Annotated in this window: 219 protein-coding genes, 2 tRNA genes, 3 pseudogenes and 1 riboswitch (1 of these 225 running past the window's edge); of the genes and pseudogenes, 129 read left to right on the top strand and 95 right to left on the bottom strand. The window is 61.4% G+C overall.

The features are described 5' to 3' along the window. Both GFM02_RS06985 and thpR read left to right on the top strand, forming a co-directional pair. Positions 1-411, top strand: the 3' portion of a protein-coding gene (locus GFM02_RS06985) for an arylesterase (RefSeq protein WP_168268518.1). The gene continues 234 nt to the left of window position 1, outside the view; only the last 411 of its 645 coding nucleotides appear in the window; its start codon lies off the left edge, out of view; its stop codon occupies positions 409-411. A gap of 68 nt (positions 412-479) precedes the next feature. Beyond that, positions 480-1,073, top strand: coding sequence for an RNA 2',3'-cyclic phosphodiesterase (gene thpR / locus GFM02_RS06980; protein WP_028758047.1), 594 nt, complete (start codon positions 480-482; stop codon positions 1,071-1,073). On the opposite strand, the gene GFM02_RS06975 is transcribed toward thpR, so the two are convergent. Then, positions 980-1,480 carry a low molecular weight protein-tyrosine-phosphatase gene (locus GFM02_RS06975; RefSeq protein WP_168321240.1) on the bottom strand — a complete coding sequence of 167 codons (501 nt, stop codon included), beginning with the start codon at positions 1,478-1,480 and terminating at the stop codon, positions 980-982. The genes thpR and GFM02_RS06975 overlap by 94 nt on opposite strands. 33 nt (positions 1,481-1,513) lie before the next feature. On the opposite strand from GFM02_RS06975, the gene GFM02_RS06970 reads away from it, so the two are divergent. Both GFM02_RS06970 and GFM02_RS06965 read left to right on the top strand, forming a co-directional pair. Then, the gene (locus GFM02_RS06970; RefSeq protein ID WP_168268514.1) at positions 1,514-1,819 is read left to right on the top strand and encodes a 4a-hydroxytetrahydrobiopterin dehydratase; all 306 of its coding nucleotides are present in this window, start codon (positions 1,514-1,516) and stop codon (positions 1,817-1,819) included. Positions 1,820-1,899: 80 nt separating this feature from the next. Continuing rightward, complete coding sequence (locus GFM02_RS06965) at positions 1,900-2,292, top strand: YkvA family protein (RefSeq protein ID WP_020052025.1); 393 nt, start codon at positions 1,900-1,902, stop codon at positions 2,290-2,292. Positions 2,293-2,378: 86 nt separating this feature from the next. Here the strand turns inward: GFM02_RS06965 and GFM02_RS06960 are convergent, their stop codons facing one another. Continuing rightward, on the bottom strand, positions 2,379-2,939 hold the full coding sequence (locus GFM02_RS06960) for a sigma-70 family RNA polymerase sigma factor (RefSeq protein ID WP_168268509.1): 561 nt from the start codon (positions 2,937-2,939) through the stop codon (positions 2,379-2,381). Positions 2,940-3,275: 336 nt separating this feature from the next. Here GFM02_RS06960 and GFM02_RS06955 point away from each other — a divergent pair, with 336 nt between their 5' ends. The 5 genes from GFM02_RS06955 (at position 3,276) to GFM02_RS06935 (ending at position 8,205) form a co-directional block, all read left to right on the top strand. Further along, positions 3,276-3,785 (top strand): invasion associated locus B family protein, encoded by a 510-nt coding sequence (locus tag GFM02_RS06955; RefSeq protein WP_168321239.1) that lies wholly within the window; start codon positions 3,276-3,278, stop codon positions 3,783-3,785. 350 nt (positions 3,786-4,135) lie between these two features. Beyond that, positions 4,136-5,365 (top strand): 23S rRNA (adenine(2503)-C(2))-methyltransferase RlmN, encoded by a 1,230-nt coding sequence (rlmN, locus tag GFM02_RS06950; RefSeq protein ID WP_168321238.1) that lies wholly within the window; start codon positions 4,136-4,138, stop codon positions 5,363-5,365. 93 nt (positions 5,366-5,458) lie between these two features. Continuing rightward, complete coding sequence (locus GFM02_RS06945; protein WP_168321237.1) at positions 5,459-6,412, top strand: ABC transporter substrate-binding protein; 954 nt, start codon at positions 5,459-5,461, stop codon at positions 6,410-6,412. Between the two features lie 123 nt (positions 6,413-6,535). Then, positions 6,536-7,414 (top strand): ABC transporter permease, encoded by an 879-nt coding sequence (locus GFM02_RS06940; RefSeq protein ID WP_017989717.1) that lies wholly within the window; start codon positions 6,536-6,538, stop codon positions 7,412-7,414. Beyond that, positions 7,411-8,205 (top strand): ATP-binding cassette domain-containing protein, encoded by a 795-nt coding sequence (locus GFM02_RS06935; protein ID WP_168321236.1) that lies wholly within the window; start codon positions 7,411-7,413, stop codon positions 8,203-8,205. The genes GFM02_RS06940 and GFM02_RS06935 overlap by 4 nt, the downstream gene beginning before the upstream one ends. Positions 8,206-8,236: 31 nt before the next feature. Here GFM02_RS06935 and GFM02_RS06930 read toward each other — a convergent pair whose 3' ends face one another. Both GFM02_RS06930 and GFM02_RS06925 read right to left on the bottom strand, forming a co-directional pair. Next, positions 8,237-8,878 carry a LysE family translocator gene (locus tag GFM02_RS06930; protein WP_168321235.1) on the bottom strand — a complete coding sequence of 214 codons (642 nt, stop codon included), beginning with the start codon at positions 8,876-8,878 and terminating at the stop codon, positions 8,237-8,239. 84 nt (positions 8,879-8,962) lie between these two features. Beyond that, the gene (locus GFM02_RS06925) at positions 8,963-9,814 is read right to left on the bottom strand and encodes an SDR family NAD(P)-dependent oxidoreductase (RefSeq protein ID WP_168321234.1); all 852 of its coding nucleotides are present in this window, start codon (positions 9,812-9,814) and stop codon (positions 8,963-8,965) included. 86 nt (positions 9,815-9,900) lie between these two features. Here GFM02_RS06925 and GFM02_RS06920 point away from each other — a divergent pair, with 86 nt between their 5' ends. The 3 genes from GFM02_RS06920 to GFM02_RS06910 all read left to right on the top strand — a co-directional run bounded on the left by GFM02_RS06920 (position 9,901) and on the right by GFM02_RS06910 (position 11,763). Then, on the top strand, positions 9,901-10,146 hold the full coding sequence (locus tag GFM02_RS06920) for a type II toxin-antitoxin system ParD family antitoxin (protein WP_168321233.1): 246 nt from the start codon (positions 9,901-9,903) through the stop codon (positions 10,144-10,146). Next, positions 10,143-10,433, top strand: a complete 291-nt coding sequence (locus GFM02_RS06915) for a type II toxin-antitoxin system RelE/ParE family toxin (RefSeq protein ID WP_064245437.1) — start codon at positions 10,143-10,145, stop codon at positions 10,431-10,433. Before GFM02_RS06920 ends, GFM02_RS06915 begins: the two co-directional genes overlap by 4 nt. A 106-nt stretch (positions 10,434-10,539) precedes the next feature. Further along, entirely contained in the window at positions 10,540-11,763 is a 1,224-nt protein-coding gene (locus GFM02_RS06910; RefSeq protein WP_168321232.1) for an argininosuccinate synthase, read from the top strand. Between the two features lie 238 nt (positions 11,764-12,001). Here GFM02_RS06910 and GFM02_RS06905 read toward each other — a convergent pair whose 3' ends face one another. Next, on the bottom strand, positions 12,002-12,619 hold the full coding sequence (locus GFM02_RS06905) for an FMN-dependent NADH-azoreductase (protein ID WP_168321231.1): 618 nt from the start codon (positions 12,617-12,619) through the stop codon (positions 12,002-12,004). 87 nt (positions 12,620-12,706) lie between these two features. On the opposite strand from GFM02_RS06905, the gene GFM02_RS06900 reads away from it, so the two are divergent. Continuing rightward, complete coding sequence (locus GFM02_RS06900) at positions 12,707-13,081, top strand: winged helix-turn-helix transcriptional regulator (protein ID WP_131663179.1); 375 nt, start codon at positions 12,707-12,709, stop codon at positions 13,079-13,081. A gap of 474 nt (positions 13,082-13,555) precedes the next feature. Beyond that, positions 13,556-14,197, top strand: a complete 642-nt coding sequence (locus GFM02_RS06895) for a LysE family translocator (protein ID WP_168321230.1) — start codon at positions 13,556-13,558, stop codon at positions 14,195-14,197. Between the two features lie 67 nt (positions 14,198-14,264). On the opposite strand, the gene GFM02_RS06890 is transcribed toward GFM02_RS06895, so the two are convergent. After that, positions 14,265-14,696: a hypothetical protein gene (locus tag GFM02_RS06890; protein ID WP_168268488.1), complete on the bottom strand. Its 432-nt coding sequence runs from the start codon at positions 14,694-14,696 to the stop codon at positions 14,265-14,267. A gap of 229 nt (positions 14,697-14,925) precedes the next feature. On the opposite strand from GFM02_RS06890, the gene GFM02_RS06885 reads away from it, so the two are divergent. From GFM02_RS06885 to ppa, 4 genes are all read left to right on the top strand, one after another. After that, entirely contained in the window at positions 14,926-17,013 is a 2,088-nt protein-coding gene (locus tag GFM02_RS06885) for a M3 family metallopeptidase (RefSeq protein WP_168321229.1), read from the top strand. 157 nt (positions 17,014-17,170) lie between these two features. Further along, positions 17,171-18,991, top strand: coding sequence for a translational GTPase TypA (gene typA / locus GFM02_RS06880; protein ID WP_168321228.1), 1,821 nt, complete (start codon positions 17,171-17,173; stop codon positions 18,989-18,991). A 246-nt stretch (positions 18,992-19,237) separates the two neighbouring features. After that, complete coding sequence (locus GFM02_RS06875) at positions 19,238-19,744, top strand: GNAT family N-acetyltransferase (protein WP_168268483.1); 507 nt, start codon at positions 19,238-19,240, stop codon at positions 19,742-19,744. A gap of 200 nt (positions 19,745-19,944) precedes the next feature. Continuing rightward, positions 19,945-20,478: an inorganic diphosphatase gene (gene ppa / locus GFM02_RS06870; RefSeq protein ID WP_026265494.1), complete on the top strand. Its 534-nt coding sequence runs from the start codon at positions 19,945-19,947 to the stop codon at positions 20,476-20,478. A gap of 4 nt (positions 20,479-20,482) precedes the next feature. Here ppa and GFM02_RS06865 read toward each other — a convergent pair whose 3' ends face one another. Then, positions 20,483-20,794: a DUF167 domain-containing protein gene (locus tag GFM02_RS06865; RefSeq protein ID WP_168321227.1), complete on the bottom strand. Its 312-nt coding sequence runs from the start codon at positions 20,792-20,794 to the stop codon at positions 20,483-20,485. Next, on the bottom strand, positions 20,791-21,081 hold the full coding sequence (locus tag GFM02_RS06860; protein WP_025396317.1) for a YggT family protein: 291 nt from the start codon (positions 21,079-21,081) through the stop codon (positions 20,791-20,793). The genes GFM02_RS06865 and GFM02_RS06860 overlap by 4 nt, the downstream gene beginning before the upstream one ends. Before the next feature lie 139 nt (positions 21,082-21,220). Here GFM02_RS06860 and GFM02_RS06855 point away from each other — a divergent pair, with 139 nt between their 5' ends. Further along, complete coding sequence (locus tag GFM02_RS06855) at positions 21,221-22,471, top strand: MFS transporter (RefSeq protein WP_168321226.1); 1,251 nt, start codon at positions 21,221-21,223, stop codon at positions 22,469-22,471. Between the two features lie 7 nt (positions 22,472-22,478). Here the strand turns inward: GFM02_RS06855 and GFM02_RS06850 are convergent, their stop codons facing one another. The 6 genes from GFM02_RS06850 to hemC form a co-directional block, all read right to left on the bottom strand. Further along, positions 22,479-23,231 carry a glutamine amidotransferase gene (locus GFM02_RS06850; protein ID WP_168268477.1) on the bottom strand — a complete coding sequence of 251 codons (753 nt, stop codon included), beginning with the start codon at positions 23,229-23,231 and terminating at the stop codon, positions 22,479-22,481. Beyond that, a complete protein-coding gene (locus tag GFM02_RS06845; RefSeq protein ID WP_020052003.1) occupies positions 23,221-23,706 on the bottom strand; it encodes a TerB family tellurite resistance protein in 486 nt (161 codons plus the stop codon). Before GFM02_RS06845 ends, GFM02_RS06850 begins: the two co-directional genes overlap by 11 nt. A gap of 17 nt (positions 23,707-23,723) precedes the next feature. Beyond that, complete coding sequence (locus GFM02_RS06840) at positions 23,724-25,346, bottom strand: heme biosynthesis protein HemY (RefSeq protein WP_168321225.1); 1,623 nt, start codon at positions 25,344-25,346, stop codon at positions 23,724-23,726. A gap of 4 nt (positions 25,347-25,350) precedes the next feature. After that, positions 25,351-26,619: a COG4223 family protein gene (locus GFM02_RS06835; protein ID WP_205930205.1), complete on the bottom strand. Its 1,269-nt coding sequence runs from the start codon at positions 26,617-26,619 to the stop codon at positions 25,351-25,353. A 338-nt stretch (positions 26,620-26,957) separates the two neighbouring features. Continuing rightward, entirely contained in the window at positions 26,958-27,665 is a 708-nt protein-coding gene (locus GFM02_RS06820) for a uroporphyrinogen-III synthase (RefSeq protein ID WP_168321223.1), read from the bottom strand. Between the two features lie 7 nt (positions 27,666-27,672). Beyond that, the gene (gene hemC / locus GFM02_RS06815) at positions 27,673-28,602 is read right to left on the bottom strand and encodes a hydroxymethylbilane synthase (RefSeq protein ID WP_168321222.1); all 930 of its coding nucleotides are present in this window, start codon (positions 28,600-28,602) and stop codon (positions 27,673-27,675) included. Positions 28,603-28,674: 72 nt separating this feature from the next. Here hemC and tsaD point away from each other — a divergent pair, with 72 nt between their 5' ends. The 5 genes from tsaD to GFM02_RS06790 are packed head-to-tail and all read left to right on the top strand — an operon-like array spanning position 28,675 to position 32,145. Continuing rightward, positions 28,675-29,784: a tRNA (adenosine(37)-N6)-threonylcarbamoyltransferase complex transferase subunit TsaD gene (gene tsaD / locus GFM02_RS06810; protein WP_168321221.1), complete on the top strand. Its 1,110-nt coding sequence runs from the start codon at positions 28,675-28,677 to the stop codon at positions 29,782-29,784. Beyond that, positions 29,781-30,764: an NAD(P)H-dependent glycerol-3-phosphate dehydrogenase gene (locus tag GFM02_RS06805; RefSeq protein WP_168321220.1), complete on the top strand. Its 984-nt coding sequence runs from the start codon at positions 29,781-29,783 to the stop codon at positions 30,762-30,764. Before tsaD ends, GFM02_RS06805 begins: the two co-directional genes overlap by 4 nt. A gap of 9 nt (positions 30,765-30,773) precedes the next feature. Next, positions 30,774-31,067, top strand: a complete 294-nt coding sequence (locus tag GFM02_RS06800; RefSeq protein WP_003543605.1) for a YciI-like protein — start codon at positions 30,774-30,776, stop codon at positions 31,065-31,067. Positions 31,068-31,069: 2 nt separating this feature from the next. Further along, on the top strand, positions 31,070-31,501 hold the full coding sequence (locus GFM02_RS06795) for an EVE domain-containing protein (RefSeq protein WP_003543603.1): 432 nt from the start codon (positions 31,070-31,072) through the stop codon (positions 31,499-31,501). Continuing rightward, positions 31,498-32,145, top strand: coding sequence for a class I SAM-dependent methyltransferase (locus tag GFM02_RS06790; protein ID WP_168321219.1), 648 nt, complete (start codon positions 31,498-31,500; stop codon positions 32,143-32,145). Before GFM02_RS06795 ends, GFM02_RS06790 begins: the two co-directional genes overlap by 4 nt. Positions 32,146-32,865: 720 nt before the next feature. On the opposite strand, the gene GFM02_RS06780 is transcribed toward GFM02_RS06790, so the two are convergent. The 7 genes from GFM02_RS06780 to GFM02_RS06750 form a co-directional block, all read right to left on the bottom strand. Continuing rightward, positions 32,866-33,279, bottom strand: a complete 414-nt coding sequence (locus tag GFM02_RS06780) for a DUF3830 family protein (RefSeq protein ID WP_018072093.1) — start codon at positions 33,277-33,279, stop codon at positions 32,866-32,868. 204 nt (positions 33,280-33,483) lie between these two features. Beyond that, complete coding sequence (locus GFM02_RS06775; RefSeq protein WP_168321218.1) at positions 33,484-34,212, bottom strand: amino acid ABC transporter ATP-binding protein; 729 nt, start codon at positions 34,210-34,212, stop codon at positions 33,484-33,486. Next, positions 34,209-37,157 (bottom strand): FAD-dependent oxidoreductase, encoded by a 2,949-nt coding sequence (locus tag GFM02_RS06770; protein WP_168321383.1) that lies wholly within the window; start codon positions 37,155-37,157, stop codon positions 34,209-34,211. Before GFM02_RS06770 ends, GFM02_RS06775 begins: the two co-directional genes overlap by 4 nt. Next, positions 37,154-38,044: a 4-hydroxy-tetrahydrodipicolinate synthase gene (gene dapA, locus GFM02_RS06765; protein ID WP_168321217.1), complete on the bottom strand. Its 891-nt coding sequence runs from the start codon at positions 38,042-38,044 to the stop codon at positions 37,154-37,156. The genes GFM02_RS06770 and dapA overlap by 4 nt, the downstream gene beginning before the upstream one ends. Before the next feature lie 15 nt (positions 38,045-38,059). Next, the gene (locus tag GFM02_RS06760) at positions 38,060-38,752 is read right to left on the bottom strand and encodes an amino acid ABC transporter permease (protein WP_026265491.1); all 693 of its coding nucleotides are present in this window, start codon (positions 38,750-38,752) and stop codon (positions 38,060-38,062) included. Positions 38,753-38,829: 77 nt separating this feature from the next. Then, positions 38,830-39,666 (bottom strand): ABC transporter substrate-binding protein, encoded by an 837-nt coding sequence (locus tag GFM02_RS06755; protein WP_168321216.1) that lies wholly within the window; start codon positions 39,664-39,666, stop codon positions 38,830-38,832. Between the two features lie 115 nt (positions 39,667-39,781). Next, the gene (locus tag GFM02_RS06750; protein ID WP_348643953.1) at positions 39,782-40,435 is read right to left on the bottom strand and encodes a GntR family transcriptional regulator; all 654 of its coding nucleotides are present in this window, start codon (positions 40,433-40,435) and stop codon (positions 39,782-39,784) included. Between the two features lie 112 nt (positions 40,436-40,547). Here GFM02_RS06750 and GFM02_RS06745 point away from each other — a divergent pair, with 112 nt between their 5' ends. Both GFM02_RS06745 and GFM02_RS06740 read left to right on the top strand, forming a co-directional pair. Further along, positions 40,548-41,231: a GntR family transcriptional regulator gene (locus GFM02_RS06745; protein ID WP_027666893.1), complete on the top strand. Its 684-nt coding sequence runs from the start codon at positions 40,548-40,550 to the stop codon at positions 41,229-41,231. Between the two features lie 226 nt (positions 41,232-41,457). Then, the gene (locus GFM02_RS06740) at positions 41,458-41,715 is read left to right on the top strand and encodes a CrpP-related protein (protein ID WP_020051988.1); all 258 of its coding nucleotides are present in this window, start codon (positions 41,458-41,460) and stop codon (positions 41,713-41,715) included. Positions 41,716-41,909: 194 nt separating this feature from the next. Here the strand turns inward: GFM02_RS06740 and GFM02_RS06735 are convergent, their stop codons facing one another. Then, positions 41,910-43,712: an adenine deaminase gene (locus GFM02_RS06735; RefSeq protein WP_168321214.1), complete on the bottom strand. Its 1,803-nt coding sequence runs from the start codon at positions 43,710-43,712 to the stop codon at positions 41,910-41,912. Between the two features lie 195 nt (positions 43,713-43,907). Between GFM02_RS06735 and GFM02_RS06730 the strand changes: the two genes are divergently transcribed. Then, positions 43,908-44,291, top strand: a complete 384-nt coding sequence (locus GFM02_RS06730) for a Rid family hydrolase (protein WP_168321382.1) — start codon at positions 43,908-43,910, stop codon at positions 44,289-44,291. Positions 44,292-44,388: 97 nt separating this feature from the next. On the opposite strand, the gene GFM02_RS06725 is transcribed toward GFM02_RS06730, so the two are convergent. After that, positions 44,389-44,880, bottom strand: a complete 492-nt coding sequence (locus GFM02_RS06725; protein WP_168321213.1) for a hypothetical protein — start codon at positions 44,878-44,880, stop codon at positions 44,389-44,391. A 315-nt stretch (positions 44,881-45,195) separates the two neighbouring features. Here GFM02_RS06725 and sdhC point away from each other — a divergent pair, with 315 nt between their 5' ends. From sdhC to lpdA, 17 genes are all read left to right on the top strand, one after another. After that, positions 45,196-45,591, top strand: a complete 396-nt coding sequence (gene sdhC, locus GFM02_RS06720) for a succinate dehydrogenase, cytochrome b556 subunit (protein WP_007632530.1) — start codon at positions 45,196-45,198, stop codon at positions 45,589-45,591. Positions 45,592-45,601: 10 nt separating this feature from the next. Beyond that, complete coding sequence (gene sdhD, locus GFM02_RS06715) at positions 45,602-45,982, top strand: succinate dehydrogenase, hydrophobic membrane anchor protein (protein WP_168321212.1); 381 nt, start codon at positions 45,602-45,604, stop codon at positions 45,980-45,982. 6 nt (positions 45,983-45,988) lie between these two features. Further along, positions 45,989-47,830: a succinate dehydrogenase flavoprotein subunit gene (sdhA, locus tag GFM02_RS06710; protein WP_168321211.1), complete on the top strand. Its 1,842-nt coding sequence runs from the start codon at positions 45,989-45,991 to the stop codon at positions 47,828-47,830. An 18-nt stretch (positions 47,831-47,848) separates the two neighbouring features. Next, positions 47,849-48,628, top strand: a complete 780-nt coding sequence (locus GFM02_RS06705; protein WP_003567268.1) for a succinate dehydrogenase iron-sulfur subunit — start codon at positions 47,849-47,851, stop codon at positions 48,626-48,628. Positions 48,629-48,633: 5 nt separating this feature from the next. Then, a complete protein-coding gene (locus tag GFM02_RS06700) occupies positions 48,634-48,876 on the top strand; it encodes a hypothetical protein (protein WP_246792093.1) in 243 nt (80 codons plus the stop codon). 136 nt (positions 48,877-49,012) lie between these two features. Continuing rightward, entirely contained in the window at positions 49,013-49,528 is a 516-nt protein-coding gene (locus tag GFM02_RS06695) for a protease inhibitor Inh/omp19 family protein (RefSeq protein WP_168321210.1), read from the top strand. Between the two features lie 47 nt (positions 49,529-49,575). Next, positions 49,576-50,739, top strand: coding sequence for a cell division protein ZapE (gene zapE, locus GFM02_RS06690; protein ID WP_168321209.1), 1,164 nt, complete (start codon positions 49,576-49,578; stop codon positions 50,737-50,739). Positions 50,740-50,916: 177 nt separating this feature from the next. Continuing rightward, entirely contained in the window at positions 50,917-51,879 is a 963-nt protein-coding gene (gene mdh, locus GFM02_RS06685) for a malate dehydrogenase (RefSeq protein ID WP_003543522.1), read from the top strand. A gap of 36 nt (positions 51,880-51,915) precedes the next feature. Continuing rightward, positions 51,916-53,109 (top strand): ADP-forming succinate--CoA ligase subunit beta, encoded by a 1,194-nt coding sequence (sucC, locus tag GFM02_RS06680; RefSeq protein WP_168321208.1) that lies wholly within the window; start codon positions 51,916-51,918, stop codon positions 53,107-53,109. Positions 53,110-53,128: 19 nt separating this feature from the next. Then, positions 53,129-54,031, top strand: a complete 903-nt coding sequence (sucD, locus tag GFM02_RS06675) for a succinate--CoA ligase subunit alpha (protein ID WP_065281498.1) — start codon at positions 53,129-53,131, stop codon at positions 54,029-54,031. A gap of 171 nt (positions 54,032-54,202) precedes the next feature. Beyond that, positions 54,203-57,187 carry a 2-oxoglutarate dehydrogenase E1 component gene (locus GFM02_RS06670; RefSeq protein WP_168321207.1) on the top strand — a complete coding sequence of 995 codons (2,985 nt, stop codon included), beginning with the start codon at positions 54,203-54,205 and terminating at the stop codon, positions 57,185-57,187. Between the two features lie 16 nt (positions 57,188-57,203). Next, a complete protein-coding gene (locus tag GFM02_RS06665; RefSeq protein WP_168321206.1) occupies positions 57,204-57,515 on the top strand; it encodes a YciI family protein in 312 nt (103 codons plus the stop codon). Positions 57,516-57,545: 30 nt separating this feature from the next. Then, positions 57,546-58,823 (top strand): 2-oxoglutarate dehydrogenase complex dihydrolipoyllysine-residue succinyltransferase, encoded by a 1,278-nt coding sequence (gene odhB, locus GFM02_RS06660; RefSeq protein ID WP_168321205.1) that lies wholly within the window; start codon positions 57,546-57,548, stop codon positions 58,821-58,823. A gap of 13 nt (positions 58,824-58,836) precedes the next feature. Beyond that, positions 58,837-59,586, top strand: coding sequence for a DUF4241 domain-containing protein (locus tag GFM02_RS06655; protein WP_168321204.1), 750 nt, complete (start codon positions 58,837-58,839; stop codon positions 59,584-59,586). Next, the gene (locus GFM02_RS06650) at positions 59,583-60,113 is read left to right on the top strand and encodes a hypothetical protein (RefSeq protein WP_168321203.1); all 531 of its coding nucleotides are present in this window, start codon (positions 59,583-59,585) and stop codon (positions 60,111-60,113) included. Before GFM02_RS06655 ends, GFM02_RS06650 begins: the two co-directional genes overlap by 4 nt. Next, a complete protein-coding gene (locus GFM02_RS06645; RefSeq protein WP_168321202.1) occupies positions 60,110-60,862 on the top strand; it encodes an SDR family oxidoreductase in 753 nt (250 codons plus the stop codon). Before GFM02_RS06650 ends, GFM02_RS06645 begins: the two co-directional genes overlap by 4 nt. A 96-nt stretch (positions 60,863-60,958) precedes the next feature. After that, positions 60,959-62,365 carry a dihydrolipoyl dehydrogenase gene (gene lpdA, locus GFM02_RS06640; RefSeq protein WP_168321201.1) on the top strand — a complete coding sequence of 469 codons (1,407 nt, stop codon included), beginning with the start codon at positions 60,959-60,961 and terminating at the stop codon, positions 62,363-62,365. A 118-nt stretch (positions 62,366-62,483) separates the two neighbouring features. Here the strand turns inward: lpdA and GFM02_RS06635 are convergent, their stop codons facing one another. Beyond that, positions 62,484-63,560 carry a TraB/GumN family protein gene (locus tag GFM02_RS06635; RefSeq protein ID WP_168321200.1) on the bottom strand — a complete coding sequence of 359 codons (1,077 nt, stop codon included), beginning with the start codon at positions 63,558-63,560 and terminating at the stop codon, positions 62,484-62,486. A gap of 181 nt (positions 63,561-63,741) precedes the next feature. Continuing rightward, on the bottom strand, positions 63,742-64,677 hold the full coding sequence (locus GFM02_RS06630; RefSeq protein WP_168321199.1) for a tyrosine-type recombinase/integrase: 936 nt from the start codon (positions 64,675-64,677) through the stop codon (positions 63,742-63,744). A gap of 139 nt (positions 64,678-64,816) precedes the next feature. On the opposite strand from GFM02_RS06630, the gene GFM02_RS06625 reads away from it, so the two are divergent. Continuing rightward, complete coding sequence (locus GFM02_RS06625; protein ID WP_168321198.1) at positions 64,817-65,767, top strand: GNAT family N-acetyltransferase; 951 nt, start codon at positions 64,817-64,819, stop codon at positions 65,765-65,767. A gap of 14 nt (positions 65,768-65,781) precedes the next feature. Next, positions 65,782-66,278 (top strand): annotated as a pseudogene (locus GFM02_RS35530) (GNAT family N-acetyltransferase). On the opposite strand, the gene GFM02_RS06615 reads toward GFM02_RS35530, so the two are convergent. The 3 genes from GFM02_RS06615 to GFM02_RS06605 are packed head-to-tail and all read right to left on the bottom strand — an operon-like array spanning position 66,259 to position 69,787. Next, positions 66,259-67,191, bottom strand: coding sequence for a dihydrodipicolinate synthase family protein (locus GFM02_RS06615; protein WP_168321197.1), 933 nt, complete (start codon positions 67,189-67,191; stop codon positions 66,259-66,261). The pseudogene GFM02_RS35530 and the gene GFM02_RS06615 sit on opposite strands and share 20 nt — an antisense overlap. Before the next feature lie 14 nt (positions 67,192-67,205). Further along, complete coding sequence (locus tag GFM02_RS06610) at positions 67,206-68,078, bottom strand: amidohydrolase family protein (protein ID WP_168321196.1); 873 nt, start codon at positions 68,076-68,078, stop codon at positions 67,206-67,208. Continuing rightward, complete coding sequence (locus tag GFM02_RS06605; protein WP_168321195.1) at positions 68,075-69,787, bottom strand: IlvD/Edd family dehydratase; 1,713 nt, start codon at positions 69,785-69,787, stop codon at positions 68,075-68,077. Before GFM02_RS06605 ends, GFM02_RS06610 begins: the two co-directional genes overlap by 4 nt. 239 nt (positions 69,788-70,026) lie before the next feature. Between GFM02_RS06605 and GFM02_RS06600 the strand changes: the two genes are divergently transcribed. Both GFM02_RS06600 and GFM02_RS06595 read left to right on the top strand, forming a co-directional pair. Then, the gene (locus GFM02_RS06600) at positions 70,027-71,052 is read left to right on the top strand and encodes a Gfo/Idh/MocA family oxidoreductase (RefSeq protein ID WP_168321194.1); all 1,026 of its coding nucleotides are present in this window, start codon (positions 70,027-70,029) and stop codon (positions 71,050-71,052) included. 131 nt (positions 71,053-71,183) lie between these two features. Next, positions 71,184-71,855 (top strand): GntR family transcriptional regulator, encoded by a 672-nt coding sequence (locus tag GFM02_RS06595; RefSeq protein WP_003543485.1) that lies wholly within the window; start codon positions 71,184-71,186, stop codon positions 71,853-71,855. 56 nt (positions 71,856-71,911) lie between these two features. Here GFM02_RS06595 and GFM02_RS06590 read toward each other — a convergent pair whose 3' ends face one another. Next, positions 71,912-73,540: a GH39 family glycosyl hydrolase gene (locus GFM02_RS06590; protein ID WP_168321193.1), complete on the bottom strand. Its 1,629-nt coding sequence runs from the start codon at positions 73,538-73,540 to the stop codon at positions 71,912-71,914. 349 nt (positions 73,541-73,889) lie between these two features. Between GFM02_RS06590 and GFM02_RS06585 the strand changes: the two genes are divergently transcribed. From GFM02_RS06585 to GFM02_RS06525, 13 genes are all read left to right on the top strand, one after another. After that, the gene (locus GFM02_RS06585) at positions 73,890-75,791 is read left to right on the top strand and encodes an ABC transporter substrate-binding protein (RefSeq protein ID WP_168321192.1); all 1,902 of its coding nucleotides are present in this window, start codon (positions 73,890-73,892) and stop codon (positions 75,789-75,791) included. 67 nt (positions 75,792-75,858) lie between these two features. Beyond that, a complete protein-coding gene (locus GFM02_RS06580; protein ID WP_168303421.1) occupies positions 75,859-76,863 on the top strand; it encodes an ABC transporter permease in 1,005 nt (334 codons plus the stop codon). Positions 76,864-76,869: 6 nt separating this feature from the next. Next, positions 76,870-77,727 carry an ABC transporter permease gene (locus tag GFM02_RS06575; protein ID WP_168321381.1) on the top strand — a complete coding sequence of 286 codons (858 nt, stop codon included), beginning with the start codon at positions 76,870-76,872 and terminating at the stop codon, positions 77,725-77,727. 4 nt (positions 77,728-77,731) lie between these two features. Then, a complete protein-coding gene (locus GFM02_RS06570; RefSeq protein ID WP_205930203.1) occupies positions 77,732-78,766 on the top strand; it encodes an ABC transporter ATP-binding protein in 1,035 nt (344 codons plus the stop codon). Continuing rightward, positions 78,763-79,653: an ABC transporter ATP-binding protein gene (locus GFM02_RS06565; RefSeq protein WP_168321191.1), complete on the top strand. Its 891-nt coding sequence runs from the start codon at positions 78,763-78,765 to the stop codon at positions 79,651-79,653. Before GFM02_RS06570 ends, GFM02_RS06565 begins: the two co-directional genes overlap by 4 nt. Before the next feature lie 106 nt (positions 79,654-79,759). Beyond that, positions 79,760-81,976 (top strand): primosomal protein N', encoded by a 2,217-nt coding sequence (locus GFM02_RS06560; RefSeq protein WP_168321190.1) that lies wholly within the window; start codon positions 79,760-79,762, stop codon positions 81,974-81,976. A gap of 79 nt (positions 81,977-82,055) precedes the next feature. Next, complete coding sequence (locus GFM02_RS06555) at positions 82,056-82,445, top strand: DUF4345 family protein (protein WP_003543471.1); 390 nt, start codon at positions 82,056-82,058, stop codon at positions 82,443-82,445. A 255-nt stretch (positions 82,446-82,700) separates the two neighbouring features. Beyond that, positions 82,701-83,267 (top strand): F0F1 ATP synthase subunit delta, encoded by a 567-nt coding sequence (locus tag GFM02_RS06550; protein WP_017966273.1) that lies wholly within the window; start codon positions 82,701-82,703, stop codon positions 83,265-83,267. Beyond that, positions 83,267-84,796, top strand: coding sequence for a F0F1 ATP synthase subunit alpha (atpA, locus tag GFM02_RS06545; protein ID WP_003589851.1), 1,530 nt, complete (start codon positions 83,267-83,269; stop codon positions 84,794-84,796). The genes GFM02_RS06550 and atpA overlap by 1 nt, the downstream gene beginning before the upstream one ends. Before the next feature lie 28 nt (positions 84,797-84,824). Then, complete coding sequence (locus GFM02_RS06540) at positions 84,825-85,709, top strand: F0F1 ATP synthase subunit gamma (protein ID WP_168303426.1); 885 nt, start codon at positions 84,825-84,827, stop codon at positions 85,707-85,709. A gap of 23 nt (positions 85,710-85,732) precedes the next feature. After that, the gene (gene atpD / locus GFM02_RS06535; protein ID WP_025396265.1) at positions 85,733-87,169 is read left to right on the top strand and encodes a F0F1 ATP synthase subunit beta; all 1,437 of its coding nucleotides are present in this window, start codon (positions 85,733-85,735) and stop codon (positions 87,167-87,169) included. Then, entirely contained in the window at positions 87,169-87,408 is a 240-nt protein-coding gene (locus GFM02_RS06530; protein ID WP_003543462.1) for a hypothetical protein, read from the top strand. Before atpD ends, GFM02_RS06530 begins: the two co-directional genes overlap by 1 nt. Beyond that, positions 87,408-87,815, top strand: a complete 408-nt coding sequence (locus GFM02_RS06525; protein ID WP_132611258.1) for a F0F1 ATP synthase subunit epsilon — start codon at positions 87,408-87,410, stop codon at positions 87,813-87,815. The genes GFM02_RS06530 and GFM02_RS06525 overlap by 1 nt, the downstream gene beginning before the upstream one ends. A 179-nt stretch (positions 87,816-87,994) precedes the next feature. Here GFM02_RS06525 and GFM02_RS06520 read toward each other — a convergent pair whose 3' ends face one another. The 7 genes from GFM02_RS06520 to GFM02_RS06490 form a co-directional block, all read right to left on the bottom strand. Beyond that, positions 87,995-88,732: a sugar transferase gene (locus GFM02_RS06520; protein WP_168321189.1), complete on the bottom strand. Its 738-nt coding sequence runs from the start codon at positions 88,730-88,732 to the stop codon at positions 87,995-87,997. A 167-nt stretch (positions 88,733-88,899) separates the two neighbouring features. Then, the gene (locus tag GFM02_RS06515) at positions 88,900-90,120 is read right to left on the bottom strand and encodes an acyltransferase family protein (RefSeq protein WP_168321188.1); all 1,221 of its coding nucleotides are present in this window, start codon (positions 90,118-90,120) and stop codon (positions 88,900-88,902) included. Between the two features lie 121 nt (positions 90,121-90,241). Continuing rightward, entirely contained in the window at positions 90,242-91,252 is a 1,011-nt protein-coding gene (locus GFM02_RS06510) for an ABC transporter substrate-binding protein (protein WP_168321187.1), read from the bottom strand. Positions 91,253-91,320: 68 nt separating this feature from the next. Beyond that, positions 91,321-92,133, bottom strand: a complete 813-nt coding sequence (locus GFM02_RS06505; protein WP_168321186.1) for an ABC transporter ATP-binding protein — start codon at positions 92,131-92,133, stop codon at positions 91,321-91,323. Continuing rightward, positions 92,130-92,936 carry an ABC transporter permease gene (locus GFM02_RS06500; RefSeq protein WP_168321185.1) on the bottom strand — a complete coding sequence of 269 codons (807 nt, stop codon included), beginning with the start codon at positions 92,934-92,936 and terminating at the stop codon, positions 92,130-92,132. Before GFM02_RS06500 ends, GFM02_RS06505 begins: the two co-directional genes overlap by 4 nt. 42 nt (positions 92,937-92,978) lie before the next feature. After that, complete coding sequence (locus GFM02_RS06495; protein WP_168321184.1) at positions 92,979-93,611, bottom strand: YkoF family thiamine/hydroxymethylpyrimidine-binding protein; 633 nt, start codon at positions 93,609-93,611, stop codon at positions 92,979-92,981. After that, a riboswitch (TPP riboswitch) is annotated at positions 93,602-93,715 on the bottom strand. It overlaps the preceding gene by 10 nt. A 193-nt stretch (positions 93,716-93,908) precedes the next feature. Beyond that, entirely contained in the window at positions 93,909-94,505 is a 597-nt protein-coding gene (locus tag GFM02_RS06490) for an NADPH-dependent FMN reductase (protein WP_168321183.1), read from the bottom strand. 82 nt (positions 94,506-94,587) lie between these two features. On the opposite strand from GFM02_RS06490, the gene soxR reads away from it, so the two are divergent. From soxR to GFM02_RS06440, 10 genes are all read left to right on the top strand, one after another. Then, entirely contained in the window at positions 94,588-95,052 is a 465-nt protein-coding gene (soxR, locus tag GFM02_RS06485; RefSeq protein WP_168321182.1) for a redox-sensitive transcriptional activator SoxR, read from the top strand. Between the two features lie 112 nt (positions 95,053-95,164). Continuing rightward, positions 95,165-95,935: an SDR family NAD(P)-dependent oxidoreductase gene (locus GFM02_RS06480; RefSeq protein ID WP_026265485.1), complete on the top strand. Its 771-nt coding sequence runs from the start codon at positions 95,165-95,167 to the stop codon at positions 95,933-95,935. A 103-nt stretch (positions 95,936-96,038) separates the two neighbouring features. Further along, the gene (locus GFM02_RS06475) at positions 96,039-96,380 is read left to right on the top strand and encodes an ArsR/SmtB family transcription factor (protein WP_168321379.1); all 342 of its coding nucleotides are present in this window, start codon (positions 96,039-96,041) and stop codon (positions 96,378-96,380) included. Between the two features lie 191 nt (positions 96,381-96,571). Then, a complete protein-coding gene (locus GFM02_RS06470) occupies positions 96,572-97,465 on the top strand; it encodes a LysR family transcriptional regulator (protein WP_020051954.1) in 894 nt (297 codons plus the stop codon). Between the two features lie 135 nt (positions 97,466-97,600). Further along, positions 97,601-98,080 (top strand): formate dehydrogenase subunit gamma, encoded by a 480-nt coding sequence (locus GFM02_RS06465; protein WP_018069026.1) that lies wholly within the window; start codon positions 97,601-97,603, stop codon positions 98,078-98,080. Continuing rightward, the gene (locus GFM02_RS06460) at positions 98,077-99,633 is read left to right on the top strand and encodes a formate dehydrogenase beta subunit (protein ID WP_168321181.1); all 1,557 of its coding nucleotides are present in this window, start codon (positions 98,077-98,079) and stop codon (positions 99,631-99,633) included. Before GFM02_RS06465 ends, GFM02_RS06460 begins: the two co-directional genes overlap by 4 nt. 57 nt (positions 99,634-99,690) lie before the next feature. Further along, a complete protein-coding gene (fdhF, locus tag GFM02_RS06455; RefSeq protein ID WP_168321180.1) occupies positions 99,691-102,570 on the top strand; it encodes a formate dehydrogenase subunit alpha in 2,880 nt (959 codons plus the stop codon). Between the two features lie 37 nt (positions 102,571-102,607). After that, entirely contained in the window at positions 102,608-103,432 is an 825-nt protein-coding gene (gene fdhD, locus GFM02_RS06450; protein ID WP_168321179.1) for a formate dehydrogenase accessory sulfurtransferase FdhD, read from the top strand. Further along, positions 103,422-103,667: a formate dehydrogenase subunit delta gene (locus GFM02_RS06445; protein WP_012759231.1), complete on the top strand. Its 246-nt coding sequence runs from the start codon at positions 103,422-103,424 to the stop codon at positions 103,665-103,667. The genes fdhD and GFM02_RS06445 overlap by 11 nt, the downstream gene beginning before the upstream one ends. A gap of 105 nt (positions 103,668-103,772) precedes the next feature. Further along, the gene (locus GFM02_RS06440; RefSeq protein WP_168321178.1) at positions 103,773-105,431 is read left to right on the top strand and encodes an OFA family MFS transporter; all 1,659 of its coding nucleotides are present in this window, start codon (positions 103,773-103,775) and stop codon (positions 105,429-105,431) included. Between the two features lie 150 nt (positions 105,432-105,581). Here GFM02_RS06440 and GFM02_RS06435 read toward each other — a convergent pair whose 3' ends face one another. The 3 genes from GFM02_RS06435 to rocF form a co-directional block, all read right to left on the bottom strand. After that, positions 105,582-106,058, bottom strand: a complete 477-nt coding sequence (locus GFM02_RS06435) for a chemotaxis protein CheW (RefSeq protein ID WP_003543427.1) — start codon at positions 106,056-106,058, stop codon at positions 105,582-105,584. Between the two features lie 296 nt (positions 106,059-106,354). Further along, entirely contained in the window at positions 106,355-107,554 is a 1,200-nt protein-coding gene (rocD, locus tag GFM02_RS06430) for an ornithine--oxo-acid transaminase (RefSeq protein ID WP_168321177.1), read from the bottom strand. Positions 107,555-107,679: 125 nt separating this feature from the next. Beyond that, positions 107,680-108,615 (bottom strand): arginase, encoded by a 936-nt coding sequence (rocF, locus tag GFM02_RS06425; RefSeq protein ID WP_168321176.1) that lies wholly within the window; start codon positions 108,613-108,615, stop codon positions 107,680-107,682. 124 nt (positions 108,616-108,739) lie between these two features. On the opposite strand from rocF, the gene GFM02_RS06420 reads away from it, so the two are divergent. Next, a complete protein-coding gene (locus GFM02_RS06420; protein ID WP_011653765.1) occupies positions 108,740-109,177 on the top strand; it encodes an Lrp/AsnC family transcriptional regulator in 438 nt (145 codons plus the stop codon). A gap of 60 nt (positions 109,178-109,237) precedes the next feature. Here the strand turns inward: GFM02_RS06420 and GFM02_RS06415 are convergent, their stop codons facing one another. The 3 genes from GFM02_RS06415 to GFM02_RS06405 all read right to left on the bottom strand — a co-directional run bounded on the left by GFM02_RS06415 (position 109,238) and on the right by GFM02_RS06405 (position 117,761). Beyond that, positions 109,238-115,339: a translocation/assembly module TamB domain-containing protein gene (locus tag GFM02_RS06415; protein ID WP_168321175.1), complete on the bottom strand. Its 6,102-nt coding sequence runs from the start codon at positions 115,337-115,339 to the stop codon at positions 109,238-109,240. A gap of 66 nt (positions 115,340-115,405) precedes the next feature. After that, positions 115,406-117,334: an autotransporter assembly complex protein TamA gene (locus GFM02_RS06410; protein ID WP_205930202.1), complete on the bottom strand. Its 1,929-nt coding sequence runs from the start codon at positions 117,332-117,334 to the stop codon at positions 115,406-115,408. Positions 117,335-117,503: 169 nt separating this feature from the next. After that, positions 117,504-117,761 (bottom strand): YMGG-like glycine zipper-containing protein, encoded by a 258-nt coding sequence (locus GFM02_RS06405; RefSeq protein ID WP_011653762.1) that lies wholly within the window; start codon positions 117,759-117,761, stop codon positions 117,504-117,506. 325 nt (positions 117,762-118,086) lie between these two features. Here GFM02_RS06405 and hemA point away from each other — a divergent pair, with 325 nt between their 5' ends. From hemA to GFM02_RS06370, 7 genes are all read left to right on the top strand, one after another. Beyond that, positions 118,087-119,301, top strand: a complete 1,215-nt coding sequence (hemA, locus tag GFM02_RS06400; protein WP_168321173.1) for a 5-aminolevulinate synthase — start codon at positions 118,087-118,089, stop codon at positions 119,299-119,301. A 360-nt stretch (positions 119,302-119,661) separates the two neighbouring features. Beyond that, positions 119,662-120,639 carry a LacI family DNA-binding transcriptional regulator gene (locus GFM02_RS06395; protein WP_020665301.1) on the top strand — a complete coding sequence of 326 codons (978 nt, stop codon included), beginning with the start codon at positions 119,662-119,664 and terminating at the stop codon, positions 120,637-120,639. 54 nt (positions 120,640-120,693) lie between these two features. Continuing rightward, the gene (locus GFM02_RS06390; protein WP_130686853.1) at positions 120,694-121,932 is read left to right on the top strand and encodes an ABC transporter substrate-binding protein; all 1,239 of its coding nucleotides are present in this window, start codon (positions 120,694-120,696) and stop codon (positions 121,930-121,932) included. Between the two features lie 75 nt (positions 121,933-122,007). Then, positions 122,008-122,925 (top strand): carbohydrate ABC transporter permease, encoded by a 918-nt coding sequence (locus GFM02_RS06385; protein WP_168321172.1) that lies wholly within the window; start codon positions 122,008-122,010, stop codon positions 122,923-122,925. Next, the gene (locus GFM02_RS06380) at positions 122,922-123,785 is read left to right on the top strand and encodes a carbohydrate ABC transporter permease (protein ID WP_072640387.1); all 864 of its coding nucleotides are present in this window, start codon (positions 122,922-122,924) and stop codon (positions 123,783-123,785) included. Before GFM02_RS06385 ends, GFM02_RS06380 begins: the two co-directional genes overlap by 4 nt. A 20-nt stretch (positions 123,786-123,805) precedes the next feature. Next, positions 123,806-125,728, top strand: a complete 1,923-nt coding sequence (locus GFM02_RS06375; RefSeq protein ID WP_168321171.1) for a glycoside hydrolase family 127 protein — start codon at positions 123,806-123,808, stop codon at positions 125,726-125,728. A gap of 19 nt (positions 125,729-125,747) precedes the next feature. Continuing rightward, positions 125,748-126,821 carry an ABC transporter ATP-binding protein gene (locus GFM02_RS06370; protein ID WP_205930201.1) on the top strand — a complete coding sequence of 358 codons (1,074 nt, stop codon included), beginning with the start codon at positions 125,748-125,750 and terminating at the stop codon, positions 126,819-126,821. 54 nt (positions 126,822-126,875) lie between these two features. Here the strand turns inward: GFM02_RS06370 and dxr are convergent, their stop codons facing one another. Continuing rightward, complete coding sequence (dxr, locus tag GFM02_RS06365) at positions 126,876-128,066, bottom strand: 1-deoxy-D-xylulose-5-phosphate reductoisomerase (RefSeq protein WP_168321170.1); 1,191 nt, start codon at positions 128,064-128,066, stop codon at positions 126,876-126,878. A 320-nt stretch (positions 128,067-128,386) separates the two neighbouring features. Between dxr and GFM02_RS06360 the strand changes: the two are divergent. Together GFM02_RS06360 and GFM02_RS06355 are read left to right on the top strand one after the other, a co-directional pair. Then, positions 128,387-129,098 (top strand): annotated as a pseudogene (locus GFM02_RS06360) (hypothetical protein). Between the two features lie 62 nt (positions 129,099-129,160). Beyond that, a complete protein-coding gene (locus tag GFM02_RS06355; RefSeq protein WP_026265482.1) occupies positions 129,161-129,451 on the top strand; it encodes a BON domain-containing protein in 291 nt (96 codons plus the stop codon). 85 nt (positions 129,452-129,536) lie between these two features. Here GFM02_RS06355 and GFM02_RS06350 read toward each other — a convergent pair whose 3' ends face one another. Then, the gene (locus GFM02_RS06350) at positions 129,537-129,689 is read right to left on the bottom strand and encodes a hypothetical protein (RefSeq protein ID WP_020051933.1); all 153 of its coding nucleotides are present in this window, start codon (positions 129,687-129,689) and stop codon (positions 129,537-129,539) included. A 286-nt stretch (positions 129,690-129,975) separates the two neighbouring features. Between GFM02_RS06350 and GFM02_RS06345 the strand changes: the two genes are divergently transcribed. After that, the gene (locus GFM02_RS06345; protein ID WP_168321168.1) at positions 129,976-130,494 is read left to right on the top strand and encodes a DUF2937 family protein; all 519 of its coding nucleotides are present in this window, start codon (positions 129,976-129,978) and stop codon (positions 130,492-130,494) included. Positions 130,495-130,649: 155 nt separating this feature from the next. On the opposite strand, the gene eat is transcribed toward GFM02_RS06345, so the two are convergent. From eat to GFM02_RS06310, 7 genes are all read right to left on the bottom strand, one after another. Next, positions 130,650-132,014 carry an ethanolamine permease gene (gene eat, locus GFM02_RS06340; RefSeq protein ID WP_168321167.1) on the bottom strand — a complete coding sequence of 455 codons (1,365 nt, stop codon included), beginning with the start codon at positions 132,012-132,014 and terminating at the stop codon, positions 130,650-130,652. A 31-nt stretch (positions 132,015-132,045) separates the two neighbouring features. Then, positions 132,046-132,792 (bottom strand): ethanolamine ammonia-lyase subunit EutC, encoded by a 747-nt coding sequence (eutC, locus tag GFM02_RS06335; protein ID WP_168321166.1) that lies wholly within the window; start codon positions 132,790-132,792, stop codon positions 132,046-132,048. Beyond that, on the bottom strand, positions 132,789-134,237 hold the full coding sequence (locus tag GFM02_RS06330) for an ethanolamine ammonia-lyase subunit EutB (protein ID WP_168321165.1): 1,449 nt from the start codon (positions 134,235-134,237) through the stop codon (positions 132,789-132,791). Before GFM02_RS06330 ends, eutC begins: the two co-directional genes overlap by 4 nt. A 493-nt stretch (positions 134,238-134,730) precedes the next feature. Then, positions 134,731-135,048, bottom strand: coding sequence for a BrnA antitoxin family protein (locus tag GFM02_RS06325; protein WP_168321164.1), 318 nt, complete (start codon positions 135,046-135,048; stop codon positions 134,731-134,733). Then, positions 135,048-135,293, bottom strand: a complete 246-nt coding sequence (locus GFM02_RS06320; RefSeq protein WP_168321163.1) for a BrnT family toxin — start codon at positions 135,291-135,293, stop codon at positions 135,048-135,050. The genes GFM02_RS06325 and GFM02_RS06320 overlap by 1 nt, the downstream gene beginning before the upstream one ends. 179 nt (positions 135,294-135,472) lie before the next feature. Then, a tRNA-Arg gene (locus GFM02_RS06315) sits at positions 135,473-135,549 on the bottom strand. A gap of 54 nt (positions 135,550-135,603) precedes the next feature. After that, complete coding sequence (locus tag GFM02_RS06310; protein WP_168268345.1) at positions 135,604-136,767, bottom strand: M20 aminoacylase family protein; 1,164 nt, start codon at positions 136,765-136,767, stop codon at positions 135,604-135,606. A gap of 157 nt (positions 136,768-136,924) precedes the next feature. On the opposite strand from GFM02_RS06310, the gene GFM02_RS06305 reads away from it, so the two are divergent. Beyond that, complete coding sequence (locus GFM02_RS06305; RefSeq protein WP_168321162.1) at positions 136,925-138,058, top strand: serine hydrolase; 1,134 nt, start codon at positions 136,925-136,927, stop codon at positions 138,056-138,058. Between the two features lie 19 nt (positions 138,059-138,077). Beyond that, positions 138,078-139,265 (top strand): CobW family GTP-binding protein, encoded by a 1,188-nt coding sequence (locus GFM02_RS06300; RefSeq protein ID WP_168321161.1) that lies wholly within the window; start codon positions 138,078-138,080, stop codon positions 139,263-139,265. Between the two features lie 31 nt (positions 139,266-139,296). On the opposite strand, the gene GFM02_RS06295 is transcribed toward GFM02_RS06300, so the two are convergent. From GFM02_RS06295 to GFM02_RS06255, 9 genes are all read right to left on the bottom strand, one after another. Next, on the bottom strand, positions 139,297-140,070 hold the full coding sequence (locus GFM02_RS06295; protein ID WP_131663259.1) for a FadR/GntR family transcriptional regulator: 774 nt from the start codon (positions 140,068-140,070) through the stop codon (positions 139,297-139,299). 9 nt (positions 140,071-140,079) lie between these two features. Continuing rightward, positions 140,080-141,360: a TRAP transporter large permease gene (locus tag GFM02_RS06290; protein ID WP_131663260.1), complete on the bottom strand. Its 1,281-nt coding sequence runs from the start codon at positions 141,358-141,360 to the stop codon at positions 140,080-140,082. 4 nt (positions 141,361-141,364) lie between these two features. After that, positions 141,365-141,943: a TRAP transporter small permease gene (locus GFM02_RS06285; RefSeq protein ID WP_011653741.1), complete on the bottom strand. Its 579-nt coding sequence runs from the start codon at positions 141,941-141,943 to the stop codon at positions 141,365-141,367. 148 nt (positions 141,944-142,091) lie between these two features. Next, positions 142,092-143,069, bottom strand: coding sequence for a TRAP transporter substrate-binding protein (locus GFM02_RS06280; RefSeq protein ID WP_168321160.1), 978 nt, complete (start codon positions 143,067-143,069; stop codon positions 142,092-142,094). Positions 143,070-143,649: 580 nt separating this feature from the next. After that, positions 143,650-143,874 carry a sulfurtransferase TusA family protein gene (locus tag GFM02_RS06275; protein WP_017989572.1) on the bottom strand — a complete coding sequence of 75 codons (225 nt, stop codon included), beginning with the start codon at positions 143,872-143,874 and terminating at the stop codon, positions 143,650-143,652. A 5-nt stretch (positions 143,875-143,879) separates the two neighbouring features. Beyond that, positions 143,880-145,106: a L,D-transpeptidase family protein gene (locus GFM02_RS06270; protein ID WP_168321159.1), complete on the bottom strand. Its 1,227-nt coding sequence runs from the start codon at positions 145,104-145,106 to the stop codon at positions 143,880-143,882. A gap of 196 nt (positions 145,107-145,302) precedes the next feature. Beyond that, positions 145,303-146,256, bottom strand: a complete 954-nt coding sequence (locus tag GFM02_RS06265) for an acetyl-CoA carboxylase carboxyltransferase subunit alpha (protein WP_168321158.1) — start codon at positions 146,254-146,256, stop codon at positions 145,303-145,305. Between the two features lie 62 nt (positions 146,257-146,318). Further along, the gene (gene xerD, locus GFM02_RS06260; RefSeq protein WP_168321157.1) at positions 146,319-147,272 is read right to left on the bottom strand and encodes a site-specific tyrosine recombinase XerD; all 954 of its coding nucleotides are present in this window, start codon (positions 147,270-147,272) and stop codon (positions 146,319-146,321) included. A gap of 5 nt (positions 147,273-147,277) precedes the next feature. After that, the gene (locus GFM02_RS06255; protein ID WP_020051854.1) at positions 147,278-147,454 is read right to left on the bottom strand and encodes a hypothetical protein; all 177 of its coding nucleotides are present in this window, start codon (positions 147,452-147,454) and stop codon (positions 147,278-147,280) included. A gap of 148 nt (positions 147,455-147,602) precedes the next feature. Here GFM02_RS06255 and GFM02_RS06250 point away from each other — a divergent pair, with 148 nt between their 5' ends. From GFM02_RS06250 to GFM02_RS06240, 3 genes are read left to right on the top strand one after another with little or no spacing between them, the layout of a single operon-like run. Next, positions 147,603-148,193, top strand: a complete 591-nt coding sequence (locus GFM02_RS06250; RefSeq protein WP_020051853.1) for a shikimate kinase — start codon at positions 147,603-147,605, stop codon at positions 148,191-148,193. After that, complete coding sequence (gene aroB, locus GFM02_RS06245; RefSeq protein ID WP_168321156.1) at positions 148,190-149,320, top strand: 3-dehydroquinate synthase; 1,131 nt, start codon at positions 148,190-148,192, stop codon at positions 149,318-149,320. The genes GFM02_RS06250 and aroB overlap by 4 nt, the downstream gene beginning before the upstream one ends. Next, positions 149,320-150,630 carry an HlyC/CorC family transporter gene (locus GFM02_RS06240; protein WP_168321155.1) on the top strand — a complete coding sequence of 437 codons (1,311 nt, stop codon included), beginning with the start codon at positions 149,320-149,322 and terminating at the stop codon, positions 150,628-150,630. Before aroB ends, GFM02_RS06240 begins: the two co-directional genes overlap by 1 nt. 48 nt (positions 150,631-150,678) lie before the next feature. Here GFM02_RS06240 and GFM02_RS06235 read toward each other — a convergent pair whose 3' ends face one another. Further along, a complete protein-coding gene (locus GFM02_RS06235) occupies positions 150,679-150,963 on the bottom strand; it encodes a BolA family protein (RefSeq protein WP_027666811.1) in 285 nt (94 codons plus the stop codon). Between the two features lie 102 nt (positions 150,964-151,065). On the opposite strand from GFM02_RS06235, the gene GFM02_RS06230 reads away from it, so the two are divergent. The 5 genes from GFM02_RS06230 (at position 151,066) to GFM02_RS06210 (ending at position 156,688) form a co-directional block, all read left to right on the top strand. After that, positions 151,066-151,683, top strand: coding sequence for a J domain-containing protein (locus tag GFM02_RS06230; RefSeq protein ID WP_011653732.1), 618 nt, complete (start codon positions 151,066-151,068; stop codon positions 151,681-151,683). A gap of 310 nt (positions 151,684-151,993) precedes the next feature. After that, positions 151,994-152,986: a cobaltochelatase subunit CobS gene (gene cobS, locus GFM02_RS06225; protein ID WP_003543345.1), complete on the top strand. Its 993-nt coding sequence runs from the start codon at positions 151,994-151,996 to the stop codon at positions 152,984-152,986. A 12-nt stretch (positions 152,987-152,998) separates the two neighbouring features. Then, complete coding sequence (gene cobT / locus GFM02_RS06220) at positions 152,999-154,900, top strand: cobaltochelatase subunit CobT (protein ID WP_168321154.1); 1,902 nt, start codon at positions 152,999-153,001, stop codon at positions 154,898-154,900. Positions 154,901-154,913: 13 nt separating this feature from the next. Next, on the top strand, positions 154,914-155,951 hold the full coding sequence (locus tag GFM02_RS06215) for an esterase-like activity of phytase family protein (RefSeq protein ID WP_168321153.1): 1,038 nt from the start codon (positions 154,914-154,916) through the stop codon (positions 155,949-155,951). A gap of 170 nt (positions 155,952-156,121) precedes the next feature. Further along, positions 156,122-156,688 (top strand): ATP-binding protein, encoded by a 567-nt coding sequence (locus GFM02_RS06210; protein WP_026265476.1) that lies wholly within the window; start codon positions 156,122-156,124, stop codon positions 156,686-156,688. A gap of 108 nt (positions 156,689-156,796) precedes the next feature. On the opposite strand, the gene GFM02_RS06205 is transcribed toward GFM02_RS06210, so the two are convergent. Beyond that, on the bottom strand, positions 156,797-157,432 hold the full coding sequence (locus tag GFM02_RS06205) for a VUT family protein (RefSeq protein WP_168321152.1): 636 nt from the start codon (positions 157,430-157,432) through the stop codon (positions 156,797-156,799). Positions 157,433-157,544: 112 nt separating this feature from the next. Next, positions 157,545-157,841, bottom strand: a complete 297-nt coding sequence (rpmB, locus tag GFM02_RS06200) for a 50S ribosomal protein L28 (RefSeq protein WP_018243798.1) — start codon at positions 157,839-157,841, stop codon at positions 157,545-157,547. Positions 157,842-158,083: 242 nt separating this feature from the next. Between rpmB and GFM02_RS06195 the strand changes: the two genes are divergently transcribed. After that, positions 158,084-158,866: a DUF3108 domain-containing protein gene (locus tag GFM02_RS06195; RefSeq protein WP_168321151.1), complete on the top strand. Its 783-nt coding sequence runs from the start codon at positions 158,084-158,086 to the stop codon at positions 158,864-158,866. Positions 158,867-158,896: 30 nt separating this feature from the next. Then, complete coding sequence (gene yddG / locus GFM02_RS06190; protein WP_168321150.1) at positions 158,897-159,787, top strand: aromatic amino acid exporter YddG; 891 nt, start codon at positions 158,897-158,899, stop codon at positions 159,785-159,787. 3 nt (positions 159,788-159,790) lie between these two features. Here yddG and GFM02_RS06185 read toward each other — a convergent pair whose 3' ends face one another. Together GFM02_RS06185 and gloB are read right to left on the bottom strand one after the other, a co-directional pair. Next, on the bottom strand, positions 159,791-160,213 hold the full coding sequence (locus GFM02_RS06185) for a cupin domain-containing protein (protein ID WP_168272772.1): 423 nt from the start codon (positions 160,211-160,213) through the stop codon (positions 159,791-159,793). Next, on the bottom strand, positions 160,213-160,983 hold the full coding sequence (gloB, locus tag GFM02_RS06180) for a hydroxyacylglutathione hydrolase (RefSeq protein WP_020051841.1): 771 nt from the start codon (positions 160,981-160,983) through the stop codon (positions 160,213-160,215). Before gloB ends, GFM02_RS06185 begins: the two co-directional genes overlap by 1 nt. Before the next feature lie 53 nt (positions 160,984-161,036). Here gloB and GFM02_RS06175 point away from each other — a divergent pair, with 53 nt between their 5' ends. The 4 genes from GFM02_RS06175 to GFM02_RS06160 all read left to right on the top strand — a co-directional run bounded on the left by GFM02_RS06175 (position 161,037) and on the right by GFM02_RS06160 (position 164,499). Next, positions 161,037-161,828, top strand: coding sequence for a class I SAM-dependent methyltransferase (locus tag GFM02_RS06175; RefSeq protein ID WP_168321149.1), 792 nt, complete (start codon positions 161,037-161,039; stop codon positions 161,826-161,828). A gap of 225 nt (positions 161,829-162,053) precedes the next feature. Beyond that, on the top strand, positions 162,054-163,151 hold the full coding sequence (hisC, locus tag GFM02_RS06170; protein ID WP_020051839.1) for a histidinol-phosphate transaminase: 1,098 nt from the start codon (positions 162,054-162,056) through the stop codon (positions 163,149-163,151). Next, positions 163,148-164,071: a prephenate/arogenate dehydrogenase family protein gene (locus tag GFM02_RS06165; RefSeq protein ID WP_168321147.1), complete on the top strand. Its 924-nt coding sequence runs from the start codon at positions 163,148-163,150 to the stop codon at positions 164,069-164,071. Before hisC ends, GFM02_RS06165 begins: the two co-directional genes overlap by 4 nt. Before the next feature lie 8 nt (positions 164,072-164,079). Beyond that, positions 164,080-164,499 carry a GNAT family N-acetyltransferase gene (locus GFM02_RS06160; protein ID WP_168321146.1) on the top strand — a complete coding sequence of 140 codons (420 nt, stop codon included), beginning with the start codon at positions 164,080-164,082 and terminating at the stop codon, positions 164,497-164,499. 96 nt (positions 164,500-164,595) lie between these two features. Here the strand turns inward: GFM02_RS06160 and GFM02_RS06155 are convergent, their stop codons facing one another. After that, the gene (locus GFM02_RS06155) at positions 164,596-165,612 is read right to left on the bottom strand and encodes a DUF2125 domain-containing protein (protein WP_168321145.1); all 1,017 of its coding nucleotides are present in this window, start codon (positions 165,610-165,612) and stop codon (positions 164,596-164,598) included. A 50-nt stretch (positions 165,613-165,662) separates the two neighbouring features. On the opposite strand from GFM02_RS06155, the gene GFM02_RS06150 reads away from it, so the two are divergent. Next, a complete protein-coding gene (locus tag GFM02_RS06150) occupies positions 165,663-166,193 on the top strand; it encodes a gamma-glutamylcyclotransferase (RefSeq protein WP_168272778.1) in 531 nt (176 codons plus the stop codon). A gap of 2 nt (positions 166,194-166,195) precedes the next feature. Here the strand turns inward: GFM02_RS06150 and GFM02_RS06145 are convergent, their stop codons facing one another. From GFM02_RS06145 to ftsE, 4 genes are all read right to left on the bottom strand, one after another. Beyond that, positions 166,196-166,993 (bottom strand): lysophospholipid acyltransferase family protein, encoded by a 798-nt coding sequence (locus GFM02_RS06145; protein ID WP_168321144.1) that lies wholly within the window; start codon positions 166,991-166,993, stop codon positions 166,196-166,198. A gap of 289 nt (positions 166,994-167,282) precedes the next feature. Then, on the bottom strand, positions 167,283-167,993 hold the full coding sequence (locus GFM02_RS06140) for a YdcF family protein (RefSeq protein ID WP_168321143.1): 711 nt from the start codon (positions 167,991-167,993) through the stop codon (positions 167,283-167,285). 73 nt (positions 167,994-168,066) lie between these two features. Next, positions 168,067-169,080 carry a cell division protein FtsX gene (locus GFM02_RS06135; protein ID WP_131663282.1) on the bottom strand — a complete coding sequence of 338 codons (1,014 nt, stop codon included), beginning with the start codon at positions 169,078-169,080 and terminating at the stop codon, positions 168,067-168,069. Further along, positions 169,073-169,732, bottom strand: coding sequence for a cell division ATP-binding protein FtsE (ftsE, locus tag GFM02_RS06130; protein ID WP_020051831.1), 660 nt, complete (start codon positions 169,730-169,732; stop codon positions 169,073-169,075). The genes GFM02_RS06135 and ftsE overlap by 8 nt, the downstream gene beginning before the upstream one ends. 206 nt (positions 169,733-169,938) lie before the next feature. On the opposite strand from ftsE, the gene GFM02_RS06125 reads away from it, so the two are divergent. From GFM02_RS06125 to GFM02_RS06115, 3 genes are all read left to right on the top strand, one after another. Next, entirely contained in the window at positions 169,939-170,598 is a 660-nt protein-coding gene (locus tag GFM02_RS06125; RefSeq protein WP_168321142.1) for a hypothetical protein, read from the top strand. Between the two features lie 127 nt (positions 170,599-170,725). After that, entirely contained in the window at positions 170,726-171,268 is a 543-nt protein-coding gene (gene hpt / locus GFM02_RS06120; RefSeq protein ID WP_003543314.1) for a hypoxanthine phosphoribosyltransferase, read from the top strand. A 218-nt stretch (positions 171,269-171,486) separates the two neighbouring features. Beyond that, positions 171,487-171,846 (top strand): response regulator, encoded by a 360-nt coding sequence (locus GFM02_RS06115; RefSeq protein ID WP_020665298.1) that lies wholly within the window; start codon positions 171,487-171,489, stop codon positions 171,844-171,846. 138 nt (positions 171,847-171,984) lie between these two features. On the opposite strand, the gene GFM02_RS06110 is transcribed toward GFM02_RS06115, so the two are convergent. The 4 genes from GFM02_RS06110 to argH form a co-directional block, all read right to left on the bottom strand. Then, complete coding sequence (locus tag GFM02_RS06110) at positions 171,985-174,639, bottom strand: TIGR02302 family protein (RefSeq protein ID WP_168321141.1); 2,655 nt, start codon at positions 174,637-174,639, stop codon at positions 171,985-171,987. A gap of 165 nt (positions 174,640-174,804) precedes the next feature. Continuing rightward, positions 174,805-176,073 carry a diaminopimelate decarboxylase gene (gene lysA / locus GFM02_RS06105; protein ID WP_168272783.1) on the bottom strand — a complete coding sequence of 423 codons (1,269 nt, stop codon included), beginning with the start codon at positions 176,071-176,073 and terminating at the stop codon, positions 174,805-174,807. Between the two features lie 11 nt (positions 176,074-176,084). Then, a complete protein-coding gene (gene lptM, locus GFM02_RS06100) occupies positions 176,085-176,279 on the bottom strand; it encodes an LPS translocon maturation chaperone LptM (RefSeq protein WP_026265471.1) in 195 nt (64 codons plus the stop codon). 154 nt (positions 176,280-176,433) lie between these two features. After that, on the bottom strand, positions 176,434-177,837 hold the full coding sequence (argH, locus tag GFM02_RS06095; RefSeq protein ID WP_020051825.1) for an argininosuccinate lyase: 1,404 nt from the start codon (positions 177,835-177,837) through the stop codon (positions 176,434-176,436). A 40-nt stretch (positions 177,838-177,877) separates the two neighbouring features. On the opposite strand from argH, the gene tlpA reads away from it, so the two are divergent. Continuing rightward, on the top strand, positions 177,878-178,540 hold the full coding sequence (tlpA, locus tag GFM02_RS06090) for a thiol:disulfide interchange protein TlpA (RefSeq protein ID WP_026265470.1): 663 nt from the start codon (positions 177,878-177,880) through the stop codon (positions 178,538-178,540). A 178-nt stretch (positions 178,541-178,718) separates the two neighbouring features. On the opposite strand, the gene GFM02_RS06085 is transcribed toward tlpA, so the two are convergent. From GFM02_RS06085 to GFM02_RS06055, 7 genes are all read right to left on the bottom strand, one after another. Continuing rightward, the gene (locus GFM02_RS06085; protein ID WP_017966357.1) at positions 178,719-179,600 is read right to left on the bottom strand and encodes a 3-hydroxybutyryl-CoA dehydrogenase; all 882 of its coding nucleotides are present in this window, start codon (positions 179,598-179,600) and stop codon (positions 178,719-178,721) included. 148 nt (positions 179,601-179,748) lie between these two features. Then, the gene (locus GFM02_RS06080; RefSeq protein WP_168321140.1) at positions 179,749-180,678 is read right to left on the bottom strand and encodes an electron transfer flavoprotein subunit alpha/FixB family protein; all 930 of its coding nucleotides are present in this window, start codon (positions 180,676-180,678) and stop codon (positions 179,749-179,751) included. A 24-nt stretch (positions 180,679-180,702) separates the two neighbouring features. Further along, positions 180,703-181,452 (bottom strand): electron transfer flavoprotein subunit beta/FixA family protein, encoded by a 750-nt coding sequence (locus GFM02_RS06075; RefSeq protein ID WP_168272785.1) that lies wholly within the window; start codon positions 181,450-181,452, stop codon positions 180,703-180,705. A gap of 186 nt (positions 181,453-181,638) precedes the next feature. Next, on the bottom strand, positions 181,639-182,424 hold the full coding sequence (locus GFM02_RS06070) for a rhomboid family intramembrane serine protease (RefSeq protein WP_168272786.1): 786 nt from the start codon (positions 182,422-182,424) through the stop codon (positions 181,639-181,641). Between the two features lie 33 nt (positions 182,425-182,457). Beyond that, positions 182,458-183,036, bottom strand: a complete 579-nt coding sequence (locus tag GFM02_RS06065; protein WP_168272787.1) for a cob(I)yrinic acid a,c-diamide adenosyltransferase — start codon at positions 183,034-183,036, stop codon at positions 182,458-182,460. A 239-nt stretch (positions 183,037-183,275) separates the two neighbouring features. Further along, positions 183,276-183,479: a twin transmembrane helix small protein gene (locus tag GFM02_RS06060; protein ID WP_020051818.1), complete on the bottom strand. Its 204-nt coding sequence runs from the start codon at positions 183,477-183,479 to the stop codon at positions 183,276-183,278. A gap of 18 nt (positions 183,480-183,497) precedes the next feature. Next, complete coding sequence (locus tag GFM02_RS06055) at positions 183,498-184,331, bottom strand: SDR family oxidoreductase (RefSeq protein WP_168321139.1); 834 nt, start codon at positions 184,329-184,331, stop codon at positions 183,498-183,500. Positions 184,332-184,407: 76 nt separating this feature from the next. On the opposite strand from GFM02_RS06055, the gene GFM02_RS06050 reads away from it, so the two are divergent. Beyond that, complete coding sequence (locus tag GFM02_RS06050; protein WP_020051816.1) at positions 184,408-185,331, top strand: YihY/virulence factor BrkB family protein; 924 nt, start codon at positions 184,408-184,410, stop codon at positions 185,329-185,331. On the opposite strand, the gene gluQRS is transcribed toward GFM02_RS06050, so the two are convergent. Next, complete coding sequence (gluQRS, locus tag GFM02_RS06045) at positions 185,296-186,177, bottom strand: tRNA glutamyl-Q(34) synthetase GluQRS (RefSeq protein ID WP_168321138.1); 882 nt, start codon at positions 186,175-186,177, stop codon at positions 185,296-185,298. The two genes, GFM02_RS06050 and gluQRS, sit on opposite strands and share 36 nt — an antisense overlap. Here gluQRS and GFM02_RS06040 point away from each other — a divergent pair. After that, positions 186,176-186,868 carry a DNA-3-methyladenine glycosylase family protein gene (locus GFM02_RS06040; RefSeq protein ID WP_168321378.1) on the top strand — a complete coding sequence of 231 codons (693 nt, stop codon included), beginning with the start codon at positions 186,176-186,178 and terminating at the stop codon, positions 186,866-186,868. The two genes, gluQRS and GFM02_RS06040, sit on opposite strands and share 2 nt — an antisense overlap. Before the next feature lie 111 nt (positions 186,869-186,979). Further along, complete coding sequence (locus GFM02_RS06035) at positions 186,980-187,537, top strand: HNH endonuclease (protein WP_020051813.1); 558 nt, start codon at positions 186,980-186,982, stop codon at positions 187,535-187,537. 75 nt (positions 187,538-187,612) lie between these two features. On the opposite strand, the gene GFM02_RS06030 is transcribed toward GFM02_RS06035, so the two are convergent. Together GFM02_RS06030 and GFM02_RS06025 are read right to left on the bottom strand one after the other, a co-directional pair. After that, a complete protein-coding gene (locus GFM02_RS06030; protein ID WP_168321137.1) occupies positions 187,613-188,128 on the bottom strand; it encodes a disulfide bond formation protein B in 516 nt (171 codons plus the stop codon). Between the two features lie 76 nt (positions 188,129-188,204). Further along, a complete protein-coding gene (locus tag GFM02_RS06025; RefSeq protein WP_017995313.1) occupies positions 188,205-188,795 on the bottom strand; it encodes a YqaA family protein in 591 nt (196 codons plus the stop codon). A 196-nt stretch (positions 188,796-188,991) separates the two neighbouring features. Between GFM02_RS06025 and GFM02_RS06020 the strand changes: the two genes are divergently transcribed. Together GFM02_RS06020 and GFM02_RS06015 are read left to right on the top strand one after the other, a co-directional pair. Continuing rightward, positions 188,992-189,282 (top strand): hypothetical protein, encoded by a 291-nt coding sequence (locus GFM02_RS06020; RefSeq protein ID WP_168321136.1) that lies wholly within the window; start codon positions 188,992-188,994, stop codon positions 189,280-189,282. 117 nt (positions 189,283-189,399) lie between these two features. Beyond that, positions 189,400-189,729 (top strand): hypothetical protein, encoded by a 330-nt coding sequence (locus GFM02_RS06015; protein WP_168303474.1) that lies wholly within the window; start codon positions 189,400-189,402, stop codon positions 189,727-189,729. Between the two features lie 52 nt (positions 189,730-189,781). On the opposite strand, the gene GFM02_RS06010 is transcribed toward GFM02_RS06015, so the two are convergent. After that, positions 189,782-191,530, bottom strand: a complete 1,749-nt coding sequence (locus GFM02_RS06010; RefSeq protein ID WP_020051808.1) for a cation:proton antiporter — start codon at positions 191,528-191,530, stop codon at positions 189,782-189,784. A 189-nt stretch (positions 191,531-191,719) separates the two neighbouring features. Between GFM02_RS06010 and GFM02_RS06005 the strand changes: the two are divergent. Together GFM02_RS06005 and GFM02_RS06000 are read left to right on the top strand one after the other, a co-directional pair. Next, positions 191,720-192,003 (top strand): annotated as a pseudogene (locus tag GFM02_RS06005) (hypothetical protein). A 169-nt stretch (positions 192,004-192,172) separates the two neighbouring features. Further along, a complete protein-coding gene (locus tag GFM02_RS06000) occupies positions 192,173-192,460 on the top strand; it encodes a hypothetical protein (protein ID WP_003543268.1) in 288 nt (95 codons plus the stop codon). Positions 192,461-192,710: 250 nt separating this feature from the next. Here the strand turns inward: GFM02_RS06000 and GFM02_RS05995 are convergent, their stop codons facing one another. Then, positions 192,711-193,568 carry a LysR family transcriptional regulator gene (locus GFM02_RS05995; RefSeq protein WP_168321135.1) on the bottom strand — a complete coding sequence of 286 codons (858 nt, stop codon included), beginning with the start codon at positions 193,566-193,568 and terminating at the stop codon, positions 192,711-192,713. Positions 193,569-193,676: 108 nt separating this feature from the next. Between GFM02_RS05995 and GFM02_RS05990 the strand changes: the two genes are divergently transcribed. Next, the gene (locus GFM02_RS05990; RefSeq protein WP_168272796.1) at positions 193,677-194,135 is read left to right on the top strand and encodes a DUF3237 family protein; all 459 of its coding nucleotides are present in this window, start codon (positions 193,677-193,679) and stop codon (positions 194,133-194,135) included. Between the two features lie 71 nt (positions 194,136-194,206). Here GFM02_RS05990 and GFM02_RS05985 read toward each other — a convergent pair. Continuing rightward, positions 194,207-194,291 (bottom strand) — tRNA-Leu (locus GFM02_RS05985). 125 nt (positions 194,292-194,416) lie between these two features. After that, on the bottom strand, positions 194,417-195,712 hold the full coding sequence (locus tag GFM02_RS05980) for an MFS transporter (protein ID WP_168272797.1): 1,296 nt from the start codon (positions 195,710-195,712) through the stop codon (positions 194,417-194,419). 129 nt (positions 195,713-195,841) lie between these two features. Between GFM02_RS05980 and GFM02_RS05975 the strand changes: the two genes are divergently transcribed. Further along, on the top strand, positions 195,842-196,420 hold the full coding sequence (locus GFM02_RS05975; RefSeq protein WP_011653696.1) for a TetR/AcrR family transcriptional regulator: 579 nt from the start codon (positions 195,842-195,844) through the stop codon (positions 196,418-196,420). A 90-nt stretch (positions 196,421-196,510) separates the two neighbouring features. Here the strand turns inward: GFM02_RS05975 and GFM02_RS05970 are convergent, their stop codons facing one another. Next, the gene (locus tag GFM02_RS05970) at positions 196,511-197,491 is read right to left on the bottom strand and encodes an aldo/keto reductase (RefSeq protein WP_168321134.1); all 981 of its coding nucleotides are present in this window, start codon (positions 197,489-197,491) and stop codon (positions 196,511-196,513) included. Positions 197,492-197,707: 216 nt separating this feature from the next. Here GFM02_RS05970 and GFM02_RS05965 point away from each other — a divergent pair, with 216 nt between their 5' ends. Beyond that, complete coding sequence (locus GFM02_RS05965; protein WP_168321133.1) at positions 197,708-199,339, top strand: AMP-binding protein; 1,632 nt, start codon at positions 197,708-197,710, stop codon at positions 199,337-199,339. A gap of 26 nt (positions 199,340-199,365) precedes the next feature. Here the strand turns inward: GFM02_RS05965 and GFM02_RS05960 are convergent, their stop codons facing one another. From GFM02_RS05960 to secA, 3 genes are all read right to left on the bottom strand, one after another. Further along, entirely contained in the window at positions 199,366-200,643 is a 1,278-nt protein-coding gene (locus GFM02_RS05960) for a GNAT family N-acetyltransferase (protein WP_020051802.1), read from the bottom strand. Further along, on the bottom strand, positions 200,644-202,059 hold the full coding sequence (locus GFM02_RS05955) for a lipopolysaccharide biosynthesis protein (protein ID WP_032999248.1): 1,416 nt from the start codon (positions 202,057-202,059) through the stop codon (positions 200,644-200,646). A 180-nt stretch (positions 202,060-202,239) separates the two neighbouring features. After that, positions 202,240-204,957: a preprotein translocase subunit SecA gene (gene secA / locus GFM02_RS05950; RefSeq protein WP_168321132.1), complete on the bottom strand. Its 2,718-nt coding sequence runs from the start codon at positions 204,955-204,957 to the stop codon at positions 202,240-202,242. 246 nt (positions 204,958-205,203) lie between these two features. On the opposite strand from secA, the gene GFM02_RS05945 reads away from it, so the two are divergent. The 6 genes from GFM02_RS05945 (at position 205,204) to GFM02_RS05920 (ending at position 209,322) form a co-directional block, all read left to right on the top strand. Then, a complete protein-coding gene (locus GFM02_RS05945) occupies positions 205,204-206,085 on the top strand; it encodes a peptidylprolyl isomerase (protein ID WP_168272803.1) in 882 nt (293 codons plus the stop codon). Between the two features lie 112 nt (positions 206,086-206,197). Next, on the top strand, positions 206,198-207,439 hold the full coding sequence (gene argJ, locus GFM02_RS05940) for a bifunctional glutamate N-acetyltransferase/amino-acid acetyltransferase ArgJ (RefSeq protein ID WP_168321131.1): 1,242 nt from the start codon (positions 206,198-206,200) through the stop codon (positions 207,437-207,439). Continuing rightward, positions 207,420-208,226 carry a GNAT family N-acetyltransferase gene (locus GFM02_RS05935; RefSeq protein ID WP_168321130.1) on the top strand — a complete coding sequence of 269 codons (807 nt, stop codon included), beginning with the start codon at positions 207,420-207,422 and terminating at the stop codon, positions 208,224-208,226. Before argJ ends, GFM02_RS05935 begins: the two co-directional genes overlap by 20 nt. Continuing rightward, the gene (gene mutT, locus GFM02_RS05930) at positions 208,223-208,636 is read left to right on the top strand and encodes an 8-oxo-dGTP diphosphatase MutT (RefSeq protein WP_168272806.1); all 414 of its coding nucleotides are present in this window, start codon (positions 208,223-208,225) and stop codon (positions 208,634-208,636) included. The genes GFM02_RS05935 and mutT overlap by 4 nt, the downstream gene beginning before the upstream one ends. Positions 208,637-208,762: 126 nt before the next feature. Further along, positions 208,763-209,080, top strand: coding sequence for a hypothetical protein (locus tag GFM02_RS05925; protein ID WP_077977742.1), 318 nt, complete (start codon positions 208,763-208,765; stop codon positions 209,078-209,080). Positions 209,081-209,154: 74 nt separating this feature from the next. Then, positions 209,155-209,322 carry a Flp family type IVb pilin gene (locus tag GFM02_RS05920; protein WP_168303484.1) on the top strand — a complete coding sequence of 56 codons (168 nt, stop codon included), beginning with the start codon at positions 209,155-209,157 and terminating at the stop codon, positions 209,320-209,322. A gap of 15 nt (positions 209,323-209,337) precedes the next feature. On the opposite strand, the gene GFM02_RS05915 is transcribed toward GFM02_RS05920, so the two are convergent. After that, a complete protein-coding gene (locus GFM02_RS05915) occupies positions 209,338-210,222 on the bottom strand; it encodes a methyltransferase domain-containing protein (protein WP_168321129.1) in 885 nt (294 codons plus the stop codon). Positions 210,223-210,299: 77 nt separating this feature from the next. On the opposite strand from GFM02_RS05915, the gene GFM02_RS05910 reads away from it, so the two are divergent. From GFM02_RS05910 to GFM02_RS05895, 4 genes are read left to right on the top strand one after another with little or no spacing between them, the layout of a single operon-like run. After that, positions 210,300-211,076, top strand: a complete 777-nt coding sequence (locus tag GFM02_RS05910; RefSeq protein WP_168321128.1) for a ComF family protein — start codon at positions 210,300-210,302, stop codon at positions 211,074-211,076. Positions 211,077-211,107: 31 nt separating this feature from the next. Beyond that, the gene (gene grxC, locus GFM02_RS05905; RefSeq protein WP_168321127.1) at positions 211,108-211,365 is read left to right on the top strand and encodes a glutaredoxin 3; all 258 of its coding nucleotides are present in this window, start codon (positions 211,108-211,110) and stop codon (positions 211,363-211,365) included. Between the two features lie 10 nt (positions 211,366-211,375). Further along, complete coding sequence (locus GFM02_RS05900) at positions 211,376-212,233, top strand: carbon-nitrogen hydrolase family protein (protein WP_168321126.1); 858 nt, start codon at positions 211,376-211,378, stop codon at positions 212,231-212,233. Then, positions 212,230-212,658, top strand: a complete 429-nt coding sequence (locus tag GFM02_RS05895; RefSeq protein ID WP_168321125.1) for a DUF1178 family protein — start codon at positions 212,230-212,232, stop codon at positions 212,656-212,658. The genes GFM02_RS05900 and GFM02_RS05895 overlap by 4 nt, the downstream gene beginning before the upstream one ends. A 105-nt stretch (positions 212,659-212,763) precedes the next feature. Here the strand turns inward: GFM02_RS05895 and ubiG are convergent, their stop codons facing one another. Then, positions 212,764-213,510, bottom strand: coding sequence for a bifunctional 2-polyprenyl-6-hydroxyphenol methylase/3-demethylubiquinol 3-O-methyltransferase UbiG (ubiG, locus tag GFM02_RS05890; protein ID WP_168321124.1), 747 nt, complete (start codon positions 213,508-213,510; stop codon positions 212,764-212,766). A gap of 298 nt (positions 213,511-213,808) precedes the next feature. On the opposite strand from ubiG, the gene GFM02_RS05885 reads away from it, so the two are divergent. From GFM02_RS05885 to clpB, 6 genes are all read left to right on the top strand, one after another. Beyond that, a complete protein-coding gene (locus tag GFM02_RS05885) occupies positions 213,809-215,083 on the top strand; it encodes an aspartate kinase (protein WP_011653679.1) in 1,275 nt (424 codons plus the stop codon). Between the two features lie 89 nt (positions 215,084-215,172). Then, entirely contained in the window at positions 215,173-217,440 is a 2,268-nt protein-coding gene (gene ptsP, locus GFM02_RS05880) for a phosphoenolpyruvate--protein phosphotransferase (protein ID WP_168321123.1), read from the top strand. 29 nt (positions 217,441-217,469) lie between these two features. Then, positions 217,470-218,549, top strand: coding sequence for a peptide chain release factor 1 (prfA, locus tag GFM02_RS05875; protein WP_168321122.1), 1,080 nt, complete (start codon positions 217,470-217,472; stop codon positions 218,547-218,549). Continuing rightward, on the top strand, positions 218,546-219,406 hold the full coding sequence (gene prmC / locus GFM02_RS05870) for a peptide chain release factor N(5)-glutamine methyltransferase (RefSeq protein ID WP_168321121.1): 861 nt from the start codon (positions 218,546-218,548) through the stop codon (positions 219,404-219,406). Before prfA ends, prmC begins: the two co-directional genes overlap by 4 nt. 342 nt (positions 219,407-219,748) lie before the next feature. Continuing rightward, the gene (locus tag GFM02_RS05865) at positions 219,749-220,507 is read left to right on the top strand and encodes a DUF4167 domain-containing protein (protein ID WP_168321120.1); all 759 of its coding nucleotides are present in this window, start codon (positions 219,749-219,751) and stop codon (positions 220,505-220,507) included. 251 nt (positions 220,508-220,758) lie between these two features. After that, complete coding sequence (gene clpB, locus GFM02_RS05860) at positions 220,759-223,359, top strand: ATP-dependent chaperone ClpB (RefSeq protein WP_168321119.1); 2,601 nt, start codon at positions 220,759-220,761, stop codon at positions 223,357-223,359. Between the two features lie 102 nt (positions 223,360-223,461). On the opposite strand, the gene GFM02_RS05855 is transcribed toward clpB, so the two are convergent. Next, on the bottom strand, positions 223,462-225,402 hold the full coding sequence (locus GFM02_RS05855) for a M23 family metallopeptidase (RefSeq protein ID WP_168321118.1): 1,941 nt from the start codon (positions 225,400-225,402) through the stop codon (positions 223,462-223,464). Positions 225,403-225,896: the final 494 nt, after the last annotated feature.

Below are 225,896 nucleotides of genomic sequence, written 5' to 3'. Positions count from 1 at the left end.
GGTCTTGCGCGCATCGACTGGTCGGTACCCGACGGCACAGATGGGGTCATTCTGGAGCTTGGAGCCAATGATGCGTTGCGCGGTATCCCGCCGGAAGAGAGCGAGAAGAATCTCGACCAGATGATTACCCGACTGAAGGAGCGCGGCATTGCCGTGCTGCTCGCCGGCATGATGGCGCCGCCGAACATGGGGGCGGATTATGCCGCACGATTCAACCCGATCTACCAGAAACTCTCGGAAAAACATGGGCTTCCACTCTATGCCTTCTTCCTCGACGGCGTTGCGCTGGAGGCTGGGTTGAAGCTCGACGACGGCATGCATCCGAATGCGAGAGGGGTCGACGTCATGGTCGAAAAGATGGAGCCTGCTGTCACAAATTTCGTCGAAGCGATTTCTTCTGTGAAGAATTAGGGGCTTGCGCGGTTGTTGATTGCATGATTCCGTGTGAGCACCTGCAAAAGATTCGGGGAGTGCTCGTGATGCCGAGACTGTTTACCGCCCTCGAAATTCCGCGCAATGCGGCGATGAGTCTTTCATTGCTGCGCGGTGGCCTCCCCGGAGCACGATGGATCGATGTGGAGAATTACCACATCACCCTGCGCTTCATCGGTGATGTCGACGGCCGGACGGCCGATGAAATCGTTGAACGTCTCGACCGGATCGATCGGCCGGAATTCCAGTTCCGGCTCGAGGGCATCGGTTCGTTCGGCTCGAAGAAACCGCATTCGGTCTGGGCGGGCGTCTCGCAATCGCCTGAGATGTATGCCCTGCAGGGCGAGATCGAGCGCATCTGCCAGCGCATCGGCCTGCCGCCGGATCCCCGCAAATTCATGCCGCATGTGACGCTGGCGCGGCTCAAATCCTCGCGGCTCGACGATGTCGTGCAATATCTGGCGGGACGCGGCAACTTCCACACCGCAACCTTCACCGCGCCGCGCTTCGTGCTGCTTTCGTCGCGCGAATCGGTCGGCGGCGGGCCTTACCTCACCGAAGAAGTATTCCCGCTGCACGAGGCGCGCTCGACGCCCAGCGTTTCGAGCAGGCTGCTGCAGCCGGTCAAGAGCTTGGTGTAGACCAGTTCGAAGCCGCCTGCGCCGCCATAATAGGGATCGGGGATATCCTCTCCGGTTCCCAGCGCGATATCGCCAAAGAGCCGGATGTTCGTCCCAGGCGGTGCGCTCTTGCTAAGCGCCGCCAGGTTGTCACGGTCCATGGCGAGGATCAGATCGAAATCCCCGAAGTTTCCTGACTTGATGCGCCGGGCGCGCTGTCCCGATATGTCGATGCCGTGGCTTTTCGCGATGGCGATCGAACGCCGGTCGGGCGGCTCACCTTCATGCCAGCCGCCAGTGCCGGCGGAATCGATCGTAAAATCGTCGCTCAACCCCGCCTCGGCGACGAGATGGCCAAAAATTCCCTCCGCGAGCGGAGAACGGCATATATTGCCCATGCAAACGAAGAGGATGCTGATGCGTTTCATCGGTAACCTGTCGACAGAGAAGAGGAGCATGGCATGAAAATGGAAAGACTGGAACGGACGGCGGTTGAGGCTGAGCTGACCGAGCTTTCGGGCTGGGCGCTCAATGATGCGGGCTCTTCGATATCGAAGACGTTCAAGTTCGCAAATTTCGTCGAGGCTTTCGGCTTCATGACGCAGGCAGCGCTCGCGGCCGAGAAGCTCAACCATCATCCCGAATGGTTCAACGTCTATTCCAGGGTGGATGTGACGCTGAACACGCATGATGCCGGCGGGCTGACGGAGTTGGATTTCAAGCTCGCCAAAGCCATGGAGAAGGCTGCGGCGCGCCGTGTTGATTGAAAGCGGGGCCGATTGAAAGGGGCCGATTGAAAGACTGGGCGCAGTCACCATATGTTCGCATGGACAAAAGGGATGCAGGGATGGACGAGGTCAAATTCGGGGAAATCCTGTTGCCGGGCGACGACGACACCCGGAGCCGGCGCGAGAAAACAGTCAGGCAGAAATTCTGGCCGACTTTCCGGCGGGCGGTTCGGCAGATCCCGTTCTCGCGCGATGTCGTCGCCGGTTTCTATTGCGCGCTCGATCCGCAGACGCCGACGAAGGTACGGGGCGTGCTGCTTGCAGCACTCGCCTATTTCGTCATGCCGGTCGACATGATCCCGGATATTTTTGCCGTCATCGGCTTTTCCGACGACATCGCCGTGCTTTCGGCGGCCTTCGCCATGGTGCGCGGCCACATCCGGCCGGGCCACTACGAAGCAGCCGACCGCGTTCTCGCCGATCGGCCGGAAGAAGCGATGAAGACGATTTAACGCGTGTCGCGTCCAACCTTGATGCGACAGCTTGTTTCATGCGTGTCGTCATCCCCAAAGCGCTGCGTCCTTTGGGCAACATTGCATCAGGCGATTTCACGTTCCAGCACTTTGCGAAGCTTGCCGAAGGCAAGCCGGATACGCGATTTTATCGTGCCGAGCGGGAGACCGGTCGCTTCGGCGATCTCCGAATGCGATTGACCGAGGAAAAAGGCGGCTTGCAGCATGTCGCGCTGTTCCTCCGGCAATTGGCCGACGGCGGCGCGTATCTTGGCGTCGCGATCGTCATTGGCGATGATTTCTTCCGCGCCGATATCGGCCGGCGGCTGCAGGGCCGGATCAGTCTCGTCGAAGATGCGGGTGTTGGCGCGGCGCTGCATGTCGATGCGGCGGTTGCGGGCAATGCGGAAAAGCCAGGTCGAGAGGGAAGATCGCGTGGCATCGTAGAGGTCTGCCTTGTGCCAAAGCACGATCATGATCTCCTGGACCAGTTCCTCGGCCTCGCCTGATGTCATCCTCTGGCGCATCAGCCAGGCCTTCAGGCGGGGTGCGAAATAGTCGAACAGGATGGAAAAGGCCTGCTGGTCGCGATCGTCTGCGACGGCCTTCGCGAGGGCAGCGAAACGCTGTCTTTCCTCGGCATCCATATCCCCTCACCAGCCCCCTGCGGCAATAATTTCGTCCCGGATTTCCAAGTCTTACTGAGGTACAACGGATTTGGGAAAGGTCAAACTCTTGCCTGAATCTTTGTGTCTTAAATTCAGCCGAACGGAGGGCCAGTGCCATTGGGGCACGGTGTCGCGGCCGATACCGTTAAAGGGACGAAAATTGACACCCGAGCTGAAATGACACAGGCAGATACAAATCGCAGCCATTGTTGACCATTTGGTAACCTGAATTAAGTCAAAATAAAGCAGATCGTGATTATGCGGCGCCCGCTATGATCGCTTCGGGCCTTGAATCGCAAGAACCGGCAGGAATCCATGTTTGTAAAAAGTATCGTATCCGCTCTCGCACTCACCCTTGTTATGGCCGGAGTTGCGACAGCGCAGCAGGCCGCGCCGAACCGCATCCAGCAGTTCCAGGCATGGGGCGCCTACTCCTACAAATCGGGCAACAGCACCGTCTGCTACGTGCTGTCGGTTCCGACGGCAAAGCAGCCGGCAAGCGTCGACCACGGCGACAATTTCTTCATCGTCTCCCAGCGTCCGGGCCAGAACATCTCCTACGAGCCGCAGGCGATGATGGGCTACACGGTCAAGGAAAGTTCGAAGATCAACGTCGTCATCGACAACAAGACCTTCGTGATGTTCACCAAGGACAAGGCCGGCTGGGTCGAGAACGCGGCGCAGGAGCCGGCCCTCGTCGCCGCGATGAAGACCGGTCATTCGATGACGGTGAATGCTACCTCGCGCAAGGGCACCGGCACTTCCTACAGCTATTCGCTCTCGGGTATCTCGGCTGCGCTGAAGCAGATCGAAACCTGCAAATAAGCGGTCCTTTTGGCCGAAGAGTTTCATGGGCCGGCCTTGCGCCGGCCCATGCCGTTTCCATCTAAAGCGCGGCGATCTTTCAGATCTGCCTGCCGCGCTTTAGGTCTTTGGTTTTAGCATATAGTAGTCGCAAAACCGCTGCACACTTTCGCGCGACATGCTTGATGGTGACGCGCGGGCAAAATGATGCTAAAGCCGGCGCCAACAGCGGACAGATCGCGATTTCAGTCGCCGTTCCGCCATTCAATTTCTGCCAATGTGCCGTCATGCACCCGCCAGTCTTCCGGCTTAGCCCTGAAGTTCGCAGGGCTTGCGGGGCGGTTACGTGTTCGAATTCGGGATGAAAGACTATGTCCGTCATGGATGCGATTGATGTCATCACGCCTCAGGCGCCCCGCTCTGCTTCCGGCGTCGAGAAGCCTTCCCTGATCGGCTTGTCGCGCGAGGAGATGGGGGCGGCACTTCGGGAAAAGGGTGTAGCCGAGAAGCAGATCAAGATGCGCGTCTCGCAGCTCTGGAACTGGATCTATGTGCGCGGCGTCTCCGACTTCGACCATATGACGAATGTCGCCAAGGACATGCGGGAGATGCTGAAGCAGCATTTCACCATCGCACGTCCCGAGATCGTCGAGGAGCAGGTTTCCAACGACGGCACGCGCAAATGGCTGCTGCGCTTTCCCGCCCGCGGCGCCGGGCGTCCCGTCGAGATCGAGGCCGTCTACATTCCGGAAGAGGGCCGCGGCACGCTCTGTATTTCCAGCCAGGTCGGCTGCACGCTCACTTGTTCCTTCTGTCATACCGGGACACAGCGTCTGGTGCGCAACCTGACGGCGGAGGAAATTCTTTCGCAGCTGCTGCTTGCCCGCGACCGGCTTGGGGACTTCCCGGACCGTGAAGCGCCGCAGGGTACAATCATGCCTGCCGAGGGCCGTAAGGTCAGCAACATCGTCATGATGGGCATGGGCGAGCCGCTTTATAATTTCGATGCCGTCAAGCAGGCATTGCTGATCGCAACAGATGGTGACGGCCTGTCGCTCTCCAGGCGCCGCGTGACGCTTTCCACCTCCGGCGTCGTGCCGGAGATCTTCCGCACCGGCGAGGAAATCGGCGTCATGCTGGCGATTTCGCTGCATGCCGTGCGCGACGATCTGCGCGACATTCTGGTGCCGATCAACAAGAAGTATCCGCTGAAGGAGCTGATCGAAGCCTGTCGGACCTATCCGGGCCTTTCCAACGCGCGGCGCATCACCTTCGAATATGTGATGCTGAAGGACGTCAACGACAGCCTGGAAGATGCCAAGGGGCTGATCAAGCTCTTGAAGGGCGTGCCGGCGAAGATCAACCTCATTCCGTTCAATCCCTGGCCCGGCACCAATTATCAGTGTTCCGACTGGGAGCAGATCGAGAAGTTCGCCGATTTCATCAATTCGGCAGGTTATGCCTCGCCGATCCGCACGCCGCGTGGCCGCGACATTCTTGCCGCCTGCGGCCAGCTGAAATCGGAATCCGAACGCATGCGCAAGACCGAACGCTTGGCCTTCGAGGCGATGATGATCGCCAATCACGGCGCCGACGACTGATCAGCAAGTTTGATCCTCGCTACAATTCTCCGCGATTGATTTCAGGGGGCGCTTTTCCTAAAAGTGCCCCCAAAATCATTCAGGAGGATCCCCATGCGCCCGATTTTACTCGCTCTTGCCGCCAGTTTGGCCCTTTCCCTGCCCGCGAAGGCTGATGACGTCACCGTCGCCGTGACGGCGATCGTCGAACATCCGGCGCTGGATGCAGCACGCAAGGGCGTTCTCGATGCGCTGACGGCTGCGGGCTACAAGGAAGGCGAGAACCTGAAATTCGTGTTCGAATCGGCGCAGGGCAATCCGGCGACGGCGGCCCAGATCGCCCGCCAGTTCGCCGGTGACGAGCCCAATGTCATCGTGCCGATCTCGACGCCTTCGGCCCAGGCCGTCGTTTCCTCGACGCGTGACATTCCTGTCGTCTTCACGGCCGTGTCCGATCCGCTCGGCGCCCAGCTCGTCAAGAACATGGACAAGCCCGGCGGTAACGTCACCGGCCTCTCCGATATGTCGCCGGTCGCCGAGCACCTTGCGCTGATCAAGGAAATCCTGCCCGATGTGAAAACCATCGGCTATCTCTACAATTCCGGCGAAGCGAATTCCGTTTCGCTGCTCGCCGTGTTGAAGGCTGAAGCCGAAAAGGCTGGCCTGAAGGTGGTCGAATCGGCCGCCACCAAGTCGGCCGAGGTCCAGGGTGCGGCGCGTGCGCTCGTCGGCCGCGCCGATGCGATCTACATTCCGACCGACAACACGATCATCTCCGCGCTCGAAGGCGCTGTCGCGGTTGCCGAGGAGAGCAAGCTGCCGCTCTTTACCGCCGATACGGATTCGGTTTCGCGCGGCTCGATCGCCGCCCTCGGCTTCAACTATTATGATGTCGGCAAGCAGACCGGCGACATCGTCGTGCGCGTGCTGAAGGGCGAGAACCCGGGCGACATCGCGGTCAAGACTGCCGCCGGCAGCGACCTCGTCGTCAACAAGGCGGCGGCCGAGAAGATGGGGGTCACGCTGCCGCAGAGCGTGCTTTCCCGCGCTAACAAAGTCATCGAATAGTCGGCCGGTACTTCTAGCTCCTTCATCGTATTCAGCCGCTCTCGTTTGCACGGGAGCGGTTGTTTGTATTAAAAGGCTCCGTTTCGCGACGGGCGGAACGGACACAAAAAGGGGCTGAAAGCCTTGAGCCAAATCGCATTCTGGGGGGCCGTCGAGCTCGGCCTGGTTTATTCTTTCGTCGCTCTCGGCGTCTATCTCGCCTTTCGAGTTCTCGACTTTCCCGACCTGACGGTCGATGGCTCCTTTCCGCTTGGCGCGGCGGTGACGGCCGTGCTGATCATTGCCGGCGTCAATGCCTGGCTTGCGGCTCTGATCGCCATGGCGGCCGGTGCCGCTGCGGGCATGGTGACGGCGCTGCTCAACGTGCGCTTCAAGATCCTCAACCTGCTCGCCTCGATCCTGACGATGATCGCATTGTTTTCCGTCAATCTGCGCGTGATGGGCAAACCCAATGTCGCCCTCATCAATGCCGACACGATGATCAGCCCGTTCTTCGGCCATGGCCTTCGCGATTTCTACGTGCGGCCGCTCTTCGTCGGTGTTCTGGTTGTCATCGCGCTCATCCTGGTCTGGCGTTTCCTGGAAAGCGATGCCGGGCTGGCAATGCGGGCGACCGGCGCCAATGCAAGGATGGCGCGGGCCCAGGGCGTCGATACCAGCCGGCAGATCTATCTCGGTATGGCGATCTCCAATGCGCTGGTGGCGCTCGGCGGCGCGCTATTTGCCCAGACGAACGGCTTTGCCGATGTCACCTCGGGCGTCGGCACGATCGTCGTTGGTCTCGCTGCCGTCATCATCGGCGAGACGCTGCTCGGGCGGCGCGGTCTGTTGATCGCGCTTGTTGGATGCGTGCTCGGCTCGATCCTCTATCGCATCGCGATCCAGCTGGCGCTTTCGAGCGACGTCATCGGCCTGCAGGCGTCCGACCTCAATTTCGTGACGGCCGTGCTGGTGACCGTGGCGCTCATCCTTCCCCGTTTGCGCGGAGGTGCCGCGTCGTGATCAACCTCAAAAACATCAAGGTCGTCTTTGGGCGCGGCACGCCGCTGCAAAAGCAGGCGCTCTCGGGCGTCAGCCTGACGATCGAGGAAGGCTCCTTCGTGACCGTCATCGGCTCGAACGGTGCCGGCAAATCGACGCTGCTTGGCGTGCTCGCCGGCGATGTGCTGGCCAGCGAGGGGCAGGTGCTGATCGGCAATACAGACGTCACGCGCAAGACGACGGCGGCGCGCGCCGGGCTGGTCGCCCGTGTCTTTCAGGACCCGCTAACCGGAAGCTGCGGTGCGCTGTCGATCGAGGAAAACCTGGCGCTTGCCGCGCGCCGCGGCGAGCGGCGCGGGCTTGTTTCGGCGCTTGGCGCAAAACGGCGTGACCATTTTCGCGAAAGGATCGCCGAGCTCAATCTCGGGCTGGAGAACCGCATGAAGGACCGCATGGACCTGCTTTCGGGTGGCCAGCGCCAAGCGGTCTCGCTCGTCATGGCGACGCTGGCAGGCTCGGAAGTGCTGCTGCTCGATGAACATACGGCGGCCCTTGACCCCGGCATGGCGGAATTCATCATGGGCCTGACCCAGAAAATCGTTTCCGAACGCAAGCTGACGACGCTGATGGTGACGCATTCGATGCGCCAGGCGCTCGATTATGGCCACCGGACGGTGATGCTGCATGGCGGCGACATCGTGCTCGATGTCGCCGGCGACAGCCGCAAGACGTTGCAGGTCGAGGATCTGATCGCAATGTTCCGCAAGATGCGCGGCCAGACGCTGGACGATGACGCCCTGCTGATCGGCTAAGCGACCGTGGGATAGGTAAACCGACCGCGGACTATTTCGCCTGGGTGAGCAGGATCTTCGCGGCGAAGATCGAGAAGACGCCGGCGAAGGTGTAATCCATGCCGCGCAGCACTTTCTTGTTGTTCTGCAGCCATGAGGCCAGCCAGTCGGCGGCAAAGACGATGCTGGCGTTGACCGGCATGCCGATCAGGATGAAGCAGAAGCCGAGGAAAAGCAGCTTTTGGGTGACAGTGGGATCGCCGGCGCTGACGAATTGCGGCAGGAAGGTCATGAAGAAGATGATGACCTTGGGGTTCAGAAGATTGACCCAGAAGCCTGACGAGATGTTCGAAAGGGCGGTGCCTTTCTGCTCCTCGACCTTGGCGACGGTGAGCTTCGAGCCGAAACGGATCGCCTGCACCGCCAGCCAGAGCAGATAGGCGGCGCCGCCAGTCTTCAGGATCAGGAAGGCGGTCGGCGAGGCGGTGATCAGCGCCGAAATGCCGAAAGCGACCAGCATGGTGTGGACGACGATGCCGAGGCTGGTGCCGACGACAACGAAGAGCGCCGCCTTCTTGCCCTGGGCGAGCGCGCGGCTGATCGACAGCGTCATATCGGGGCCTGGGGTTGCCGCAAGCAGCAGCGTCGCGGCGGCAAAGGCGAGAAGGGTCGGCAGGCTGGGCAGGAAATCCATGACACGCTCCGAAAGCCGGAAAGATCCGACGATCTCCTACTCGGCTTTCAGAAAATTACCAATCAAACCTTCTGATGGTACCGATTACTTCTGTTCGAGGAAGGCCTTGAACTTGTCGGCATAGTCCTTGTGCCAGCGTGACAGCGGCGGACGGTTCTCAATGATATCGCCGGCCGCCCAGGCCATGCGCCGCTCGTCGACCGGACGCGCGACGTCATTGTCGGGGCAGAGGATATAGAAATCGCCGCGTTCGAGGCTTTCGACCATGAAATCGACGGTCTGTTCCGGCGTCCAGGCGGCGGCCGGTTTTTCCGCGCGGTCGCCCTTGGTGAGGCCGGTGAACACGAAGCCGGGGATCAGAAGATGGGCGGAGATCTTTCCACCTTCGGTGTTGCGAAGCTCATGCTGCAATGCTTCGGTGAAGACTTTCACACCAGCCTTGGAGATGTTGTATGCGGGGTTGCCGGGCGGCGTGGTGATGCCCTGCTTGGAGCCGGTGTTGATGATCAGGCCGGGCTCGCCGTGCGACAGCATCTTCGGGCCGAAGGTGCGCGTGCCGTTGATCACGCCCATCAGGTTGACGGCCAAGATATTGTCCCAGTTCGCCTGCGGGCTGAAGATCGAGGTTTCCGGGCCGATGCCGGCATTGTTCATCAGCACGTGCACACGGCCGAAACGCTGGATGACGGCGCGTTCGAGTGCTTCCAGCGAGTCTCTGCTGGCGACGTCGGTCTCGACCGCCATCACATTTTCCTCGCCGGCAATGGCCTTGAGTTCGTTGGCGGCGTCGGCCAGCCGATCACCACCGAGATCGGCAATGGCGACGCTCATGCCGCGTCCGGCGAAAAATTTCGCCGCGGCAAGACCGATGCCGGAGGCGCCGCCGGTGATGACGGCAACATTGGATTTCTTGAAAATGTCTGGAATATTCGTCACGGGGCAGCCTCTCTTCGGAGCATTGTTCGGACGATGCCGAATATGGTAGTTTCGCAGTGCAAGTCAAACCTGCGAGGTACCCGCGCGTGGCCAAGGTCGTGTCCATCAGAATCGATGACCACATGGAGGAATTTATCGGCAATCAGCTCGATCAGGGAGCCTATGGCTCCGCAGACGAGGTGATCGACGCCGGCTTGAGGCTTCTGCAGCGCGAGGCAGAGCTTGCGGCAATCGAGGCAGCCATTATCGAAGGTGAGAAATCTGGCAAACCGCGGCCTTTTGATTTCGATGCTTTTATCGAGGGAAAGCGAGCGCGACGCAGCCGCCAATGAAAGCGCTTGTTCTCTCGCCAGCCGCTGTCGACGATCTCGACAGGATTTATGACTATACCGAAGAAAAATGGGGCCAAGGTCAAGCGGAGGACTACATCGTTGCGCTCCGGGATGACTGCGAGGCGCTTGCAGCACAGACAAAGCGTGGCCGCAAAATCATTGGATTGAGGAGCGGCTACACCGCCCTGGCGTTTCGCTCGCATTTCGTCATTTACGCTGAGACCGAAAAAGTGTTGACGGTTATTCGCATCCTGCATCGGCGCATGAATATCGCGGCTCATCTCTAAACTGGGCTTGTGCTGTCCGGCTTGCCCTTGCGTCACGCGCCAATCTCGCTAAAAGTGCCGCGATACCGGGTTTTCGCCGGCCTTTTATGCAACGGACCTCATCATCATGGCATCGTACAAAGACGTGAAGAAAGTCGTTCTCGCCTATTCCGGCGGGCTCGACACCTCGATCATCCTGAAGTGGCTGCAGACGGAGCTCGGCGCCGAAGTCGTCACCTTCACCGCCGATCTCGGCCAGGGCGAAGAGCTGGAGCCGGCGCGCAAGAAGGCCGAGATGCTCGGCATCAAGGAGATCTATATCGAGGATGTGCGCGAGGAATTCGTGCGCGATTTCGTCTTCCCGATGTTCCGTGCCAATGCCGTCTACGAAGGCGTCTACCTGCTCGGCACGTCGATCGCCCGTCCTCTGATTTCCAAGCATCTGATCGATATCGCCCGCAAGACGGGTGCGGATGCGATCGCCCACGGCGCGACCGGCAAGGGTAACGACCAGGTCCGTTTCGAACTGTCCGCCTATGCCCTGAACCCCGACATCAAGATCATCGCGCCTTGGCGCGACTGGGCGTTCAAGAGCCGCACCGATCTGCTGGCCTTTGCCGAACAGCATCAGATCCCTGTTGCCAAGGACAAAATGGGCGAGGCGCCGTTCTCCGTCGACGCCAACCTTCTGCATTCCTCGTCCGAAGGCAAGGTTCTCGAGGACCCCTCCCAGGAGGCGCCTGAATATGTGCATATGCGCACCATTTCGCCTGAGGCAGCCCCCGACAAGGCAACGACCATCAAGGTCGGCTTCGAAAGGGGTGACGCGGTTTCGATCAATGGCGTGCGCATGAGCCCGGCGACGCTCTTGGCTGCGCTCAACAATTACGGACGTGACAACGGCATCGGCCGTCTCGACCTCGTCGAGAACCGCTTCGTCGGCATGAAGTCGCGCGGCGTCTACGAGACACCAGGCGGCACGATCCTGCTTACGGCGCACCGCGCCATCGAATCGATCACGCTCGACCGCGGCGCCGCCCATCTTAAGGACGACATCATGCCGCGTTACGCCGAGCTGATCTATTACGGCTTCTGGTTCTCGCCGGAGCGCGAGATGCTGCAGGCGCTGATCGACAAGAGCCAGGAGCATGTAGAAGGCGAAGTGACGCTGAAGCTCTACAAGGGCAATGTCATGGTCATCGGCCGCGAAAGCGAAAAGTCGCTCTATTCCGACAAGCTCGTCACCTTCGAGGACGATCAGGGCGCCTACGACCAGAAGGATGCGGCCGGCTTCATCAAGCTCAATGCGCTGCGCCTGCGCACGCTCGCCAAGCGCAACCTCGCGAAGTAATCACGGTTCGCCTCGAACCGGATATGAGCCCGCCGTCAGTTCACATCCGACGGCGGGTTTTTTCGTGGAGTGAGGTGGCAAACGCCACCAAATTCTTAGAGCACTTTGGATGGCCGGATTGCGGCAACACTCTGCGTGCGTTGTCGCGAGCTGACTCGGTGCGGACCTACCATCGCCATGCCCGCTCGCATCAGGCCATTCGCCGATTTCTCGGGTAGCGGACTGATGGGTTTGTGGGTCAGGCGGCACGCTCCAGTGCAGCCCGGATCTGTGCTTCGGTGGAGGCGATCGCAGCCTTGGCCGCGTCCGGGCTTACGAGTGTCCCTTCCACGCGGACCACTTCGATATCCGTCAGTCCGATAAAACCGAGAAGATGCGCGAGATAGGTGGCCTGGAAGTCGAACGGGGCGTTCCTGCCTTCCGAAAAGACGCCGCCAGTTGCCATCACGAGATAGACTTTCTTGGCGGGCAACAATCCCATCACACCGGTTGCGTCGTAGCGAAAAGTGACGCCAGGCCAGGTGATGTAGTCAAACCAAGCCTTGAGCTGCGTCGGCGGGCCGAAGTTGATCATGCCCGAGCCAATGACAATCACCTCGGCAGCCTGAACCTCATCAACGAGGCTTTGAGCCAGATTGACGGCTTCGATCTGTTCGGGTGTACGTGTCTCGGGCGGCACAACGCGGCCGTCGATATAGGCTGCTGTAATATGCGGCAGAGGTGCCGCCCCAAGATCACGTTCGACAATTGTGCCGGCAGAACGGGCTTTGAGGCTTTCAGCGATGTCACGCGCAAATCGGGTGGAAAGGCTCTGAGGACCGCGTGGGCTAGAGGTAACGAGGAGGATGTTGGTCATTGGTGGCTCCTGGGAGAATAGAGTAGTATCAAATTGTGACCAACGCTATTAAGATAACTATTTGACTGTTCGCAAGAAGGCACATTCATGACACTCAGTGACATAGAGTTTCCTACCCCAAGCGAAGACGCCGACTGCCGTCCCGTTCGGGAAATCCTCGATCGCATTGCCGATAAATGGAGTCTTTACATCTTCGTGGCCCTGAAGGATGGGCCGGTCCGCTTCAATGCATTGCGACGGCAGATCGACGGGATCTCGCAGCGGATGCTCACGATTACGCTTCGTCAATTGGAACGGGACGGTTTGATCAGTCGAACTCTCTTTCCAACGATCCCTCCGCGCGTGGATTACGAGCTGACCGCAATCGGCAGGTCGCTTCTAGCCCCAGTCATGGCCTTGATGACCTGGGCAGATTCAAATCGGGATGTGATCGAGGAGGCGCGCCGGCAATATGACCACTAGCTGGACGTGAGCCGAGCTGGCGCTTGTCGCTCATAACTAGCTCAAGCAGGGTAAAATCCGCGAAGAAGACCGCACCGGCCGCGTTAGCACCAATCGTCGAAACGCATGGGCACCGGCAAAGAGCAAGGCCCTCCACCCAATCGTAGCAGGAGCGGAGAATAAGACGTCGACTTTCATCAGAGGACTGACCCGGCAGCGATGGACCGCCGTCGGACGCCAGCGGTAGCCCGCACCAGTTACTGTTCAAGATGGTCTCCGGCAACGTCTGCTATCAAGCGACGGCAAAGATCACCTTAACAGCCGACCTGGAGCGCAAAGCAGCCGCATCCTTCAACAACGAACAGATGTCGCTTCGGGCCGAAAGCCGCCCCCGGTAGCGTTCGCTACCCGATCCCACTTTTCATGGCGGTGCACCACCCTTGACGAACGTCCGTGATCGCTTAGTCTGCCCTCATCATCCTCCGGAGCATTTCCATGACGCAGTCTTTGCTCTTCGGCGCCTTTCTGGCGGCGCTGTTCTACGTGCTCATTCCGGGACCCGCCTTCCTGCAGCTGCTCGGCATCGGCGCCGGGCAGGGCCGTAAGGCCGGCGCCTTCTTCATGATGGGGCATCTGGTCGGGGATCTCATCTGGTCGTCGCTGGCGCTGATCGCGATCGTCGGCGCAAAGACGATCGGAACCTTGGTCTTCGACCTGCTCGGTCTTGCCTGCGGTTTCTACCTTGCCTGGATCGGCTGGAGCGCCGTCAATGCCAAGCCGAAGGCGGGGGGGCAGGCGCTTGTTGTGGTCGAGCGGCCGTTTCGCCGTGGCCTGATTTTCGGCGTCACCAATCCGAAGGGCTATCCGGTGGCGCTCGCCACCTTCACCGCACTCGTTGCAGGCTCGGCCGGCGCGCTCGATTTCGAGGCGCTGCCGGTGCTGCTCGGCGTGTCGTTCGTCGGTTTCGTGACGGCCGACATCATCCTGATCGGCATCATCGGCGCCGGTACGGTGCGGCGCTTCTATCGCGCCCATGAGCGGCTGATCGTGCGCTGCTCGGGCGTGCTTTTCATGGGATTTGCTGCCCAGGCGCTCTGGCACGCAACGCCCGGCCTGCTCGGCTGGCGCAAGGCCTGATTAAAGCGCGTCGCGCCAAACTTGAAACATGCGACGCGCTGCGCACTTTTGGGCGACATGCATGAGATCAGGCGTTCAGGAAGCTGACTATCGAATTCAGCGTCTGGACCTCATCAGAATCGCCGATCGACATGGCGATCTGGAGCTGGTTCTTGTAATAATCGAGGAAATTGAAGCTGGTGCCGTCGGTGACGCTGGAGAGATCGATGATGTTGCCGAGCGGATCGATCGCATGCATCGGCAGCGGTTCGGAGATCGCGGCGTAGGTGTTTTGATCGATCAGGCCACTGTCGAAACCCTGGCGTGCGTAATTGCGCAGTTCTCCAGGGCTGACCGCGGTGAAATCCGGGCCTTCGCCAACTTCGTCTTCGATCTGGAACGAGGCCGGGGCGGGAGCTCTGGTCTCGATTTGAATATCAGAGGTCTTCGAACTTTTTGCGTTATTAGGATTGTTTTTAAAAAGCAAACTCTGAGAAGACCGCACAGAAAAAATTTCCATGGCGCATGTCCCCTTACAAGAAGATCACCTGGAAACTAGCGCTTGCGCGTGATTCGCGTCAATCGTTAACGGTTGGTTAATTTTCACGTATCAATTGTTGTCTACCAGATTTGACAGGCGCCCGCCGGATTTGGCAGGCGAGGCAAAAGGTCTCTCCCGACAACATACCAATTCTATGGGCGCTCTCCTATATTGCCGATTCACTTGCATGCCAAAAAGGAATTCTCCGATGTCTTCTCCACATGATTTCAATCCGGCACTGGTGACCTGGGACGGTCTTCACGGTCTGCCGCGTTTCGATGCCTTGAACGACGGCGATTTCGCTGCTGCCTTCGACGCCGCACTTGCTGCGCATGAAAGGGAGATCGATGAGATCGCCGGAAACGGCGATGCGCCGACATTCGACAATACGGTCGTGGCGCTGGAGATTGCCGGCGACGCGCTGTCACGTGTCTCGGCGCTGTTCTGGAACAAGGCAGGCGCCCATACCAATGATGTGATCCAGGCGTTGGAGCGGGAGATCTCGCCGAAGATCTCGCGCCACTATTCGAAGATCGGCATGAATGCAGCGCTTTTTGCCCGCATCGACACGCTGTGGGAGAGCCGCGAGACGCTTGGGCTGACGCTCGAACAGACGCGCGTGCTGGAACGCCACTGGAAAGGCTTCGTCAAATCGGGCGCCAAGCTTGAGAAGGCCGAGCAGGAAAAACTCGCCGCGATCAATGAAAAGCTTGCCGGCCTCGGGACGCAATTCGGCCAGAACGTGCTGGCCGACGAAAAGGCATGGGCGCTGGTGCTTTCGGACAGCGCCGAGCTCGAGGGCCTGCCGGAATTCCTTCGCGACGCGATGGCGGCAGCAGCGCGCGAACGCGGCGATGAGGGAAAATATGCGGTGACGCTGTCACGCTCGATCATCGAGCCCTTCCTCACATTCTCGGAGCGTCGCGATCTGCGCGAGCAGGCTTTCAAGGCGTGGGTGGCGCGCGGCGAAAATGAAGGGGAGACGGACAATCGCGCCGTCATCAGGGAAACGCTGGCGCTGCGCCATCAGGTGGCGACTCTGCTTGGCTACGGCAATTTCGCCGAGCTGAAACTCGACAATACGATGGCGAAGACGGCGGATGCGGTGAACGGCCTGCTGAAGGCCGTCTGGGCGCGGGCGGTGAAACGCGCTGGCGAGGAGGAGATCGATATCGCGGCGTTGATCGCCGAAGAGGGCCGGAACCACGAAGTGATGCCCTGGGACTGGCGCCACTATGCCGAAAAGATCCGGGCACGGAAGTTCGATTTCTCCGAGGCCGAGCTCAAGTCTTATCTGCAGCTCGAGAAGATCATCGAAGCCTGCTTCGACGTGGCCGGTCGGCTGTTCGGCATCCGGGCCGTCGAGAAGAAGGGTGTGGCCGCCTATCACCCTGACGTCAGGGTGTTCGAAATCAGGGACCGCGAGGACAAGCTCGTCGCCCTCTTCCTCGGCGATTATTTCGCCCGCAGCTCGAAACGATCAGGCGCCTGGATGAGCTCGCTGCAATCGCAGCACAGGCTGGAGCTGAAGAACGGCCGCCACGGCGAATTGCCGATCATCTATAATGTCTGCAACTTCGCCAAGCCGGCGGAAGGCAAGCCGGCGCTGCTGTCGCTCGACGATGCCCGCACGCTGTTCCACGAATTCGGCCATGCGCTGCACGGCATGCTTTCGAACGTCACCTATCCCTCGGTTGCGGGCACCGGCGTCTCGCGCGATTTCGTCGAGCTGCCGTCGCAGCTTTATGAGCACTGGCTGACGGTGCCCGATATTCTGAAGCGCTATGCCGTGCATGTCGAAACCGGCGAGCCGATGCCGCAGGCCCTGCTCGACAAGGTGCTTGCCGCCCGAACCTTCAATGCCGGCTTCAATACCGTCGAGTTCACCTCGTCGGCGCTGGTCGACATGGCGTTTCACACGAGAACGGCCGTCGAGGACCCGATGGCGGTGCAGGGCGAGGTGCTGGCCGAGATCGGCATGCCGAAGTCGATCGTCATGCGCCATGCGACGCCTCACTTCCAGCACATCTTCTCCGGCGGCTATTCGGCCGGCTATTACTCCTACATGTGGTCGGAGGTGCTCGACGCCGACGCCTTTGCCGCCTTCGAGGAGACGGGAGACGCCTTCAACGGCGAGATGGCTCGCAAGCTCAAGGACAATATCTATTCCGTCGGCGGTTCTGTCGATCCGGAGGACGCCTACAAGGCCTTCCGCGGCAAGCTGCCGAGCCCGGATGCGATGCTCGTCAAAAAGGGACTTTCGACCTTCGAGGAATTGACAGGCAGCGACGCCTAAGACAATTTGATGACACGCTATCATGCGGCGGGGCGACAGCCTTGCCGCAGCTTTTGCGCGTTTCCCCCTTTCGCAAACGCAAAAAAAACTGTATGGACGCCCCAAACTAATAGGCGCGCCCTCTAGAGCGTGCGCCCCAGCCTCAGAGATTTCACATATGGCACTTCGCAATATCGCGATCATCGCGCACGTTGACCATGGCAAAACGACCCTGGTGGATGAGCTTCTCAAGCAGTCCGGCTCGTTCCGCGAAAATCAGCGTGTCGCTGAACGCGTGATGGACTCGAACGATCTCGAAAAGGAACGCGGCATCACCATTCTCGCCAAGGCGACCTCGGTGGAATGGAAGGGTGTCCGCATCAACATCGTCGACACCCCCGGCCACGCCGACTTCGGCGGTGAGGTCGAGCGCATTCTCTCGATGGTGGATGGCGCGATCGTTCTCGTCGATGCGTCCGAAGGCCCGATGCCGCAGACCAAGTTCGTGGTTGGCAAGGCGTTGAAGGTCGGTCTTCGTCCGATTGTGGCGATCAACAAGATCGACCGTCCGGATGGACGCCACGAAGAAGTCATCAACGAAGTCTTCGATCTTTTCGCCAATCTCGACGCGACCGACGAGCAGCTCGACTTCCCGATCCTCTACGGTTCCGGCCGCGACGGCTGGATGAACGTCAATCCGGAAGGTCCGAAGGACCAGGGTCTTGCGCCGCTTCTCGACCTGGTGCTCAAGCATGTTCCGGAGCCGACCGTCCACGAAGGTCCGTTCACGATGATCGGCACGATCCTCGAAGCCAACCCCTTCCTCGGCCGCATCATCACCGGTCGTATCAATTCCGGTTCCATCAAGCCGAACCAGGCTGTGAAGGTTCTCCACGCCGACGGCAAGACGATCGAAACCGGCCGTATTTCGAAAATCCTCGCTTTCCGCGGCATCGAGCGCACGGCAATCGACGAAGCGCATCAGGGCGATATTATCGCGATCGCCGGCCTTTCCAAGGGCACGGTCGCCGACACCTTCTGCGATCCCTCGGTCACCGAGCCGCTGCAGGCGCAGCCGATCGATCCGCCGACCGTCACCATGTCCTTCATCGTCAACGATAGTCCGCTGGCCGGCACCGAAGGCGACAAGGTGACTTCACGCGTCATCCGCGACCGCCTCTTCAAGGAAGCGGAAGGCAACGTCGCCCTGAAGATCGAAGAAGCCGAAGGCAAGGATTCGTTCTACGTGTCCGGCCGTGGCGAACTTCAGCTCGCCGTTCTCATCGAAACCATGCGCCGCGAAGGCTTCGAGCTTGCCGTGTCGCGTCCGCGCGTCGTGATGCACAAGGATGAAAACGGCCAGCTTCTGGAGCCGATCGAGGAGGTCGTCGTCGACGTCGACGAAGAGCATTCCGGTGTCGTGGTGCAGAAGATGTCCGAGCGCAAGGCCGAAATGGTCGAGCTGCGTCCGTCGGGCGGCAACCGTCTTCGCCTGCGTTTCTACGCGCCGACCCGTGGCCTGATCGGCTACCAGTCGGAGCTGCTGACGGATACGCGCGGCACGGCGATCATGAACCGCCTGTTCCACGACTACCAGCCCTACAAGGGTGTGATCGGTGGCCGCGTCAACGGCGTGCTGCTCGCCAACGCTCCCGGCGAGGCCGTCGCCTATGCGATGTTCAATTTGGAAGATCGCGGCCCGATGATTATCGAGCCGGGCGAAAAGGTCTATGCCGGCATGATCATCGGCATCCATTCGCGCGACAACGACCTTGAAGTCAACGTGCTGAAGGGCAAGCAGCTCACCAACATCCGCGCCGCCGGCAAGGACGAAGCCGTGAAGCTGACGCCGCCGATCCGCATGACGCTTGATCGCGCGCTCTCCTGGATCCAGGATGACGAGCTGATGGAAGTGACACCGAAGAATATTCGTCTGCGCAAGATGTATCTCGACGCAAACGATCGCAAGCGTTTCGAAAAGACGAAGGCGGCGCTCTGAGCGCCATTCAAAGTGCTGCAGCGTTTTGGGCCTCCGAAAAGAGGCGCGGCGCTGGAGAGAAATCCTTCAAAACCCCGGCCTTCGCGCCGGGGTTTTTTATTGTGCGCCGCGTCGATTCCGTCTTGTGACAATCGTTAAAAAAGCGTTAACTTTTGATCGTCGTCCACATGTTAAGTCTGTGGGCAATCAACCGGGATGCGACATCGCATATGGTTAATTGCCTCTAGCGGGACCAGAGTAAACGTTATGAAGACGTTGTCGATCGATGTCCGGCGGGCCGAGCCGCAAGATGCCCGAGCCATATCGGAAACACACAGGCTTGCCTGGCAACACACCTATGCCGGCATTATTCCGCATCGCGCACTGACGCAGATGATCGAGCGGCGCGGCGAAAACTGGTGGCGCAAGGCAACGCGCGGACCGGCGACGCTGCTGGTTCTCGATGTCGCCGGGACAGTCGCCGGCTATGCGACACTCGGCCTCAACCGCGCCCGCGCTCTGCCGCAGGAAGGCGAGATTTACGAGCTTTATCTTCGGCCCGAGTATCAAGGCATCGGCCTTGGCAGGATGCTGTTCGGCGAAGCGCGCCGGCTCTTGAAGTCGCTCGGCTGCAACGGGCTGGTCGTCTGGTGCCTCGAGGATAACGAGACCGCCAGCCACTTCTACCGCAATCATGGCGGCGTCGATTTCTGCGAAGGCATGGAAAGTTTCGACCACAGGCAGTTGAAGAAGATCGGCTTCATCTGGAGCTGAACGGCCATTCAAAGTGCCACAGTGCCCCCGGCGTCTGAAAAGACGCGCGGCGCTGGAGTCGGCGTCCGCCTATCTCCTATTAGAAACTTTTGATGTGAATGTGCGCCGTTGCAGGCAAGCATTGGCGCTGTGCCATGTTGCGTTGCGGGATGAAACTGATTATCTGGCTGCCAGCACATTCAACCTCGCGGGAGTTTCTTATGCGCATCGACGCCATTGCAATCGGTATCAATCCACCTGAGGACGTCAACGTTATCGTCGAGGTTCCGGTCGGCGGTCATCCCATCAAGTATGAGATGGACAAGGAAGCCGGCACGCTGGTGGTCGATCGTTTCCTCTATACGCCGATGACCTATCCGGGCAATTATGGTTTCGTGCCGCACACGCTGTCGGAAGACGGCGACCCGATCGACGTCCTGATCGCCAGCACCCGCCCGTTGGTTCCCGGCTGCGTCATCAATGTGCGCCCGATCGGCGTCCTGAAGATGGAAGACAATTCCGGCAAAGACGAGAAGATCATCGCCGTGCCGTCGCCGAAGCTGACGCTGCGCTATGAGAAGGTGAAGGACTACACCGATCTTCCCGAGATCACGCTGAAGCAGATCGAGCACTTCTTCGAGCACTACAAGGATCTGGAACCCGGCAAGTGGGTGAAGATCTTCGGCTGGGGCGACTCCAAGGAAGCCGGCGAACTCATCCTCGAAGCCGTCGAGCGCGCCAAGAAGAAAGGCTGATCGCTCAGCCTAAAAATATCTCGAGCTTTTTTACCAAATCCTTCGGATCGCCGTCGATCCGGAGGATTTTTTTGCGCCCGGTCTCGCCCGAGACGACGCTGACGCTGGATTTGGGAATGCGCAGGGATTTTGCGATCAAAAGGATAAGCGCCTTGTTGGCCTTGCCTTTCTCGGGCACGGCAGTGACGCGTGCCTTCAGGAAAGCTTCACCCTTGCCGTCGGCCTCAATGCCGTCGAGAGCATCACGCCCGCCATTCGGCGTCAGCCGGACGGCGAGGCGCAGGTGGTCATCGAAAAGGCTCCAGGGACGGCTCAAGCGACCAGCGGGTACAGCGTGGTCCAAAGCAGGGTGCGCAGGAAGAAGATAATCAGTAGCAGGATGATCGGCGAAATGTCGATGCCGCCAAGATTCGGCAGCCGGCGGCGGATCGGCTTCAGCACCGGTTCGGTGACATTGTAGAGGAATGTGCCGACCGAATTGACGAACTGATTGCTGGAATTGATAACATTGAAAGCATAGAGCCAGGAAAAAATGGCACTGGCAATCAGGATCCAGGTGTAAATATTCAAAGCCAAATCAATGGTTTGAAACAGCGCAAACATCATCGTCTCCAATTCGTTGTTGACAGACATGTAGACATTGGCGACTAAACGGGCAAGTGCCGTGTGGAAACGTACGGTGAATCATGTTTAACGGGCGGCTTTGCAGCTCTTCCGGCGCCCGTCTCCTCGGAAAACATCCATGTCGTTTTCGCCCACCGGAGACCGTTTTGCCGCGTTCCGGCATTCGTCCTACACGCGGTTCTTCTTCGCGCGCTTCCTGCTTTCCTTCTCGCAGCAGATCGTCAGCGTCGCGGTCGGCTGGCAGATGTACGACCAGACGGGCAGCGCGATCTATCTCGGCTTGATCGGTCTCGTGCAGTTCCTGCCGTCGCTGCTGCTCATCCTCGTCACCGGTTCGGTGGCCGACCGCTACAATCGCCGGGCGATCGCCGCACTCTGCTCGCTGGTGAGCGCGCTCTGCACGTTGGCACTGCTTGTCATGACTTTGATGGGAAGCTTTACGCCGCTGCCTGTCTTCGCGGTGCTTTTGATCTTCGGCATCGAGCGCGCCTTCATGTCGCCGGCAGTGCAGTCGCTGGCGCCCAATCTCGTGCCGGAGGAGGCACTCTCCAATGCGATCGCCTGGAATTCGTCGTCCTGGCAGCTCGCGGCAATCACCGGGCCGGTGCTCGGCGGTCTGCTTTATGGCGTCAGTGCGCCGACTGCCTATACGGTGGCGGTGATTTTTTCCGTGCTCGGTGCGGTCCTTCTCTACATGATCCCGAAACCGGTGCAGAAGACGACGGGCGAGACCAAGAGCTGGGCGATGATCCTCGGCGGCTTCAGTTTCATCCGCGCCGAAAAGGTGGTGCTGGGGGCGATTTCGCTCGACCTCTTCGCCGTGCTGCTCGGCGGGGCCACGGCGCTGATGCCGATTTTTGCGCGCGATATCCTCACCCTCGGTCCCTGGGGCCTCGGACTGCTGCGCGCCGCACCCGGACTTGGCGCCATCGTCATGGCGATCTTCCTTGCCGCCTATCCGCTCAAGCATCGCGCCGGCATCTACATGTTCATCGGCGTCGCCCTGTTCGGCGTCGGAACGATCATCTTCGGCGTCTCGACCAGCACCGAGGTCTCGATAGCGGCGCTGGCGCTGATGGGAGCGGCCGACATGGTGTCGGTCTATGTGCGCGAGAGCTTGATTGCGCTCTGGACGCCGGATCAGCTGCGCGGCCGCGTCAATGCGGTCAACATGGTCTTCGTCGGCGCTTCGAACGAGCTCGGGGAATTCAGGGCGGGCACGATGGCGGCGATCTTCGGCGCGGTGCCGGCGGTCGTCATCGGCGGGATCGGAACGCTTGTCGTGGCGGCGATCTGGGCGTCGAGTTTTCCCAAACTGCGTGGGATCGATACGCTCGACGCGCCCACTGTATCGTCGGAATCGATTTAGAAACCGGTTATGCGCGGATAGCGATGGAGGACGTCGCCTTCGCCGTCTTTCCCTCGAAGACGATGTCGAGAAATTCGGTCAGCCAGGCTTTCAGCGGCGCGTCGAACAGCATGCGGCCTTCGAGATGTTCGCGGCCCTGCTGGGCGTTCGGCAGGATGAAGCGATGGGCGCCATGCACGACCCAGCGGTGCATCATCACCCGGGTCAGTTCGGCATGGAACTGCAGGCCCCAGGCGTTGCCGTCGTAGCGGAAGGCCTGGTTCGGATAGGCATCGCCTTCGGCGAGCAGGTCGGCGCCGCGCGGCAGCTCGAAGCCTTCGCGGTGGAAATGATAGACCATCCTCGGCCAGTGCATCAGCAGGCGGCCCTTCTCGGTCGGGTGCAGCGCATACCAGCCGATCTCCGTCGAGCCGTCGGCATTCGACTGCACCTTGCCGCCGAGATGATGCACCAGCATCTGCGCGCCGAGGCAGATACCGAGATAGGGTCGCTTTTCCCGGAGCGGAATGTCGATCCAATCGATCTCCTTCTTGACGAAGTCATCGGGATCATTGGCGCTCATCGGCCCGCCGAAGACGACGGCGCCGGCATGGTCTTCAAGTGTTGTCGGAAGCCGCTGACCAAGAACCGGGCGACGGATATCGAGACGGTAGCCCTTTTCGACGAGCAATTGGCCGACACGGCCGGGGCTCGACCGCTCCTGATGCAGGACGATGAGGATCGGGCGCCTGTCGCGGTTCTTGATTTGCTCAGTCGGCATCGTCTTGTGCAACCTGGACATCGGTCACCCTGGCGGCCGCCTCCTGCCGCTTCTGGATGCGCTCGCGCGAGGAGACGCCGAGCAGATCGGCGATACGCCAGATCACATGGTCTTCCATCTCGCTGCGCTCGCCATCGGCATAGACGATGTCCCAGAGGATGCCGATCAGCTCCAGCCGTTGCTCGGTGTTGAGATGGCGCTTCAGGTCGGCGGTGAAGCGATAATAGTCGACGGCGGAGCTTTCGGCCTCGAGCCCGGCGGCCATCAGAGCATCGAGCTGCTTGCTGTCGAGCGCATACTGCTCCTTCAGGAGCTTGCGCAGCCGCTTCTTCTCGCTGGCTTTGATCTGACCGTCGGCCTCCATGACCTGCATGCAGAGCGCTGCCACTGTGATGCGCGGATCATCAGGGGCGAAACCTTTCTTCGGGTTGTCGGCGGTGAGCTTCTGGAAGAATGCCTGAAAGCGTTCGAACATGCGGTTTTCGTTCCATTTCAAAAAAGGCGGAGCCGAGTCTTGGGTTCCGGTTCCACCCTGGGATCACGAACGCCGGGATCATCCGGCAGTCCGCCAAAGAAAGGTTTCGCCTCGCTTGGCGCCGGCGCTTTATCGCTCACGGCCGGTTCGACGGGTTTCGGTTTTGCCGATGCCGGTGCTGGTGCAGGCGTGGGGCGCACGGCCTCGGCAATCGTCGCGGCGCGTTCCAGCTCGATGATGCGATGGTCGTTGACCGGGCTTTCCGGCCTGACGTCACGCAGCGGCGGCAACGTCTTCAAGGCCGTTTCGATCGAGGCCGGCGCCGAACCGTCTTCGAGCGGACCCTCGATCTGGCCGAAGGGCGCCTTCCATTCGAAGGCGTCGAGGCGGCCGGTCACGGGCGATACCGGCAGCCATTTGTCCGATACGAAGCCGTCTGCCACCCAGGCCGGATCGCGTGGCGCCTTGAGCGCCTGGGCCAGCCAGTGGCGCACGCGGCCCTGGTCTCCGGTCTCGGCTTCTTCGATGTCGGCCAACAGCAGATAGGCGGCTTCACGCGGCTGCATGCGCGCCGCTGCCTCCGCCTTGGCGCGGGCCTTGGCGAATTCCTGCGCGTCAAGGGCTGCCTGGGCGACGACGAGAAGGGATTCGACGTTGTTCGGGCGCTGCCCTTCCAGCCGCTCGGCGCGCTTCAGCCGGTCGAGCGTCGAATCGCCGCTGCGGGCCCTGACATAGGCTTGGCCGATCTCGGGATGAGGTGCCGATTTCCATGCCTGTTCGAGGATCGAGGCGGCCTTGCGCACGCCGCCTTCGCGAAACAGCGCCTTTGCGGCGATGAGGGCTGCCGGAATGAAATCGGCGGCAAGCTTCAGCGCCTGCAGAGCGTCGTCGCGGGCACCTGTCGGGTTGCTTTCCAGCTTCTCGCCGGCGCGCGCTGTCAGGAGGACGGCGTGCAGACGGTTGGCTTCGGCCTTTTCGACGACGCGGGCGGCCTTTTGCTGTTCGAGCAGGCGGATCGCATCGTCCCAGCGGCCGGCCTGGCTGCGATATTCGAGCGTCGCCTGTGCGGCCCAGGGCAGATATGGCGCGTTGTCGGCGGCCTTTTCGGCATATTGGCGGGCGGCCTCGTTGGCTCCGAGACGGCGGGCCTCCAGATAGAGGCCGCGCAGACCGAGCTCGCGCGTCTCGGGATCGTTGGCCATGGCCTCGAACTTGGCGCGCGCCTCATCATGGCGACCTTCGATCAGGGCGGCCTGGGCCTCGAGCAGGTTGATCAGCGGTTCCTGATCGGCGCGGATCAGACCGCGCGAGCGGGCGGCCATCTTGCGGGCAAGCAGAGCATTGCCGGCGCCGGCGGCGATCAGGCCGGTCGACAGTGCCTGATAACCGCGGTCCCGCTTGCGGGCGCGAAAATAACGCGTCACCGAATGTGGCGAGGTCCAGACCAGGCGGACGAACCACCAGGCGATCATCACGGCGGCGACCAGCGCGATGATCGCGCTGGCGGCGACGATCAGCTTCGTCTGGTAGATCTGGCCCTCCCAGATCAGCGAGAGGTCACCGGGACGATCGGCGAGCCAGGAGAAGCCATAGGCAAGAAGCAGCACGAAGAGGGCGAAGACGACAAGGCGGATCAGCATGGTCTCATCCCTCCTTGCCGGTGCCGGAGACCGCTTTCGACAGCGCCCCGCCGACCAGTTCCTCGACGCGGATGCGCGCTTCGAGCGATTGCTTGAAGGCGGCGGACGCCTGTTTGCCGAGGGCGGGCAGGCTGTTCCATTCGGCGGAAGCGCCGGGCAGGTCGCCGTTCTTCACCTTCTCCTCCATGCGGGCGGCGATGGCTTCGACGCTTTCACCCTCGATATTGCCGACGGGACGAACGGTCACCAGCGATTTGGCGCTCGACATCAGCCGGTCCGACCAGCTCTGGTTCGGATCCGGCTGGTTGACGGCTTCAACGATCGCGGTGGCGACATCGGGAACCTCGCGCACCAGCTCGGTGCGTGAGGGAATGCCCGTCTCGGCAAAGGCTCTAAGGTCGGCGACGGCTGGATCATCGGGTGCGACGCCGGCGAATGTGTCGAGTTCGGCCAGGAACGGGCCACCGCGATCGATCGCCGCCTTCAGGGCGGCAGCCGCGATCGCCCGGGCAACGGCGACGTCCTCGCGCGGCTCGTTCAGCTTCTTTTCGGCCTCTTCGAGGCGCTTGGCGATATCGGCGCCGTTCGTCGTCTGCTGCTCGGAAGACTGGGCAAGCGTCGAGCGCAGCTGGTCGACCTGACCGGTCAGTTCCGCAATCTTCTGGTTGAGTGCATCGACATTGACAGAATCGGCCGGCGCGCCGGCCGCGGGGGCCTTGGCAGCCGCTTCCAGCGCAGCGACACGTTTCGCAAGCTCGCCGTCATCTGTGCTCACCGGATTGGCGGCAAGGTTGGCAACGGTCTGTTTCAGGCCGTCGATCTCGCCGGCAAGATCGGCCGTCTCCGGCGATGTCGTCTGTGGCGCGGAGGAGCCTGGGAGGTAACCCGCATACTGAATGGCGCCGGCGCCAAGCAGCGCCACGAGGCCGCCGAAGATGCCGGCGGCAATGAGGCCGGAGGTGCCGGCGCTCTTCGGCGCGGGCTGTTCAGGAGGAGGGGTGAAGGAAGGTTCTGGAGCTGCCGGTTCCTCCTCCGGCGCATCCATCACAGGCTTCTCTTCATGTTCGGCATGCGACGCAGCCTCGGTTTCGGGCGCTAGGCCGACATCGGCGGTAGTGCTGTCGGCATCGCCGATTTCATTGTCTACCGGTTTTTCGGTATCGGCTGCAGCGGCGAATTCCTGTGCATCGAGGTCGATCGTGACCGGTTCGTCGGCGCTCTTCGAATGGCGTGGCGGGTTTCCCGATACCATGAGGTCCTCTTTATCCTGCATTGCAACGAAACTAGACAGTGATGCCAGTTAAGGGAAGAGGTTAGATCAAATTTGGGCGGTTAGAGCCTTTCCTGGTCAGATTGCAGCATTCTGCCGGAGCAGATTTTCGTCAGGGCAGAGGCGATTGGCGACGGGCATACCTCTCGGTACGTTCGAGCCGATCGCCTCTGCCCTGGCGGAAAGATGCCCGGCCCTTCGGGTTGGCTGAAACGGGCCGGCTGATCGACCGGCCGGCTTGGCCGTAGAGCCGGGCTACGACGCGCGCCGGCCGGTCGACCATCCGACTCCGTTTGAGCCAACAGAATGCTGCAATCTGACCAGGAAAGGCTCTAAAGCCTTCAAAGCAGCGACAAGAGGCTCTTTTCATCCGCCATCGGTGAAATCTCGACGCTTTCTTTCAGAGCCGTCGGGATGGCTTGCGCCACTGCCTCGCTAAGGCAGAGAAGGCGGATTCCGCTGTGTTCCGGCACGGCTGATCGCAGTTCCGGCACGCGAAAGAAATCCTCGGCCGTCTGCCGGGAATAGAAGAGAATGGCCTCAGGGCGAGACCTAGAGAAAATCGCATCGATCTCGGCCGGGCCGGGAACGACCGGCTGCATGCGATAGCATTCGGCGATAGAAAAGCGGATGCCGAGTTCGCGCAATCCCGCTTCGAAAGTTTCGGCGCGGGGCCAGCCGGCAAGATAAAGCAACCCGTCCGCTCCCTGCGTCGCGACGAGATCGGCGAGATCGCGGCCATTGCCCTGGGATGAGGCGACCGATCGAAAGCCGAGGCTGCGCGCCTCTTCTGCGGTCGTTTCCCCCACCGCGAAAAGTGGGCGGGCAAGATGCGGACGAAGTTTTCCCCCGAGCGCGGAGAGGACCCTGATGGCTTCGGCGCTGGTCACCGCGATTGCGCCGCTGGTGGCTGCAAGGGCGCCTGCGGCAGCGGCGCTGTCGTGCAGCGGCTGACGCAGCGGCAGCAGCAAGGGCTCGTGGCCCAAATCGCGTAATCGTTGTGCGGTTCTCGTCGCCGACTGCGCGGGGCGGGTGACGAGCACACGCATGGCCGCTTCAGTGCCAGTCGTCGAAAAAGGCGCTACCGGCCCTGGCGCGCACGTCCTGGCCGGCGCGGGTGCCGAGCGCTGCCGCGTCGCGGCGGTGGCCGTCGGTAGTCACCGCATGCTGGCTGCGGCCGTCGGGAGTGATGATGAGGCCCGAGAACCGGATCAGGTCGCCTTCGCAGACGGCATAACCGCCGATCGGCGTGCGGCAGGAGCCGTCGAGTGCGGCGAGGAAGGCGCGTTCGCAGGAGACGGTGTCGAAGGTCGTGATATCGTTAACCGGCGCCAGCAGATCGTCGACCCTGGCATCGCCGATACGGCTTTCGATGCAGATCGCTCCCTGCGCCGGGGCCGGCGGGAAGGTGTCGGGGTCGAGGATGTCGGTCAGCACGTCGACCTTGCCGAGGCGTTTCAGGCCGGCAAGCGCCAGCAGGGTCGCATCCACCTCGCCCTCTTCGAGCTTGCGCAGGCGCGTTTCCACCAGGCCGCGGAAGGTGACGACATTGATATCCGGCCGCATGCGGCGGATCAGCGCCTGGCGGCGGAGCGAGGATGAACCGACGGTGGCGCCATGCGGCAGGTCGATCAGTTTGCGCGCAGTGCGGCCGATGACGGCGTCGCGGATATCTTCACGTGGCAGGTAGGCGGAGAGATAAAGCCCCTCGGGGAGCCTCGTCGCCATATCCTTGGCAGAATGCACGGCGAAATCGAGCTCACCGGCGGCAAGCTTCTGTTCGAGCTCCTCGGTGAACAGGCCCTTGCCGCCGATCTCGGAAAGCGACCGGTCGGTGATGCGGTCGCCCTTGGTGGTCAGCACGACGATCTCGAACATATCCTCGGGCAGATGATGCGCCGCCATCAGCCTGTCGCGGGCCTCATGCGCCTGGGCAAGCGCCAGCGGGCTGCCGCGCGTGCCGATCCGGAAAGGTTTTGTTTGCATCCGCTCTATTCCGTTGTTACCGGAGTTCTCGTAAACGGGTTTCCATCCCATCGCAATCAACGAACAGGCCTTATGGTTCCCTTTCTGCGCATCCTTGGCATCGAAACGAGCTGCGACGAGACCGCCGCGGCGGTCGTCGAGCGCGATGCAGAGGGGCATTCCAACGTGCTGTCGGATGTCGTGCTTTCCCAGCTCGACGAGCATAGCGCCTATGGCGGCGTGGTGCCAGAGATCGCCGCACGCGCCCATGTCGAAGCGCTGGACGAGCTGATCGAGGAAGCGCTGAAGCGCGCCAATGTGTCGCTCAACGATGTCGATGCCATCGCCGCTACGTCGGGGCCGGGGCTGATCGGCGGGCTGCTGGTGGGCTTGATGACCGGCAAGGCGATCGCCAGAGCCGCCGGCAAGCCGCTCTATGCGATTAACCATCTCGAAGGCCATGCGCTGACGGCGCGGCTGACGGACGGGCTTTCCTTTCCCTATCTGATGCTGCTTGTCTCCGGCGGCCATACCCAGCTCATTCTGGTGCGTGGTGTCGGGCAGTACGAACGCTGGGGCACGACGATCGACGATGCGCTGGGCGAAGCCTTCGACAAGACGGCAAAGCTGCTCGGTCTGCCCTATCCCGGCGGCCCGGCGGTGGAGCGGATGGCGCGGGACGGCAATCCCGATCGCTTCGACTTTCCGCGGCCGCTGGTCGGCGAGGCAAGACTCGACTTCTCTTTCTCCGGCCTGAAGACGGCGGTGCGGCAGGCGGCGCAGGATATCGCGCCGCTCAGCGATCAGGACGTCGCGGATATCTGCGCCTCGTTCCAGAAGGCGGTCTCGCGGACGCTGAAGGACCGTATCGGCCGCGGCCTGCAGCGGTTCAAGACGGAATTTCCGACGATATTTCCCGCGACCGGCGAAAAGCCGGCGCTCGTCGTTGCCGGCGGTGTCGCCGCCAATCTCGAACTGCGCGGCACGCTGCAGGCGTTGTGCGACAAGAACGGCTTCCGCTTCGTCGCGCCGCCGCTCAGGCTCTGCACCGATAATGCCGTGATGATCGCCTGGGCGGGACTGGAGCGGATGGCGACCGGCGCCGCGCCGGATGCGCTCGATGTGCAGCCGCGCTCGCGCTGGCCGCTCGATTCCAATGCGGAAACGCTGATCGGTTTCGGAAAACGAGGGGCCAAGGCATGAGCGAAAACATCGCCGTCGTCGGATCGGGGGCTTTCGGCACGGCGCTTGCCGCCGTCATCGCGCTTGCCGGCCGCAGCGCCGTGACCCTCGTCGGGCGCGATCCGTCCCTGATTGCCGATCTGAAGGCCGAACGGCTGCATGATGCGGTGCTGCCCGGCATTCTCCTGCCCGATACGCTGGAATTTTCCGCCGAGGCGGATGCGATTACCGGCGCCTCCATCGTGCTGTTTGCAATGCCGTCGCAGGCACAGGCCGATGCGGCGCGGCAATACGGACCTTATCTTTCCAAGGATGCTGTCGTCGTTACCTGTGCCAAGGGTATCGAACGGGCGACCGGCAATCTTCTGACCGACATGCTGGAACGGGAACTTCCGGACCATCCCATCGCCGTGCTCTCCGGCCCGGGTTTTGCCGCCGATATCGCCAAGGGCCTGCCGACGGCGATGGCGATTGCTGCAGCCGACATGGAAATCGCCGAGCGGCTCGCTCTGGCGATTTCCGGGCGGACCTTCCGACTCTACGCTTCCAATGACCGGATCGGCGTGCAGCTCGGCGGCGCGTTGAAGAATGTGCTGGCGATCGCCTGCGGCATCGTCGAAGGCCGCGGCATCGGCGATTCCGCGCGTGCGGCGCTGATTGCGCGCGGGCTTGCCGAAATGTCGCGTTTCGTCGTCGCCAAGGGTGGGCAGGCGGATACGGTGCGCGGACTTTCCGGCCTCGGCGATCTGGTGCTGACGGCAACGAGCCATCAATCGCGAAACCTGCGCTTCGGCATCGCGCTCGGGCGCGGCGAAAAGACCGATCCCCTGAAGGGTGCGCTGGTGGAAGGCGCGTTTGCCGCTTCCGTCGCCTCGCGGCTTGCGGCGGAGTTGAAGGTCAGCATGCCGATCACCGATGCCATTTCCGCCATCATCGACGGCAAGCTCGATATATCAGAGGCGATAGAGCAGCTGATGACGCGTCCGATCACCACCGAATAGGAGACAGACATGCTTTTCGCCCTTCTCTGCAAGGACAAACCGGGACATCTGAACGTGCGCATGGATACGCGTCCGACGCATATCGAGCATCTGAACAAGCTGAATGCCGAGGGCACGCTGAAGATCGCCGGGCCGTTTCTCGATGACGACGGCAAGCCCTGCGGCAGCCTGATCATCGTCGAAGCGGAATCGAAAGAGGCGGCGCGTGCGCTTGCCGATGCCGATCCCTATGCCAAGGCCGGACTATTCGAAAGCGTCGACGTCAAGGCCTACAACTGGGTCTTCAACAAACCGGAGGCGTGAGCATGGCGCACTGGCTCTATAAATCCGAACCTGCCTCCTGGTCCTGGGAGCAGCAGAAGGCTGCCGGCGAAAAGGGCACGGAATGGACCGGCGTCCGCAACTATCTGGCGCGCAACAATATGCGGGCGATGCAGATCGGCGACAAAGGCTTCTTCTATCATTCCAATGATGGGCTGGAGATCGTCGGCATCGTCGAAGTCTGCGCCCTGTCGCATCCCGATTCTTCCGCCAAGGGCGATCCGAAGTGGGATTGCGTCGATATCCGCGCCGTCATGGACGTGCCGAAGCCGGTGACGCTGAAGGATGTCAAGGCGAGCGAGAAGCTCGCCAAGATGGCGCTCGTCACCTCGATGCGGCTTTCGGTGCAGCCGGTGACCGAGGAAGAATATCTCGAAGTCTGCCGGATGGGCGGATTGGACAATCCGCCGCGTTGAAGACCGATCCGCAAGCCTTCATCCGCGCCAATACCAGCCTGATGCCGCCGCCGCATGTGCCGGAGATTTCGCTCCATCTGGCGAGCGAGGCGCATGAGCTCTGGCTGAAGACGGAGGAGGAACTGGAGGCGATCGGCCTGCCGCCGCCCTTCTGGGCTTTTGCCTGGGCAGGCGGGCAGGGACTGGCGCGCTACGTTCTCGATCATCCGGAAACGGTGCGCGGCAAGCGCGTGCTCGATTTCGCCAGCGGTTCCGGCCTTGTCGGCATTGCGGCTGTGATGGCCGGTGCCCGGGAAGTCACGGCCGCCGATATCGATCCCTGGACGGAAGCCGCAGTCCGGCTGAATGCCGAGGCCAACCGCGTTTCGCTCGGATTTACCGGCGCCGATCTGATCGGGCAGGGCGTCGATGCGGACATAGTGCTTGCCGGCGACGTCTTCTACGACCGCGCTTTCGCCAATGCGCTCGTTCCCTGGTTCGCAAAGCTCGCAGCCGACGGCAAGCGGGTGCTGGTCGGCGATCCCGGACGTAGCTATCTGCCGCGGGATCGGCTGGAATTCTGCGCGGTTTATGAGGTGCCGGTAACGCGGGCGCTGGAGGACAGCGAAGTCAAGAAGACGACAGTGTGGCGGTTCGATCCCTAAAGCGCGTCGCGGCGGCAAGATCAGCCAACGCCGTTCCGACTGCCTTGTAGCGAGTGATCTCATCGTTGGACGTCCGCGCTGGACTATCTGGCGACACAGTTCGCACGCACCGCATCTGTAGACATGACGCCGCCTCGACGGGAATAGAACCGTCGTAACAGCACCGCCTTACCTGTTCGACAGGGCTATCACAGCGTCATTGCGCATCACCATCTCTATATGTGCGCAGAATGCTGCGAGACGGACGAGGAGGAATTGGCGGAGAAGCCACGAGCCTCTGTAGAAGAGACATGTTACGCGTTTTGGGCTGCTTCTGCGACGGAGGCAGTTCTTGCGCCGCTCTTTTCGCAAGTTCGAAGTCAAAATCAAAAGACATTTCGGGCCTCGTCCACCATTTGGAAATCTCGAAGAGAATCTCCAAGACTAGAATGCAGGAAACGTGCCAACCGCTGCGTTAGGCGGTGCTGGCACGGCGGCGTCAACCCTGTCGCCTCGCGCTATTGTGCCTAGAACAGGATGATTTTGGGCCGGTTCGGCCTAAAATCTGAATCCTGTTGTAAATTATATAGTTAGAGCATGATGTCATCCGAAAACCGCCCACACTTCGGCATCATGCTCTACAGCGCCGCGCGTCTTTTCAGACGCGCAAAGGACGCTGTAGCACTTTGAATTTACGCATAATCCTTTTCGAAAACCGATTCCGATTTTCGGGGTTATGCGCTAGGATACGGCCTCAAATCGAATGGATTGCGCGCCTTCCCACAGCGTGAGGCGCCCTATTTCGGCGAGTTGGTCGAGATTGGATGTGATTGTGATGAAATGATTGCCAGCCAGTTGGCCCATTTTCGATGAAAAATCGACGCCTCCGTAGGCAAGCAGGATTTCCGTTTCGCTAATGCCTCCCGGGTAAAGGATGATGTGACCGGGGGCCGGATGGCTTGTATGGTTCTCGTAACCGACGCCGAAATCATGGTCGCCAAGCGGGATCCAAACGCCCTCGCCAGACCAGCGAACGTGCACGATTTTACCATCGAACGGCATCTGCTTGATGAATGCTTCACAGGTTTTGGGCGCTCTGGCAGTTTCCAGGACAGCGTCGAAGATGAATGGCCCTGCTGTAATTTTCAGTTTCATGATGTCGCTCTTGTTAGATTTGACTGCTTGTTGATTTGTCTCGCCGCGGCTTTCCGATATTGGCCGTGGCCCTTAGTACCCACCAGGACGCCGTTTTCGACGACAGGCTTTCCGGCGACAATTGTCGTTATCGGCCGTCTTTAATGCCAGTCGCCACCGTGCCGTTCTGAATGATGAGATCGCAGTTGCTCACAAGCCTGACCTTCAGTGTTGCAGGATTTTGCCAAGGAAAGCTTCGGTTCGTGGGTTGTGTTTGCCCGCGAAAAACTCCTCGCTCGGACGATCCTCGACGATCTCGCCCTGATCGATGAAAATCACGCGCGTCGCCACTCGGCGGGCAAATCCCATCTCATGGGTGACGACCATCATCGTCATGCCGTCCTTTGCCAATCCGGTCATGACGTCGAGCACTTCGGAAATCATTTCCGGATCAAGCGCGGATGTCGGCTCGTCGAAGAGCATGGCGAGCGGATCCATCGCCAGCGCCCGCGCGATCGCCACGCGCTGCTGCTGCCCGCCGGAGAGTTGGCTTGGATATTTTTTCGCGTGGTCCGTCAGCCCGACGCGATCAAGAAGCGCCATGGCCTTCGCGTGGGCTGCCGTTTCGCTGCGGCCAATGACAATCTTCTGCGCCAGCATGATATTGTCGATGATCGTCAGATGCGGAAACAATTCGAAGTTCTGGAAGACCATCCCTACCCGTGTGCGAAGGTTCGGCAGATCGGTCTTCGGGTCGCCGACTTCGATACCATGCACCCGGATCGAACCTTTCTGAAACGGCTCGAGCCCGTTGACGCATTTGATCAACGTCGATTTGCCCGACCCCGAGGGACCGCAGACAACCACGACCTCACCGCGCTCGACGTTTACCGAGCAGTTCTTAAGGACAGCGAACTGACCGTAATATTTGGTAACGCCAGTGATCTCAATCATGCCCGGCCTTTCTGGAAACGCGAGATGGAAAAGGGTTGCAAGGCTCTATCGGTCTCGCGACCGAGAACGAGCCGAGATGTTAACTGGCCGACGATCGGGCCGAGCGTATAGCCGTTTGAAGTGACGGCGTTGAAGAACCCGGGCATTGACGGGTATTCGCCGAGGATCGGCGCACCGTCGATGTTGATGTTCATCGCTGCCCAGCTTCGGATGACGTGAAGTTTGCGCAGAGCGGGAACGACGTGCTGGGCAACCCAAAGGTTCCCCTCAAGGCTCGACAGGAGCGGGCGCGGATGTTGATGGACCGGATCGAGGCCTGCGGTCCAGCCGCCGCCGATGATGAAGTTGCCGTTTGCCGCCTGCTTCAGGGTCAAATGGCGGTCGGCATGGGCGACGAGACACGAAATCAAAGGTGCGGCGGCCTCGGTAACCACCATCTGCAGCGGAGCACCGAATACGGGCACGTCGATACCGAGCATCGCGCCGATCTTTGAAGCGAAGGCTCCGGCTGCATTGACGATCCGTTTTGCCCGCAATATGCCCCTCGATGTCTTGACCTCGAACCCGTCGTCCGAGGTCCTTATTCCGGTGACCTCGCAATTTTCGAAGACTTGAGCGCCGTCTCGCCGTGCCGCCTCCATTATATATTGCGTAGCGACGAGAGGATTGATCTTGCCCTCCTGGGAGCAGTAGGCAGCACCGACGAAGTGAGAAGACAGAGCAGGCTCCAGGGAGCGCAATTCCTCTTGCCCGATCAAGCGGCAATCGATCCCGGCCGCGCGCTCCACCCCGACCTTTTCCGCCAGAAAACGCATGTGGTCATCGGTTTCGGCCACCATGAGGCCGCCCGTGACCTTCATCTCGAAATCCTGTCCGAGCTCGCTTTGCAGCGCGGCCCAAAGAGCGATTGAATCACGCTGGAGGGGAAGTGTTTGAGCGGCAGCTCCGCCGCCACCTTCGGCACGGGCACCATGGTCGAAGGAAAGCAACTGGGCATGAAGACTTCCTGCATTCCCCCCTGATGCCAGCGAGTTCGCAAAAGCACGCTCCACTACCACAACGTCCTCGCCTTCCCGGGCAAGGAAGAGCGCCGTCGAAAGGCCTGCAATGCCGGCGCCGATTACCAACGTGGACGTTTCTTTCACCGGCAAAGCTTGAGGGCTCGCCAATGGGCGTTTTTCCGGCAAAAGCGCGCGCTTGTGGCCACCCCATTCCGGCTTTTCGACCGCAAGCGCCGCCAGCGGAATAGGGCGAAGTGGCATTTGCGGAGCCAGAAAACCGCTTGTTTCGCCCGTGAGGTGCCGTTCTTTCACGACATCAGCGATCGCTTTGCCGCAGTAGCGGCTCTGACATCGCCCCATGCCGGCACGCGACAGGCGCTTTAATGTCGATACGTCCTGCGCACTATCTGCGCTGAGCGTCCTCAAGACACCGTAAGTCACCCCTTCGCAACGGCAGATCAATGCATCATCTGGCTGAATTGCCGTCTTTGTCTTTGCATCGTCCTTCGGCGCAAAGACCTGCCAAAGCGCCTCTTGAAACCGTCTATGGCGGGCAAGCCTCTTCACTGCGCTTTCGTCGGTTTGGACAAGGAGGCCCAGTTTTCGCGCAATCGCGGCGGCGGCGATCTGCCCTTCTGCCATTGCAACATGCGCGCCGCCGAAACGCGCCGCTTCACCGACAATATGCACGTTTGCACACGTTGTCTGACCGTCGAGATCTCGCACTGCCCGCAGATCGCCGTCGACGACCTCATGGCCGCACCCGAGTAGTCGGGACAGTTCATTGGAGGATGTGAAATTGCCGCCGATAAGGACAGTGTCAGCATCGAGATTGGTCTCGCCGCTTGGTCCGGCGAACGTGACGCTCTCCACACGCTGCGAACCGTTGATCGAGGTGAGCACGCTATTCCAGCCTATCTTGACGCCCGCGGACCTAAGCGATGATATCTGCCGCAATCCGTGGCGGGCGAGGGCGGGATCCGTTGTCAGAAGGCCGAGAGCTGCTGCGGGGCGAGACCAGGGTGGCGGTGCTGCTTCCAGCAGGGCGACTATGGGGGCTCCTGCCTTTCGAAGTTCGTTTGCGACCTGCATATTCAAAGGACCGTTTCCGGCGACAATGATCCTTCGGCCGGGCACGGTTCCGTAGCTCCTCAGCAACGTCTGGGCGGCCCCTGTTGTCATCACACCAGGAAGTGTCCAACCCCGCACCGGTGTAGGGCGTTCGTAGGCCCCCGTCGCGATGATCAGTATTTTCGGCTTGCAGTAGAACGCATGGCCGGATCCATAGCAGGCGATAATGAGCGAACCGTCGTCGTCACGTGCGGCACCCCACACCAGTGTAGCGGTTAGAAATGTCACGCCATGGTCGCGCACTTCCCCTATAAGCGCTGCGCCGGATAAAGCCTGCTCGTCGCCACTCAATTGCTCGGCGGCGCTCCGTGTCGAGGGTTGTTTGAAATACTGCCCGCCGGCAGACGGCCGTTCATCAATGACAGTCACCTTGGCGCCGGCCGCAGCAAGGACCTGCGCTGCGGCAAGCCCCGCGGGCCCCGCTCCGACGATGAGAACGTCCATCGTCCTTGTCGTCAAGGACTGCGGCAAACCGCAGAGATCGGCAATCTGACCAGTGGCAAGATCTGGCCGCGCAGCAGGGCGCAGGACCCGCATGTCATTGTCGACAGTGGTCATGCAGGCCCGCTGGCTGACTTTTCCGTCGATCGTCACGAGACAGTCGTGACAGACACCCATTCCGCAGAAGAGGCCACGGCCGTCGCCTTTGATGCCTCGGGAAAATTCATGCCGCCCCGTCGCCTCGATGGCGGCCGCAACAGACATGCCCTTTTCGGCAAATATCTGCAGACCGTCGACCGAGAGCCTGACCCGCGCATCGTCGGGCCTCAAACTCTGGTTTATGGAAGCGACGGGCATCATGGAGTTCCTCAGGCGCCGAACGTCAGACCGAAATCGGCCACCAGCCTCTTCATCGCGGCGTCTTGCGCGGGTGGCAACGGCAGGCGCGGCGGACGCGGCAGGCCTGCGCCAAATCCCATATGGGTCAGCAGTGACTTCGTTCCTGCGACATAGGCCTGGCCCCCGACCGCTTGAATGACAGGCAGCCATTTGAGGTAAAGCTCTCTTGCCGCATCGAACTTTTTCTCATTTGCGACAAGTTCGAAGATCCGCGCCATCGGTCCTGGGGCAACATTTGAAGCCACAGCCACCCAGCCCTGCGCACCCATAACGAAAGACTCGAACCCGAGTATGCCCCCGAACACCGTCATATCGTCGCCGGCCAGCCGGATGATATCGCGCACGCGCGTCACTTCGAGGGTGGACTCCTTGATATAGTCGCAGCCGTCGATTTCGGCGATGCGCTTGACCAACTCCGGCGTCAGGTCGACGTTTGCGGTCGCGGGATTGTTGTAGACCATAATCGGGATGCCCACGGCAGACGCAATGCTCTTGTAGTGGTGAACGAGTTCGTCATCCGTTGGGGTGGAATAGAACGGCGGAATAATCATGACACCGTCAGCTCCCATTGCCTCGGCCTTGACGCTAAGGCGAACGGACTCCCGCGTATCTTCCGCTCCCGTGCCGATCAGAACAGGCACCCGTCCCGCGACGGTTTCGATGACGGTCCTCGCCACACCATCGCGCTCTTCCTCGCTGAGCGACAGAAACTCACCGGTCGATCCAAGAGGGATCAGGCCATGGATACCTTCCTTGACCTGCCAGTCGGTAAAGGCAGCCAGCCCCTTCAGATCAACCGCGCCGCTGGGATCCAAGGGAGTAATCATCACGGTGTAGACACCGCGGAACGTCTTCTGCATTTGAAAATCCTGGTTCTAGCGCTTCTCGTTAATGGAAAGCCGAGATCCGGCTTGACCGAGACGCTTTTCGATATGGCTCTGGAAGAAGTCCCAGAGTGTTGTGAGGAGGAGGTAATAAATCGCCGCGACCGCAAACAGTTCGAGCACCATGAACCGCTCCTGGATGAGAACCTGGGTCCGGCGAAGGAGTTCTTCGACCGAGATGACAGAGGTGACGGAGGTCGTTTTCAAGAGACCGTTCACCGAATTGCCGAGAGGCGGAACGATAACTTTGAAGGCTTGCGGCATGACGATATAGCGCATGATCTGACGTTCCGTCATCCCGAGCGCGCGAGCGGCCCTGGTCTGGCCTTCCGGCACGGCTTCGATACCGGCACGAATGATCTCAGCGAGATAAGCCGCCTCGTTGAGAGCCAATCCGAGCAACGCCGCCTCTATGACGGTGAACTTGATGCCGAACAGCGGAAGCGCCGTGTAGATCGCAATCAACTGTACAAGAAGCGGCGTGCCACGAAAAAGCCAGATATACGCCTTGGCAATGTAGTATGGCACTCGTCGGGACGATCGCCGCATCAATGCAAGGGCAAAGCCGAGAATAAGCCCCGCCACCAACGAGACGACGGTGAGCCAGACAGTTGTGAACACCCCGCCAAGTATAAAGGGGTTGAACAGGTAACCGAAGAAGCCAGACCAGTTCCAAAGCGACATGAAGACGACTTTCTGCAAGAGGTTTGGCGCGACGTGGTCGCGCCCCGCCTCATCTCTAAACGATCTTCGAAATCAGTTCAGCGGCCGGGGCCTTTGACCGAATAGTCACCCGCGACCATCGGCAGACCGTATTTGTCAAAGAGCGCCTTTAAAGATCCATCCGTCTTCATGTCTTTCAACGTCGCAGACACGGCATCAGCCAAAGCCGGGCTTTTGAATGCGACAGAAACCGGAGCGGGGTAGAGGCCGCTGATTGCCCGTTTGAAGTCCCCGCGAGAATCGTACTCCTTGGCAACCGCGTCGATCGACACGACACCCTGCACCTGGCCTGCCCGCAGAGCCTGGAAGGCCAAGGCGAAATTATCGAACGTCTGGATGGTCAGGCCTTCTTTGCCCGCGTCACGCAGTTCCTTATCGAGATGGCGGGTCTTTGTTTCCTCGAAACCACCAATTTCGACACCGATCGTCATGCCGGCCAGATCATCTTTTGCGGCGACGTTTTTCTTCGAATCCGGCGCCACGGAGATGCTGATGGCCTGATCTTCATAGGGGATCATCTGCATGATCTTGGCACGTTCCTCGGTGAAGAAAATGCCCGTATTGATCATGTCCCAGCGGCCAGCTTGCAGACCCGGAACCATCGCGGAGAATTCGATGCGGACATATTCGGGCTCGAGGCAAAGGCGCTTGGCGATCTCTTTGCCGAGGTCGATGCGCATGCCCTTCAGATCGCCCGTGGAGTCGATGAACTGGAGCGGAGGAAGCGTTGGATTGGTCGACATGACGAGCGTGCCGGGCGTGATCAACTCGCCTGCCGCCACTTTGGGTTCGCAGGATTGAGCGAAGGCAAAAGACGCTGTGACCGACAGGAAGGACGCGGCAAGAACGCTGCGAGAGAAGTGTGAACGGAGCATGGAGAGCCTCTGGAGTTCGGTTCTTTATCGTTGGATCCCGACCGTGCATTCAAGTGGGATCCCACTTTTATACAAAAGTCCACCGTAGATGCAAGTGCATTCTCAACTCATCGATTCAGTAGTTCGCAAGCACGCCCTGACGGACGACTTCGAGATGACCGGCCATGGCTCGGCGAGCCGCCTCGGCATCGTTGGAGGCTAAGGCAAGCAGGATCGCTCGATGTTCCCGCACGCCCGGCTTCGCGCGCACGACAGGCAGCTGCCGCTCGAAGATCGTTGTGTAGCGTCGCATCTCCCCGATAGTGGTTGCCATAAAGGGGTTGCGGCTCTCGCTTGCGATATAGTTGTGAAGCGCATCGTCAAACGCCCAGACCACCTCTGGGTCAGGTTCGGGGTCGGCCTCGATCTCGTCCAGCATCCCTGTCAAAGGGTCCAGTTCAAGTCGCGAAACATGGGGGCTGGCGAGCGCAGCCGCAGTTGGTTCGAGCAGCATCCTCATGGTGAGACTGTCAAGGTAATCCTTGAGACTGATGACCCTGACCGAGAGAACGCCTTTTTCGTTTCTGACAAGTAGTCCCTCTCCTTCGAGACGTCCCAGCGCGTGACGCATGGGAGAACGCGAAACAGCATGTTTCGTCGCCAGGCGGCGTTGCTGGACGACCGATCCCCCCGCGAGCCTGGCTGATAGAATATCGGCCAGCAGGGAACGGTAGGTTTCGTCAGCAAGGCTGGAGTCGCCAACTTCATTCAGACCATCGTCCATCTGCACTCGTTCCAGTCCTTTTCCAAATCGGCTATCATATGTAACAAGTGATCGCGTAAGGAAAGCACGATGCCGCGTCGAGCGGCCAAGGCATTAAAGAGCAAGGAAGTAGCAAACGGTGACAGACGCCTTGGCGGCCCCGGGTCGGAAAATTGCGGAGAAAGGGCAGCATAATCTTGCATCGCTGACCTACAAGGCCGTGTCCGACATGATCCGGCATCGCCGGCTGAAAGGCGGGCATGTCATCGTTGAGGCAAGGCTTGCCGAGACACTCGGGATTTCGAGGACACCGCTGCGCGAAGCGCTGCAGAGGTTAGAGGGCGAAGGCTTGGTTCGCAAGGGCGATGGCCGAAACTACGTCGTGCGACAGGTGGATGTCGGCGAGTATCTTCAAAGCTTGAAACTGAGGTTGCTGATCGAACCTGAAGCGGCGGTATTGTCGATCAACGCCATTCCGCGGCGGCTTTTGATCAGTGTCCGGCAGGAAATCCACGACCTTTTGGATGCGACGGCGTATCACACAGACGCGCACTGGTTCTCGGACGACAATCTCCATAATATGATCATTGATCATTGCGGCAACGCGGTCATGGCAAAGGTACTGCGGGAGCTTCGGGCGACCACGCGTCTCTTCGAAATCGACCGCCTGAAAGATCGCCTGAAGCCGGACTCCACGGAGCACCTCGTTATCATCGAGGCGATCGACCGGGGCGATGTTGAGGAAACGCGCCGAGCTGTCGCCCAACACATCGAAAGCCTCATCGCATTTACGCGAATGCATCTACAAGTCGCTGACCTCTAGTATTGCAGTTGCATTTTTGTGTGTCACGGCAAGACGAGTTGGATGCGGGTGGAGGCGGCGGGCGACACCGGCCCGTGGTGGCAGCAGGCTATTCTGGGGCATGGTCATTGGGACGCGGCTGCTGCGCCGCTTGTCACGCAACTGTCCCAAATTAACCCATTAATTAGCATTCACTTGCATGCGCGGACTGCGATGCTACCGTCGCCCACATCGTGGGGGATCGCGTATGACGATTGAAGAGCTGATCGATCTGCAGGAAGCAGGCTCAAGGGCGCGGGTGCTCGGCCTGAAGGCTCACGAAAACCCATACCTCGCCGCCCATAGGATGCCTACTGGTGATACCAGCGCCCTCGGCGATTGGCTTGCGCGTCACGACGCGTGGAAGTTCGGTTGGGAAGCGGAGGACGCTAGCCGCGAAGATAGAATTGCTGCGCACTTCAAGGAGCTGATCTCGACTGCCAAACAACGTGCGCTCGATGCCTAACGTTATTGATCGTGGTTTGTTAGAGCGGTTCAGCTTTTAACGGAAGCGCAGAACCGCTCTATCCTTTTGCTTTTACGCATTCCGGACGGAAAACCGCTTCGCACTTTTCCTGGAATTGCTCTAGCGACAAATTCGGTTTTCTTGCCCGTCACGGCGAAGGATCGGCACCTCTTTCACCATCGGATTGCCAGCTTTCAGGCCTTTTCGAAGAGCGGCGAGATCACCATTTCCGGCACCAGCACCAGGCCCTTGTCGGTTATCCGGATTTCCGGGATGACTGATAGCGGGATAAGGTTGAAGCCCATATAGGCGATGGTGCAGCCTGCCTTTTCCCATTCGAGCTTCAATGCCTTTACCTCGTCCGCGACCTGGTGCACGCGTTTGTCGGACAAAAGCCCGGCGACCGGCAGTGGCACCATGGCCGTCACCTTGCCGTCCATGACGACACAGACGCCACCCTGCCTTTCCTCGATCGCGTCGAGCGCCACCTGCATGTCCGCGGCATTCGTGCCGGCGACGATGATGTTGTGGCTGTCGTGGCCGACCGAGGATGCGACCGCGCCTTGTCTGAGCCCGAAGCCGTTGAGCAGTCCGTGGGCGACATTGCCGGCAGACTTGCCGTGACGTTCCACCACCGTCACGAAGCAGAGGTCGTGCTTGTCGAAATGGGCTTGCCAGTCATTGGCCGGTTCCAGCGCGACGATGACATGGCCGAGGGTAATGCCAGGCAGCTCCGTCTTGATCGCATGCGCGACGACCGTCTCCGTCGGCAGGTCCGGTGTCAGCTTGAGATTTTTCGGCAGCCTGACCGTGTGGTAGGCGGCATCCGGATAGCGGTACGGTTTCGACAGGGCTTCGTCGAGGATCGGCGTGATCTTCTTGCCGTCGACGACGAGCTCGCCGCCATACCAGGTGCTGATCGGCGTAAGGTCGTCGCTGAGAAGCACCAGGTCGGCGCGGCGCCCGCCGCCCAGACCGCCGATTTCGCCCTCCATGCCGAACCGCGTCGCGCCGTGCAGCGAACCCATCGCCCAGGCCTCTTCCGGCCTCATGCCGTATTTCACGGCTTCGCGCGTTACCCAGTCCAGGCCGAAGGCGAGCAGATCTTCCGCGTCACGGTCGTCGGTGCAGACGGCGACGCGCTTGTGGGAAGCGCCGAGCTCGGTGATCGTCTTGATCGCCTGCGGCAGCGAATGCCAGGGTGTCGTCGGCGGGCCGCCGCGCAGGAAGATCCACACGCCGGCTTCCAGCAGGTCGTCGGCAATGTCGCGGTCGATGGCTTCATGCGTGTCGGTAACGCCGGATGCGGCATAGGCGGCAACGAACTCTCGTCCGTAGACATGGCCCGACACCGGCCTACCACGCCCGAGTGCTGCAGCCAGGATCGCATGGCTGCGCTCGTCGCCCATCGCAACGGGGACAAAATCCATTTTCTCACCGAGAGCCACGGCTTCCGGCCATTTGTCGAACAGGGCGGCGATCTTGTCCGGCGTCAGGTCGCCGCCGGCTGTTTCCAGATCCGGCGTCGTCGCCGGCACGGTGCTCGGCACGGTCAGGAAGATCGACAGCGGCGCCTGCCGTGCATCCTCGAGCATGGCCTCGACGCCGGCGACGTCCATGACATTGCCGATCTCGTGGCTGTCGCAGAAGATCGTCGTCGTGCCGTTGAGGAGCGCCGCTTCCGCATAGGCGCAGGCCGTCACCATCGAGGATTCGATATGGATATGCGGATCGACCAGGCCCGGGGCGATGATGCCGCCCCTTGCGTCGTAGAGCTTGGCGCTCCCGCCTCTGTAGCTGCCGGCCGGCTTCACGGCTGCAATGCGGCCCCCCGAAACCCAGACTTCGCGTCCGTCGAGAAGGCGCTCCGAATAGGTGGACAAGACGCGTGCGCCCTGGATAACCAGGTCGGGTTCGCGACGAGCGGAGGCGACATCCGCAAGATGGCGGGTCATGGTCGAGAGCGGCTGAACGGAGAAGCGGGTAAGCGTGCTCATGTAAACCTCATTTCCAGGGCTCGGGGAGGACAGGCCGAGATTGTAGGGAACGCCGTCAGGGGAGGGAAGCACGAATGGTTCTCGTTTCTAGCGCAGGTCCAGGACTAGTGGAGCAGGGCAACAGGCGCGTTCCGATCATTCGCGATCGCCCGGGTCAGAAGGCGTCAGCCGGCGATCGAGGCGGCTTCATACACCATCGTCGCGGCGGCAAGATCGGCCAACGCCGTTCCGACTGCGGCTGCCACCTATCTGCCCGGCCAGGTCGCAAACCTCACGAGGGGAGCGAGCGTGACGGCGCAAACCAACGAAATACTGGAGCGCATCGACGACATGCTGCTGCGCGAAGGTGCCGACAAGTCAGAGATCATTCTCGCCAACATCTGGCTCAGGGACCTTGCCTCATTCGAGGAAATGAACAGAGCCTGGGATGCTTGGATGCCGGATAGTGGAACGCCACGGCGGGCGACGTTTGAGGACAAGAATCTCCCGCCGATGTGCGCCATCCGTATTGACATAGCAGCGTCGCGAAAGAGTGGGGCCGGCACATTTGAGCCGCCTGCGTTCGTCATCATGCTCTAAAGCGTCGCGATCTTTCAGATTCGCTCCTCGCGCTTTAGGCCTTTGTTTTACGCATGTCGTTGTCGCGAAACCGCGGCACACTTTTGCGCGACATGCTCTAAGGCCGGATGACGCAGACATTGGCCTCATAGGCACAGGGATCGTCCTGCACTGCAATATCGATGACTTTCGCTTTCGGGGCCAGCGGCTCATGCCGTGCGCGGGGATAGAAGCCATAGCCGTCGCCGCCGACATAGGTTCCGCCATCGGCCTGATAGACGTAGGACGTACCGGCATAGGTGTCGCCGACGTCGCGCTGCGCCTGGGGTACGACGACAACGATATTGTTGCGGGTGACGCGGTTGGTCGCCGGCGAGGAAAAATGTTTCAGGAACGGCATCCGTTCTTTGCGGTTCCGAGATCGATAGGCGTTGTCGAAACGGATGCCGCGATTGCGCCAGTTCACACGTTCGCCGAGAAGCAGTCCGCCATGAAAAGCGTGGCGGTGGTCGGAAAAGCCGCGATCATGACGGCGGTCGCCGGCTTCGGCCGGAATTGCAGCGAGTGCGGACAGGGTAAGCAGGGCGACTGCGGACAGACTGCGAAACATGGGTGGCCGGCCTCCGGAATTCCGATCCCTAACAAATCGTTAACGCCAGATTGCGCCAAAAGCCGGAGCTTGTCCATTCAGGTCGGACAACCGGCACAAAATTTGAGCGGAAGAGACCAGTTTCTTTAGCCTGCAAACTTCCCGGTAACGCGAATCGATTAAATTAAAAGCAGACAGCGATTGTGCTTGTCGTCGGCGTTCCCGGTGATTAAACGTCGCAATTGATGCAACGCACACAGAGAATTTTGTCATTCGTGTGGTTGACTGAGCATGCTCCGAAATCCGGGAGCGCAGAGAAGCCGCCGCGAGGTTCTGATGGCGAACGTGACAAATAACCGGCCCCTATCGCCGCATCTGCAGATTTACAAACCTATTCCCACCATGGTCATGTCCATCGTTCACCGCATTACCGGTAGCGCGCTCTACGTCGGCACGCTGCTCGTCGCCTGGTGGCTGATCGCGGCGGCAAGCGGCCAGGGCTCCTACGACTGGGCCAACTGGGTGCTCGGCAGCCTTCTCGGCAAGCTCGTGCTTCTCGGCTATACCTGGGCGCTGCTGCACCACATGCTCGGCGGCTTCCGCCACTTCATGTGGGATCTCGGCTATGGCTTCGGGAAAGAATTCTCGACCAAGCTCGCCATCGCCAACATCATCGGGTCGCTCTGTCTGACCGTGCTGGTCTGGGTGATCGGCTTCCTCATTCGCTTCTGAAGGTCCTCTCATGGATATGCGCACCCCCCTCGGCAAGGTTCGCGGGCTCGGCTCCGCCAAGGACGGCACGGATCATTTCTGGCGCCAGCGGCTGACAGCCGTCGCCAATGTTCCGCTCATCCTGTTCTTCGTCATCTTCATGCTCGCCTATGCCGGCGCGCCCTATGCGGACGTGGTTCGCGCGCTGTCGAACCCCTTCATCGCGGTCGTCATGGGGCTGATGGTGATCTCCAGCGTCATCCACATGAAGCTCGGCATGCAGGTCATCATCGAGGATTACGTGCATGGCGAGTTCGGCAAGGTCGCTCTGCTGATGCTGAACACGTTCTTTGCGATCCTGATTGCCGGCCTCTGTCTCTTCGCCATTCTGAAAATCGCATTCGTAGGATAAGCTGACATGGCACCGACTTCACCCGCCCAGAATGGCAAGGCCTACAAGTATGTCGATCACTCCTACGACGTAATCGTCGTCGGCGCCGGTGGCGCCGGGCTGCGCGCCACGCTCGGCATGGCCGAGCAGGGGTTCCGCACGGCCTGCATCACCAAGGTATTCCCGACCCGTTCGCATACGGTCGCTGCCCAGGGCGGCATCGCCGCCTCGCTGCGCAACATGACGCCGGACAGCTGGCAATGGCACCTCTACGATACCGTCAAGGGTTCCGACTGGCTCGGCGACGTCGACGCCATGCAGTATCTCACCATGGAAGCGCCGAAGGCGGTCTATGAGCTCGAGCATTACGGCGTGCCGTTCTCTCGCAACGAGGAAGGCAAGATCTATCAGCGCCCGTTCGGCGGCCACATGCAGAATTACGGCGAAGGCCCGCCGGTACAGCGCACCTGCGCCGTTGCCGACCGTACCGGCCACGCCATCCTGCATACGCTCTACGGCCAGTCGCTGCGCAACAATGCCGAATTCTTCATCGAGTATTTCGCGCTCGATCTGATCATGTCGGAAGACGGCAGCCGCTGCATCGGCGTCGTTGCCTGGTGCCTCGATGACGGCACGATCCATCGCTTCGCCGCCAAGATGGTGGTGCTGGCGACCGGCGGTTACGGCCGCGCCTATTTCTCGGCAACATCAGCCCATACCTGCACCGGCGACGGCGGCGGCATGGTGGCGCGTGCCGGCCTGCCGCTGCAGGACATGGAATTCGTCCAGTTCCATCCGACCGGCATCTACGGTTCGGGCTGTCTGATCACCGAAGGCGCGCGCGGCGAAGGCGGTTACCTCGTCAACTCCGAGGGCGAGCGCTTCATGGAGCGTTATGCCCCTTCGGCCAAGGACCTTGCCTCGCGCGACGTCGTTTCGCGCTGCATGACGCTGGAAATCCGCGAAGGCCGCGGTGTCGGCAAGGCGAAGGATCACATTTTCCTGCATCTCGATCATCTCGATCCGGCCGTTCTTCATGAACGCCTGCCGGGGATTTCCGAGAGCGCCAAGATTTTCGCAGGCGTCGACGTCACGCGCGAACCGATCCCGGTTCTGCCGACCGTTCACTACAATATGGGCGGCATTCCCACGAATTATTGGGGCGAAGTGCTGAACGCCGACGGCGCCAATCCTGAACGGATCATCCCCGGCCTGATGGCTGTGGGCGAAGCCGGCTGTGCCTCGGTGCACGGCGCCAACCGCCTCGGCTCCAACTCGCTGATCGACCTCGTGGTCTTCGGCCGGGCCGCTGCGATCCGCGCCGGCGAGGTCATCGACCGCGCAGCGCCGATCCCGCATCTCGACGTCGCAGCTTGCGACAAGATCATGGACCGTGTCGACGGTCTGCGTCACGCCAGCGGCGGCACGCCGACGGCGGAACTGCGCGAGAAGATGCAGCGCGCCATGCAGGAAGACGCCGCGGTGTTCCGTACGCAGGAATCGCTGGAATCCGGTTGCCGGCGTATCTCGGCAATCTGGGGCGAGATGAAGGACATCAAGGTCACCGACCGCTCGATGATCTGGAACTCCGACCTCGTGGAGACGCTTGAGCTGCAGAACCTGATGGCCAACGCCATCACGACGATCTACGGCGCCGAAGCCCGCAAGGAGAGCCGCGGTTCGCATGCACGCGAAGACTATACCGAGGGTGCATTCGCCGGCCGCGACGACGTCAATTGGCGCAAACACACGCTCGCCTGGGTCAACGCGGCCGGCGACGTCAAGCTCGACTACCGGCCGGTTCACACCGAGCTCATTGCCGAAGGCATCGATCCGCACAAGATCGAGCCGAAGGCTCGCGTGTACTGATCTCAAGAGGAACCGGACATGGTTGAACTCGCTCTCCCCAAGAATTCTCAGATGCGCGAAGGCAAGGTCTGGCCGAAGCCGGCGGGTGCCAAGAACACCCGCGAATTCCGCGTCTACCGCTGGAGCCCGGACGACGGTCAGAACCCGTCGATCGATACCTTCTATATCGATGTCGACGATTGCGGGCCGATGGTGCTCGACGGTCTTCTCTATATCAAGAACAAGATCGACCCGACGCTGACGCTGCGCCGCTCCTGTCGCGAGGGCATCTGCGGCTCCTGCGCGATGAATATCGACGGCACGAACACACTCGCCTGCACCAAGGGCCTCGACGACATCAAGGGTGCGGTGAAGATCTATCCGCTGCCGCATCTGCCCGTCGTCAAGGATCTGGTGCCCGACCTCACCAACTTCTATGCCCAGCACCGTTCGATCGAGCCATGGCTGAAGACGGTGTCGCCGGCGCCGGCCAAGGAGTGGAAGCAGAGCCACGAGGACCGGCAGAAGCTCGACGGCCTCTATGAATGCATCCTCTGCGCCTGCTGCTCGACCTCCTGTCCGAGCTACTGGTGGAACGGCGACCGTTATCTCGGTCCGGCCGTTCTGCTGCAGGCCTATCGCTGGCTGATCGATTCCAGGGATGAGGCGACCGGCGAGCGCCTCGATAATCTCGAGGATCCGTTCCGTCTCTATCGCTGCCACACGATCATGAACTGCGCGCAGACCTGCCCGAAGGGCCTCAATCCGGCCAAGGCGATCGCCGAAATCAAGAAGATGATGGTCGAGCGCCGGGTTTGATCGGCATGCATGCCGCTGGCGGAATCGACGGCTTCGATCCCGAAGCCGTCACCGCGATCAGGTCGAGGCTTACCTCGGTGCGCGAACAGGGCCTCCGCATCGGTGCTGGTGCAATCCTTCTGCGGGGTTCGCCGAAGTGCTATTCCGAGACATTGCGGGAGTTCGACAGGGAACCTGACAGAGATGAACGCGGGCAACACCTTGCTGACAAATTCTATGTGCAGGAAGTTTTGCAGCGGGACAGTTGAACTGTATCGTTTTTCGGTTAGTTGTTGTCACGGGCAATTTATGCTGCCCGACTTGATTAACCAAAGCGAATTACGATAATCGGACTTGTCTCACGCCCGTTTCTCTACGGCGATGGCCGAATTCAGGAGTATGATGATGCAGTTGCGATATGCGATGACAGGTCTGGTGGTGGCTCTCGCGCTAGCCGGTTGTCAGCGTACGGCATATGATTACAGCTCCAACGCCAGTGCCGGCCCGGCGCCGTTGACGGCGCAGCCGGTTCCCTCGGTGCAGGGCGGGCAGCTTCCGCCGCCGACCGGCAGCTCGCAGTTTCCGGCCGCGCCGACGACGACGGCGCCGATGCCGGGCGCTCAGCCCGGCGCAATGGCCGCGAATGCGCTCGATATCACCAAGGAATCGATGGTCGGAAGCTGGCGTGTCAACGGCAGCTGCGACATGTTCCTGACGCTGACCAATCTCGGCAGCGGTTCGCGCGGCGGAACGCGTGGCTGCGTCGGCGAGCTGACGGCGATGGGCTCCTGGGAGGTCGCCGGCAAGCAGGTGCTGCTCAAGGACCGCTCGGGCAACCAGCTCGGCAGCGTCTACAAGACGGCCGACAACCGCTTTGAGGGACAGACGAGCACAGGCCAGTCGATCAGTCTCAGCCGGTAAATGTTCCGGCGGGTCTCCGCCGTTGACTGACAGGCGGATATGCCCTCATGCAACCAATGCCGGATTATGCGCTCAGCGTCTGCGAACAGCTTAAAGCGCTGACCGCATCGGGCGCCCTCCAGGTCGATTCCGCCCAGATGGATGTGGCAAAGAACCTCGACCGGGTGCTCGCCGGTCTGAAGCAGCGGCGGCCGGCGGCAAAATCGAGCGCGCTCGGCTGGCTGTTTGCCGCCAAGAAGAAATCCGCCGACGGCATCAAGGGGCTTTACATCCACGGCAGCGTCGGGCGCGGCAAGACCATGCTGATGGACATGTTTTTCGCCATGGCGCCATGCCGGAAGAAACGCCGGGCGCATTTCCACGAATTCATGGCGGATGTGCATAACCGCATCGCGGCGCACCGGCTGAAGCTCAAGAATGGCGAGACGAAGCAGGCCGATCCGATGCCGCCGGTCGCCGCGGCGCTCTACGACGAGGCAGAACTGCTCTGCTTCGACGAGTTCACGGTCACTGACATTGCCGATGCGATGATCCTGTCGCGGCTGTTCTCCGAGCTTTTCGCGCGCGGATGCGTGCTGGTCGCGACCTCGAACGTCGAGCCCGACAATCTCTACCGAGATGGTCTCAATCGCGGCCTCTTCCTGCCCTTCGTCGCCTTGCTCAAGCAGCATGTCGATGTCGTCACCCTGGATTCGCCGACCGACTACCGGATGGAGAGGCTCAGCAGCCAGCCGGTCTATCTGGTGCCGATCAACGACCATAACGACATGGCGATGGATGCGTCCTGGACGCAGGCGCTGCATGGGCGCAAGGCGCAGCCGTTGGATATTCCGATGAAGGGGCGCCACATCCATGTGCCGCTCGCCGTCGACCGCATGGCGCGGTTCTCTTTCGCCGATCTTTGCGAAAAGCCGCTCGGGGCGGTCGACTTCCTGGCCATCGCCGAGCGTTTCGATATGGTCTTTATCGATCACATTCCCTTGCTCGGGCCGGAAAAACGGAACCAGATCAAACGTTTCATCATTCTGGTCGATACGTTCTACGATCATGCCGTGCGGCTTTACATTTCTGCGGCGGCCATGCCGGAGGAACTGTTGCTGCACCGCCGGGGCACCGAGGGCTTCGAATTCGACCGCACGGCATCGCGCCTGTTCGAGATGCGCAGTGCGGAATATCTTGCGCTGCACCATGAAAAGCGCGCCGCAGAGTAACAATTTGGTGACAGAATACCTTACGTTTACGTAAGAATTTTTGTATCTAAACGATTGAAAACGCTGCATCAAAATTAATGGATTGCCATTTTTTGGCTTTGGGTCTATGCGATTGCGTCATTGGGCGGTGCCTTGCGCGTCCGTTCGACGAATTTGATCGCAAAGGAAACAGCGAAAATGGCGCGTAACAAGATCGCACTCATTGGTTCTGGCATGATTGGTGGCACGCTGGCGCACCTCGCCGGCCTGAAGGAACTGGGCGACATCGTTCTCTTCGACATCGCGGACGGCATTCCCCAGGGCAAGGGTCTCGATATTTCCCAATCGTCGCCGGTCGAAGGCTTCGACGTCAATCTGACGGGCGCCAGCGACTATTCCGCGATCGAAGGCGCTGACGTCTGCATCGTCACGGCGGGCGTCGCCCGCAAGCCCGGCATGAGCCGCGATGACCTTCTCGGCATCAACCTCAAGGTCATGGAGCAGGTCGGCGCCGGCATCAAGAAGTATGCGCCGAACGCTTTCGTGATCTGCATCACCAATCCGCTCGACGCCATGGTCTGGGCGCTGCAGAAGTTTTCCGGCCTCCCCGCCAACAAGGTCGTCGGCATGGCCGGCGTTCTCGACTCCTCGCGCTTCCGTCTTTTCCTCGCCAAGGAATTCAACGTGTCCGTCCAGGACGTCACGGCCTTCGTTCTCGGCGGCCACGGCGACACGATGGTGCCGCTCGCCCGCTATTCGACGGTTGGCGGCATTCCGCTCACCGACCTCGTCACCATGGGCTGGGTCACCAAGGAGCGCCTCGAAGAAATCATCCAGCGCACCCGTGACGGCGGCGCCGAAATTGTCGGCCTGCTGAAGACCGGCTCTGCCTATTACGCTCCGGCCGCCTCGGCGATCGAGATGGCCGAATCCTACCTCAAGGACAAGAAGCGCGTTCTGCCCTGTGCGGCCCACCTCTCCGGTCAGTACGGCGTCAAGGACATGTATGTCGGCGTTCCCACCGTCATCGGCGCCGGCGGCGTCGAGCGCATCATCGAGATCGATCTCAACAAGACCGAGAAGGAAGCCTTCGACAAGTCCGTCGGCGCCGTCGCCGGTCTCTGCGAAGCCTGCATCAACATCGCGCCTGCCCTCAAGTAGTCGATGGGCTGAAGTAATCGAAACAGGGATACACCCATGAACATTCATGAATATCAGGCCAAGGCTCTGCTGAAGGGATATGGCGCGCCGGTTGCCGAAGGTGTGGCTATTCTCAAGGTTGAAGAAGCCGAGGCTGCCGCCAAGTCGCTTCCCGGTCCGCTTTACGTGGTCAAGAGCCAGATCCATGCCGGCGGCCGCGGCAAGGGCAAGTTCAAGGAACTGTCGCCGGAAGCCAAGGGCGGCGTGCGTCTCGCCAAGTCGATCGACGAAGTCGTCGCCCATGCCAAGGAAATGCTGGGTAACACGCTGGTGACGGCGCAGACCGGCGAAGCCGGCAAGCAGGTCAACCGCCTTTACATCGAAGACGGCGCCGACATCGCTCGCGAGCTCTATTGCTCGCTGCTGGTCGACCGCTCGGTCGGTCGCGTGGCTTTCGTGGTCTCCACCGAAGGCGGCATGGACATCGAAGCTGTCGCCCACGACACGCCTGAGAAGATCCAGACGATCGCCATCGATCCGCAAGCCGGCGTGACGGCTGCCGACGTTGCTGCGATCTCCAAGGCTTTTCAGCTCGAGGGTGCTGCCGCCGAAGACGCCAAGACGCTTTTCCCGATGCTCTACAAGGCCTTCGGCGAGAAGGACATGGCTCTGCTGGAGATCAATCCGCTGATCGTCATGAAGGACGGCCACCTGCGCGTCCTCGATGCCAAGATGTCATTCGATGGCAATGCGCTCTTCCGTCACGACGACGTCAAGGTGCTGCGCGACGAGACCGAAGAAGACGCCAAGGAAATCGAGGCCTCGAAGTGGGACCTCGCCTATGTCGCGCTCGACGGCAACATCGGCTGCATGGTCAACGGTGCGGGCCTTGCCATGGCGACGATGGACATCATCAAGCTTTACGGCAAGGAGCCGGCTAACTTCTGCGACGTCGGCGGCGGCGCCGGCAAGGAGAAGGTTGCTGCAGCTTTCAAGATCATCACTGCAGACCCCAAGGTCGAAGGCATTCTCGTCAACATCTTCGGCGGCATCATGAAGTGCGACGTCATTGCCGAGGGCGTCATTGCCGCGGTCAAGGAAGTCGGACTCACGGTTCCGCTCGTCGTGCGCCTTGAAGGCACCAATGTCGAGCTCGGCAAGAAGATCCTGAACGAGTCGGGTCTGGCGATCACGGCGGCTGACGACTTGGACGATGCGGCCAAGAAGATCGTCGCGGCGATCAACGGCTAATTTTGAAGGATCTGAAAGAATGTCTATTCTCGTCAATAAAGACACCAAGGTCCTCGTTCAGGGTCTGACCGGCAAGACCGGCACGTTCCACACCGAACAGGCGCTTGCTTACTACGGCACGCAGATGGTCGGCGGTATCCATCCGAAGAAGGGTGGCGAAACCTGGACCGGCGCAAAGGGCGAAAGCCTGCCGATCTTTGCAACCGTTGCCGAGGGCAAGGAAAAGACCGGCGCCAACGCGACCGTCATCTATGTTCCGCCGGCAGGAGCCGCCGATGCGATCATCGAGGCGATCGACGCCGAGATCCCGTTCATCACCTGCATCACCGAAGGCATTCCCGTCATGGACATGGTGCGGGTCAAGGCTCGCCTCGACCGCTCCAAGTCGCGCCTGCTCGGCCCGAATTGCCCAGGTATCATGACGCCGGAAGAATGCAAGATCGGCATCATGCCGGGCTCGATCTTCCGCAAGGGTTCGGTCGGTATCGTTTCCCGCTCGGGTACGTTGACCTATGAAGCCGTGTTCCAGACCTCCAACGAGGGTCTCGGCCAGACAACGGCCGTCGGCATCGGCGGCGACCCGGTCAAGGGCACCGAGTTCATCGACGTCCTGGAAATGTTCCTGGCCGACGAAGCCACCCAGTCGATCATCATGATCGGCGAAATCGGTGGTGCGGCTGAAGAAGATGCAGCCCAGTTCCTCAAGGACGAAGCCAAGAAGGGCCGCAAGAAGCCGATGGCTGGCTTCATTGCCGGCCGTACGGCGCCGAAGGGCCGCACCATGGGCCATGCCGGCGCTGTGGTTTCCGGCGGCAAGGGCGATGCGGAATCGAAGATCGCGGCGATGGAATCGGCGGGCATCAAGGTATCGCCCTCTCCGGCCCGCCTCGGCAAGACGCTGGTTGAAGTCCTCAAGGGCTAAGCCACCCATATAGACCGGGCGGAGGAACGGCATCTGCGCTCCCGCCCGGCCTCGACGACACGAGACCAGCAGATGCGCCGCGGACAGGCGGCAATCGGAATGCGGCAGCCGGCCATCAAGCCGGCAAATTCATCAAAGTCAGGAGGCGGACGGAAGCGTCCGCATATCACCATGGCACGGCAAGAAGCCAACGAGCAGTTTCAGATCACCTCGTTTCTGGATGGCGCCAACGCTGCCTACATCGAGCAGCTCTACGCGCGGTACGAAGAAGATCCGGCATCGGTCGACGATCAGTGGCGGTCCTTCTTCAAGGCGCTGGAGGAGGATCCCAGCGATGTGAAAAGGGCAGCCAAGGGCGCTTCCTGGCGCAAGAAGAACTGGCCGCTTCAGGCAAGCGGCGATCTGGTATCGGCTCTCGATGGCGACTGGGGCATCGTCGAGAAGGTGATCGAAACCAAGGTCAAGGCCAAGGCCGAAGCTCAGGGCAAGCCTGCCGATAGCACCGAAGTGCTGCAGGCGACGCGCGATTCCGTGCGCGCCATCATGATGATCCGCGCCTACCGCATGCGTGGCCACCTGCATGCCAAGCTCGACCCGCTCGGCATCGCCGCTCCCGTCGACGACTATCACGAACTTTCGGCGGAGAATTACGGTTTCACGGCCGCCGATTACGATCGCAAGATCTTCATCGACAACGTGCTCGGCTTGGAATACGCGACCATCCGCGAGATGATCGGGATCCTCGAGCGCACCTATTGCTCGACGCTCGGCGTCGAATTCATGCATATCTCCAATCCGGAAGAAAAGGCCTGGATCCAGGAGCGCATCGAAGGACCGGACAAGGGTGTGGCCTTCACGCCGGAAGGCAAAAAGGCGATCCTTGCCAAGCTGGTCGAAGCCGAAGGCTATGAGCAGTTCCTCGACGTCAAGTTCAAGGGCACGAAGCGTTTCGGTCTCGACGGCGGCGAATCGCTGATCCCGGCGCTGGAGCAGATCCTCAAGCGTGGCGGCCATCTCGGCCTCAAGGAAGCCGTGTTCGGCATGGCCCATCGCGGCCGCCTGAACGTGCTCTCCCAGGTCATGGGCAAGCCGCACCGGGCGATCTTCCACGAGTTCAAGGGCGGTTCGGCCGCTCCCGACGAGGTCGAGGGCTCGGGTGACGTCAAGTACCATCTCGGCGCCTCCTCCGACCGCGAATTCGACGGCAACAAGATCCACGTTTCGCTGACGGCGAACCCCTCGCATCTCGAAATCGTCGATCCGGTCGTCATGGGCAAGGCCCGCGCCAAGCAGGATATGAATGCTACCGTCTGGGACGGCGACATCATCCCGCTTTCCGAACGCGCCAAGGTGCTGCCGCTGCTGATCCACGGCGACGCGGCCTTTGCCGGCCAGGGTGTCATTGCCGAAATCCTCGGCCTTTCCGGTCTGCGTGGTCACCGCGTCGCCGGCACCATGCATGTGATCATCAACAACCAGATCGGCTTCACGACCAACCCGGCCTTCTCGCGCTCGTCGCCTTATCCGTCCGACGTCGCCAAGATGATCGAGGCGCCGATCCTGCACGTCAACGGCGACGATCCGGAAGCGGTGGTCTATGGGGCCAAGATCGCCACCGAATTCCGCATGAAGTTCCACAAGCCGGTCGTTCTCGACCTGTTCTGCTACCGCCGCTACGGCCACAATGAAGGCGACGAACCGTCCTTCACGCAGCCGAAGATGTACAAGGTGATCCGCGCCCACAAGACCGTGCTGCAGCTCTACGCGGCCCGCCTCGTCGCCGAGGGCCTGCTCACCGACGGTGAAGTCGAGAAGATGAAGGCCGACTGGCGCCTCCATCTCGAACAGGAATTCGAGGCCGGCCAGCAGTACAAGCCGAACAAGGCCGACTGGCTTGATGGTGAGTGGTCGGGCCTGCGCACGGCCGACAATGCCGACGAGCAGCGCCGCGGCAAGACCGCCGTGCCGATGAAGACGCTGAAGGAGATCGGCCGCAAGCTCTCTGAGATCCCGGTGGGCTTCAACGCGCACCGCACGATCCAGCGCTTCATGGAAAACCGCGCCAACATGATCGCCACCGGCGAGGGTATCGACTGGGCGATGGCCGAAGCGCTCTCCTTCGGCGCGCTTTGCGTCGAAGGCAGCAAGATCCGCCTGTCCGGCCAGGATTGCGAACGCGGCACCTTCTCGCAGCGCCACTCGGTTCTCTACGATCAGGAAACCGAAGAGCGCTACATCCCGCTCGCCAATCTCTCGCCGACGCAGGGGCGCTACGAAGTCATCAATTCGATGCTTTCGGAAGAGGCCGTGCTCGGTTTCGAATATGGCTATTCGCTCGCCCGCCCGAATGCGCTGACGCTGTGGGAAGCCCAGTTCGGCGATTTCGCCAACGGCGCGCAGGTGGTCTTCGACCAGTTCATCTCGTCGGGCGAGCGCAAGTGGCTGCGCATGTCGGGCCTCGTCTGCCTGCTGCCGCACGGCTATGAAGGTCAGGGTCCCGAACACTCCTCGGCCCGCCTCGAGCGTTTCCTGCAGCTTTGCGCGGAAGACAACATGCAGGTCGCCAATGTCACGACGCCGGCGAACTACTTCCACATCCTGCGCCGGCAGCTGAAGCGCGACTTCCGCAAGCCGCTGATCCTGATGACGCCGAAGTCGTTGCTGCGCCACAAGCGGGCGGTCTCGACGCTTGCCGAAATGGCCGGCGAATCCGCCTTCCACCGCCTGCTCTGGGACGATGCCGAGGTGATCAAGGACGGCCCGATCAAGCTGCAGAAGGACAACAAGATTCGCCGCGTCGTCATGTGCTCCGGCAAGGTCTATTACGATCTTCTCGAAGAGCGTGAAAAGCGCGGCATCGACGACGTCTATCTCTTACGCGTCGAACAGCTCTATCCGTTCCCGGCAAAGGCGCTGATCAACGAGCTGTCGCGCTTCCGCAATGCGGAGATGGTCTGGTGCCAGGAAGAGCCGAAGAACATGGGCGCATGGTCGTTCATCGACCCCTTCCTCGAATGGGTGCTCGCCCATATCGATGCGAAATACCAGCGCGTCCGCTATACCGGCCGTCCGGCCGCCGCCTCGCCGGCGACGGGCCTGATGTCCAAGCATCTGTCCCAGCTCGCTGCATTCCTCGAGGATGCATTGGGCGGTTAAAACAAGGGGGGGCGCAATGGCTTATTTCTTTCTGAGACTGCAGCCGCCGCGCCCCACTTTCCCGCATGACGGGACTAGGGAGGAAATGGCGGCGATGAAACGCCATGCCGAATACTGGCATCGGAACGCTCTCGCGGGATCGGCGATTATCGTCGGCCCCGTCTTCGAGGGTGAAGGCGCCTTGGCGATCGTCGAGGTCGAGGATCAGGCGGCGGCGCAGGTTCTTGCCGACGGCGATCCGATCATCGCTTCCGGTTTCGATTTCCGCTTCGATATCCTGCCGATGCCCTCGATCATCTCGCGGCCGCCCGCCGTCCGAAACGCATAAACGAAAACACACGAAATCAGGATCTGAACAATGGCCACAGAAATCCGCGTTCCAACTCTCGGTGAATCCGTCAGCGAGGCAACCGTCGGCACCTGGTTCAAGAAGGTCGGCGACGCCATCAAGGCCGACGAGCCGATTCTCGAGCTTGAAACCGACAAGGTGACCATCGAAGTTCCGGCACCCGCCTCCGGCACGCTTTCGGAAATCGTTGTTGCTGCCGGCGAGACCGTCGGCCTCGGCGCATTGCTCGGCCAGATCGCCGAAGGTGCAGCCGCTGCTGCCGCGCCTGCTGCCGCTGCACCGGCCGCCGCGCCTGCTGCTCCGGCTCCCGCCCAACCGGCCGCTGCTGCTCCGGCCCAGCCGGCGGTTGCCGCCGCTGCTGCGTCGTCCTCGAGCGCCTCCGTCTCCACCATGCCGCCGGCACCGGGAGCTTCGAAGTTGCTTGCCGAAAACAACCTTTCCGCCGATCAGATCGACGGTAGCGGCAAGCGCGGCCAGGTGCTGAAGGGCGACGTCATCGCCGCTGTCGCCAGGGGCATTTCCGCTCCGGCGGCCGCACCGGCGACGACGCCTGCCGCCGCGCGCGGCCCGTCGACGGTCGAGGATGCCTCGCGCGAAGAGCGCGTGAAGATGACGCGCCTGCGCCAGACGATCGCCAAGCGTCTCAAGGATGCGCAGAACACCGCCGCCATGCTGACCACCTACAACGAGGTGGACATGAAGGCGGTCATGGACCTGCGCAACAAGTACAAGGACATTTTCGAGAAGAAGCACGGCGTCAAGCTCGGCTTCATGGGCTTCTTCACCAAGGCGGTGACGCATGCGCTGAAGGAATTGCCGGCCGTCAACGCCGAAATCGACGGCACCGACGTCATCTACAAGAACTACTGCCATGTCGGCATGGCCGTTGGCACGGACAAAGGCCTCGTCGTTCCCGTCATCCGCGACGCCGACCAGATGTCGATCGCCGAAATCGAGAAGGAACTCGGCCGTCTTGCCAAGGCAGCCCGCGATGGCTCGCTCTCCATGGCCGACATGCAGGGCGGCACCTTCACCATCACCAATGGCGGCGTTTACGGTTCGCTGATGTCTTCGCCGATCCTCAACGCACCGCAGTCCGGCATTCTCGGCATGCACAAGATCCAGGAGCGGCCGGTTGCGATCGGCGGCCAGGTGGTCATCCGTCCGATGATGTATCTGGCGCTGTCCTACGATCACCGCATCGTCGACGGCAAGGAAGCGGTCACCTTCCTCGTGCGCGTCAAGGAAAGCCTGGAAGATCCGGAACGTCTGGTGCTCGATCTCTAAGGGAGCGCTCTCGATGCGGAACCGGATCATGCGAGCGGCGCGTCTTCTTCTTTGCGCTGCCGCCGCGCATGTCCCGGTCGCCGCATCGGCTGCCGGCTGGGATATCGGCAAGGCAAGCAGCAATTTCGAGCTGGTGGCGCTTGGTGATGCCGAGCTTTCCGGTCGGTCAATCGGCGTCATCCATATGGACAATGTCGAGCTGACATCGGGGCGCATAGTTGCCGCCGATCCGCTCGCCCAGCCCGACCGCCCGGCACTCGCAAGAGCGGTTGCGCCGGGCGACTATCCGGTGACGCTCTACCAGGCCTTCGGGCGCATCGCCGCTGCCAGCATGCGGTTTGCCGAGGGCAAGCCGGATCATTGGGAGCTTGCGGTCCTGCCAGGGCAGGACCCGGCGACGCTGAAGGACGGCGAGATCTTCGGCTATCCCGTCGATGCCGGCCTCGGCTGCTACATGGATGCCGATACGCTTGATCTGATCGGAGAGCGCGAGGCCCAGGTGCAGGCGCAGAAAGCGGGTTCCGACGTCAACTATTACGACGACGTGCTGGCGTCGGACCTCAACGCGAACAAGGGCATTTATGCGCTGCACCGGCCGGTCACCGGCAGACGAGGCAATGTCGCCGTGTTCTGGAGCGGCTGGGGCGACGGTTTCTATCCGGTTTTCTGGGGGCTCGACAGGGACGGCCGCGCGCTGGTGCTGCTGACGGATTTCAACGTTGTCGAGAATGCCGACGGGCGCAAGGAGCCGAAGCTGCAATGAGCGGAAGGACCGGGATCACGACGAGACGGACAGGCGTGGCTGCAATGGCAGCCGCCGCGTTATTCGTCGTTCCGGCATCCACCTTCGGTGCCGCATGCAAGCAGGAGCAGGCCGTCTACGTCGATCGCGACGGTGCCTATGAATTGCGCTTTGCACCGCTGAATTCTCCATCGGCCGCCGCCAGCAACCAGTTCAAGGTCAGCGCACTGAAAACACCTGTCGTGATGGAAGGTTATGTCATGCCATCGGAAGATCCGGTGCGCGCCATCGGCATCCTGATGTTCAACTGCCCCGAGGGTGATGCGACCGGCGCCGATCTCAATGCCTGCACCGTTTGGCAGGGTGCCGTCTACGGCATGAATGCCGAGGGCGAGGTGGACAATCTACAGCCCGAAGGTGCTGCGGCGGCCGAAAAGCTCGTGCTTCCCGGCCTTGGTCCCGCCATCCGCGAATCCAGCGCCTGGGGCGAGGGCAAGGCCGTGGTGGCACCCTGGGACGTGCTGACATTTAAGGAGTGTGCGACATGAGCGATACACCTGTGGTTCTCATTACCGGCGGAAGCCGAGGTATCGGCGCTGCGGCTTCACGGCTCGCCGCGCGCCAGGGCTGGCGTGTTGCGGTGAACTACGCCGCCAACCGTCAAGCCGCGGATGCCGTCGTGGCTGCGATTGTCGAGGATGGCGGCGAGGCCGTGGCGATCCAGGGCGATGTCGGCAAGGCTGCGGATATTGTCTCGATGTTTACGGCGGTCGACCGGCATTTTGGCCGGCTCGACGGGCTCGTCAACAATGCCGGCATTGTCGATTATCCGCAGCGCGTCGACGAGATGTCGGTAGAGCGGATCGAGCGCATGCTGCGCGTCAATGTGACCGGGTCGATACTCTGCGCGGCAGAGGCCATACGCCGCATGTCGAGCCGGCATGGCGGGAAAGGCGGGGCGATCGTCAATATGTCGTCGATGGCGGCGATCCTCGGTTCGGCGACGCAGTATGTCGACTATGCCGCCTCGAAGGCGGCGATCGACACGTTCACCGTCGGGCTGGCGCGTGAGGTCGCAGCCGAGGGTATCCGCGTGAATGCGATAAGGCCCGGCGTCATCGAAACCGACCTTCATGCCTCCGGCGGCCTGCCGGATCGGCCGAGGGAGCTGGCGCCCTCGATCCCGATGCAGCGCGCGGGCACGCCCGAGGAGGTGGCCGATGCGATCCTCTATCTTCTGTCACCTTCGGCCTCCTATATCACCGGCGCGATCCTCAATGTGAGCGGCGGCCGCTAGAACGACTGGGAAAAACAGCCTGCAATATATTCTCGAATTCCTCGGCCTGATTTCGCGCGCGGCCGATTAAACGAAAAATCCAAAGGGAAAGAAGCAATGTCCTACGATGTGATCATTATCGGAACCGGCCCGGGCGGCTATGTCTGCGCCGTCAAGGCGGCCCAGCTTGGCCTTAAGGTCGCCGTCGTCGAAAGGCGGGCGACCTATGGCGGCACCTGCCTGAACGTCGGCTGCATTCCGTCGAAGGCGCTGCTGCATGCCTCCGAAATGTTCCATCAGGCCGGCCACGGGATGAGCGCCCTCGGCATCGACGTCCCGGCCCCGACGCTCAATCTCGGCAATATGATGGCCCACAAGGATGCGACGGTGAAGTCGAATGTCGACGGCGTCGCCTTCCTCTTCAAGAAGAACAAGATCGATGCCATCCAGGGTACCGGCAAGATCGTTTCGGCCGGCAAGGTCTCCGTCACCGCCGATGACGGCAAGGTGCAGGAGATCGAGGGCAAGAACATCGTCATCGCCACCGGTTCCGACGTCGCCGGCATTCCCGGTGTGCAGGTCGAGATCGACGAAAAGACCATCATCTCGTCCACCGGCGGTATCGCGCTGGAGAAGGTGCCGGAAACGCTGATCGTCGTCGGCGGCGGCGTCATCGGCCTCGAACTCGGTTCCGTCTGGTCGCGCCTCGGCGCCAAAGTCACCGTCGTCGAATATCTCGACACCATCCTTGGCGGCATGGACGGCGAAGTCTCCAAGCAATTCCAGCGCATGCTCGCCAAGCAGGGCATCGATTTCAATCTCAGCGCCAAGGTTACCGGCGTCGAAAAGGCCGACACGGGCGCCAAGGTCACTTTCGAGCCGGTCAAGGGCGGCGACAAGGTGACGCTCGATGCCGAGGTCGTGCTGATTGCCACCGGCCGCAAGCCCTATACGGCGGGTCTCGGCCTCGAAGAGGCCGGTGTTACGCTCGACAATCGCGGCCGTGTCGAGATCGACGGTCACTTCAAGACCAATGTCGACGGCATCTATGCGATCGGCGATGTGGTCAAGGGTCCGATGCTGGCGCACAAGGCGGAAGACGAGGGCGTGGCGCTTGCCGAAATCCTCGCCGGGCAGCATGGCCATGTGAACTACGAGGTCATTCCGAGCGTCGTCTACACCCAGCCGGAAATCGCTTCCGTCGGCAAGACCGAGGAAGAGCTGAAGGCGGCAGGCGTCGCCTACAAGGTCGGCAAGTTCCCCTTCACTGCGAACGGCCGCGCTCGCGCGATGCTCGCGACCGACGGCTTCGTCAAGATCCTTGCCGACAAGGAAACCGACCGGGTGCTCGGCGGCCATATCGTCGGCTTCGGCGCCGGCGAGATGATCCACGAGATCACCGTGCTGATGGAATTCGGCGGTTCGTCGGAAGATCTCGGCCGTACCTGCCACGCGCATCCCACAATGTCGGAAGCGGTTAAAGAGGCTGCGCTCGCAACTTTCTTCAAGCCGATCCATATGTGATCTTACATTTTCGCAACAATGCATGCAGCCGCTTGCCGTGAGGCAGGCGGCTGTTTTATTGGGTGCGTATCGGCGCTGTTGGAAAGCAGCGTGCCTGGTCGAATGACCGCCGGCGGCCTCAGTTCACCGCAGTCACGGTGAAGCCCTGCTGGCGCAGCAGTTCGATGACACCGTCCTTGCCGGGCAGATGCAGGGCGCCGACGGCCATGAAGACGTTGCCGCTGTCGAGGATGGGCGCTGCACGCTCGGCCATCACCTTGTTTCGGTCAAGGATGACGCGCTGCTCGAAGGCGGCATAGTCGCTGTTTTCGCCTTCCTCCTCCGGTGTCACGGTTTTCAGCATCGGCATGGTCATGCCGATGTCGCCGGAGAGATAGAGGTCGGTCATCGTCTCGACGACGTCGCTCATCTTGCCACCGAGTTCCAGCGTCTCGATCAGCGATTTCAGATGGAATTCGATCGGCAGATCGGCCATGGCCTGGATCTGCTCGGCAAGGGTTTCCAGCCCCTTGACCTGCTTGCCCTGAGCAATGGCATCGGTGGCGATCTTCTGGTCGAGGAACTGCGCGCCTTTTGCCTTGCGGGCGATTTCGCAGGCCGGCAGGGCGACGGCGCTGGAAATCATCCAGGGCCGCATCCGCGAAACCGCGCTGATCGGGATACCGCGCTGCTTGAGGCCGGTTTCGAGACGCTTGTAGTCCTCGGGAGAAAGCAGCTTGTCGATCGTCGTGCCGTCGGTGAACATCGTCAGTTCCGGCTTTGCGAGCAGGGCGGCGGTCGCCTTCCGCTCATCGAGGATCTCGTCGGATTCGATGATGATCGTGTCGGCGGCGTCATGGGCTGCCTGGGCGCGCGGCGGCAGGGCAAGCACGCGCGGATCGGTGACGTGCATGCTGCCGAGCAGCCACGAGGGTGCAAGTCCCGGCTTCTCGATCTTCCAGAAGATGCCTTTGCCGTTCGGCGTGGCGTCGGCTTCCTTCAGCGCCTCTGCGTAGCGGGCAGGGTCGGTCTGTTGCAGTTCGACCATCAGATTGCGGCCGGTGCAGGCCACGTCTTCGGCTGCTGCCGGCCTTGCGGTCAGGAAGGCGGAAAACAGGGCGGCAAGAAGCAGCATGTGAAAGGCTGCGATCAGCCAGAGCAACAGATTGGCCGGCACTGCGAGGTAAGACGTCCGGCGGCCGATTGATGTCGTCATGATGGGTGTTCCGATCACATGCTATAGGCTTCATGCTCTACGCCCGGCTTGCGCATATTCCTTTAAGAGAATGCGTTAACGAAACTTAAAGCGCATCACATCAAATCGGATTCATGGCGATGCACTTTAAATCAACGCATCGTGCTTTCCAAAAATCGATTCCGATTTCCGGGCCGATGCGCTAGGCGCGCGGATGGGCCCGATCATACACCTCGAGCAGCCGCGATGCATCGACGCCGGTATAGACCTGCGTTGTGGAAAGGCTGGCATGGCCGAGCAATTCCTGGATGGTCCGCAGATCGCCGCCGCCGGCAAGCAGATGGGTGGCGAAGGAGTGGCGCAATGCATGGGGTGTCGCCGTCTCCGGCAGACCGAAGGCGCTGCGCATCTTCTGCATGGTGCGCTGGATGATCGCCGCCTGCAGCTTGCCGCCGCGGGCGCCGCGAAACAGTGGTTCGCCGCTTTCGAGATGATATGGGCAGAGCGCGCGGTATTTCTCGACGGCGTCGAAGACCACAGACAGCAGCGGCACCAGCCGCGTCTTGTTGCCCTTGCCGGTGATGCGGAGCGTCGTCGCGCCCTTCTGCAAGTCGGTGGGAGTCAGATCCAGCGCTTCGGAGATGCGCAGGCCGCAGCCGTAGAGCAGCGTCATGACCGCCGCGTCGCGCGCAGCAATCCAGGGCTCGTCATGGAGCTGGGCGTCGTCGCTGACGACGGTGATCGCCTGGGTGTCCGACAGCGGCTTGGGCAGTGATTTCGGCTGTTTCGGCGAGCGCACCGCGGCAGCGCCGGCGGCGTTGACTAGGCCCTTCTTTTCGAGATGGCGCAGCAGTGAGCGAAGACCGGCGAGATTGCGGCCGAGCGAGCGGGCGCCGGAGCCCTGCTTGCGCCGGGCCGCCAGGAAGGCGCGGAAATCAGCGGAGCGCAACTCCCTGATATCGCCAAGCGTCACCGGGCCGGCGAGATGGCCGGTCAGGAAGGTCAGAAACTGGCGGGTATCGCGCTCGTAGGCGTCGAGCGTATGCTCGGAAAGACGGCGCTCACTGGCGAGGTTTTCGAGCCACGCGGCCCGTTCCGCCATTAGGCGCTGATCGGCGATAACAAGCAGTTCGTTCACGTTGCGGGCCTTGATTTTGCCTTCAAGTCCGCCAATTTGGAGCAGGAACAGTTATGGAATTGCTAATGCCGGCCAAGCCATTGTCATCCTTCGATCATATTCTACTGCGATAGCTTATACCCCATAGACAGGATCTTTCATGGCACGGCGCGATTCCATGACGGCTTTCGGACAGCTCGCGGAAGCGATCGCTCTCATTTCACAGGGAAAGCCCGGTCATATCGTCGATACGCTGATTGCCGAACGCGGCCAGAGGATCGTGAAAAATCCGCTCTGGCCGGTCATGCGGCCATTCCTCTATACGCTGCTGCGCTACAACAAGGCTCTCGAGTTCGCCAATGCGGTCGCCAAAATGCCGGGCTTCCAGTCGTTCGAATATCTGAGCGACGTGTTGAAACTCGACATCGGCCTCATCAATGGCGAACGCATTCCCGATACCGGCGGCTTCATCCTCGTCAGCAACCATCCGACCGGCATCGCCGACGGCGTTGCCGTGTTCGATCTTTTGAAGGCGCGACGGCCGGACATGATGTTTTTTGCCAATCGCGATGCCATCCGCGTCAATCCGCGCTTTGCCGAGATGATCATTCCCGTCGAGTGGCGGGAGGAGCACAAGAGCAAGCTGAAAGCGCGCGAGACGCTGCAACTGACGAACCACGCGGTGAAGGAAGGCAAGGCGACAGTGCTCTTTCCTTCAGGCCGCATCGCCTATTGGGCGAACGGCCGGCTGAACGAACGTCCGTGGAAAACCTCGGCCGTCGGGCTGGCGCGCAAATACAATCTGCCGATCCTTCCCGTCCATATGACGGCACGCAATTCCGGCCTGTTCTACTGGCTGGCGAAATGGTCGACGGAGCTTCGCGACATGACCGTGTTCCACGAACTGCTGAACAAACGCGGCGACCGCTTCGATTTCGTCATCGGCAATCTCATTCCGGCCGAACATCTGGACGGCGACCTCAACGAGGTGACGAAGGCGCTGGAGAAACATACGGTGCACGACATGGCCGCCGATGGCGACGCGAGTTTCGTGCCGGTCGGCCTGCCGGTTGCGGCGACGCGCCGCGAGATTCCGGTTCCTGCAGTCTAACCACCGGCATTGCCATGACGATCGATATCCGCCAGATCCGCGATCGGTTGCCGCAGGAGATCGCGGATCTTGAAAGCGAGGCCCGGCGGGAGGGCCATTGCCATGTCGCCCGCCTTATCGACGAATGGTCGCCCGGCGATATCAAGTTCGAACATCACGGCGAAAGGCTGCTTGGCGCCTATGTCGATGACGCGCTCGTCGGCATCGGCGGCATCACCGTCGACCCCGCCATGTCAGGGGCGTTGCGGATGCGGCGTTTCTACATTCGTCCCGCAATGCGCGGGCGCGGCATCGGCCGGATGCTTGCCCTGGCTCTGCTCGAACATGCGCAGTCCTGCTGCACCGTCGTCACCGTTCATGCCGGAAACGATGGTGCGGCGAGGTTCTGGGAGTCGCCCGGTTTCAGCCGCACGGACGAGACGGACATACGCATCTGCTCGCGCTGCAGCACCATAGCGACGATCCAGCGGCTTCGGATTTGCACCGGTTCGTTACGCCCCGATCTCCTTGAGGCGGATGGCCTGGCGCGCCAGCAAGCGCTCGACATCGGCAATATCGAGCGTCGAGAGCTTGGCGCCTGGCTTGCGCAAGGTGGCGGATCTGATCACGCCGCGCTTGGCAAGCACGTATTTCCGCGAGGCAAGACCGATGCCCTGCTGCTGTTCGTAGCGGGCGAGCGGCAGATAGGCGTCGAAGATCGCATGGGCGCGATCGGGATTTCCGGCGGCATAGGCCTCGACGACACCAACCATCATCTCGGGATAACAAAAGCCGGTCATGGCGCCATCGGCGCCGCGGCCCATCTCTTCGGGCAGGAAAAGCCCGCCATTGCCGCAAAGGATCGAAATGCGCCGCATGGCGCCCTTGTCGCTGGCGGCGCGAAGTGCCGAGATCTTCGACAGACCCGGCCAATCCTCGTGTTTGAGCATGACGCAGTTCGGCACCTCGTTGACGATGCGCTCGATGACCTTGGGCGCGATCGTCACATTGGTGGTGAGCGGATAATCCTGCAGCACGAAGGGTGTGTCGCCCAGGGCCTCGCCGACCGACTGGTAGAAGGCGAAAGCCTGATCGTCGGTCTTGACGGTCCAGGGCGGCGCGACCATGACGCCGGCGGCACCCCCGCCCATGACGGCGTCGGCGAGTTCGCTCATCGGCGCAAGCCCTGGCGCCGAAACGCCGACGACGACGGGAAGGCGCCCGTCGAGGCGCTTCAGCACCCGTTCGACGACTATCCGCGATTCCTCGGCGGTCAGCTTCGGCGCCTCGCCAAGCTGGCCAAGCACCGTCAGGCCGGTGACGCCGGCGCCCTCGTAGAAATCGACCATGCTGTCGATGCTGGCGAGATCGAGCGCGCCGTCATCGGTGAAGGGGGTTACGGCGATCACATAGACGCCCTTGGCATCTTCGGTCAGTCTGGCCATTGGTGCTCTCCAATTCAACGGCCGAAGAACAGCGCTTCGGCATTTCGAACAAAAACCCTTTCGGCAATCGCGGGGTCGTCGATGGCGGCCTGCATGGTCTCTACCAGCTCGGCGTCATCGGGCATGCCGTCCCACAATTCGGTGTGCGGCCAATCGCTGCCCCAGAGCAGCCTTTCCGCATGGCTGGCGACAAGAGCGCAGGCGATCTCGGCAAAACCGTCGTAGTTCACGTCCTTCGTCAGGCGATAGGGCGCGGTTACTTTGACGTAGGCCTCGGCTCTGTCCATCAGTCTTTTCAGCGCATCGACATGCAATGATCTCGTCTCGCTGGCAAGCGGAATGAAGCCGAGATGGTCGATGACGATGGGCAGGCGGATGCCGGACAGCGTTGCCGCAATATCGGGAAGTTGTTCGGGATTGATCTGCAATTGCAGCGACCAGCCGAGAGGGGCAATACTTTCCGCCAGTGTCCTGGCGGCGGCGAGCGGGACGCCGCCCTTGTTGCGCGTATTGATCCGCACGCCGCGCACGCCGAGCCGGTCGAGCCGCTCTATCTCGGTCGCTGCGGTTTCGGGATCGATGACGACGATGCCGCGCAGCCGATCTGGATAGGCGGCAAGCGCCTCCAGCAGCACCCTGTTGTCGAGGCCATAGACGCTTGGCTGTACCAATACGCCCCTGCCGATGCCAAGGCTGCCGGAGAATTCGATCCAGTCTGAAATCGCCGCGATGTCAGGCGTGTAGCTGCGTGGGGTGTTGAGAGCAGCGCCGGCGCGAAAGACGTGGAAATGCGTATCGACCGTGCCTTGCGGCAGTGCCGCCCGCGGCAGCCGCGTCAGCGGCCGGCGGGGCAGGCAAAGCGGTGCCTCCATATCAGCGGCGCTCATCGCGCGTCGAGCTCCTCGCTTTGCAGGAAGTCGAAGTCGGCGCCTTCGTCGGCCTGGAGCACGCGTTCCTGATAGAGCTTCGCATAGCCGCGCGACGGCGCAGGGGAAGGCCGGTTGAGGACATCAAGCATGCGGCGATCGAATTCCGCCTGGTCGATATCGAGGTCGATGCGCCGGCCCTCGACGTCGAGGCGAATACGATCGCCGGTGCGGACGATCGCCAGAGGACCGCCATCGGCAGCCTCAGGCGCGATATGGAGGATGATCGTGCCGAAGGCCGTGCCGCTCATGCGGGCATCGGAAATCCGCACCATGTCCTTCACACCCTGCCGCGCGAGCTTGCGGGGGATGGGTAGATAGCCGGCTTCCGGCATGCCGGGCGCACCCTTTGGTCCGGCATTGCGCAGAACCAGGATGTCATCGGCATGGACGTCGAGATCGTCGCTGTCGATGCGCAGCGTCATATCCTCGACGGAATCGAAGACCACGGCGCGCCCGATATGCTGCAGCAATTCCTTGGAGGCAGCCGATTGTTTGATGACGGCGCCGCGCGGCGCGAGATTGCCGTACAGGACGGCGATCGTTCCGATCGGCTTCAACGGTTTCTCGACGGTGCGGATGATGGTCTGGCCCGGTTCGTCGATGACATCGTCGATGATCTCGCCGATCGTCCTGCCGTAGACCGTCGGGGCGCTGCCGTCGATTTCATGGCGCACCGCCTTCAACAGAGCCGGGACGCCGCCCGCCTCGTGGAACTGCTCCATATAATGCTGGCCGGAGGGCTGCAGGTCGACGAGCAGGGGAATGCTTCGGCCCAGCCGGTCGAGTTCGGCCATGTCGAGGCGCAGGCCGAGGCGGCCGGTGATTGCGGCAAGATGGACGACGGCATTGGTCGAGCCGCCCATCGCCTGCAGCGCGACGAGACCGTTGCGGATTGCTTGCGGCGTCAGGATATCGCGCACCGTCGGGGCAGCCTCATCCATGGCGAGACGCGCGGCGACACGGCCCGTCTCCTCGGCAACGCGGACCCGTTCGGATTCGACGGCCGGTGCGGAGCCGGCGCGGGGAAGGCAGAGCCCCATGACCTCGGTCAGGTTCGCCATGGTGCTCGCCGTGCCCATCACCGTGCAGGTGCCGATCGAGCTGGCCAGCTTATTGTTGACCTCGGCGATCTCGGCCTCGTCGATCTCTCCGGCGCGGAAGCGTCCCCAGAAACGGCGGCAATCCGTACAGGCGCCAAGCCGTTCGCCCTTATGGTGGCCGACGGCCATCGGTCCGGTCGGCAGGAAGATCGCCGGTATCTCGCTGCTGGCGGCCGCCATGATCTGGGCTGGCAGGGTCTTGTCGCAGCCGCCGATCAGGACGACGGCATCCATCGGCTGAGCGCGGATCATCTCTTCCGTTTCCATCGCCATCAGATTGCGCAGATACATCGAGGTCGGCGAGGCAAAGCTCTCGTGGATCGAGATCGTCGGAAACACCATGGGCATCGCGCCCGTCAGCATCACGCCGCGTTTGGTTGCCTCGATGAGTTGCGGCACATTGCCGTGACAGGGATTGAAATCACTGTAGGTATTGGCGATGCCGACGATCGGACGGTCGAGCGCATCGTCCGAATAACCCATGGCCTTGATGAACGCTTTACGCAGGAAAAGGGAGAATCCCTGATCGCCATAACTCGTCAGCTTGCGGCGAAGACCGTTCGACAAACCTGTTCCTCCCTCGCCAAATTGATCCATGGCCGTGGCGTCAGGGTAGAGGGATACGGAGGATTGTCAATAAATAAGATGGCGCCACTGTATCGTATTTTTGGATTTCTTCGGCGATCGCCATAAAATATAATGGAAATCTTCGAAATTCGTGCTTTCGCTCGGCAGTCAGGTGATTGGCTTTTGCGGTGAAGCAGGATAGATTATTGATAAATTGGATTGAACACAGAGGAAGCGCCGTGATGGGAATGGAACGACGGCGTGTCGGCATTATCGGCGCCGGCTGGGTCAGTGCCTACCATCTGCCTGCATGGATGCGGCAATCGGAAAGAGCTAAGGTCGTGGCGATTGCCGATCCGTCGCCGAGCGCCATCGAAGCCCGGCTTGCCGCCTTCGATATCGCGCGCAACTATGCGAGCGCGCAGGCGATGCTGGATGTCGAGCAGCTCGATGCCGTTGATATCTGCGCGCCGCGGGAGTTCCATGTCGAGCTGGTCCGGCTGGCGGCAGCAAAGGGCCTCGACATCATCTGCCAGAAACCGCTGGCACCCTCCTACGGCGAGGCGGTCGATCTGCTGGCAAGCCTTTCTGGCAGGGGCAGGCTGATGATCCACGAGAACTGGCGGTTTCGCGCCTATTATCGGCGGCTGAAGGCGTGGCTCGACGAGGGGCTTGCCGGCGAGATCCGCCAGGTGCAGTTCGAATTCCTGTCCAGCGGCATGATCGCGGATGCGGAGGGAAAGAGACCGGCGCTGGTGCGCCAGCCGTTCTTCCGGACGCAGCAGCGATTGCTGGTCATGGAGGTCATGATCCATCATCTCGATACGCTGAGATATCTTCTGGGCGAGATGGAGGTGGTCAGTGCCCGGCTTGAGAGGAGCAATCGCGATATTGTCGCGGAGGATGTCGCAAGCGTCGTCCTGCGCCGGACGAGCGATGGCGTTCTCGTCACCATCAATGCCAATCTCGCCGTGCATGGCGCGCCGCCGGCGCCGCGCGATCACCTACGCATCTTCGGGGCGCGCGGCACGCTCGAACTTAACGGCAATCTGCTCTCGGCCGAGGGTGCGCAGCAGCGCCGGGAGAGCTTCGATCCTGACGAGACCTACCAAGGCGCCTATGACGCGACCATTGCGCATTTCCTCGACAGCCTCGATGGAAGGGTGGCGATGGAGACATCGCCGGACGATAACATTAAGACGCTTGCTCTTGTCGAGGATATCTATCGCCTGAGCCGGTTCGACCCGGAACGCAATCCGCTGTAACATGGCCCACCGTTAGAGCGCCGCGCGTCCGACAGGACGCGCTAAGGACGCTCTATCACATTAAATTGGCGCATAATCCTTTTCCGAAAATCGACTTCGATTTTCGGGGTTATGCTTCAGAGGAGATGACGTTGCAGACGCTCAACGAAAGCCGCGAAGACGGCATAGAGCATGATGATCTAAGCATTGCCCGCGCGCTGGAGGAGGACATCATTTTCGGGCGGCTGGCACCGGGAACCCGCCTGACCGAAGACGCGCTTCTTGCCCGCTTTCACGTCACGCGCCATTTCGCCCGGCAGGCGATCGTGCAGCTCGAGACGATGGGCATCGTCGTTCGGGAGCGCAACAAGGGGGCGACCGTCCGTTCGCTGACGGCTCGCCAGGTCCAGGAAATCTACGACGTTCGGGAATTGCTGCAACGGCAGGCAGCGCTGTGGATAAGACTGCCTGCACCCGAGGCATTGATCGAGGAACTGCTGGCGCTGCACGAGGAGCATGGCCGCCACATCGAATCCGGCTATCTCAGGGGTGTGCACGAGGCCAACGACAAATTCCACCTGACGCTCTTCGGCGCCTGCGGCAATGCGCATCTGGTGCAATCGATCGAGCTCTATATGCGGCTCAGCCTGCCGGTGCGCGCCAATTCGATGTCGAGCAAGGAGTCGCTGCGCATCTCGCATGAGCACCACCGGCTGATGATCGAGATGCTGCGCGGTGGCGATAACTGGGTTCTCGCCCAGCTCTGCGTCGACCATCTGCAGCCGAGCAAGAAACGCTATCTCGCCTATGTCAGCGAGAATTGACCGGGTCGTGTGAAAGGGAGCGCAAAATTTCGATTGTGCTCCCTTCGCCTACCGGCTCACCAATCGAGGCGCAGGAGAGACACGCCCTGACGCGGTAGGGAGACCTTGAGGGCGATCTTGCCGTCATCGACCTTGACCGACGCCTCACCGTCGATTTCGGCGAGCTTTCCCGAGGCTTCCAGCCTGGCATAGTCTTCGCCGGCCGGATCCTGCGGCTTGCCCATCGCTTTCCAGACGCCGAAGGCGTTGGAATGCTCCTCGTCCATCCTGAAATGCCTGAGCGAGGCGGACTTGTTGTCCCAGCCGTCGAGATTGACCGTGATATTTGCGGACGGTCCGGCTTCATCATCGTCGTGATAATGCCAGACGAGAATGGAAACGCCCTTGTCGTCGCGGGTCGCCACGACATTGACATCGGGCTTGCCGCGAACGCCATGGCTCATGATATCTTCGATATCGCGGCGATAATCGCTTTCCGATTCCAGCCATTCGCCGCCGAGTTTGCCGAGCATGCGAAAGCCGTTGAGAACAGCCTTGTCGACGCCGTTGGTGGCAAGATCGCGGAAGCCGTCGAAATAGGGCTGGTCGTCGAACAGGAAGGCCCAGGTGACAGCGCCTTCGATGTGGATGTTGGCGCGTCTTGCAAGCTCATAGGTGCGGATCATGCTTTCGACGACATAGACGCCGTAGAGCGGGCCGTTGCGATAGCCGTTCTGCGGATGGACGCGTGCAGAGCAGGCGGCACAGCCTTCCGGATCGGATTCGCCGATCACCACGGGCAGGTGCCGGAGTTCCGGAAACTCATTGATGATGGCAAGGTTCGTCTCGATGTCGCGGAGCTGCTTGTGCAGGCCCATCCGCACGTGACCCTCGTAGATCACGGGATTGCCCTTGGCGTGGAAGGCGAGGAAATCGATCGGCGACTTGTTGTCGACCACGTGCTTGAGGAAGGCACGCAGGAAGGTCTGGGCTTTTTCGTTGGCAAAGGCGCCGCATGTGTGCGGCCCGCCGACGCGGGCGTTCGGAAGCGCGCGCTTCAAGGCCTTGGCGCTGACGTCATACATTTCGCAAAATTGCGGGATGGTGCCGGTCCAGTAGTGGCCGTCCGGCTCGTTCCACACTTCCCATGGCCAGCTTGAAACGACGTCCTCACCATATCTTTCGGCCAGATGGCGCGCCCATGCTTCGATCAGGTCGCCCCATTTCTTCAGGTCCGTCGGCGGGGCCGTCCAGCCGGTGGTGATCGTTGCGTATTTGTCGGCCGGCTCCCATTGGTGGCGATAAGGGCCGTCGAAGTCGGAGAGCGCTTCTGGCGTGAAGCCGATCTGAATCAGCGGAATATTGCCGGCCTCGACATAGGTGTCGAAGATCTTGTCGATGATTGTCCAGTCGTAGACCGGATTGCCGTTCGCATCCTCGGTATAGGCATTGGTCGAACCCCATTTGAGGGCAGGCAGGCCATCGCCGCTGGTCAGAAGATTGTGCGCGCGGATGCGCGGTGGCTCGGGGCTGAGCTCGGTGAGTTCCTTGAGCAGCTTCCTGCCGTGCGGGGAGTAGGTGTAGTTCGGCTCGTCGTATCCGAACCAGTTCCACAAGGGTTCGTATTTGCCGGTCGGCCGGTTGGCGTGAACGGAGATTGTCACGTCATGGGGGCTGCTCATCTTGGTGTCCTCTTGAACGGTCATGCCAAAGCCTCCTCCCGAAAGCAGCCGACCTATCTGGTGATGAAGTGCGGCCTCTTGGGAGGGCGCCGCGCTCGTCGCAAAAGCTAAGCGAAATGCTCGCTTTGTCAATAATATAAAAAAGTAGATCATCGCCATGCGTCAAAAACGCCTGAAAATGCGCAATTATTTATAGCTTGCAAAATTATCAGTTGCCGTTTCTCAAAAAATTGTCGATAACTGTGGCGTGAGTTCGCTCGCCGCCGAGGAGTGCATGTGTCCCCGGGCACGTGCAGGTGGGGTTCGCTGGACGCTATCGTCAATTGATTACGGGAAGCGCTCGCCGTGGCGAGTTGAGGAGGAGGGACATCCGATGAAGGTCCGTAAATATGCAGCCATTGCCTTATTGTCGCTCGTGGCCCTTCCGGCATTTGCGCAGGATTTCATTGCTGGCATACCGCGCAACGAAACGCTGATCATCCAGGGCACGCCGCAGCAGAATGCCGACTGGTTCAACGTCTGGGCTCCGGGCGGCGGGGCGGCGGCAAACCTCAACGGCCTGCAACAGCTGACCACCGATACGCTGTGGTTCATCAATCCAGAGGGCGGCAAGGATGCCTGGCAGAATGCGCTGGCCAGCGAACCGCCGAGCTACAACGCCGATTTCACCGAGATGACGGTGAAATTGCGCAAGGGCATCTTCTGGAGCGACGGCGTCGAATTCACCAGCGACGACGTCGTCTATACCGTGCAGACACAGATCGATCATCCCGGCATGGCCTGGAGCGCGCCCTTCACCGTCAATGTCGCGAGCATCGAAAATCCGGATCCGCAGACGGTCGTCTTTCATCTGAAGAAGCCGAACTCGCGTTTCCACACGCTTTTCACCGTGCGCTGGAATGCCGCCTGGATCATGCCGAAGCACGTCTTCGAGAAGGCCGCAGATCCGCTGTCCTTCAACAATAACCCACCGGTTTCGCTTGGCCCCTACCAGCTGCAGAGCTATGACAAGGGCGGCAACTGGACGATCTGGAAGCTGCGTGACGACTGGCAGCGCACTTCGATCGGCCTGGCTGCGGCACAACCGCCCGAGGTCAAATACGTCGTCTATCGTGCGGCCGGCAATCCGGAGGCCCGCGTCATCGAACAACGCAACCACAATCTCGACGTCATCAACGACATGGCGCCCGAAGGCATGTTCTCGATCATGCGTGACAGCAAGAGCACGGCCTCCTGGCTGAAGGGCTTCCCGTTTGCGCATCCGGACCCGACGCTGCCTTCCGTTCTCTTCAATACGAAGAAGGCGCCCTTCGACAACAAGGACGTGCGCTGGGCGCTCGCTCTGCTGATCGATATCCGTGAAGTGGCGCTCGGCTCCTACCGCGGCGCGGCCAATATCGCTGCCCTTGCCACGCCGCCGACGGGTTCTGCCCCAGACGATTATTATGCACCGATGCAGGACTGGCTGACGAATTTCGAGCTCGACACCGGATCCCGCAAGATCAAGCCCTACGATCCGAACATCTCGGCGCAGATCGCCAACATGGTGCGCAGCCAATGGGCCGATCAGATCCCGACCGATCCGGCCAAGCTGCAGCGCACATTCGGCTTCGGCTGGTGGAAGAAGGACGCTGAGGCTGCAACCGAGCTGCTGCAGAAGGCAGGCTTCAAGAAAAGCGGCCGCCAGTGGGTGAAGCCAGACGGCACGCCCTTTACGATCCGCCTGCAGGTGGAAGGCGATGCCATCCCGACGCTTGCCCGCGCCGGCACGGTGATTGCCCAGCAATGGACGCAAGCCGGCATCGCCACCAAGGTCGATGTCGCCGGCCCGACCAATGGCCAGCGTCTCAGCACCGGCGATTTCGAGGCGGCGATCTACTGGAGCATCGAGACCTGGGGCGGTCATCCCGACCTCTCCTTCTTCCTCGACAGCTATCATTCGGAGTTCATCAAGCCGGTCGGGCAGATCCAGCCGCCGCGCAATCTGCAGCGCTGGCAGGATCCGCGTCTCGACCAGATCATCGAGCGCAATCGGTCGATCGCCTTCGATTCGCCCGATGTCGCCAAGCTCGGCCAGGACTTCCTGAAGCTTGCCGTCGAGGAAATGCCGATGATCCCGCTTATGGCCTACAACAAGTTCGCACCCCTCGATACGACCTACTGGACCAACTATCCGAGCGCCGACAATCCCTATTCGGCCTCGGGTCCGAACTGGTCGAACATTCGCTACATGGTGGTCGGACTGAAGGCCAATCCGGATGCGCCGAAGCCTTGATCGAGGCACAACAAAGGAAACAGCCGGCCGCCGGCTGTTTCCGTTCTGCTATTGAAAGGTCGATGTCATGAACGGCTTTCTGATCTATGCGGCAAAACGCTTTCTGCAATTTCTCTTTGTGGTCTTCACCGGCATCACGCTGGCCTTCCTGATCGCGCATTTTTCGCCGGTCGATCCGATCGAGCAGACCGTATCGCTGTTGACGAGCTTCGGCTCCACCGATCCGCAGGCCGTCGAAATCCTCCGCGAATCGCTGCGCGAGCTCTATGGCACCGGCGGCCCGCTGCTGGAGCAGTATTTCACCTTCTGGGGCCGCGTGCTGACCGGCGATTTCGGCCCGTCGCTTTCCTCCTTTCCGACCCCCGTGATGACTGTTATCGGCCGGGCGCTGCCCTGGACCGTTGGGCTTCTGACGCTCGCAACGATCGTTTCCTGGATCATCGGCAATTTTCTCGGCGCGCTTGCCGGCTATTTCCGCAGCAGCAAGCTGCTGAAGGTTGCCGGCATTGTCATCATGGCGCTGCAGCCGATCCCAACCTACATCATCGGTCTCAGCCTGGTGATCCTCTTCGGTTTCATCTGGCCGATCCTGCCGATCAGCGACGGCGCGCAGGTCAATCTCGCGCCGGCCTTCAACTGGGCCTTCATCAGCTCGGTGATCGAACACGGCATCCTGCCGGCCCTGACCCTCGTGCTCGTCGGCATCGGCGGCTGGTTCATCTCGATGCGCTCGCTGGTTTCCAACATCGTCACCGACGATCACGTCGTCTATGCCGAGCTTGGCGGCGTGCGCTCGCGCAGCATCTTTTCGCAATATGTGGCGCGCAACGCCATGCTGCCGCAGGTCACCGGCCTGGCACTCAGTCTCGGCAACGTCTTCGGCGGCGCCGTCATCGTCGAGTTCGTCTTCAATTATCCAGGGATCGGCAAGCTTCTGATCTCCGGCATCTATTCCGGCGATTACAGCCTCGTGCTCGGTGTCACCACAATCGCCATCATCGCGGTTGCCGCCGCGGTCTTCGTGATCGACATCATCTATCCGCTGATCGATCCACGCGTGAAACTGGGGTAATCCGTGATGTTCAAAGTCCTCAGAGACCTGCTGCGCTACAACAAGGAGTTCCTGCTCGGAACCATCCTGATCTCTATCATCCTGGCGCTGATCGTGGCGTCGTTCTTCTCGCCCTATGACGAGAATGCTATCTATGTCGTCGCGCCCGACATGCCGCCTTCGGCCGAATTCTGGCTCGGCACCACCTCGCGCGGCCAGGAGGTTTTCTGGCAGATCGCCGCCTCGATGCGCAATACGCTGTTCTTCGGTATCATCGTCGCCTTCGTCAGCCGCATCATCGCCATCGCCGTCGGGCTGATCTCCGGCTATATCGGCGGCCGAACCGACCAGATCATCATGGCGGTCAACGATACGCTCGGCGCCCTGCCGAATATTCCGATCCTGCTGCTTCTGGTCTTCGTGCTCCGCGACCAAATGACGTGGTTCATGCTGGCGATCACCGCAGCGCTGCTCGGATGGACGCACGACAGCCGCCTGATCCGTTCCGTCGCCCTGTCTCTCCGTCAGCGGGAATTCACCCGGCACGCGGTCTTCTCGGGCATGCGCACACCGCAGATCCTCGTCCGCGAACACCTGCCCTATGTCATGCCGATCGTCTTCTTCACGACGATGAACAACATGATCTGGGCGATCGGTCTCGAGGTGACGCTCTCGGTGCTCGGATTTTCCGACATCAACCGGCCGACGATCGGCGGCATGATCTACTGGGCCAATGCGCATTCCGCGATGGTATCGGGCATATGGTGGTGGGTCGCCTTTCCGATGCTCTTCGTCGTCATTCTGTTCCTTGGCCTGTTCATGCTCGCCATGTCGGTGAACGAATATATCGACCCGCGCTCGCGGCTCGCCCGCATGGGAGCTTGAGGAGATGCAGAACCTGATGAGGACGCAGCCTTTGACCCTTGCCGAAAACGCCATGGACGCGCTGACGATCGACGGGCTGAAATGCTATTACGTCAATGATTATTTCGGCGTGCGGCGGGAGATCCGTGCAGTCGACGATATCAGCCTGACCATCCGCAGAAACGAGATCTACGGCATTGCCGGCGAATCATCGAGCGGCAAGACATCGCTGATCAAGACGCTTGCCGGCGCCATCCGTCCGCCGATGCGCGTCGTCGGCGGAACGGTGAAATTCAACTTTACCGACGGGCCGATCGATGTCTATGGCGAACCGAATAAGATGAAGGCGGCACGCTGGCGTCACCTTTCCTACATCATGCAGGGTTCGATGAACGTGCTGAACCCGGTCAGAAGGGTCAAACACGCCTTCACCGATTTCGCTTCCAGCCATATGAACCTCGATCCCGCCGCCTTCCGCGCGCGCGTCGAGGCGCATCTTGCCAGGCTGCATCTCGATCCACATGTGCTCGAGGCTTTTCCGCACCAGCTTTCCGGCGGCATGCGCCAGCGTCTGACGATCGCCCTTGCCACTGTCTGCGAGCCGGAATTCATCATCGCCGACGAGCCGACGACGGCGCTCGACGTGCTCGTGCAGCAGGACGTTCTGGCGCTGATCAAGGAAGTGCAAGCCCGCATGCAGTCCTCAGTCATCTTCGTGACTCACGACATGTCGGTGCATGCCGCCATCACCGACCGGCTGGCCATCATGTATGCGGGACGGCTGGCGGAGGAGGGGCCGACGCAGGCTATCTTCGACAATCCCCAGCATCCCTACACCGTCCACCTGATCGGCAGCCTGCCGCGCATTGGTGATGTCTCGACGCGGAAGAGCCTCAGGGGCAAGCCGCCGGCACTTTCGGATCCGCCTTCGGGATGCCGCTTCCATCCACGCTGTCCGATCGCGATCGACAAATGCGCACGTGAAGTGCCGGCCATGCTGCCGAGCGCCACCGGAGGGCGGGTCGCGTGCTTCCGTGCCGGGGAGTATCGGATCCAATGAGCAGCCATTTCCTTCTCGAACTCGACCATGTGACCAAGCTTTTTCCGATCGGCGGTTTCTTCTCGCGCGAAAAGATGAAGGCGGTCGACGATGTCAGCTTTGCCCTTGCCGCCGACAAGTCCGAGATATTCACGATCGTCGGCGAATCCGGTTCCGGCAAATCGACGCTGGCGAAGATGATCCTCGGCAGCGAAAAGGCCGATCGGGGCAGCATTCGCTTCGACGGTACGGATGTGAAGGCCGTGCGGTCCCGTAGGGATCGCGAGGCTTTCATGGCCAAGGTCCAGCCAGTCTTCCAAAATCCGTTCGAAGCTTTCAATCCGCTGACGCGGATCGACGAGTATCTGCTCGCCACCGCCCATCGCTTCAAGGGCGCGAAGAGCCGCGCCGAAAAGGAGGCGCTTGCCGATGTCGCCCTTCAACGCGTCGGCCTGTCGATGGCGGAGATAAAAGGCCGTTTCTCGCACGAGCTTTCAGGCGGCCAATTGCAGCGCATCGCGGTTGCCCGTGCGCTGATACCTGAGCCGAAGCTGATCGTGGCGGACGAGCCGGTCTCGATGGTCGACGCATCGCTGCGCATGTCGATCGTCAATCTCTTCCGCGATCTGCGTGACGCTCTCAACGTCTCGATCGTCTACATCACCCATGATCTTGCGACCGCCTATTACATTTCCGACCGCGTGGTGATCATGCGCAAGGGCGTGGTGGTGGAGAGCGGCGATGCCAGGGACGTGCTCGAACATCCGAAACACGCCTATTCGATCGCGTTGAAGAACGCTGTCCTGCCGCCCAATCCTCGCGAGGCGTCGGCCATCCTGCGCCTGCGGCAACGCAGTGCCGAGACAAGTGAAGCCACTTCCGGCAGTGGTGACCGACTTGCCAGGTGATGCGCAATTTCTGAGCTTCACTGTTTAAATCGTCGCGACGACCCGGAACGCGTCACTCCGTCTTTGCGGTTCCAATTCCATCGATTTGCGGGCATGGTCTCGCGCGATGAGCACAGATTCGTCCGATCTATTTGGCGCGCTTTTCGAGGCACCGCCCGCGAACCGAACGGTTCCCGTGCTGGTGCCGATGCCGGCGCCGAAACCCTATTCCTATTCGGTGCCGGATGGCATGGCGGTCGAGCCCGGCTCGGTCGTGCAGGTGCCGCTCGGGCCGCGGCAGGTGATCGGCCTCGTCTGGGACGGCGGCGAGGACGGCGTCGATCCGAAGAAGCTTCGACCGATCAGCCATGTCTTCGACTGCCCGCCGCTTTCCAGGGAGATGCGGGACTTCATCGATTGGGTGGCGACCTATACGCTCTCGCCGCCCGGCCTCGTCGCACGCATGGCGCTGCGGGCGCCGAACGCCTTCGAGCCGGAACCGATGGTGGAGGGGTTGAAGTTCGTCGGCGGCGAACCGGAGCGGATGACGCCGGCGCGCGCCCGGGTGCTCGATACCGCCTCCGACGGCTTTTCCTGGACACGCAGCGGCCTCGCGCATGCGGCGGGTGTCTCGACGAGTGTCGTCGACGGGCTGATCACGCTCGGCATCTTCGAGACTGTATTCCTGCCGCCGCCACCGGTGGTGGCGATGCCGGATCCGGATTTTGCCGCCGCACGTCTTGAAGGGCCGCAGAAGCAGGCGGCTGAAGAGATCGTTTCCGATGTCCGCAAGGGCGAATTTTCGGTGTCGCTCATTGACGGGGTGACCGGCTCCGGCAAGACCGAGGTTTATTTCGAGGCGATTGCCGAGACGCTGAAACGCGGCAAGCAGGTGCTGATCCTGCTGCCGGAGATCGCGCTGACGGCCAGTTTTATGGAGCGCTTCCAGGACCGCTTCGGGGCAAAGCCGGCCGAATGGCATTCCGATCTTGCGCCGCGCATGCGCGAAAAGGTCTGGCGACAGGCGGTGACCGGCGAAGTGCGCGTCGTGGCGGGCGCGCGCTCGGCGCTCTTCCTGCCCTTCGAGGATCTTGGCCTGATCATCGTCGACGAGGAACATGATCCCGCTTACAAGCAGGAGGATCGCGTCTTTTACAATGCTCGCGACATGGCAGTCGTGCGCGGCCGCATCGGCGATTTTCCCGTCATTCTGGTGTCGGCGACGCCGTCGGTCGAAAGCCAGGTCAACGGGCAGAGCGGGCGCTACAGCACCGTCCACCTGCCGACGCGTTTCGGCGATGCGGCGATGCCGGATCTGCATCTGGTCGATATGCGCAGGCACGCGCCGGAGCGGGGCGGCTTCCTGTCGCCGGTGCTGATCCGGGCGATCGGCAAGACGGTGGAAAAGCGTGAACAGGCATTGCTCTTTCTCAATCGGCGCGGTTATGCGCCGCTGACGCTCTGCCGGGTTTGCGGCCACCGGTTCCAATGCCCGCAATGTTCGAGCTGGCTGGTGGAGCATCGCTTCCGCAAGCAGCTGCAATGCCATCAATGCGGCCATGCCGAGCGCACGCCGGAGGCGTGCCCGGAATGCGGCACGCTCGACCATCTCGTCGCCTGCGGGCCAGGCGTCGAGCGCATCGCCGAGGAGGTGGAACGGCATTTTCCGGAGGCGCGGACGATCGTTCTGTCCTCGGATATCATGGGCGGGGTGAAGCGGCTGCGGCTGGAGCTGGAAGCGATCGCCAAGGGCGAGGCCGATATCGTCATCGGCACCCAGCTCGTCGCCAAGGGCCACAATTTTCCGCTGATGACGCTGGTCGGCATCGTCGATGCTGATCTCGGCCTTGCCAATGGCGACCCGCGCGCGGCCGAGCGCACCTTCCAGCTTTTGTCGCAGGTGACCGGCCGGGCCGGGCGCACGGGCCTCAAGAGCCATGGGTTGCTGCAGACCTATCAACCGCAGCATCCTGTCATGCAGGCAATTGTCTCCGGCGATTCCGACGCTTTCTACGAGCGCGAGATCACCGAACGCGAACGCGCCCTATTGCCGCCCTTCGGCAGGCTCGCCTCGATCATCGTTTCTGCCGAAACCCGCCACGACGCCGAAAACCATGCGCGCGCCATGCGCAACGCCGCGCCGCAGGTGTCGGGGATCTCGGTGCTCGGCCCGGCCGAAGCGCCGCTCGCGCTGGTGCGCGGCCGCCACCGCTTCCGTCTTCTGGTGCACGGCCGGCGGAATTCGGACATGCAAGGGTTCCTGCGGGCGATGCTGTCGCAATCGCCGAAGGAGCGTGGATCGGTGCATGTGCAGCTCGATATCGATCCGCAGAGTTTTCTCTAAATGAATGACGCCGCCATTCCCTCCTTTTTCGGCCCATGTCATAAAACACTGATTCATCCGGGTGATTTGGGGCTGACGCATGGAGTTTTACTTTCCGACCGAGTTTGGCGAGCAGCTTGCCTTTTGCTCCGCCGCTTTCACGGCGCTCGCCGGCTTCATCATGATGTTCGCGCCGGGCCAGACTTTCCGTCTTCTCGGTCTGCAGGCGCAGGAGGGGCGGCCGGAAGGCTTCGGCGAGGGGCGCTCGATGGGCGGTTTCTATCTCGGCTTCGGGCTGTCGGCGATCATGCTCGCCCAGGATTGGATCTACATGGCGCTCGGCGCCTCCTTCGCGATGGCAGCCTTTGCCCGCGTCATCTCGATCCTGTCCGATAAGGGGAGTAATCTCGTCAACTATTTACTCCTGGTTGTGCAGATCGCTTTGGCCGCGCTACCGCTGCTCTACGTTTTCGGCTTCACCCAGACGTGACTCTCGCTGCCGGCAGACGGCGTCTTCAGCCTGCTTTCAGGCCATTGCGCGATTTTGCAGACAGAAATTCATGTGAAAGGCGTATTCGGGCATTACGCGTGTTGCGAGTCCGAACATCCTATGTTAGACGGACCCCGAATTTCGGAAGAAGCAAGAGGCTTCTCTTGTGATTTCTGGGGGAAATCAAAACGAATTCAAGATCATAGGTTCGGCGTCCGCCGAGAGCCGGATTTTGGGTTGAAATCAGGGAAATTTGTGCCAGTGGCAGACACGTCCCAGCTTACTTCTGGTGTTGCAGAACGCTATGCCTCGTCGCTTTTCGAACTGGCGCTCGAGCAGGGCGCCGTCGATAGCGTCACCGCCGATCTTGACCGTTTCCAGGCGATGCTGGATGAGAGCGCCGATCTGAAGCGCTTCGTCGCAAGCCCGGTTTTTTCCGCTGAAGACCAGCTGAAGGCGATCGTCGCCATCAGCGAGAAGGCCGGCATCAGCGGTTTCTTCGCCAATTTCCTGAAGGTCGTGGCGCGCAACCGCCGCCTGTTCGCCCTGCCGGGCATGATCAAGGCCTTCCGCATCATCGCCGCGAACCATCGCGGTGAAATCTCCGCCGAGGTCACCTCGGCGCATGCGCTTTCGCAAGCGCAGGAAACCGAATTGAAGGTGGCACTCAAGAGCGTTACCGGCAAAGACGTGACGATTGCCGTCACGGTTGATCCGTCAATTCTTGGTGGTCTGATCGTGAAGGTCGGGTCCCGTCAGATTGATACGTCTCTTCGTACCAAACTCTCTACCCTTAAGCTCGCATTGAAAGAGGTTGGCTGATGGATATCCGCGCCGCGGAAATTTCCGCAATTCTCAAAGACCAGATTAAAAATTTCGGCAAAGAGGCAGAAGTCTCGGAAGTCGGCCAGGTTCTCTCCGTCGGTGACGGTATCGCTCGTGTCTATGGTCTGGACAATGTCCAGGCCGGCGAAATGGTCGAGTTCCCGGGCGGCATCCGCGGCATGGCGCTGAACCTCGAATCCGACAATGTCGGTGTCGTCATCTTCGGCTCCGACCGCGACATCAAGGAAGGCGACACCGTCAAGCGGACCGGCGCCATCGTTGACGTTCCGGTTGGTCCGGAACTGCTCGGCCGCGTCGTCGACGCGCTCGGCAATCCGATCGACGGCAAGGGCCCGATCAACGCGACGCGCCGTTCGCGCGTCGACGTCAAGGCTCCCGGCATCATTCCGCGCAAGTCGGTTCATGAGCCGATGTCGACCGGCCTCAAGGCCATCGACGCGCTGATCCCGGTCGGCCGCGGCCAGCGCGAGCTGGTCATCGGCGACCGCCAGACCGGCAAGACCGCGATCCTTCTCGATGCCTTCCTCAACCAGAAGGCCATTCACGACAACGGTCCGGAAGGCGAAAAGCTTTATTGCGTCTACGTCGCCGTCGGACAGAAGCGTTCGACCGTTGCCCAGTTCGTCAAGGTGCTCGAAGAGCGCGGCGCGCTGAAGTATTCGATCATCGTTGCCGCCACCGCTTCCGATCCGGCGCCGATGCAGTTCCTGGCTCCGTTTGCCGGCTGCGCCATGGGCGAATATTTCCGTGACAACGGCATGCATGCGCTGATCGGTTATGACGACCTGTCCAAGCAGGCCGTGTCCTACCGCCAGATGTCGCTGCTGCTGCGCCGCCCGCCGGGCCGCGAAGCTTATCCGGGCGACGTTTTCTACCTGCACTCGCGCCTGCTCGAGCGCGCTGCGAAGATGAACGACGACAAGGGCGCCGGTTCGCTGACCGCTCTGCCGGTCATCGAAACGCAGGGCAACGACGTGTCGGCCTTCATTCCGACCAACGTGATCTCGATCACCGACGGCCAGATCTTCCTTGAAACCGATCTGTTCTACCAGGGTATCCGCCCGGCCGTGAACGTCGGTCTGTCGGTTTCCCGCGTCGGCTCGTCGGCACAGATCAAGGCGATGAAGCAGGTTGCCGGCTCGATCAAGGGCGAACTTGCCCAGTATCGCGAAATGGCCGCCTTCGCCCAGTTCGGTTCGGACCTCGACGCTGCGACGCAGCGCCTGCTGAACCGCGGCGCACGCCTGACCGAACTCCTGAAGCAGCCGCAGTTCTCGCCGCTGAAGACGGAAGAGCAGGTCGCCGTGATCTTTGCTGGCGTCAACGGCTATCTCGACAAGCTGCCGGTCGCTTCGGTCGGCAAGTTCGAGCAGGGCTTCCTCTCATATCTGCGTTCGGAAGGCTCCGCCATCCTCGACGCGATCCGCACGGAAAAGGCAATCAGCGACGATACCAAGGGCAAGCTCACCGCTGCTCTCGATAGCTTCGCAAAGTCTTTCTCGTAATCAGGCCCTAAGTTAGGACGGATCACGGATGCCTTCACTTAAGGATCTGAAAAACCGGATCGCCTCCGTCAAGGCGACGCAGAAGATCACCAAGGCGATGAAAATGGTCGCCGCGGCGAAGCTTCGGCGTGCGCAGGAGGCGGCCGAGGCCGCCCGGCCTTATTCGCAGCGCATGGGTGCGGTTCTGGCGAACATCGCCAAGGCCGTCACCGATGCCGACGGTGCACCGACGCTGATGACCGGCACTGGCCAGGACAAGGTCCATCTGCTAGTGGTCTGCACGGCCGAACGTGGTCTTTGCGGCGGTTTCAACTCGCAGATCGCACGCTTTGCACGCGAACATGTCCGCAAGCTGCTTGCCGAAGGCAAGACGGTGAAGATCTTCACCGTCGGCAAGAAGGGTCACGACATCCTTCGCCGCGAATTCGCCTCGCTGATCATCGAGCGTAAGGAATTGCGCGACGTCAAGCGCGTCGGCTTCGAGAATGCGGACCAGATCGGCAAGCGCGTCATCGAGATGTATGCTGCCGGCGAGTTCGACGTCTGCACGCTGTTCTATTCCGAGTTCAAATCGGTGATCAGCCAGATTCCGACGGCGCAGCAGCTCATCCCGGCTTCAACGGGAGCTGTGCAGACCGAAGATGCCGCACATTCAGGCGCCGTCTACGAATACGAGCCGGATCCGGCATCGATCCTCGAAGATCTGATCCCGCGCAACATCTCCGTCCAGGTCTTCCGCGCGCTCCTTGAGAACGTCGCGGGCGAGATGGGCGCCAAGATGAGCGCTATGGACAATGCGACGCGTAATGCCGGTGAGATGATCAACAAGCTGACGCTGAGCTACAACCGCCAGCGTCAGGCGCAGATCACCAAGGAACTCATTGAAATCATTTCGGGCGCGGAAGCGCTCTGAGACTAGGAAAAGAGGGTCAGAAAATGGCTGAGGCAGCTACCCCCAAGATCGGCTCTGTCGGCAGAGTCACCCAGGTTATCGGCGCCGTCGTCGACGTTGCTTTCGAAGGCGAACTGCCGAAGATCCTGAACGCGCTGGAAACCAGCAACAACGGCAACCGCCTGGTTCTCGAAGTTGCGCAGCACCTTGGCGAAAACGTCGTCCGTACGATCGCGATGGACTCGAGCGAAGGTCTCGTCCGCGGCCAGGAAGTCGCCGATACCGGCGCTCCGATCATGGTTCCGGTCGGCAACGAGACGCTCGGCCGTATCATGAACGTCATCGGCGAGCCGGTCGACGAAGCTGGTCCGCTGGTCACCGCTCACAAGCGCGCCATCCACCAGGATGCACCGTCCTATGTCGAGCAGTCGACGGAATCGCAGATTCTCGTCACCGGCATCAAGGTCGTCGATCTTCTGGCTCCCTACGCACGCGGCGGCAAGATCGGCCTCTTCGGCGGCGCCGGCGTCGGCAAGACCGTTCTGATCATGGAACTGATCAACAACGTCGCCAAGGCGCATGGTGGTTACTCGGTTTTCGCAGGCGTCGGTGAACGCACCCGCGAAGGCAACGACCTCTATCACGAAATGATCGAATCGAACGTCAACAAGCATGGCGGCGGCGAAGGTTCGAAGGCGGCACTTGTTTACGGTCAGATGAACGAACCGCCGGGTGCCCGCGCCCGCGTCGCCCTGACCGGCCTGACGGTTGCCGAACACTTCCGCGACCAAGGCCAGGACGTTCTGTTCTTCGTCGACAACATCTTCCGCTTCACGCAGGCAGGTTCCGAAGTGTCGGCTCTGCTCGGCCGCATCCCGTCTGCCGTCGGTTATCAGCCGACGCTTGCAACCGACATGGGCCAGATGCAGGAGCGCATCACGACGACGACGACCGGCTCGATCACCTCGGTTCAGGCCATTTACGTTCCGGCCGACGACTTGACCGACCCGGCGCCGGCGACCTCGTTTGCTCACCTTGACGCAACGACGGTTCTGTCGCGCTCGATCGCTGAAAAGGGTATCTACCCGGCGGTCGATCCGCTCGACTCCACGTCGCGCATGCTCGATCCGATGGTCGTCGGGGAAGAACATTACGACGTCGCCCGTAAGGTCCAGTCGACGCTGCAGCGCTATAAGGCCCTGCAGGACATCATCGCGATCCTTGGCATGGACGAACTGTCCGAAGAGGACAAGATTGCCGTCGCCCGCGCCCGCAAGATCGAGCGCTTCCTGTCGCAGCCGTTCTTCGTCGCCGAAGTCTTCACCGGCTCGCCGGGCAAGCTGGTTGCTCTCGAAGACACGATCAAGGGCTTCAAGGGCCTCGTCAACGGCGAATACGATCATCTGCCGGAAGCTGCCTTCTACATGGTCGGCTCGATGGAAGAAGCGGTCGAAAAGGCCAAGAAGCTCGCAGCTGCTTAATGAGCGATGCGCTAGACGAGATATTCTGCTGCGACTCCTTGAAAGGGGTCGTGGCGGATCTTCCGGAACCAGCGGCGCCGACCGTCTACCGCGCCGATAATGGTGTGCTGATGATGGTGGTAGGCCTGGTCCAGAGCGAGGAAGGCCTCGGTTATCTCGATCAAGCGATAATGCACTGCCCGTTCTGCGGGACTAAATTGCAAGATGCGAAAGCCATAGCCGAGAAGGTAAGTCACTGATGGCTGACAATTTCAACTTTGAGCTCGTTTCGCCGGAGCGTCTGCTGCTGTCGGAGATGGTGACCGAGGTCGTCATCCCCGCGACTGAAGGCGAGATGACGGTCATGGCAAACCATGCGCCGACGATGACGACGATCAAGCCGGGTGTCGTGAGCGTGCGTTCGGCCTCCGGCAAGAAGCAGGACTACGTGGTGTTCGGCGGTTTTGCCGATATCCTGCCGACCGGCTGCACATTGCTTGCCGAATCCGCGGTTCCGGTCGAGGAACTCCATAAGGACGAGCTGACCCGCCGCATCGAGGCTGCCCGCCAGGAACTCGAACATGCCGAGCTGCACGAGCACAAGTCGAAGCTCGAGCATTTCATCATGGAACTGACGCACCTGCGCGGCGTCGTTCAACAAGACTGATCGCAGCCGACTGCGACGGGATGAAAGGCGGCTGCGACAGCCGCCTTTTTTCATGGTGCGCCCAGCATGGGCGCACTCTTGTGGGTGGAAGTCCCATCGTAAGCTGGTCATAGCGAGCGAAGAGAAGCGGGTAGCGTGAAATGAAGAAGCGGCCGATAGGCCGCTTTGCCGGGATCGTCTCAGAAGCCGGTGCCGCCGCGCAGCTCGATGACGAACGTCTTGAACAATATCTTCAGGTCGAGCAGCAGGCTGAAATTCCTGACATAATAGATATCGCAGGCGATGCGAGCGCGAGCTGCCAGTGGCCGCGCCGTCGGTCCGCGCCAGCCGCGCGTCTGCGCAAGGCCGGTGATGCCGGGGCGCATGATGTGGCGGTAATGATAGTCCGGCACCAGTTCCTCGTAGAGCTGGCCGGCTGCCCGCATATTGATGGCGTGGCAGCGCGGGCCGACCAACGACATCTCACCCCTGAGAACGTTGAAAAGCTGCGGCAGCTCGTCGATATTGGTCTTGCGGAGCACCGAGCCGATGCCTGTCACCCGGCTGTCGCCCTTGACGGTCTGTTGAATGCCGCTCGGATCGCAAGCTTCCGCGCGCATCGACCGGAACTTGAAGACCGTGATCTTCCGGCCGTTCAGCCCCCAGCGGATCTGGCGGAAAAACACCGGACCGCCATCGTCGAGTTTGATGAAGAGAGCAATTGCCAGAAAAAGCGGCGCCAGCACGATGAGGGCGCTGACTGAGGCGACGATGTCGATCAACCGCTTCACGGTGAGCCGCACAGCCATCTTTCTTTCGATAAGGGAAAAGCTATCCGGCTGGCGAATGTTGGAGTTCGCTATAACCAGGGTCTTGGTTTTGTCCTGACGCTGAGACGGATCGAAGCGTGGATTCGTCTTCGAAGTAAAAGCATTCATTACGCAAGGTCCACAAGTTTAGATGCGATACTGAACAGCATGGAGACAAATACATGGTCACGTATCGTTTGTCATCGGTATAAATAAGAATTTGATAACCCTAAAGACACCAAAAATGGGAGTATTCCGCGTTAACCTTAATGCCTGTAGTTGCGCTTACGGGAAATTTATACTTTGAAAGGAGTAGCCCGATTGGGTTGACGAGATGTCAGCCAGTTTCCGAAATGGATCGCCGGCTTTTCCAGCAGCGCGTAGCTGAGGGATGCGACCAGAAGGATGAGCGCTGCCGCCAATCCGCACGACTGCAGCCAGCCGGTGACGACATTTTCCGAGGAAACGCCGAACGAACCAGGGTCTAGCCTCTGGATCAATATCAGGATGATCTCTTGCCAAATATAGATGCCGAAGGAGATCTTTGCGATGTAGCGGACAGGAGCGTTGTCGAGCAGCCTGCCCAGGCGTTGCGAATGGCTGAGCGAAACGAGCACCGTTGCGACCGCCAGCGGAAAGACCGGAAAGCCATAGGGGATTTCGAGCCAGCCGTAAGCTTCGGCGGAGCCGCCGGGCGATGTGACGAGGCGGTAGGCGGCAATGGCGAGGGCGAGGAGCGCTGCGGCATCGAACCAGGAGGAGCGCCTTCTTGGCAGCATGACCTCGACACCGGCGGCAAGCGCGCCGAGCGCGAAGACGGCGAAGAAGCCGATCGGGTTATATCTCGGCATCCATTCCTTCGCCCCGCCCTGCAGGCCGTACTGCCATCCGCGTTCGATGTCGTCGAGCGGAAAGAAGGTCAGGATCAGCACATGGGCGAGGAGTACGCCTGTGATGACGCAAAGCCAAGCGAAACGGGCGAGCAATGGGCGCTGCCTCAGGAGGGGCAAACGAAACAGCAGGAGGAAGCAGACCGGCAGGAGTACATAGCTGGTGACCTCGAAGGGAATGGACCAGAGCGGCCCGTCGGCTTCGACAGGAAACAAGGTGCGCCAATGCCACTGGCTCATGAACAGCAGCCCGGAGACGTAGCGGAGCACAAGCTCAGGCGTCAGCGGCAAGGCAAGCAGCGTCACGCTGAGGGCGAAGCCGATGGTGGCGGCAAACCAGAAACCGGGAGCGATGCGCGCCATCCTGCGGATCGTGTAATACCGCAGACTCGGCGTGTCGCTGCCCGCGTCGAGCGCACGCCAGAAGGGATGGGCAAGAAGAAAGCCGCTGAGCACGAAGAAGATGGCGACGCCGAAATTGCCGAAGCGGAGGATGTTTGCGGCCGGTCCGAGTTCCTCGGGGATTCTGCGCATATCCAGCCGCAGTGCAAAGTGGTGGGCGAGCACCAGCAGACAGGCCGTCGCGCGCAGAAAGTCCGCTCCGGCCAGTCTCTCCTGTTGTCGCATCCTGCCTCCCCACCTTGCCCAGAGCATGATGCCGAAAAGTGTGAGCGGTTTTCGGACGACATCATGCTCCGGTCTCGGACTTTGCAGCGGAAAGCCGCGACGGGCAAGGCAGGCGTTGGGCTCAGTCGAGAAGTTCGTTGGTATAATAGGTGGAAAAGTCCGGCTTCTCCTTGAGTGCGGCGCCATTGGCATCGACCAGAATGCCATTCTCCATCAGGAAACCGCCGAGGGCCTCGGCCTTTGCCGGGTCGAGCTTACCGATCACGCCGGCCTCGGATTTCAGAAAGTGCCCCTCGATCAATGCCTTCTGAGAAGCCTTTACCAGTTCCGTATTCATCAGTGCGCCGTTGCTTCCCGAGATCAGCAGGTCGCAGGCTTCGTCGGGATGGTCGACGGAGTAGGCATAACCCTTTCGTGTCGCCTGGATGAAGGCGCGGGCGTGTTCCGGACTTGCGGAGAGATAGGCATCGCTGGAGACGATGACCGTCGTCTGCTCGTCCGGAATGCCATAATCGGAATAGTGGAAGCGGCCGATCTTCCGGTTTTCCAGTTCGGCGGCGATGCCTTCCCAGGTGTAGATCTCCAGCGTGAAATCGATCGAGCCATTGTCCAGCGCCTCGTAAGCGGAGGTGCCGAGGGTGACGGTCTTGACGTCGCCTTTGCCGCCGTCATTGCGGATCATCGCGGAGATCAGCGCGCTCTCCCAGGTGCCACCAAAGCCGCCATAGGTTTTGCCGTCGAGGTCTTTCGGGCTCTTGATGTCGTCGCGTCCGCCCTTGAAGATCAGGCGTGCGGTTTCCGTCTGGACGACGCCGTAGACCATCTTCACGTCACCGCCGCCAGCGCGCTGCGTGAGGGTCTCGATCTCGCTGCTGATGCCGAAATCGGCAACGCCGTTCGATACCAGCGTTCCGGCGCTGGTATCGGTGAAGGGAAGAATCTCGACATCGAGCCCGGCATCGGCATAGAAGCCCTTCGCCTTGGCGACATAGATGCCGATATGGTTGGTGTTGGGCGTCCAGTCGAGCGCGATGCGGACCTTTGCGGGCGCCGATTGGGCGAAGGCGGGGCCGCCGGCGAGGCTTGCCGCGATGGCGGCAAAGATCGTCTGGCGACGGGTGAGAAGCAGCATGGTGACCTCCTCAGGTCTCTAGAGCATGATGCCGAAAAGCGTGAGCGGTTTTCGGACGACATCATGCTCTAACTCTTTAAATTAGAACAGGATTCAGATTTTAGGCCGACCGGCCTAAAATCATCCTGTTCCAGCGGATGAAGCAGGGTTTGCAGGATTTCGGTTTCGATCGCCTGGGCCGCCGGCGAGCCGAGATCGGCAATGCTTCTCGGACGGGGCAGGGGAACGCGGAATTCGCGGATGATACGCGCCGGACGAGCCGAAAGCACGTAGATCCGGTCGGAGAGGAACACTGCCTCGCGAACATCATGGGTGATCAGCAGCGCCGTCCAACGGTGTTCCGTCCACATGCCCTGCAGCCATTCCTGGATCTGCGTGCGCGTCAGCGCATCCAGCGCGCCGAAAGGCTCGTCGAGCAGCAGCATGTCCTGGGTCTGGACGACGGTGCGCAGCAGCGCGGCGCGCTGGCGCATGCCGCCTGACAGTTCGGAGGGATAGTGTTGCTCGAAGCCTGCAAGGCCGAAGCGGTCGAACAGAGGCGCGACGGCGGCGCGGGCCGCGCGGCGGCTCATGCCGCGCACCTCAAGGCCGAGTGCGGCATTGTCGATGATCCGGCGCCAGGGCATCAGCGCATCGCGCTGCGGCATGAAGGCGAAGGAATGCGGCGTCTGTTCGAGCGGCGCGCCCTTGAAAAGCATGGCGCCGGAATCAGGCCGAAGCGCCTGTGTCAGCAATCTCAGTACCGTCGATTTTCCAGAGCCGGACGGGCCGACGATCGAAACGAACTCGCCGTCTGCGACAGCGAGCGAGATGTCGCCCAGCACCTTCATGCCGTCGAAGGACTTCGAGATGTTGTGCAGTTCAACCATTGCATCGCTCATCGGCGCTGCTCCCCGGATGGTTGCCAGGGCATGACGAGGCGCTGGATCATCAGCGTCAGCCCGAAGAGGCAGAGTGTCAGCACGGCGCTGACGACGACGGCGGCGAGCACGAGATCGGGACGGAAATTGTTCTTGGCGTTGAGGATATAGATGCCGAGGCCGCGGGCGGCGCCGGCATATTCGGCAAAGATCGCGCCGACGACGGCATAGGTGATCGAGATTCTGAGGCCGGCGAAGAAATAGGGCAGCGAGGAGGGAAGCCGTGCCAGACGGAAAATGCGCCAGCGGCTCGCCTTCATCGAATTCAGCAATTCGGCGATGTCGCGGTCGGTCGATTCATAGCCCTGCAGCAAGGCGACCAGCAACGGGAAGAAGGTGACGAGCGCCACCAGCAGGATCTTCGGCAACAGGCCGAAGCCGAACCAGAGGACGACGAGGGGGGCGATTGCCACCAGCGGCAGGGTCTGGCTGGCGATGAAGATCGGTAGCAATGCCCGGCGCATGAAGGGCACGAAATCCATCAGGATCGAGGCGGCGAAGGCGAAGGCAAGCGACAGGGCGAAACCACCGAGTGTCGCGCCGAGCGTCGGCCAGGTGTTTGATATCAGCGCCTCGCGGTTCAGCCAGCCTTGGACGACGATACGCGAAGGCGCCGGCAGGACGGACGGTTTGATGCCGGAGAGATCGACATAGAGTTCCCATGCCGCCAAAAAGGCGCAGCCGGCGAGCAAGGCGGGTATGCCCCGGTAGAGAGCGGCGCGGAGCGCGGCAAGGCGCGATTCCGATGGTTTTGACGGTGTCATCAGCGTTCGATTTCAGGCTTTCGTCGGCAGCAATTTAAGATGCTACAGCGTCCTTTGCGCGTCCGAAGAGACGCGCGGCGCTGTATTGGCGGACACCGTGATGTCGAGGGTCACATGTCCCTCGGGGTCGCCGAAGCGATAGAAGGCCTCGCGAATGGTGGCGAAGACCGCGCCAGCGTCGCCAGAGAGCCTGGTGCAGAAATTCTTGGCGCGATCGAAGGTGCCGGAGCGCTTCAGGAAGTCGATGCAGCCGTAGATCTCGTCCATATGGGTACCGGTTCCCATGACGTAGAGCGAGAATTGCGCAGCCGTCGGCTGTCCGGTTTCGGCGGTGATTTCAACGGCGGCAAGTGCGGCTGTTATACGCTCGGCAAGCGGCTCCGCCTGGCCGAGGGAGGGGTTGACGCCGCAGATGGCGTCGTCGGGCTCGCCGGGGCAGCCGCGTGAAATGGCAGCGGACAGCACGCAATGGTCGCCGGTCTTTGCGGCGGCGACGAAAAGATCGTGCATGGCGGCGAAGAGAATGTCAGGCGGGCCGACCAGCAATGTGGAGATGTCATCGGTCTCGATGCGCAGCCGGTCGCGATAGGGGTCGAGCGCCGTGACGGCATCGAGAATGATGCCGACGAAATTGTCGGACATCGGATAGAGTGACACTTGTGCGCCTGAGAACATCTGAACCTCGCTCCGCTGGCATTACCCAGATCAGCTTTGAAGGGTCCAGAGGCTTGCGCCTCACATCTCAGCCCCGGCAATACGGAGCTCCCCTGTTATTTGCGCGGAAACTACCACCGGGGTTTTCTCCCCGCAACAGCAAAATTGCGAACCCGTCCGTGCGGTCTGAATGAACCGGATGTGACGGAAAACACCCGGGCGGAGGATCTGCCCGGGTGTTCCCAATGGTTCCGTACCTGCCGGGAACGGAACCGGAGCTTTCTGGCTCAGGCGCAGATTCAAAGTGATGGAGTGTCCTTAGCTCATCTGAAAAGACGCGCGGCGCTCTATTTCGGCATAGGGACGATCGCTGCGGGCGGTGACGAGCGCCTGCGTCCACCATTCCAGTCTCGCCATCATCCGATCGAGCAAACGCATTGTATCGGCGGGATTATCGAGTCGCCCGTCTGGGTCGAAGCGGTTCCAAGGCGCGGCAAAGCTCACCGAGTCGCGGATGGTGACGGCGTGGAGTTCGGCAAAGACCAGCCGCAGCTGTTCGACGGCGCGCAGGCCGCCGGATATGCCGCCATAGGAAACGAAGGCGACCGGCTTGCCCTGCCAGGGCTCGAAGAAGAAATCGATGATCGACTTCAACGAGGCAGTGAAGCTGTGATTGTATTCCGGCGTGACGATGATGAAGGCGTCGGCCATGCCAAGCCGTCCGGCGAGTCTGTCGACTTCGGGATGCGCCATGTCACGGTTGGCCGGCAGCGCGAAATCCAATGGGTCGATGATGTCGATATCAAATTGCGGGAAGCGGAGGAGCTCCTGCGTCAGCCATTTGACCACCCGGTCGCAGATGCGGCCCTCTCTCGTGCTTCCGTAGATGACAGCCAGCCTGGTGGGTGTTTGCATGCGTCGCTCCTTATTGCGATTGGACTTTACGATTGCAGGAGCAAGGGTTATAAAACCTCAACTAATCTTGAGGTCAAGAGGCATGGATACAATTCCGGCAGCGCCGCTCGGCAAGCTCCTGACGGTCGGCGAAGTGGCGGAGCGCAGCGGCCTCGCCGTCTCGGCGCTGCATTTTTACGAGACTAAGGGGCTGATCTCAAGCATCCGCTCCCGCGGCAATCAGCGGCGCTATGGGCGCGATGTGCTTCGCCGGCTCGGCATCATCAAGGTGGCGCAGCGTGTCGGCATTCCGCTTTCGGAAATCCAGACGGCGTTCACGTCCTTGCCGCAGGGGCGCACGCCGACCGTCGCCGACTGGCAGACGCTTTCGGCGCGCTGGAAGGATGATCTCGACGCGCGAATCAGGCGGCTTAGCCTGCTGCGCGACCGTCTGACCGGCTGCATCGGCTGCGGCTGCCTGTCGATCGAAAGCTGTCCGTTGCGCAATCCCTGCGACCGGCTCGGCAAGGAGGGGCCGGGCGCGCGGCTTCTGGAGACCGAAAACTAACCCCTGTTTTCGCCGGGAAAGATCGATGCGCGCCTTTCTTTCAGTCGGCGCGGCTCATATGTTAAGGGCGAATGACACAACCGGCGGCACTGTCCGCGAGGAGGACGGCTTCGTGTTCCATCCCAGACTGTTCGAAAATCGCAATGTAGTGGTGACCGGCGCCGGCCGCGGCATCGGCCTCGAAGTGGCCCGGCAGTTCCTGGACTGCGGCGCAAAGGCGATCGTCCATACCGGGCGCAAGCCGGGACGCGACTTGCCGGATTTCCTGCTGACGGCTGAATCCGAAAGACGGGCGCTGCTGCTTAATGCCGATTTCTCTGCAGTCGGTGGGGCAGCGCAATTTGCCGAGGATACTCTCGCCTTCTTCGATAAGGTCGATGTGCTGGTCAACAATGCCGGCACCATGCTTGGTCGTTTTCCCGCTGCCACGCTCACCGATGCAGAATATGAGGCGGTCGTGCGGCTCAACCAGACATCGGTGGTGGCGCTGACGCGGGCGCTGCTGCCGGCATTGAAGGCGGCTGGTGGTGCTGCCATCGTCAACACCGTTTCGATTTCGGCGCTGACCGGCGGCAGCCCCGGTTCCTCGATCTATTCGGCCTCGAAAGCCTTCGTTGCGACCTATTCCAAGGCGCTTGCCCGTGAGCTTGCACCGGACGGCATCCGCGTCAATTGCGTGTCGCCGGGAACGATCGAGACGGATTTCCATGAGCGCTATTCCTCTCGCGAAAAGCTGGAGCAGACGAGAAAATCCATCCCCCTGCAGCGGCTCGGCACGGCGGAGGACTGTGCCCCCACCTATCTGTTCCTGGCGGCTCCCTCGCTCTCGGGTTACATCACCGGACAGGTGATCGAGATCAATGGCGGTCAGCTTATCTGCTGATTTGTATGGACCTTTTTTGACAGATCATCACTTTTGGCCAATTCGCTTGTGCGAATATGCTATTGTGCTGATCTACCTCATCGCCTCCCTTCCGAGATACCGAATGCCGTTGCCCAAACCCGAGCCGGGGATGACCGGCCAGGAATTGCACAAACTCGCTGGAAAAGCCCATGAAGCGAGCGATCTGCTGAAAGCGCTAGCGCACCAGACCCGACTTCTGATCCTCTGCATATTGGCGAACGAGGAGCGAACGGTGGGTGAAATCGAAAATATCCTCGGCATCCAGCAGGCAATGGTCTCGCAGCAGCTGGCGCGGCTAAGGTTCGAAGGTCTGGTCCATGCGCGCCGTCAGGGCAGGCTGGTCTATTACAGCATCGGCAATGTCAGCGTGCTTGCCTTTCTCGAATCGCTGTTCGATCTTTTTCCGGCTGCAGAAAACAGTTAGAGCATGATGCCGAAAAGTGTGCGCGGTTTTCGGACGACATCATGCTCTATTTCTTTGATTTAGATCAGGATTCAGATTTTAGGCCGATCGGCCCTAAAATCATCCTGATCTAGAGATCGCCCTTGCGGAGCACGGCTGCTGCGTCAAAGATGAACTGACCCGGATGATGTCATGCCGGATCGGGAGACCGGATGATCGACAAGCTGGAATTCTTCATCGCCCTTGCCAATGAGAAGCATTTTGGCCGTGCTGCGGAGGAGTGCGGGATCTCGCAGCCGACACTTTCGGCGGCCATCCGGCAGCTCGAGGATCAGCTCGGCGTCATGCTGGTGCAGCGCGGTTCGCGGTTCCAGGGACTGACGCCGGAGGGGCAGCGCGTGCTCGAATGGGCCCGGCGCATCGTCGGCGATGCCCGCACCATGCGCGAGGAGATGCGCGCCGCGCGCCGCGGCCTTTCCGGCCACATCCGCCTCGCCGCCATCCCGACAGCGCTCGCCATGCTGTCGCGCATCACCACGCCCTTTCAGGAGCGGCATCCCGGCGTGACCTTCTCGATCGTCTCGCGGAATTCGCTGCAGGTGCTGAGCATGCTCGAAAACCTCGAAATCGATGCAGGCGTCACCTACCTCGAAAACGAGCCACTCGGCCGCGTTACGACCGTTCCCCTCTATGCCGAGCGCTATAATCTGATCACGGCTGCCGGCAGCCCGCTATCCGATCGCGACAACGTGACCTGGCGGGAGATCGGCGACCTTCGGCTTTGTCTATTGACTGCCGACATGCAGAACCGCCGGATCATCAACCGCCACTTGACGGAAGCAGGCGCCACAGCGCATCCGACACTCGAATCCAACTCGATGATCGTGCTGTTCTCGCATGTCAGGACCGGACGCTGGGCGAGCATCATGCCGCGCAACGTCGCCAAATCCTTCGGATTTCCAGTGGAAATCCGCATGATCCCAATCGTTGAGCCGGAGGCGCATCATCTGGTCGGCCTTGTTGCGCCTTATCGCGAGCCCTTCACGCCGCTTGTCTCGGCCTTGCTGCATGAAGCGAGAGTGCTCGTGCAAGATGAAGAACTTTGATAGAAAAAACCTATCAAGCAACGAGATAGCTTTATTGATCGCCGGCTGCTTCCCTGAGATGGTGGTTACGGAATAGCACTCGGCTGGGGGAGGCCCGCTATTTCGCAACGAGTAAGCCGCTGGGAGGGCTGCCTTATGACCATTCATATCGCCGAAGGCGATATTGCAGCGCGCACCCGAGCCATCGTCGCCGATCTTCGCTTTCTCGAAGGGCCGCTGCTTCCCATTCTGCACGAGGTTCAGCAGGAATTCGGCTATGTGCCGCAGGAAGCCATGCCCGTTATCGCGGAGGAATTGAACCTCTCCCGCGCCGAGGTGCATGGCGTGGTGACCTTCTATCACGATTATCGCGACCATCCCGCCGGCCGGCATGTGCTGAAGCTCTGTCGCGCCGAAGCCTGTCAGTCGATGGGCGGCGATGCGCTGGCCGAACGCGTCAAGGCGCTGCTCGGCATCGATTTTCATCAGACGACGCTCGATGGCGGCGTGACGCTGGAGCCGGTCTACTGTCTCGGGCTCTGCGCCTGTGCGCCGGCGGCGATGCTCGACGGCGAGGTCTATGGCCGGGTCGACGATCAGACGGCGGCGGAACTCGTCGCGGAGGCACGCCGATGACGGTCAGGGTATATGTTCCGCGCGATGCCGCAGCGCTGGCGCTCGGGGCCGAAAAGGTGGCAAAGGCGATTGCCCAGGAGATCGCCGCCCGCGGCTTCGATGCCGAGATCGTGCGCAACGGCTCGCGCGGAATGTTCTGGCTGGAGCCGTTGGTCGAGGTCGAGGTTGCCGGCAAGCGCATCGGCTACGGGTCGGTGAAGGCGAAGGATGTGCCTGGTCTGTTCGATGCCGGGATGATTGATGGAGGCGAGCATCGGCTTTGTCTCGGGGAGGTTGAAGACCTCCCGTTCCTCAAGGAACAGACCCGCCTGACCTTCGCCCGCTGCGGCGTCACCGATCCGCTTTCGCTTGGCGATTACGAGGCGCATGGCGGTCTTGCCGGCCTTCGTCGCGCCATCTCGATGACACCAGTCGATATCGTCAAGGAAATCACCGATTCCGGCCTGCGCGGACGCGGCGGCGCCGGCTTTCCCACCGGCATCAAGTGGAAGACCGTTCTCGATGCCGCCGGCGAACGCAAATATATCGTCTGCAATGCCGATGAGGGCGACAGCGGCACCTTTGCCGACCGGATGATCATGGAGGGCGATCCCTTCGTGTTGATCGAGGGCATGGCGATATCAGGGCTCGCGACCGGGGCGACCAAGGGTTTCGTCTATACGCGTTCGGAATATCCGCATGCGATCGCTGTCATGACCGAGGCCGTCGGCGTTGCGCGCCAGGCCGGCATTCTCGGACCATCGGTGCTCGGCTCTGGCCGCGCCTTCGATATCGAAGTGCGCACCGGCGCCGGCGCCTATGTCTGCGGCGAGGAGACGGCGCTGCTCAACAGCCTCGAAGGCAAGCGCGGCATCGTGCGTGCCAAGCCGCCGCTGCCGGCGCATAAGGGGCTGTTTAACTGTCCGACCGTCATCAACAACGTGATCTCGCTCGCCTCCGTGCCCGTGATCATGGATAAGGGCGCCGCCTTCTATCGGGATTTCGGCATGGGCCGCTCCCGCGGCACGATTCCGCTGCAGATCGCCGGCAATGTCCGATATGGCGGGCTCTATGAGACCGCCTTCGGTCTCTCGCTCGGAGATATCGTCGACAGGATCGGTGGCGGTACAGTGACGGGACGGCCGGTCAAGGCCGTGCAGGTCGGCGGACCGCTCGGCGCCTATTTCCCGCGGGCGCTGTTCGACACGCCATTCGATTACGAATCCTTCGCCGCCAGGGATGGGCTGATCGGCCATGCCGGCATCGTCGTCTTCGACGACACTGCCGATATGCTGAAGCAGGCGCGTTTCGCCATGGAATTCTGCGCCGTCGAAAGTTGCGGCAAATGCACGCCCTGCCGCATCGGCTCGACGCGCGGCGTGGAGACGGCCGACAAGATCGCTCACGGCATCGAGCCGGAGAAGAACCGGGCGCTGCTTGCCGATCTCTGCAACACAATGAAGTTCGGCTCGCTCTGTGCGCTGGGTGGGTTCACGCCCTATCCTGTGATGAGCGCCATGACGCATTTCCCGGAGGATTTTTCGCCGGCACCACTGGTGGAGGCGGCGGAATGACGCGTTTTTCATGGAACGCCTGCGCTGACCTCACCATCTCAAGCAAGGAGACCCATCATGTCTCTCATCCATGAAATCGACTACGGTACCCCGGCTTCGAAATCCGAAGCCATGGTGACGCTCACCATCGATGGACAGCAGATCAGCGTGCCGGAGGGCACCTCGATCATGCGCGCCTCGATGGAGGCCGGCATCAAGGTGCCGAAGCTCTGTGCCACAGATATGGTCGATGCTTTCGGCTCCTGCCGGCTCTGCCTCGTCGAGATCGAGGGCCGCAACGGCACGCCCTCCTCCTGCACGACGCCGGTGGCGGCAAACATGGTGGTGCACACGCAGACGGGGCGATTGAAGGATATCCGCCGCGGCGTGATGGAACTCTATATCTCCGACCATCCGCTCGACTGTCTCACCTGCGCGGCCAACGGCGATTGCGAATTGCAGGACATGGCGGGCGCCGTCGGTCTGCGCGATGTACGTTACGGCTATGAGGGCGACAACCACGTCAAGGCGCGCAGCAATGGCGACATCAATCTGAAATGGATGCCGAAGGACGAATCCAATCCCTATTTCACCTATGATCCCTCGAAATGCATCGTCTGTTCGCGCTGCGTGCGCGCCTGCGAGGAAGTGCAGGGAACCTTCGCGCTGACGATCGAGGGCCGTGGGTTCGGCTCGCGCGTTTCGCCCGGCATGCACGAGCATTTCATCGATTCCGAATGCGTCTCCTGCGGTGCCTGCGTCCAGGCCTGCCCGACGGCAACGCTGACGGAGAAGTCGGTGATCCAGATCGGCCAGCCGGAACACTCGGCCGTGACGACGTGCGCCTATTGCGGCGTTGGCTGTTCTTTCAAGGCGGAGATGCGCGGCGAGGAGCTGGTGCGCATGGTGCCGTGGAAGGACGGCCAGGCCAATCGCGGCCATTCCTGCGTCAAGGGCCGCTTCGCTTACGGCTATTCCACCCACAAGGACCGCATCCTCAATCCGATGATCCGCGAAAAGGTCAGCGATCCCTGGCGGGAAGTGAGCTGGGACGAGGCCTTCGCGCATGTGGCGCTGGAGTTCCGCCGCATCCAGTATCAATACGGCCGCGATGCGATTGGCGGCATCACCTCGTCGCGTTGCACCAATGAGGAAACGTATCTGGTGCAGAAGCTGATCCGCGCCGGTTTCGGCAACAACAATGTCGACACCTGCGCCCGCGTCTGCCATTCGCCGACGGGTTACGGCCTCGGCCAGACCTTCGGCACGTCGGCGGGCACGCAGGATTTCGACAGCGTCGAGCATTCCGACGTCGTCATCGTCATCGGCGCCAATCCGACCGACGGGCATCCGGTGTTCGGCTCGCGGCTAAAGAAGCGGTTGCGCCAGGGCGCCAAGCTCATCGTCATCGACCCGCGCCGGACCGACATCGTCCGCTCGCCGCATATCGAGGCCTCCTATCATCTGCCGCTGAAGCCCGGCACCAATGTCGCGGTCATGACGGCGCTGGCGCATGTGATCGTCACCGAAGGGCTCTTTGACGAGGCGTTCATCCGCGAGCGCTGCGACTGGTCGGAGTTCGAGGACTGGGCGGCCTTCGTCGCCGAACCGCAGCACAGTCCCGAAGAGACCGAGATCTTCACCGGCGTGCCGGCGGCGGATCTGCGCGGCGCGGCAAGGCTCTATGCCAAGGGCGGCAATGGCGCGATCTATTACGGCCTCGGCGTTACCGAACACAGCCAGGGCTCGACCACGGTCATCGCGATCGCCAACCTGGCGATGGCGACCGGCAATATCGGCCGTCCCGGGGTCGGCGTGAACCCGCTGCGCGGCCAGAACAATGTGCAGGGCTCCTGCGACATGGGCTCGTTCCCGCACGAACTGCCGGGCTACCGGCACATTTCCGACGATGCGACGCGCGATATCTTCGAAAAGCTCTGGGGCGTGAAGCTCAACAACGAGCCGGGCCTGCGTATTCCGAACATGCTGGATGCAGCAGTCGACGGCTCCTTCAAAGGCATTTACATCCAGGGTGAAGACATCCTCCAGTCCGATCCCGATACCAAACATGTCGCGGCCGGGCTTGCGGCGATGGAATGCGTCGTCGTGCAGGATCTGTTCCTCAACGAGACCGCCAATTACGCCCATGTCTTCCTGCCGGGCTCGACCTTCCTCGAGAAGGACGGCACCTTCACCAATGCCGAGCGCCGCATCAACCGCGTGCGCAAGGTGATGTCGCCGCGCAACGGCTATGGCGACTGGGAAGTGACGCAGAAGCTTGCCCAGGCGATGGGGCTCGACTGGAATTACACCCATCCGTCGGAGATCATGGACGAGATCGCCGCGACGACGCCGAGTTTCGCAATGGTCTCCTACGACTATCTCGACAAAATGGGCTCGGTGCAGTGGCCCTGCAACGAGAAGAACCCGCTCGGCTCGCCGATCATGCATGTCAACGGCTTCGTGCGCGGCAAGGGCAAGTTCATCCGCACCGAATATGTGGCGACCGACGAGCGCACCGGTCCACGCTTCCCGCTGCTGCTGACAACCGGCCGCATCCTCAGCCAGTACAATGTCGGGGCGCAGACACGGCGGACCGAGAATGTCGTCTGGCATGCGGAGGACCGGCTGGAAATCCATCCGCATGATGCCGAGCAGCGCGGCGTTCGCGACGGCGACTGGGTGAAGCTCGGCAGCCGCTCCGGCGACACGACGCTCAGGGCGCTGATTACCGATCGCGTCGCGCCGGGCGTCGTCTATACGACCTTCCATCATCCCACGACGCAGGCGAACGTCATCACCACCGATTTCTCCGACTGGGCGACGAACTGCCCGGAATACAAGGTGACGGCGGTGCAGGTCTCGCCCTCGAACGGGCCAAGCGAATGGCAACTCGAATATGACGAGCAGGCGCGGCAATCGCGCCGCATCGCCGGCAAGCTCGAGGCTGCGGAGTGACGATGCGAGGGCGGCTCTGTAAGCAGGAACGCGCATCATGACCTTCACCGTCACCGCCCGTGCGCCCGAAACCGCCCGCCGCAACGGCATCCTCCAGGCCGGTTCGCGCATCGTGCCGGAAGAGGTGCCGATCGCCTTTTCCTATGGTGGCAGTTCGCATGCGGTGATGATGGCAACGCCTGCGGATCTCGCGGATTTTGCCGTCGGATTCAGCCTGACCGAAGGGATCATCACCGGGCCGGCGGAGATATCAGGCATCGAGGTGGTCGAGGGCGAGCAGGGGATCGATGTGCAGGTGAGCCTGGTCGACGACGTCGCCGATCGGCTGCGGGCACGACGCCGCAGCATGGCGGGACCGGTCGGCTGCGGGCTCTGCGGCATCGAATCGATCGAACAGGCGGTACGGCCGGTGCCGGACGTTTCGACATTGCCGTTGGCGCTGGCGCATGCGGATATCGTGCGGGCCGTTTCGCTGCTGAACGAGGCACAGCCGCTGCATCGTGAGACGCGGGCGGTGCATGGCGCCGGGTTCTATCTTCCCGGCAGGGGGCTGATTGCCGTGCGCGAAGATGTCGGCCGGCACAACGCGCTGGACAAGCTCTGCGGCGCCGTCATCGGCGCCAGCGAAAGAGGCGGGGACGGCGCCGTCGTCGTCACCAGTAGGCTCTCCGTCGAGATGGTGCAGAAGACGGCGATCCTCGGTAGCCCGGTGCTCATCGCCATATCGGCGCCGACGGCTCTCGCCATCCGCACGGCCGAAGAAGCCGGCATGACCCTCGTCGCGCTGGTGCGTGGCGAGGATTTCGAGATTTTCACCCACCCGCACCGCATCTCGCCCGGAAGCATTGCCGATGTCGCATGATACCAAGACCAAGCTCGTCTATATGGCAAACCAGATCGCCACCTTCTTCAAGAGCCAGCCGCAAAGCGAGGCTGCGCAGGGGGTCGCCACCCATATCAATAAATTCTGGGACCCGCGCATGCGGCGGCAATTGTTCGAAATTCTGGAGAATGAGGAGAATGGCCTGGACGCGCTCGTGCTTCAGGCCGTTCCTCTGATCCGAAAACCGGAGCCGGTGACACACCAGGTCCCATAGCCAGCATCCGGCCCATGCGGGAGGGGAGGCAGGAGCACGCTGCCTGCGTATGCCGGTCACTCTAAGTCTGAATCAAGCCAGGTCTGAATCAAGGAGGAGTTGTTCATGACAGCAGCGGGAACACGTACAGACGGGGCGTTGGCCGGGGGCGGCCTGCTCGACCGTGAAAGGATCGGCGCAAGGCCCGGGTTCAATCGGTGGCTGGTGCCGCCGGCGGCGCTCGCCATTCATCTCTGCATCGGCATGGCCTATGGTTTCAGCGTGTTCTGGCTGCCGCTTTCCAAGTCGCTCGGGATCACGGCCTCGACGGCCTGCCCCGATCTGACACTCGCCTCGGCGCTGTTCACCACGACCTGCGACTGGCGCGTTGCCGACCTCGGCTGGATCTATACGTTGTTCTTCGTTCTGCTTGGCTCATCGGCCGCCATCTGGGGCGGCTGGCTCGAGCGGGCCGGTCCGCGCAAAGCGGGCGTCGTTTCCGCCTGCTGCTGGTGCGGCGGCATCATTCTTGCCGCGATCGGCGTCATCACGCATCAGCTCTGGATGATGTGGCTGGGCGCTGGCGTCATCGGCGGCATCGGTCTCGGCCTCGGTTACATCTCGCCGGTCTCGACACTGATCAAATGGTTTCCCGACCGACGCGGCATGGCGACCGGTATGGCGATCATGGGCTTCGGCGGCGGTGCGATGATCGGCGCCCCATTGGCCAACCTGCTGATGAATACCTTCAAGACCGATACCTCGGTCGGCGTCTGGCAGACCTTCATCGTCATGGCGGTGATCTATTTCGTCTTCATGATGGGCGGCGCCTTCGGCTATCGCATTCCGCCGGCCGGCTGGCGTCCCGAGGGTTGGACACCGCCTGCAGCCAAGAGCACGATGATCACCACCAAACATGTGCACCTGCGCGATGCCCACAGGACAAAACAGTTCTGGTTGATCTGGGCGGTGCTTTGCCTCAACGTTTCGGCCGGTATCGGCGTTATCGGCATGGCCTCGCCGATGCTGCAGGAAATCTTCGCCGGTTCGCTGATCGGCCTGCCGGATGTCGGCTTCGCCCAGCTCGATGCCGGGCAGAAGGCATCGATCGCCACGATCGCCGCCGGTTTCGCCGGTTTGCTGTCGCTCTTCAATATCGGCGGGCGGTTCTTCTGGGCGTCGCTGTCCGACAAGATCGGCCGCAAGAATACCTATTATTGCTTCTTCGTCCTCGGCATCGTGCTCTATGCGCTGGCGCCCACTTTCGCAGGCATGGGCAACAAGGCGCTGTTCGTTCTCTCTTTCGGCATCATCCTGTCGATGTACGGCGGCGGCTTTGCGACGATCCCGGCCTATCTTGCCGATATTTTCGGTACGCAGTTCGTCGGCGCCATCCACGGCCGGCTGCTGACGGCCTGGGCAACGGCAGGCATCGTCGGTCCCGTCGTCGTCAACTATATCCGCGAAGCACAGATCGCCGCCGGCGTTGCACCCGGGCCAACCCTCTATACCGGCACCATGTATATCCTCGCCGGCATGCTGGCGCTCGGGCTTATCGCCAATGCGCTGATCAGGCCGCTTTCGGACAAATGGTTCATGTCGGATGACGAGGTCGCCGCGCTGCAGGCGAAGTCGGCAGCCGTCAATGCCGGGCCGACCGGTTCCTTCGGCATCGGCACAGGCGGGCTGGACGCCAAGGCGATGCTTGCCTGGGCCGTCGTCGGCATTCCGCTGCTGTGGGGTGTCTGGGTGACGCTGAGGGCGACTTTCGCGCTGTTTGGGTGAGCAAAAGTGCCGCCTCGCGGCGGCACAACCAATCCAGTGAGGCTGCCGTTTTCCTGCAGCCTGCTGCTTGTTCCGCAATAAAAAACCGCCCGTTGCCGGGCGGTTTTCGAATATCCGAATTGTGCAAATGTCCAGATTATATTGGCCGGATCAGGCGGCCAGTTCGTCCGTTTCGTTTTCCTTGAACATCTTGGCAAGGTTCAGGAAGCAGATCATGCCATTTTCCGAGGCGATGATGCCTTCGCAATAGGCCCGGTCGAAGGAGGCGGTCACTTCAGGCACCGGCTGAACCTGGCTGGAGGAGATGGTGAGGATATCCGAGACGCGGTCGACCAACATCCCAATGACCATGCTGTGAACTTCGGCGACGACAATGGCGCTGCGCTCATTGGCGACCGTGCTCTTCATACCGAGCTTGAAAGCAAGATCGATGATCGGGATCACCGAGCCGCGCAGGTTCATGACACCGATGACATCGGCCGGTGCATGCGGGATCGGCGTCGACGGCGCCCAGCCGCGGATTTCGCGGATGGTCGTGGTCTTGACGCAGAATTCCTGATCATGCAGGCGGAAGGCAATAATTTCGAGCGTATCGCCGCTGAAGTTAGTCGAATTGATCGTGGCCATTAGAATTCTTCCCAACTGTCGAAGCCAGGGCAGAAGCGGATGCGCCACCATTGGCGCGGACAAGCTTTGCCTTCATACCACGCGATGGCTTTGCGCTCGGCGAAGCATCGTTACGGTTATCGATGACTTTAGCGAAAGAGTGTTGCCCAAATCTAAATTGGGCGACGAGATCGCCAAGGTTTTTAATCTCTGATGAAAACCAGGCGGTTTTGCTGTCGAGCTCTTTCAGCCGATCGCTGGCATTCAGGATCTTCCAGGCTTCTTCGAGATCGTGAAGAAGAATTGCGCCGATTTACTCAGCCTATCGTCTTTTCAATCTGCGAAACCGCCCAATCCACCTGCTCCTTGGTGATGACCAGTGGTGGAGCAAGGCGAATCGTGTGCTCGTGGGTGTCCTTGGCGAGAAGGCCGCGCTCCTTCAGCGCATGGCAATATTGCCGTGCGCCGCCGGCTTCGGGTTCCAGCTCGATGGCCATCATCAGGCCGCGGCCGCGCACGTCCCTGACGATGTTCGAGCGGATCGACCTGAGGCCTTCGATGAAGTAGTCGCCCATAACAGCGGCATTCTCGATCATGCCCTCTTCCGTCAGCACCTTGAGTGCTGCGCGCGCCACTGCGCAGGCGAGTGGATTGCCGCCGAAGGTCGAGCCGTGCTGACCGGGCTTCAGCACTCCCAGAACTTCGGAATTCGAAAGCACGGCCGACACTGGATAGAAGCCGCCGGACAGCGCCTTGCCGATCAGCGTCACGTCGGCCTCGATGCCTTCGTGCTCCTCGGCCAGCAGCTTGCCGGTACGGCCGAGGCCGGTCTGGATTTCGTCGAGGATGAGGGTGACGTTGTTTGCCGTGCAAAGCTCGCGGATGCGGGTGAAATAGCCCGCCGGCGGGATGATGACGCCGGCTTCCCCCTGGATCGGCTCGATCAGGGCGGCCACGGTATTGGCATTGATTGCGGCGGCGAAAGCCTCGGCATCGCCGAAGGGAATGATACGGAAACCTGACGTGTAGGGGCCGAAGCCGCTGCGGGCATCGGGATCTGTCGAGAAGCTGATGATGCTCAGCGTCCGGCCATGGAAATTATCGGCGCAGACGATGATCTCCGCCTTGCCCTCCGGCACGCCCTTGACCTCGTAGCCCCATTTGCGCACCGCCTTGATGGCGGTCTCCACCGCTTCGGCGCCGGAATTCATCGGCAGGATCTTGTGCGAGCCGGTAAGAGCCGCGAGCTCTTCGTAGAGATAGGCGAGCTGATCGTTGCGGAAGGCGCGGGAGGTGAGCGTCAGCCTGCCCGCCTGCTCAACCATGGCGGCGAGGATTTTCGGATGGCAATGGCCCTGGTTGACGGCGGAATAGGCCGAGAGGCAATCGAGATAACGATTGCCGTCGGTATCCCAGACATAAACACCTTCGCCACGCGTCAGCACCACGTCGAGCGGCTTGTAGTTATGGGCGCCGAGCCGTTGTTCCGTGGCGATCAGTTTTTCCGAAGTGTTCATGGCCGTTCTCCCTCTGGAGATGACGCCGAAAACCGTGAGCGGTTTTCGGGCGACATCATGCTCTCACTCTTTAATTGAGAACAGGATTCAGATTTTAGGCCGTCCCGGCCTAAAATCATCCTGTTCTAGGCGGCGCGTGTCGGACGATCGAAGATGCGGCGGCCGAAGAGGCTTGCCGTCAGCTCCACCAGGATGCGGGCGCTCTTGCCGCGATCGTCTAGAAACGGATTGAGCTCGACGAGATCGAGCGATGAGACGAGGCCGCTGTCCGAAAGCATTTCCATGACCAGATGCGCCTCGCGAAAGGTCGCACCGCCAGGCACCGTCGTGCCGACGCCCGGCGCAATCTCAGGATCGAGGAAATCGAGATCGAGGCTGACATGCAGCAGGCCGTTCGCCTTGGTGACGACATCGAGGATCTCACGCATGATGGCGCCGATGCCCTGCTCGTCGATCGCGCGCATGTCGAAGACGTTGACGCCGTGTTCGTGGATTTCCTCACGCTCGCGCGCATCGACAGAACGGATGCCGACCTGGAAGACATTCTTCGGATCGACGAACGGACGGTCCTTCGGCAGGATCTCGGCGAACTCGGCCTCGCCGCAGAAGAAGGCGACCGGCATGCCGTGGATGTTGCCGGAGGGCGACGTGGCCGGAGAGTTGAAATCGGCATGGGCATCGAGCCAGAGCACGAAGAGCGGGCGATCTTTGCTGGCGGCATACCGCGCCATGCCGGAGACGCTGCCCATGGAAAGGCTGTGGTCACCGCCGAGAATCAGTGGAAAACGGCCGGAGGCGGCCACCTCGTGGACGCTGCTTTCGAGCGCGCGCGTGAAGGCGCCGACGATCCTCAGATTATGGGCTTTCGGATGGTTCGGCAGGTCCATCGCCGGCGCGATCCTGAGATCGCCCATATCGGCGACGTCATGGCCAAGCTCGATCAGCGTCTGGTCGACGCCGGCAATGCGCAGGGCCGCGGGGCCCATGGCAGCCCCTCTGCGGCCGGAGCCTTCTTCCAGCGGCGCGCCGATGAGGGTGACAGATCGCGATTGCGCATTCATTTTGGAGGGCTCCGTGTTGAGGCCTGTTTCGACCGATAGTGGAATAAAGGGCTGGCGGCAAAAAGATGGAAAAGTGTCAGAAATGGATTATGATTGCGCAGATTGATAAACCACTTTTGACAAAGTGATCAGCGTGGACGATCTCGACACCGAACTTTTGAGTGCACTTCGCCATAACGCCCGGATTTCCGTCTCCTCGCTTGCGGCGATGACCGGCGCATCGCGGGCAACGGTTGCCACCCGTATCGACCGGCTGGTGGCCAGCGGCACCATCGTCGGCTTCACCATCCGCACCGGCCATGAGACGCGCTCCGCCGGCGTGCGCGCCATCGTGATGATCGAGGTGCTCGGCAAGCTCGCCGACAGGGTGGCCGATCAGTTGAGGGGCCTGCCGCAGGTGCGCGCGCTTCACAGCACCAATGGCAAATGGGATTTCGTCGCCGAACTCGAGGACCGCGACCTTGCCGCCTTCGATGAGACGCTGCGCCGCATCCGGCTGATCAACGGCATCAATTCGACCGAGACCAACATCCTTCTCAAGACCAGCAAAACCGGTTTCTAAACCGGCTTAAAGCTTGTGCATGCTGTCCGCAAACTGCTGCACAGCTTCGGGCGATATGGATCAGTATTCCCGTTCGTAGACAATGCCGGCTTCGCCCTCACCGTTGCCACCGGCCCCCCCGCGCAGCTTGACGCCACGGCCGACATCGAGGTTGATCACCGCCTTGGCGCCGGCCGAACCACCCTGCTGCAATTCGAAATAGGTGCGATCGTTGAGATAGCGGCCGACGCTGACGCTCGTCTGGCCCTTGGAGTCGGTGCTGACGTCGAAATCGTCGACGCCGAGCTGGTTGCGCAGGCCTTCGAACAGCGATGTCGAGCGGTTGCCGGCCAGCTGACTGACGGCGTCGGCGAGCTGGGCGATCTGCACCGGCGAGAGCTTCGACATCGACTGGCCGAAGATCAGCTGCGCCAGCACCTCGTCCTGCGGCAGTTCGGGCGAGGAAGAGAAAGTAATCGCGGGATCGGTGGCGAGGCCCGCGACGTCGACGGTCAGCGTCGTCGTGCCGGAGGACGAGGTCGCTTCCATATCGAGCGCCGGCGTCAGGTCGCCGGCAAAGGTGATTCTGCTCTTGTCGGAAAAATCCAGGCGGCGGTTGAGAATGGTCAGCCGGCCTCGGCGCATGGTGAAACCGCCGGTCACGATCGGTGCTGCCGCCGTTCCGCGGATCGTCACGCGGCCGCCAAGCTCGGCGTCGATGCCGCGGCCGCGCACGAAGATATGCGAGGGTGCGTCGATTTCGAGATCCAGCGTGATCACCGAGGATTTCTCGCCGGGTTTACGCTCGCCGTCATCGCGCAACTGCGCAAGCACCGCGCGCGGTGCATTCTTGTGGCGGATGTCGATTTCTCTCAGCGAGGTCGGCAGTTTTTCCGGGACTGTGATCGAGGTCTTGTCGAGCCGCAGCTTGCCGCTCAGCGTCGCATTGGCGATCGGTCCGCGCAGGCCGAGTGTGCCGTTGACGGTCGAGACGACAAGGGTTCCATCGACATAGACCGCCTTGTCGAGTTTGATCGAAATGTCGGCGGGAAAGCCTCCGGCCGGCTGAATGCCGATGGTGCCGCTCACAGAAATCGTGCCGCCGCCGCCAAGGCTGCCGCTGAGGCGCGATATCACGGCCTGGTTGCCATTGAAGGTCACGGTCGCCGTCAGATTGTTGACGGCCAGATTGCGCCGGACGTCGACCAGCTTTGCGCCATTGGTCGAGACAGTGCCATTGATGACGGGTGCCGCGGCCGTTCCGCCAATCTCAAGATTGACGTTGGCGACGCCATCGGCGACGAAGCCTTGCTGTGCGAGCGGGGCGCCAAGCACGGCGAAGGGAACATTGCCATTGAAGCGCATGTCGATGGCGCGGTTGCCTGATATCACCACGCTACCGCCGCCCTTCAGCGACATGCCGGCGTCACCGGCAAGGCTGGTGTCCACCGTCAGCCTGTTGCCGGCAAGCTTGCCCGATGCTCCGATGCTGAGTGGCGAAAGACCGGCGCCTTTCGTCTGGCTCGTCGCGGCGTTCTTCCAGTCGACCTTGAAGTCGACGACGGGCGAGGACAGCGCGCCAGTCGCTTTGGCCGTCGCGGAGATCGTGCCTTCGGCTCCGATACCCGGAACAAAGCCGTTGGCGATGGCAGCCGGAACATTGGCGGCGTTCGCCGTGACGTCGATCGATCGGATCGTTGTGCCTGCGATGGAAAGATTACCGGCGGCTTTCAGCGAAATGCCGCCGCTGCCGCTGAGGTCGGCATCGAAATCCAGCCTGTCACCGGCGTATTTCCCGGTCGCCGCCAGCGTGAGGCGGGCCAGGCCGGCAGCCTTGGTGTGGCTGGTCGCGGCGTCCTTCCAGTCGAGCTTGAAATCGACGATCGGATTTGCCGGGGTTCCCGACGTCACGGCGTTTGCCGAAAGCGTGCCTTCGGCGCCGAGACCAGGAACGAAGGCATTTGCGATATTTGCCGGCAACGCCGGAATATCGGCATTGATCGAAAGGTCCCGGATGGTCGTTCCCGCGATCGTCACGCCACCCGTCGCCTTGGCCAGCACGCCGTCCTTGCCGGCGAGATTGGCGTCGAAATCGACCCTGTCATTGACAAACTTGCCGGAGGCCGCAGCACTCAGGCCCGAAAGGCCGCTGCTCTTGGTCTGGGCGGTCGCGGCGTTCTTCCAGTCGAGCTTGAAATCGACCGCCGGCTTCGGAAGCGCGCCAGAAGCGGATGCCGTTCCCGAGACGGTGCCTTCGGCGGCAAGACCCGGGACGAAGCCGTTGGCGAGGCCTGCCGGAAGGTTGGCGAGATTGGCCTTGACGTCAAGATTGCGGACCGACGTGCCTGAAATCGCGACGTTGCCGGCGGCCTTCAGCGAAAGGCCGCCCTGGCCGCCGAGATTGGCATCGAAATCGAGCCGGTTGTCGGCAAAGCGTCCCGATGCGGCAAGTGCCAGGCCCGAGAGATGAGCGCTTCGGGTCTGACTGGTCGCAGCATCCGTCCAATCGAGCTTGAAGTCGGCTCTCGGTGCGGCGGGTGTGCCGGCGGCGGACATGGTGCCTGATATCGTGCCGTCGGCCGCCAGATCGGGAACGAAGGCATTTGCGAGACTGGCCGGAAGCTTGGCGATCTCGGCATCGACCTTGATGCTGTCGATCGTCGTGCCGGCCAATGCGACATTGCCCATGGCCTTCAGCGAGAGGTCTTTATCGCCACTGACTGCCGCATTGAAATCAAGCTTGTTTTCGGCAAATTTTCCCGATGCGGTCATGCCGAGCGCGGCAAGGCCGGCACGTTTCGTGTGGCTCGTCGCAGCATCTTTCCAATTGAGATCGAAATTGGCGGTCGGAGCGGAAAGCGACCCGGCGGCCGAGATCTTTCCGGAGATCGCGCCTTCGGCGGCGAGATCGGGAACGAAGCTGTTTGCTATCTTTGCCGGAACATTCGCCAGTGCGGCGTCGACCGCGACGTTGCCGAGCATCGTGCCCGTGATGGCGGCATTGCCGTTTGCCGTCAGCGATAGGCTGTTGGCACCGACGATCCTCGTGTCGAAATCGAGCTTGTTATCTGCAAGTTTTCCCGATGCTGTCACGCCGAGCGCGGCAAGGCCGGCACGTTTCGTGTGGCTCGTCGCGGCATTCTTCCAATTCAGATCGAAATTGGCGGTCGGGGCGGAAAGAGAGCCGCTGGCCGAGACCGTTCCTGAGATCGCGCCTTCGGCGGCGAGATCGGGAACGAAACCGTTGGCGATGCGGGCAGGCAGATTGAGGATATCGGCGTCGACATCAAGCACCGGTGCCTTCGGGTCGGCGAGCGCGACATTGCCGGCAGCCTTGAGCGACAGACCGTCATTGCTGCCGACCGTCGTGTCGAAATCGAGCTTGTTGTCGGCGAATTTGCCGCCGGCGGTGATGCCGAGCGGTGCCAGACCCGCCCCCTTGGTCTGGCCCGTCGTCGCATCTTTCCAGTCGAGCTTGAAGTTAGCGACGGGTGCTGCCGGCGTTCCGGTCACGGCAACGGTTCCGGAGATCGTGCCGCCGGCTGACAGGTTTGGCACGAAACCGTTGGCAAGCGCTGCCGGCAGCTCGCGGATGTCTGCATCGATCTTCAGCGTTTCGCCGGCGGAACCGGTGACGGTCACCGAACCGGCGCCGGTCTTCAGCGTCAGTCCGTTCAGGCTGGCGGCACCGCCGCCGATGGCGACCTGCGTCGGTGCGGCAAGCTCGATCGGGATATTGCGGGGGCTTGCCGAGAAGCGATCGAGGTTCAGGTGCATCGTGCCGCCGGCCGCTTCGATATTGCCGGCGGCCAGCACGGGATTGCCGTCATAGGCAGCATCGAGATCGAAATCGGTGTGGTCTTGCTGCTTGGTAAAATCGAGCGAAAGGCCGGCGAGCCTGTTCGTTCCGACGCTCACCTCCTCGGCCTTGACCGTGCCGTTTGCCGCAAGGGCTTTGAGATCGCTGACCGTGACATCGATATCCGGCTTGACGATCGCAAGCGTATCACGGCGGATCGAGCCGCCGGTCGCAAGCAGCTTGAGCGCAATCCTGCCGCCATCGCTGCTGACGCCGAGCGAACCCTTGAGATCGCCGTCGGCCTTCTGTCCGCCGAGTGCGGCGAGCAGGCCGATATTGGGGAAATCGAAGCTCAGCGCGCCTGTCGGCTCAAGGGAGGACGAGAATTCCACATTGCCGGTCAGCCGGTTGTCGCCGATATCGGCGGTCAGCGCCGGAATGCTCGTCTTGCCGTCCTGCGAGCGGATGTCGCCGTTGATGCCGATCGGCTGGCCGTCGATCGTGCCGGTGGCGGCGATCCTGCCCTGCGGGGCCTTGGGATCGGCGAGACCCGACAGGTCGATATTGAGGTTGCCGAGCACGCGGTCGGCCATTTCAAGGCTGGGCGCCTTGAGATTGGCCGTGACGGAGATCGCCGGGAGCTCACCCCCCACTCTCAACGCATAACCCGCCCCGCCGCTGGCCCCGGGGATGAGCTTGCCGATGTCAGGCAACCGGCCGGAGAGATCGGCGTTCAAGATCCCGCCGTCGAGCGCGACGTTGCCGGCGGCTTCGAGCGTGCCGGACTTCAGGACGAGGTTGGACAGCGCGAATTTCGACGGGATGGTGCCGACCACCTGGCTCTCGAGCAAGATCGGCCCGTCGAACCTGTCTGTTGCCGCAGCCGGCAGGGCTGCCGGGTCGATGGTGAGCTTCAGGTTGCCGGTCAGCGCTTTGTCTGTCAGCCGATAGGAGCCGTTGAGGCCGCCGTTGATATTGGCGCTTTCGACGGTGGTGCCGTTGAAGCCGATGCCGGAGGGCGAGATCTGCAAGGGCGAGGCGATCGTGACCGGGCCTTGGACTGCGCGATTGAGGTTCGGGTCGGGGAAGGTCGCGTCGCCGGCAACGAGGCGCAGCTGGACGCTGCCGGAACGGTCGGCGAGATTGAAGGCGTCGCTCTTTGCCGTCAGCTTGATATTGCCGATATTGGCCTGCGGCAGGGTTGCGGTGTCGAGCGAGCCGCTGACGTTCAGTCGGGCGGCCTGTGCATCGCCTGTGAGCGCCAGGTTGAGGCCTGATATAAGGAAGCGCGCTTCGCCTTCGGCGAGTGGCCAGCGGAAATCGACAGGCCCTGACGTGCCGAGCAGATTGGCGTTCAGGCTGTTGTTGCCGGCGGGATCGAGGGTGCCCGAGGCGGCGATCACCACGCTGCCGGTGGCGATATTGCCGGTCTGGATATCGATCTTGCCGTGATTGTCGAAAGTGGTGGCAAGATCGATATTGGTCTGGCCGGCAAAAAGCGGCCGGAATGCCGATGGAAGCAGCGAACTCAGGTCACCGCCGCCCTTGAGGTCGAGGTGGTGCAGCCCGTCTGCCGTGATCTGATGCCGGGTCTCGATTGCGGCGCGCTGCTGCCCGTCGAGGGCGGCCTGCACTTTGCCTTTCCAATCGGATATCGGCCCCTGTCCGTCGAGATCGATGTTGACGGCCGGGCTGTCCGGCAGGCCGAGAAAGCCCGCCAGCAGTCCGCCCTTCGGCTCGGACAGCTGTGCCTTCAGCCGCAGCCGGTTTTCGGCTGGCGCAAAAGCGATGTCGACGGCAAGCCGCGCATCCGGAACCGAGTGACGGCTGACATTGACAACGGCCTCGCCGCCATCGCCGTTTGCCGAAAGGCTGCCTTCGGCGGCGAGCGCAAAGGCGCGGCCGGCAAGTGGTGCGGCAAGTTTGATATCGGGCAGCGCGATGCGGTCTACATCAACTTTGATCGGAAGGCTGAATCCGCCGGAATTTTCAGCCTCGGGCCGCGAGGGCAGGGTGCGTACCGGCTTGCGCAGCACGTTGATCGCTTCGATCTCGAAGCGTTTGGCATGGAAGGTTCCGGTCAGCAGCGCAAGCGGATTCCAGTCGATCGCGACGCCATGAATTTCCGCAAAGATACCCCTGGTGTCGGAGAGGGAGATCTCGGCGGCGCGAAGCCCGCCGGTCAAAAGGCCTTGCGGTTCGCGAACCTCGATCGTCATGTCGCGGTTGGACAGCGTCGAGGCTATCCTTTCGGTGACGATGCGGGCGCCAAAACTGGTGAAGCCGAAGATCGCCAGTGCTACGACCGCGAGAATCAACGTGGCGCCGACGACATAGCCGGTGAGCCGTACGATCCAGTTGACGATTCTTGTCAGCGTTTGCATCAGCGCGGACACTACCCCGTTTTCATGACGGCCCACAGATTGGAAAACACGAGCGGATCGGCAATCCTAGAAGGATTGGCCGATGCCGGCGTAGATTCCGTAATCTGTGCCATCTTCGTACTTGTTCAGCGGCATGGCAAAATCAAGCCGCAGCGGGCCGAAAGGCGTTGCATATCGTATTCCGGCGCCGGCGCCGGCGCGGATATCGGAAAAACCCGGAAAGGTGCTGTCCGATACGGTGCCGACATCGATGAAGGGCACGATGCCAATCGTATCGGTGATCTTGATGCGGGCCTCCAGCGAACCGGTCACATAGGAGCGGCCGCCGGTGGGATCGCCATTGTCGTTATAGGGCGAGATTTCCTGATAGCTGTATCCGCGCACGGAGCCGCCGCCGCCGGCAAAGAAGCGCTGCGTGGCGGGAATGTCCCCAATGCTGTCGCCGCCGATCAGGACGCCGGCTGCAACCTTGCCGGCAAGCACCAGCCCGTCTTCCTGGCCGAATGGCAAATAGCCGGAGATCGAGCCCTCGAATGCCGCATAGGGCGTGGCGTTGAAGATCTCGTAACCGGGCTTTGCCGCGAGCGTCGCACGATAACCTTCCGTCGGGTTGAACTTGTCGTCGCGTGCGTCGCGATCATATTGGATCGGCAGGGTGAAGGTCAGGTAGTCGTTCGTGCCGAAGGCGTCATCGTCGCGCTCCCAGCTGACGTCGCCGCTCGCGGAGATCGTGTCCCGGTCGGTCAGTTCGTAGGAAAGGCCGAGCGAGGCGGTGACGAGCGTCGCGTTATAGGCATCCGGATTTTCGGTCTTGGCGACGATGCCGGCCTTCAGGGTGGCGGCAGGGAAGAAGGCGCCGGGCTTGGTGAAGAGGATGCCGGCGGAATAGTCGAGGCTGCCGACGTCGGTCGTTTCGCCAAGCCGCGAGACCGATCCCTCGATCCTCAGGGTTTCTGCTTCGCCAAAAAGGTTGCGGTGGCCCCAATAGCCCTGGACACCGAAGCCGTCGGTGGTGGAATATTGCGCGCCGACGCCGAAGTAGCGCCTCTTGCCCTCGGAAACTTCGATCGTCATCGGCAAGGTGCCGTCCGATGCCAATGCATCTCCTTCGTGAATGGTGACGCTCGAAAAGACGCCGAGGGCGCGAAGCCGCTCACCGGCTTTCTTCAGCGTTTCCGGGGAATAGGCTTCGCCCTTGTTCAGCCGGGAATAACGCTGGATGAATGCTGGCTTGACGGTCTTCTCGCCGGTGACGCCGACATCGCCGATCGGAGCGATGGGGCCGCCCTCAGCGGAAAGCACGATATCGACGGTATCGCTATTGTGATCGGCGACCACCTTGCGTTCGGTCAACTTGGCGAAGGGTCGGCCTTCGCTCTTCAATTGTTCGACTATTCTGTCGCCGGCCCTGATGATCGCGAGCGAGCCGGCCTCAGCGCCCGGGGAGAGCTCGTAATCGGCGGGATTATGGTTTGCGGCATCGCCGCCGAACTGGACCTCCCTGACCTTGAAAACTGGGCCCGGCGCAATGGCGACGGTGACGGGGATCGGCCCGGACCGGTCGAATGTCGGATTGGGCGGCAGGTCGTCGATATTCTTGCCGTCGATGGTGATCGTCACCAGGCCACCATAACGGGCCTTTTCATACAGAGTGGCGATCAGCCGCTCCCGGTCGTCGCGCGCCTTGACGACGATGCCGAGATCGCCGGACACCGGCAGCTTCTGGTCGCTGACGAGACGGGAACTGTTTTCCAGCGCTTCTTTCAGGTCGGGATCGGCGGTATCGGCTTTGAGGTCGACCTGGTAGCGCACCGGATCGGGCACCTGTTCGCCTTCGTCTTCCTCTTTGCCGAAAATGGTGATGCCGAAAAGCTTGAAGGCGTAAGCGTCGCCGATCAGGACCGGTGAGAACGCAGCTGCCGCTGCGACCACCATCATGGTGCCTGTTCGCCGATACGCAATACCTGTTTTCGGACTTGTCCCTCTAATCCGCATCCGCCGCTTTTGGTTGTGTCTACATTGAAGCTTCGTTGCCCAGCCATGAATAGCTTAGCGACAAAATCGCGCGGGGTGTACCATTTTAAATTGCCAACGCGCTAATTTAGCACAAAAAATCCCGGAACTGTGTCCGGGATTTCCTGAATCTGCCGGTTCCTGAACGTTCTCAGCGCGGGCAACTGTCGATATAGCGGCGGCCGTAGCGGTCGCGATAGTAGCACTGGCCGGGCTGTTCGGCGACGCTGCCGATGAGGGCGCCGGACACGCCGCCGATAGCGGCGCCGACTGCCGCGCCACGGACGTCGCCGGTGACGACGCCGCCGATGACGGCACCTGATGCAGCACCGATGCCGGCGCCCTGCTGCGTCGGCGTGCAGCTTGCGATCGACAGGCCGATCAATGCGAGTATGGCAACTTTCTTCATCTTTTTTCTCCTGGGTTGCCGCCTCAATGGGCGGGGACCGTCCCTTCTGTTTTTTTTAGGCTAGCCCGAAAACTATGTCGGAAGAAAGGGTTGTCCACTGCTGCCCTGATTTTTTTCGATACAGGATGTTGTCGCCAGCTGCGCGGTTTCGCGAATTTCCATTATGCTTGCCACATCAATTTCGTTGATCGCGGCTCGCATATTCTTTATCTGGAATCATTCAAAACTCTGCGCCTTTTGCCGCAGTTGATGTTAAAGCAAAGGGCAAGGGTTGACGCGCGAACGTCCGGTCAGCAAGAACGGTCGCGTGATACTGGAGCATATGATGGATTTCGAAGCGTTTTTCAAAAACGAGCTGGACGGGCTTCATAGCGAGGGCCGTTACCGCGTTTTTGCCGATCTCGAACGTCACCGCGGCAATTTCCCGCGCGCGACGCGTTACACCGCGGATGGCCAAAAGGAAGTCACGGTCTGGTGCTCCAACGACTATCTCGGCATGGGCCAGCATCCGAAGGTGATCGAGGCGATGAAGAACGCCATCGACCACTGTGGCGCGGGTGCGGGAGGCACCCGGAATATTTCTGGCACCAACCACTATCACGTCATGCTCGAGCGTGAGCTTGCCGATCTGCACGGCAAGGAAGCAGCGCTGATCTTCACGTCTGGCTATGTTTCCAACTGGGCAGCACTCGGCACGCTCGGCGCCAAGATCCCCGGCCTGATCATCTTCTCCGACGCGCTGAACCATGCCTCGATGATCGAGGGCATCCGTTATGCCAAGTGCGACAAGGTGATCTGGAAGCACAATGACGTGGCCGATCTCGAAGCCAAGCTCAAGGCCGCCGATCCGAAGGCGCCGAAGCTGATCGCCTTCGAGAGCGTCTATTCGATGGATGGCGATATCGCCCCGATCAAGGCGATCTGCGACCTCGCCGACAAATATGGGGCGATGACCTATCTCGACGAAGTGCATGGCGTCGGCATGTATGGCCCGCGCGGCGGCGGTATCGCCGAGCGTGAAGGGCTGATGGACCGGTTGACCGTGATCGAAGGCACGCTCGGCAAGGCGTTCGGGGTGATGGGCGGCTATATCGCCGCCTCGGCAGCACTTTGCGATTTCATCCGCTCGTTTGCCTCCGGCTTCATCTTCACCACGGCGCTGCCGCCGGCACTGGCCGCCGGCGCCGTCGCCTCGATCCAGCACCTGAAGGTCAGCCAGTTCGAGCGCGCCCGCCATCAGGACCGTGTCCGCAAGCTGAGAGCACTGCTCGACCAGCGCGGCATTCCGCATATGCCCAATCCGAGCCATATCGTGCCGGTGCTGGTCGGCGATGCGGCCAAGTGCAAGTGGATCTCCGACCTGCTGCTCGACAATTGCGGCGTCTATGTCCAGCCGATCAACTATCCCACCGTGCCGAAGAAGACCGAGCGCCTGCGCATTACGCCGACGCCGCTGCATTCCGACGCCGATATCGCCCATCTGGTCGAGGCGCTGCATTCGCTCTGGTCGCGCTGCGCGCTCGCAAGGCACGTCGCCTGATTTTCGATGATCGCTCGGTTCGAACCGTAGTTCAGGGCCTCCACCGGAGGCTCTGACAGCGATCGGTCTTGCTCCCGCAAAACGCTGCAACAAACCTCCCTTGCTCGTCCAGGATCATCCGCCCTGCGCTTGGTCTTAGCACCGATGACACGTCGCAATCGGCCTGACCGATGCGGATGGATCTTTTCCCTGTACTTGCCTCCTGCCGCAACCGTGTTGCCGATGCGAGCCTTGCGGCCGCGTGAGAAAACCTTTTCTCACTTGACATGGAGATTGGTAAAAGCTTTTCTCAGATCACTTCAGAAGGAGGACGTTCTGAACATATCGGGAGGAAAAAGAGGCAGGATCACCATCCACGAGGTGGCGGCGGCTGCCGCGGTGAGCATCTCGACGGCGTCGAAAGCTCTCAACGATACTGGCCGGATGGGGTCGGAAACGCGCGAACGGGTGAAACGGATCGCCGCCGAGATCGGATACCGGCCGAATGCGCTGGCGAGAGGGCTTCTCAGCAAGCGCAGTTTCACTATCGGGCTGCTGACGAACGATACTTACGGCCGGTTCACGCTGCCTGTCATGGCGGGTATCTCGGATGCTCTCGTCGATCACGGCGTTTCGGTCTTCCTGTGCGCCATCGAAGACGATCCGGCGCTCGCCCAGATCCATGTCGATGCGATGCTGGACAAACAGGTCGACGGCATCATCGCGACGGGAAAACGCCTGGATCGGCGCCTGCCCGTCGATCTGTCGAATTTGCATGTGCCTGTCGTCTACGCATTCACGGAGGGGACGCAGAACAGTGTCACCTTCCGTTCGGACGACGAACAGGGTGCGCGGCTGGCGGTGGAATGGCTCGTGAAGATCGGACGGCGGCGGATTGCGCACATCACCGGGCCGGAGGACTTCTTCTCGGTGCGGGAGCGTGCCGGCGCCTATCACGAAGTGGCCGGTCACCGCGAGCCGGTGCTCTACGGCGTCTGGTCGGAAAGCTGGGGGCATGAGGCGGTCGAGCAGCTTTGGAAGCGGTCGGGAGAAAAACCGGATGCGCTCTTCTGCGGCAATGACCAGATCGCCCGCGGCGCGGTGGATGCGTTGCGCGAGCGCGGCGTCAAGGTGCCGCAGGACGTCTCGGTCATCGGCTTCGACAATTGGGAGATTGTCGCGGCCCAGACGCGGCCGCCGCTGACGACGGTGGACATGGAACTGAAGGAGCTCGGGCGGCAAGCGGGCTTGACGGTGCTTGCGCTTGCGGAAGGACGGCCCGTCGAGCCGGGAGTGAGGAAATTGCCGTGCCGGCTGATCGTCCGGCAGTCATGCGGGGGTAAAGCCCCCCGGGGATGAGAACAAGAGAATGAGCAAAGGCGCGAGGAGATGCGCCATATCGGGAGGAGTGTCATGATCAAGCGTCTATTGGCGGCGACCAGTATCGCTACCTTATGTCTGGTGTCGGCCGCGTCGGCTGCCGAAAATGTCGAAATGTGGGTTCGCTCGGGGATCGGCGACGCCTTCAAGAAGGTCGTCGAAGCCTATAATTCCGGTCACGAGAACAAGGTCGTGATGACCGAGGTGCCGTTCTCCGAGCTCGTGCAGAAATATGCGACGGCAATCGCCGGCGGACAGGCGCCGGACGCGCTGTCGATGGATCTCATCTATAACCCGGCCTTTGCTGCGGCCGGCCAGCTCGAAGACCTGACGGACTGGGCAAAATCCCTGCCCTATTTCAACTCGCTTTCGCCATCGCATGTTCGCCTCGGCACCTATCAGGACCGGATTTACGGCCTGCCGCTGTCGGTCGAAACATCCGTCTTTGCCTGGAACAAGGATCTCTACAAGAAGGCCGGTCTCGACCCGGAAAAGGCACCGGTGAATTGGGACGAAATTACCGCCAATGCCGAGAAGATCCGGGCGCTGGGTGATGATACCTACGGCTTTTATTTCTCCGGCGGCGGCTGCGGCGGCTGCATGATCTTCACGTTCACGCCACTGGTCTGGGGTGCGGGCACCGATATCCTGTCGGCCGACAGCAAGACGGCGACGCTCGATACGCCGCAGATGCGCAAGGCCGTCGATATCTACCGCAACATGGTCAAGAAGGACCTCGTGCCGGCGGGAGCCGCCAGCGACAACGGCGCCAACTTCCTGACCTTCACCAACGGCAAGATCGGCCAGCAGAGCCTTGGCGCCTTTGCCATCGGCACGCTGGTGACCGAGCATCCCGATATCAACTTCGGCGTAACGCTCATTCCTGGCGTTGACGGGAAGCCTTCGTCCTTTGCCGGCGGCGACAACTTCGTCATCACCAAGGGCACGAAGAAGATCGACGCGGTGAAGGAGTTCCTCGAATATGTGTATTCGATGGACGGCCAGAAGATCATGGCGAAATATGGCAGCCTGCCGACGCGCGGCGATATCGCCGACAAGGTGCTTGAGGGCCTCGATCCGCGCATGCAGGTCGGACTGAAGGCGATCGGTGTGGCCAAGACCCCCTATACGCTGCAGTTCAACGACCTGATCAACAGCGCCAACGGGCCATGGGCCAGCTTCACCAACGCCGCGATCTTCGGCGACGACGTCGACGGCGCGTTTTCGAGTGCGCAATCGGAGATGCAATCGATCATCGATAGCGGCCAGTAAACTCTCCCTCGGCCGCGGCCGGGGAGCGGTGGCAGCTTCCCGGCCAATCCCACTCGACAGATGCGGAGCGTTTTGATGACCGGTTCCGGTTCAGAAATTCTATTGCCTCGGCGCAGGCGACGGCGCCGATCGAACTGGCGCGGCTTCGTCTACATCGCGCCCGCCATGGCGCTGGTCATCGTCTTCTTCATCATGCCGGTTCTCTTCACCGGATGGATGAGCCTGCATAACTGGCCGCTGATGGGGGCTTCGCGCTGGATCGGCTTCAACAATTATTTCCGCATGGTCAACGATACCCGTTTCATGACGGCGCTGAATTTCACGGCCTATTACACCGTGATCGTCACCATCGCGATCTTCGCAATCGCCTTTCCGCTGGCAATCTTCGTCGAAAAGGAGCGGCAGTTCGTCGGCGCCTACCGGACGATCATCTTCCTGCCCGTCGTCGTCGGCCTTGCCACTGCCTCGCTGCTCTGGGTCTGGCTCGCCAATGTCGATAGCGGCTTCATCGGCCCGGCCTTGAAGGCGCTCGGCCTCGTCGAAAAGAGCCCCAATCTTCTCGCGACCTTCGACACCGCCTTTCTGACGATCGTGGTGATGGTCGTCTGGAAGATCGCCGGGTTCACGATGATCATTCTCCTGACCGGGCTTCAGGCTATTCCGTCGGAGCTGACGGAGGCCGCCCGCATCGACGGCGCCGGCCGCTGGCAGCGTTTCCGGCATCTGACGCTGCCCCTGATGCGCAAGACGATCGCTCTGGCGCTGATCGTCTCCGTCACCGGTTCGATCCTTGCCTTCGACCAGTTCTACATCATGACGTCAGGCGGTCCGCAGAACAAAATGATCTCGGTGGTCTACTACATCTTCAATCAGTCCTTCGTGTCGTTCAATCTCGGTTATGGCGCAGCACTCTCGATCGTGCTTCTCGCCATCCTGGTGGCGATCAGCATCGTGCAGCTCTGGCTGCTTCGCGTCGGGGAGGAGCGTCCATGACCACGTCAAGGGAACGCCGCGCACGCAAGGCCATCCGGACGAAGTCGGCCTATCATCTGACCGGCATTGCTATCTCGATCTTCTTTCTCGCCCCCTTCGTGATCACGCTGTTGTCGTCCTTCCGGCATGGCACGGAGGCCAGCCTGCCGCCCTTGCCGCCGTGGCCGACCTCAGGCGTCAGCATCGATTCCTACGCGCTGCTCGACACGTTCGGCGCCGGCATCTGGCGGCACATGATCAATTCGCTGTTCGTTTCGGTCGCCACCGTGGTGCTGACCGTCGCCGTCAGCCTGCTCGCCGGCTACGGCTTCTCGCGGTATCGATTCCCGATGAAGAATGCGCTCTTCGTGCTGATTATCGCGACGCTGATGATCCCGTTCCAATCGATCCTGACGCCGCTCTTCATCATCCTTGCAAAGCTCGGCCTCAACAATTCGCTGCTTGGGCTGACGCTCGTCTATGTGACGCTGCAACTGCCCTTCTCGGTGTTCATGATGCGCAACGCCTTCGATGCCGTGCCGAAGGAGATCGAAGAGGCCGCGCGCATCGACGGCGCGCGCGACCTCAGGCTCTTGGTCCGGGTTCTTCTGCCGTTGGTGCTTCCCGGTGTCGCGACGGTCGCGATCTTTGCCTTCCTCAATGCCTGGAACGAGTTTCTCGCAGCACTCGTGCTGCTCTCCAGCAATGAGAAATACACCCTGCCGGTGCTGATGACGGCGGTTCGCGCCGGACGGCTCGGCGCCATCAATTGGGGAGCGGTCCAGGCCGGTGTCGTCGTCATGACGATCCCTTGCCTGATCGTCTTCCTGCTCCTGCAACGCTACTACATGCGCGGGCTGATGGCCGGCGCGGTGAAATGATCTTAGAGAAAGCGGAACCCATGAACAAACCAAGCAATGACCGCCAGTTTCGTCCCGTCGCCGTTCCCGATGTGGAGCTCGGTGGATTCTGGGGCAAATGGCAGGATGCCGTCTGCAATTCCACTGCCGAGACCCTGCTCGACCGCTGCGTCGAGGCCGGCATGCTCAAGGCGATCGACGTCGGCCAGCCGAGCCCCGGGGTCGTCATTCCCATTCAGCCATGGGGCGGCACGACGCAGATGTTCTGGGATTCCGACCTCGGCAAATCGATCGAGACCATCGCCTATTCGCTCTATCGCCGGCCAAACCCGAAGCTCGAGGCGCGCGCCGACGAGATCATCGACATGTATGAGAAGCTGCAGGATGAGGACGGCTATCTGAACGCCTGGTTCCAGCGCGTCGAGCCGAACCGCCGCTGGACCAACCTGCGCGACCATCACGAACTCTATTGCGCCGGCCATCTGATGGAAGCCGCGGTCGCCTATTATCAGGCGACCGGCAAACGCAAGCTGCTCGACATCATGTGCCGCTATGCCGATTACATGATCAAGATTTTCGGTCATGGCGAAGGTCAGATATCAGGCTATTGCGGCCATGAGGAAGTCGAGCTCGCGCTGGTCAAGCTTGCCCGCGTGACGGATGAGAAGAAATATCTCGACCTGTCGAAATATTTCATCGACGAGCGTGGCACCGAACCGCATTTCTTCACCGCCGAGGCAAGCCGCGACGGCCGCGATGTCTCCGAATACCACCAGAAGACCTATGAATATGCGCAGGCGCACCAGCCGGTGCGCGCGCAGACAAAGGTCGTCGGCCACGCCGTGCGCGCCATGTACCTCTATTCGGGCATGGCCGACATCGCCACCGAATACAAGGACGATAGCCTGACGGCAGCGCTGGAAACACTCTGGGACGATCTGACGACCAAGCAGATGTACATCACCGGCGGCATCGGGCCGGCGGCCTCCAACGAAGGCTTTACCGATTACTTCGATCTGCCGAACGATACCGCCTATGCGGAGACCTGCGCCTCGGTCGGGCTGGTGTTCTGGGCGAGCCGCATGCTCGGACGCGGTCCGGACCGGCGCTATGCCGACATCATGGAGCAGGCGCTTTACAACGGCGCGCTACCGGGGCTTTCGACCGACGGCAAGACGTTCTTCTATGACAATCCGCTCGAAAGTGCCGGCAAGCACCATCGGTGGAAGTGGCACCATTGCCCCTGCTGCCCGCCCAACATCGCCCGGCTGGTGACCTCGATCGGCTCCTACATGTACGCCGTTTCGGATAATGAGATCGCCGTGCACCTCTATGGCGAGAGCACCGCAAGGCTGAAGCTTGCCAACGGCGCCGAGGTGGAACTCGAGCAGACCACCAACTATCCGTGGGACGGTGCTGTCGCCTTTACGACCAGGCTGGAAAAACCGGCGCGGTTTGCGCTGTCGCTGCGCATTCCGGACTGGGCTGAAGGCGCAACCCTCAGCGTTAATGGAGAGATGCTCGATCTCAACGCCAATATGCACGACGGATATGCCAGGATCGATCGTGAGTGGGCCGCGGGCGATCGTGTCGCCCTCTACCTGCCGCTGGCGCTTCGGCCGCAATATGCCAACCCGAAGGTGCGCCAGGACGCCGGCCGCGTCGCATTGATGCGCGGCCCACTGGTCTATTGTCTGGAAACCACCGACAATGGCGAAGACCTCAACGCCATCGTCCTGCCCCGTGAGCTCTCCACAGCCGAGACCGTCGTGCTGAAGGATCTCAATGATGCCGTCGCCCTCGATCTCAAGGTCGAGCGTGAGGAAACGTCGAACTGGGGAACAGCGCTCTACCGCAAGGCGCCGGCCGAAAGGCAGGTCGCCACCGCGCGTTTCGTGCCCTATCATCTCTGGGACAACCGCGCGCCCGGAGAGATGCTCGTCTGGGTCCAGTCGGACAGATAGGTCGGGGATGACGAACGGTATGGGTAACAAGAGCGTCGTGCTCCAGGACGTGCGAAAAAGCTATGGCAATCTGCAGGTGGTCCACGGGATCGACCTGACGATCGCGGAGGGCGAATTCGTCGTCTTCGTTGGCCCTTCCGGCTGTGGGAAATCGACGCTTCTGCGCATGATCGCCGGCCTGGAGGACGTGACCGACGGGGAGGTCGAGATCAAGGGACGTGTTGTCACCGATCTCGATCCATCCGAACGCGGCATCGCCATGGTCTTCCAGTCCTACGCGCTCTATCCGCATATGAGCGTGCGCGACAACCTGGCCTTCGGCTTGAAGATGGCGCGCACGAATGCTGCGGAGATAGAGACGCGCGTCAAGGCCGCGTCCGCGATCCTGAAGATCGACCATCTTCTCGACCGGCGGCCGGGACAGCTTTCCGGCGGTCAGCGGCAGCGTGTGGCGATCGGCCGGGCGATCGTGCGCAAGCCCGACGTCTTCCTGTTCGACGAGCCGCTGTCCAATCTCGATGCGGAACTGCGCGTTTCGATGCGCATCGAGATCGCCCGCCTCCACCGCGAACTCGGCAACACGATGATCTATGTCACGCACGACCAGACGGAGGCGATGACGCTCGCCGACAAGATCGTCGTGCTGCGCGACGGCCGCGTCGAACAGGCCGGAACGCCGCGGGAAATCTACGAAAATCCCTCCAATACCTTCGTGGCGGGCTTCATCGGCTCGCCCCGGATGAACCTGCTCAATGCCCGCTGGGGTGACGGCGGCCTGGTCGAGGTCGCCGGCCGGCAGATCGAAAGCGGTCTGCCGCCCGCGGACAGGCCGGTTGGTGCCGCGGTGACGCTCGGTCTGCGGCCGGAGCATCTGAAAGTGGCATCCGACCTGTCGGGCAGCCTGACGGCGAGGGTCGATTTTTCGGAGTATCTCGGCGGAACGCAATATCTCTATTGCCAGCTTGCCGATGGCCAGTCACTCACCGTCGAACATCGGTCACCAATCAGTATCGCGGCGGGCGAGCAGGTGAGCCTGCTGTTTGAACCGTCGGATTGCCGGTTGTTCGACGAGGGCGGGAACCGGTTGCGCTAATCGCGACGGTCAGGATCACAGCGGGCGACCACTCGGCGATCGGCCGTCTGAACTTCACTCGGCGATCGCTAGTGTCATGAGCTCCGCCGCCCTTTGCCGGGCTTCCCTGTCGGCGGCGAAGACATCGTCCATGGCGGCAGCCGGCGGCAGGCCGGCCAGATCGTCCATGACCCTTTCGGTGACCTCGGCCATGGCGAGGAAGGAGAGCCGCCCTTCGATGAAGGCTTCGAGCGCCACTTCCTTGGCGCCGTTCAGCACCGCGCCCTGGACACCGCCGCGCGTCATCGCCAGGCGCGCGAGCCGTAGCGCCGGAAACCGCACCTCATCCGGTGCCTCGAAATCCAGCCTGGCGAGCTTGGCGAAATCCAGCCGCTCGACCGGCAGGTTCGGCCGGCGCGGAAAGGACAGGGCGTAACCGATGGCGGTGCGCATATCCGGCGCGCCGAGCTGCGCCAGCACCGACCCATCGGAATAGCCGACCATGGAGTGGATGATCGATTGCGGATGGAAAATGACCTCGATCTGTTCGGGTCTGAGGCCGAAAAGGTGCCGGGCTTCGATCATCTCCAGCGCCTTGTTGAACATCGAGGCGCTGTCGATCGAGATCTTCAAGCCCATCGACCAGTTCGGGTGGGCGCGCGCGGTTTCCACCGTCACATCCGCCATGTCACGCAGCGAGGCGGTGCGGAAGGGGCCACCCGACGCCGTCAGGATGACCCGCTCGACGGCGTGGCGCTGGTTCTCTTCCAGCACCTGGAAGATGGCGTTGTGTTCGCTGTCGACCGGAAGCAGTCTGCCGCCGCCCGCCCGGATCGCTGCGATGAAGAGATCGCCGGCCGATACCAGGCATTCCTTGTTGGCAAGGGCGATATCGGCGCCGCGGCGTGCGGCGGCAAGGGTTGGCGCCAGGCCCGCGGTGCCGACGATTGCCGCCATTACCCAGTCTGCTTCGCGGTCGGCGGCTTCCATCAGCCCGGACTTTCCCGAAGCGACCGCGATGCCGGTGCCGGAAAGTTCGCTCTTCAGTGATTCGTAATGGCGGTCATTTGCCGTCACTGCCAGCCGCGCGCCGAATAATTTCGCCTGCCGAGCCAGCAATTCGACATTGCCGTTGCCTGTCAGCACGTAGATTTCGAAGTTCTCCCGTCCGCCCAGGTGATCGACGACATTGAGTGTATTCTGGCCGATCGAACCCGTCGAACCGAAGATGCTGAGGCGCCGCGGCGCGCTTTTGCCGGTTATCATGTGGTATTTCGCGAAAATTTCTCTCGTAAGCTCAGGCTCTACTAGGCTTTGGAGGGGGCGGCAAGTGTGCGGTGCAGCAGATTTCAACCCTTGAGGGGTTTACAGAGCGGCCGCCGGATGTGATCCTTATAACATTGCCGGCGGATCGCTTCCGCCGCGGCCGGTCACGGTCGCATGGGCAAGTCGGGGCGCTGTGGCGTCCATCGAAGAACAGGCACTTGGTGCCGCCGGCCTTTTGGGCCACACATTAAATCGAGGATGAAACCGGGATGGGCGGCTTGGCCCTGATCCCTCATTGCGTTCGTCGCGAACGCTTTCATATGCGCTGCTGCGTCCACTCCGCGCCGCAGCCCTGTGACAGGTCAAAACGTTCTGAACTTCATGACGACATTCAAATTAGTATGCATCTTTTTCGCCATCCTACCCTCGCTCACAGCCGCAACGAAGGCGGACGACCTGCTGATCTGGTCGCCGGCCAAGCTTTCGGACCGGTCCTACAAGGCGACGGTGGGTTTCCGCCTGCCGGCGGAATGGGAAACGAGCGCCGGTGCCGACATCGCGCTGGCCTCGACCAAAGGCGGAGCGCTGCTGCCCGATTCCGAACAGGCAATGCTTTGGGGCAGGATCACCAGGACGAACGTCACCCCGGCAGGCCGGTCAGAGCAGGGTGCCAGCGTCAGCGTCGATACGCTGCGCGGCAGCGGCGCGCTGACCCTCAGCCGCTCACGCAGCTGGATCCTCTCCGATTCGCTCGACATGCAATCGAGCCGGTCCATCAACGTGCAATATGACGCGGTCGAGGCCCGGCAGGCTTCGGTGACGGCATCGCAGGCGCTGAAGCTGATCCATCCCTGGACTGGAACCTCGCTTTCGGCTGGGACAGGCGTCAGCAATGCCAGCGGCGACTTCTCGAGCACGGTTGGGGTCAGCCAGACCATTCTGCCGAACCTCAATCTCGATGCTTCGGTGAGCAATCCATTTTCAGGGGGTGAGGCGGGTAGCGTCAATCTTCGCTACCGTGTGCAGTGGTAGTGGTGCTGAACCAAACTCCGCCGATCAGCGTTTCCTACGAGGTTTTCACGGAGGAACGGATCATGGTTTTCAAGGAGCAGACATTTCACGGGCTCGAACCCGAGATGGAAATAGAGATCGCCAATCGCGCATCGGTCGAAGCGGCCGTTGCCAATGCCTTGGCGATCGCCGGCGGCATCGATGCCTCCGATGTCGAGGTGACGATGGAGAACGACCAGATCGTGTTGAGCGGCACCGTCGGCACGGTCGGCGAAATCGAACGGGCAACCGCGGTCGCCAAGGCGGTTGAGGGTGTGCATGCGGTGCAGAACCGGATTCTGCTCGGCGGATCCTCGCTCGATGGTACGCATTAACGAGATGGCTGGCCGCTCCCAGGGCCAGACCCTGCCGGACGAGGACTATTTCCACGTCGTCGCCTATCAGCCGGCGCTTAGCTGATCAACCGGCAAAGCGTTCGACGAGGAAGGACGAGCCGGCCAGACGATCCGTTTTCTGCGCGGCGCCCGATCCCTGCGGCTGGTAGGCGATGGCGAGCAGCACGGCGCTGACGGCGACATAGGCGATTGCCAAAAGAGTCATCTTGATACGCATGGCGAATACTCCTGTTTCGCGATAAACGCGGCTGATATGGCGAAGTTCCTCATCGGCGAGTCAGGGCGAGATCAGATGAAAAGCCCGGCCGATCTGCCGGGCTTTTCCTGATGGATTTGCCTTATCGGCAGATCCGGTTTCCTTGACGATCGTGTGGCCGTGGCGGCGGATTTTTTCCGGTTAAATCACATAGGGTTACCGATTATGTCGACGGCAGAAACCTTTGGCGCGCCGGATCGTTAGCGCTGGGGGATAAGCCGGAGGCACCAATGGGACTGATGGGATCATGGGACTGATTGCAAGGATCATCGCCATTGTGGCCGGGCTTGCCGGCGGCACGGTTTTTTCGCAGGCGCCGGAATTTGCGCAGCAATACCGCCAGCGGATCGGCGGCGCGATCGACGAATTGCGCGTCATCGTCGAGGATTTCAACCGCCAAGCCGCCGAGCACCATCTCGATCGCCAGCAGGCGCTAAGCGCCTATGCCCAATCATCCGACGATTTCCTGCGCGACCGTGGCGTCTCGATGCAGAGCACGATCACGCGCTACGAAACGCTGCTGTCGCAGCAGCTCCGCCTCGGCACCGCAGCACCCGTCGCCAAGCCCTTTGTACTGCTGGGGAATGCCGATGACGTCGTTTTCGCCAATACCTGGCGCGACTTCGTGCCCGGCGTCCCCGTCAGCTTTGCGGGTCTTGTCTGGGGCTCGATCGGCTTTGTCGGAGGTTGGGCCGTGGCGGCGTTGCTGGGATTGGGGGCGCGGCGGGTCACGAGGACACGACGCGTCCATCGTCAGGTGCGGTGAACCAATCGGTGGCGAACGTGGCACTGGCCCCGGAACGTAATGATATCAGTCAGCTTTGTGCTGAAATGACCCCGCCACACTGTGGCGGGGGTCGTCGATATTAATCGGAACCGGTTCGTGCGTCGCCTTCCCGGTGATCGGGCCAGAGAGCCTTGTTACGTGGACGCTGCCGCTTCCTTGATGATGCCACCTGAAAGCAAACGCCAAATGCCGAATGCCACCACGCCCATCGCGAGGAAGATCACAAAGATCATGAAGTTGTAGTAGATCATCGCCGCCAGCGCGACGAGGGCGAGTCCGAGGGCAATGGCTGGCACCACGGGATAACCCCAGGCCCTGAAGGGTCGGGCGAGTTCAGGTTCGGCCTGACGCAGTTTAAACAGCGACGCCATCGAGACGATGTACATGATGATCGCGCCGAACACCGACATGGTGACAATATTGGCGGTCAGCGGCAAACCGCCGATCTGGATCAGGCTGTCGGAAAAGATGGCTGCGATGCCGACGGCGCCACCTGCAAGGACTGCGAGATAAGGCGTGCGGAATTTCGGATGGACTTTTGCAAGGACTTCCGGGAGGTAGCCGGCGCGGCCCAGCGCAAAAATCTGCCTGGAATAGCCCATGATGATGCCGTGAAAGGAAGCAATCAGGCCGAACAGGCCGATCCAGACCAGCATATGCAGCCAACCGGAGGATTCTCCCACGACCGCCTTCATCGCCTGCGGCAGCGGATCGTTGATGTTGGACAGCGCACGCCAGTCGCCGACGCCACCGGCGAAGATCATGGTGCCGAAGGCGAGGAAGACGAGTGTCAGAATACCCGCAATATAGGCAATGGGAACGGTGCGGGTGGGGTTCTTGGTCTCCTCAGCCGCCATCGCCGCGCCTTCGATCGCCAGGAAAAACCAGATGGCAAATGGAATGGCGGCAAAGATGCCTCCAATGGCGCCGACCGAGAATTCAGGGGCGCCGGCCCAGCCATTGGCCGCGAAATTGGCAAAAGAGAAGCCCGGAGCGACGACACCCATAAAGATCAGCAATTCGGCGATCGCCAGAATGGTGATAAGGAGTTCGAAGGTTGCCGCTATGGTAACTCCGACGATATTGAGCGCCATGAAAATGATATAGGCGCCGACAGCCGCCATTTTCGGATCGAGCCCCGGGAACTGCACATTGAGATAGGCGCCGATGGCCAGCGCGATGGCCGGAGGGGCGAAGACGAATTCAACCAATGTCGCAAAGCCCGCAACGAAGCCGCCGAGCGGGCCGAAAGCCCTGAGCGCATATGCAAAAGGGCCGCCGGCATGCGGAATGGCCGTCGTCAATTCCGTGAAGGAAAAGATAAAGGTGGTGTACATCACGGCGATCAGGATCGTGGTGATCAAGAAGCCGAGTGTGCCGGCGGCCGCCCAGCCATAGCTCCAGCCGAAATATTCGCCGGAGATGACGAGGCCGACGGCAAGTCCCCATAAATGCAGCCCGGTCAGGCTCTTGGCGAGCGTCGGTTGAGAATTTGACATGATTGTTCCCCTTTTCTTGTAGATTGAACTTTTATGCTTCTTGGTGTGGCAGCGCTTCTATGGCGCCTTCGGCGTTTTCCTTGAGATCGACACCGGTCAACTGCAAGCGAAGCGCCTCCCGGACGATCCAAACAATCTTGTCGGCTGCGACCTCGTAGCCGAGCCCGTCGGCATGAATATTCGAAATGCAGTTGCGCTCGCTGTCGCGCCGTCCCGATTGCGGGCGGAACGTGATGTAGGCACCGAGACTGTCAGGCACGCTGAGCCCCGGCCTCTCGCCGATCAGCACAATGGCAACTTCCGCACCAAACGCCGCCGCTGCCTCATCACCAAATGCCACACGCGCCTGTTCGCCCAATATCACCGGGGCGACGCTGAAGTCGCCGAGACGCTTCATGCAAGCCTTGAACAGCGGCACGGCGTGGTGCTCGACCGCCGAGGCTGAAAGCCCATCTGCAATGATGAAGGCGATATCATAACGATTGCCTGGGCTCGGGAGATCGGCTGCATGGGTCTGACGGCCGAGATCCGGGCGCGCCAGATAGATCGTGCGGTCTTTGGCGCGAGAGCGAATCCGGACCGTCGGCACGGGAGCAAGCTGCTTGGCAAGGGCGACAAAATCCACTTGCCCATGCACGGCATCCCGCGCCCGGGCATGGGCAAGCTGGAAGTCGAGAATTGCCGATGTCGGCAAGGCGTCGCCTGCTCTTCCAAGCCCAATCCGGGCGCGTGTGGCGTTGCGGAATCGCGCAAATGGATCTCGTTCGATGGAACTCATGCCGATGCCCTGTAGCTCAAGAGATTGCGAGAGAAAGCGCCCGAGGCGCTGGCCGGTGCAAGACGACCCGTGTGGTCAAGCATGCCCATACGATGGAGCCAGGCTTCGAATTCTGGGGCGGGCGGGCGATTGAACTGGTGCCTGAGGCCGACAATATCGTGGTAGGAAAGGCTCTGATAATTGAGCATGACGTCATCGGCGCCGGGCACCGCGATGAGAAAACTGACGCCCGCGACAGTCAGCAATACCATCAGATTGTCCATATCGTCCTGGTCCGCTTCGGCGTGGTTGGTGTAGCAGACGTCGACCCCCATCGGCACGCCAAGCAGTTTGCCGCAGAAGTGATCTTCGAGCCCGGCGCGGATAATTTGCTTGGCGTCGAAAAGATATTCGGGGCCAATGAAGCCGACCACCGTATTGACGAGCAGCGGATCGAGTTCACGTGCAACGGCATAGGCCCGCGTCTCGATCGTCTGTTCGTCGACACCGTGATGGGCGTCGGCCGAAAGCGCGCTGCCCTGACCGGTCTCCAGATACATGACATTGTTTCCGACCGTGCCGCGCTTCATGGAAAGGGCTGCCTGCTGGCCTTCCCTGAGGACGGCGAGATCGACGCCGAAACCCCTGTTGGCAGCCTCCGAGCCAGCGATTGACTGGAACACCAGATCGAGCGGCGCTCCGGCCTCCATTGCCTTGATCGAGGTGGTGACATGGGTCAACACGCAGGATTGGGTCGGGATCTCGAACCGCTGGCGCAGCCGGTCGAAAAGAACCATCAATCTTGTGCAGGCCTCAAGATTGTCGGTCGCCGGGTTGATGCCGATCACCGCATCGCCGATCCCATAGAGAAGTCCATCAAGCGTCGAGCCGGCGACGCCTTCAGGATCATCGGTGGGATGATTGGGCTGAAGACGGCTCGATAGTCGGCCGGGCAGACCGATCGTGGAGCGAAAGGCGGTGACCACCCTGCATTTGCCGGCGACGGTGATCAGATCATGGTTGCGCATGATCTTGGAGACCGCCGCGACCATTTCGGGGGTGAGGCCCGATGCGATGGCGAGCAGTTTTTCGGAGGTCGCGTCATAAGAGAGAAGCCAATTGCGAAACTCACCGACCGTCATATGAGATACCGGCGCGAATGCCATCCAATCATGGCGGTCGACGATCAGCCGACTGACCTCGTCGGTCTCATATGGAATGACGAGGTCTTCTAGGAAAGTTTTGAGAGGCATATCCGCGAGCAGGTAGCGGGCGGCCACCCGCCGCTCGTTGCTGGACGCTGCGATCCCGGCCAGCACGTCACCCGATTTCAGCGGCGAAGCGCAAGCCAATACCGATTTCAGATCCTGAAAGACATGGCGTTCGCGTCCTAGAACGATCGAATATGTTGTCATCTGCTCCTGGCCGTCGACCGGCCTATTCCAAATGTCCGAGAACTCATCCACCTTCCGGTTGTGAGCATTCGTTGGCTTCCGCCGAGTATGCTCGGCTCTACGCCAAGCAACGCAAGAAGCGTGCCATTCTTTATAGGTTGGGATGCCGGGGCAGCCGTGCAAAGGACCTCGCATGGCTGGACCATGACGGCCTACGCGGCGCGCCCATCGCAGAGAGCATTTTCAGCCAGGGATGGATCTTCAGCCGGAGCGACATATCCACTTTGCGACGGCATGCTCCGATATGCGCACATTTGCGTCGAGCGCACACTGATCGCGAAAATATTCGTTGACCGTTGTTGATCTAGTGGTTCTGGCCGACGGCCTTTTTCGGTAGGGCGGCCTGCGCTGAGACGCGATCGTCAATTTTGAGTGAACTGACCGTAGATCGACGCCGATGTTGAAAAACTAGCCAGTTGAACGAAACCAATTGATCGCCCAATTCTCTTGCCCAAAGAGTTCGGGCGTTTCGCGAAGACCGGCTATAAGATCTTCAACCAGGGCGCTATAAGTCGGCCGCCTTTCGCAATGCATCGTTCATCCTTGATTGCCAGCCTTTGCCGGTAGCCTTGTAGAACTGGATGATATCGGCATCGAGGCGGATGTTCAGGGATTGCTTCGGATTGTCCAACTTGGGTCGACCCCGGGCCGCAATGGCCTTCTCCATCTTCTTGGCAACGTCAGGAAATGCTTCCTTGAAGGGCTTGGCTCTTGCCATCTCTTCCTTGGACAGAGGAGGATTGTCGGATACGGCATCCCAATCCTCTTTGGAGTAGCCGTGGCCAGGCTGGAACTGGGTCATTTTCCGAGCTTTGATAATCATCAGATCATGCTCCTTTCGTCCTTGCGGGCGGGGCGCATCGAAATGATCGAAAGCGCCTCAGAGCCCAGATTTACGAAGATCACGACCATCGTTCCGTCAGCGAGGCGGCCTACGGCCTTGGACCGCCCGTCTTTGGCCGGAACGACAACGGAAGACAGGAAGAACTCGAAAGTCAGATCGGCAAAATCGAGGCCGTGTTTCTCAATATTGGCAATCCGCTTCGGTTCATCCCATACGAGCTTCATAAAATGTATCTACAATAATTCAATGCCGTGGACAATGATTAATGTGGATACGAAAAAGATCTCGTAGATCGCAACAGGGAGTTGCAGTGAACCCGTTGATCGCTCCGTCCTCGCGGACCGCAGCGGTGACGCCTCGATGTGGGTTGGAAGTCCGAGCCTAAAATGTAAATTGAAATTAATGGTGATCCCGGCGCGATTCGAACGCGCGACCCCCAGATTAGGAATCTGGTGCTCTATCCTGCTGAGCTACGGGACCACTTGAGTGCCATGCATACAAAAGGCTTGGCGGGAAGCCAAGCCTTAATTGTTGTCAGAGGCCGAGGCGTTGTTCGGCGAGGCGGACCCAATAGGAGATGCCGTGGGCGATGGCTTCGTCGTTGAAGTCGTAGGCGGGGTTGTGGAGGCCGGCGCTGTCGCCGTTGCCGATGAAGATGAAGGCGCCGGGGCGGGCGTTCAGCATGTAGGAGAAATCCTCGCCGCCCATCATCGGATCGATCTCGGCGTTGACGTTGCCTTCGCCGGCGATGGCGCTGGCGGTGGCGACCGCGTGCTCGGTCTCGTCGGGGTGGTTGACGGTGACGGGGTAGTTGCGGTGGAAGCTGATTTCGGCCTCGGCGCCGTGGGCCGCGACCAGGCCCTCGATGATCTGCCGGAACCGCGTCTCGGCGAGCGTGCGCACCTCGGGGTCGAGGGTGCGGACCGTACCGGCGAAGGTCGCGTCGTTCGGAATGACGTTATGGGCGAAACCGGCATTGAACTTGGTCACCGAGACGACCACCGAGCGCAGCGGATCGGCGTTGCGCGAGGCGATCATCTGCAGATTGGCGATGATCTGGGCGCCGATGGCGATCGGGTCGATCGTCTTATGCGGCTGGGCGGCGTGGCCGCCGCGGCCTTTAACGGTGACGGTGAACTCGTCGGTCGCCGCCATGATGGCGCCCTTGCGGGTGGCGAACTGGCCGACCGGCAGGCCCGGCAGATTGTGCATGCCGTAGACCTCTTCGATATCGAAGCGCTCCATCATGCCGTCCTTGACCATCAGATTGCCGCCGCCGCCGCCTTCTTCTGCGGGCTGGAAGATGACGGCGACATTGCCGTTGAAGTTGCGGGTCTCGGCCAGGTATTTCGCAGCGCCGAGCAGCATGGCGGTGTGGCCGTCATGGCCGCAGGCATGCATCTTGCCCGGCGTCTTCGAAGCCCAGGGCTTGCCGGTGATTTCGGTGAGCGGCAGGGCGTCCATGTCGGCGCGCAGGCCGACCGTGCGACGGCCTTCGCCCTTGCCCTTGATCAGGCCGACGACACCGGTGCGGCCGATGCCGGTGACGATCTCGTCGACACCGAATTCCTTGAGTTTTTCGGCGACGAAGGCAGCCGTATTTTCCACCGCGAAGAGGAGTTCTGGCCGGGCGTGAATGTGGCGGCGCCATTCGGCGACCTCGTCCTGCAACTCCGCGGCTCTGTTCAATATCGGCATATCGGCGTTCCTGTTATGAAATCTCGACAATCTTTCATCGCATCACAAGGGTGTGAGGCTGTGGAAATTACTTAGTCAATGACCTTTGCCATGTCATAGCCATATAGGCTAAATAGGGGAAGATTTCGAGATTTTCCTGATATCCGAAGGACGAACCGTGTCGACGAGCCACTTCCGTTTGTTTGCTGCCTTGCGGCCGCTTTCTTTCGTGTCAGCGGCGACTGCCGTGTTTCTGGCTTCCGTTCCGGTGGCCCATGCCAATCCGCACATTCTCGTCGATGTGCAGACCGGCCGCGTGCTCGAGCATGAAGAAGCCTTCCGCAAATGGTATCCGGCCTCGCTGACCAAACTGATGACGGTCTATACCGTGTTCGACGCAATCCGCGCCGGTCAGATCAGCCTCGATACGCCCGTCGTCATCAGCAAACGCGCCGCCGCGCAGCCGGCCGCCAAAATGTATTTCAAGCCGGGCCAGAAGCTGACGCTCGACAGCGCATTGAAGATCCTGCTGGTGAAGTCGGCCAACGATGTGTCGGTCGCGGTTGCCGAAGCCATCGGCGGCACGCAGGAAGGCTTCGTGACGCGGATGAACGGTGAGGCGCTGAAGCTCGGCATGACGGATTCGCACTTCGTCAATCCGAACGGTCTGCCCGGCAAGGGCCAGTATACGACGGCACGCGACCTGGCGGTGCTGACGGTGGCGCTGCGCCGCGATTTTCCGCAATATGCCGCCTATTTCTCGCTGGAAGGTTTCACCAACGGCCAGCAGAACGTGCCGAGCCTCAACATGCTGATCGGCCGTTTCGCCGGCGCCGACGGCATGAAGACCGGCTTCATCTGCGCTTCGGGCTTCAACCAGATCGGGTCGGCGACGCGCAACGGCCGCACGCTGATCTCCGTCGTGCTCGGCACCGACAGCCTTGCAGCCCGCGCCGATGCGACCGCGAACCTTTTGCAGAAGGGCTTCACCACGCAGCCTGCCAGCAACGACACGCTGGGTTCGCTGAGACCCTATGGGTCGGGGCAGGACCAGGTGACCGATATCAGCGCCGATATCTGCAGCGCCAAGGGTGCCAAGGTGCGCAGCGAAACGCGCGACGAGGTCGGCCGCATGAAGGTGCAGTCACCCTATATCCAACCGATGGACCACGATCCGCAATTCGTCTTTGCCGGCCTGATTCCCGGCCAGGATCCGCAGCCGGCCGCGCAGCCGGAAAAAATGGCGCGCGGCGATACCGCGGGCGCGATCGCCAACGTGCCGGTGCCGATGCCGCGCCCGACATCATTTTAAGCTTTTAAGGTAAAATAACATGAGCGCGCTCAACGACAGGATTCCGGTCACCATCCTGACCGGCTTTCTCGGCGCCGGCAAATCGACGCTGCTCAACCGCATCCTCAAAGATCCTGTCATGAAGGATGCGGCCGTCATCATCAACGAATTCGGCGATGTCGGCATCGATCATCTTCTGGTCGAAAGTTCCGGCGATTCGATCATCGAGCTTTCCGATGGCTGCCTCTGCTGCACCGTGCGCGGCGAGCTTGTCGATACGCTGGCGAACCTGATGGACGCCGTGCAGACGCGCCGCGTCAAGCCGGTCAAACGCGTCGTCATCGAGACGACGGGCCTTGCTGATCCTGCACCGGTCATGCAGGCGATCATGGGAAATCCCGTCATCGCCACGAATTTCGAGCTCGACGGCGTCGTCACCGTCGTGGACGCGGTGAATGGGCTGCAGACGCTCGACAATCACGAGGAAGCGCGCAGGCAGGCGGCGGTCGCCGACCGGCTGATCGTCTCGAAAAAGACGATGGCCGAGGCAGCCGAGGGGCTGGAAAAGCGGCTGCGGGCGCTCAATCCGCGTGCGACGATGATGGATGCCGACAGCGCCGAGGCGGGCAGTGCCGCGGTGCTGGTCAACGGGCTCTACGATCCGGCGACGAAGATCGCCGATGTCGGCCGCTGGCTGCAGGACGAGGATGCCCACGAGGCGCATCACAATCACGACCACGGTCGTGATGGACATCACCATCATGATGATGACCACGGTCACCACCATCTTGATCATCACCATCTTGGTGATCAGGGGCATGCGCACCAGGATCCGCACGACGTCAATCGTCACGATGCCTCGATCCGTTCCTTCTCGATCATCGAGGAGAAGCCGATCGATCCGATGGCACTCGAGATGTTCATCGATCTGCTGCGTTCGGCCCATGGCGAGAAACTGTTGAGGATGAAGGCGATCGTGTCCGTTTCCGACCGGCCGGATCGGCCGCTGGTGCTGCATGGGGTGCAGAGCATCTTCCATCCGCCGGTGCGGCTTCCCGCCTGGCCGGGGGAAGACCGGCGCACGCGCATGGTGCTGATCACCCGGGATCTGCCGGAAACATTCGTGAAGGATCTCTTCGATGCCTTCCTCGGCAAGCCGCGCATCGATATGCCCGATCGTGCGGTGCTGTCGGACAATCCGCTCGCCATCCCCGGCATGCGGATTTAAACCGTTGATTTTTGTCGCCGCGCGATCTTCTTCAGGTCTTGCGTTTAAGAATGCTTGACATCCACTTGGCCTGCTGACCGCTGAGAAGGGTGCGATAGCGCTCCTGGCTTGCCGCCAGATGGGCGCGCATGGCGGCGCGGGCGGCTTCTGCGTCCCCGGCGGAAATCGCCTTCAAAATCGCCAGATGCTCGCGCTGCAGGCCTTCCTGATAGTTACGCGACAGCGTGCTGTCCGTACCCCAGGGCGAGGCGACGTCGCAGGGGATGGCCCGCATGCCAAGCGCATCGAGAACTTCGACATAATATGAATTATTGGTGGCAGCCGCGATTTCTCGGTGGAAAGCGAAGTCGCTCTTGCCGGTTGCTTCGCCGCGCTTGAGCAGCCGGTCGAATTCGAAGAATGCTTCCTGAATCTGCGCTTCCTGGGCCGCATTGCGCCGTAGCGCCGCAAGCCCCGCGCTCTCGATTTCCAGCCCCATGCGCACCTCGATAATGTTGAGCGCATGGGAAACCTTGTTGCCGACATCGCCGCTGATCGAACCGAAGGCAATCGTCGGATGGTTTTTGACGAAGACGCCGGCGCCTTGCCGCGCCTCGACGAGGCCGTCGGCGGCAAGGGTTGCAATCGCCTCACGGACAACGGTGCGGCTGACGCCGAAGAGTTCGCCCATCCGGGTCTCCGTCGGCAGCTTTTGGCCGGGCGCGTATACTCCGGACACGACCTGAGCGCGGATGGCCGAAACGACGCCTTCGGAGAGTTTCGGCCTTCGCTCGACCCTGAAATCTACGGCTGTGTCGGTCGCCATCTCGCACTCCTATTTGAACACGCTCGGCAGCCACAGCGAAATCGCCGGGATGTAGGTGACCAGCCCGAGCACCACGATGCCCGCACCGTAGAACGGCCAGATCGAGCGCATGGCCTCCCAGACAGAGATCTTGCCGACTGCACAAGCCACGAATTGCACCGCGCCGACTGGAGGCGTGTTCAGCCCTATGCCGAAATTCAGGATCATGATGACGCCGAAGTGCACCGGGTCGACACCGTAGGCTTGCGCCACCGGCAGAAAGATCGGCGTGCAGATGATGATGGTCGGCCCCATGTCCATAAAAGTGCCGAGCACAAGCATGAGGACATTGAGCAGGAGCAGCACCGTCAGCGGGTCGTCGGCGACGCTCTTCATCCAGATCACCAGCGAGGCAGGCACCTTGAGGAAGGCCATCAACCAGGAGAAGGCGGCGGCTGTGCCGATAATCAAAAGCACCATTGCCGTCGTGCGAACGGCACCCTGCGTGGCGTGCACGAAGTCTCTCCAGCTCATCTGCCGGTAGACCAGGAGGGTTATCAGCAGCGCGTAGAGCACCGCGATGCAAGAGCTTTCCGTCGCAGTGAAGATGCCGGACCTCACTCCGCCGAAGATGATGGCGATCAGCAGCAGCCCGGGGAGTGCGACCGCGAGCAAATGAGCCACCATGACAAAGCCCGGAAAGGGTTCTGTCGGATAGCCGCGCGAGCGCGCAACGATGTAAGCGGTCACCATGAGCGCGACCGCAAGCAATATTCCGGGCAACACGCCGGCGGTGAACAGGTCGGCGATGGAGATCTTGCCGCCGGCGGAGATCGAATAGATGATCATGTTGTGGGAGGGCGGCAGGAGCAGCGCGATCAGCGCTGCCATTGAAGTGACGTTCACCGCATAATCGGCGCCATAGCCGCGCTGCTTCATCTGCGGGATCATCAGGCCGCCGACGGCTGCGGCTTCTGCCACCGCCGAACCGGAGATGCCGCCGAACAGTGTGGCGGTGACGATGTTGACCTGGCCGAGGCCGCCGCGTACGTGGCCGACCAGGGAAGCGGCGAAGGCGACGATGCGGCTGGCGATGCCGCCGCGCACCATCAGGTCGCCGGCGTAGATGAAAAAGGGGATGGCGAGGAGCGAAAATACGCTCATGCCGGAATTCAGCCGCTGGAAGATGACCAGCGGCGGCAGGCCCATGTAGAGCACCGTGGCGAAGCTGGAGACGCCGAGGCAGAAGGCGATCGGCGTGCCTATCAGCATCAAGGTGGTGAAAACACCGAACAGGATCCAGAGTTCCATCGTGCTAGACTTTCAATTTGACGTTCGGATCGGCATTGATGTTTTCGATCTCGACGGCGATCTCCGCCGGCAGAATCTCATCCAGCGCATCGTCAATCGGTTCGCCGGCGAGGCGGAGCACGATGCGCTCCAGCGAGAAGATGACGGCAAGCACGCCGCCGCCTGCGAGCGGCAGATAGTCGAACGCGCCTGAGATACCTAGCGAAGGCAAGGTTGTGTTCCAGGTCAGGCTTATGAGCGCGCCGCCGTACCAGACCATGCCGGCGCCAAAGGCGAGAATGACGACGTCCGAGATCATGCGCAGGACGCGCTTGCCGGATTTCGGCAGCACATAAAGCAGCACGTCGAAACCAAGATGATTATTCTCTCGGATGCCGACGGCGGCGCCGAGGAAGATGAACCAGCTCATCAGCATGACCGAGCCCGGCTCCGTCCAACTCGGCGAGTCGTTCAGCACATAGCGGCAAAACACCTGCCAGGCGACAAAGACCGTCATCAGCACCAAGCCGGTGCCCGCCAGCCAAAGGGCGGCGTTGCTCAGGCGTGTCAGAAAATTGACGACGGGTGTCAGGTTGTTCGACATAAGGGCCTCGTCGAAATTGGGCGCTCACTCTCCCTTGGCGGGAGGAAACGAGAAAGATGTGCACGAAGCGGCGGGTGAACCGGGGTGGCGATAATTGTCCACCCCGATAACCGACGCCGCTTTCTGCAAAAAGGAAGGCAGGCTATGGCTATTGCACAGCCTTTACATCCTCGACCATCTTCTTCAGCACGTCATCTTTCACGTGCTTTTCGTAAACCGGGGCCATGGCGTCGATGAACCCCTGCTTGTCCGGCATGGTGATCTGAGCGCCGAGCTTTTCGACGTTGGTGCGCGATTCAGCGACCTTGGCTGACCACAGCTCGCGCTGCTTGGCGACGCTGTCCTTGGCCGCCTGCTTGAAGACCGCCTGATCCTCCGGCGTCAGCTTGTCGAACGCCGCCTTGTTCATGACGAACACTTCCGGCAGGATCGTGTGCTCGTCCAGCGAATAGTTCTTCGCCACTTCGGCGTGCTTGGCGGTGTCATAGCTCGGGAAGTTGTTTTCCGCGCCGTCGATGACGCCCGTTTCGATCCCCGAATAGACTTCTCCATAGGGCATCGGCGTGGCATTGGCGCCGAGGGCCGCCACCATGTCGACGAAGATATCGGACTGGATGACGCGGAACTTCAGACCTTTCATGTCGGCAACCGAATTGATCGGCTTCGTTTTGTTGTAAAACGAGCGCGCGCCGGCATCGTAGAAGGCAAGCACCACGAGACCGGCCGGTTCGAACGCCTTCTTGATCTGGTCGCCGATGGCGCCGTCCATGACCTTGTGCATGTGCTCTTCCGACCGGAAGATATAGGGCAGAGCCGGAACGACCGATTCCTTCACAGTGCCGTTGAAAGGCGCCATTGACACACGATTCAGCTCGATGACGCCGGAGCGCACCTGCTCGATCGTGTCTTTCTCCTCGCCAAGTTGGGCGGAATGATACACTTCGAGGGAATAACGGCCCTGCGTGCGCTCCTTCAACAGCTCGCCAAAATATTTGACGCCTTCGACTGTCGGATAGCCGTCCGGATGCGTATCGGACGATTTCAGCACCGTTTGAGCGCTGGCCGCGCCGCTCACGAATGAGGCGGCAACCATAAGACCGGCCGCCAGTTTAACAAAGTTTTTCATGCTTTCCTCCCGTTTTGCATGACGATTTATTCTCAGAGTCGATATCCCGGCTTTGCGACCTAGAGGAAGGTCCTCTGCACACTTTGCCTTCCGGTGATATTTCCACAACCGGGCGCTGATGGTCCGGCCCGAAAGGTTGCGTGAGTTGCAAGAGGTTCATCGAGACATACCAACCTCAACGTGCCCATTGGGTCCGATGGAGCAGTTGCATACCTCTGCACGCGAACACTGTCGCTCTTCTCGTGGAAACAGAAGACGTGGATCGATAGCCTCCTCTATTCTTGCCGTTCCTCCGATCGGCTCACTATGGCTAGATGCTGTAAAGTATAATGTCAACATACAAAAGCTGTGTAGTTGTATGATGAATTTTCGCCACTGCTTGCTCTCCTGTCGACGCTGTGAAAGCGCGAGCAGGCAAGGTCGGAGGCGCGGACGCAGTTGACGGTGAAGCCTATCGTGAACCAGGCTCGTTCAATTACGCTGGTTCTGCCCGATGGTTTGCTGGTCCCATGCTTCGGCAAGATATGCGCCGCAACCGCGTGGCTCTTTTAGATCTGCTTACTGGTTTGGGAGACGCGCTTCAGCGCTTGCGGATCAGGAAGCGGTGGCCGCTTTCGGTCTTTTCCGTCTCGACCAGTTCGTGGCCGTCCTCATTGCAGAAATGCGGCATGTCGATCACAGCAAGCGGATCGGTGGTGTCGACGCGAATGAGCGTGCCGCTCGCCATGGCGGCGAGCTTCTTGCGTGTCTTGATCACGGGGAGTGGGCATTTCAGGCCGCGAAGATCGTAGAGAACGGGGTTCAAGCCGTTCAGTTCCTCGCCCAGAATTTCCAGAACGGCTTCTTTGCCGTGGCGTCTGCCGTTTCCTGCGGTTCGGGCGCGGTAAAGGCCAGCGGATTCTGCATCGGCACCGGCACGACCGCGGGCGTCGCGGCAGCGACGGCCGTTGCCTGAGGCTGGGCAGGAGCTGCAGGCGTGGCGCCCGGCACGGTTTTGGCGGCGAGGCCCTGCGCGGTGCGCTTGGCCATCAGGTCTTCGAGTTCGGCGACCTTGACCATGCGACCGGCTTCCAGCGAGGTGCCGGTCGGAGCGTAAGCAAGTTCACGGCCCTTGCGCAGCTTGGCGACCACGGCCTTGCGCTCGGCTTCCGTGGGATCGTACCAGGCCATGCCGTCAAATTTGCTCATCGCCTTGGCATAATCGGCATCGTAGGTCTTGCCGTAGGCGGCAAGGGCGGCCGTCAGCGCCGGCGGCGTCGACATAGCAGGGCACTTGCCGGCGGCATTGAAGGCGCCGCCGTCGGCTGCCTGCTGATTGAAGACGTATTTCTTCTCGCAGACGTTCACTTCAGGCGGGCGTTTCGTCACTTCGAAATTGTCGTAGCCGACCTTCAACATCTTCCAGAAGTCGTAACTGCTGTCGAGGCGGTGCTTGACCATGTTTTCCGCCGTCATGCGGAAGGGGAAGGCCTGCAGTTGCACGGTCGACTGGCCGCCCTTGAAGGCGTCGCGGGCGAAGGCGTAGATCTCCAGCACCTGCTGGTCGGTCATCGAATAGCAGCCGGAGGAGGAGCAGGCGCCGTGGATCATCAGATCGGAGCCGGTGCGGCCGTTCGCCGCGTCGTAGCGGTTCGGAAAGCCGGTGTTGATCGCCAGATAATATTTGGAATTGGGGTTCAGGTTGGCGCGCGTCAGGTCGTAGAAACCTTCCGGCGCCTGCCGGTCGCCGGTCTTTACCTTCGGACCGAGACGGCCGGACCAGGCGCAGATCTTATAGTCGGCGATCTTGTCGAAACGGTTGTCGGTCTTCGCCTTCCAGATCTCCATGGCACCTTCTTCCTTGAAGATGCGGATCATGATCGGCGAATTGCGATCCATGCCCTTGGCGGACATCTGAGCGAGGATATGGCTGGGAAGCGGCTGCTCGACCTTGTTCTTGACCTTGGAAAGATCGACCTGCGCGGTTTCCAACGCGTCATTGCAGCCGGACAGAGCCAGCGCCATCAAGGAAATATAGGCAAAATGACGTATGCGCATCCCAACTAGCCCATAAAGATAATGCGACCCGGTCCGCCCATGGAGTCCCGGCATCAAACGGAATCATAGACGGCTTATACTTTACAAGTCCTTACCAGCCTATGACGTGCCTGGAACATCCCCGCAAGCGCGAATGCTACAGATAACATCAATGTGGCCAAGATTTGGCCCCAATCGGCGAAGAGCCGAATGTCCGTTAGAGATTGCGGCCCATGGCGAGGAATTTCTGGCGGCGGTCGTTGCGCAGCTGCTCGCCCGAGCGGGACGCCATTTCGGCCAGAGCACTGGCGATCACGTCGCCGGTTGCTGCTATCACGCTGTCGGGATCGCGATGTGCGCCGCCGAGCGGCTCGGAAATGATGCCGTCGATGACGCCGAGCGCTTTCAGGTCCTCGGCGGTGATCTTCATGTTGGTCGCCGCTTCCCGGGCGCGGGTGGAATCGCGCCAGAGAATGGAGGCGGCTCCTTCCGGCGAGATGACGCTGTAGATCGAATGCTCGAGCATGTAGACCTTGTTGCCGGTGGCGATGGCGATGGCGCCGCCCGAGCCGCCTTCGCCGATGACGACGGAAACCAGGGGAACCTTGACGCCGAGGCACATTTCCGTCGAGCGGGCGATCGCCTCGGCCTGGCCGCGCTCTTCGGCGCCGACGCCGGGATAGGCGCCTGCCGTATCCACCAGCGAAATCACCGGCAGGCCGAAACGATCGGCCATTTCAAGAATGCGGATCGCCTTGCGGTAGCCTTCCGGGCGGGGGCTGCCGAAATTGTGCTTCAGGCGGCTCTTGGTATCATTGCCCTTTTCCTGGCCGATGACGGCGACGGGCTGGCCGCGGAAACGGGCAAGGCCCGCCTGGATCGCGGCATCCTCGGAAAATTTGCGGTCGCCGGCAAGCGGCGTGAATTCCTGGAACAGCGTCTTGGCGTAATCGACAAAATGCGGGCGCTGCGGATGGCGGGCGACCTGCGTCTTCTGCCAGGGATTGAGCTTGGAATAGATTTCGACGATCGCGTCGCGGACGCGAACCTCCAGCCTGCCGATCTCATCGGTGGTGTCGATGCTCTCGTCTTCCGTTGCGAGCTTCTTCAGCTCGATGATCTTGCCTTCGAGGTCGGAGATCGGCTTTTCGAAGTCGAGATAATTGTGCATGAGGTGCGTTTCCGTTCCTTGTGCCCGGGGCGTTTTCCTGGCTCCGCCCCTTGTCGCCGGTCCTATTCGTGCTTTTTCGCCTGTTTGGCAAGGGGGTGATGCGTCTGGACAAGCTGCTGCAGCCTCTCTTCGAGGACATGTGTGTAGATCTGTGTGGTCGAAATGTCCGAATGGCCGAGGAGTTCCTGTACGACGCGCAGATCGGCGCCGTTGGCCAGCAGGTGGCTGGCAAAGGCGTGGCGCATGACATGCGGCGAGATCAGCGACGGCGTCAGGCCGGCGCGGATCGCCAGGTTCTTGAGGTCGCGGGCAAAAACCTGGCGCGGCAGGTATCCTTCCTTCGAGACGGAGGGAAACAGCCAGGGGCTTTCCTGCGGCTCCTTCGCCGCTGCATTTTCGGCCGCCAGCAGGCGCCCGTAGGATTTCAGGGCTGATATCGCCGATTGCGACAGCGGCACCAGCCGCTCCTTGTTGCCCTTGCCGCGGATCATCAGGAAACGGCCTTCCTGATCGAGCACGCGGGCAGGAAGCGAGACAAGTTCGCTGACCCGCATTCCGGTGGCATAGAGCAGTTCCAGCAGAGCCAGCATGCGCAGGCGCTGCAGCTGGCCCGGACCCGCATCCTCCGCCTCGGCCTCTGCCTGCGAAAGCAGCCTGCCGACCTCTTCGACGCCCATCGTCTTCGGCAGCGGACGGCCCTTCTTCGGTGCGTCGAGTATGCCGGTCGGGTCGTCGGTCCTCAGTCCCTCGGCGTAGAGGAACTTGTAGAACTGCCGCATGGCGGCAAGCCGGCGCGCCTGGGACGAGGGTTTGAAGCCCTTTCGGGCGAGCGAGGAGAGATAGGCGGCGAGATCGGCGGAGGCGGCTTCGGTGAGCCCTATGCTGCGCTCCTTCAGGAAGGATCTGATGTCGTCGAGATCGCGTTCATAAGATTGCAGCGTGTTGGCGGCAGCGCCGCGCTCGGCGCTCATCATCTCCAGGAAGGATTCCACATGGGCGCGGCCGAGATCCACCATGCCGGTCACTTCCTGGTCGTGTCGATCGCGCCCGTGGGGGGCGGATTGACCCGCTCGGACGGAATGCGGATGGTCACGTCGCGCGGCTCGGGCTCCACGAAGGTCACAAGCGCCAGCATCGCTCCGTAGACCGTCCCGGCGAGGATCGCGCAGACGAACAGGAAACGGAACAGGGTCGGCATCCAGCAACTCCTTCATGCTCTGCTTCTGTTATAAGAAGCCTATCTGCAAGTGCAAGAAGCGGTATTCAAGCCATGATTCCCTTGCCTGCGACTTGACGCTCCATCTGCATTTGTCGATACCGTTTGCAAACAAAGTGTGAATGGACCGATGAGTGAACAACTGCTGACCGTTGCTGAAAGCTTGAAAGACAGAGCTCGCGCCGCGCTCGGTTCACGCAATCTCATCCTTGTCGGCCTGATGGGCGCCGGCAAATCCTCTGTCGGGCGCATCGTCGCCAGCCAGCTCGCCATTCCCTTCATCGACAGCGATCTCGAGATCGAGCGGGTGTCGCGCATGACGATCGCCGAGCTTTTCGCCGCCTATGGCGAGCAGGAGTTCCGGGCGCTGGAAGCGCGGGTGATCAAGCGGCTGCTGAAGAGCGGGCCGCGTGTCGTCTCCACCGGAGGCGGCGCCTTCATCAACGACCGGACGCGCAAGCATATCAAGAAGGGCGGCCTTTCCGTCTGGCTGAAGGCCGATCTCGACGTGCTCTGGGACCGGGTCTCCAAGCGCGACACGCGGCCGCTGCTCAAGACCGAAAATCCGAAGCAGACGCTCGAGGGCCTGATGAATGCGCGTTATCCGATCTATGCGCAGGCCGATCTGACCGTGCTTTCGCGCGACGTCCGCAAGGAAATCATGGCCGACGAAGTCTTAAAGGCCTTGATCGAAGCTCAGAAGGAAAGTGCAGCGTCATGAATGCGATAATCTCCGCCTCCGCCATCCGAACGGTGCATGTGCCGCTCGGCGAGCGCGCCTACGACATCCTGATCGGGCCGGGGTTGATTGCGCGGGCCGGCGCCGAGATTGCCTCTCGCCTCAAGGGCCGCAAGGCGGCTGTTGTCACCGATGAAAATGTCGCGCCGCTCTATCTCAAAGCACTTGTCGCAAGTCTGGATGAAGCAGGTATCGCCTCGACTGAGGTCGTCCTGCCGTCCGGCGAGAAGACCAAGAGCTTCGAACATCTGATGACGGCCTGCGACAAGGTGCTCGAAGCCCGCGTCGAGCGCAATGATTACGTCATCGCGCTTGGTGGCGGCGTCATCGGCGATCTTTCCGGATTTGCGGCCGGCATCGTCCGTCGCGGCGTGCGCTTCGTGCAGGTACCGACCTCGCTGCTGTCTCAGGTCGATTCCTCCGTCGGCGGCAAGACCGGCATCAATTCCCGCCATGGCAAGAATCTGATCGGCGTCTTCCATCAGCCGGACCTGGTTCTGGCCGATACGGATGTGCTGAATTCGCTGAGCGAGCGCGAATTCCGCGCAGGCTACGCCGAGGTCGCCAAATACGGGTTGATCGACAAGCCGGATTTCTTTGCCTGGCTGGAAGCGAATTGGAAGTCAGTTTTTACCGGCGGCTCGGCGCGCATCGAGGCGATTGCCGCCAGCTGCCAGGCAAAGGCCGACGTCGTCGTTGCCGACGAGCGCGAGAACGGTCAGCGGGCGCTGCTCAATCTCGGCCATACATTCGGCCACGCGCTGGAAGCGGCGACTGCCTATGACAGCTCCCGCCTCGTGCATGGCGAGGGCGTTTCGATCGGCATGGTGCTGGCGCACGAATTCTCCGCACGGATGAACCTTGCAAGCACGGACGATGCGCGGCGCGTCGAGCGGCATCTGAAGGAGGTCGGCCTGCCGACCCGCATGTCCGACATTCCAGGCGACCTGCCGCCAGCCGAAACGCTGATGGACGCGATCGCCCAGGACAAGAAGGTCAAGAGCGGCAAGCTCACCTTCATCCTGACGCGCGGCATCGGCCAGTCCTTCGTCGCCGACGACGTTCCGGCGTCCGAAGTGATCAGCTTTCTCCGGGAAAAACACGCCTGATGTCGGTCGAAGGCGCTCTGGCATTTCTTTCGACATACTGGCCGGAGATCCTTTCGATCACGGCGCTGGTGCTCATGTCCGCCTTCTTTTCCGGCTCCGAGACCGCGCTCACCGCCGTTTCGCGCAGCCGTGTCCATACGCTCGAAGTCAACGGCGACGAACGCGCCGGCCTCGTCCGACAGCTGATCGAGCGGCGCGACCGGCTGATCGGCGCGCTGCTCATCGGCAATAATCTCGCCAATATCCTGTCCTCCTCGATCGCCACCAGCCTCTTCCTCGGGCTGTTCGGCAGTTCCGGCGTGGCGCTGGCGACGCTCGCGATGACCATCATCCTGGTCATCTTCGCGGAAGTGCTGCCGAAGAGCTGGGCGATTTCGGCGCCCGAGCGCTTCGCACTCGCCATCGCGTTGCCGGCCAGGCTGTTCGTTGCCGTCGTCGGCCCGGTTTCCTCCTTCGTCAATGCGATCGTACGGCAGATTCTTTCGCTGTTCGGCATCAATCTCTCACGCGAGATATCGATGCTGACGGCGCATGAGGAGCTGCGCGGCGCCGTCGATCTGCTGCACCGTGAGGGATCGGTGGTGAAGGCCGACCGTGACCGCCTCGGCGGCGTGCTCGATCTCAGCGAGCTCGAACTGTCCGACATCATGGTCCACCGCACCGCGATGCGGGCGATCAACGCCGACGATGCGCCGGAAGCAGTGGTGCGCGTCATCCTCGAAAGCCCCTATACGCGCATGCCGTTGTGGCGCGGCACGATCGACAACATCATCGGCGTCGTCCACGCCAAGGATCTGCTGCGGGCGCTTGCCGAGCCGAACATGGAGCCGCGGAACCTCGATATCGTGAAGATCGCGCAGAAGCCGTGGTTCGTGCCCGACAGCACCAACCTCGAGGACCAGCTCAACGCCTTCCTGCGGCGCAAGCAGCATTTCGCCGTCGTCGTCGACGAATATGGCGAGGTGCAGGGTATCGTCACGCTGGAGGATATTCTCGAGGAAATCGTCGGCGACATTTCCGACGAGCACGATATTGAGATACAGGGCGTGCGTCAGGAAGCCGATGGTTCCGTCGTCGTCGACGGCGGCGTGCCGATCCGCGACCTGAACCGGGCGCTCGACTGGAACCTGCCCGATGAGGAGGCGACGACGATCGCCGGCCTGGTCATCCACGAATCGATGACCATCCCGGAAGAGCGCCAGGCCTTCACCTTCTACGGCAAGCGTTTCGTCGTCATGAAGCGGGAGAAGAACCGCATCACCAAGCTGCGCATCCGCCCGGCCGGGGAAGACGGCGCAAAGCCAGCCTGATTCGGCTTGGGTTTTAGGCGGCGAATATCCATATAGGCTTCGGTGCCGCTACCAGCGGGTCGGTTCATCTGGTGCAGCCGGTTCAACGGCCAGCGCATGCAGGCCGGCATCGAGCTCCGGTTTCAACAGGTCGGTGATCGCCCGGTGGCGCGCCAGCCGCGACATGCCGGCGAATTTTCCGGAAACGATCCTCACCCGCATATGGGTTTCGCCGGTGCCTGACATATCAGGCTGGTGGCCGGCATGCAGATGGCTTTCGTCGATGACGCTCAGGCGTTCGGGCGCGAAGGCTTTAACAAGTTTTTCTTCGATGCGGGTTCGCAGGGTCATCATCCGGTCTTGCTGGTTCGCGAAAAGGGTTCCTACCAAGCCTGCAACATTCCCGTTTGTCAATTCTTGTTGTCGCTTCGCGACAGCCTCATAATTAGCGCCGTCATGAGACTTGATTCCAAATATTTCGATCGCATCCGAACACGCCGCAAACGCGAACCGGAGACAGAGCAGGCGCCGCCTACCTGTCAATGGGACGGGTGCGACAAGAAGGGGGCGCATCGCGCTCCCGTCGGCCGCAATGCGGAAGGCCAGTTCTTCTTGTTCTGCTTCGAGCACGTCAAGGAATACAACAAGGGCTACAATTATTTCTCCGGTCTTTCGGACGGCGAGATCGCGCGTTACCAGAAAGAGGCGATCACCGGCCATCGGCCGACATGGACGGTCGGCGTCAACAAGGCGGCGAAGGACAGTCCGCTGCATTCGGAGATCCGCTCCGGCGCCTATACCCGCGTTCGCGATCCCTTCGGCTTCGTCAAGGAAGGCGGCAAGGGCAGCGGACCGCGTTTCCCCCAGGCGCGCAAGCTGAAATCGCTTGAGACCAAGGCCTTCGAAACGATGGGCCTCGATGCCAATGCGACATCGGCGGAGATCAAGAGCCGCTACAAGGAACTGGTGAAGAAACACCATCCGGATGCCAATGGCGGCGACCGCGGCTCGGAGGAGCGTTTCCGCGCGGTCATCCAGGCCTATCAATTGTTGAAGCAGAACGGTTTTTGTTAATTCCCGTCCTTGCTCTTGGGCTTCAATCGGGTATGGTCCCAATCGGCTGAGGCCGCAGGCAAACGCGGCTCATATTTGTGCGTTTTCCCGACATCGCCTCCGCCGACCTTCCGGACGCGGCGTTTCTTGTCCGGGACTCTTTCAAGAATGCTCGCACGCGGTCATTATCCCGCCGAGGTTTCGTTTCAGTCCCGGAGAAGTATCGCCGACGTTCCGACCTGGACGGGCGCGGAATAAAAAACGCGGCGTCTGGGTTGCGACATGGCCTGAGACAGTATGGCCGGGTGGCATCACCCGCCTTGGAGACATGATGAGCAAGATCGACCTTGATATTTCCGAACTGCCCGATACCACCGTTTCGGTCCGCGAGGCCTTCGGCATCGATTCCGACATCCGCGTTCCCGCCTACAGCAAGGGCGACGCCTATGTGCCGGATCTCGATACCGACTACCTGTTCGACCGCGACACGACGCTCGCCATTCTCGCAGGCTTCGCTCATAACCGCCGCGTGATGATTTCCGGCTATCACGGCACGGGCAAATCCTCGCATATCGAGCAGGTGGCGGCGCGCCTCAACTGGCCCTGCGTGCGCATCAACCTCGACAGCCATGTCAGCCGTATCGATCTCGTCGGCAAGGATGCGATCGTCGTCAAGGACGGGCTGCAGGTCACCGAATTCAAGGACGGCATCCTGCCCTGGGCCTATCAGCACAATGTTGCGCTCGTCTTCGACGAATATGATGCCGGCCGTCCCGATGTGATGTTCGTCATCCAGCGCGTGCTTGAATCCTCCGGCCGCCTGACGCTGCTCGACCAGAGCCGCGTCATTCGGCCGCACCCGGCCTTCCGTCTGTTTGCGACTGCAAACACGATCGGCCTCGGTGACACGACCGGCCTCTATCACGGCACGCAGCAGATCAACCAGGCGCAGATGGACCGCTGGTCGATCGTCACCACGCTGAACTACCTGCCGCATGATCATGAAGTGAATATCGTCTCCGCCAAGGTGAAGAGCTTCGGCAAGGACAAGGGCGGCCGCGAGACCGTGTCGAAGATGGTGCGCGTCGCCGACCTGACGCGCGCTGCCTTCATGAACGGTGATCTGTCCACAGTCATGAGCCCGCGCACGGTCATCACCTGGGCCGAAAACGCCGAGATCTTCGGCGATCTCGCCTTCGCCTTCCGCGTCACATTCCTCAACAAGTGCGACGAGCTGGAGCGTCCGCTGGTCGCCGAGCACTATCAGCGGGCCTTCGGCGTCGAGCTGAAGGAAAGTGCCGCCAATATCGTTCTCGGAGCTTGAGACCGACCGATCATGGCAGCTCGCGGTGACAATTCGAAAGCAAAGCCCGGCGCGCCTGTCGACGTCGAGCCATTGCGCCGGGCGATAACCGGCTGCGTGCGCTCGATCGCCGGCGACGGCGATGTCGAGGTGACCTTCGCCAATGAACGGCCGGGGATGACCGGCGAGCGCATTCGGCTGCCGGAACTTTCCAAGCGGCCGACGGCGCATGAGCTGGCGGTCACTCGTGGTCTCGGCGATTCGATGGCGCTGCGGCTTGCCTGCCATGACGAGAAGGTGCATGCGACGATGGCGCCGCAAGGCTCGGATGCCCGGGCGATCTTCGATGTGGTTGAGCAGGCGCGTGTCGAATCGATCGGCGCGCTGCGCATGGAGGGCATGGCGTCGAACCTGCGCTCCATGACGGATGAGAAATATTCGAAGGCGAATTTTACCGGCATCGAGCGCCAGGAAGACGCACCGGTCGGCGAAGCGGTTGCGATGATGGTGCGCGAGAAGCTGACCGGCCAGCGCCCGCCGGCCTCCGCCGGCAAGGTGCTCGACCTCTGGCGCGACTTTATCGAGGACAAGGCAGGGTCCGAACTCGACAATCTGTCGAGCGCGATCAACGACCAGCAGGCCTTCGCCAAGGTCATCCGCAACATGCTGTCGGCCATGGAAATGGCCGAGGAATACGGCGACGATGACAACGACGCCGACAATGACGACCAGTCGGAGCAGGAAGACCAGCCGAGCGGCGACGAACAGGACCAGGACGAGGTCGACGAGGATGCCGGCACCGATGCCGCCCCCGTCGAGGACAGTGAAGTTGCCGACGAGCAGATGGAGGACGGCGAGACCGAAGGCGCCGAAATCTCTGACGACGACATGATGGAAGAAGGTGAGGACGATTCGGAAACGCCGGGCGAGACCCGGCGGCCGAATACGCCTTTCGCCGATTTCAACGAGAAGGTCGATTATCACGTCTTTACCGAAGAGTTCGACGAGATCATCACCGCCGAGGAACTTTGCGACGCCGCCGAGCTGGAGCGCCTGCGCGCCTTCCTCGACAAGCAGCTGGCGCATTTGCAAGGTGCTGTCGGCCGTCTCGCTAACCGGCTGCAGCGCCGCCTGATGGCGCAGCAGAACCGCTCCTGGGATTTCGATCTGGAAGAGGGTTATCTCGATCCAGCCCGGCTGCAGCGCATCATCATCGATCCGATGCAGGCGCTCTCCTTCAAGATGGAGCGCGACACCCAGTTCCGCGATACCGTCGTTACTCTGCTCATCGACAATTCCGGCTCGATGCGCGGCCGGCCGATCACGGTTGCCGCCACCTGCGCCGACATTCTTGCCCGCACACTGGAGCGCTGCGGCGTCAAGGTCGAGATCCTGGGCTTTACGACGAAGGCCTGGAAGGGCGGACAGGCGCGTGAAAACTGGCTTGCCGGCGGCAAGCCGCAGACGCCAGGCCGCCTCAACGACCTGCGTCATATCATCTACAAGTCGGCTGACGCGCCGTGGCGGCGCGCGCGCGCCAATCTCGGGCTGATGATGCGCGAGGGCCTGCTCAAGGAAAATATCGACGGTGAGGCGCTGATCTGGGCGCATAATCGCCTGCTCGCGCGCCGCGAGCAGCGCCGCATCCTGATGATGATCTCGGACGGCGCGCCGGTGGACGATTCGACGCTGTCCGTCAATCCGGGCAATTATCTCGAGCGCCACCTGCGCGCCGTCATCGAACAGATCGAGACGCGCTCGCCTGTCGAACTGCTGGCGATCGGCATCGGCCACGACGTGACGCGCTATTATCGCCGTGCCGTGACCATCGTCGATGCGGACGAGCTTGCCGGTGCGATGACCGAGCAGCTTGCTTCGCTGTTCGAGGACCAATCCGTCCAGCCGCGCGGCGGCCGGATACGCCGTGCCGGCTGACATCGCGGGAAGAATGACGGTCAAGCGCCTCTGCCGTGCGGCGTCGATAGCGCTCTGTATCGCAGCCGGCGCTTCCTCGTCATGGGCCGGCGACGACGTGCCTGTCATTAGCCGGCAAATCTCCGATTTCAGGATCGGCTCTTCGGAGACGCAATTCGGATCGCTGGAATTTCTCGGCGGGCTGGAGATGGTCTCCAGCAGAGCGCTATTCGGCTCGCTCTCCTCCATCCGTTTCCGGCCGGACCAAAAACATTTCGTCGTCGTGCTCGATACCGGCCAGTGGTTGACCGGCGGCATCGAGCGCGACGTCAAGGGCAGGCTTTCCGGCCTTTCGGATGTCGAGATCACGCCGATGAAGAACAGCGCTGGGCGCAGCTTCGAAGGCAAGGGACATATGGATGCCGAGGGCCTGGCGCTCGACGGCGACCGGATCCTGGTCTCCTTCGAGCAGGCTCATCGCGTCGATGTCTATCCCGATCCCGGCTTTGCCGGCTCGGGAGCGATCGCCACTTTGCCGATCCTGATTCCGCGGAGAATGCTGAGCGACAACCGCGGCATCGAAACGATCACCGCGGCGCCGGCATCCAGCCCGCTACGGGGCGGCGTGGTCGTCGTTTCCGAACGTGGTCTCGACAGCGACGGCAACCGGCTGGCGGCCATTCTCAGCGGGCCGCAGAAAGGCCGTTTCTCGGTTAAGCGGGACGGCAGCTTCGACATCACCGACGGTGCCTTCCTGCCGAACGGCGACCTGCTGCTGCTGGAGCGCCGCTTCAACATGGCCGAAGGCATCGGCATGCGTCTTCGGCGCATCAAGGGCGCCGACATCAGGCCCGGCGCCGTCGTCGACGGCGACTTGCTGCTGGAAGGCAATTTCAACTCGCAGATCGACAATATGGAAGGGCTCGATGCTTTCCAGGCCGCCGACGGCACGACCCATATCATTCTGGTGTCGGACGACAATCATTCGATCCTGCAGCGCAATCTGATGCTGGAATTTCGGCTTTCTGAAGAGGCCGCGTGGTCAGCGCCGAATTCCCGGAAGCGGAATTGATCCTAGCCATCGGCCTGAAAATCGGAATCGATTTTCGGAAAGCACGATGCGTAGATTCAAAATGTTAGAGCGTCCTTTGTGAAGACGTCGGACTGATGTCATATGCCTCGGCTATCCCGCCGCAATCGGCCGGCTTGCGACATCGGGAAGGCAGCCTCGGAGGGAAGTTCGTGGTGCATATTCATGTCATGGGCGCGTCCGGTTCCGGCACGACATCGCTCGGCCGTGCGCTTGGCGAAAAGCTCGATATCGCCCATCTCGACACCGACGAATTCTTCTGGTTGCCGACCGATCCGCCGTTCACGACGCCGAGGGATGCCGACGAGCGCATCGGGCTGCTGCTCGATGAGGTGGCGCGGCATGAAGGCTGGATCCTCTCCGGATCGGCGCTGAAATGGGGAAGGCCGCTCGAGCCGCTTTACGATCTGATCGTGTTCCTCAGGATCGACCCGGAGCTTAGAATGGCGCGCATCCTTGCACGGGAGATTGCCCGATACGGCAACAGAATCAGGCCGGGCGGCGACATGGCCGTAAAAAGCGGGGAATTCCTGGAATGGGCGGCGAGCTACGATACGGCCGGTCCCGAACGCCGCAGCCTTGCGGCACATGAGCAATGGCTGGAAACACAGACAGCGCCGGTGCTGCGGCTTGATTCATCGCTAGGTATCGACGATCTGACGGCAGAAGTGCTGCTGCATCCGGCCATCGCCGCCGGTGCGGTCCGGCGGCGTCGGTAACTTCAGCTAGAGCGGTTCGGCTTTTAACGGAAACGCAGGACCGCTCTAGCCTTTTGTTTTGACGCAATTCCGGACGGAAAACCGCTTCGCACTTTTCCCGGAAAGGCTCTAGCTGGCCCGAGCAGCCTGCATCGGCCGCAACACGTTCATCAGCGCGCCATAGGGCAGCAGCATGACGAGGCCGACGATCATCTTCACGGCGAAATCGCCAATCGCCCAGGAAATCCAGCGCGGAGCCTCGGTGGCGAAGACGCCGAGGACGGGGGCTGCTTCCAGCGCGAAGGGATCGTTCGGGCCGAGGAGGACGAAAAAGGCGGCGAAGGACAGCGAGAAGAACATCACCGTATCGAGCGCCGAGCCGATCAGCGAGCCGATCAGCGGCGCGCGCCACCAGGCCTGGCGGCGGAGGCGGTTGAAGACGGCGATATCGAGCAGCTGGCCGGCGAGATAGGCCGAGCCGGAGGCAATGGCGATGCGCGGCACCGAGGTGAAGAAGGACAGCGTCACGCCGACGATGAAGCCGGCAAACACGACCTTGCGGGCTGCCTGCGGGCCGAACTGGCGGTTGGTCAGATCGGTGATGAGGAAGGCTATCGGATAGGAGAAGGCGCCCCAGGTCAGGATGTCGGCAAGGTTGATGCCGGCGACTTCGGCGTTCAGAGGAAACTGGACGAGGAAGTTGGAGGCCACGACGACGAGCGTCATCAGCGCGACATAGGCGATGGTATAGCGGGTCTTCAGCATTTTTTTATCCTGGGTGATGCCACCAGTTGGAGGAGCAAACCGGCAAAGCAAAAGGCTTGTCCGGTATTATCCGTTCAAGCCTTTTGAAGCCGTATGAAAGAAGGGCAGAAGCTTACGCAGCAGCGGCTTCAGCGGTCTTCTTGGCGATCTGACGGCGCAGCAGGCGCGCGCGCATCGACAGTTCGTTTTCGCTGGCCTTCAGCAGGAAGGCATCGAGGCCGCCACGATGCTCGACGGAGCGAAGAGCAGCAGCCGAAACGCGAAGACGATAACGCTGGTTGAGAGCGTCGGAAATCAGCGTTACCTGGCACAGGTTCGGCAGGAACCGGCGCTTGGTCTTGTTGTTGGCATGGCTGACATTGTTACCAGTCAGGACGGCCTTGCCGGTCAATTCGCACACGCGGGACATGGAACACCTATTCTTGTTTTTCTCGGGCCATCGAATTGCCATTCCCGGCAAAGCCAGGCGCGCAATCCAACGGGCATGATTGGAAAGTTGCGGTTCTATAGTCAGACAGGCTGCTCGCGTCAAGCCAAACCTTGGCCTTTCCCGCAATTCTGTCAAAAAGCTGCTGTTTTCTTCCCTTCGCGGCAGGAGTATAGAGCGCTCAGCAAGGGCCTGCCAGCGCGCAGCAAGACAAGGCTTTTTCCATGGCTCATTCGGGCAGACGGATTTTCATTTTGGCCATCGCCGCACTTCTTGCCATACCGGCATCGGCGGCCGAAATCCAGCATCGGACGGAATACCGGGTGGCGCTCGCCGGCCTGCCGATCGCGCGCGCCGCGTTCCTGACGCAGATCGAGGACGACCACAGCTACAAGATCGCCGGCGACATCAATTCTGCCGGTCTTGCCGATCTCGTCACGACGATTTCGGCCAAGACCAGCGTCACCGGCGTCGTGCGCAAGAACAGGCTGCAGGCGTTGAAATATTCGCTCTACTACAAGAGCGGCAAGAGGAAGGCCCGCGTCTACGAGGTCAGCTACCGCAACGGCAACATCATCTCGGCGACGACGACACCGATGCCGAAGCGTCCGAAGAACTGGATCGACGTCTCGCCGCGCGACATGCGCTCGGTGCTCGACCCGATCTCCGGCCTGGTCTTCACCGGCGATACCAAGGTCTGCTCGCAGACGCTGCCGATCTTCGACGGCGAGACGCGCATGGATCTGGTGCTGTCGCCGAAGGGCGACGAGGATTTTTCCACCAATGGCTTCAAGGGCAAGGCGACTGTCTGCGGCGTGCGCTTCGTACCGCGCTCGGGCTACAAGAAAGGCCGCAAGGACATCGACTATCTCAGTAAGAGCAACCGCATGGAAATCTGGTTTGCCAAGTCGGACGCGGCAAATGTATACGCTCCTGTCTATGTGCGCATTCCAACCGAGTATGGAATGGTGACGATCACTGCCGTCAAATACGGCAGCAACAGCTGACGGGGCTTCTGTCTCCGTGAAGGGGGACAGGTGAAGCTTCGCGCGACGTTGATCGGTTTTACGGCCATTCTGATGTGGTCGTTCCTGGCGTTGTTCACCGCCGCCTCCGGCAAGATGCCGCCGTTCCAGCTTTCGGCAGTCTGCTTTGCGATCGGCAGCATTCCCGGCCTTGTGGTTCTTACCCTCAATCCCTCGCGGCTGGCGCTGCTGAAGCAGCCGGCCAAGGTCTGGATAACAGGCATTGTGGGGCTGTTCGGCTATCATTTCCTCTATTTTACCGCGCTCCGGAACGCGCCGGCGGTGGAGGCGGGACTAGTCGCCTATCTCTGGCCGCTGTTGATCGTCGTCGGTTCGGCACTGCTGCCGGGCGAACGGCTGCGCTGGTATCATGTGGCAGGTGCGCTTGCCGGACTTTGCGGCACCTTCCTGATCGTTAGCCGCAACGGCATCGATTTCGACGGCGCCTATGCCGTCGGTTACGGCGCTGCCTTTCTCTGCGCCTTCACATGGTCCGGCTATTCGCTGCTGACGCGGCGTTTCGACGCCGTCTCCACGGATGTCGTCACCGGCTTCTGCCTTGCGACCTCCATCCTGTCGTTCTTCTGCCATCTCGGCCTGGAGACGACCGTCTGGCCGGCAACGGTTTTCGAATGGGTCGCCGTCGCCGGGCTCGGGCTCTTTCCGGTCGGTGCTGCCTTCTACGCCTGGGACTACGGCGTCAAGAACGGCGATATCCAGATTCTCGGCGCGGCAAGTTATGCCGCACCTCTGCTTTCGACGCTTATTCTGGTGCTGTTCGGATTTGCCGAGCCGAACTGGCGCATCGCCCTTGCCTGCCTGCTCGTCACCGGCGGGGCAGTGCTCGCCGCACAGGACATGTTCCGTCGCAAGAGCCAGGCGCAGCCTGCAGCGGCGGAGTAGGCCTCAACCGCCGGGCTTCCAACCGGGTGGCGCTATTTCGAAGCTTGAAAATTCGAAGCCGGGCGAGACGGTGCAGCCGACCAGGGTGAAATCGCCAAGGGTTTCGGCCGATTGCCACCAATTGGCGGGAATGATTGCCTGCGGCTGCTCGCCGACAGAAAGATTCGTTCCGAGCGTCAGGGTCTCGCTCGCCGTTCCGTCTTCCGAGCGGTGCAGCGAGAGCGGCGCGCCGGCATAATAGTGCCAGACCTCTGCCGCGTCATGGACACGATGCCAGTGCGAGCGCTGTCCCCTGGTCAGCAGATAATAGATCGCTGTCGAATGGCCGCGTTCTCCGCCCGCCGTATCGCGGAATGTCTGCACGTACCAGCCACCTTCGGGATGCGGCTGCAGGCCGAGTTCGCGGATGATGTTCTCGGGCGACATCAGAAATGGTCCTTGCGTTTGCGGATTTCCGCAAAGACTTCCTCGTTGGTCTTGCCTTCCATCACCAGATTGCGGCGGATCGCCGGGTCGGCGGCGCGCAGAAACGGATTGGTTTCCTTTTCCAACCCCAATGTCGTCGGGATGGTGAATTTGCCGTCGGCGCGCAAGGTCTCGATCTCGGCGGCACGGCTCTTCAGGCGCTCATTGTCGGGATCAACGGTCAGCGCGAAGCGGGCATTGGACAATGTGTATTCATGGCCGAAATAGACGGCGGTCTCATCGGGCAGCACGGCGAGTTTCTGGAGGGAATGCCACATATCGGCGGCCGGGCGTTCGAACAGCCGGCCGCAGCCGAGCGCAAACAGCGTGTCGGCGGCAAACAGCAGCTTATCGTCGACAAAGTGATAGCAGATGTGGCCGGCGGTGTGGCCGGGCGTTTCGATGACGTTGACCGTGTGATCGCCGAAAAGGAAGCTGTCGCCATCGGCCATCGCCCGATCGAGGCCAGGAATGGCGACGGCCTCGTTGATCGGGCCGATGATCTCGCAGCCGAACTGCTCCTTCAGCGCCAGATTGGCGGTGACATGGTCGGTGTGATGATGAGTGGTGAAGATATGGGTGATTTTCCAGCCGCGACGTGTCGCCGCTTCCAGGATCGGTGCCTCCTCCGGTGCATCGATCGCCGCGGTAAAGCCTGTCTCCGGATCGTGCACGAGAACGCCGAAATTGTCGGTGCGGCAGAGAAAAACGTCTAATTCCAAAGGTTTCATCGTTCAATAATCCCTTATCCCAGGAGTTTCGCGGAAATGTAGAGGTTCCGGCCTTGAAGTCCAACCGCCCGCTGATAACATTTGTCGCAATGCACGCCGATATCGTCGACTTACGCCAGTTCTATCACTCCGAGCTCGGACGTCTTGCCGAGCAGTCGATCGCCATGGCGCTGTCCTCGCTCTGGGTGCGGCTGCCAGAAGAGCGTCTGGTCGGCCTCGGCTATGCCGTGCCCTTCCTCGACCGCTTCCAGGCCGATACCGAACGCACCTTCGCTTTCATGCCGGCCGGGCAGGGTGCGGTGAACTGGCCGATGGGCTTGCTCTCGACGACGGCGCTGATTTTCGACGAGGAGCTGCCGCTGCCGGACTCCTCGATCGACCGGGTGCTGATGGTGCATTCGCTTGAATTCGCCGAAAGCCCGCGCGAGACGCTGAAGGAGCTCTGGCGGGTGCTGGCGCCGGGCGGACGGTTGGTCATCGTCGTGCCGAACCGGCGCGGCGTCTGGGCACGCATGGAGCATACGCCCTTCGGTTCGGGCCGGCCCTATTCCCGCGGTCAGTTGACAAATCTGCTGCGCGAGACGAACTTCACGCCGGGCGCCACGGCTGAAGCGCTGTTCTTCCCGCCCTCGAAGCTCAGGACCATATTGCGCCTTCGCCGCGCCTTCGAGCGGATCGGCCGAACGCTTTGGCCGGCCTTCTCGGGCGTCATCATCGTCGAAGCGCAGAAGCGGCTCTATCAGGGGCTGCCGGTTGCGGCGCGGGCCTCCCGCCGCGTCTTTGTGCCGGTTCTCGCGCCTCATGGCGTGCCGACCACACGCACGACAGCGCCGCGCGTCTTTTAAGACGCGCAAAGGACGTTGTAGCACTTTGAATGGCTGCATAATTTTATCCTTAAGTCGATTCCGATTTAAGGAATTATGCAGGAGGTAACGTCGCTCCCAGCGTTCCCCAACTGCTTGTGTCACGCCCATAGCTCTCGACAACAATCGCATTCCGCTTTAATGCCACTTGGTGTTTTTCAGCCCGGATTTACCGGCAATTCCAAGGTCGAACCCATGAACGTTGAGATGAGCAAGCCCGTTCCGCGTCCCGGTATTCTCGATATCGCAGCCTATGTGCCGGGCAAGGAACATGCGCCGGGTGTCGCCCGCGTCTACAAGCTTTCGTCCAACGAAACGCCGTTAGGCGCCAGCCCGAAAGCAATCGAGGCCTTCAAGGCGGTTGCCGACAATCTGGGGCGTTATCCTGACGGGCAGGCGATCGAACTACGCGAGGCGATCGCCGCCGTGCACGGTCTCAATCCGGCAAACATTCTCTGCGGCAACGGGTCCGACGAGCTGCTCGGCCTGCTCTGCCATGTCTATCTCGGCGCTGGCGACGAGGGCATCATCACCGAGCACGGCTTCCTCGTCTACAAGATCCAGATCCTGGGCGCAGGCGCTACGCCCGTCGTCGTCAAGGAGAGGGACTATACCGTCGATGTCGATGCGATCCTTGCCGCGGTGACGGAGAAGACGAAGATCGTCTTCATCGCCAATCCCGGCAATCCCACCGGCACCTATGTTTCCGTCAGCGAAATCCGCCGCCTGCAGGCCGGACTGCCGAAACATGTCGTCCTCGTGCTCGATGCCGCCTATGCCGAATATGTGCGCCGCAACGATTATGAAGCCGGCATCGAGGTCGTGTCCTCCAATGCCAACGTGGTGATGACCCGCACCTTCTCGAAGGCCTACGGTCTTGCGGCGCTGCGCGTCGGCTGGATGTACGCGCCCGCCGAGATCGTCGATGCGCTGAACCGCGTGCGCGCGCCGTTCAACTTGAACGCGCCGGCAATCGCCGCCGGGGCCGCGGCCATCCGCGACCAGGCCTTCATCCAGCAGGCCGTCTCCTTCAACCAGATGTGGGTCGAGAGACTCACGCAGGCGTTCGAAGCGATCGGCCTGAAGGTGACGCCGTCGGTTGCCAATTTCGTCCTCATCCATTTCCCCGAGATCGACGGCAAGCGCGCCGCGGATGCCGATGAATTCCTGACGAGCCGCGGTTACATCCTGCGCGCCGTGCGCGGTTATGGCTTCGCCAACGCGCTGCGCATGAGCATAGGTCCCGAAGAGGCCAACCGCGGCGTCATTGCCGCGCTCACCGAATTCATGGGACATCAGGCATGAGCGTGCAGTTCGATCGGATCGCGCTGATCGGCATCGGCCTGATCGGCTCTTCGCTCGCCTATGACATCAGGCGGCTTGGTCTTGCAAGGGAGATCGTCGTCGCCACACGCAGCCCCGATACGCTGAAGCGCGCCGAAGAGCTAGGCCTCGGCGACCGCTACACGACGTCTTCGCAGGATGCCGTCAAGGATGCCGATCTGGTGATCGTCTCGGTGCCGGTCGGCGCTTCGGAAAGTGTGGCGAAGGAGATCTCGGCATGCTTGAAGCCCGGGGCGATCGTTACCGACGTCGGTTCGACAAAGGCCTCGGTCATCGCGCAGATGCAGCCGCATATGCCTGATAATGTGCATTTCATCCCCGGCCATCCGCTGGCCGGCACCGAAAAATCCGGCCCGGATGCCGGTTTCCCTGGCCTCTTCGAGGGCCGCTGGTGCATCTTCACGCCGGTCGCCGGTACCGACGAGGCGGCGCTGAAGCGGCTGCGCAGCTTCTGGGAAGCGCTGGGCTCGAAGGTCGACGAGATGGATGCCGAGCATCACGACAAGGTGCTCGCCATCGTCTCGCACCTGCCGCATATCATAGCCTACAATATCGTCGGCACCGCCGACGATCTGGAGACGGTGACGGAATCGGAAGTCATCAAATATTCCGCCTCGGGCTTTCGCGATTTCACCCGCCTTGCTGCCTCCGATCCGACGATGTGGCGCGACGTCTGCCTTCACAACCGCGACGCGATCCTCGAAATGCTGGCGCGTTTCTCGGAGGATCTCGCCTATCTGCAGCGCGCCATCCGCTGGGGCGAGGGCGACAAGATTTTTGAACTCTTCACCCGCACACGCGCCATCCGCCGTTCGATCGTCCAGGCCGGCCAGGATGTCGACGCGCCGGATTTCGGCCGGCACGCGCTGGATAAGAAGTAGCTGCCGCGATGGTGGAGGTGGCAAGCGCTGGCCAGGCGGATATCGACTGGCTGGTGCGCGAGGACGCCAGCGCCGGTGAAGCGTGGGTATCGCGCTGCGTCGCGCTCGGCGAATATCTGGTTGCCAGGGAGGCCGGCGAGATCGTCGGCTTCCTGCGCTTCTCCCGCTTCTGGGGCAGGGTTCCCTATATGGAAATGATCCGCGTCCTGCCCGGCCACCGCCGGTCGGGCATTGGAACGGCGCTGTTTCTCGCTTGGGAAGACGCCATGCGCGACGACGGCGCCCGCATGCTGATGACGTCGAGCGAATGCGACGAAAGCCGGCCTCAGGACTGGCATCGCCGCAATGGATTTTCTGAAACCGGTGCGATCGAACTACCCGGCCTGCAATCGGTGCCGGAAGTCTTTTTCATCAAGCGAATTGCCTGAAGCGCCTCGCGTCGAGCCGGAATCATGCGACGCGCTTCAGGGTTTTTCCTATGCATCCCGTATCCAAAAACCGCTGGACACTTTTGGGGGAGATATTCAGATCGGCGGAATCCGCCCGAGCGGGATAAAACCGCTGACGGTGGCATTGCCGCGATCGACGACGAGATCGACGGAGACCTTGTCGCCGCCGCCGGCAAGTGCCTTCAAGAGCTTCGTCGCCGTGTTGACGGTCGAGGCCATATCCGGAAAGGCCTGTTTCAGGCTGTCGCCCCAGGGGCCGAGCTGTTCGATCTCCAGCTTGAATTTTCCCGAGAGAAAGCCCTGCTCGTCGAAAGAGAAGGGGCCGGTAAGCGTCATCACCTTGCCGTCGCCGATGTCGGCGACGATGCGGCGCAAGTCGCCCGTGGCACCGTTGAGGCCATTCCGGTCGCTGCCATCGATCAGGCCGGCCTTGCCGGCAACGGTCAGATCGATGCTGGCCGACAATTTCGGGAAGACCTGCGGCCAGTCCTTGATCGCTGCGTTGGCGTCCTGCACGGAGATCGCACCGTCGAGATCGGCGCCGTTCTGGCGCAGATGGATTTCGGTGCGAGTGGCATCGAAGCTCATGGTCTGGCCGGTGTAGGAGGAGACGGCCATCGCCTTCAGACCTTCGATGACGGTCGAGCTGTGGTCGACGCCCTGCAGCCTGGTCGCAAGGCTTGCCTGCAGGTTCGTCCATTGGGCCGAGATCGAAAGGCCGTTGCTGGTGCGGATTTCGGCCGGCGAATCCAGTTCCCAGACGATATCGCCGGGCGCATAGACCTGTGCTGCCGAGCGCAGCGCGCCGAAGGTGGCGGAGACGCCGTTGACATTGTCGTCGACATCGATCTTCGAGCAGAACAGGCCGATACGGAAAGGATAGCCGCGGAATTCGATATTGGAGCATTCGCCGCTGACGCCTGCCTGATCGCGCGGCGCGATCGCTTTCAGCACTGTGGTCTTCAATGCCGACGCCGCATAGAACCAGCCGCCGGTATAAAGCGCGATCACCAGGAGGATACCTCCACCCAGCAACCAGAATTTCTTGCCGCTGCCGGATTGGCTGCTGCCGGATCGGCTTGACGCTGCCATGATGTTCTCCAATGGTGAATCGCAAATGTGATTCCGGTCTGGCGTGCGATATGGACGAATTTTGGGTATTTGGCTACGGTTCGCTGATGTGGAATCCGGGCTTCGAGTTCACGGAGCGGGCAGAGGCCCTGGTCTACGGCTACAGGCGTTCGCTTTGCGTCCGCTCCTTTGTCCATCGCGGCACTCGCGACAATCCGGGTCTGGTTCTCGGCCTCGACAGGGGCGGCGCCTGCCGCGGCATGGCTTTCCGCATTTCGCCCGAAAAACGGGATGAGGTGATCGATTATCTCCGCGCCCGCGAGCTGGTCACCAACGTCTATCTGGAGCGCCGGGTGCAGCTGCAGCTTGCCGGCCGGCGCCGGGTGGAAGCGGTCGCCTACATCATCGATCGCGAGCATGAGCAATATGCCGGCGCGCTCGATGCGCTTGCGGCGGCACGGGTGGTGAACGAAGCAAAGGGCCGGTCTGGTCCGAATGATGCCTATGTCTTCAATACGCTGACGCATCTGAAGCAGATGGGCATTCGCGACCATTGGCTGGAGCAGGTCGTCAACGAAGTGGAGCGGCTGCGCGCCGCCTGATCTCAGCCAGTTGCTGCGTTCAGCTTGCGCAGCTCGACCAGTCTGTCGACCGCCGTCGGCGGGAGCGGCAGATGCGGATTTTGCGCCACGGTTTCGAGCAGAAGCTCGTCGCTTGCCCGCTCCGATACCTCGATCAGATGGGCAAAAAAGGCGTCCGGATCCATTCCCGGCATGATCGGCGGCAGGATCTTCACCTTGAAGTGGCCGGGATAACGACGAATGCTCCGTCGCGGCCAGAAGAGGCCGGGATGCATGGCGACCGGCACGACGGGGAGGTTAAGGTCGCGGTACATGCGGGCGATGCCGTATTTATAGAGCGGTTCCGCACCCGGCGGACGGCGGGTGCCCTCGGGATAGATGATGAGCTGGCGGCCGGTTGAAAGCTCTTCCTTCGTGCGCTTCAGCACTTCCACCATCACCTTGCCGCGGGCGCCGCGATCGACCGGGATCATGCGCTGTTTCTTCGCATACCAGCCGAAGAGCGGAATCCACATCAGCTCGCGCTTCAGGATGTAGACCGGATCCTTCAGCCAGGGCAGCAGCGCGTAGGTATCCCAGAAGGACTGATGCTTCGGCGCCAGGATGTAACTGCCGTCAGGCAGGTTCTCCAGGCCCTCGATCTCGAAGGTAGTGCCGACGATCACCCGCATCAGCCAGTGGTTGGAGCGCGCCCAGTTCTTCGGAATCGCATAGGCGATCTTGCGCGGCACGGCGAAATAGTAGGGCGAGAGCACGATCATCCGGATGATGAGGTTGGCGTAGAAGATCGTGTTGAAGAGAACGGAACGCAGGGCGATCATGAAACTTTCCCGAGGCATGCTCACGCGACCGGCCTACACGATATTGCCCATCATAAAAAGCGTTTGATGCTGCCTTGGTGTAAAAGCCTAGAACAGGATGATTTAGGCCTGTTCGGCCTAAAATCTAAATCCTGTTCTACATTATAAAGTTAGAGCATGATGTCGTCCGAAAACCGCTCACACTTTTCGGCATCATGCTCTGGAGCAATTCCAGCAAAACTGCGCAGCGGCTTTGCGTCCGGGATTGCGCAAAACAAAAGACACAGCGTCCTATCGGACGCGCGGCGCTCTATTCGTGGCCGGACGCATTTGCCGAGCGCAGCCCGGTGTGGCGGCCGAAGCCGGTGATGTTGCGGGCGCCGGTCAGCAGCACCTTCACATATTCGGCCAGCATGACGCGCATCGCATTCGGGTCGGTGAACCAGTTGCGGCTCTTCAAATCCGAGTTGACCACGGGATAAGCGATGAACTCGATGTCGGGATCGACATAGGAGAGCTCGGCGAGGCTTCGCGGCATGTGGTAGTTGTTGGTGACGATCAGAACGCTGCGGTATCCCTTGGCGTGAATCCAGTTCGAAGCTTCCTCGGCATTGCCAATCGTGTCGATCGCATCGTAGCCGATATCGACACAGCAGGAGAAGAGATCGGCAGAACCCTGCGTCATCTTGCGGATCTGCGCCGGGGTCGTCGTCGGGTGGGCGCCGGAAATGAGCAAGCGCTTGCCGGCACCCTGCTGCAGCAGCTCCACGGCCTGGTCGATGCGCTGGTAACCACCCGTCAGCACCACGATGGCATCCGCCTTCGGTTCGGCCGGGGGCTTCAGCGTCGTCACGGAATCGGCGAAACGCAGAAACCCCCCGAACACCAGGGCGATCGCCAGCAAGCAGGCAAAGCCGCCCCAGCGCAGCAGGCGGCGGATCGGCCCGCGCCGCGGCAGCAAACCTGCCGGGCGATCAAGCTCCGGGTCCTGATGAATCGGGTTGGGTGTCGTGTGTCCCATCGTCATGAATCGTGATTATACGCTGATTGCGGCGCGGAACAGACGCTTTCATGGCAAAACGGCACGGTCGCGATCAACTTCCGATGCCGTCGGTGCGTGTCGGGTCCGAGCGTAGAGTATCGATTTCGTAGATCGTCCGCATGACGGTCAGCCGCGCGGTGAAGGTGGTCAGGAGCGCGATGACGATCATCGTCGCGAAGATGCCGGCATAGCCGAGCACGCCGACGGAAAAGGTGCCGAAGAGCGCGGTCGCCTGGTCCGTCTCCGGGGTGGCGAGGGTGCGGCTCTGCCAGAAACCGGCGGTGGCGAAGAAGAGCGCGGCAAGCGCGCTGCCGATCGCCGACCCCTTGAGGCTGATCTTCAGGAAATGCTTCTGGAATTCGGTGGCGACGAAGGAGCTTTCGGCGCCGACGAAATGCAGCACTTCGACGACGTGACGATTGCCCGACAGCGCGCCGCGCGTGGCGAAGACGACGGTGAGCACCATCGCCGTGAAAACCAGGAGCAGGATGCCGGTGCCGATCATGACAGTCGTGTGCGCCATGGACACCAACCGGTCGACCCAGGTGCGGTGATCGTCGAGGGTGGCCTGCGGGATACTGTCCTTCAGCAATGCCCGCATCGAACCGAAATCCGGCGGATTGCTCTCGTCGATGGTGATGATGACAAGGCGGGGAACGGGCAGATCCTTGAGATCGAGACCGGGGCCGAGCCAGGGTTCGAGCAGGCGAGCGGTCGCCGCCTCGTCGACGATCTGGCCGCTCTTGGTGCCGACGAAGGTCAGCGCCAAGTCGCGCGCCTGGGTCAGCGCCTTTTCCATGTCAAGATTGTCGTCCGGCTTGATCTGGATTGTGATCTCGCGGGAGATCTGGCTCTCCCAGCTGGCCGCCGTCGAGCGCACCATGCTGACGCCGCCGAGCGTCAGGCAGGCGAGGAAGGCCATGATCGATATCACCACCATCAAGGCACTGCCCTGGATGTTGGAAGGCGGCAGGATGGGCGCGGTCGGGCGCACGCGCAATTCCGGCCGCTTCTGCTGGGCCTTGGCCGGCGCCTTCTCGCGGTTTCTGGACGGAGGCTCAGTCATAGATATCGAGATGCCCCCCTGAGAGGATCATGCGGCGGGCTTCCACCTGTTCCATCAGCGCCAAGTCATGCGTGGCGATCACGACCGCCGTGCCGAGGCGGTTCAGCTCGAGGAAAAGGTTGAGCAGGCGCTTGGCCATCGGCGGGTCGACATTGCCTGTGGGTTCGTCGGCCAGCAGCACTTCCGGCCGATCCATCAGCGCCCGGGCGATTGCGGCGCGCTGCTTCTCGCCGCCGGAGAGTACGGGCGGCAGCACGTTGATGCGTTCGCCGAGGCCGACCCATTTCAAAAGTTCCAGGACGTCGGTCTTGTAGGAGCTCTCATCCTTGCCACGCACCCGTAAGGGCAAAGCGACATTCTCATAGGTGGTGAGATGGTCGAGGAGGCGGAAATCCTGGAAGACGATGCCGACGCGGCGGCGCAGCAGCGGCAGTTCGGGGCGGGGGATTTCGGAAATGTCGCGCCCGAACATGCGGATCAGGCCGCGCGTCGGCTGTAGCGACATGAAAAGCATCCGCAGCAGCGACGTCTTGCCGGCGCCCGATGGACCCGTCAGGAACTGAAAGGATTTCTTCGGAATGTCGAAGGTCAGGTCCCGGAGGATTTCCGGGCCCATGCCGTAGCGCAAACCGACATTCTCGAAGTGGATCAACGGGCAGCTCAGTCTGTTGTGGGTTTCACCGCACGACTTGTTAACCAACACCGTTAACAGCCGGTAAATTTTGCTGGAAAGACGCCCGTTTGATGGCGATCTTTGCGAAGCATTAACTATTAAAATTTACGACTGAGCAGGATTCGTTTCAATGCCAAGATTTCCCCTGGCGGCGAAACCATGTGGACATCTGCGAGGCAGCCACCATGGAAGCATCCTCCTTCAGTCGCCGGACGCCTGGCCAGGCCTATGATTTTCTGCCGCCGGAACCTGCCAACCGTCGGTACCGCTCGGCGCGTCCTGCCGATATCTCCGACGCCGAATTCGTCACCCTCGGCAAAGTTCGGCCCAGGGAATTCAATGCAAGGACCTATAACGACAACCGCAAGCGTATGGCTGCCGCAAACGCCGCACCGCCGCCCTTCATGCCGGCAATGGCTGCTTCCGTTCTGCAGACCGTGGAATCCTGGCTGCAGCGCGCGTCGATGCGGAGCTTCGTAGCGCTGGTGCTGGCGCTCGTCGTGCTCGTCTTCGGGCTTGCGGGTGGTTTTTCCGGCCTTTCCGGCGAGCGAGCCACCTCCGGCGCATCGCTGCATTTCACCCACGTCACGGTGACGCCGCGCGATGCGAACGGCATGCGCGTGCTCGTCATCAACGGCATCATCGAAAACGAGAGCGGCGCCACGCAAACGGTGCATCCGATCCGTGCCGATCTCGTGACCGACGAGCGGCTGACCGCAAGCATCGTCATCAACCCGCCCGCCGACGTGATCTATGGCGGCCAGAGCAGGGGCTTCTCGGCTCGCGTCCAGCATGCCGGCGGAGAAATGCCGGAAGTCCGGCTTTCCTTCCTGCCACAGACGTAACAGGACATGGAATGCCGACTTTCGCGCCACAGGTCGCGCCAATCCCGTTAATTTCATAGCCGGCGAGGCTGTTTCAGGCTCGCATATGTGCTAACGGCTTACCCTTCTTTTCATGGAGCAAGCCCTTATGCCTGTCGTGCGCGGAAAAAATATCGAGCCGCTCTTCACCGCCGAGCAGATCGCCGAGCGCAATCATTCGATGGCGCGGGAGATCGCCAGCGGCCCGACCAAGGATCTGCTCGTCATTGCCGTGCTCAAGGGCTCCTTCATCTTCGCCGCCGACCTGATCCGCGCCCTGCATGATAGCGGGCTTGCCCCGGAGGTCGAGTTCATCACGCTGTCGAGTTACGGCATCGGCACGGTTTCGCAAGGCGTGCGCATCGTCAAGGATATCGACAGTGACGTGCATGGCCGCGACGTCCTGCTGATCGACGATATCCTCGAATCCGGCCGCACGCTGCTCTTTGCCAAGGAGCTGCTCTTCGAACGTGGCGCGCGCAACGTCACGATCGCCGTGTTGCTCGACAAGCGCGTCAAGCGCAAGGAAAAGCTGGAGGCTGATTATGTCGGCTTCGAATGCCCTGACTATTTTGTCGTCGGCTACGGCATGGATGTCGCCTATGCCTTTCGCGAACTGCCCTTCGTCGGCGTGGTGACCGGGGACGCCTGAGCTACTGCATAATTCCTTAAATCGGAATCGATTTAAGGATAAAATTATGCAGCAATTAAAAGTGTTACAGCGTCCTTTGCGCGTCTTAAAGACGCGCGGCGCTGTAATGCCTTCGAGACGGGTTGTTAACCATCTCGTCCATCGCTTCCTCATCTTTACCGATCGAAAAGGAAAGTCTGGTGATTTCCGTCACGGGGCTGATACGGAGCGATGCACATATGGCAAGAATTCTGATTACGGAAGACGAGGACTCCCTGCGGTCCTTCGTAGCCCGGGCCCTGCGGCTTGACGGCCACGAGACCGACGAGGCTGCCGACGGGGCTGAAGGCCTGGAGAAGCTCAAGGACGGGGTCTACGATCTGCTGCTTTCAGATATCCGCATGCCCGTGATGGACGGCATTGAACTCGCCCATCAGGCAAAAGACGCCTTCCCGGGTCTGAAGATCCTGCTAATGACCGGTTATGCCGAACAGCGCGAACGGGCCGACGATCTTGCCGAAAAGATCATCGACGTCGTCGCCAAGCCATTCGCGCTTCCCGATATCCGCAAGGCAGTCGCCCGGGCGCTCGTCTCTTAAAACATGACGCCGACAGTGTGAGCGGTTTTCGGACGGCATCCGGCTCACCCTCCTTGATTTGGAACGGGATTCAGATTTTAGGCCGGATCGGCCTAAAACCATCCGGTTCGCGCCTGCTATTGTGCGGCGGCGGAAGGATTATTGGATGTCCAGCAGCCGCTCGAGATAGCGCCGTTCCATTTCCTGCGGCGGATTGTTGCCGAGTTTCTCGCGGATCGCGTCGAGGATTTCTCGCGCCCGTTGAACGTCGATTTCGTCAGGCACCTTCACGTTATCGCCGAAATCAGGTCCCTGGGTCCGGCGTGGTCGGCCGAGCGGGTCGCGACCGTTCTGGTCGCCCTGGCCCACCTGGCCGTTCGGGCCTTGACCCTGCTGACCCTGCTGCGCCTGCATCATCTGGTTCATCATGTCGCGGGCGCCCTGGCGAAGCGCTTCGAGAGCGCGGCCCTGGCCCTCGACGGCCGGTTGACCGCGGCCCTGGCCGAGTTCACGGCCGGCACCTTCCATTTCGCGTTGCGCTTGGCCGAAGCCCGGGCCGGGCTTCATGCCCATCTCGCCAAGGCTCTTCTGCAATTCGCCGAGCTGCTTGCCGAGCGCATCCTGCTGGGCGCGCAGCTGTTTCAGGGCCTCGCGCAGCTGCTCGGCCGTCATCTGGTCGGAGGGTTGCTGGCCTTCCTTGCCTTGCTGGCCCTGCTGCTGGTCCTGCGGCTCGCCGTTCTCTCCGGGGTTCATCTCGTCGAGCAGCGGATCGTTTCCGCCCATGTCAGTCTCGCCGCGCTGCATGCGGTCCCTGAGCTGCTGGTCGAGTCGGAAGGTCTGTTCCATCAGCTTCTGCTGGTCGCGGAGGATTTCGCCGAGCTTGTCGATCTGCTTGCGGGCTTCGCTGTTTTCCTGGCTCTGCTGGCCGCGCTGCGGACGGCCCGCCTGCAGGTTGTTCATCATCCGCTGCAATTCCGACAGCATCTGCTGGGCCGCGTCACGATTGCCGGAGCGAGCGAGATTCTCGATCTGATCCATCATCCGTTCCAGATCCTGCTGGCGCAGGATGTTCTGCGCATTCTGGTTCGGCTGCATCGGCGCGTTCTGCATGCGCTCTGCAAGCTCGGTCATATAGTCCTGCATCGCCTTGCGCAGCTCATCCATCAGCTTCTTGATTTCCTCGTCGGGAGCGTTGCGATCCAACGCATCGGCGAGGTTCTGCTGGGCCTCGCGCAGCTTACGCTCGGCCAGCGATAGATCGCCATCCTCCATGCCGAGGGCGATCTCCCAGAGATATTGGGCCGTATCCTTCAGCGCGTCCTCGCCCTTTGCGAGCTTCATGCGCGTCAAGGCTGATTCGAGCAGCAGGTAGTTGGTGAGCTTGGGGATGGTCTCTTCGGGGCGGATGGTCAGCGCCTCGTTCAGCGCGATCGCCTGCGGCATCTTGCGCGTATCGAGCGCAAAGACCTGCCTTTCCTCGGCGACGGCCGCGGCAAGCGGCTCGTTGAAAGGCCGCGACGGCAGCACCATCTCATACGGCGGGCTGCGGCCGGTCTGGCCCGCGGCATCCTTGGCGACGAGGGTGATGCGCACGCGCTTGCCGGCAAGCGGATGTTCGGTCAGGTTCCGGCTGGTCACGCCCTTGGCATCGCGGGCGTTGCTGCGGCGGGGAATATCCAGCCGGTACTCCGGCAGCGGATAGAGCGGCGTTGCCGTCGGGTCTGTTTCGACCGGAACGATCTCCGCATGCGCCTCCTGGACGCCGTAATCGTCCTTGACGGTGAAGCCGATTTCAAGCGCCCCGTTGACGCTGGGCTTCGGCAAACCGTCGAAGGCAATCTCCGGCGCCTTGTCGGGGAGCACGTCGAAGCTCCAGCGGCGGCCATTGACCTCGAGTGCACCGTTCTCCTGAAGCTTCATCATATGCGTCTGCGCGACGAGAGCCTGGCTGGCTGGTGCCGCCGTCTGCTGTTCGCTGCCTGATGCTGCCGTTTGCTGCGGCTTGGTATCGGCCTGCACGGCGATATCCTGCGCCTCGCCGTTCGCCTTGCGGAACACGACCTTTTCGGCCGTCTTTCCGCCGCTGACGCGCACGGTGAGGCCTGAAAACTGCGGAATGCCGATCGGCGCCTGCTCGCTGCCATCGGACGTCAGGTAAACCGGGGCGCGGCCGGTATAGGAAGGCGGCGTCACCCAGGCGTCGATGCGCACTGCCGGATCGCTGACCACCTGCTCGGGTGCTGCCTGCAACGCGTCGCGGATCGAGCCGCCGTTGATCGACAGCGAATAACCGAAGGCCGTGACGAGCAGCAGCGCGGGGACGGCGCGCAGCGCGAAACGGTCATGCACGGCAATATCAGGCCGCGGCAGTCCGGCATCGAGTGCCGCGATCTTTTCGGCCATGCGCGTCTGGTGCTCGCGCCAGAGCACGCGGCCGAAGGGCGTATCGAAGGCCGGCTCGTCTTCCTGGACGGTGACCGGCTGGTGCGGCAGGCCGTTGCGCTCTTCCAGCATGCGGTCGGCTTCTGCGACTTTCGGCCAGCGCAGGGTGCGGAAGGGGAGGAGTGAGACGAGAAAAGCGGCAGCAAAGACAATCAGCAGCAGGATGCGCAGCCAGTCCGGCACGCTGCGGAAGAGGCCGAACCAGGAGGCAGAAAGATAAAAGGCGATGACGGATAGTACCGGCATCAAAGGCGGCAGCAGCTGCTCGAAAAAGAGCACGATGCGCGCCAGCAGGCGTTTCGTCGTCACCAGCCGGGCAAGCGAGGGACGGAACGCAAATGCACCTTTCTTCTGCCGAGAGGGGCTTGTCATCGGTCCGGTCTCCGCGATCTGGCGTTCTGGAACAGAGGGCGCTTCCGGCGATTGCAGGGCAATACGCTCATGAACGAAAGGATAACACTCTTTGTGGCGAAGGCGAGGGCGAGCGGCCGATAATACCGGCTTTTCACGTTTATTCGCCAAAAAGTGATGGCTTGTTCAGTCGAGCCAGGCCGGAACGGAGTCGAGGCTGATCAGTTCGGCATAGGTTCTGCGCGGGCGAATCGTATGAAAATCGCTGCCCCTGACCAGAACTTCGGGCACCAGCAGGCGGCTGTTATAAGTGCCGGCCTGGACTGCGCCGTAGGCGCCGGCAGTGCTGACGGCCATCAGGTCGCCGGGCTTCGGCATCGCCATCTCGCGGTCAAGCGCCAGATAATCGCCGGTCTCGCAGACGGGGCCGACGACATCGGCGCGGATGCGAGGCGCGTTGGCCGCCGAAATCGTCACGGGGCGGATCTCGTGATAGGCCTCGTAGAGCGTCGGGCGGATGAGATCGTTCATCGCGCCATCGACGATGACAAAGGTCTTTTCGCCGCCATCCTTCACATAGAGGACTTCGGTCACGAGGATGCCGGCATTGCCGACGATCAGGCGGCCGGGCTCGGTGATGATCTTGCAGTCCAGGCCGCGCAGCTGGTTCTTGACGATTGCCGCATAGGCATCCGGCAGCGGCGGCGGATTGTTGTCGTCCTTGTAGGGGATGCCGAGGCCGCCGCCGATATCGACGTGATGGATGGTGTGGCCGTCGGCGCGCAGCGTCGCGACAAGGTCGTGCAGCAGTTTGAAGGCGTCGTCGAAAGGCTGCAATTCGGTGATCTGGCTGCCGATATGCATGTCGATGCCGGTGACCTCGATGCCCGGCAGCCTGGCGGCATGGGCATAGATGGCGCGGGCGCGCTCCCAGGAGATGCCGAACTTGTTTTCCTTCTTGCCGGTCGAGATCTTGGAATGCGTCTTTGCATCGACATCAGGGTTGATGCGGAAGGAGACCGGCGCTTTCTTGCCCGCGCTGACGGCGCGCTGGTTGAGGATCTCGAGCTCGGGCTCGGATTCGACGTTGAAGCAGTAGATGCCGGCCTCAAGCGCAAAATCCATTTCGGACGGCGTCTTGCCGACACCTGAGAACATGATGCGGTCTGGCGGAATGTCGGCGGCAAGGGCGCGGCGCAACTCGCCCTCGGAGACGACGTCGATACCGGCGCCGAGGCGGCCCAGCGTCTTCAGCACCGCCTGGTTCGAATTCGCCTTCATCGCATAGCAGACCATGGAGTCCATGTCGGCGAATGCTTCCGAAAAGACGCGGTAATGACGCTCCAGTGTTGCAGTGGAATAGACGTAAAAGGGTGTGCCGACCGCCTTGGCGATCTCGGGAACGGGAACGTTCTCGGCATGAAGGACGCCGTCACGGTACTCGAAATGGTTCACGGGCTTATGCCTTAAAGAAGGGGATCGAGAAGGAAGGGCTTGTCGACGGTTCCCGGCCGTTTCGTCGGCTTGGAAACGTCGCCTTCCTTGGTTGCCGCAGCGCTCGGCGGATCGAGGTCGCCCTTGCGCCCGCATCCGGCAACGGCAAGGCCGATGACGGCGAGAACCGCCGTCAGGCGGACGAGGTGCGGCAAGCTCTTCTGCATGGATATCCTCTTCTGCGGCATGCGATGGCACCATTCATAGCGAATGATTGATATCTTCATAGCGAAGTTTATTCGCCTTGTGCACCCTGATTGTTGGGCGGTCTTTCCGCGCCTGCAGGAAGGGCGCGGCGGCTTTCGCCACGCTTGGTGTCTCTTAGTTTCGGGCGCGCCAGAAGGCGATCTGCCTGCGCACTTCAGACGGCGCCGTGCCGCCGAAGCTCTTGCGGCTGGCGACCGAGGCCTCGACCGTCAGCACATCATAGACCTTGTCGGTGATGTCGGCATGGATCGCCTGCAGATCGGAGAGCGGCAGTTCGGCAAGGTCGCAGCCCTTGCTTTCGGCAAGTGCTACGGCGCGGCCGGTCACGTGATGGGCGTCGCGGAAGGGGAGGCCCGCTTCGCGCACCAGCCAGTCGGCAAGATCGGTCGCCGTCGAATAGCCGGAGCCGGCCGCCGCCTTCATGCGCGCGGTGTTGACGGTCATGTCGCGCACCATGCCGGTCATGGCGGCAATTGCCAGTTCCAGGCTCTCGGCAGCGTCGAAGACCTGTTCCTTGTCTTCCTGCATGTCCTTGGAATAGGCGAGCGGCAGGCCCTTCATGATCGTCAGCAGCGCCACCAGCGAGCCGTTGATCCGGCCGGTCTTGGCGCGCACCAGTTCGGCGGCATCCGGGTTCTTCTTCTGCGGCATGATCGACGAGCCGGTCGAGAAGGCATCGGAAAGACGCACGAAACCGAATTGCGGAGTCGACCAGATGACGATCTCTTCTGCCAGACGCGACAGGTGCATGCCCGCAATCGCCGCGATCGACAGGAATTCGATGGCGAAATCGCGGTCGGAGACCGTATCGATGGAGTTGCGGGTCGGCTCGCGGAAACCGAGCGCTTTGGCGGTCATGTGGCGGTCGATCGGGTAGCCGGTGCCGGCAAGGGCGGCGGCACCGATCGGGCTTTCATCCAGATGCTCGATGGCGTGGCGCACCCGCGAGCGATCGCGGCCGAACATTTCGACATAGGCCATGCAGTGATGGCCGAAGGTAACGGGCTGGGCTGTCTGCAGATGGGTGAAGCCCGGCATGACGCTTTCGGCATGTTCTTCGGCGCGGTCGAGGAAAGCCGCGATCAGGCCGGTCAGCATCCGCTCGGTCTTCTGCAGCTCTTCCTTCACCCAGAGACGGAAGTCGAGCGCCACCTGATCGTTGCGCGAGCGGGCGGTGTGCAGGCGGCCGGCCGCCGGTCCGATCAGCGTCGCCAGGCGTGCTTCGACATTCATGTGGATGTCTTCGAGCTGACGCGAGAATTCGAAATTGCCGCTTTCGATTTCTGACAGGATCGTGTTTAGCCCGTGAACGATCTTGTCCTTATCGTCAGTGGAAATGATCTCCTGATGGGCGAGCATCGTCGCATGGGCAATCGAACCGCGGATATCCTGCGCGAATAGCTTCTTGTCGAAACCGATCGAGGCATTTATCTCCTCCATGATCGCGTCCGGGCCGGAGGCGAAGCGGCCGCCCCACATCTGGTTGGAGGATTTGGTGTCCGTGGTGTCGTCGGCCATGAGGGTGTCCGCCTTGAGGATGCATGTCCAGGAGAATGAAATGACGACAAGAAAACCCCTCGGGCTGCCATCCCTGAAGTGGATCGCGATAGCCGCCGTTGCGGGTGTCGTTGCCGGTGCGGCAGCGGTATACGTGAAGGAGACGGGGATTGGCAATGGCGGCGGTGAAACGGCATCAGTCGAATGCAAGCTCGCTAAAGACCGCATGGCCGGCATTACGCCGCTGATGAGGGGACAGGTGGCCGCCATGGTCGCTGTCAATGAGCCGCGCAAGCTGACCGCCATTTCCTTCAACGGGCCGGACGGCAAACCGCTGACGCTCGATCATTTCGCCGGCAAGACCGTGCTTCTCAATCTCTGGGCGACATGGTGCGTCCCCTGCCGCGAGGAGATGCCGGCACTGAATGCGCTCGAGAAGGAGATGGGCAGCGACCGGTTCCAGGTCGTGCCGGTCAATATCGATAGCGGCGACGACGAGAAGCCGAAGACTTTCCTCGCGGACACCGGCGTCGATGCGCTGCAGCTCTATCGCGACAATACGATTTCGGTGTTCAACAGCCTGAAGAAGGAAGGCCTCGCTTTCGGGCTGCCGGTGACGCTACTGATCGATGACAAGGGATGCCTGATCTCCGCCATGAACGGCCCTGCCGCTTGGGACAGCGAGGATGCCAGGGCGCTGATCAAGGGTGCGATCGGGTCGTAAGAATGCCGGTCAGGAGTCTCCGTCTCCTTTTATGAGGAACACACCCGCAAGTCCGATGAGCACGAAGCATTGCAGCAGGAACATCGGAGTTTCGATCGACATTGCGTTTCCTCGCGTTCACGGCAAGGAAAGCATTTCGCGGGCGCTCGGTCCATTCACCCTTTCTGATGATGTCTGCTTAGCGCGTCGGGACCGGCACTTCGCCGCGATAGTCATAGAAGCCGCGTCCGGATTTGCGCCCAAGCCAGCCGGCCTCGACATACTTCACCAGCAGCGGGCAGGGACGATATTTCGAGTCCGCCAAGCCGTCATGCAGCACCTGCATGATCGAGAGGCAGGTGTCGAGGCCGATGAAATCGGCAAGCTGCAGCGGTCCCATCGGATGGTTGGCGCCGAGCTTCATCGCCGTATCGATGGCGTCGACCGTGCCGACGCCTTCATAGAGCGTGTAGATCGCTTCGTTGATCATCGGCAGCAGGATGCGGTTGACGATGAAGGCCGGGAAATCCTCGGCGACGGTGATGGTCTTTTCCAGCGTGCCGACGAATTCCTTGGCGGCGGAGAAGGTCTTCTCGTCGGTGGCGATGCCGCGCACCAGTTCGACCAGCTTCATGACAGGCACCGGGTTCATGAAATGTATGCCCATGAAGCGTTCGGGGCGGTCGGTGGCGGCAGCAAGCCGGGTGATGGAAAGGGAAGAGGTGTTGGTGGCAAGCAGCGCTTCCGGCTTCAGGACCGGACAGACCTGGGTATAGATCTTGCGCTTGACCGTTTCATCCTCGGTGGCGGCCTCGATAACGAGATCGGAGGGGGCGAGATCATTGACATCGGACGAGCCTGATATGAGCGACAAGGTCGATTTGCGTTCCTCTTCGGTCATCTTGCCGTTCGTCACCAGGCGGGCCAGGTTGCCGTTGATGGTGGCAAGGCCGGATTCGATGCGGTCCTGCGAGAGATCGTAGATGTGAACCCTGTAACCTGCGGCGGCCGAAACATGCGCGATGCCGCAGCCCATCTGGCCGGCACCAATAATACCAATATTCTTCAACACCGCATTCATCTCCAAACCCCCGCACGGCATTCGCCCCCGCGCCGCCGCATTTTTCTAGCAATACTGCCGGACGAAGGATCGCCCGGCAGCAGTAGTAGCCCGATAAAAGATAATTTTCCAGTCATTCGCACGTGCGAAAGAAAAGCATTTGACGCGGTCAGAGCGCCTTTTCCAATTCCGGCAAGACATCGAAGAGATCGGCGACGAGGCCATAGTCGGCGACCTGGAAGATCGGCGCCTCCTCGTCCTTGTTGATGGCAACGATCACCTTCGAATCCTTCATGCCGGCCAGATGCTGAATGGCGCCTGAAATGCCGCAGGCAATATAGAGCTGCGGCGCCACCACCTTGCCGGTCTGGCCAACCTGCCAGTCGTTCGGCGCATAACCGGCGTCGACGGCAGCGCGGGATGCGCCGACGGCAGCCCCGAGCTTGTCGGCGAGCGGCAGGATGACTTCCCTGAATTTTTCCGCCGAGCCGAGTGCCCGGCCGCCGGAGATGATGATCTTGGCCGACGTCAGCTCCGGCCGGTCGGAAGCCGACAGCGCATCGCCGACAAAGGTCGACAACCCCGGCTCGGAAACCGCCGGGATCGCCTCGATCGTTGCAGAACCTCCCTCCGGTGCGGAGGCAAAGGATGCGGTGCGCACGGTGATCACCTTCCTGGCATCGCTCGCCTGCACCGTCTGGATGGCATTGCCGGCATAGATCGGCCGCTTGAAGGTGTCGGACGAGATCACCTCGATGATCTCCGAGACCTGGGCAACGTCGAGAAGGGCTGCGACCCGCGGCAGCACGTTCTTGCCGACCGAGGTGGCGGCAGAGATGATCGTGTCGTAGCTGCCTGCCAGCGAGACGATCAGGTCGGCCAGCGGCTCGGCCAGATTGTTGGCGAGCTCGTCGCTTTCGGCCAGCAGTACCTTGGAGACGCCGGAAAGCTTGGCGGCGGCATCGGCAGCAGGCTTGGCAGCCTTGCCGGCAACCAGCACATGAATATCGCCGCCGATCTTGGTTGCCGCCGTCAGCGCCTTGGCGGTCTGATCGGACAGGCTTGCATTGTCGTGGTCAGCCAGAAGAAGAATGGTCATGATATTGGCTCCTGTTCCAACTGATTACAGCACGCCGGCTTCGTTTTTGAGCTTGTCGATCAGTTCGGCGACCGACTTGACCTTGACGCCGGCCTTGCGGCCCGACGGCTCCTCGGTCTTCAACACCTTGAGGCGCGGCGTGGTCGAGATTCCGAAGTCTGCCGGGCTCTTCTTATCGAGCGGCTTCTTCTTCGCCTTCATGATGTTCGGCAACGAGGCATAGCGTGGTTCGTTCAAGCGCAGATCCGTGGTCACAACAGCCGGCAGCTTGATCTCGATCGTCTGCAGGCCGCCATCGACTTCACGGGTGACGGTTGCTTTGCCATCACCGATCTCGATCTTCGAGGCGAAGGTTGCCTGGGCAATTCCCATCAATGCCGCCAGCATCTGGCCAGTCTGGTTGCTGTCGTCGTCGATCGCCTGCTTGCCTGATATGATCAGCCCCGGCTGTTCGGCATCAGCGACAGCCTTGAGGATCTTCGCCACAGCGAGCGGCTCGATCTGATCGTCGGTCTCGACCAGGATTGCCCGATCGGCGCCCATGGCAAGGGCGGTCCGCAGCGTCTCCTCGGCCTTGGCCGGACCGATCGAGACGACCACCACTTCCTCGCACCTGCCGGCTTCCTTCAGCCGCAGCGCCTCTTCCACCGAGATCTCGTCGAACGGGTTCATCGACATCTTCACATTGGTTAGCTCGACACCCGTGCCATCCGGCTTCACCCGGATCTTCACGTTGTAGTCGACAACCCGTTTGACTGGGACGAGTATCTTCATGGGGTCCTTCCTTCAGGAGAAACTGGCTTCGGAGACTTTTCTAGAAAATGCGCGTTCGGGCGCCGCTCCGATTGTCGAATGGCGACATGGATACGCGTTTTTCCTCCAACTTCAACGCTTCCATGACGCCAATAGGCGATTTGCCTCGGCAATATATGGACGTTTACGTTCACGTCAATATTGTCGTCAGCGGCGGCCCCAGGGAAATCGCTGCGCCGTCCGCCCGTCCGTGCCGGCTGCGATGGTCCGGCCGGCGCCCGGGTCGTTTCTGACGGCGCGGGGCGTGACGATCTCGCGGTCGAAGAGCGGCACACCAGGCCGGCGCAGCACCAGGATCAGGAAAGCCCCGGCAAGGATGCCGCCGACATGCGCGCCCCAGGAAACGTCGCCGTCAGGTGCGATCGCCAGCATGAAGAACTGCTGCCCGATCCACAAAAGCAACGGCACGAAGGCCGGCAGGGGCAACGGCACACGGAAAAACACCAGCACCCAGACCCGGACGCGCGGATGCAGCATGACATAGGCGGCAACGACGCCGGAGACCGCCCCCGATGCGCCGACCAGCGGCGCTTCCGAGGTCATGGTCAGCAGGCCGTGGCAAAGCGCGCCGGCGGCGGCGCAAACGAGATAGAAGATCAGGAAACGCAGATGCCCCATCGCATCCTCGACATTGTCGCCAAAGACCCAGAGGAAGATCATGTTGCCGGCCAGATGCCAGAAGCCGGTATGGACGAAGGCATAGGTGAGATAAGTCAGCGGCTCCGGCACGATTTCCAGCCCTTGCGCCAGTACCGCGTGGCCGAAGGCGATTGCCGGGATGTAGCCGAGCCCGACGGTCGTCGCCTGGGCTGCCTGCTCGCTCTCCAGGCTGGTCAAAAGCCAGACCGCGATATTCAGCGCCATCAGTGCGAGCGTTACCCACTGAACCTTGATATGTTTCAGCGTATTGGCATCGTGAAGTGGTATGAACATAAAGGCCCCCCGGCGATCGTAATCGAGGCAAACCTATCTGTTTTTTCCGGGAACCCAAAGCACATCCGCACGGCCCCGGTCGTTTGCATGACGTGCGGCGACGAAGAGGAAATCGGAGAGCCGGTTGACATATTTCATCGCCGGCTCGCCGACGATTTCGCCGTCGGTGCGGGCAAGCGCCACCATCAAACGTTCGGCGCGCCGCGCAATCGTGCGGGCAAGATGCAGATGTGCGGCAGCCGGGCTGCCGCCTGGCAGGATGAAGGATTTGAGCGGCTCCAGGCCGGCGTTCAACTGGTCGATATCACGCTCGACGCGGTCGACCTGCGTCTCGACGATCCGCAGCGGCTCATAGGCCGGCGGCTCACCAGTGTCGGGGGTGGCGAGATCGGCGCCGAGATCGAAGAGGTCGTTCTGGATAGACATCAGCATGGCGTCGAGTTCAGGCAGGCCGGCCGTGTGCAGCCGCGCCATGCCGATCGCGGAATTGGCCTCGTCGATCGTGCCGTAGGCCTCGACGCGCAGATCGTCTTTCAGCCGGCGCGGGCCGGACACCAGCCCGGTCGTGCCGTCATCGCCTGTTTTCGTGTAGATCTTGTTGAGCTTCACCATGTCACACCGCCAGTCGATGGAAGGGCGGCCAGGTCACTCCACCCTCCCTCATTCCTGTGCTTGTCACAGGAATCCAGCGCGACCAAGTCCTTGGGCGCGGGAGACTCTTTTGAAGGTTGTATCTGGTTATTCACCGCGCGGACGCGCGGTGGCTGGATTCCTGTGACAAGCACAGGAATGAGGGAGTTCGAGGAGGCGATAGTACCCATATTTACCCCTCTATCGTTAGGTTAGCCCCGTCAGGTCGGGCGGCCGCCGCCGGTGATCCAGAGCGTCACCATGATCAGGATGACAGCGATCGCCTGCAACAGCACACGAAGCTGCATCAGCTTGTTGGAACGGTTGGGATCGCCGCCCTTCATCATGTTGAAGAGACCGCGGATCAGGACGAGGGCGACGACGCCCATGACGATGATCGCGAGGATATAGGTGACCGTGGACATGGCGTTCAGCTTTCTCAGTCAGTCCGTCCAGCGCATCAGGCGGTAGAAGAGGTCTGCCGGAAGCAGCCGCTTCAGGAACATGCCCTGCTTAGCCGGAGTCGTTACGGGATAATGTGGCCTCGGTTTTTTCGAGTTCAATGCGTGTTTCAACACGGAATAGACCGCTTCCGGGCCGAGTTTATGGCGGTTGACCGGCCCCGATCCGTCAAGTCTCGCCAATTGCCTGATATAATCGACCGCGTGCGGCGAATTTCCGAGGTCGATATGCTCCTTGAACTTTGCGAGCGCATTGGCGGTGAACCGCGTGGCGATCGGTCCCGGCTCGATCAGGCTCACATGGATGCCGCTGCCCTTCAGCTCCATGCGCAGGGTGATGCTGAGGCCTTCGAGTGCGAATTTGGACGCGGTGTAGGCGCCGCGATAGCGATAAGGAACGACGCCGAGGATCGACGAGCATTGCACGATCCGCCCTTGGCCACGGTTGCGCATCGACGGAATGACCTGCCGCGTCAGCTCATGCCAGCCGAAGAAATTCGCCTCGAACTGCGCGCGTAGCGTTGCCGTCGACAGATCCTCGACGGCGCCCGGCTGGCCATAGGCGCCGTTATTGAAGAGCGCGTCGATGCGACCGCCGCTGCGTTGCAGAACCGCGCCGACCAGGTCGGAAATCGTCTCGGTCCTGGCATAGTCCATCAGGAAGGCTTCGATGCCTTCCGCTTCCAGCCCCGAAAGATCGTCCGGCCTGCGCACCGTCGCGAAGACACGCCAGCCATCGGCTTTCAGCGCCCGCGCGCAATGAGCGCCGATACCGGAAGAGCATCCGGTCACGACGATGGTGCGCTGCTCCGCCATGGAATGATTCCTGTACAAAATGGGACTCGTTTCCCATATTCGGCCAGAGGATACAATCTGGAAAGCCGGAGACGGAATGCCGAAGGTGCTACGCACGATCTATGACGTGGTCTATGACGCGATCTGTCATATGGTCGAGGACGACGGCTTTGCGATGGCGAGCCACGTGGCGCTGTCGAGCCTGCTTGCGGTTTTCCCCTTCTTAATCTTCGGCACTGCGCTTGCAAGCTTCCTCGGCGCCGATCAATTTTCCTCGACCGCCATCCATCTGATCTTCGACACCTGGCCCGAGGCGATCGCCAAGCCGCTCGCCGACCAGGTGCTGCAGGTGCTGACCATTCCGCGCGGCGGACTGCTGACGATCTCGGTGCTGGCCGCCGCTTATTTCGCCTCGAACGGCGTCGAGGCGCTGCGCATCTCGCTCAACCGCGCCTACCGCGTACAGGAAACACGGCCCTGGTATTTCACGCGTCTCGCCAGCCTCGGCTACGTGCTGATCGCGGTCATCATCTTTGCGGCGATCAGCATCCTGCTGGTCGCCCTGCCGCTGGCGCTCGATTATGCGCGCGGCTGGTTTCCGCTGTTTGCCGATACGCTCGACATCGTCTTCAGCTGGCGCATCTACGGTACGCTGGTGGTTCTGACCGTCGGACTGCTGGTCATGCATCTCTGGCTGCCGGCCGGCAAGCGGCGGGTCTTCGACGTCATTCCCGGCGTGCTGTTGACGCTGCTTCTCTGGCTCGCCGGCGCGCTGATCTTTGCCTATTATCTCGCGACCTTCGCCAATTATACCGCAACCTATGCCGGTCTCGCCTCTGTCATGATCGTGCTGATCTTCCTCTACATGGTCGGCGTCATCTTCATCATCGGGGCGGAGATCAATGCAGCGCTGATCAAGTTCCGCGTCTTCCGGATGTTTTCGCACACGCTTTCGATCGTCGGCAGAGAGCGTGTCGAAAGGCAATCAGAGCCCGACAAGGCGGCGAATATCCGCCCCTGACATGCCCTGGGCGCGCAATTCGCCCAGGCCGGTGTCGCCTTGGCTTTTCGAAAGCTTGCGGCCATCCGCGCCGAGAATGAGACGATGATGGTGATAGACCGGCTGCGGCAGGCCGAGCAGCACCTGCAACAGCCGGTGCACCGATGTGGCGTGGAAGAGGTCGAGCCCACGCACGACATGGGTGACGCCCTGCAGCGCATCGTCGACGACCACGGAAAGATGATAGCTCGATGGCGCATCCGAGCGCGACAGGATGACGTCGCCCCAGACGTCGGGCTCGGCGGCGATCTCACCTGTTCTGCCGTCGCCGGTTTCCGTCCAGAACAGCAGTTCGCCGATAAGGTCGAGCGCTTTGCGCATATCCAGCCGCCAGGCATGTTTCTTCCCCGAGGTCAGCATGTCCCGCCATTCGTCTGCCGGACGCTCTCGATCATTTGCGGGATAATGCGGGGTGCCGTCGGGATCGCGCGGCCAGGATTCACCCGCCGCCTCGTAGGCGACAACGCGCACCTTCACCTCGCCGCGCGTCAGGAAGGCCGGGTAGACCAGCCCGCGCTCGATCAGCGCATGCAACGCCGCCTGATATTCGGGAAAATGTTCCGATTGGCGCCGCACCGGGCTTTCCCAGCTGACATCAAGCCATTCGAGATCCCTGAGGACGCCGGCCTCGAACTCGGGCGTGCAGCGCGTCTGGTCAATATCCTCGATACGCAGCAGCAGGCGGCCTTGTTCGGCCTCTGCCATGTCGCGGTTCAGAAGGGCCGAGAGGGCATGGCCGAGATGCAACGGTCCGTTGGGACTCGGCGCAAAACGAAAGACAGGTTTTTGACGCTCGCTCGTGGTCATGCTTTCTTCTGCCATGGATTCGGCTTTTGAACCACTGCGAGGCAATTTGCAGATCATCCGCAACGACGATGACGTCAGGCAGGGGCTCGAAGCGCTGCTTCGTCTCGATCCGCGTCTTGTGCCGATCGTCGCCGACGCCGGGCCAGTTCCGCTGCGGTTGCGCGAGCCCGGCTTCGCCGGTCTTGCCCATATCATCGTCTCGCAGATGGTATCGCGCGCCAGCGCCGAGGCGATCTGGCGGCGCATGCAGCCGGCGGACGGTCTTTTGACCGCTGAAGGTTACGCACTGCTTCACGCCGAGGCGTGGCGCGAATTCGGTCTGTCGCGCGCCAAGGCCGAGACGCTGTCGCGGATCGCCAAAGCGGTCGCCTCCGGCAGTCTCGATCTCTCCGGGCTCTGCCTGAAGCCTCCGGGCGAGGCGCTTGGCGAATTGACCGCGCTGAAGGGCGTGGGGCCGTGGACGGCAGAGGTCTATCTGATGTTTTGCGGCGGCCATGCCGATGTTTTCCCAGCCGGCGATGTCGCGCTGCAGAATGCCGTCGGGGCGGCGTTCGGTCTTGCCGCACGGCCGCAGGCGAAGACGCTTGCCGAGCTTTCGGCGGTCTGGTCGCCGTGGCGCTCGGTAGCGGCACGGCTTTTCTGGGCCTACTACGCCACGAAGATGCGCCGTGACATGGTGCCGATCGGCTGATCGGCAACACTCTTCAAATTGCCTTTATCCTCTGAATTTATTGGACTTCACAATCCTGTAACAACCGGCCTAATATACAGGTGCAGATGCCGAATCGATCAGGAGAGTCCCTTGACGATTGCAGTCTCCCCACAGGCCCTGCCGGCGCTCGTCCTGAACGCTGACTACCGGCCACTGAGTTATTACCCCTTGTCGTTGTGGTCCTGGCAGGACGCGATCAAGGCGGTATTTCTCGACCGTGTGAACATCATTGCAGAATATGAACATTCGGTTTCCTCGCCGAGCTTTTCGATGCGGCTTCCGAGTGTCGTGTGCCTGAAGACTTACGTTCAGCCGTCCCGCAATCCCGCTTTCACCCGGTTCAACGTTTTCCTGCGCGACCGGTTCGAATGCCAGTATTGCGGCGCCCATGACGACCTGACCTTCGACCACGTCATCCCGCGCGCCCATGGCGGCGAGACGACCTGGGAGAATGTCGTGGCAGCCTGCTCGCCCTGCAATCTGCGCAAGGGCAGCAAGCTTCCCAAGCAGGCAGCCATGTTCCCGGCGCAGAAGCCCTACCAGCCGACGGTGCAGGATCTGCACAATAACGGCCGGCTGTTCCCGCCTAACTATCTGCATGAAAGCTGGCTCGACTATCTCTACTGGGATACCGAACTGCAGCCCTGATCGAACGGCCTGCAGCGTCGCGCGTCCTTTCAGAGGCGCAAAGGACGCTGCAGCCCTTCGAATGCGGCATAATTTTTATGCGGCGGACTTGCGAACGCCGACAAAGGCGAAGGCCGCGAGCAGGATTCCGGCAATCACGTTCCAGCCGGCAAACGACAGGCCGAGCACGCGAAGCGCCGCATCGGTGCAGGACGGACCCTTGATGGTGTTGAGATCACCGAGCAGATCACCGGCATTGGTTGTCATGCTGCTTGCCGTCGTCGAGCAAGTGGCCGGACCGGGCCAGAAATGCCATTCGACGCCGGCGTGATAGACACCCATGCCTGCCGTCACCAGCATCAGCATGCCGGCCGCGAGAATGAGCGCCCGGGTGATCCAGTTCGGCAGGCCGACGAGCTCGGAGATGGCAGCCAGGATTGCGATCGGGATGGCGTAATAGTAAGGCTGCCGCTGCAACAGGCAGAGCGCGCAGGGAATATAGCCGCCGAGATACTGGAAACCGAGCGCGGTGCCGACCGCCGCCGCCATGCCGATCGCGAGCAACATGGAATAGACAAAGCCGGGGCGGGCGAGCGACGAGGAAATAGTCATGGCGGAGCTCCGCGAGTTTAGTAGAGCATGAGATGCGGATTGATTTTAGACCTGTTCGGCTGAAAATCATCCTCGCCTAGTGAGCGAAAGAGCGGTAGCCGACATATAGCACGATCACCGTAGCGGCACCGATGCCAACGATCTGGCCGAGGCGCTTCTCGATGAAGTCACGGATCGGCTCGCCGTAGCGGCGCAGCAGCCAAGCGAGGAAGAGGAAACGCGCGCCGCGTGCAATAATCGCCGAAACAATGAAAAGGCCCAGATTGACGTGAATGACGCCGGACAGGATCGTCACGATCTTGATCGGCGGCAGATGCGCAAGACCTGATGTGACAAGCAGCAGCAGGATCCACTCGTAGGTGACGTAGGCCTTCATCTGCTCGAAGGCATCGAGCTTGCCGTAGAATTCGAGAACCGGCCGCGCCACCGTCTCATAGGCGTAAAAGCCGAGCGCCCATCCGGCGATGCCGCCGAGTACGGAAGCGACGGTCGCGACCAGGGCGTAGCGATAGGAGCGTTCCGGCCTGGCAAGCGCCATTGGCAGGAACAGCACGTCGGCGGGGACGAGAAAGATGGAGCTTTCGACGAAGGCGATGACGGCGAGCCAGATTTCGGCCGATTTGCGCGCGGCCAGAGACATGGTCCAGTCGTAAAGTCTGCGGAGCATTCCGTTTCCTTCCTGTTGCAGTGCAAAACAGCTTTAGGGGCCGTGCGCGGCGCTGTAAATGCTCGGCCGTGTCCTTCCTGCCACCGTCGTCGAAAAATTTCGTGATGCGGGGTGGCTGCGCCTCTCCCAAGATTTCGCGAGATTGCGAATCGGCCATTCTGCGGCAAGCTGATTTAGGGTCGACGTGCAGGGTGGCATGAGAATGTTCAAAGTGATCGAAGGCGGCCGTGGGCAGGCCGTGCAAATGAATGAGCGGGCCGAAGTGGCTCCCGGGCCGAGCCGGGAAGACGTGCGCCGGGAAGCCGCGCGGCGGATCAGCGAGAGCGGCTATCATCTGTCCCGCATCCGGGAATTCGCGACCGGGGTGCCGATGCTGGCCTCTCTCAAACACTTGTCGCTGCAGATCGACTTCGCAGCCGAGGTGTTGTCACGGCTCGATCCGATTCCGGAGGATTTCCGCGCCGACGGTTATTGGCCGGCGGGCTGAGGCCATCCCGCGACAGCGCTGCGTGTCTGGGTATTTAATCCCGACGCCTGTCGGAACAACTACTTTCGCGCCTGGTTTCTTTCTCATGATCGACAAAATCCCGAGGAGGATATTCCCATGCGGATGAAACTTGCTGCAGTCTCGCTGCTCGCCCTTGGCATGGCGACGTCGGCTTTCGCACAGAGCAACCCGCCGCAGGCTCCGACCAACAGCGGCGCCAATACGCCGAGCAGCTCGGAATATGACAGCACCGGCAACAGCGGCAGCGGCACGACGGTACCACTGGATCCGAATGCAACGAACAGCACGACGAACAATGGCTCCGGCAGTTCGATGAACATGCCGATGAACAAGGCGCATTGCCCGGATCAGCCGAGCGGTGAGTCGCTTCAGACGCAAGGCGGCAACAGCGGTACCACGACCAGCGAAGCCTGCCCTGACAAGTAGTCCATTATTTGCCGAAACGCCGCAGTTCCGTCCGGGAGCTGCGGTTTCCGTTTCAGGATAGGTCCATCGACTTTTCCCATTGCTGCCGCAGGACGTTCATTTCCGTCCGCTTCTGGGCCATTTCGCTAACGGCGGCTCGCAGATGTGGATGGTGCGACATGAACATGTTGAAGTCGCGCCGTTCGAGCACTTCGAACTGGCAGAAATCGACGGCGATGACGTCGGCGGTGCGTCGTGCGCCAGTCAGTAGCGCCATTTCCCCAAAGAAGGCTCCCGGCTCCAGGCGAATGGCGCCGCTGGCGAGCCGCACTTCCACCGCGCCCGAGGAGATGAAATACATGCTGTCGCCGCGGTCGCCGCGGCGGATGACGCGTTCGCCGGGCGGCGCGGATTTCGCCTTGAAGAGCAGCAACAGCTCCTCTTGCGCGTCCTCGTTGACCTGGGAGAACAGCGGGAAAGTCTCGATCAGCTGCTGCATCTTCAGTTGATGCTGGCGCTCGCGCTCTTCGCCGAGCGCCCTGATCTTTTCCAGCTCTTTGCCGAGCGCCTTCTGTCTGCTCCTGCCGTAGCTTTCCCAGAGGGAGGGCCATTTCGAATGGATATATTTCTTCAGGCCGTCGGTCGCAAAGATCACGATCGGGTTAAGCGTGATCGACAGGATTGCGGCGGCGAGGATCAGATCCTGGCCCTCATGCGGCAGGAGCCCGAGTGAGACGCCGAGGCCGGCGAGGATGAAGGAAAACTCGCCGATCTGGGCAAGGCCGCCGGCCAATGTCAGTCCCATGCTGATCGGATATCGCAGCAGCATGACGATCACGAAGGTGATGATGCCCTTGCCGAGGATGACGAGCGCCAGCGCGCCGATCACGGCCAGCGGCTGGCGCACCAGGATCGAGGGATCGAAGAGCATGCCGACGGAGACGAAGAACAGCACGGAGAAAGCGTTCTGCAGCGGCAGCGAGTCGGCGGCCGCCCTGTGGCTGAGCTGGGATTCGCTCATGACGACGCCGGCGAAAAATGCGCCGAGCGCAAAGGAGACGCCGAAGATCGCCGCCGAGCCGAAGGCGATGCCGAGTGCGATCGCCAACACCGTCAACGTAAAGAGTTCGCGCGAGCCGGTGCGGGCGATCATCGTCAGCAGCCAGGGCACGATGCGAGGGCCGAGGAAGATTGCCATGGCGGCGAAGGCCGCAACCTTCAGCAGCGTCAGGCCGATCGTCAGCGCCAGCGGCAGGTCGCCGAGGCCGTGGTTGGCCGTTTCGCTGACGTTGCCGCCCAGAAGCTCTGCGAGCGCCGGCAACAGCACCAGTGCCAGCACCATCACCAGGTCCTCGACGACCAGCCAGCCGACGGCGACGCGTCCGCTTGCGGCGTTGACAAGGTTGCGCTCCTCCAGCGCCTTCAAGAGCACGACAGTGCTCGCCACCGACAGGCTGAGGCCAAGCACGATGCCGGCGCCGAGGCTCCAGCCCCAGAGTTTGCAAAGGCCGATGCCCAACAGGGTCGCGAGGATAATCCGTCCGATCGCGCCAGGCACGGCGATGCCGCGCACGGCGAGCAGGTCGGAGGCGGAAAAATGCAGGCCGACGCCGAACATCAAAAGAATGACGCCCATCTCGGCGAGCTGGCCGGCAAGAGCGGTATCGGCGACGAAACCCGGCGTGAACGGCCCCATCAGGATGCCCGCCATCAAATAACCGACGAGTGGCGGCAGCCGAAGCCGGTCGGCGCCATAACCCAGGATCGCCGCGAAAACGAAACTGACGGCGACCGTCGCGATAAGTCCTACTTCCTGATGCACGTCCGCCCTCTCTTGTGATAGCGGCGGCACTTTGGACGAAGCGCAAGCAAAGTTAAACAGTTCATTTGAGGATGGGCGGCTGTTCGGGCTTGCGTTCTTAGTCCTGGCTGGTGCGGCACAGACGTCGCCCGCGGCACGGTCGGGCTGCGTCTTGCCTCGTTGCCCTTTCATTAAGAAACGAGAAACGACATGCGGAAGATCATCTTGAACTGTACTGTGGCGGCCTTGCTGTCTGTTCGTTTGCAGCGCCTGTTCTTGCCGACAGCGTCTATGTGAGGGAGCGTTCTTATGATGACGGCTATCGCCACGAGCGGGTACGACCCGGAATCACCATCAGCGAACGTGGCGTCACTTTTGGTGCCGTGCGCGAACGTGAGCACCGCCGCTATCGCGATAATGGCTGCGAAACCAGGAGCATCACCCGACAGACCGACGAAGGTGAGGTCACCAGGACGGTCCGGCGCTGCAATTAACGAAAAAATGTGCGATAAGGACGAAGCCTGGTTCCGACGAGCCGGGTTTTCGCCTTTCGTGGCGCGAATATCTCAATGCAGTGGTGAAAGTCGTCTGTCGGTGTTATGAGCACGCCTTTGGTAAAAGCGCATTCCTAGCGCAAACACCGCCCGCACAGGATTTTTTAGAATGATTGAGCTTACGCCGTCCCAGATCGCCGCACTTAAACTCGCCAGGGATGGAGACCTTTATCCTCAGCCAGCCAATAAATGGACGCATGAGAACGCGACAGTGACTTACGCCAAAACTGACCGGTGGAAAGAGCGGCCTCAGAAAATAAAGTCGGTCACCGCCAAGACGTTGGGCGAGTTGAAGGAGCCGGGTTTTCTCGAAAGGCGGCACCTGGATGACGATGCATCAAAAGACGTCTACGGCATCACGATGGCCGGCAAGATGTGGCTGCTGAAGAACAAATAAGCTTCGCGTAGGCGCATTTTCACAAGCATTCCAGCCTAACGGGATATGACGGCCTCATATCTGAGTTTTCGGTAGGACTTGAGATCGCCGCCAAGCGACCCTGGCCAATAAGAATTTTATCGGGTACGGGCGGCGGTCAAGGCGGTCAAGGCGGTCAAGGCGGTGATGCAGTGTCGTCTTTCGCTGGCGCACAGCCGCCAGCGACGGCGCCCGTTATGACGCTCAAGCTTCACAGTGTCTTCGTTCGGAACTATGTGACTTCACGTGCCTGCTTGCAAAGCCATGCGCAGAGCTGCCGCGGCGCCTGGCGCGCGTCATTGGAGCGCATGAGCGCAAAATGCCAGGCTGGCCCGCTCAGCACGTAGGGGAACGGCGCGATCAACCGGCCCTCGGTCAAAAGCGGCCGAAACAGCGACGGCGACAACAGCGCCACACCCACGCCTGCCAGCGCCGCATTGGCATCCAACTCGTGCGTGGGGTAATCGACCGCCAAAAAGCGCAAACCCTGCGGGGCCGCGCATTGAGCCTCCTTAAACCATTGCTCCCAATCAGGGTGCGGCAAAAGCTCGAAGTCTGCCAACGCCTCCGGCGCGGCCAGCGTCCGCGTTCCAAGCAGGGAAGGCGACAGCATCGGCGTCACTTCTACGGGAGCGAGCCGATATTCTTCCAGCCCGGCCCATCCACCGCGACCCGTCCTTATGGCGACGTCGAATGCGCCCGGATCACGTATTTCCGCCGAGACGTCGACCTCAATGACGGAAGCTCCAGGCGTAGGATAGCGCGCCAGACGCGGTGCAAGCCAGCGTGACGCAAAGGTCGGCGGCGCCGTGAGCCTGAGTGGCGGCGTCGCCGCCTGAAACTCTGCGAGCGCCTCACCGATCCCGGTTAATGCCGCCCGGACCCGATTTGCCAGAACGGCGGCGGCGGCCGTCGGGACCACTCGCCGACCGGTGCGCATAAATAACGGCTGACCGAGCTCAGCCTCCAGACTGCGAATACGAAGGCTGACTGCGGCCGGTGTCAGAAACAAGCGTTCGGCTGCGCGCGCGAAGCTGCGGGCCGAGACACAGGCTTCCAATACGCGCAGAGACTCCAATGACGGTCGCATGATCAGCTTCCCTTCACGTTCAATTTATCTTGTGGTGACGACAAGCAAAGCGCGTTTTGAAGACCGAACGCGCTGGTGCAATTTGGGGCCAAGAATAGGAGATTTACTGTGTCCCTGCAATCTCAGCACCTGTTTACACTCTTCATCGCGCTTCATCCGACGATCGAGCTTGGGCAGACACCAGCCGGCAGCCGGCGCATTTTTCCTGTCTCGGGCGGGCATTTCCAAGGGGAGCGCCTGAAAGGAGAAGTATCGCCGCTGATCGGCTCGGATCTCCTGCTCGCTCGTGCCGACGGCACATCTCAGCAAGATGTCAGGCTCCTCCTCGTCGCCGACGACGGGGGCCTCGTCCTCATGACCTATCGCGGCATAAGACGTGCGTCACAGGCCGTCGACGAGCGTTTGGCACGCGGCGAAACGGTCGACGCTTCGGAATATTATCTGCGCACAACACCGTATTTCGAGACCGCCGCGCCTGCGCATGCGTGGCTCAACAGCATTGTCGCGGTCGCAAAGGGCGGCAGGTGTCCGGGCGGTGTCGAATACGAAGTCTTTGAAGTTCTGTGACCCCGACATTGTCCTCGCCGCTCTCCGGCTTGCATTGCTCGAACTATCTACAAAGAGCTTGAAGATTTTGGTGGTGCCCCATGCCGGAGTCGAACCAGCACTTCTTTCGAAACTCGATTTTGAGTCGAGCGCGTCTACCAATTCCGCCAATGGGGCAACGGATACGAACGGGCGGCTGTCTAACATGCGATCGCCCGCGCGCGCAAGACGGGCAAACGAAGTTATCGGACTGATCCGGTAGAGAGATCCGGCCTCGCTTCGAGGCCGGATCTCGTCCGATATCAATGGGCGGCGGCGGGTGCCGGGCTGCTCAGGCCGGATTTCTTCAGCGTGATCGCCAGGATCGAGGCCAGCAGGCAGAAGGCGCCGGCGACGAAGAAGGCGGGCAGGTAGCTCGAAAGCTCCGTGCGCGACAGGCCGGCGCCATAGGCGGCGGTGGCGGCTCCCAGCTGATGGCCGGCAAAGACCCAGCCGAAGACGAGGCCGACCTTTTCAGGGCCGAAGCGGTCGGCGGCGATCTTGACGGTCGGCGGCACGGTGGCGATCCAGTCGAGGCCGTAGAAGATGGCAAAGATGGAGAGGCCGTAAAAGCTGAAATCGCTGAACGGCAGGTAGAGCAGCGACAGGCCGCGCAGGCCGTAATACCAGAATAGCAGCCAGCGATTATCGAAGCGATCGGACAGCCAGCCGGAACCGATAGTGCCGAAGAAATCGAAGATGCCCATGACAGCCAGCACGCTAGCGGCGGCCACCGGCACGATGCCGAAATCGCCGCAAAGGGTGACGAAATGGGTCTGGATCAGGCCGTTGGTGCTGAGGCCGCAGATGAAAAAGGTGGCAAAGAGGATCCAGAAGGTCGAGGTCTTCGAAATTTCCCCAAGGACGGTGATCGGCGTCATCAGCGCGACGCCAAGCGAGGTGCTTGCCGGCGGCGGCGTTACCTGCGTTTCGCCGAAGGAGGGCAGGTTGAGGTCGGCCGGCCGGTCGCGCATGAAAGCCAGCACGGCAAGGGCAGCGACCATGATCATGGCGCAGACAAAAAATACTGTCGAGCGCCAGCCGTAGCGTTCCGTCAGCTCCGCCATCAGCGGCAGGAAGACGAGTTGGCCTGTGGCTGAGCTTGCCGAGAGCATGCCGACAACGAGGCCGCGGTGCTTGGTAAACCAGCGGGAAGAGATGGTCGCGGCGAGCACCATCGCCGTCAGGCCCGTGCCGAAGCCGACGACGATGCCCCAGAGCAGCAGCAACTGCCACAGCGTCGTCATGAACAGCGAACCGACGAAGCCGGCGCCGATCAGCGCTAAGGCGAAGACGATGACCTTGCGCACGCCGAAATAATTCATGAAGGCAGCGGCGAACGGACCCATGAAGCCGAAAAGGATCAGGCGGATCGCAAGGGCCGAGGAAATCTGCGAGGTCTCCCAGCCGAACTCGTCCTGCAGCGGCTTGATGAGAACGCCGGGTGCGCCCATGGCGCCGGCAGTGACCAGCATGGTGAGGAAGGTCGCGGCAACGACGACCCAGCCATAATGGATGTTGCGCCGGGCGAGGGTGGAGGCGAGGACGGTGGAAACCATAGGCAAGATTCCATTTAAATTCAGGTTCTAGGAGATACTGGACCGATTTACATGATGGCCATCATATTTCTTGCGTATTGATGATGGACGTCATATATTTTGTCAAGCGACTATTTCTGGAGATGACAAATGCGGGTCAGCCGCGAAAAATTTGCCGAAAACCGCGAAAAGATCCTGAGCGTTGCCGGCGTGCTTTTCCGCGAAAATGGCTTCGACGGGGTCGGCGTTGCCGACATCATGAAGGCGGCCGGGCTGACGCATGGCGGCTTTTACGGTCATTTCGGTTCGAAGGACGACTTGGCGCTTGAGGTCAGCCGCAAGCTGATCGACAAGGTCGAGACGCGCTGGAAGGAGCATATCGCCGAATCGCCGGACCGGCCGCTGGCTGCGCTTCTGGATCATTATATCCACTGGCGCACGGTTGACGATCCGGGCGGCAGCTGTGTCTTCGCAACGCTGATCCAGGAAGTCAGCCGCAGCCGCGGCGCGGTCCGCGCGGTCTTCAGCGATGGGCTGTCCGTGCTGGTCGACACGCTTGCCGATATCGTTCCCGGCGAAACGGAAGAGGAGCGCCGCGCCAATGCGACGACGACACTCTCATCGATGATGGGTGCCGTCATTCTTGCTCGTGCTGTCGAAGACAGAGCGCTTGCCGAGCAGTTTCTGGTGACGATGCGCCGGCAGCTCGATCCTGAAAGCCAGACATAATCTCAGTCGCGAATGGCGATGGTTTCGATCTCCCTCTCCACGTGGAGAGGGATTTATCTTGCATATGCCTGAGGACCGAGAAGCCAGCGGCTACTTGAAGCCGGCGATGGCGTGCGGGATGTAGGGTGCCTCCAGTGCAGCGATTTCCTCGTCGGTAAGCTTGACCGAGAGCGAGGCAACGGCGTCCGTGAGGTGGTTCGGTTTGGACGCGCCGATGATCGGGGCGGTCACTGCACTCTTCTGCAGGATCCAGGCGGTTGCGACCTGGGCGCGGGAGATGTTGCGGGCCTTGGCGATTTCGGCCACGGCCCCGACGATCTTGCGGTCGGCATCGATGGACTGGGTGTAGAGCGTTTTGCCGAATTCGTCGGTTTCGCTGCGGGCCGTCGTCTCGTCCCAGTCGCGGGTCAGGCGGCCGCGGGCAAGCGGGCTCCAGGGGATGACTGCGATCTTCTGATCCTCGCAGAGCGGCAGCATTTCGCGCTCTTCCTCACGGTAGAGCAGGTTCAGGTGGTCCTGCATGCTGACGAATTCGGTCCAGCCGTTCAGCCTGGAGACGTAAAGCGCCTTGGCGAATTGCCAAGCATACATGGAGGAGGCGCCGATATAACGGGCCTTGCCCGATTTGACGACGTCGTGCAGCGCTTCCAGCGTTTCCTCGATCGGCGTCGTGTAGTCGAAGCGGTGGATCTGGTAGAGATCCACGTAGTCAGTGCCGAGGCGACGCAGGCTGTTGTCGATCTCGTCGAAGATCGCCTTGCGCGACAGGCCGGCGCCGTTCGGGCCCGGCCGCATGCGGTTGAACACCTTGGTGGCCAGCACGATGTCCTCGCGTTTGGCGAAGTCTTTTATGGCACGGCCGACGATCTCCTCTGATGAACCGTTGGAATAGGTGTTGGCGGTGTCGAGGAAATTGATGCCGAGGTCGATCGCCTGCTTGATCATCGTCCGGCTTTCTTCTTCCCGCAGGCTCCAGGCATGATTGCCGCGGCCGGGATCGCCAAAGGTCATGCAGCCCAAGCAGATTTTCGACACTTCGAGACCGGTCTTGCCAAATTTTGCGTATTCCATGAAACGGCTCCGTGATGAATTTGATAACCCCAGGCGGCTTTCCATGATTTAGCGCGAGATGGCCAAAGTCGCAGGGCGGCAGATGAAGAATCTATGCTGCATGCGCACAATGATCCGTGATCGCCTTCTGAGGCTCATCGCTGTCGATTCCGGCTGCAGCTTGCACATCAGCGCCGCAAGATGTTAGCTGATGCAGCATTTTACCGGAATCCGACCATGCAACTGCCGTCCCACGATCGCTATGACGATCTCTATCGCGATTTCTCCTGGCGGATTCCGGAGGATTTCAATATCGGCCGCGCCGTCAGCGACGACTGGGCCGCGAGAGATCCGGAGCGCGTCTGCCTTGAGCACTTCAGCCCCGACGGCGATCACCGTGCGATGACCTATCGCGCGCTCGCCGATCGTTCCTCGGCCTTCGCAAATGCGCTCGTCTCACTAGATATCAAACGCGGCGATCGCGTCGCGCTGCTATTGCCGCAATCCTTCGAAACGGTGATCGCACATGTGGCGATTTACAAGACCGGCGCGATTGCGCTGCCACTGGCGCTGCTCTTCGGCGTCGAGGCGCTGGAATACCGGCTGAAGGCGGCAGGTGCCGCGGCCGTCGTCACCAACGGCTTTGGTCTCGAACGCATCCGGCAGATCCGCGGACGCCTGCCGGCGTTGAAGCATATCGTCAGCATCGACGGGACGAGTGCCGATGCGACTGCTTTTGCCGAACTGGTGGATGGCCATCCCCCTGTCTTCGACATCGCCAAAACTGGTCCGGACGACCCGGCGCTGATGATCTTCACGTCGGGAACGACGGGGCCGCCCAAAGGCGCGTTGCATGGCCACCGCGTCCTGCCCGGCCATATTCCGGGCATGCAGTTCGCCCATGAGGGGTTTCCGCGGCCGGGCGATAAGGTCTGGACGCCGTCCGACTGGGCCTGGGCCGGGGGGCTGCTCAACGCGCTGCTGCCAAGCCTTCTGCTCGGTGTTCCCGTGGTTTCGTCGCCGGCGCAGAAATTCGATGCCGGCATGGCTTATCGCATCATGGCCGAAATGAAGGTGCGCAATGCCTTCATTCCGCCGACGGCGCTGAGATTGATGCGGTCCGTGTCCGATCCGCGCTCGAAATATGATCTGGTGCTGCGCACCATCGGTTCGGCCGGGGAGGCGCTCGGCCGCGAGACCTATGAATGGGCGCGCCATACGCTCGGCATCACCGTCAACGAATTCTACGGCCAGACGGAGTGCAATTTCGTGCTTGCGTCGAGCGCTGCCTATGGCGTCACCAAGGCGGGCGCCATAGGACGGGCGGTGCCCGGGCACCGCGTTGCGATCGTCAGCGAGACGGGCGACGAGTTGCCCGTCGGCGAACCGGGCCAGATCGCCATCGCCAGTCCCGATCCTGTCATGTTTCTCGGCTACTGGGACGACATGGCAGCGACGGAACGAAAATTCGTCAACGGCTGGCTGCTCACCGGCGATATCGGCCGGCAGGACGCTGAGGGCTATATTACCTTCGACGGACGCGACGACGACGTGATCACCTCGTCGGGATATCGCATCGGCCCCGCCGAGATCGAGGACTGCCTGATCGGCCATCCCGCCGTACAGCTTGCCGCCGCCGTCGGCAAACCCGATGCCGTGCGCACCGAAATCGTCAAGGCCTATATCGTGCTTTCACCAGGCCATCATCCAAGCGAGGCGCTGGCCGCCGACATCAGGGAATGGGTGAAGACGCGGCTTTCGATGCACGAATATCCGCGCGAAGTGGAATTCATCGATGCATTGCCGCTGACCACCACCGGCAAGGTGATCCGCCGGCTGCTGCGCGAAAGGGCTGCCAGCGAAGAATAGAACCGCTACGCATTTTGCTGGAATGCTTAGCCCCGGCCGGCAAGCGACATGATCTTTTCGCGCAGCATCTTCGCCATATTGCGGGTGCTGCGGTACATGTGAAGCTGGGCGGTGACCTGGCGCATGTCGCGGTCGCTGTTCTGCGTCAGGCCGATCACCAGCGTTCCCATCTCCTCGCGCTCCTGCCAGAAGCGGCTCATGATCGGATGATCCGAGACGGCGCAGGAATCGGAGCGGACGATATTGGCATCGTCGAGATGCCATTCGGTGAGTTCGCTCATCAGCAGCTTGCCCGGCGAATAGCGGGCATAGTTTTCGTCGTAGGCGGTCTTCCAGGTATAGGCCTCGCCGCCCATCATCAGCACGACGATGGCGGCGATCGCCTTGCCGTTGAGGTCGATCGTGTGTATGCGCACGGCATCGCCGGCGGCAAGGTTCGACACCGCCTCGCGGGCGAATGCCGTGTGATAACGATCGGTGACGAGAGCGCTTCGCCGCTTGCCCTTCCAGCCACCGGCTTCCATCGCCAGGAATTCCTCGAAGCGGGTATGGATTTCGCGCGGCTGGCGGGCGACGGCATAGACCGCGGTTCCCTTTTCCTCCAGCAGGCGCCACTGGCGGCGCATCTCGCGCATATGCGAGGAGGAGATGGTTTTGCCGAGATAGACCGGCGCCTCTTCCTCGCTCTGCAGCATCGGGCGCAGGTATGGATTGGTAACGGTGACGGGAAGATTGCGGCTGAGCGCAACGGCCTTGACCATGCGCACGAAGATCCCGTTCAGCCTGAGATCCGGCAGGACCATTATGCTGGGCAGATTGAGATCACGCGCGGTCAGCCCCTCGAAGAGGTTGTCGAGGGTTTCGGCGGCATCCTCGCCATCGACGAGCGGCGTGCCGAGCGGACCAAAGCTGTTCGACCAGCCGCGGATGATTGACGGGCCGACGGCAAAGCCCGGCTTGTCGACCGAAAATGGCAAGAGGAAGCGCATGCGGCTGCGGCCGGCATTGTGATCGCGGATCAGGGCGAAGTTCACCTGCCGGTCTTCGAGCCGCGGCATGGCGGGGGCGAGGAAACGGCCGGAGAAAAAGACGTTCGGTTCCATCGCCCGGTTGGAGAGGAAATCGAGCTCATCCTGAAGCTCATAGCCGAGCTTGCCCGGATAGAGGCAGAGCTCGCGCCCCGGCCGGCCGATCTCGGCGCGGGCCTCGGCCTGCGGCGCTTCGAAATGCAGCGCTGCGAGATCATGCACCATGCGGTTTGCTGCGCTGTCGGTACTTTCGGTAACGGGGGGAACACGCACCATCTATCGAACTCTCATTTCTGGCGTTGCGGCGGAGGGGCTGGCGAAGGCGAAAAGAACGATGCCGAGGGTGCGGCGCACGGCGACATGCAGCAGGATTGCCTCAACGGCCATGGCGGAGGCCGTGGCGATCGCCGTGCCTTCGATGCCGTAATGCGGGATCAAAGCGAGGTTGAGGCCGACATTGGCCGTCAGTGCGCCGGCATAGAGCGCGACGCAGAGGTTCTGCTTGCCCGCCATCATCAGCAGCGTTTCGGCCGGGCCGACCAGCGATTTGGCGAGGATGCCGGCGAGCAGGATCGCCATGACCAGATAACCTGATGTAAAAGCGCCGCCGAAGAGCGACAGCAGCAGATGGCCGGCCGCAAGCACGACAAGGCCGACCCCGAGCGCCGGCCAGAAGGTCCAGCGCGCGGCGTCGATGGCAGCTGCTGCCAACTGGTCTTGGTCGCCTTCGGCGATGATCGAGGAAAAGCGCGGGCCGGAGGCTGCCTTGACCGAGAAATTAATGAAATGCACCAGCGCCATCGTCTTGGCGGCGGCGAAGTAGATGGCGACATCGTGCGGCTCGAGGAAGATGCCGACGACGACGACGTCGGAATTGGTGAGCAGGAAGCTCACGCCCTCGATCAGGAAAATCGGAAAGGCGACGCTGAACCAGGCGAGGAAGTCGACCTTGCGCGGGCCGTCGTCATAATGCCGGCGAAGGCGGTAGAGCGTTGCGGCATATTGGCCGAGAGCAGTGACGTAGGTGGCGGCGAGCGCTGCCTGCATCGCGGTGACGGCCGTGTGTTCGGCGCCGATGGCAATCGCGATCAGCATGAAGAGGATGATGAGGATCGGGCGGACGATATAGACCGGGCCCAGCGCCATCACCGGCCAATGGTTTGCCCGTGACGTGCCTTCCAGAATGTCGCCGAGCGCGATCATCGGCATGGCGAGCAGGCCGATGAAGATCGGGACGAGATAATAGACCTGGATCATACCGCCGAAGAAATGCAGCCCGAGCATGCCGGCTGCGAGCACTGCCGTGCCGGACAGCAGCGCAAAGATGCGCGCCGTGCCGGTCAGGCCGCGGATTTCCTCGAAAGCGCCCGCTGCCCTGTATTGCGGCAGGAAGCGGACGATCGCGGTGTGGAAACCGAGGCATGAGAGATCGCCGAAGACGACGACCAGCACCCAGACGAAAACGAAGATGCCGTATTCATATTCGCCCATCAGCCGGGCGAGCACGATCTGCGAGACGAAGGCGAGTGCGGCGCTGAGGATACGGATCGAAAAGGCCGTCAGCGCCATGCGCTGGGCGGCCGCCCTCTCACCGCGTTCGGTGAGCACGGCAGCAAGCAAACGCAGCGTGCGGCCGCCGATCGGGCGCAGGCCCGCGGGCAGCATCTTCTCCGCTGTTTCTATGACCGCCATGATGAACACGCAAAACTCTGAGGTCAGGCAAATCGCCCCTGAAGTCTTGACAGAACAGGGTTAAGAAACGGTTCCGGATTGGGTCTGCCGCCCGACGCTGAAATTCCGGCTCTCCGGCATTGCCGCAGAAAGAAAATGCCGCCCGGAGGCGGCATTTTCGCGGATCTTTGCGGGCTTGCCTCAGACCTGTTCGAAGGCGCCGTGGCAATGCTTGTATTTCTTGCCGGAGCCGCAGGGGCAAGTCTCGTTACGGCCGACCTTGCCCCAGGTGGCCGGGTCATCCGGGTTGCGGTTTTCAGGAGAAACGATGACTTCCGACGCCTGGTAGATTGCCGGGGCGAAATCGTCCTCGCCGGTCGTCGGATCCAGGTGATGGGCCTGCATCAGCGGTGGTTCAGGCTCGGCAGGCGCCTGTTGCACCAGTTCGACGCGCATCAGCTGGGCGGTGACGGCCTCGCGCAGATTGTTGAGCAGCGCCGTGAAGAGCTCGAAGGCCTCCGACTTGTACTCCTGCAGCGGATCGCGCTGGGCATAGCCGCGGAAGCCGATGACGGAGCGCAGATGGTCGAGGTTGACGATGTGCTCGCGCCAAAGATGATCGAGCGTCTGCATGACGATCGAGCGTTCGACATAATGCATGATGTCGTCGCCGAAACGCTCGGCCTTTTCCATGAAGGCCGCATTGGCGGCTTCCGTCAGGCGCTCGCGGATGTCGTCCTCGCCGATGCCTTCTTCCTTCACCCAGTCCTCGACCGGCAAGTCGAGATTGAGGATGTTCAAAGCCCCGGTCTTCAGGCCGGCGGCATCCCATTGTTCGGCATAGGCGCGCTCTGGGATATGCTTTTCGACCATGTCCTCGATCACCTCGCGGCGCATGTCGGAAACGGTCTCGGAAATATTGGTCGATTCCATCAGTTCGAGGCGCTGCTCGAAGATCACCTTGCGCTGATCGTTGAGAACGTCGTCATACTTCAGGAGGTTCTTGCGGATGTCGAAGTTGCGGGCTTCGACCTTCTTCTGGGCGCGCTCCAGGGCCTTGTTGATCCAGGGATGGACGATCGCTTCGCCCTCCTTGAGGCCGAGCTTGGTCAGCATGCTGTCCATGCGGTCGGAGCCGAAGATGCGCATCAGGTCGTCCTGAAGCGAGAGGTAGAACTTCGAGCGGCCGGGGTCGCCCTGACGGCCGGAGCGGCCGCGCAACTGGTTGTCGATGCGGCGGCTTTCATGGCGCTCGGTAGCAATGACGTAGAGACCGCCGGCTTCGAGCGCCTTCTGCTTGAGTTCCTTGATCTCCTCGATGATCGCCTGGATCCGGGCATCACGCTCCGGACCGGCTTCGACTTCGCCGAGTTCGCGCTCGATGCGCATGTCGAGATTGCCGCCGAGCTGGATGTCGGTGCCGCGGCCGGCCATATTGGTGGCGATGGTGATGGCACCCGGCACGCCGGCCTGGGCGACGATATAGGCTTCCTGCTCGTGGTAGCGGGCGTTCAGCACCTTGAAGTCGTCGAAGCCCTGCTTGCGCAGGCGCTCGGCGAGCAGTTCCGATTTCTCGATCGAGGTGGTGCCGACCAGCACCGGCTGACCGCGCTTGTGGGCGTCGAGGATCTCCTCGATGATTGCCTTGAACTTCTCGTCGAAGGTCCGGTAGACCTCGTCGTCCTCGTCGAGGCGCTTGATCGGCAGGTTGGTCGGGACCTCGATGACATCGAGATTGTAGATATTGGCGAATTCTTCCGCTTCCGTCTGCGCCGTACCGGTCATGCCGGCGAGCTTATCGTACATGCGGAAGTAGTTCTGGAAGGTGATCGAGGCCAGCGTCTGGTTTTCCGGCTGGATCTGCACCTTTTCCTTGGCTTCGAGCGCCTGGTGCTGGCCTTCCGAATAGCGGCGGCCCGGCATCATGCGGCCGGTGAACTCGTCGATGATGACGACTTCGTCGTTGCGGACGATATAGTCCTTGTCGCGCTGGAAGAGCTTGTGGGCCTTCAGCGCGTTGTTGACGTGGTGGACGATTGCAACGTTCTCGATGTCGTAGAGCCCGTTGCCCTTCAGGAGGCCGGCCTGGCGGAGCAGGTTTTCCAGCTTCTCGGTGCCCTCTTCGGAGAAGTTGGCGGAGCGCTGTTTCTCGTCGATCTCGTAGTCGCTGGGCACCAGCAGCGGAATGTAGGCGTCGATCGTATTATAGAGTTCGGAGCGGTCGTCGAGCGGACCGGAGATGATCAGCGGCGTGCGCGCCTCGTCGACGAGGATCGAGTCCACTTCGTCGACGATTGCGAAGTTGTGGCCGCGCTGAACCATCTGGTTCTTCTCGTACTTCATGTTATCGCGCAGATAATCGAAGCCGAGTTCGTTGTTGGTGGCGTAGGTGATGTCGCAGGCATAGGCCGCGTGGCGTTCCTCGTCGGAAAGGCCGTGGACGATGACGCCGGTGGTCATGCCGAGGAAGCCGTAGACGCGGCCCATGGTGGCGGCATCGCGCTGGGCGAGGTAATCGTTGACGGTGACGACGTGCACGCCCTTGCCGGAAAGCGCGTTCAGATAGACCGGCAGGGTGGCGACGAGGGTCTTGCCTTCGCCGGTCTTCATCTCGGCGATCGCATTCGAATGCAGGATCATGCCGCCGACCAGCTGTACGTCAAAAGGTCGCAGGCCAAGAACGCGGCGCGAGGCTTCGCGCACGACGGCAAAGGCCGGGATCAGAATGTCGTCGAGCGTCTTGCCCTCGGCGAGCAGGGCGCGAAACTCTGCGGTCTTGGCCGCAAGCTGCTCGTCCGTCAGGGCCTTCGTCTTCTCTTCGATAGAGTTGATGGCAGTGACGTTCGGCTGGTAGGACCGCACGCGGCGGTCATTCGAAGACCCAAATAACTTGCGGGCTATACCGCCAAAGCTGACCATATGACTGGCCCTTTCTCAATATTCATCCCCGGCGTTTCTTGTTCGCGGCCCAGCCGAAAATCAGGCGCGCGCCTTAAAACGCCCGGAAACTGTTCTGGACGCGAGGTTGCGTGACAGATAAGAGGGGGGTCGAATGATGTCAACGGATTTGGCGGATACAGAAAGGCCACAATCCGGTGTTGATGGCTATTTTGGGCTGGATTCAGGGGATGCTGAAACCGGCAATGTAACTGTGAAGGGTATTTCATGTTGAGCACCAACAAACTTGCCGTTCTGGCGTTTGCAACCTTTGTTGCGCTCCAGGCCCCGGCCTATGCCGATGACGCCGTCATCGCCAAGGTCGGCACCCTGGAGATCCACCAGTCGGAACTCGACCTCGCCGTCGCCAATCTGGACCCGCAGCTGGCGCAGCTTCCCGATGACCAGAAGAAGGTCGCAGCCCTTTCCGCCGCCATCGACGTGAAGCTGCTCGCCGCCGACGCTGCGGCCGAGAAGCTCGATCAGACCGACGAATTCAAGAAGCGCATGCAGTATCTCTCCGACCGCGAGCTTCACAATGCCTATTTCAAGAAGCATGTCGTCGATATTGTGACGCCTGACGAAGTCAAAGCCCGTTACGACAAGGAAGTCGCCGCCCTGCCGAAGCAGGAGGAAGTCCACGCCCGCCACATCCTCGTCAAGACCGAGGACGAAGCCAAGGACATAATCAAGCAGCTCGACGCCGGCAAGGATTTCGCCGAACTCGCCAAGGAAAAGTCCACCGATCCGAACAAGTCGGAAGGGGGCGATCTCGGCTATTTCTCGCGCGGCCGGATGGTCAAGGAATTCGAAGACGCAGCCTTCGCGCTTGAGAAGGGCACCTACTCCAAGACGCCCGTCAAGACCGATTTCGGCTTCCATGTCATCAAGGTCGAAGATAAGCGCGATGCCCCGCCGCCGCCCTTCGAGCAGGTGCAGGATCAGGTTCGTCAACTCGTCATGCGCGACAAGTATCTTGCGCTTCTGAACCAGGCAAAGGCGTCCGCCAAGATCGAGATCACGGACGAGACGCTGCGCAAGGGTTACGACCAGGCAAACAAGCAGCCGGAGCCCGGCAGCGAGCCGGTTGCCCCGGCGCCGAAGCAGTAACATTCGCATCAGGGCCCGGTTCTTCCGGGCCCTTCACTATCGTGGTTGTCGCATTTCCGGACGGCGAACCGGTTTCCATTTCGCCTGGAAATGCTCATTGGCAGGTCTCATCATGTCCGGTTCCGTCTCTCCGCTCGCTCCGAAATCCTTCGTCTCGATGCCGCCGCTGCGCGGCGTGCGCCTGGCGACGGCTTCCGCCGGCATCAAGTACAAGAACCGCACCGACGTGCTGATGATGGTCTTCGATAAGCCGGCGGCTGTCGCGGGCGTCTTTACCCGCTCGAAATGCCCGTCGGCGCCGGTCGATTTCTGCCGGGCCAATCTCCCCCATGGCAGCGCGCGTGCCGTCGTTGTCAATTCCGGCAATGCCAATGCTTTCACCGGCCTGAAGGGCCGCCAGGCGACCGCGCTGACGGCGAAGTCGGCTGCCGCTGCCGTCGGCTGCGCCGAAAACGAGGTCTACCTGGCCTCGACCGGGGTCATCGGCGAGCCGCTCGATGCCACCAAATTCGCAGGCGTTCTAGATCGGATGCAGGTCGAAGCGACCGGCGATTTCTGGTTCGAGGCCGCCAAGGCGATCATGACGACCGACACCTATCCGAAGGTTTCGACCTGCAGCGCCGAGATCGGCGGCGTGGCCGTGACGATCAACGGTATCGCCAAGGGCGCCGGCATGATCGCGCCTGATATGGCAACGATGCTCTCCTTCGTCGTCACCGATGCCGACATTGCGCCTGCCGCGCTGCAGGCGCTGCTGTCCGACGGCGTCGGCCCGACCTTCAATTCCATGACCGTCGACAGCGACACCTCCACCTCGGACACACTGATGCTGTTTGCGACGGGTGCGGCGGCCGAGGACGGCCAGGCCTGCATCGAACGCGCCGACGACCCGCGGCTTGCCGCCTTCCGGGCCGCGCTCAACGAAGTGCTGAAGGATCTGTCGCTGCAGGTGGTGCGCGACGGCGAGGGTGCCACCAAGATGCTCGAAATCACCGTGACGGGGGCCGAGAGCGATGCCGCCGCCAAGCGCATCGCGCTGTCGATCGCCAATTCGCCGCTGGTCAAGACCGCGGCCGCCGGCGAAGACGCCAATTGGGGCCGTATCGTCATGGCCGTCGGCAAATCCGGCGAGATGGCCGACCGCGACCGGCTCGCCATCTGGTTCGGCGATATCAGGGTCGCCGTCAATGGCGAGCGTGATCCCGATTATTCCGAGGCGGCTGCCTCGGACGTCATGAAGGCGCAGGATATCCCCGTCAAAGTCGATATCGGGCTCGGCACTGGTTCGGCAACCGTCTGGACCTGCGACCTCACCAAGGAATATGTTGCGATCAATGGCGACTATCGGAGCTGATCGTTCATTGGCGCAGGCATCCATTTCCTCACACAATCTGCCACTGGTGCGTAGGCTGGAGGCCGTTGGCTTCCGCGCCTGGCCGGCGGCTTCCGTGCAATATGACGGCAGCTGGCAGGTGCGGCTGACGGCCGGTCACCCGTCCAACCGGCTGAACTCGATCGTACCGCTCGATCCCTCGGATCATCGCGACGTCGAAATCCGCCTGGAAAAGGCGAGCCGGAAGTTCGAGGCCTATGGCCGCGCCGCCGTGGTCCGCCAGACGCCGCTTGCCTCGCCGGTGCTGATCGAACTTCTGCGCGCGCAGAACTGGACGCGTTTCGACGATACGGTGGTGATGACCTGCGACCTCGCCGAGGCGGAGCTGCCGGATACGCTCGATCACCTGCCGACCCATGATGTCGGCCGTTTCGTCGACGCCAACCTCGCCGTCGACCGGGCGCCACTGAGGCTGAAGCCGGCCCTTGCCGAAATCATCTCGGCGATCAAGCCGCCATCCGGCCTGTTCATGATCGAGAACGCGGTGGACGGCCCGCTTGCGACTGTGCTCTGTGTCCAGGACAACGACCTCGCCGGCATCATGTCGCTTTCGGTCTCCGAGGCGCGGCGGCGCGAAGGGCTCGGCATCGAAATCCTCACCTCGGCGCTGCGCTGGGCGCGCATGCGCAGCGCCCGTTCGGCCTGGCTGCAGGTGAAGCTGTCCAACCGTCCGGCCATCGCACTTTATGAGCGCCTCGGTTTTCGCGACGCCTATCATTATTGCTATTGGCAAAAGGAGCCGCGATGAGCGAGGCGGGCCGGAAGATATTGCTGGTCGCTGCCTGTGCGCTGATCGATACCGATGGGCGTATCCTGTTGGCACAGCGCCCCGAGGGAAAGTCGCTCGCCGGGTTGTGGGAGTTTCCCGGCGGCAAGGTCGAGCCGGGTGAGACGCCGGAGGAAACGCTGGTGCGCGAGCTCGAAGAAGAGCTCGGCATCCACACCAAGATCGCCTGTCTCGCGCCGCTTACCTTTGCCAGCCACTCCTACGAGACCTTCCACCTTTTGATGCCGCTTTATATCTGCCGGCGCTATGAGGGCATTCCCCAGGGCCGCGAGGGCCAGGCGCTGAAATGGGTGCGCCCGCAGGCGCTGCGTGATTATCCGATGCCGCCGGCCGACGAGCCGCTCATCCCGATGTTGCAGGATTTACTTTAGCATTATCTGATTATTATTGTGCCACACCATTTTCGGCTGTGGATATTAATGGATCGTTTAACACCTTCTGCCAAAGATCGGCCTCAATCAAGCATCTGGCGTGCGTGTATTAAAAGGCTTGACTTCATGGACGATGATTTCTGGAAAGCTGTCCGGGAAAAGGAACGGGCCTCGTCTGCCTCGCGCAGGACGGGTGCGCTGAATATCGCCCTCCTGTTCGGCACGGCGGTAGTCGCGCTGACGCTTATCCTGACGCCAATGCTTGCGGATTCCTCGAAGAAAAGCGTCTTTGCCAGTGCTCCGGCGGATTTCGATACGATCACGACGGGATCGATCCCAAAGACTGAGAGTGGCAAGCGGTATACGATCCGCCGCAGCGTGCTCCAGGATACGCCCGGTTCGGTCTGCGTCGTCCAGGGCTATGGCGTCGGCGCCGGTTGCTGAAAAATGCCGGCCGTCGCCCGATGGTCGTGGAATTGGTCGTTTGCTGTCGGTTTCGCTCAGAGGGTCGCGTAATAATGCGTATTTTAAAAGCATTTCTCGCAGATAACAGAGGTGCGACGGCAATTGAGTATGGCTTGATCGCCGCCCTCATTTGCGGCGCGCTCATCTCCGGCCTCGGGGTTTTCACCGGCGCCTTGCAGGACGTTTTCAACGTGATCGATAACAATATGACGGTGAATTGAAGAAGCAGCCGGCGGCTACTGTCTGAGCTTGTGCTCGTCCACCTTCAGTGCATCGGCAAGGCGCGCCTTGGCCGAGCCCGGCCTGAGCGGCTTTTGCTGGCTCTCGTGCGGCGCCCATCCCGAGGCATAGATGATCGAGAAGGTGGCGCGGATGCGTCCGTCGGGGTCGGCGTAGCGTTCGGCGTAGATCTCCGCCGCGCGCAGGAAGAAGGCGCGTGTCAGCGGCATGCGGCCGCGGGCTGCGAGCGGATTGCTCATGCCCATCGCTCTCAGATCCCGCATCAACGGAAAGAGTGAATCATAACGCACGGTATAGTTTTCCGCGTCGATCACCGGCAGCGTGAAGCCGGCGCGCTGCATGAGGCTGCCGACATCGCGCACATCGGCGAAGGGAATGACACGCGGGCTTGCACCGCCTGTCATCTCAACCTCGGCGGCCAGCAGCACGTCGCGCAGTTCCTGCAGGGTGCCGGCGCCGGGGATCGCGGCCAGGAACAAGCCGTCCGGCTTTAGGGCGCGGCGGATCTGGATGAAGACACCCGGCGTATCGTTGGTCAGATGCAGGCTGAGCGGCGCAAGGATGAGATTGGCCGATTGCGGTTCGAGCGGTACGTCCTCGAGCGGCGCCTCGATCAAGATTTCGTCCGGCCCGGCATAGGCCTTCTCACTTTCGACGCGGATCATCGTGCCGATCTTGCCCGTTGCCAGCGCGGCCCGGGCGGCAGCACCGGTCGCGCCATGCAGTTCGACGGCGGTTCCGAAGGTCCGCTCGACCACGGAAAGCCTTTCGGCCATTTCCTCAGCGGCGATGTCGAGCAGGAAGGCGGCTTTCGGATCGTTGTTGACAAGCGCGCGATGGCGATGTGCGGCGATCAGAGCTCTGTCGAAGATCGTTTCCATGGCGATGTCCTTAGTCCCGCGCCGCCCGTGCGGCAAGACGATTTTCCTTTCGCGAAGAACACGCTAGTCTCGACGGCATGGGACTGATCAACACTGAAAAACCGTCAGAGTTCTTGCGGGCGCAGCTGTTGCGGCCGTTTTCGGCGCTTGCCGATTTCTTTTATCCGCCGGCCTGTTCCGTCTGCGGCATTTCGACCGGCGGCCATCGCGGGCTCTGCGCGAAATGCTGGTCCGGCATCCGCTTCATCGAACGACCCTATTGCGAGGTGCTCGGCATTCCCTTCTCGCACGATCTCGGTGCCGGCATCCTCAGCGCAGAGGCGATCGCCAACCCGCCGCCCTTCGACCGGCTGCGGTCGGCGGCGACCCACGACCATGCGGTCCGCGATCTCGTCCATGGGCTGAAATATCGCGATCGCACCGATCTGGCGCCGATGATGGCCGCCTGGATGCTGCGTGCTTCCGATGGGACGGTCGAAAGCTGCGATGCGCTGATCCCGGTGCCGTTGCACCGTAGCCGCATGCTGGCGCGCAAGTTCAACCAGGCAGCCGAGCTTGCCCGCCATATGGCAAAGCTCTCGGGCAAGCCGCTGCTTGCCGCCACGCTTATGCGCGTCAAGCGCACCAGCCAGCAGGTCGGCCTTGGCGCCAAGGCGCGCGAAGATAATGTCAGGGGCGCTTTTGCGATCGCCAAGGGCTGCGAAAACGACATATTCGGCAAGCGCATCGTCCTTATCGACGACGTCTATACAACAGGGGCAACGGTCGCTGCGGCAAGCCGGACGCTGCGCAAGGCGGGTGCGGCCGACATAACGGTTTTGACCTTTGCAAGGGCTCTCTCCGAGCCTATATGACAGAAATACCCGGCATCGGTCTGGAGAGATTATGGTACCCGTCACAATCTATACACGGCAGTTCTGCGGCTATTGCTCCCGCGCCAAGTCCCTTCTCGTAGAAAAGGGCGTCGAATATATCGAGCACGACGCGACCTTTTCGCCGGACCTTCGCCAGGAGATGATCGGCAAGTCGAACGGGCGTACCACTTTTCCGCAGATCTTCATCGGCGCCGATCATGTCGGCGGTTGCGACGATCTCTTTGCGCTCGATCGGGCCGGCAAGCTCGATCCGATGCTGGCAGCCTGAGGAAGAACCGATGAGCTTCAAGGCCGCCGCCGTCCAGATGTGCTCCGGGGTCGATCCGGTGAAGAATGCCGCCGCCATGGCACGGCTGGTGCGCGAGGCCGCTGGCCAGGGCGCGACCTATGTGCAGACGCCCGAGATGACCGGCATGCTGCAGCGAGATCGTGCGGCGGCACGCGCCGTGCTTGCCGACGAGGCGCATGACATCATCGTCAAGACCGGCTCAGAACTCGCCAGGGAACTCGGCATCCACATGCATATCGGTTCGACGGCGATCGCCCTTGCCGACGGCAAAATCGCCAATCGCGGTTTCCTGTTCGGTCCCGACGGCAAGATCCTCAATCGCTACGACAAGATCCACATGTTCGACGTCGACCTCGACAATGGCGAGAGCTGGCGTGAAAGTGCCGCCTATACGGCCGGCTCGGAGGCCCGCGTCCTGTCGCTGCCCTTTGCCGAAATGGGCTTTGCGATCTGCTACGACGTGCGGTTTCCCGCGCTCTTCCGCGCCCAGGCGGTTGCCGGCGCCGAGGTGATGACAGTTCCTGCCGCTTTCACCAAGCAGACCGGCGAGGCGCATTGGGAGATCCTGCTCAGGGCACGCGCGATCGAGAACGGGGTCTTCGTCATCGCCGCCGCGCAGGCCGGCCGGCATGAGGATGGGCGCGAGACTTTCGGCCATTCGATAATCGTCGATCCCTGGGGCACGGTGCTGGCGTCGGCCGGCGCCACCGGCGAGGCGGTTATCGTCGCCGAGATCGATCCGAGTGCGGTCAAGGCTGCGCATGACAAGATCCCGAACCTGAGGAACGGCCGGGAATTCTCGGTCGAGAAGATTGCGGGGGCAATCGCCGGAGGCGTCGCCGCTTGATCCGCTATTCCCTCACCTGTGACAATGCCCATGAATTCGAAGGCTGGTTTTCGGAAAGCGCCGATTTCGACCGTCAGGTCGAAACCGGTTTCCTGACCTGCCCGGTCTGTCATTCCGCTGCCATTTCCAAGCTGTTGATGGCGCCGTCGGTGTCGACCGCGCGTGAGAAGGATAAGATGCAGACGCTGGCGATGGATGCCATGCGCCGCGAGGCCCTGCAAAAACTCAAGGAGGCCGTTGCGGCGGTCAAGGCCAATTCCGAGGACGTCGGCACGCAATTTCCCGAGGAAGCCCGCAAGATCCATTACGGCGAGGCCGATGCCCGCGGCATCATCGGCCAGGCGACGGTCGACGAGGCGCAGGCGCTCTTGGAAGAAGGCATCGAGATCGCGGCCATTCCCGTTTTGCCGGAGGACGTGAACTGACCATGCAGTCCGAGCGTCTGGCTGTCTGCAATTTCGGCCGGCATGTCGCACTGCTGCCTGCACGTCGCACTGCTGAAAGTGTAGCCGGCTTATTGCCGGCGGGTGTTATGCCGGCCGCTTTGCCAGCAGCATATAATTCACGTCCATATCCTTAGACAGGGTCCACTGGTTCGACAGCGGATTGAAGAAGACGCCGGTGCGGTCGGTGATCTCAAGGCCGTTCGCCACCAGCGGCTTTTCCAGTTCTTCCGGGCGTACCAGCTTTTCATACTGATGCGTGCCGCGCGGCAGCCAGCGCAGAATGTTCTCGGCGGCGAAAATGGCAAGCGCTGCCGCCTTCATCGTGCGGTTGATGGTGGCAACGAAGATCAAGCCGCCGGGGCGGACCATTTTCGCGCAGGTGGTCATGAAGAATTCGACATCGGCGACGTGTTCGACAACTTCCATGTTCAAGACGATATCGAAGGTCTCGCCAGCCTCAGCGAGCTCCTCAGCGGTGACGGCGCGATAGTCGACCGAAACGCCGGAGGCCTTCGCATGGGTGGAGGCGATGCCGATATTCTTCTCGGACGGATCGGCGCCGACGACAGAAGCGCCCATGCGGGCGACAGGTTCGGACAACAGACCGCCGCCGCAGCCGATATCGAGCACGCGCAGACCCTCCAGCGGGCGCGCGCTTTTCGGATCACGGCTGAAATTCTCGCAGGCCTTGTCGCGGATATAGGCGAGCCGGACGGGATTGAACTTGTGCAGCGGTTTGAACTTGCCGGTCGGGCTCCACCACTCCGCCGCCATCGCCGAGAAGCGGTCCACTTCGCCCTGGTCGATCGTGCTTCTGGCGCCTTCCGTCATCGTCCACTCCTTCATTCGTGACATGTGAAGTCGGACGATCGGGGGCAGAAGTCAAGGGGCGCAGATCAGGGGATTGGTGAGCGCGGAACCGCTCGCAAATAGCTTTTATCGCGCGTGCTTGCCTCCCCCCGCCAAACTCGCTAAGAGACGCCGCAACTTGGGGTCTTTGGGGCCTGGGCTTTTAGAGCGGTTCCGGAAGTTGGGAATCCGGCTCTCTGGCCCAAGCGGTCTGCCCCAGAGCTTTCGTGATGCCGGGTCCGGTTTTCCGCTTTCCCGGCGCCAGTCGTGGTAGAGGCATATGGCACGCATCGTAATGAAATTCGGCGGCACGTCCGTCGCTGACCTGGACCGCATCAAGAACGTTGCCCGCCACGTAAAACGCGAAGTCGATGCCGGGCACGAGGTGGCGGTGGTCGTCTCGGCCATGTCCGGCAAGACCAATGAACTGGTCGGCTGGGTCCAGGGCACGCCGAAGGTGATCGGCGCCAATTCGCCATTTTACGATGCGCGGGAATATGACGCGGTGGTGGCATCCGGCGAGCAGGTAACCTCCGGTCTGCTGGCGATCGCATTGCAGGCGATGGATATCAATGCGCGTTCCTGGCAGGGATGGCAGATCCCGATCCGCACCGACAATGCGCATGGCGCGGCCCGGATCATGGAGATCGACGGATCCGACATCGTCAAGCGGATGGGCGAGGGGCAGGTCGCCGTCATCTCCGGCTTCCAGGGACTGGGACCCGACAACCGGATCGCGACGCTCGGACGCGGCGGATCGGACACTTCGGCGGTCGCAATCGCGGCAGCTGTCAAGGCGGATCGCTGCGATATCTATACCGATGTCGACGGCGTCTACACGACCGACCCGCGCATCGTGCCGAAGGCGCGCAGGCTGAAGAAGATCGCCTTTGAGGAAATGCTGGAAATGGCCTCGCTCGGCGCCAAGGTACTACAGGTGCGCTCGGTCGAGCTTGCCATGGTACACAAGGTGCGCACCTTCGTGCGCTCATCATTCGAAGATCCCGATGCTCCGGGCATGGGCGATCTGCTGAACCCGCCCGGAACGCTGATTTGTGACGAGGATGAAATCGTGGAACAGGAAGTAGTCACCGGCATCGCCTATGCCAAGGATGAGGCTCAGATCTCGCTTCGCCGTCTTGCCGACCGGCCGGGCGTTTCCGCAGCGATCTTCGGGCCGCTCGCCGAATCCCATATCAATGTCGACATGATCGTCCAAAATATTTCCGAGGACGGGTCGAAGACCGACATGACCTTCACCGTGCCGTCAGGCGACGTCGAGAAGGCGATCAAGGTGCTCGGCGACCATAAGGAGAAGATCGGCTACGATGTCGTGCAGAACGAATCGGGGCTGGTGAAAGTATCGGTCATCGGTATCGGCATGCGCAGCCATGCGGGCGTTGCCGCTACCGCATTTCGTGCACTTGCCGAAAAAGGCATCAACATCAAGGCGATCACCACCTCCGAGATCAAAATTTCCATCCTGATCGACGGTCCCTATGCAGAACTCGCTGTCAGGACTTTGCATTCCTGCTACGGTCTGGATAAGAATTGATTCCCAGCGGGCGGCCTGCCCCTTCAGGTTGAGGAGATGAGGCCGGCCCGCCGGGAACTAAGTGCGTTGTTTCGGGAGCTTGAGACGCCATGAGAGACCTTTCCGGCGGTCCGCGCGTGCTGCTCAGGCGGCTGCGCGAGTTGATGGCGGAGCCGCTGGAGCCGCAGGAGCGTCTTGACCGGATCGTTCGCCAGATCGCCGGCAACATGGTGGCGGAGGTTTGCTCCGTCTATGTGCTGCGCGCCGACGGCGTCCTCGAACTCTATGCGACCGAAGGCCTCAACCGGGAGGCCGTACACTTGGCGCAATTGAAGATGGGGCAAGGCCTGGTCGGCACCATCGCGGCCTCGGCCCAGCCGTTGAACCTTTCCGACGCGCAGTCGCACCCTGCCTTCCGCTACCTGCCGGAAACGGGCGAAGAAATCTATCATTCCTTCCTCGGCGTGCCGATCCTCAGGACCGGGCGCTCGCTTGGCGTTCTCGTCGTGCAGAACAAGGCAAGCCGCAACTATCGCGAGGAAGAGCTGGAAGCGCTCGAGACGACGGCGATGGTGCTTGCAGAGATGATCGCCACCGGCGAGCTCAAGAAGATCACCAAGCCGGGCCTCGAACTTGACCTGACGCGTTCGGTCACCGTCGACGGCGATACTTATAATGACGGCATCGGCCTCGGTTACGTCGTGCTGCACGAGCCGCGCATTGTCGTCACCAATCTGCTGAACGAGGATGCGGAGAAGGAAATCCGGCGGTTGGCCGAAGCCATGGGCTCGCTCAGGATTTCGATCGACGACATGCTGTCGCGTCGCGACGTGTCGATGGAGGGCGAACATCGCGAGGTGCTCGAAACCTATCGCATGTTTGCGCACGACCAGGGCTGGGTGCGCAAGCTCGAGGAGGCGATCCGCAACGGCCTGACGGCGGAAGCGGCGGTCGAGAAAGTGCAGAGCGACACCAAGGCGCGGATGATGCGGTTGACCGACCCTTATCTGCGCGAACGCATGCACGATTTCGAGGATCTGGCGAACCGTCTGCTCAGACAGTTGACCGGTTATACCGGCCGGACGACCGGCGAAGGTTTCCCCAGTGATGCGATCATCCTGGCGCGCGCGATGGGAGCAGCCGAACTGCTCGATTATCCGCGTGCCAATGTCCGCGGGCTGGTGCTGGAAGAAGGGGCGGTGACGAGCCACGTGGTGATCGTCGCGCGGGCCATGGGCATTCCGGTCATCGGTCAGGCAGCGGGCGTGGTGGCGCTCGCCGAGAACGGCGATGCCGTGATCATCGACGCCGACGAGGGACATGTGCATCTGCGGCCGATGGCCGATCACCGGCGTTCCTACGAGGAAAAGGTCCGCTTCCGCGCCAGGCGGCAGGAGCAGTTCCGGGCGCTGCGCGCCGTCGAGCCGGTGACCAAGGATGGGCAGCGGATCGCGCTGATGATGAATGCCGGCCTGCTGGTCGACCTGCCGCAGCTTTCGGAATCGGGCGCCGAGGGCATCGGCCTCTTCCGCACCGAGCTGCAGTTCATGATCGCCTCCACCATGCCGAAGGCGGAGGAGCAGGAGCAGTTCTATCGCAATGTGATAAAACAGGCGGCGGGCCGCACCGTTACCTTCCGTACGCTCGATATCGGCGGCGACAAGGTGGTGCCGTATTTCCGTGGTCATGAGGAAGAAAATCCCGCCCTCGGCTGGCGCGCCATCCGGTTGTCGCTCGACCGGCCGGGGCTGTTGCGCACCCAGTTGCGCGCCCTGCTGAAGGCATCGGCCGACACCGAGCTGAAGCTGATGGTGCCGATGGTGACCGAGGTTTCCGAGCTGAAGATGGTGCGCGAGCTGTTGCAGAAGGAAGTGCAGCATCTCTCGCGCTTCGGCCACGGGCTGCCGCGCAAGCTGCAATTCGGGGCGATGCTGGAAGTGCCGGCCCTGCTTTGGCAGCTCGACGAACTGATGGAGGCGGTCGATTTCGTCTCGGTCGGTTCGAACGATCTCTTCCAGTTCTCGATGGCGGTCGATCGCGGCAATGCGCGGGTTTCGGACCGCTTCGATCCGCTCGGCAAACCGTTCTTGCGCATCCTGCGCGACATCGTGCGCGGCGCGGACCGGAACAAGACACCGGTGACGCTTTGCGGCGAGCTCGCCAGCAAACCGATCTCGGCGATGGCGCTGCTCGGCATTGGTTTCCGCTCGATCTCGATGTCGCCGGCCTCGATCGGACCGGTGAAGGCGATGCTGCTCGGGCTCGATGTCGGGGCACTGACGAAGGCGATGGACGAGGTGCTGGACGATCACCACGCCTTGATGCCGATGCGCGAGGTGCTTGCCCGCTTCGCCGAGAGCCACAATATTCCCCTTTAGACAGAGATTAAGAAGAATCGGAGTGAAGGGTGGCGAAGCTTCCCGTTGAAAAGATGCGCGAGCTGGAACGCCGTTTCGGCGAGATCGAGGCGCGCATGTCGGCTGGTCCGGCTGCCGATGTCTATGTGAAGCTCGCATCCGAATATTCCGAGCTGCAGCCTGTCGTGACGAAGATCCGTGTCTATGAGAAGGCGGTCGCCGAGCTCGCCGACCTCGAAACGCTGATCGAGGACAGGTCGGTCGACCGCGAGATGCGCGACCTCGCCGAGCTGGAGCTGCCCGAGGTGAAGGAGCAGATCGAGGCGCTCGAGCAGGAGATGCAGATCCTGCTTCTGCCAAAGGACGCAGCCGACGAAAAGAGCGCGATCCTCGAAATCCGCGCCGGCACGGGCGGTTCGGAAGCCGCCCTTTTCGCCGGCGATCTGTTTCGCATGTATGAGCGCTTTGCGGCGGAAAAGGGCTGGAAGGTGGAGGTGCTCTCGGCAAGCGAGGGCGAAGCCGGCGGCTACAAGGAAATCATCGCGACGATCACCGGCAGGGGTGTCTTCGCCAAGCTGAAATTCGAATCCGGCGTGCATCGCGTGCAGCGCGTGCCGGAAACCGAGGCGGGCGGGCGCATCCATACGTCGGCGGCAACGGTTGCGGTGCTCCCGGAGGCCGAGGAGATCGACATCGAGATCCGGGCTGAAGACATCCGCATCGACACGATGCGCTCTTCGGGCGCGGGCGGCCAGCACGTCAATACGACGGATTCGGCGGTGCGCATCACCCACCTGCCGAGCGGCATCGTTGTCACCAGCTCGGAAAAGTCGCAACACCAGAACCGCGCCAAGGCGATGCAGGTGCTGCGTTCCAGGCTCTACGATGCCGAGCGGCAGAGAGCCGATAGCGAGCGCTCCGCCGATCGTAAGAGCCAGGTCGGCTCCGGCGACCGCTCGGAACGCATCCGCACCTATAATTTCCCGCAGGGGCGGGTGACGGACCATCGCATCAATCTGACGCTTTATAAGCTCGACCGGATGATGGAAGGTGAGATCGAGGAGGTCGTCGACGCGCTGATGGCCGATTACCAGGCCAGCCAGCTGGCGCAGCTCGGCGAGCAACAATGAGCCCGACGGTCGCCGATATGCTTGCCGAAGCGCGCCGCCGCTTCACCGAAGCAGGTATCGTCGACCCGGCGACCGATGCGCGGCTGCTTGTCGCGGGCCTTCTGAAACTGTCGCCGACCGAATTGTTGACGCGATCGGCCGAGAGGCTTTCTGCCGAGCAGGCCGAAGTGATTTTCAAGGCACTGGAGCGGCGGCTCGGTCATGAGCCGGTGCATCGCATTCTCGGCGAGCGGGAATTCTACGGCCTGCCGCTTCGGCTCTCGGCGGAAACGCTGGAACCGCGGCCGGATACGGAAATCCTGGTCGATACGGTTCTGATCTATCTCCAAGACCTTGCAAAGGCGCAAAGCCGTCTCCATATCCTTGATATGGGAACCGGGACCGGGGCGATATGCCTTGCGCTTTTGAGCGAATGTCCTGATGCGTCAGGTGTCGGCAGCGACATATCGGCGGACGCACTTTTGACGGCAAGATCGAATGCAGAAAGAAACGGGTTGCAGGATCGTTTTGAGGCCGTACAGTCAAGTTGGTTCGAGGACATCCAGGGATCCTTTCACGCGATTGTCTCAAATCCGCCCTATATTGCTTCCAATGTCATTCACGATCTCGCTCCCGAAGTGACCAAATTTGATCCGACTGCGGCTCTGGATGGCGGCCCGGATGGGCTTGACGCTTACAAAGCCATAGCCAAGGATGCGGCAAGGTTCATCAGGCCCGATGGGGTCGTCGGACTGGAGATCGGCTACGATCAGCGAAACGACGTGACGGCGATCTTTGAAGCGAAAGGCTTCAGGTGCCTCAAATCCGTGAAAGATTATGGTCAGAACGACAGGGTGCTTGTGTTCGCGCTCGCGTGAAAGACGATAATGCGGCATTGGACGAGACATTATTGTTATTGCGAAGAAAAGGCTTGGATTTCCCGGTGAAGCAATATAGGTTGCGGTCACGTGTTGGGCAGATAGGAATGAACGAGATTCGTTCGGTACTTGGTTTGCCTCGGGGGTCCGCTCTTTTAAACGAGAGTTTCAACGGTTGAACACGACCCAATGCGTGAATCAGTCAAACTGACTTGAGAACCAAGCGGCAGGTCGGCGCAAAGGCGCAGTATGCTCGCGGCACAAAGGTCCTGATCCGGTTTTCCGGTCATGGCGGTTGGTGCCATGTATCCATCACAAACAGAGAATTCAGGTGAACGATCTATGAGGCCAGGACAGCAGAACAAGCGCGGTCGAGGGCGTGGTAACAATAACGGCGGCGGTAGCGGCGGCGGTGGAAATAACAATAACAACAATTTCAACCGCAAGGGCGGCAATCCGCTGACCCGGTCCTATGACAGCTCCGGTCCCGATGTGAAGATTCGCGGTACGGCGCAGCATATCGCCGAAAAATACGCGCAGCTCGCCCGCGACGCCCAAAGCTCCGGCGACCGCGTGATGGCCGAGAACTATCTCCAGCACGCCGAACATTATAATCGTATCATTGCCAGCGCCCAGGCGCAGATGCAGGAACGCTTCCAGCGCGACGACCGTGGCGAGTACAATGATCGCGACGGTGCGGACCGCGACGGCGACGACATGGATAACAATGAGAATGACAATGACGGCGACGATGTCGTTATCGTCCAGCCACCGCAGAGCAGGCCGCACCAGCCGCAGCAGAGCAGACAGCACCAGCCGCAGGCACAGCCGAAGCCGGTAGCCGCTCAGGCGCCTGCACCGGCACAGTCCGAGGTCAACGATGGAACTGGCCCGCAGCCGGAGATCGAAGGCATTCCGGCCGAAGTCGCGATGGACGAGGAAGGTGCCGGCGGCCAGCCGCGCGAACGCCAGCCCCGCCGCCGCAGCACCGGCAGCCGTCCCCGTCGCCCGCGTCGCGGCGCTGAGGGCGAAGAAGCAACCGCTGAAGGCGAAGGTGCCTCTGCCGAGGCGCCAGTGCTGGCTGACGCCGCATCGGAATGAGGATTTCGCTTTCCCTTCAGGGGAGAGCGTGACGTTCATGCCAGCTACTCGAATTAGCTTGAAAATCCCCGGCCTGTGCCGGGGATTTTCATTTTACGGGCTCTTTAAACTCGCGGAACAGGCTACCATATTCTCTTCGAACTGCTTCGCCCGAATCCCTTACGGGCAAAGCGCGACCTGCCTTTTCAGGGGGTCGATCTCAATCATCGGTCTGCGCCTCGTCAGGGCAGGGCGATCCATGGAGGTAGAATATGAATATCGAGAAATATTCGGAGCGGGTGCGCGGTTTCATCCAGTCCGCCCAGACCTATGCGTTGGCGCAGGGTCACCAGCAATTCACGCCGGAACATGTGCTGAAAGTCCTGCTCGACGATGATCAGGGCATGGCGGCGTCGCTGATCGAGCGCGCTGGCGGCGATGCCAAGGCCGCCCGCCTGGCCAATGACGCGGCTCTCGCCAAATTGCCAAAAATCTCCGGCGGCAACGGAAACATCTATCTGGCACAACCGCTCGCCAAGGTGCTTTCGACCGCCGAAGAAGCGGCGAAGAAGGCCGGCGACAGCTTCGTCACGGTGGAACGCCTGCTGCAGGCGCTGGCGATCGAATCCTCGGCCTCGACCTTTTCGGCGCTGAAGAACGCAGGCGTGACGGCCCAGGGTCTCAACCAGGTCATCAACGACATCCGCAAGGGTCGGACGGCGGATTCCTCCAATGCCGAGCAGGGTTTCGACTCGCTGAAAAAGTTCGCACGCGATCTCACTGCCGAAGCCCGCGACGGCAAGCTCGACCCGGTGATCGGCCGCGACGACGAAATCCGCCGCACCATCCAGGTGCTTTCGCGCCGCACCAAGAACAATCCAGTGCTGATCGGCGAACCCGGCGTCGGCAAGACGGCGATCGTCGAGGGCCTGGCATTGCGCATCGTCAACGGTGACGTGCCGGAATCGCTCAAGGACAAGAAGCTGATGGCGCTCGACATGGGCGCGCTGATTGCCGGTGCGAAATATCGCGGCGAATTCGAGGAGCGGCTGAAGGCCGTGCTCAATGAAGTCCAGGCGGAAAACGGCGAGATCATCCTGTTCATCGACGAGATGCATACGCTCGTCGGCGCCGGCAAGGCGGATGGGGCGATGGATGCCTCCAACCTACTGAAGCCCGCCCTTGCCCGTGGCGAGCTGCATTGCGTTGGCGCGACCACGCTCGATGAATATCGCAAACATGTCGAGAAGGACCCGGCCCTTGCCCGTCGCTTCCAGCCCGTCGTCGTCGACGAACCGACGGTCGAAGACACGATCTCTATCCTGCGTGGCTTGAAGGAAAAATACGAGCAGCATCACAAGGTGCGCATCGCCGATGCGGCGCTGGTGGCGGCTGCGACGCTTTCCAACCGCTATATCACCGACCGTTTCCTGCCCGACAAGGCGATCGACCTGATGGACGAGGCGGCAGCGCGGTTGCGCATGCAGGTGGATTCCAAGCCGGAAGAGCTCGACGAACTCGACCGCCGCATCATGCAGCTGAAGATCGAGCGCGAAGCGCTGAAAAAGGAAACGGACGTCGCGTCCGCCGACCGTCTGAAGCGACTGGAAACCGAAGTGACCGATCTCGAGGAACAGGCCGATGCGCTGACGGCCCGCTGGCAGGCGGAAAAGCAGAAACTCGGCCTTGCCGCCGATCTCAAAAAGCAACTCGACGATGCCCGCAACGAACTGGCGATCTCGCAGCGCAAGGGCGAATTCCAGCGTGCCGGCGAGCTGACCTACGGTGTCATTCCCGACCTCGAAAAGCAGCTCGTCGATGCCGAGAAGCAGGATGGCGACCGCGGCGCGATGGTGCAGGAGGTGGTCATCCCCGACAACATCGCCCATGTCGTGTCCCGCTGGACCGGCATTCCGGTCGATAGGATGCTGGAGGGCGAACGCGACAAGCTGCTCCGGATGGAAGACGAACTGGCGAAATCGGTGATCGGCCAGGGCGATGCGGTTCAGGCCGTGTCGCGCGCCGTCCGCCGCGCGCGCGCCGGCCTGCAGGATCCGAACCGGCCGATCGGCTCGTTCATCTTCCTCGGCCCGACCGGCGTCGGCAAGACGGAGCTCACCAAGGCGCTCGCCCGCTTCCTCTTCGACGACGAAACGGCGATGGTGCGCATGGACATGTCGGAATATATGGAGAAGCACTCCGTTGCCCGGCTGATCGGCGCGCCTCCCGGCTATGTCGGTTATGACGAAGGCGGAGCGCTGACGGAAGCCGTGCGCCGCAGGCCCTATCAGGTCGTGCTGTTCGACGAGATCGAAAAGGCGCATCCCGACGTCTTCAACATCCTGCTGCAGGTGCTGGACGACGGACGCCTGACGGACGGCCAGGGCCGGACGGTCGATTTCCGCAACACGATGATCATCATGACCTCGAATCTCGGCGCCGAATATCTGACGCAGCTGAGAGAAGGCGACGACAGCGATACGGTTCGCGAGCAGGTGATGGAGGTCGTGCGCGGACATTTCCGGCCGGAATTCCTGAACCGCATCGACGAGATCATTCTCTTCCATCGCCTGAAGCGCGAGGAGATGGGCGCGATCGTCGATATCCAGCTGAAGCGGCTGGTGGCTCTACTGTCCGAGCGCAAGATCGTAATCGATCTCGACGAGGAAGCCCGCCACTGGCTGGCAAACAAGGGTTACGATCCGGTCTACGGCGCAAGGCCGCTGAAGCGGGTGATCCAGAAGTTCGTGCAGGATCCGCTGGCCGAGCAGATCCTGTCCGGCCAGGTGCCGGATGGATCGACGGTGTCGGTGACGAACGGCTCGGACCGGCTGCAGTTCAGCACGAGGCAGACGGCGAGCGAAGCAGCGTAAATTCAGTTTGCCGGATGAATGAGAAATGGCGGCTTCGGTCGCCATTTTTCGTTAGGCGAGGGTAACGACCGGCGAGTCATCAGCTTGTCGGTTTAATGGAAATTACTTGCTCGCCACTTGGTCTGGCGTCTGGTTGTTCAGTAGCGTATCGATGCGCTTGCGCTCGTCTTCGAATTTCGCCAGCGCCTCGCTCTGCAGCGATTTGCCGCCCGGCAGGCGGATGCGCAGCGGATCGACCTTGGTGCCGTTGACGATCAGCTCGTAATGCAGGTGCGGGCCGGTGGATTCGCCCGTCGTGCCGACCCAGCCGATCACCTGGCCCTGGCGGATCTTGGTACCGGGGACGACGCCCTTGGCAATGGCGCTCTGGTGATTGTAGGAGGATTCATAGCCGTTGGCATGGCGCACGATCGTCTGGTTGCCATAACCGCCGGAATCCCAGCCGGCTTTTTCGACCGTGCCGTTGCCGGCGGCGATGATCGCCGTGCCGCGCGGCGCCGCCCAATCGACGCCGGTATGCATGCGTGCAAAACCGAGGATCGGGTGGCGGCGCATGCCGAAGCCCGATTTGAAGATTCCGTTTGGAACCGGGTTGCGCAGCAGGAACTGGCGGATGCTCTTGCCGTTCTCGTCGAAATAATCGACCGTGCCGTCCTCGGGGTCCTGGAAGCGGTAGAAGCGTGTCTGCGTATCGCCGAAACGGGCGTTGACATAGAGCAGTTCGGAATCCTCGGTCGCCTGACCGGCGCTGTCGGCGACGGAGAAGAAGGCCTCGAGACTGTCGGTTGGCCTCAGCTGCGCCTGGAAATCGACATTGCTGGCGAGCAGCTTGATGATCAGCGCCGTCATATCCTTGGTCATGCCGTAGGAAAGGGCAGCACGATAGATGCCGTCATAGACGCGCGGCAGGTTCTGGCCGGGGGGCGGTGCGAAGGAATTGTCATCGAAGGCGGTGGCGATGGCATCCAACATCGGCGGCTCGCTGCCGGGCACATATCTTCCCTTGTCGTCGACCGCCACGGTAACGAGATGGCGCGTGCCGCGATAGACGCTGGCTCGGATGATCTTTGCCTGTTCGCCCTTCTGAATGATGCCGATGCGCAGCACATCGCCCTTGTCGAGATCACCAGAACCCAGTTGCTGCGCGATATAGCCGGCAATGCCATCGGCATATTGCTGCGGATAGCCAGAATCCGTCAGCGCCTTGGCGATCGGCGTGTCGACGCGCACCGGCAGGATATCGTCAGCGAATTCTTCGGTCTGCGGCGTGATCGATTCCGATGCGGAGACCGTCATGTTCTGTTCGAGCACGCGTGCGGACAGACCGGCCGTCAGATCGACATCGGCGTCCTCGTTGGAGAAACGACGCGGATCGACGTAATAAAGGGCTGCGAGCTGCGTGTTGCCGTCCGTCAGCACCGAGCCGTTGGAGCGCACGTTCTCTTCGACCTCCTCGAGCGACAGACCGGATGCCATCTGCATGCTGGTCTTGCCGGTCGGGAAGGGAATGGTCTTCAGGCTGACTTCGGATTCGACGTCAGAGCCGTAAAGCGCGCCTGTGCGGCTTTGCGGCGCGGGCTGCGGCTCGTCTGCGGAAAAGATCGCCAGAGGATCGAAGTCCGGATAGTCCTCCGTCGCCACATGGTTGGCGGCCAGCGTCATCTTCACATGCGCGAAGGGCTGGCGGCGCACGACTTCCTTTTCGCCGTCGTGGACGACGGTTGAGACTTCCATGATGGCACGGTCGGACGGTTTTGCGGCGATGGCGGGCGCGATCAGCCGGCCACCGCGGACCACTGTCGTATCCTCATGCGCGTCTGCCGCAACACTCGCATAGGCTTCGGCGGGGATCGCCAATTGCTGGCGGCCATCAAGGGCGGCGAAAAGGGCGACCCCCATCAGGACGGACGATGTAATGCCGGTGAGGAACGTGCCCGAGAGCCAGCGTAAGGAAACTTCGCGCCGGTCGGGCGCGCGTCTGCCGTCGGCCAGAAGCGGAGGCTCGTTGCCCAACGAGCGGATCATCATTTTCTCCGTCATCATGGCAGTCGGGTCCGCGTCCTTACATCAGGCGTCTGTGGGAGCATGTATCGGCCATCCTGGCTGGGGCGAAAGATGTGCATATTTTGGGCATGGAAGTCAAATCACTCAGAAAAAGGCAGTCTGCCTGCATTTGCCTGTGTGAATCATGTGTCTCTTAAGACCAGCAGATTGTGATGATGTCGGGGCGCAGGGGACAAAAGAGCGTTCTTTCCACGAAAAGTCGAAAGACGTTCATCTTTCGTGGCCGTGTATGGCCGGTCGGAATCCGGGAAATGATCGCATTTGCGCGTCGTCCGAAATTTTTCCCGTAAAAACAATATCTTGAAAGAAAAATCAAATTTTTCGAAAAGCGCTGTTGACTGTTTATGAGGGTTAGTTCTATAAGCCCACTCACTGAACGAGGGCGGCGGCGCTGCTGGCGACGAAGTCTTTCGTTCTAAAGAAACTCAAGCGGATTGGCGATTGCTGGTTTGTGTTCTGGGCGCGAGTTTGGA

Source organism: Rhizobium leguminosarum bv. viciae (assembly GCF_012276115.1).
Taxonomy (GTDB): Bacteria; Pseudomonadota; Alphaproteobacteria; order Rhizobiales; family Rhizobiaceae; genus Rhizobium; species Rhizobium leguminosarum_T.
Note: the sequence above shows the minus strand (reverse complement) of the source record. Positions and strands in the feature narration are given on the sequence as shown.

Excerpts from the sequence above, each read along its gene's own strand:
- thpR (WP_028758047.1), top strand. The coding sequence starts at position 480 with ATGCCGAGACTGTTTACCGCCCTCGAAATTCCGCGCAATGCGGCGATG.
- GFM02_RS06975 (WP_168321240.1), bottom strand. The coding sequence starts at position 1,480 with ATGAAACGCATCAGCATCCTCTTCGTTTGCATGGGCAATATATGCCGT.
- GFM02_RS06970 (WP_168268514.1), top strand. The coding sequence starts at position 1,514 with ATGAAAATGGAAAGACTGGAACGGACGGCGGTTGAGGCTGAGCTGACC.
- GFM02_RS06965 (WP_020052025.1), top strand. The coding sequence starts at position 1,900 with ATGGACGAGGTCAAATTCGGGGAAATCCTGTTGCCGGGCGACGACGAC.
- GFM02_RS06960 (WP_168268509.1), bottom strand. The coding sequence starts at position 2,939 with ATGGATGCCGAGGAAAGACAGCGTTTCGCTGCCCTCGCGAAGGCCGTC.
- GFM02_RS06955 (WP_168321239.1), top strand. The coding sequence starts at position 3,276 with ATGTTTGTAAAAAGTATCGTATCCGCTCTCGCACTCACCCTTGTTATG.
- rlmN (WP_168321238.1), top strand. The coding sequence starts at position 4,136 with ATGTCCGTCATGGATGCGATTGATGTCATCACGCCTCAGGCGCCCCGC.
- GFM02_RS06945 (WP_168321237.1), top strand. The coding sequence starts at position 5,459 with ATGCGCCCGATTTTACTCGCTCTTGCCGCCAGTTTGGCCCTTTCCCTG.
- GFM02_RS06930 (WP_168321235.1), bottom strand. The coding sequence starts at position 8,878 with ATGGATTTCCTGCCCAGCCTGCCGACCCTTCTCGCCTTTGCCGCCGCG.
- GFM02_RS06915 (WP_064245437.1), top strand. The coding sequence starts at position 10,143 with ATGAAAGCGCTTGTTCTCTCGCCAGCCGCTGTCGACGATCTCGACAGG.
- GFM02_RS06910 (WP_168321232.1), top strand. The coding sequence starts at position 10,540 with ATGGCATCGTACAAAGACGTGAAGAAAGTCGTTCTCGCCTATTCCGGC.
- GFM02_RS06905 (WP_168321231.1), bottom strand. The coding sequence starts at position 12,619 with ATGACCAACATCCTCCTCGTTACCTCTAGCCCACGCGGTCCTCAGAGC.
- GFM02_RS06900 (WP_131663179.1), top strand. The coding sequence starts at position 12,707 with ATGACACTCAGTGACATAGAGTTTCCTACCCCAAGCGAAGACGCCGAC.
- GFM02_RS06895 (WP_168321230.1), top strand. The coding sequence starts at position 13,556 with ATGACGCAGTCTTTGCTCTTCGGCGCCTTTCTGGCGGCGCTGTTCTAC.
- GFM02_RS06890 (WP_168268488.1), bottom strand. The coding sequence starts at position 14,696 with ATGGAAATTTTTTCTGTGCGGTCTTCTCAGAGTTTGCTTTTTAAAAAC.
- GFM02_RS06885 (WP_168321229.1), top strand. The coding sequence starts at position 14,926 with ATGTCTTCTCCACATGATTTCAATCCGGCACTGGTGACCTGGGACGGT.
- typA (WP_168321228.1), top strand. The coding sequence starts at position 17,171 with ATGGCACTTCGCAATATCGCGATCATCGCGCACGTTGACCATGGCAAA.
- GFM02_RS06875 (WP_168268483.1), top strand. The coding sequence starts at position 19,238 with ATGAAGACGTTGTCGATCGATGTCCGGCGGGCCGAGCCGCAAGATGCC.
- ppa (WP_026265494.1), top strand. The coding sequence starts at position 19,945 with ATGCGCATCGACGCCATTGCAATCGGTATCAATCCACCTGAGGACGTC.
- GFM02_RS06860 (WP_025396317.1), bottom strand. The coding sequence starts at position 21,081 with ATGTTTGCGCTGTTTCAAACCATTGATTTGGCTTTGAATATTTACACC.
- GFM02_RS06855 (WP_168321226.1), top strand. The coding sequence starts at position 21,221 with ATGTCGTTTTCGCCCACCGGAGACCGTTTTGCCGCGTTCCGGCATTCG.
- GFM02_RS06850 (WP_168268477.1), bottom strand. The coding sequence starts at position 23,231 with ATGCCGACTGAGCAAATCAAGAACCGCGACAGGCGCCCGATCCTCATC.
- GFM02_RS06845 (WP_020052003.1), bottom strand. The coding sequence starts at position 23,706 with ATGTTCGAACGCTTTCAGGCATTCTTCCAGAAGCTCACCGCCGACAAC.
- GFM02_RS06840 (WP_168321225.1), bottom strand. The coding sequence starts at position 25,346 with ATGCTGATCCGCCTTGTCGTCTTCGCCCTCTTCGTGCTGCTTCTTGCC.
- GFM02_RS06835 (WP_205930205.1), bottom strand. The coding sequence starts at position 26,619 with ATGCAGGATAAAGAGGACCTCATGGTATCGGGAAACCCGCCACGCCAT.
- GFM02_RS06820 (WP_168321223.1), bottom strand. The coding sequence starts at position 27,665 with ATGCGTGTGCTCGTCACCCGCCCCGCGCAGTCGGCGACGAGAACCGCA.
- hemC (WP_168321222.1), bottom strand. The coding sequence starts at position 28,602 with ATGCAAACAAAACCTTTCCGGATCGGCACGCGCGGCAGCCCGCTGGCG.
- tsaD (WP_168321221.1), top strand. The coding sequence starts at position 28,675 with ATGGTTCCCTTTCTGCGCATCCTTGGCATCGAAACGAGCTGCGACGAG.
- GFM02_RS06805 (WP_168321220.1), top strand. The coding sequence starts at position 29,781 with ATGAGCGAAAACATCGCCGTCGTCGGATCGGGGGCTTTCGGCACGGCG.
- GFM02_RS06800 (WP_003543605.1), top strand. The coding sequence starts at position 30,774 with ATGCTTTTCGCCCTTCTCTGCAAGGACAAACCGGGACATCTGAACGTG.
- GFM02_RS06795 (WP_003543603.1), top strand. The coding sequence starts at position 31,070 with ATGGCGCACTGGCTCTATAAATCCGAACCTGCCTCCTGGTCCTGGGAG.
- GFM02_RS06780 (WP_018072093.1), bottom strand. The coding sequence starts at position 33,279 with ATGAAACTGAAAATTACAGCAGGGCCATTCATCTTCGACGCTGTCCTG.
- GFM02_RS06775 (WP_168321218.1), bottom strand. The coding sequence starts at position 34,212 with ATGATTGAGATCACTGGCGTTACCAAATATTACGGTCAGTTCGCTGTC.
- dapA (WP_168321217.1), bottom strand. The coding sequence starts at position 38,044 with ATGCAGAAGACGTTCCGCGGTGTCTACACCGTGATGATTACTCCCTTG.
- GFM02_RS06760 (WP_026265491.1), bottom strand. The coding sequence starts at position 38,752 with ATGTCGCTTTGGAACTGGTCTGGCTTCTTCGGTTACCTGTTCAACCCC.
- GFM02_RS06755 (WP_168321216.1), bottom strand. The coding sequence starts at position 39,666 with ATGCTCCGTTCACACTTCTCTCGCAGCGTTCTTGCCGCGTCCTTCCTG.
- GFM02_RS06740 (WP_020051988.1), top strand. The coding sequence starts at position 41,458 with ATGACGATTGAAGAGCTGATCGATCTGCAGGAAGCAGGCTCAAGGGCG.
- GFM02_RS06735 (WP_168321214.1), bottom strand. The coding sequence starts at position 43,712 with ATGAGCACGCTTACCCGCTTCTCCGTTCAGCCGCTCTCGACCATGACC.
- GFM02_RS06725 (WP_168321213.1), bottom strand. The coding sequence starts at position 44,880 with ATGTTTCGCAGTCTGTCCGCAGTCGCCCTGCTTACCCTGTCCGCACTC.
- sdhC (WP_007632530.1), top strand. The coding sequence starts at position 45,196 with ATGGCGAACGTGACAAATAACCGGCCCCTATCGCCGCATCTGCAGATT.
- sdhD (WP_168321212.1), top strand. The coding sequence starts at position 45,602 with ATGGATATGCGCACCCCCCTCGGCAAGGTTCGCGGGCTCGGCTCCGCC.
- sdhA (WP_168321211.1), top strand. The coding sequence starts at position 45,989 with ATGGCACCGACTTCACCCGCCCAGAATGGCAAGGCCTACAAGTATGTC.
- GFM02_RS06705 (WP_003567268.1), top strand. The coding sequence starts at position 47,849 with ATGGTTGAACTCGCTCTCCCCAAGAATTCTCAGATGCGCGAAGGCAAG.
- GFM02_RS06700 (WP_246792093.1), top strand. The coding sequence starts at position 48,634 with ATGCATGCCGCTGGCGGAATCGACGGCTTCGATCCCGAAGCCGTCACC.
- GFM02_RS06695 (WP_168321210.1), top strand. The coding sequence starts at position 49,013 with ATGCAGTTGCGATATGCGATGACAGGTCTGGTGGTGGCTCTCGCGCTA.
- zapE (WP_168321209.1), top strand. The coding sequence starts at position 49,576 with ATGCAACCAATGCCGGATTATGCGCTCAGCGTCTGCGAACAGCTTAAA.
- mdh (WP_003543522.1), top strand. The coding sequence starts at position 50,917 with ATGGCGCGTAACAAGATCGCACTCATTGGTTCTGGCATGATTGGTGGC.
- sucC (WP_168321208.1), top strand. The coding sequence starts at position 51,916 with ATGAACATTCATGAATATCAGGCCAAGGCTCTGCTGAAGGGATATGGC.
- sucD (WP_065281498.1), top strand. The coding sequence starts at position 53,129 with ATGTCTATTCTCGTCAATAAAGACACCAAGGTCCTCGTTCAGGGTCTG.
- GFM02_RS06670 (WP_168321207.1), top strand. The coding sequence starts at position 54,203 with ATGGCACGGCAAGAAGCCAACGAGCAGTTTCAGATCACCTCGTTTCTG.
- GFM02_RS06665 (WP_168321206.1), top strand. The coding sequence starts at position 57,204 with ATGGCTTATTTCTTTCTGAGACTGCAGCCGCCGCGCCCCACTTTCCCG.
- odhB (WP_168321205.1), top strand. The coding sequence starts at position 57,546 with ATGGCCACAGAAATCCGCGTTCCAACTCTCGGTGAATCCGTCAGCGAG.
- GFM02_RS06655 (WP_168321204.1), top strand. The coding sequence starts at position 58,837 with ATGCGGAACCGGATCATGCGAGCGGCGCGTCTTCTTCTTTGCGCTGCC.
- GFM02_RS06650 (WP_168321203.1), top strand. The coding sequence starts at position 59,583 with ATGAGCGGAAGGACCGGGATCACGACGAGACGGACAGGCGTGGCTGCA.
- GFM02_RS06645 (WP_168321202.1), top strand. The coding sequence starts at position 60,110 with ATGAGCGATACACCTGTGGTTCTCATTACCGGCGGAAGCCGAGGTATC.
- lpdA (WP_168321201.1), top strand. The coding sequence starts at position 60,959 with ATGTCCTACGATGTGATCATTATCGGAACCGGCCCGGGCGGCTATGTC.
- GFM02_RS06635 (WP_168321200.1), bottom strand. The coding sequence starts at position 63,560 with ATGACGACATCAATCGGCCGCCGGACGTCTTACCTCGCAGTGCCGGCC.
- GFM02_RS06625 (WP_168321198.1), top strand. The coding sequence starts at position 64,817 with ATGGCACGGCGCGATTCCATGACGGCTTTCGGACAGCTCGCGGAAGCG.
- GFM02_RS06615 (WP_168321197.1), bottom strand. The coding sequence starts at position 67,191 with ATGGCCAGACTGACCGAAGATGCCAAGGGCGTCTATGTGATCGCCGTA.
- GFM02_RS06610 (WP_168321196.1), bottom strand. The coding sequence starts at position 68,078 with ATGAGCGCCGCTGATATGGAGGCACCGCTTTGCCTGCCCCGCCGGCCG.
- GFM02_RS06590 (WP_168321193.1), bottom strand. The coding sequence starts at position 73,540 with ATGACCGTTCAAGAGGACACCAAGATGAGCAGCCCCCATGACGTGACA.
- GFM02_RS06585 (WP_168321192.1), top strand. The coding sequence starts at position 73,890 with ATGAAGGTCCGTAAATATGCAGCCATTGCCTTATTGTCGCTCGTGGCC.
- GFM02_RS06580 (WP_168303421.1), top strand. The coding sequence starts at position 75,859 with ATGAACGGCTTTCTGATCTATGCGGCAAAACGCTTTCTGCAATTTCTC.
- GFM02_RS06575 (WP_168321381.1), top strand. The coding sequence starts at position 76,870 with ATGTTCAAAGTCCTCAGAGACCTGCTGCGCTACAACAAGGAGTTCCTG.
- GFM02_RS06570 (WP_205930203.1), top strand. The coding sequence starts at position 77,732 with ATGCAGAACCTGATGAGGACGCAGCCTTTGACCCTTGCCGAAAACGCC.
- GFM02_RS06565 (WP_168321191.1), top strand. The coding sequence starts at position 78,763 with ATGAGCAGCCATTTCCTTCTCGAACTCGACCATGTGACCAAGCTTTTT.
- GFM02_RS06560 (WP_168321190.1), top strand. The coding sequence starts at position 79,760 with ATGAGCACAGATTCGTCCGATCTATTTGGCGCGCTTTTCGAGGCACCG.
- GFM02_RS06555 (WP_003543471.1), top strand. The coding sequence starts at position 82,056 with ATGGAGTTTTACTTTCCGACCGAGTTTGGCGAGCAGCTTGCCTTTTGC.
- atpA (WP_003589851.1), top strand. The coding sequence starts at position 83,267 with ATGGATATCCGCGCCGCGGAAATTTCCGCAATTCTCAAAGACCAGATT.
- GFM02_RS06540 (WP_168303426.1), top strand. The coding sequence starts at position 84,825 with ATGCCTTCACTTAAGGATCTGAAAAACCGGATCGCCTCCGTCAAGGCG.
- atpD (WP_025396265.1), top strand. The coding sequence starts at position 85,733 with ATGGCTGAGGCAGCTACCCCCAAGATCGGCTCTGTCGGCAGAGTCACC.
- GFM02_RS06530 (WP_003543462.1), top strand. The coding sequence starts at position 87,169 with ATGAGCGATGCGCTAGACGAGATATTCTGCTGCGACTCCTTGAAAGGG.
- GFM02_RS06525 (WP_132611258.1), top strand. The coding sequence starts at position 87,408 with ATGGCTGACAATTTCAACTTTGAGCTCGTTTCGCCGGAGCGTCTGCTG.
- GFM02_RS06520 (WP_168321189.1), bottom strand. The coding sequence starts at position 88,732 with ATGAATGCTTTTACTTCGAAGACGAATCCACGCTTCGATCCGTCTCAG.
- GFM02_RS06515 (WP_168321188.1), bottom strand. The coding sequence starts at position 90,120 with ATGCGACAACAGGAGAGACTGGCCGGAGCGGACTTTCTGCGCGCGACG.
- GFM02_RS06510 (WP_168321187.1), bottom strand. The coding sequence starts at position 91,252 with ATGCTGCTTCTCACCCGTCGCCAGACGATCTTTGCCGCCATCGCGGCA.
- GFM02_RS06505 (WP_168321186.1), bottom strand. The coding sequence starts at position 92,133 with ATGAGCGATGCAATGGTTGAACTGCACAACATCTCGAAGTCCTTCGAC.
- GFM02_RS06500 (WP_168321185.1), bottom strand. The coding sequence starts at position 92,936 with ATGACACCGTCAAAACCATCGGAATCGCGCCTTGCCGCGCTCCGCGCC.
- GFM02_RS06495 (WP_168321184.1), bottom strand. The coding sequence starts at position 93,611 with ATGTTCTCAGGCGCACAAGTGTCACTCTATCCGATGTCCGACAATTTC.
- GFM02_RS06490 (WP_168321183.1), bottom strand. The coding sequence starts at position 94,505 with ATGCAAACACCCACCAGGCTGGCTGTCATCTACGGAAGCACGAGAGAG.
- soxR (WP_168321182.1), top strand. The coding sequence starts at position 94,588 with ATGGATACAATTCCGGCAGCGCCGCTCGGCAAGCTCCTGACGGTCGGC.
- GFM02_RS06475 (WP_168321379.1), top strand. The coding sequence starts at position 96,039 with ATGCCGTTGCCCAAACCCGAGCCGGGGATGACCGGCCAGGAATTGCAC.
- GFM02_RS06470 (WP_020051954.1), top strand. The coding sequence starts at position 96,572 with ATGATCGACAAGCTGGAATTCTTCATCGCCCTTGCCAATGAGAAGCAT.
- GFM02_RS06465 (WP_018069026.1), top strand. The coding sequence starts at position 97,601 with ATGACCATTCATATCGCCGAAGGCGATATTGCAGCGCGCACCCGAGCC.
- GFM02_RS06460 (WP_168321181.1), top strand. The coding sequence starts at position 98,077 with ATGACGGTCAGGGTATATGTTCCGCGCGATGCCGCAGCGCTGGCGCTC.
- fdhF (WP_168321180.1), top strand. The coding sequence starts at position 99,691 with ATGTCTCTCATCCATGAAATCGACTACGGTACCCCGGCTTCGAAATCC.
- fdhD (WP_168321179.1), top strand. The coding sequence starts at position 102,608 with ATGACCTTCACCGTCACCGCCCGTGCGCCCGAAACCGCCCGCCGCAAC.
- GFM02_RS06445 (WP_012759231.1), top strand. The coding sequence starts at position 103,422 with ATGTCGCATGATACCAAGACCAAGCTCGTCTATATGGCAAACCAGATC.
- GFM02_RS06440 (WP_168321178.1), top strand. The coding sequence starts at position 103,773 with ATGACAGCAGCGGGAACACGTACAGACGGGGCGTTGGCCGGGGGCGGC.
- GFM02_RS06435 (WP_003543427.1), bottom strand. The coding sequence starts at position 106,058 with ATGGCCACGATCAATTCGACTAACTTCAGCGGCGATACGCTCGAAATT.
- rocD (WP_168321177.1), bottom strand. The coding sequence starts at position 107,554 with ATGAACACTTCGGAAAAACTGATCGCCACGGAACAACGGCTCGGCGCC.
- rocF (WP_168321176.1), bottom strand. The coding sequence starts at position 108,615 with ATGAATGCGCAATCGCGATCTGTCACCCTCATCGGCGCGCCGCTGGAA.
- GFM02_RS06415 (WP_168321175.1), bottom strand. The coding sequence starts at position 115,339 with ATGCAAACGCTGACAAGAATCGTCAACTGGATCGTACGGCTCACCGGC.
- GFM02_RS06410 (WP_205930202.1), bottom strand. The coding sequence starts at position 117,334 with ATGCGGATTAGAGGGACAAGTCCGAAAACAGGTATTGCGTATCGGCGA.
- GFM02_RS06405 (WP_011653762.1), bottom strand. The coding sequence starts at position 117,761 with ATGAAGAAAGTTGCCATACTCGCATTGATCGGCCTGTCGATCGCAAGC.
- hemA (WP_168321173.1), top strand. The coding sequence starts at position 118,087 with ATGGATTTCGAAGCGTTTTTCAAAAACGAGCTGGACGGGCTTCATAGC.
- GFM02_RS06390 (WP_130686853.1), top strand. The coding sequence starts at position 120,694 with ATGATCAAGCGTCTATTGGCGGCGACCAGTATCGCTACCTTATGTCTG.
- GFM02_RS06385 (WP_168321172.1), top strand. The coding sequence starts at position 122,008 with ATGACCGGTTCCGGTTCAGAAATTCTATTGCCTCGGCGCAGGCGACGG.
- GFM02_RS06380 (WP_072640387.1), top strand. The coding sequence starts at position 122,922 with ATGACCACGTCAAGGGAACGCCGCGCACGCAAGGCCATCCGGACGAAG.
- GFM02_RS06375 (WP_168321171.1), top strand. The coding sequence starts at position 123,806 with ATGAACAAACCAAGCAATGACCGCCAGTTTCGTCCCGTCGCCGTTCCC.
- GFM02_RS06370 (WP_205930201.1), top strand. The coding sequence starts at position 125,748 with ATGGGTAACAAGAGCGTCGTGCTCCAGGACGTGCGAAAAAGCTATGGC.
- dxr (WP_168321170.1), bottom strand. The coding sequence starts at position 128,066 with ATGATAACCGGCAAAAGCGCGCCGCGGCGCCTCAGCATCTTCGGTTCG.
- GFM02_RS06355 (WP_026265482.1), top strand. The coding sequence starts at position 129,161 with ATGGTTTTCAAGGAGCAGACATTTCACGGGCTCGAACCCGAGATGGAA.
- GFM02_RS06350 (WP_020051933.1), bottom strand. The coding sequence starts at position 129,689 with ATGCGTATCAAGATGACTCTTTTGGCAATCGCCTATGTCGCCGTCAGC.
- GFM02_RS06345 (WP_168321168.1), top strand. The coding sequence starts at position 129,976 with ATGGGACTGATTGCAAGGATCATCGCCATTGTGGCCGGGCTTGCCGGC.
- eat (WP_168321167.1), bottom strand. The coding sequence starts at position 132,014 with ATGTCAAATTCTCAACCGACGCTCGCCAAGAGCCTGACCGGGCTGCAT.
- eutC (WP_168321166.1), bottom strand. The coding sequence starts at position 132,792 with ATGAGTTCCATCGAACGAGATCCATTTGCGCGATTCCGCAACGCCACA.
- GFM02_RS06325 (WP_168321164.1), bottom strand. The coding sequence starts at position 135,048 with ATGATTATCAAAGCTCGGAAAATGACCCAGTTCCAGCCTGGCCACGGC.
- GFM02_RS06320 (WP_168321163.1), bottom strand. The coding sequence starts at position 135,293 with ATGAAGCTCGTATGGGATGAACCGAAGCGGATTGCCAATATTGAGAAA.
- GFM02_RS06310 (WP_168268345.1), bottom strand. The coding sequence starts at position 136,767 with ATGCCGATATTGAACAGAGCCGCGGAGTTGCAGGACGAGGTCGCCGAA.
- GFM02_RS06300 (WP_168321161.1), top strand. The coding sequence starts at position 138,078 with ATGAGCGCGCTCAACGACAGGATTCCGGTCACCATCCTGACCGGCTTT.
- GFM02_RS06295 (WP_131663259.1), bottom strand. The coding sequence starts at position 140,070 with ATGGCGACCGACACAGCCGTAGATTTCAGGGTCGAGCGAAGGCCGAAA.
- GFM02_RS06290 (WP_131663260.1), bottom strand. The coding sequence starts at position 141,360 with ATGGAACTCTGGATCCTGTTCGGTGTTTTCACCACCTTGATGCTGATA.
- GFM02_RS06285 (WP_011653741.1), bottom strand. The coding sequence starts at position 141,943 with ATGTCGAACAACCTGACACCCGTCGTCAATTTTCTGACACGCCTGAGC.
- GFM02_RS06280 (WP_168321160.1), bottom strand. The coding sequence starts at position 143,069 with ATGAAAAACTTTGTTAAACTGGCGGCCGGTCTTATGGTTGCCGCCTCA.
- GFM02_RS06270 (WP_168321159.1), bottom strand. The coding sequence starts at position 145,106 with ATGCGCATACGTCATTTTGCCTATATTTCCTTGATGGCGCTGGCTCTG.
- GFM02_RS06265 (WP_168321158.1), bottom strand. The coding sequence starts at position 146,256 with ATGCACAATTATCTCGACTTCGAAAAGCCGATCTCCGACCTCGAAGGC.
- xerD (WP_168321157.1), bottom strand. The coding sequence starts at position 147,272 with ATGGTGGATCTCGGCCGCGCCCATGTGGAATCCTTCCTGGAGATGATG.
- GFM02_RS06255 (WP_020051854.1), bottom strand. The coding sequence starts at position 147,454 with ATGCCGACCCTGTTCCGTTTCCTGTTCGTCTGCGCGATCCTCGCCGGG.
- GFM02_RS06250 (WP_020051853.1), top strand. The coding sequence starts at position 147,603 with ATGAGTGAACAACTGCTGACCGTTGCTGAAAGCTTGAAAGACAGAGCT.
- aroB (WP_168321156.1), top strand. The coding sequence starts at position 148,190 with ATGAATGCGATAATCTCCGCCTCCGCCATCCGAACGGTGCATGTGCCG.
- GFM02_RS06240 (WP_168321155.1), top strand. The coding sequence starts at position 149,320 with ATGTCGGTCGAAGGCGCTCTGGCATTTCTTTCGACATACTGGCCGGAG.
- GFM02_RS06235 (WP_027666811.1), bottom strand. The coding sequence starts at position 150,963 with ATGATGACCCTGCGAACCCGCATCGAAGAAAAACTTGTTAAAGCCTTC.
- GFM02_RS06230 (WP_011653732.1), top strand. The coding sequence starts at position 151,066 with ATGAGACTTGATTCCAAATATTTCGATCGCATCCGAACACGCCGCAAA.
- cobS (WP_003543345.1), top strand. The coding sequence starts at position 151,994 with ATGAGCAAGATCGACCTTGATATTTCCGAACTGCCCGATACCACCGTT.
- cobT (WP_168321154.1), top strand. The coding sequence starts at position 152,999 with ATGGCAGCTCGCGGTGACAATTCGAAAGCAAAGCCCGGCGCGCCTGTC.
- GFM02_RS06215 (WP_168321153.1), top strand. The coding sequence starts at position 154,914 with ATGACGGTCAAGCGCCTCTGCCGTGCGGCGTCGATAGCGCTCTGTATC.
- GFM02_RS06205 (WP_168321152.1), bottom strand. The coding sequence starts at position 157,432 with ATGCTGAAGACCCGCTATACCATCGCCTATGTCGCGCTGATGACGCTC.
- rpmB (WP_018243798.1), bottom strand. The coding sequence starts at position 157,841 with ATGTCCCGCGTGTGCGAATTGACCGGCAAGGCCGTCCTGACTGGTAAC.
- GFM02_RS06195 (WP_168321151.1), top strand. The coding sequence starts at position 158,084 with ATGGCTCATTCGGGCAGACGGATTTTCATTTTGGCCATCGCCGCACTT.
- GFM02_RS06185 (WP_168272772.1), bottom strand. The coding sequence starts at position 160,213 with ATGTCGCCCGAGAACATCATCCGCGAACTCGGCCTGCAGCCGCATCCC.
- gloB (WP_020051841.1), bottom strand. The coding sequence starts at position 160,983 with ATGAAACCTTTGGAATTAGACGTTTTTCTCTGCCGCACCGACAATTTC.
- hisC (WP_020051839.1), top strand. The coding sequence starts at position 162,054 with ATGAGCAAGCCCGTTCCGCGTCCCGGTATTCTCGATATCGCAGCCTAT.
- GFM02_RS06165 (WP_168321147.1), top strand. The coding sequence starts at position 163,148 with ATGAGCGTGCAGTTCGATCGGATCGCGCTGATCGGCATCGGCCTGATC.
- GFM02_RS06160 (WP_168321146.1), top strand. The coding sequence starts at position 164,080 with ATGGTGGAGGTGGCAAGCGCTGGCCAGGCGGATATCGACTGGCTGGTG.
- GFM02_RS06155 (WP_168321145.1), bottom strand. The coding sequence starts at position 165,612 with ATGGCAGCGTCAAGCCGATCCGGCAGCAGCCAATCCGGCAGCGGCAAG.
- GFM02_RS06150 (WP_168272778.1), top strand. The coding sequence starts at position 165,663 with ATGGACGAATTTTGGGTATTTGGCTACGGTTCGCTGATGTGGAATCCG.
- GFM02_RS06145 (WP_168321144.1), bottom strand. The coding sequence starts at position 166,993 with ATGATCGCCCTGCGTTCCGTTCTCTTCAACACGATCTTCTACGCCAAC.
- GFM02_RS06140 (WP_168321143.1), bottom strand. The coding sequence starts at position 167,993 with ATGGGACACACGACACCCAACCCGATTCATCAGGACCCGGAGCTTGAT.
- GFM02_RS06135 (WP_131663282.1), bottom strand. The coding sequence starts at position 169,080 with ATGACTGAGCCTCCGTCCAGAAACCGCGAGAAGGCGCCGGCCAAGGCC.
- GFM02_RS06125 (WP_168321142.1), top strand. The coding sequence starts at position 169,939 with ATGGAAGCATCCTCCTTCAGTCGCCGGACGCCTGGCCAGGCCTATGAT.
- hpt (WP_003543314.1), top strand. The coding sequence starts at position 170,726 with ATGCCTGTCGTGCGCGGAAAAAATATCGAGCCGCTCTTCACCGCCGAG.
- GFM02_RS06115 (WP_020665298.1), top strand. The coding sequence starts at position 171,487 with ATGGCAAGAATTCTGATTACGGAAGACGAGGACTCCCTGCGGTCCTTC.
- GFM02_RS06110 (WP_168321141.1), bottom strand. The coding sequence starts at position 174,639 with ATGACAAGCCCCTCTCGGCAGAAGAAAGGTGCATTTGCGTTCCGTCCC.
- lptM (WP_026265471.1), bottom strand. The coding sequence starts at position 176,279 with ATGCAGAAGAGCTTGCCGCACCTCGTCCGCCTGACGGCGGTTCTCGCC.
- argH (WP_020051825.1), bottom strand. The coding sequence starts at position 177,837 with ATGGCCGACGACACCACGGACACCAAATCCTCCAACCAGATGTGGGGC.
- tlpA (WP_026265470.1), top strand. The coding sequence starts at position 177,878 with ATGACGACAAGAAAACCCCTCGGGCTGCCATCCCTGAAGTGGATCGCG.
- GFM02_RS06085 (WP_017966357.1), bottom strand. The coding sequence starts at position 179,600 with ATGAATGCGGTGTTGAAGAATATTGGTATTATTGGTGCCGGCCAGATG.
- GFM02_RS06080 (WP_168321140.1), bottom strand. The coding sequence starts at position 180,678 with ATGACCATTCTTCTTCTGGCTGACCACGACAATGCAAGCCTGTCCGAT.
- GFM02_RS06075 (WP_168272785.1), bottom strand. The coding sequence starts at position 181,452 with ATGAAGATACTCGTCCCAGTCAAACGGGTTGTCGACTACAACGTGAAG.
- GFM02_RS06070 (WP_168272786.1), bottom strand. The coding sequence starts at position 182,424 with ATGTTCATACCACTTCACGATGCCAATACGCTGAAACATATCAAGGTT.
- GFM02_RS06065 (WP_168272787.1), bottom strand. The coding sequence starts at position 183,036 with ATGGTGAAGCTCAACAAGATCTACACGAAAACAGGCGATGACGGCACG.
- GFM02_RS06060 (WP_020051818.1), bottom strand. The coding sequence starts at position 183,479 with ATGTCCACGGTCACCTATATCCTCGCGATCATCGTCATGGGCGTCGTC.
- GFM02_RS06055 (WP_168321139.1), bottom strand. The coding sequence starts at position 184,331 with ATGGCGGAGCAGCGCACCATCGTCGTGACCGGATGCTCTTCCGGTATC.
- GFM02_RS06050 (WP_020051816.1), top strand. The coding sequence starts at position 184,408 with ATGCCGAAGGTGCTACGCACGATCTATGACGTGGTCTATGACGCGATC.
- GFM02_RS06040 (WP_168321378.1), top strand. The coding sequence starts at position 186,176 with ATGCTTTCTTCTGCCATGGATTCGGCTTTTGAACCACTGCGAGGCAAT.
- gluQRS (WP_168321138.1), bottom strand. The coding sequence starts at position 186,177 with ATGACCACGAGCGAGCGTCAAAAACCTGTCTTTCGTTTTGCGCCGAGT.
- GFM02_RS06030 (WP_168321137.1), bottom strand. The coding sequence starts at position 188,128 with ATGACTATTTCCTCGTCGCTCGCCCGCCCCGGCTTTGTCTATTCCATG.
- GFM02_RS06025 (WP_017995313.1), bottom strand. The coding sequence starts at position 188,795 with ATGCTCCGCAGACTTTACGACTGGACCATGTCTCTGGCCGCGCGCAAA.
- GFM02_RS06020 (WP_168321136.1), top strand. The coding sequence starts at position 188,992 with ATGAGAATGTTCAAAGTGATCGAAGGCGGCCGTGGGCAGGCCGTGCAA.
- GFM02_RS06015 (WP_168303474.1), top strand. The coding sequence starts at position 189,400 with ATGCGGATGAAACTTGCTGCAGTCTCGCTGCTCGCCCTTGGCATGGCG.
- GFM02_RS06000 (WP_003543268.1), top strand. The coding sequence starts at position 192,173 with ATGATTGAGCTTACGCCGTCCCAGATCGCCGCACTTAAACTCGCCAGG.
- GFM02_RS05995 (WP_168321135.1), bottom strand. The coding sequence starts at position 193,568 with ATGCGACCGTCATTGGAGTCTCTGCGCGTATTGGAAGCCTGTGTCTCG.
- GFM02_RS05980 (WP_168272797.1), bottom strand. The coding sequence starts at position 195,712 with ATGGTTTCCACCGTCCTCGCCTCCACCCTCGCCCGGCGCAACATCCAT.
- GFM02_RS05975 (WP_011653696.1), top strand. The coding sequence starts at position 195,842 with ATGCGGGTCAGCCGCGAAAAATTTGCCGAAAACCGCGAAAAGATCCTG.
- GFM02_RS05970 (WP_168321134.1), bottom strand. The coding sequence starts at position 197,491 with ATGGAATACGCAAAATTTGGCAAGACCGGTCTCGAAGTGTCGAAAATC.
- GFM02_RS05965 (WP_168321133.1), top strand. The coding sequence starts at position 197,708 with ATGCAACTGCCGTCCCACGATCGCTATGACGATCTCTATCGCGATTTC.
- GFM02_RS05960 (WP_020051802.1), bottom strand. The coding sequence starts at position 200,643 with ATGGTGCGTGTTCCCCCCGTTACCGAAAGTACCGACAGCGCAGCAAAC.
- GFM02_RS05955 (WP_032999248.1), bottom strand. The coding sequence starts at position 202,059 with ATGGCGGTCATAGAAACAGCGGAGAAGATGCTGCCCGCGGGCCTGCGC.
- secA (WP_168321132.1), bottom strand. The coding sequence starts at position 204,957 with ATGGTCAGCTTTGGCGGTATAGCCCGCAAGTTATTTGGGTCTTCGAAT.
- GFM02_RS05945 (WP_168272803.1), top strand. The coding sequence starts at position 205,204 with ATGTTGAGCACCAACAAACTTGCCGTTCTGGCGTTTGCAACCTTTGTT.
- argJ (WP_168321131.1), top strand. The coding sequence starts at position 206,198 with ATGTCCGGTTCCGTCTCTCCGCTCGCTCCGAAATCCTTCGTCTCGATG.
- GFM02_RS05935 (WP_168321130.1), top strand. The coding sequence starts at position 207,420 with ATGGCGACTATCGGAGCTGATCGTTCATTGGCGCAGGCATCCATTTCC.
- mutT (WP_168272806.1), top strand. The coding sequence starts at position 208,223 with ATGAGCGAGGCGGGCCGGAAGATATTGCTGGTCGCTGCCTGTGCGCTG.
- GFM02_RS05925 (WP_077977742.1), top strand. The coding sequence starts at position 208,763 with ATGGACGATGATTTCTGGAAAGCTGTCCGGGAAAAGGAACGGGCCTCG.
- GFM02_RS05920 (WP_168303484.1), top strand. The coding sequence starts at position 209,155 with ATGCGTATTTTAAAAGCATTTCTCGCAGATAACAGAGGTGCGACGGCA.
- GFM02_RS05915 (WP_168321129.1), bottom strand. The coding sequence starts at position 210,222 with ATGGAAACGATCTTCGACAGAGCTCTGATCGCCGCACATCGCCATCGC.
- GFM02_RS05910 (WP_168321128.1), top strand. The coding sequence starts at position 210,300 with ATGGGACTGATCAACACTGAAAAACCGTCAGAGTTCTTGCGGGCGCAG.
- grxC (WP_168321127.1), top strand. The coding sequence starts at position 211,108 with ATGGTACCCGTCACAATCTATACACGGCAGTTCTGCGGCTATTGCTCC.
- GFM02_RS05900 (WP_168321126.1), top strand. The coding sequence starts at position 211,376 with ATGAGCTTCAAGGCCGCCGCCGTCCAGATGTGCTCCGGGGTCGATCCG.
- ubiG (WP_168321124.1), bottom strand. The coding sequence starts at position 213,510 with ATGACGGAAGGCGCCAGAAGCACGATCGACCAGGGCGAAGTGGACCGC.
- GFM02_RS05885 (WP_011653679.1), top strand. The coding sequence starts at position 213,809 with ATGGCACGCATCGTAATGAAATTCGGCGGCACGTCCGTCGCTGACCTG.
- ptsP (WP_168321123.1), top strand. The coding sequence starts at position 215,173 with ATGAGAGACCTTTCCGGCGGTCCGCGCGTGCTGCTCAGGCGGCTGCGC.
- prmC (WP_168321121.1), top strand. The coding sequence starts at position 218,546 with ATGAGCCCGACGGTCGCCGATATGCTTGCCGAAGCGCGCCGCCGCTTC.
- GFM02_RS05865 (WP_168321120.1), top strand. The coding sequence starts at position 219,749 with ATGAGGCCAGGACAGCAGAACAAGCGCGGTCGAGGGCGTGGTAACAAT.
- clpB (WP_168321119.1), top strand. The coding sequence starts at position 220,759 with ATGAATATCGAGAAATATTCGGAGCGGGTGCGCGGTTTCATCCAGTCC.
- GFM02_RS05855 (WP_168321118.1), bottom strand. The coding sequence starts at position 225,402 with ATGATGACGGAGAAAATGATGATCCGCTCGTTGGGCAACGAGCCTCCG.